The organism is Amycolatopsis sp. NPDC003865, assembly GCF_053605345.1.
This window is the reverse complement of record NZ_JBSGJA010000015.1, coordinates 56,070-255,326: the sequence shown is the minus strand read 5'-3', so window position 1 is coordinate 255,326 and position 199,257 is coordinate 56,070. Positions and strand designations below refer to the sequence as shown.

The 199,257-nt window shown below is 70.2% G+C and carries 227 protein-coding genes and 2 pseudogenes (1 of these 229 cut by a window edge); 136 read left to right on the top strand and 93 right to left on the bottom strand.

The genetic code is table 11. The features are described from left to right. The 5 genes from ACWEVP_RS32355 to ACWEVP_RS32335 all read right to left on the bottom strand — a co-directional run. Positions 1–562, bottom strand: a 562-nt coding sequence (locus tag ACWEVP_RS32355; protein WP_452066334.1) for an ABC transporter permease, incomplete at its 3' end; no start/stop codon positions are given. A 1-nt stretch (position 563) separates the two neighbouring features. Then, on the bottom strand, positions 564–1,544 hold the full coding sequence (locus ACWEVP_RS32350; protein ID WP_452066333.1) for an ABC transporter permease: 981 nt from the start codon (positions 1,542–1,544) through the stop codon (positions 564–566). Continuing rightward, the gene (locus ACWEVP_RS32345) at positions 1,541–2,557 is read right to left on the bottom strand and encodes an ABC transporter ATP-binding protein (RefSeq protein WP_452066332.1); all 1,017 of its coding nucleotides are present in this window, start codon (positions 2,555–2,557) and stop codon (positions 1,541–1,543) included. The genes ACWEVP_RS32350 and ACWEVP_RS32345 overlap by 4 nt, the downstream gene beginning before the upstream one ends. Positions 2,558–2,635: 78 nt before the next feature. After that, the gene (locus tag ACWEVP_RS32340) at positions 2,636–4,306 is read right to left on the bottom strand and encodes an ABC transporter substrate-binding protein (protein WP_452066331.1); all 1,671 of its coding nucleotides are present in this window, start codon (positions 4,304–4,306) and stop codon (positions 2,636–2,638) included. Between the two features lie 205 nt (positions 4,307–4,511). Further along, positions 4,512–5,699, bottom strand: a complete 1,188-nt coding sequence (locus ACWEVP_RS32335; protein WP_452066330.1) for an ROK family transcriptional regulator — start codon at positions 5,697–5,699, stop codon at positions 4,512–4,514. A 132-nt stretch (positions 5,700–5,831) separates the two neighbouring features. Between ACWEVP_RS32335 and ACWEVP_RS32330 the strand changes: the two genes are divergently transcribed. The 5 genes from ACWEVP_RS32330 (at position 5,832) to ACWEVP_RS32310 (ending at position 13,299) form a co-directional block, all read left to right on the top strand. Next, the gene (locus ACWEVP_RS32330; RefSeq protein WP_452066329.1) at positions 5,832–7,067 is read left to right on the top strand and encodes an ROK family transcriptional regulator; all 1,236 of its coding nucleotides are present in this window, start codon (positions 5,832–5,834) and stop codon (positions 7,065–7,067) included. 658 nt (positions 7,068–7,725) lie between these two features. Further along, positions 7,726–8,946: a family 16 glycosylhydrolase gene (locus ACWEVP_RS32325; protein WP_452066328.1), complete on the top strand. Its 1,221-nt coding sequence runs from the start codon at positions 7,726–7,728 to the stop codon at positions 8,944–8,946. 77 nt (positions 8,947–9,023) lie between these two features. Then, complete coding sequence (locus ACWEVP_RS32320) at positions 9,024–10,091, top strand: ricin-type beta-trefoil lectin domain protein (RefSeq protein WP_452066327.1); 1,068 nt, start codon at positions 9,024–9,026, stop codon at positions 10,089–10,091. Next, positions 10,088–11,941, top strand: coding sequence for a ricin-type beta-trefoil lectin domain protein (locus tag ACWEVP_RS32315; RefSeq protein ID WP_452066326.1), 1,854 nt, complete (start codon positions 10,088–10,090; stop codon positions 11,939–11,941). The genes ACWEVP_RS32320 and ACWEVP_RS32315 overlap by 4 nt, the downstream gene beginning before the upstream one ends. After that, a complete protein-coding gene (locus tag ACWEVP_RS32310) occupies positions 11,938–13,299 on the top strand; it encodes a ricin-type beta-trefoil lectin domain protein (protein ID WP_452066325.1) in 1,362 nt (453 codons plus the stop codon). The genes ACWEVP_RS32315 and ACWEVP_RS32310 overlap by 4 nt, the downstream gene beginning before the upstream one ends. Before the next feature lie 317 nt (positions 13,300–13,616). On the opposite strand, the gene ACWEVP_RS32305 is transcribed toward ACWEVP_RS32310, so the two are convergent. Then, positions 13,617–14,339 carry a GntR family transcriptional regulator gene (locus ACWEVP_RS32305; RefSeq protein ID WP_452066348.1) on the bottom strand — a complete coding sequence of 241 codons (723 nt, stop codon included), beginning with the start codon at positions 14,337–14,339 and terminating at the stop codon, positions 13,617–13,619. A 115-nt stretch (positions 14,340–14,454) separates the two neighbouring features. On the opposite strand from ACWEVP_RS32305, the gene ACWEVP_RS32300 reads away from it, so the two are divergent. Genes ACWEVP_RS32300 through ACWEVP_RS32280 form a run of 5 tightly spaced genes read left to right on the top strand, consistent with a single transcriptional unit; the run spans position 14,455 to position 18,691 of the window. Further along, positions 14,455–15,699, top strand: coding sequence for an MFS transporter (locus ACWEVP_RS32300; RefSeq protein ID WP_452066324.1), 1,245 nt, complete (start codon positions 14,455–14,457; stop codon positions 15,697–15,699). An 11-nt stretch (positions 15,700–15,710) separates the two neighbouring features. Next, entirely contained in the window at positions 15,711–16,505 is a 795-nt protein-coding gene (locus ACWEVP_RS32295) for a putative hydro-lyase (RefSeq protein ID WP_452066323.1), read from the top strand. 1 nt (position 16,506) lies between these two features. After that, positions 16,507–17,256: a LamB/YcsF family protein gene (locus ACWEVP_RS32290; RefSeq protein ID WP_452066322.1), complete on the top strand. Its 750-nt coding sequence runs from the start codon at positions 16,507–16,509 to the stop codon at positions 17,254–17,256. Next, positions 17,253–17,864, top strand: a complete 612-nt coding sequence (locus tag ACWEVP_RS32285; protein WP_452066321.1) for a 5-oxoprolinase subunit B family protein — start codon at positions 17,253–17,255, stop codon at positions 17,862–17,864. The genes ACWEVP_RS32290 and ACWEVP_RS32285 overlap by 4 nt, the downstream gene beginning before the upstream one ends. Continuing rightward, positions 17,861–18,691 (top strand): 5-oxoprolinase subunit C family protein, encoded by an 831-nt coding sequence (locus tag ACWEVP_RS32280; RefSeq protein WP_452066320.1) that lies wholly within the window; start codon positions 17,861–17,863, stop codon positions 18,689–18,691. Before ACWEVP_RS32285 ends, ACWEVP_RS32280 begins: the two co-directional genes overlap by 4 nt. On the opposite strand, the gene ACWEVP_RS32275 is transcribed toward ACWEVP_RS32280, so the two are convergent. Further along, positions 18,678–18,842 carry a hypothetical protein gene (locus ACWEVP_RS32275; RefSeq protein WP_452066319.1) on the bottom strand — a complete coding sequence of 55 codons (165 nt, stop codon included), beginning with the start codon at positions 18,840–18,842 and terminating at the stop codon, positions 18,678–18,680. The genes ACWEVP_RS32280 and ACWEVP_RS32275 overlap by 14 nt on opposite strands. Further along, positions 18,835–19,191, bottom strand: a complete 357-nt coding sequence (locus ACWEVP_RS32270) for a hypothetical protein (RefSeq protein ID WP_452066318.1) — start codon at positions 19,189–19,191, stop codon at positions 18,835–18,837. The genes ACWEVP_RS32275 and ACWEVP_RS32270 overlap by 8 nt, the downstream gene beginning before the upstream one ends. A gap of 78 nt (positions 19,192–19,269) precedes the next feature. On the opposite strand from ACWEVP_RS32270, the gene ACWEVP_RS32265 reads away from it, so the two are divergent. After that, a complete protein-coding gene (locus ACWEVP_RS32265; protein ID WP_452066317.1) occupies positions 19,270–19,851 on the top strand; it encodes an ArsR/SmtB family transcription factor in 582 nt (193 codons plus the stop codon). On the opposite strand, the gene ACWEVP_RS32260 is transcribed toward ACWEVP_RS32265, so the two are convergent. The 6 genes from ACWEVP_RS32260 to ACWEVP_RS32235 all read right to left on the bottom strand — a co-directional run bounded on the left by ACWEVP_RS32260 (position 19,848) and on the right by ACWEVP_RS32235 (position 24,295). Beyond that, complete coding sequence (locus tag ACWEVP_RS32260; protein WP_452066316.1) at positions 19,848–20,471, bottom strand: alpha-ketoglutarate-dependent dioxygenase AlkB family protein; 624 nt, start codon at positions 20,469–20,471, stop codon at positions 19,848–19,850. The two genes, ACWEVP_RS32265 and ACWEVP_RS32260, sit on opposite strands and share 4 nt — an antisense overlap. Positions 20,472–20,720: 249 nt before the next feature. After that, positions 20,721–21,779, bottom strand: coding sequence for a zinc-binding dehydrogenase (locus tag ACWEVP_RS32255; RefSeq protein ID WP_452066315.1), 1,059 nt, complete (start codon positions 21,777–21,779; stop codon positions 20,721–20,723). Between the two features lie 47 nt (positions 21,780–21,826). After that, on the bottom strand, positions 21,827–22,171 hold the full coding sequence (locus ACWEVP_RS32250) for a transcriptional regulator (protein WP_452066314.1): 345 nt from the start codon (positions 22,169–22,171) through the stop codon (positions 21,827–21,829). 72 nt (positions 22,172–22,243) lie between these two features. Next, a complete protein-coding gene (locus tag ACWEVP_RS32245) occupies positions 22,244–23,062 on the bottom strand; it encodes an LLM class flavin-dependent oxidoreductase (RefSeq protein WP_452066313.1) in 819 nt (272 codons plus the stop codon). A gap of 68 nt (positions 23,063–23,130) precedes the next feature. Beyond that, complete coding sequence (locus tag ACWEVP_RS32240; RefSeq protein WP_257920794.1) at positions 23,131–23,814, bottom strand: metal-dependent transcriptional regulator; 684 nt, start codon at positions 23,812–23,814, stop codon at positions 23,131–23,133. A 40-nt stretch (positions 23,815–23,854) separates the two neighbouring features. Then, positions 23,855–24,295, bottom strand: a complete 441-nt coding sequence (locus tag ACWEVP_RS32235) for an N-acetyltransferase family protein (RefSeq protein ID WP_449663231.1) — start codon at positions 24,293–24,295, stop codon at positions 23,855–23,857. Between the two features lie 64 nt (positions 24,296–24,359). Between ACWEVP_RS32235 and ACWEVP_RS32230 the strand changes: the two genes are divergently transcribed. Continuing rightward, positions 24,360–24,680 (top strand): hypothetical protein, encoded by a 321-nt coding sequence (locus tag ACWEVP_RS32230; RefSeq protein ID WP_452066312.1) that lies wholly within the window; start codon positions 24,360–24,362, stop codon positions 24,678–24,680. 4 nt (positions 24,681–24,684) lie between these two features. Here ACWEVP_RS32230 and ACWEVP_RS32225 read toward each other — a convergent pair whose 3' ends face one another. After that, positions 24,685–26,271 (bottom strand): amidohydrolase, encoded by a 1,587-nt coding sequence (locus tag ACWEVP_RS32225; RefSeq protein WP_452066311.1) that lies wholly within the window; start codon positions 26,269–26,271, stop codon positions 24,685–24,687. A 48-nt stretch (positions 26,272–26,319) separates the two neighbouring features. On the opposite strand from ACWEVP_RS32225, the gene ACWEVP_RS32220 reads away from it, so the two are divergent. The 4 genes from ACWEVP_RS32220 to ACWEVP_RS32205 are packed head-to-tail and all read left to right on the top strand — an operon-like array spanning position 26,320 to position 29,588. Further along, positions 26,320–27,057 (top strand): enoyl-CoA hydratase/isomerase family protein, encoded by a 738-nt coding sequence (locus ACWEVP_RS32220; RefSeq protein ID WP_452066310.1) that lies wholly within the window; start codon positions 26,320–26,322, stop codon positions 27,055–27,057. Next, positions 27,054–28,577, top strand: coding sequence for an ATP-dependent acyl-CoA ligase (locus tag ACWEVP_RS32215; protein ID WP_452066309.1), 1,524 nt, complete (start codon positions 27,054–27,056; stop codon positions 28,575–28,577). The genes ACWEVP_RS32220 and ACWEVP_RS32215 overlap by 4 nt, the downstream gene beginning before the upstream one ends. After that, positions 28,574–29,209, top strand: coding sequence for a TetR/AcrR family transcriptional regulator (locus tag ACWEVP_RS32210; protein WP_452066347.1), 636 nt, complete (start codon positions 28,574–28,576; stop codon positions 29,207–29,209). Before ACWEVP_RS32215 ends, ACWEVP_RS32210 begins: the two co-directional genes overlap by 4 nt. Before the next feature lie 58 nt (positions 29,210–29,267). Next, a complete protein-coding gene (locus tag ACWEVP_RS32205; RefSeq protein ID WP_086680390.1) occupies positions 29,268–29,588 on the top strand; it encodes a hypothetical protein in 321 nt (106 codons plus the stop codon). A 74-nt stretch (positions 29,589–29,662) separates the two neighbouring features. On the opposite strand, the gene ACWEVP_RS32200 is transcribed toward ACWEVP_RS32205, so the two are convergent. Continuing rightward, a complete protein-coding gene (locus ACWEVP_RS32200) occupies positions 29,663–30,832 on the bottom strand; it encodes an acyl-CoA dehydrogenase family protein (RefSeq protein ID WP_452066308.1) in 1,170 nt (389 codons plus the stop codon). Positions 30,833–31,185: 353 nt separating this feature from the next. On the opposite strand from ACWEVP_RS32200, the gene ACWEVP_RS32195 reads away from it, so the two are divergent. Beyond that, complete coding sequence (locus ACWEVP_RS32195) at positions 31,186–31,872, top strand: 4'-phosphopantetheinyl transferase family protein (protein WP_452066346.1); 687 nt, start codon at positions 31,186–31,188, stop codon at positions 31,870–31,872. On the opposite strand, the gene ACWEVP_RS32190 is transcribed toward ACWEVP_RS32195, so the two are convergent. Both ACWEVP_RS32190 and mihF read right to left on the bottom strand, forming a co-directional pair. Beyond that, the gene (locus ACWEVP_RS32190; RefSeq protein WP_452066307.1) at positions 31,869–33,017 is read right to left on the bottom strand and encodes an isochorismate synthase; all 1,149 of its coding nucleotides are present in this window, start codon (positions 33,015–33,017) and stop codon (positions 31,869–31,871) included. The genes ACWEVP_RS32195 and ACWEVP_RS32190 overlap by 4 nt on opposite strands. A gap of 84 nt (positions 33,018–33,101) precedes the next feature. After that, entirely contained in the window at positions 33,102–33,413 is a 312-nt protein-coding gene (mihF, locus tag ACWEVP_RS32185; RefSeq protein WP_051767699.1) for an integration host factor, actinobacterial type, read from the bottom strand. 434 nt (positions 33,414–33,847) lie between these two features. Between mihF and ACWEVP_RS32180 the strand changes: the two genes are divergently transcribed. The 8 genes from ACWEVP_RS32180 to ACWEVP_RS32145 all read left to right on the top strand — a co-directional run bounded on the left by ACWEVP_RS32180 (position 33,848) and on the right by ACWEVP_RS32145 (position 42,714). Continuing rightward, positions 33,848–35,476, top strand: coding sequence for a long-chain fatty acid--CoA ligase (locus ACWEVP_RS32180; protein ID WP_452066306.1), 1,629 nt, complete (start codon positions 33,848–33,850; stop codon positions 35,474–35,476). Between the two features lie 100 nt (positions 35,477–35,576). Then, positions 35,577–36,863: an ABC transporter substrate-binding protein gene (locus ACWEVP_RS32175; protein ID WP_452066305.1), complete on the top strand. Its 1,287-nt coding sequence runs from the start codon at positions 35,577–35,579 to the stop codon at positions 36,861–36,863. Further along, positions 36,860–37,756 (top strand): carbohydrate ABC transporter permease, encoded by an 897-nt coding sequence (locus tag ACWEVP_RS32170; RefSeq protein ID WP_452066304.1) that lies wholly within the window; start codon positions 36,860–36,862, stop codon positions 37,754–37,756. Before ACWEVP_RS32175 ends, ACWEVP_RS32170 begins: the two co-directional genes overlap by 4 nt. Continuing rightward, positions 37,753–38,568 carry a carbohydrate ABC transporter permease gene (locus ACWEVP_RS32165; RefSeq protein WP_452066303.1) on the top strand — a complete coding sequence of 272 codons (816 nt, stop codon included), beginning with the start codon at positions 37,753–37,755 and terminating at the stop codon, positions 38,566–38,568. Before ACWEVP_RS32170 ends, ACWEVP_RS32165 begins: the two co-directional genes overlap by 4 nt. Positions 38,569–38,626: 58 nt before the next feature. Further along, on the top strand, positions 38,627–39,046 hold the full coding sequence (locus ACWEVP_RS32160) for a DUF4190 domain-containing protein (RefSeq protein WP_452066302.1): 420 nt from the start codon (positions 38,627–38,629) through the stop codon (positions 39,044–39,046). Positions 39,047–39,197: 151 nt separating this feature from the next. Next, positions 39,198–40,922 carry a TIGR03767 family metallophosphoesterase gene (locus ACWEVP_RS32155; RefSeq protein ID WP_452066301.1) on the top strand — a complete coding sequence of 575 codons (1,725 nt, stop codon included), beginning with the start codon at positions 39,198–39,200 and terminating at the stop codon, positions 40,920–40,922. A gap of 56 nt (positions 40,923–40,978) precedes the next feature. Further along, entirely contained in the window at positions 40,979–41,380 is a 402-nt protein-coding gene (locus ACWEVP_RS32150) for a PaaI family thioesterase (RefSeq protein WP_452066300.1), read from the top strand. A gap of 71 nt (positions 41,381–41,451) precedes the next feature. Next, complete coding sequence (locus tag ACWEVP_RS32145) at positions 41,452–42,714, top strand: peptidase C39 family protein (RefSeq protein ID WP_452066299.1); 1,263 nt, start codon at positions 41,452–41,454, stop codon at positions 42,712–42,714. 43 nt (positions 42,715–42,757) lie between these two features. Here ACWEVP_RS32145 and ACWEVP_RS32140 read toward each other — a convergent pair whose 3' ends face one another. Further along, positions 42,758–43,207, bottom strand: a complete 450-nt coding sequence (locus ACWEVP_RS32140; protein ID WP_452066298.1) for a carboxymuconolactone decarboxylase family protein — start codon at positions 43,205–43,207, stop codon at positions 42,758–42,760. Positions 43,208–43,283: 76 nt separating this feature from the next. Between ACWEVP_RS32140 and ACWEVP_RS32135 the strand changes: the two genes are divergently transcribed. From ACWEVP_RS32135 to ACWEVP_RS32125, 3 genes are all read left to right on the top strand, one after another. Next, entirely contained in the window at positions 43,284–44,126 is an 843-nt protein-coding gene (locus ACWEVP_RS32135; protein ID WP_452066297.1) for a sigma-70 family RNA polymerase sigma factor, read from the top strand. Positions 44,127–44,251: 125 nt separating this feature from the next. Next, positions 44,252–45,349 carry an S-(hydroxymethyl)mycothiol dehydrogenase gene (locus ACWEVP_RS32130; RefSeq protein WP_452066296.1) on the top strand — a complete coding sequence of 366 codons (1,098 nt, stop codon included), beginning with the start codon at positions 44,252–44,254 and terminating at the stop codon, positions 45,347–45,349. Between the two features lie 65 nt (positions 45,350–45,414). Continuing rightward, positions 45,415–45,978, top strand: a complete 564-nt coding sequence (locus tag ACWEVP_RS32125; RefSeq protein WP_452066295.1) for a gamma-glutamylcyclotransferase family protein — start codon at positions 45,415–45,417, stop codon at positions 45,976–45,978. On the opposite strand, the gene ACWEVP_RS32120 is transcribed toward ACWEVP_RS32125, so the two are convergent. Further along, the gene (locus ACWEVP_RS32120) at positions 45,975–47,594 is read right to left on the bottom strand and encodes an FAD-binding oxidoreductase (RefSeq protein ID WP_452066294.1); all 1,620 of its coding nucleotides are present in this window, start codon (positions 47,592–47,594) and stop codon (positions 45,975–45,977) included. The two genes, ACWEVP_RS32125 and ACWEVP_RS32120, sit on opposite strands and share 4 nt — an antisense overlap. 97 nt (positions 47,595–47,691) lie before the next feature. Here ACWEVP_RS32120 and ACWEVP_RS32115 point away from each other — a divergent pair, with 97 nt between their 5' ends. The 6 genes from ACWEVP_RS32115 to ACWEVP_RS32090 all read left to right on the top strand — a co-directional run bounded on the left by ACWEVP_RS32115 (position 47,692) and on the right by ACWEVP_RS32090 (position 52,777). Next, complete coding sequence (locus tag ACWEVP_RS32115) at positions 47,692–48,255, top strand: TetR/AcrR family transcriptional regulator (RefSeq protein ID WP_452066345.1); 564 nt, start codon at positions 47,692–47,694, stop codon at positions 48,253–48,255. Further along, positions 48,252–49,790 carry a glycerol-3-phosphate dehydrogenase/oxidase gene (locus tag ACWEVP_RS32110; protein WP_452066293.1) on the top strand — a complete coding sequence of 513 codons (1,539 nt, stop codon included), beginning with the start codon at positions 48,252–48,254 and terminating at the stop codon, positions 49,788–49,790. Before ACWEVP_RS32115 ends, ACWEVP_RS32110 begins: the two co-directional genes overlap by 4 nt. A gap of 95 nt (positions 49,791–49,885) precedes the next feature. Next, positions 49,886–50,155 carry a helix-turn-helix transcriptional regulator gene (locus ACWEVP_RS32105; protein ID WP_020631744.1) on the top strand — a complete coding sequence of 90 codons (270 nt, stop codon included), beginning with the start codon at positions 49,886–49,888 and terminating at the stop codon, positions 50,153–50,155. After that, a complete protein-coding gene (locus ACWEVP_RS32100; RefSeq protein WP_452066292.1) occupies positions 50,152–50,685 on the top strand; it encodes a hypothetical protein in 534 nt (177 codons plus the stop codon). The genes ACWEVP_RS32105 and ACWEVP_RS32100 overlap by 4 nt, the downstream gene beginning before the upstream one ends. Continuing rightward, the gene (locus ACWEVP_RS32095; RefSeq protein WP_452066291.1) at positions 50,682–51,590 is read left to right on the top strand and encodes an ABC transporter ATP-binding protein; all 909 of its coding nucleotides are present in this window, start codon (positions 50,682–50,684) and stop codon (positions 51,588–51,590) included. The genes ACWEVP_RS32100 and ACWEVP_RS32095 overlap by 4 nt, the downstream gene beginning before the upstream one ends. Then, positions 51,587–52,777: an ABC transporter permease gene (locus ACWEVP_RS32090; protein ID WP_452066290.1), complete on the top strand. Its 1,191-nt coding sequence runs from the start codon at positions 51,587–51,589 to the stop codon at positions 52,775–52,777. The genes ACWEVP_RS32095 and ACWEVP_RS32090 overlap by 4 nt, the downstream gene beginning before the upstream one ends. Here ACWEVP_RS32090 and ACWEVP_RS32085 read toward each other — a convergent pair whose 3' ends face one another. The 4 genes from ACWEVP_RS32085 to ACWEVP_RS32070 form a co-directional block, all read right to left on the bottom strand. Continuing rightward, positions 52,778–54,124, bottom strand: coding sequence for a cryptochrome/photolyase family protein (locus ACWEVP_RS32085; RefSeq protein WP_452066289.1), 1,347 nt, complete (start codon positions 54,122–54,124; stop codon positions 52,778–52,780). Positions 54,125–54,187: 63 nt separating this feature from the next. Beyond that, positions 54,188–55,504, bottom strand: coding sequence for a citrate synthase (locus ACWEVP_RS32080; protein ID WP_452066288.1), 1,317 nt, complete (start codon positions 55,502–55,504; stop codon positions 54,188–54,190). 197 nt (positions 55,505–55,701) lie between these two features. Next, positions 55,702–56,643: a carbohydrate kinase family protein gene (locus ACWEVP_RS32075; RefSeq protein ID WP_452066287.1), complete on the bottom strand. Its 942-nt coding sequence runs from the start codon at positions 56,641–56,643 to the stop codon at positions 55,702–55,704. A 41-nt stretch (positions 56,644–56,684) separates the two neighbouring features. After that, on the bottom strand, positions 56,685–57,266 hold the full coding sequence (locus ACWEVP_RS32070; protein WP_452066286.1) for a TetR/AcrR family transcriptional regulator: 582 nt from the start codon (positions 57,264–57,266) through the stop codon (positions 56,685–56,687). 101 nt (positions 57,267–57,367) lie between these two features. Between ACWEVP_RS32070 and ACWEVP_RS32065 the strand changes: the two genes are divergently transcribed. From ACWEVP_RS32065 to ACWEVP_RS32055, 3 genes are all read left to right on the top strand, one after another. Continuing rightward, positions 57,368–58,504 (top strand): acyl-CoA dehydrogenase family protein, encoded by a 1,137-nt coding sequence (locus tag ACWEVP_RS32065; RefSeq protein WP_452066285.1) that lies wholly within the window; start codon positions 57,368–57,370, stop codon positions 58,502–58,504. A gap of 97 nt (positions 58,505–58,601) precedes the next feature. Further along, a complete protein-coding gene (locus tag ACWEVP_RS32060; protein ID WP_452066284.1) occupies positions 58,602–59,207 on the top strand; it encodes a Uma2 family endonuclease in 606 nt (201 codons plus the stop codon). 55 nt (positions 59,208–59,262) lie between these two features. After that, complete coding sequence (locus ACWEVP_RS32055; protein WP_452066283.1) at positions 59,263–59,811, top strand: Uma2 family endonuclease; 549 nt, start codon at positions 59,263–59,265, stop codon at positions 59,809–59,811. A gap of 19 nt (positions 59,812–59,830) precedes the next feature. On the opposite strand, the gene ACWEVP_RS32050 is transcribed toward ACWEVP_RS32055, so the two are convergent. From ACWEVP_RS32050 to ACWEVP_RS32040, 3 genes are read right to left on the bottom strand one after another with little or no spacing between them, the layout of a single operon-like run. Then, positions 59,831–61,048, bottom strand: coding sequence for an amidohydrolase (locus ACWEVP_RS32050; RefSeq protein WP_452066282.1), 1,218 nt, complete (start codon positions 61,046–61,048; stop codon positions 59,831–59,833). Positions 61,049–61,068: 20 nt separating this feature from the next. After that, a complete protein-coding gene (locus ACWEVP_RS32045; RefSeq protein ID WP_452066281.1) occupies positions 61,069–61,557 on the bottom strand; it encodes a GNAT family N-acetyltransferase in 489 nt (162 codons plus the stop codon). Next, on the bottom strand, positions 61,524–62,429 hold the full coding sequence (locus tag ACWEVP_RS32040; RefSeq protein ID WP_452066280.1) for an aldose 1-epimerase family protein: 906 nt from the start codon (positions 62,427–62,429) through the stop codon (positions 61,524–61,526). The genes ACWEVP_RS32045 and ACWEVP_RS32040 overlap by 34 nt, the downstream gene beginning before the upstream one ends. A 67-nt stretch (positions 62,430–62,496) precedes the next feature. Between ACWEVP_RS32040 and ACWEVP_RS32035 the strand changes: the two genes are divergently transcribed. From ACWEVP_RS32035 to ACWEVP_RS32025, 3 genes are read left to right on the top strand one after another with little or no spacing between them, the layout of a single operon-like run. After that, positions 62,497–63,075 (top strand): TetR/AcrR family transcriptional regulator, encoded by a 579-nt coding sequence (locus ACWEVP_RS32035; protein ID WP_452066279.1) that lies wholly within the window; start codon positions 62,497–62,499, stop codon positions 63,073–63,075. Then, positions 63,075–63,908, top strand: a complete 834-nt coding sequence (locus ACWEVP_RS32030) for an MBL fold metallo-hydrolase (protein ID WP_452066278.1) — start codon at positions 63,075–63,077, stop codon at positions 63,906–63,908. The genes ACWEVP_RS32035 and ACWEVP_RS32030 overlap by 1 nt, the downstream gene beginning before the upstream one ends. Next, positions 63,905–64,729: an MBL fold metallo-hydrolase gene (locus ACWEVP_RS32025; RefSeq protein WP_452066277.1), complete on the top strand. Its 825-nt coding sequence runs from the start codon at positions 63,905–63,907 to the stop codon at positions 64,727–64,729. The genes ACWEVP_RS32030 and ACWEVP_RS32025 overlap by 4 nt, the downstream gene beginning before the upstream one ends. An 88-nt stretch (positions 64,730–64,817) precedes the next feature. Here ACWEVP_RS32025 and ACWEVP_RS32020 read toward each other — a convergent pair whose 3' ends face one another. From ACWEVP_RS32020 to pdxH, 3 genes are all read right to left on the bottom strand, one after another. After that, positions 64,818–65,366: a DUF3558 family protein gene (locus tag ACWEVP_RS32020; protein ID WP_452066276.1), complete on the bottom strand. Its 549-nt coding sequence runs from the start codon at positions 65,364–65,366 to the stop codon at positions 64,818–64,820. Positions 65,367–65,390: 24 nt separating this feature from the next. Then, complete coding sequence (locus tag ACWEVP_RS32015) at positions 65,391–66,638, bottom strand: MFS transporter (protein WP_452066344.1); 1,248 nt, start codon at positions 66,636–66,638, stop codon at positions 65,391–65,393. Positions 66,639–67,399: 761 nt separating this feature from the next. Beyond that, complete coding sequence (gene pdxH, locus ACWEVP_RS32010; protein WP_452066275.1) at positions 67,400–68,077, bottom strand: pyridoxamine 5'-phosphate oxidase; 678 nt, start codon at positions 68,075–68,077, stop codon at positions 67,400–67,402. A gap of 218 nt (positions 68,078–68,295) precedes the next feature. Here pdxH and ACWEVP_RS32005 point away from each other — a divergent pair, with 218 nt between their 5' ends. Next, positions 68,296–69,969 carry a purine-cytosine permease family protein gene (locus ACWEVP_RS32005; protein WP_452066274.1) on the top strand — a complete coding sequence of 558 codons (1,674 nt, stop codon included), beginning with the start codon at positions 68,296–68,298 and terminating at the stop codon, positions 69,967–69,969. Between the two features lie 45 nt (positions 69,970–70,014). Here ACWEVP_RS32005 and ACWEVP_RS32000 read toward each other — a convergent pair whose 3' ends face one another. Then, the gene (locus ACWEVP_RS32000) at positions 70,015–70,725 is read right to left on the bottom strand and encodes a TetR/AcrR family transcriptional regulator (RefSeq protein WP_452066273.1); all 711 of its coding nucleotides are present in this window, start codon (positions 70,723–70,725) and stop codon (positions 70,015–70,017) included. A gap of 89 nt (positions 70,726–70,814) precedes the next feature. On the opposite strand from ACWEVP_RS32000, the gene ACWEVP_RS31995 reads away from it, so the two are divergent. Next, the gene (locus ACWEVP_RS31995; protein ID WP_452066272.1) at positions 70,815–71,915 is read left to right on the top strand and encodes a lipase family protein; all 1,101 of its coding nucleotides are present in this window, start codon (positions 70,815–70,817) and stop codon (positions 71,913–71,915) included. 105 nt (positions 71,916–72,020) lie between these two features. Here ACWEVP_RS31995 and ACWEVP_RS31990 read toward each other — a convergent pair whose 3' ends face one another. From ACWEVP_RS31990 to ACWEVP_RS31965, 6 genes are read right to left on the bottom strand one after another with little or no spacing between them, the layout of a single operon-like run. Next, entirely contained in the window at positions 72,021–72,737 is a 717-nt protein-coding gene (locus ACWEVP_RS31990) for an urease accessory protein UreD (RefSeq protein WP_452066271.1), read from the bottom strand. Then, positions 72,734–73,420 carry an urease accessory protein UreG gene (gene ureG / locus ACWEVP_RS31985; protein WP_452066270.1) on the bottom strand — a complete coding sequence of 229 codons (687 nt, stop codon included), beginning with the start codon at positions 73,418–73,420 and terminating at the stop codon, positions 72,734–72,736. Before ureG ends, ACWEVP_RS31990 begins: the two co-directional genes overlap by 4 nt. Continuing rightward, entirely contained in the window at positions 73,410–74,081 is a 672-nt protein-coding gene (locus ACWEVP_RS31980) for an urease accessory protein UreF (protein ID WP_452066269.1), read from the bottom strand. The genes ureG and ACWEVP_RS31980 overlap by 11 nt, the downstream gene beginning before the upstream one ends. After that, on the bottom strand, positions 74,081–75,796 hold the full coding sequence (locus ACWEVP_RS31975; protein WP_452066268.1) for an urease subunit alpha: 1,716 nt from the start codon (positions 75,794–75,796) through the stop codon (positions 74,081–74,083). The genes ACWEVP_RS31980 and ACWEVP_RS31975 overlap by 1 nt, the downstream gene beginning before the upstream one ends. A gap of 1 nt (position 75,797) precedes the next feature. Continuing rightward, positions 75,798–76,103, bottom strand: a complete 306-nt coding sequence (locus ACWEVP_RS31970; protein WP_452066267.1) for an urease subunit beta — start codon at positions 76,101–76,103, stop codon at positions 75,798–75,800. A gap of 10 nt (positions 76,104–76,113) precedes the next feature. After that, positions 76,114–76,416 carry an urease subunit gamma gene (locus ACWEVP_RS31965; RefSeq protein ID WP_020641633.1) on the bottom strand — a complete coding sequence of 101 codons (303 nt, stop codon included), beginning with the start codon at positions 76,414–76,416 and terminating at the stop codon, positions 76,114–76,116. Between the two features lie 289 nt (positions 76,417–76,705). Here ACWEVP_RS31965 and ACWEVP_RS31960 point away from each other — a divergent pair, with 289 nt between their 5' ends. Beyond that, the gene (locus ACWEVP_RS31960) at positions 76,706–77,854 is read left to right on the top strand and encodes a citrate synthase 2 (protein ID WP_452066266.1); all 1,149 of its coding nucleotides are present in this window, start codon (positions 76,706–76,708) and stop codon (positions 77,852–77,854) included. Between the two features lie 54 nt (positions 77,855–77,908). On the opposite strand, the gene ACWEVP_RS31955 is transcribed toward ACWEVP_RS31960, so the two are convergent. Both ACWEVP_RS31955 and ACWEVP_RS31950 read right to left on the bottom strand, forming a co-directional pair. Continuing rightward, positions 77,909–78,496 carry a TetR/AcrR family transcriptional regulator gene (locus ACWEVP_RS31955; RefSeq protein WP_452066343.1) on the bottom strand — a complete coding sequence of 196 codons (588 nt, stop codon included), beginning with the start codon at positions 78,494–78,496 and terminating at the stop codon, positions 77,909–77,911. A gap of 14 nt (positions 78,497–78,510) precedes the next feature. Beyond that, positions 78,511–80,205 (bottom strand): SDR family oxidoreductase, encoded by a 1,695-nt coding sequence (locus tag ACWEVP_RS31950; protein WP_452066342.1) that lies wholly within the window; start codon positions 80,203–80,205, stop codon positions 78,511–78,513. 229 nt (positions 80,206–80,434) lie between these two features. Here ACWEVP_RS31950 and ACWEVP_RS31945 point away from each other — a divergent pair. After that, positions 80,435–81,016, top strand: a pseudogene (locus tag ACWEVP_RS31945) (ABC transporter ATP-binding protein); the annotation flags it as partial. Positions 81,017–81,048: 32 nt separating this feature from the next. Here the strand turns inward: ACWEVP_RS31945 and ACWEVP_RS31940 are convergent. Next, entirely contained in the window at positions 81,049–82,230 is a 1,182-nt protein-coding gene (locus tag ACWEVP_RS31940; protein WP_452066265.1) for a tyrosine-type recombinase/integrase, read from the bottom strand. A 162-nt stretch (positions 82,231–82,392) separates the two neighbouring features. Beyond that, positions 82,393–82,914: a helix-turn-helix domain-containing protein gene (locus tag ACWEVP_RS31935; RefSeq protein WP_452066264.1), complete on the bottom strand. Its 522-nt coding sequence runs from the start codon at positions 82,912–82,914 to the stop codon at positions 82,393–82,395. A gap of 192 nt (positions 82,915–83,106) precedes the next feature. Here ACWEVP_RS31935 and ACWEVP_RS31930 point away from each other — a divergent pair, with 192 nt between their 5' ends. From ACWEVP_RS31930 to ACWEVP_RS31865, 14 genes are all read left to right on the top strand, one after another. Then, on the top strand, positions 83,107–83,394 hold the full coding sequence (locus ACWEVP_RS31930) for a helix-turn-helix domain-containing protein (protein ID WP_452066263.1): 288 nt from the start codon (positions 83,107–83,109) through the stop codon (positions 83,392–83,394). A gap of 266 nt (positions 83,395–83,660) precedes the next feature. Further along, a complete protein-coding gene (locus tag ACWEVP_RS31925; RefSeq protein ID WP_452066262.1) occupies positions 83,661–83,852 on the top strand; it encodes a hypothetical protein in 192 nt (63 codons plus the stop codon). After that, positions 83,845–84,642, top strand: coding sequence for a hypothetical protein (locus ACWEVP_RS31920; RefSeq protein ID WP_452066261.1), 798 nt, complete (start codon positions 83,845–83,847; stop codon positions 84,640–84,642). The genes ACWEVP_RS31925 and ACWEVP_RS31920 overlap by 8 nt, the downstream gene beginning before the upstream one ends. Next, positions 84,639–85,694: a hypothetical protein gene (locus ACWEVP_RS31915; RefSeq protein ID WP_452066260.1), complete on the top strand. Its 1,056-nt coding sequence runs from the start codon at positions 84,639–84,641 to the stop codon at positions 85,692–85,694. The genes ACWEVP_RS31920 and ACWEVP_RS31915 overlap by 4 nt, the downstream gene beginning before the upstream one ends. Further along, on the top strand, positions 85,691–86,077 hold the full coding sequence (locus ACWEVP_RS31910; protein WP_452066259.1) for a hypothetical protein: 387 nt from the start codon (positions 85,691–85,693) through the stop codon (positions 86,075–86,077). The genes ACWEVP_RS31915 and ACWEVP_RS31910 overlap by 4 nt, the downstream gene beginning before the upstream one ends. Beyond that, complete coding sequence (locus tag ACWEVP_RS31905; protein WP_452066258.1) at positions 86,074–86,472, top strand: hypothetical protein; 399 nt, start codon at positions 86,074–86,076, stop codon at positions 86,470–86,472. Before ACWEVP_RS31910 ends, ACWEVP_RS31905 begins: the two co-directional genes overlap by 4 nt. Beyond that, positions 86,469–87,173, top strand: a complete 705-nt coding sequence (locus ACWEVP_RS31900) for a hypothetical protein (protein ID WP_452066257.1) — start codon at positions 86,469–86,471, stop codon at positions 87,171–87,173. Before ACWEVP_RS31905 ends, ACWEVP_RS31900 begins: the two co-directional genes overlap by 4 nt. Positions 87,174–87,981: 808 nt before the next feature. After that, positions 87,982–88,215 carry a hypothetical protein gene (locus ACWEVP_RS31895; protein WP_452066256.1) on the top strand — a complete coding sequence of 78 codons (234 nt, stop codon included), beginning with the start codon at positions 87,982–87,984 and terminating at the stop codon, positions 88,213–88,215. Further along, positions 88,202–88,420 (top strand): zinc finger domain-containing protein, encoded by a 219-nt coding sequence (locus ACWEVP_RS31890; RefSeq protein WP_452066255.1) that lies wholly within the window; start codon positions 88,202–88,204, stop codon positions 88,418–88,420. Before ACWEVP_RS31895 ends, ACWEVP_RS31890 begins: the two co-directional genes overlap by 14 nt. Next, positions 88,417–88,596, top strand: a complete 180-nt coding sequence (locus ACWEVP_RS31885) for a hypothetical protein (protein WP_452066254.1) — start codon at positions 88,417–88,419, stop codon at positions 88,594–88,596. The genes ACWEVP_RS31890 and ACWEVP_RS31885 overlap by 4 nt, the downstream gene beginning before the upstream one ends. Then, positions 88,593–89,156, top strand: a complete 564-nt coding sequence (locus ACWEVP_RS31880; protein WP_452066253.1) for a hypothetical protein — start codon at positions 88,593–88,595, stop codon at positions 89,154–89,156. The genes ACWEVP_RS31885 and ACWEVP_RS31880 overlap by 4 nt, the downstream gene beginning before the upstream one ends. An 8-nt stretch (positions 89,157–89,164) precedes the next feature. Continuing rightward, a complete protein-coding gene (locus ACWEVP_RS31875) occupies positions 89,165–89,629 on the top strand; it encodes a hypothetical protein (protein ID WP_452066252.1) in 465 nt (154 codons plus the stop codon). Next, on the top strand, positions 89,626–90,102 hold the full coding sequence (locus ACWEVP_RS31870) for a hypothetical protein (RefSeq protein WP_452066251.1): 477 nt from the start codon (positions 89,626–89,628) through the stop codon (positions 90,100–90,102). The genes ACWEVP_RS31875 and ACWEVP_RS31870 overlap by 4 nt, the downstream gene beginning before the upstream one ends. Next, a complete protein-coding gene (locus tag ACWEVP_RS31865) occupies positions 90,099–90,935 on the top strand; it encodes a hypothetical protein (RefSeq protein WP_452066250.1) in 837 nt (278 codons plus the stop codon). Before ACWEVP_RS31870 ends, ACWEVP_RS31865 begins: the two co-directional genes overlap by 4 nt. Before the next feature lie 98 nt (positions 90,936–91,033). Here ACWEVP_RS31865 and ACWEVP_RS31860 read toward each other — a convergent pair whose 3' ends face one another. Beyond that, positions 91,034–91,222 carry a DUF397 domain-containing protein gene (locus tag ACWEVP_RS31860; protein WP_452066249.1) on the bottom strand — a complete coding sequence of 63 codons (189 nt, stop codon included), beginning with the start codon at positions 91,220–91,222 and terminating at the stop codon, positions 91,034–91,036. Next, positions 91,219–92,142: a helix-turn-helix domain-containing protein gene (locus ACWEVP_RS31855; RefSeq protein ID WP_452066248.1), complete on the bottom strand. Its 924-nt coding sequence runs from the start codon at positions 92,140–92,142 to the stop codon at positions 91,219–91,221. Before ACWEVP_RS31855 ends, ACWEVP_RS31860 begins: the two co-directional genes overlap by 4 nt. Positions 92,143–92,290: 148 nt before the next feature. On the opposite strand from ACWEVP_RS31855, the gene ACWEVP_RS31850 reads away from it, so the two are divergent. From ACWEVP_RS31850 to ACWEVP_RS31825, 6 genes are all read left to right on the top strand, one after another. Beyond that, a complete protein-coding gene (locus ACWEVP_RS31850) occupies positions 92,291–92,587 on the top strand; it encodes a hypothetical protein (protein WP_452066247.1) in 297 nt (98 codons plus the stop codon). Beyond that, positions 92,584–92,976, top strand: a complete 393-nt coding sequence (locus ACWEVP_RS31845; RefSeq protein WP_452066246.1) for a hypothetical protein — start codon at positions 92,584–92,586, stop codon at positions 92,974–92,976. Before ACWEVP_RS31850 ends, ACWEVP_RS31845 begins: the two co-directional genes overlap by 4 nt. 503 nt (positions 92,977–93,479) lie before the next feature. Then, positions 93,480–93,788, top strand: coding sequence for a hypothetical protein (locus tag ACWEVP_RS31840; RefSeq protein WP_452066245.1), 309 nt, complete (start codon positions 93,480–93,482; stop codon positions 93,786–93,788). Next, positions 93,785–94,042, top strand: a complete 258-nt coding sequence (locus ACWEVP_RS31835; protein WP_452066244.1) for a hypothetical protein — start codon at positions 93,785–93,787, stop codon at positions 94,040–94,042. Before ACWEVP_RS31840 ends, ACWEVP_RS31835 begins: the two co-directional genes overlap by 4 nt. A gap of 28 nt (positions 94,043–94,070) precedes the next feature. Beyond that, entirely contained in the window at positions 94,071–94,433 is a 363-nt protein-coding gene (locus tag ACWEVP_RS31830) for a helix-turn-helix domain-containing protein (protein ID WP_452066243.1), read from the top strand. Between the two features lie 19 nt (positions 94,434–94,452). Further along, positions 94,453–94,923, top strand: a complete 471-nt coding sequence (locus tag ACWEVP_RS31825) for a hypothetical protein (protein ID WP_452066242.1) — start codon at positions 94,453–94,455, stop codon at positions 94,921–94,923. Between the two features lie 138 nt (positions 94,924–95,061). Here ACWEVP_RS31825 and ACWEVP_RS31820 read toward each other — a convergent pair whose 3' ends face one another. From ACWEVP_RS31820 to ACWEVP_RS31800, 5 genes are all read right to left on the bottom strand, one after another. Then, the gene (locus ACWEVP_RS31820; protein ID WP_452066241.1) at positions 95,062–95,490 is read right to left on the bottom strand and encodes a hypothetical protein; all 429 of its coding nucleotides are present in this window, start codon (positions 95,488–95,490) and stop codon (positions 95,062–95,064) included. Between the two features lie 80 nt (positions 95,491–95,570). Next, the gene (locus ACWEVP_RS31815) at positions 95,571–95,729 is read right to left on the bottom strand and encodes a hypothetical protein (protein WP_452066240.1); all 159 of its coding nucleotides are present in this window, start codon (positions 95,727–95,729) and stop codon (positions 95,571–95,573) included. Further along, positions 95,729–96,124: a hypothetical protein gene (locus ACWEVP_RS31810; protein WP_452066239.1), complete on the bottom strand. Its 396-nt coding sequence runs from the start codon at positions 96,122–96,124 to the stop codon at positions 95,729–95,731. The genes ACWEVP_RS31815 and ACWEVP_RS31810 overlap by 1 nt, the downstream gene beginning before the upstream one ends. After that, entirely contained in the window at positions 96,121–96,414 is a 294-nt protein-coding gene (locus ACWEVP_RS31805) for a hypothetical protein (protein ID WP_452066238.1), read from the bottom strand. The genes ACWEVP_RS31810 and ACWEVP_RS31805 overlap by 4 nt, the downstream gene beginning before the upstream one ends. 2 nt (positions 96,415–96,416) lie before the next feature. Next, complete coding sequence (locus ACWEVP_RS31800; protein WP_452066237.1) at positions 96,417–97,346, bottom strand: hypothetical protein; 930 nt, start codon at positions 97,344–97,346, stop codon at positions 96,417–96,419. Positions 97,347–97,459: 113 nt separating this feature from the next. On the opposite strand from ACWEVP_RS31800, the gene ACWEVP_RS31795 reads away from it, so the two are divergent. The 6 genes from ACWEVP_RS31795 to ACWEVP_RS31770 all read left to right on the top strand — a co-directional run bounded on the left by ACWEVP_RS31795 (position 97,460) and on the right by ACWEVP_RS31770 (position 100,166). Then, the gene (locus ACWEVP_RS31795) at positions 97,460–97,786 is read left to right on the top strand and encodes an HNH endonuclease (protein WP_452066236.1); all 327 of its coding nucleotides are present in this window, start codon (positions 97,460–97,462) and stop codon (positions 97,784–97,786) included. Continuing rightward, positions 97,758–98,042, top strand: a complete 285-nt coding sequence (locus tag ACWEVP_RS31790; protein WP_452066235.1) for a DUF397 domain-containing protein — start codon at positions 97,758–97,760, stop codon at positions 98,040–98,042. The genes ACWEVP_RS31795 and ACWEVP_RS31790 overlap by 29 nt, the downstream gene beginning before the upstream one ends. Then, on the top strand, positions 98,039–98,353 hold the full coding sequence (locus ACWEVP_RS31785; protein ID WP_452066234.1) for a hypothetical protein: 315 nt from the start codon (positions 98,039–98,041) through the stop codon (positions 98,351–98,353). The genes ACWEVP_RS31790 and ACWEVP_RS31785 overlap by 4 nt, the downstream gene beginning before the upstream one ends. A 53-nt stretch (positions 98,354–98,406) precedes the next feature. Then, positions 98,407–98,649, top strand: coding sequence for a hypothetical protein (locus ACWEVP_RS31780; protein ID WP_452066233.1), 243 nt, complete (start codon positions 98,407–98,409; stop codon positions 98,647–98,649). Further along, on the top strand, positions 98,646–98,861 hold the full coding sequence (locus ACWEVP_RS31775; protein ID WP_452066232.1) for a hypothetical protein: 216 nt from the start codon (positions 98,646–98,648) through the stop codon (positions 98,859–98,861). The genes ACWEVP_RS31780 and ACWEVP_RS31775 overlap by 4 nt, the downstream gene beginning before the upstream one ends. 768 nt (positions 98,862–99,629) lie before the next feature. Beyond that, on the top strand, positions 99,630–100,166 hold the full coding sequence (locus tag ACWEVP_RS31770; protein ID WP_452066231.1) for a ParB/RepB/Spo0J family partition protein: 537 nt from the start codon (positions 99,630–99,632) through the stop codon (positions 100,164–100,166). A 410-nt stretch (positions 100,167–100,576) separates the two neighbouring features. Here ACWEVP_RS31770 and ACWEVP_RS31765 read toward each other — a convergent pair whose 3' ends face one another. Continuing rightward, entirely contained in the window at positions 100,577–100,942 is a 366-nt protein-coding gene (locus ACWEVP_RS31765; RefSeq protein WP_452066341.1) for an ASCH domain-containing protein, read from the bottom strand. A 48-nt stretch (positions 100,943–100,990) separates the two neighbouring features. Here ACWEVP_RS31765 and ACWEVP_RS31760 point away from each other — a divergent pair, with 48 nt between their 5' ends. From ACWEVP_RS31760 to ACWEVP_RS31635, 26 genes are all read left to right on the top strand, one after another. Continuing rightward, positions 100,991–101,452 carry a phage terminase small subunit P27 family gene (locus tag ACWEVP_RS31760; protein ID WP_452066230.1) on the top strand — a complete coding sequence of 154 codons (462 nt, stop codon included), beginning with the start codon at positions 100,991–100,993 and terminating at the stop codon, positions 101,450–101,452. Between the two features lie 34 nt (positions 101,453–101,486). Next, positions 101,487–103,238, top strand: coding sequence for a terminase large subunit (locus tag ACWEVP_RS31755; protein WP_452066229.1), 1,752 nt, complete (start codon positions 101,487–101,489; stop codon positions 103,236–103,238). Further along, positions 103,228–103,470, top strand: a complete 243-nt coding sequence (locus tag ACWEVP_RS31750; protein ID WP_452066228.1) for a hypothetical protein — start codon at positions 103,228–103,230, stop codon at positions 103,468–103,470. The genes ACWEVP_RS31755 and ACWEVP_RS31750 overlap by 11 nt, the downstream gene beginning before the upstream one ends. Then, on the top strand, positions 103,467–105,509 hold the full coding sequence (locus ACWEVP_RS31745) for a phage portal protein (RefSeq protein WP_452066227.1): 2,043 nt from the start codon (positions 103,467–103,469) through the stop codon (positions 105,507–105,509). Before ACWEVP_RS31750 ends, ACWEVP_RS31745 begins: the two co-directional genes overlap by 4 nt. Then, positions 105,502–106,371, top strand: a complete 870-nt coding sequence (locus tag ACWEVP_RS31740; protein ID WP_452066226.1) for a hypothetical protein — start codon at positions 105,502–105,504, stop codon at positions 106,369–106,371. Before ACWEVP_RS31745 ends, ACWEVP_RS31740 begins: the two co-directional genes overlap by 8 nt. Positions 106,372–106,373: 2 nt before the next feature. Next, on the top strand, positions 106,374–107,615 hold the full coding sequence (locus ACWEVP_RS31735) for a phage major capsid protein (protein ID WP_452066225.1): 1,242 nt from the start codon (positions 106,374–106,376) through the stop codon (positions 107,613–107,615). Positions 107,616–107,689: 74 nt separating this feature from the next. Next, entirely contained in the window at positions 107,690–108,010 is a 321-nt protein-coding gene (locus ACWEVP_RS31730) for a hypothetical protein (protein WP_452066224.1), read from the top strand. After that, on the top strand, positions 108,007–108,570 hold the full coding sequence (locus tag ACWEVP_RS31725; protein WP_452066223.1) for a hypothetical protein: 564 nt from the start codon (positions 108,007–108,009) through the stop codon (positions 108,568–108,570). The genes ACWEVP_RS31730 and ACWEVP_RS31725 overlap by 4 nt, the downstream gene beginning before the upstream one ends. Beyond that, on the top strand, positions 108,567–108,893 hold the full coding sequence (locus ACWEVP_RS31720) for a hypothetical protein (protein ID WP_452066222.1): 327 nt from the start codon (positions 108,567–108,569) through the stop codon (positions 108,891–108,893). Before ACWEVP_RS31725 ends, ACWEVP_RS31720 begins: the two co-directional genes overlap by 4 nt. 3 nt (positions 108,894–108,896) lie before the next feature. Continuing rightward, a complete protein-coding gene (locus ACWEVP_RS31715) occupies positions 108,897–109,211 on the top strand; it encodes a hypothetical protein (RefSeq protein ID WP_452066221.1) in 315 nt (104 codons plus the stop codon). Then, on the top strand, positions 109,211–109,597 hold the full coding sequence (locus tag ACWEVP_RS31710) for a phage tail termination protein (protein ID WP_452066220.1): 387 nt from the start codon (positions 109,211–109,213) through the stop codon (positions 109,595–109,597). The genes ACWEVP_RS31715 and ACWEVP_RS31710 overlap by 1 nt, the downstream gene beginning before the upstream one ends. A gap of 24 nt (positions 109,598–109,621) precedes the next feature. After that, positions 109,622–110,299 (top strand): phage tail tube protein, encoded by a 678-nt coding sequence (locus tag ACWEVP_RS31705; protein WP_452066219.1) that lies wholly within the window; start codon positions 109,622–109,624, stop codon positions 110,297–110,299. Between the two features lie 94 nt (positions 110,300–110,393). Then, complete coding sequence (locus tag ACWEVP_RS31700; protein WP_452066218.1) at positions 110,394–110,678, top strand: hypothetical protein; 285 nt, start codon at positions 110,394–110,396, stop codon at positions 110,676–110,678. A gap of 22 nt (positions 110,679–110,700) precedes the next feature. Continuing rightward, a complete protein-coding gene (locus tag ACWEVP_RS31695) occupies positions 110,701–111,006 on the top strand; it encodes a hypothetical protein (RefSeq protein WP_452066217.1) in 306 nt (101 codons plus the stop codon). Positions 111,007–111,224: 218 nt separating this feature from the next. Beyond that, positions 111,225–111,437, top strand: a complete 213-nt coding sequence (locus ACWEVP_RS31690) for a hypothetical protein (protein WP_452066216.1) — start codon at positions 111,225–111,227, stop codon at positions 111,435–111,437. 4 nt (positions 111,438–111,441) lie between these two features. Further along, entirely contained in the window at positions 111,442–115,125 is a 3,684-nt protein-coding gene (locus ACWEVP_RS31685; protein ID WP_452066215.1) for a tape measure protein, read from the top strand. A 93-nt stretch (positions 115,126–115,218) separates the two neighbouring features. Further along, positions 115,219–116,001, top strand: coding sequence for a hypothetical protein (locus ACWEVP_RS31680; RefSeq protein WP_452066214.1), 783 nt, complete (start codon positions 115,219–115,221; stop codon positions 115,999–116,001). Then, positions 115,998–117,419, top strand: coding sequence for a hypothetical protein (locus ACWEVP_RS31675; RefSeq protein WP_452066213.1), 1,422 nt, complete (start codon positions 115,998–116,000; stop codon positions 117,417–117,419). Before ACWEVP_RS31680 ends, ACWEVP_RS31675 begins: the two co-directional genes overlap by 4 nt. Before the next feature lie 30 nt (positions 117,420–117,449). After that, positions 117,450–118,529 (top strand): DUF5047 domain-containing protein, encoded by a 1,080-nt coding sequence (locus ACWEVP_RS31670; RefSeq protein ID WP_452066212.1) that lies wholly within the window; start codon positions 117,450–117,452, stop codon positions 118,527–118,529. Positions 118,530–118,531: 2 nt separating this feature from the next. Next, positions 118,532–118,753 carry a hypothetical protein gene (locus tag ACWEVP_RS31665; RefSeq protein WP_452066211.1) on the top strand — a complete coding sequence of 74 codons (222 nt, stop codon included), beginning with the start codon at positions 118,532–118,534 and terminating at the stop codon, positions 118,751–118,753. 13 nt (positions 118,754–118,766) lie between these two features. Then, complete coding sequence (locus ACWEVP_RS31660) at positions 118,767–119,087, top strand: hypothetical protein (RefSeq protein WP_452066210.1); 321 nt, start codon at positions 118,767–118,769, stop codon at positions 119,085–119,087. A 29-nt stretch (positions 119,088–119,116) separates the two neighbouring features. After that, on the top strand, positions 119,117–119,386 hold the full coding sequence (locus ACWEVP_RS31655; protein ID WP_452066209.1) for a hypothetical protein: 270 nt from the start codon (positions 119,117–119,119) through the stop codon (positions 119,384–119,386). Between the two features lie 10 nt (positions 119,387–119,396). Then, positions 119,397–119,642: a hypothetical protein gene (locus ACWEVP_RS31650; RefSeq protein WP_452066208.1), complete on the top strand. Its 246-nt coding sequence runs from the start codon at positions 119,397–119,399 to the stop codon at positions 119,640–119,642. Further along, entirely contained in the window at positions 119,639–120,166 is a 528-nt protein-coding gene (locus ACWEVP_RS31645; RefSeq protein WP_452066207.1) for a hypothetical protein, read from the top strand. Before ACWEVP_RS31650 ends, ACWEVP_RS31645 begins: the two co-directional genes overlap by 4 nt. Before the next feature lie 21 nt (positions 120,167–120,187). Further along, the gene (locus tag ACWEVP_RS31640; protein WP_452066206.1) at positions 120,188–121,156 is read left to right on the top strand and encodes a LysM peptidoglycan-binding domain-containing protein; all 969 of its coding nucleotides are present in this window, start codon (positions 120,188–120,190) and stop codon (positions 121,154–121,156) included. A 9-nt stretch (positions 121,157–121,165) separates the two neighbouring features. Further along, positions 121,166–121,456 carry a hypothetical protein gene (locus ACWEVP_RS31635; RefSeq protein WP_452066205.1) on the top strand — a complete coding sequence of 97 codons (291 nt, stop codon included), beginning with the start codon at positions 121,166–121,168 and terminating at the stop codon, positions 121,454–121,456. A gap of 108 nt (positions 121,457–121,564) precedes the next feature. On the opposite strand, the gene ACWEVP_RS31630 is transcribed toward ACWEVP_RS31635, so the two are convergent. The 4 genes from ACWEVP_RS31630 to ACWEVP_RS31615 all read right to left on the bottom strand — a co-directional run bounded on the left by ACWEVP_RS31630 (position 121,565) and on the right by ACWEVP_RS31615 (position 123,606). Next, positions 121,565–121,861 carry a hypothetical protein gene (locus ACWEVP_RS31630; protein ID WP_452066204.1) on the bottom strand — a complete coding sequence of 99 codons (297 nt, stop codon included), beginning with the start codon at positions 121,859–121,861 and terminating at the stop codon, positions 121,565–121,567. Next, positions 121,858–122,313 (bottom strand): histone-like nucleoid-structuring protein Lsr2, encoded by a 456-nt coding sequence (locus ACWEVP_RS31625; protein ID WP_452066203.1) that lies wholly within the window; start codon positions 122,311–122,313, stop codon positions 121,858–121,860. Before ACWEVP_RS31625 ends, ACWEVP_RS31630 begins: the two co-directional genes overlap by 4 nt. A 264-nt stretch (positions 122,314–122,577) precedes the next feature. Continuing rightward, entirely contained in the window at positions 122,578–122,913 is a 336-nt protein-coding gene (locus tag ACWEVP_RS31620) for a hypothetical protein (RefSeq protein ID WP_452066202.1), read from the bottom strand. 186 nt (positions 122,914–123,099) lie between these two features. Beyond that, positions 123,100–123,606: a hypothetical protein gene (locus ACWEVP_RS31615; RefSeq protein ID WP_452066201.1), complete on the bottom strand. Its 507-nt coding sequence runs from the start codon at positions 123,604–123,606 to the stop codon at positions 123,100–123,102. A 701-nt stretch (positions 123,607–124,307) separates the two neighbouring features. Here ACWEVP_RS31615 and ACWEVP_RS31610 point away from each other — a divergent pair. From ACWEVP_RS31610 to serC, 6 genes and pseudogenes are all read left to right on the top strand, one after another. Next, positions 124,308–124,589 (top strand): annotated as a pseudogene (locus ACWEVP_RS31610) (ABC transporter ATP-binding protein); the annotation flags it as partial. After that, positions 124,586–125,395, top strand: coding sequence for an ABC transporter permease (locus tag ACWEVP_RS31605; protein WP_452066200.1), 810 nt, complete (start codon positions 124,586–124,588; stop codon positions 125,393–125,395). The pseudogene ACWEVP_RS31610 and the gene ACWEVP_RS31605, both read left to right, overlap by 4 nt. Beyond that, complete coding sequence (locus ACWEVP_RS31600) at positions 125,392–126,552, top strand: sensor histidine kinase (RefSeq protein ID WP_452066340.1); 1,161 nt, start codon at positions 125,392–125,394, stop codon at positions 126,550–126,552. Before ACWEVP_RS31605 ends, ACWEVP_RS31600 begins: the two co-directional genes overlap by 4 nt. After that, complete coding sequence (locus ACWEVP_RS31595) at positions 126,549–127,169, top strand: response regulator transcription factor (protein ID WP_452066199.1); 621 nt, start codon at positions 126,549–126,551, stop codon at positions 127,167–127,169. The genes ACWEVP_RS31600 and ACWEVP_RS31595 overlap by 4 nt, the downstream gene beginning before the upstream one ends. A gap of 23 nt (positions 127,170–127,192) precedes the next feature. Continuing rightward, on the top strand, positions 127,193–128,533 hold the full coding sequence (locus ACWEVP_RS31590; RefSeq protein ID WP_452066198.1) for a serine hydrolase domain-containing protein: 1,341 nt from the start codon (positions 127,193–127,195) through the stop codon (positions 128,531–128,533). Positions 128,534–128,783: 250 nt separating this feature from the next. Continuing rightward, positions 128,784–129,908 carry a phosphoserine transaminase gene (gene serC / locus ACWEVP_RS31585; RefSeq protein WP_452066197.1) on the top strand — a complete coding sequence of 375 codons (1,125 nt, stop codon included), beginning with the start codon at positions 128,784–128,786 and terminating at the stop codon, positions 129,906–129,908. On the opposite strand, the gene ACWEVP_RS31580 is transcribed toward serC, so the two are convergent. From ACWEVP_RS31580 to ACWEVP_RS31555, 6 genes are all read right to left on the bottom strand, one after another. After that, positions 129,901–131,088: a glycosyltransferase 87 family protein gene (locus tag ACWEVP_RS31580; RefSeq protein WP_452066339.1), complete on the bottom strand. Its 1,188-nt coding sequence runs from the start codon at positions 131,086–131,088 to the stop codon at positions 129,901–129,903. The two genes, serC and ACWEVP_RS31580, sit on opposite strands and share 8 nt — an antisense overlap. Before the next feature lie 78 nt (positions 131,089–131,166). Next, entirely contained in the window at positions 131,167–132,684 is a 1,518-nt protein-coding gene (locus ACWEVP_RS31575) for an amidohydrolase family protein (protein WP_452066196.1), read from the bottom strand. Positions 132,685–132,941: 257 nt separating this feature from the next. Then, complete coding sequence (locus ACWEVP_RS31570) at positions 132,942–134,147, bottom strand: ABC transporter permease (RefSeq protein WP_452066195.1); 1,206 nt, start codon at positions 134,145–134,147, stop codon at positions 132,942–132,944. Beyond that, the gene (locus ACWEVP_RS31565; RefSeq protein WP_086680226.1) at positions 134,144–134,830 is read right to left on the bottom strand and encodes an ABC transporter ATP-binding protein; all 687 of its coding nucleotides are present in this window, start codon (positions 134,828–134,830) and stop codon (positions 134,144–134,146) included. Before ACWEVP_RS31565 ends, ACWEVP_RS31570 begins: the two co-directional genes overlap by 4 nt. Then, positions 134,827–135,921, bottom strand: a complete 1,095-nt coding sequence (locus ACWEVP_RS31560) for a peptidoglycan-binding protein (protein WP_452066194.1) — start codon at positions 135,919–135,921, stop codon at positions 134,827–134,829. The genes ACWEVP_RS31565 and ACWEVP_RS31560 overlap by 4 nt, the downstream gene beginning before the upstream one ends. Further along, complete coding sequence (locus ACWEVP_RS31555; RefSeq protein WP_452066193.1) at positions 135,918–136,457, bottom strand: hypothetical protein; 540 nt, start codon at positions 136,455–136,457, stop codon at positions 135,918–135,920. The genes ACWEVP_RS31560 and ACWEVP_RS31555 overlap by 4 nt, the downstream gene beginning before the upstream one ends. Positions 136,458–136,567: 110 nt before the next feature. Here ACWEVP_RS31555 and ACWEVP_RS31550 point away from each other — a divergent pair, with 110 nt between their 5' ends. From ACWEVP_RS31550 to sepH, 3 genes are all read left to right on the top strand, one after another. Continuing rightward, positions 136,568–137,230 (top strand): response regulator transcription factor, encoded by a 663-nt coding sequence (locus tag ACWEVP_RS31550; protein WP_452066192.1) that lies wholly within the window; start codon positions 136,568–136,570, stop codon positions 137,228–137,230. Then, the gene (locus ACWEVP_RS31545) at positions 137,227–138,375 is read left to right on the top strand and encodes a sensor histidine kinase (protein WP_452066191.1); all 1,149 of its coding nucleotides are present in this window, start codon (positions 137,227–137,229) and stop codon (positions 138,373–138,375) included. The genes ACWEVP_RS31550 and ACWEVP_RS31545 overlap by 4 nt, the downstream gene beginning before the upstream one ends. Positions 138,376–138,565: 190 nt before the next feature. Next, positions 138,566–139,405, top strand: coding sequence for a septation protein SepH (gene sepH / locus ACWEVP_RS31540; RefSeq protein ID WP_452066190.1), 840 nt, complete (start codon positions 138,566–138,568; stop codon positions 139,403–139,405). Here sepH and ACWEVP_RS31535 read toward each other — a convergent pair. Genes ACWEVP_RS31535 through ACWEVP_RS31525 form a run of 3 tightly spaced genes read right to left on the bottom strand, consistent with a single transcriptional unit; the run spans position 139,402 to position 141,200 of the window. Continuing rightward, a complete protein-coding gene (locus ACWEVP_RS31535) occupies positions 139,402–139,758 on the bottom strand; it encodes an MmcQ/YjbR family DNA-binding protein (protein ID WP_452066189.1) in 357 nt (118 codons plus the stop codon). The genes sepH and ACWEVP_RS31535 overlap by 4 nt on opposite strands. Before the next feature lie 12 nt (positions 139,759–139,770). Continuing rightward, complete coding sequence (locus ACWEVP_RS31530) at positions 139,771–140,382, bottom strand: DUF2537 domain-containing protein (RefSeq protein WP_452066188.1); 612 nt, start codon at positions 140,380–140,382, stop codon at positions 139,771–139,773. Positions 140,383–140,393: 11 nt separating this feature from the next. Next, positions 140,394–141,200, bottom strand: coding sequence for a TrmH family RNA methyltransferase (locus ACWEVP_RS31525; protein WP_452066187.1), 807 nt, complete (start codon positions 141,198–141,200; stop codon positions 140,394–140,396). Between the two features lie 213 nt (positions 141,201–141,413). Between ACWEVP_RS31525 and ACWEVP_RS31520 the strand changes: the two genes are divergently transcribed. The 5 genes from ACWEVP_RS31520 to ACWEVP_RS31500 all read left to right on the top strand — a co-directional run bounded on the left by ACWEVP_RS31520 (position 141,414) and on the right by ACWEVP_RS31500 (position 145,988). Then, positions 141,414–142,913: a glutamate--cysteine ligase gene (locus ACWEVP_RS31520; protein ID WP_452066186.1), complete on the top strand. Its 1,500-nt coding sequence runs from the start codon at positions 141,414–141,416 to the stop codon at positions 142,911–142,913. 16 nt (positions 142,914–142,929) lie between these two features. Beyond that, entirely contained in the window at positions 142,930–143,526 is a 597-nt protein-coding gene (locus ACWEVP_RS31515; RefSeq protein ID WP_452066185.1) for a TetR/AcrR family transcriptional regulator, read from the top strand. Positions 143,527–143,599: 73 nt separating this feature from the next. After that, positions 143,600–144,259 carry a biliverdin-producing heme oxygenase gene (locus ACWEVP_RS31510; RefSeq protein WP_452066184.1) on the top strand — a complete coding sequence of 220 codons (660 nt, stop codon included), beginning with the start codon at positions 143,600–143,602 and terminating at the stop codon, positions 144,257–144,259. 189 nt (positions 144,260–144,448) lie between these two features. Next, positions 144,449–145,072: a superoxide dismutase gene (locus ACWEVP_RS31505; RefSeq protein ID WP_003088226.1), complete on the top strand. Its 624-nt coding sequence runs from the start codon at positions 144,449–144,451 to the stop codon at positions 145,070–145,072. 103 nt (positions 145,073–145,175) lie between these two features. Then, positions 145,176–145,988, top strand: a complete 813-nt coding sequence (locus tag ACWEVP_RS31500) for an arylamine N-acetyltransferase family protein (protein ID WP_452066183.1) — start codon at positions 145,176–145,178, stop codon at positions 145,986–145,988. Between the two features lie 142 nt (positions 145,989–146,130). Here ACWEVP_RS31500 and ACWEVP_RS31495 read toward each other — a convergent pair whose 3' ends face one another. Beyond that, positions 146,131–147,294 (bottom strand): helix-turn-helix transcriptional regulator, encoded by a 1,164-nt coding sequence (locus ACWEVP_RS31495; protein WP_452066182.1) that lies wholly within the window; start codon positions 147,292–147,294, stop codon positions 146,131–146,133. Positions 147,295–147,403: 109 nt separating this feature from the next. Between ACWEVP_RS31495 and ACWEVP_RS31490 the strand changes: the two genes are divergently transcribed. Further along, complete coding sequence (locus ACWEVP_RS31490) at positions 147,404–148,048, top strand: NAD(P)-dependent oxidoreductase (protein ID WP_452066181.1); 645 nt, start codon at positions 147,404–147,406, stop codon at positions 148,046–148,048. Here the strand turns inward: ACWEVP_RS31490 and ACWEVP_RS31485 are convergent. Both ACWEVP_RS31485 and ACWEVP_RS31480 read right to left on the bottom strand, forming a co-directional pair. Beyond that, positions 148,045–149,301 (bottom strand): MFS transporter, encoded by a 1,257-nt coding sequence (locus ACWEVP_RS31485; RefSeq protein WP_452066180.1) that lies wholly within the window; start codon positions 149,299–149,301, stop codon positions 148,045–148,047. The two genes, ACWEVP_RS31490 and ACWEVP_RS31485, sit on opposite strands and share 4 nt — an antisense overlap. A gap of 113 nt (positions 149,302–149,414) precedes the next feature. Then, complete coding sequence (locus tag ACWEVP_RS31480) at positions 149,415–149,846, bottom strand: MarR family winged helix-turn-helix transcriptional regulator (RefSeq protein WP_160701219.1); 432 nt, start codon at positions 149,844–149,846, stop codon at positions 149,415–149,417. A 100-nt stretch (positions 149,847–149,946) separates the two neighbouring features. Between ACWEVP_RS31480 and ACWEVP_RS31475 the strand changes: the two genes are divergently transcribed. After that, the gene (locus ACWEVP_RS31475; RefSeq protein ID WP_452066179.1) at positions 149,947–150,531 is read left to right on the top strand and encodes a hypothetical protein; all 585 of its coding nucleotides are present in this window, start codon (positions 149,947–149,949) and stop codon (positions 150,529–150,531) included. Here ACWEVP_RS31475 and ACWEVP_RS31470 read toward each other — a convergent pair whose 3' ends face one another. After that, positions 150,532–152,001 carry an NCS2 family permease gene (locus ACWEVP_RS31470; protein WP_452066338.1) on the bottom strand — a complete coding sequence of 490 codons (1,470 nt, stop codon included), beginning with the start codon at positions 151,999–152,001 and terminating at the stop codon, positions 150,532–150,534. It lies immediately after the preceding gene. An 82-nt stretch (positions 152,002–152,083) separates the two neighbouring features. Between ACWEVP_RS31470 and ACWEVP_RS31465 the strand changes: the two genes are divergently transcribed. Beyond that, a complete protein-coding gene (locus tag ACWEVP_RS31465) occupies positions 152,084–152,311 on the top strand; it encodes a DUF2530 domain-containing protein (protein ID WP_436385406.1) in 228 nt (75 codons plus the stop codon). Here ACWEVP_RS31465 and ACWEVP_RS31460 read toward each other — a convergent pair whose 3' ends face one another. Beyond that, positions 152,312–155,131: a sacsin N-terminal ATP-binding-like domain-containing protein gene (locus ACWEVP_RS31460; protein WP_452066178.1), complete on the bottom strand. Its 2,820-nt coding sequence runs from the start codon at positions 155,129–155,131 to the stop codon at positions 152,312–152,314. Continuing rightward, positions 155,112–156,833, bottom strand: a complete 1,722-nt coding sequence (locus ACWEVP_RS31455) for a DUF3027 domain-containing protein (protein ID WP_452066177.1) — start codon at positions 156,831–156,833, stop codon at positions 155,112–155,114. Before ACWEVP_RS31455 ends, ACWEVP_RS31460 begins: the two co-directional genes overlap by 20 nt. 51 nt (positions 156,834–156,884) lie before the next feature. Here ACWEVP_RS31455 and ACWEVP_RS31450 point away from each other — a divergent pair, with 51 nt between their 5' ends. The 3 genes from ACWEVP_RS31450 to ACWEVP_RS31440 are packed head-to-tail and all read left to right on the top strand — an operon-like array spanning position 156,885 to position 160,079. Next, the gene (locus ACWEVP_RS31450; RefSeq protein ID WP_452066176.1) at positions 156,885–157,652 is read left to right on the top strand and encodes a glutaminyl-peptide cyclotransferase; all 768 of its coding nucleotides are present in this window, start codon (positions 156,885–156,887) and stop codon (positions 157,650–157,652) included. Between the two features lie 49 nt (positions 157,653–157,701). Then, the gene (locus ACWEVP_RS31445; RefSeq protein WP_452066175.1) at positions 157,702–159,591 is read left to right on the top strand and encodes an MFS transporter; all 1,890 of its coding nucleotides are present in this window, start codon (positions 157,702–157,704) and stop codon (positions 159,589–159,591) included. Positions 159,592–159,602: 11 nt separating this feature from the next. Next, positions 159,603–160,079 (top strand): DUF2771 family protein, encoded by a 477-nt coding sequence (locus ACWEVP_RS31440; RefSeq protein WP_400867944.1) that lies wholly within the window; start codon positions 159,603–159,605, stop codon positions 160,077–160,079. Positions 160,080–160,082: 3 nt separating this feature from the next. Here ACWEVP_RS31440 and ACWEVP_RS31435 read toward each other — a convergent pair whose 3' ends face one another. Beyond that, positions 160,083–160,469 (bottom strand): cold-shock protein, encoded by a 387-nt coding sequence (locus tag ACWEVP_RS31435; protein WP_007033367.1) that lies wholly within the window; start codon positions 160,467–160,469, stop codon positions 160,083–160,085. Between the two features lie 132 nt (positions 160,470–160,601). On the opposite strand from ACWEVP_RS31435, the gene ACWEVP_RS31430 reads away from it, so the two are divergent. Next, positions 160,602–160,838: a hypothetical protein gene (locus ACWEVP_RS31430; RefSeq protein WP_452066174.1), complete on the top strand. Its 237-nt coding sequence runs from the start codon at positions 160,602–160,604 to the stop codon at positions 160,836–160,838. Here the strand turns inward: ACWEVP_RS31430 and ACWEVP_RS31425 are convergent. Beyond that, positions 160,774–161,439 (bottom strand): HAD family hydrolase, encoded by a 666-nt coding sequence (locus ACWEVP_RS31425; RefSeq protein ID WP_452066173.1) that lies wholly within the window; start codon positions 161,437–161,439, stop codon positions 160,774–160,776. The genes ACWEVP_RS31430 and ACWEVP_RS31425 overlap by 65 nt on opposite strands. Positions 161,440–161,534: 95 nt before the next feature. Between ACWEVP_RS31425 and ACWEVP_RS31420 the strand changes: the two genes are divergently transcribed. Together ACWEVP_RS31420 and ACWEVP_RS31415 are read left to right on the top strand one after the other, a co-directional pair. Continuing rightward, positions 161,535–162,134 carry a TetR family transcriptional regulator gene (locus ACWEVP_RS31420; protein WP_452066172.1) on the top strand — a complete coding sequence of 200 codons (600 nt, stop codon included), beginning with the start codon at positions 161,535–161,537 and terminating at the stop codon, positions 162,132–162,134. Beyond that, positions 162,131–163,099 (top strand): R2-like ligand-binding oxidase, encoded by a 969-nt coding sequence (locus tag ACWEVP_RS31415; RefSeq protein WP_452066171.1) that lies wholly within the window; start codon positions 162,131–162,133, stop codon positions 163,097–163,099. The genes ACWEVP_RS31420 and ACWEVP_RS31415 overlap by 4 nt, the downstream gene beginning before the upstream one ends. A 56-nt stretch (positions 163,100–163,155) precedes the next feature. Here ACWEVP_RS31415 and ACWEVP_RS31410 read toward each other — a convergent pair whose 3' ends face one another. Together ACWEVP_RS31410 and ACWEVP_RS31405 are read right to left on the bottom strand one after the other, a co-directional pair. Continuing rightward, positions 163,156–163,623, bottom strand: coding sequence for a hypothetical protein (locus ACWEVP_RS31410; protein WP_452066170.1), 468 nt, complete (start codon positions 163,621–163,623; stop codon positions 163,156–163,158). A gap of 163 nt (positions 163,624–163,786) precedes the next feature. Continuing rightward, on the bottom strand, positions 163,787–165,445 hold the full coding sequence (locus tag ACWEVP_RS31405; RefSeq protein WP_452066169.1) for an AMP-binding protein: 1,659 nt from the start codon (positions 165,443–165,445) through the stop codon (positions 163,787–163,789). Positions 165,446–165,550: 105 nt separating this feature from the next. Between ACWEVP_RS31405 and ACWEVP_RS31400 the strand changes: the two genes are divergently transcribed. Continuing rightward, on the top strand, positions 165,551–166,450 hold the full coding sequence (locus ACWEVP_RS31400; RefSeq protein ID WP_452066168.1) for a hypothetical protein: 900 nt from the start codon (positions 165,551–165,553) through the stop codon (positions 166,448–166,450). 6 nt (positions 166,451–166,456) lie between these two features. Here the strand turns inward: ACWEVP_RS31400 and ACWEVP_RS31395 are convergent, their stop codons facing one another. From ACWEVP_RS31395 to ACWEVP_RS31385, 3 genes are read right to left on the bottom strand one after another with little or no spacing between them, the layout of a single operon-like run. After that, positions 166,457–167,104 (bottom strand): hypothetical protein, encoded by a 648-nt coding sequence (locus ACWEVP_RS31395; RefSeq protein ID WP_452066167.1) that lies wholly within the window; start codon positions 167,102–167,104, stop codon positions 166,457–166,459. Between the two features lie 31 nt (positions 167,105–167,135). Then, entirely contained in the window at positions 167,136–167,876 is a 741-nt protein-coding gene (locus tag ACWEVP_RS31390) for a hypothetical protein (RefSeq protein WP_452066166.1), read from the bottom strand. After that, positions 167,873–168,214, bottom strand: a complete 342-nt coding sequence (locus ACWEVP_RS31385; RefSeq protein ID WP_452066165.1) for a PadR family transcriptional regulator — start codon at positions 168,212–168,214, stop codon at positions 167,873–167,875. Before ACWEVP_RS31385 ends, ACWEVP_RS31390 begins: the two co-directional genes overlap by 4 nt. A 108-nt stretch (positions 168,215–168,322) precedes the next feature. On the opposite strand from ACWEVP_RS31385, the gene ACWEVP_RS31380 reads away from it, so the two are divergent. The 11 genes from ACWEVP_RS31380 to ACWEVP_RS31330 all read left to right on the top strand — a co-directional run bounded on the left by ACWEVP_RS31380 (position 168,323) and on the right by ACWEVP_RS31330 (position 176,810). Further along, a complete protein-coding gene (locus ACWEVP_RS31380; protein WP_452066164.1) occupies positions 168,323–169,939 on the top strand; it encodes an AAA family ATPase in 1,617 nt (538 codons plus the stop codon). Continuing rightward, entirely contained in the window at positions 169,936–170,151 is a 216-nt protein-coding gene (locus ACWEVP_RS31375; RefSeq protein ID WP_257920890.1) for a DUF2997 domain-containing protein, read from the top strand. The genes ACWEVP_RS31380 and ACWEVP_RS31375 overlap by 4 nt, the downstream gene beginning before the upstream one ends. Then, positions 170,139–170,714, top strand: a complete 576-nt coding sequence (locus ACWEVP_RS31370) for a 4Fe-4S single cluster domain-containing protein (protein WP_452066163.1) — start codon at positions 170,139–170,141, stop codon at positions 170,712–170,714. Before ACWEVP_RS31375 ends, ACWEVP_RS31370 begins: the two co-directional genes overlap by 13 nt. Next, positions 170,711–171,148, top strand: a complete 438-nt coding sequence (locus tag ACWEVP_RS31365; RefSeq protein WP_452066162.1) for a hypothetical protein — start codon at positions 170,711–170,713, stop codon at positions 171,146–171,148. Before ACWEVP_RS31370 ends, ACWEVP_RS31365 begins: the two co-directional genes overlap by 4 nt. After that, positions 171,145–172,347 (top strand): hypothetical protein, encoded by a 1,203-nt coding sequence (locus ACWEVP_RS31360; RefSeq protein WP_452066161.1) that lies wholly within the window; start codon positions 171,145–171,147, stop codon positions 172,345–172,347. Before ACWEVP_RS31365 ends, ACWEVP_RS31360 begins: the two co-directional genes overlap by 4 nt. 33 nt (positions 172,348–172,380) lie before the next feature. Then, positions 172,381–173,073, top strand: a complete 693-nt coding sequence (locus tag ACWEVP_RS31355) for an ESX secretion-associated protein EspG (RefSeq protein ID WP_452066160.1) — start codon at positions 172,381–172,383, stop codon at positions 173,071–173,073. Positions 173,074–173,117: 44 nt separating this feature from the next. After that, entirely contained in the window at positions 173,118–173,633 is a 516-nt protein-coding gene (locus ACWEVP_RS31350) for a hypothetical protein (RefSeq protein WP_452066159.1), read from the top strand. A gap of 6 nt (positions 173,634–173,639) precedes the next feature. After that, positions 173,640–174,206: a DUF3558 family protein gene (locus ACWEVP_RS31345; protein WP_452066158.1), complete on the top strand. Its 567-nt coding sequence runs from the start codon at positions 173,640–173,642 to the stop codon at positions 174,204–174,206. Between the two features lie 14 nt (positions 174,207–174,220). Continuing rightward, on the top strand, positions 174,221–175,621 hold the full coding sequence (locus ACWEVP_RS31340; RefSeq protein WP_452066157.1) for a hypothetical protein: 1,401 nt from the start codon (positions 174,221–174,223) through the stop codon (positions 175,619–175,621). Positions 175,622–175,686: 65 nt separating this feature from the next. Then, positions 175,687–176,436, top strand: a complete 750-nt coding sequence (locus tag ACWEVP_RS31335; protein ID WP_452066156.1) for a PhzF family phenazine biosynthesis protein — start codon at positions 175,687–175,689, stop codon at positions 176,434–176,436. Beyond that, positions 176,436–176,810, top strand: coding sequence for a YccF domain-containing protein (locus tag ACWEVP_RS31330; RefSeq protein ID WP_452066155.1), 375 nt, complete (start codon positions 176,436–176,438; stop codon positions 176,808–176,810). The genes ACWEVP_RS31335 and ACWEVP_RS31330 overlap by 1 nt, the downstream gene beginning before the upstream one ends. Here the strand turns inward: ACWEVP_RS31330 and ACWEVP_RS31325 are convergent. Next, positions 176,807–177,607 carry a metallophosphoesterase gene (locus ACWEVP_RS31325; protein WP_452066154.1) on the bottom strand — a complete coding sequence of 267 codons (801 nt, stop codon included), beginning with the start codon at positions 177,605–177,607 and terminating at the stop codon, positions 176,807–176,809. The genes ACWEVP_RS31330 and ACWEVP_RS31325 overlap by 4 nt on opposite strands. Positions 177,608–177,644: 37 nt before the next feature. Further along, positions 177,645–178,439, bottom strand: coding sequence for an HAD-IIA family hydrolase (locus ACWEVP_RS31320; RefSeq protein ID WP_452066153.1), 795 nt, complete (start codon positions 178,437–178,439; stop codon positions 177,645–177,647). Positions 178,440–178,632: 193 nt separating this feature from the next. Here ACWEVP_RS31320 and ACWEVP_RS31315 point away from each other — a divergent pair, with 193 nt between their 5' ends. Then, complete coding sequence (locus ACWEVP_RS31315; protein WP_452066152.1) at positions 178,633–180,402, top strand: multicopper oxidase domain-containing protein; 1,770 nt, start codon at positions 178,633–178,635, stop codon at positions 180,400–180,402. 2 nt (positions 180,403–180,404) lie between these two features. On the opposite strand, the gene ACWEVP_RS31310 is transcribed toward ACWEVP_RS31315, so the two are convergent. The 5 genes from ACWEVP_RS31310 to ACWEVP_RS31290 form a co-directional block, all read right to left on the bottom strand. Further along, positions 180,405–181,472 carry a sulfate/molybdate ABC transporter ATP-binding protein gene (locus ACWEVP_RS31310; RefSeq protein WP_452066151.1) on the bottom strand — a complete coding sequence of 356 codons (1,068 nt, stop codon included), beginning with the start codon at positions 181,470–181,472 and terminating at the stop codon, positions 180,405–180,407. After that, entirely contained in the window at positions 181,469–182,227 is a 759-nt protein-coding gene (locus ACWEVP_RS31305; RefSeq protein ID WP_452066337.1) for an ABC transporter permease, read from the bottom strand. Before ACWEVP_RS31305 ends, ACWEVP_RS31310 begins: the two co-directional genes overlap by 4 nt. Before the next feature lie 67 nt (positions 182,228–182,294). Further along, complete coding sequence (modA, locus tag ACWEVP_RS31300; RefSeq protein ID WP_452066150.1) at positions 182,295–183,104, bottom strand: molybdate ABC transporter substrate-binding protein; 810 nt, start codon at positions 183,102–183,104, stop codon at positions 182,295–182,297. After that, positions 183,101–183,505 (bottom strand): TOBE domain-containing protein, encoded by a 405-nt coding sequence (locus ACWEVP_RS31295; protein WP_452066149.1) that lies wholly within the window; start codon positions 183,503–183,505, stop codon positions 183,101–183,103. Before ACWEVP_RS31295 ends, modA begins: the two co-directional genes overlap by 4 nt. A gap of 33 nt (positions 183,506–183,538) precedes the next feature. After that, a complete protein-coding gene (locus ACWEVP_RS31290; RefSeq protein WP_452066148.1) occupies positions 183,539–184,018 on the bottom strand; it encodes a MarR family winged helix-turn-helix transcriptional regulator in 480 nt (159 codons plus the stop codon). Positions 184,019–184,169: 151 nt separating this feature from the next. Here ACWEVP_RS31290 and moaA point away from each other — a divergent pair, with 151 nt between their 5' ends. The 3 genes from moaA (at position 184,170) to ACWEVP_RS31275 (ending at position 186,845) form a co-directional block, all read left to right on the top strand. Then, positions 184,170–185,177 (top strand): GTP 3',8-cyclase MoaA, encoded by a 1,008-nt coding sequence (gene moaA, locus ACWEVP_RS31285; RefSeq protein WP_452066147.1) that lies wholly within the window; start codon positions 184,170–184,172, stop codon positions 185,175–185,177. A gap of 1 nt (position 185,178) precedes the next feature. Beyond that, positions 185,179–185,439 carry a MoaD/ThiS family protein gene (locus ACWEVP_RS31280; RefSeq protein WP_452066146.1) on the top strand — a complete coding sequence of 87 codons (261 nt, stop codon included), beginning with the start codon at positions 185,179–185,181 and terminating at the stop codon, positions 185,437–185,439. A gap of 776 nt (positions 185,440–186,215) precedes the next feature. Further along, complete coding sequence (locus ACWEVP_RS31275) at positions 186,216–186,845, top strand: transglycosylase family protein (protein ID WP_452066145.1); 630 nt, start codon at positions 186,216–186,218, stop codon at positions 186,843–186,845. 127 nt (positions 186,846–186,972) lie between these two features. Here the strand turns inward: ACWEVP_RS31275 and ACWEVP_RS31270 are convergent, their stop codons facing one another. The 5 genes from ACWEVP_RS31270 to ACWEVP_RS31250 all read right to left on the bottom strand — a co-directional run bounded on the left by ACWEVP_RS31270 (position 186,973) and on the right by ACWEVP_RS31250 (position 191,605). Further along, complete coding sequence (locus ACWEVP_RS31270; RefSeq protein ID WP_452066144.1) at positions 186,973–187,893, bottom strand: molybdenum cofactor biosynthesis protein MoaE; 921 nt, start codon at positions 187,891–187,893, stop codon at positions 186,973–186,975. Next, positions 187,890–188,360, bottom strand: a complete 471-nt coding sequence (gene moaC, locus ACWEVP_RS31265) for a cyclic pyranopterin monophosphate synthase MoaC (protein WP_452066143.1) — start codon at positions 188,358–188,360, stop codon at positions 187,890–187,892. Before moaC ends, ACWEVP_RS31270 begins: the two co-directional genes overlap by 4 nt. After that, on the bottom strand, positions 188,357–189,853 hold the full coding sequence (locus ACWEVP_RS31260; RefSeq protein ID WP_452066142.1) for an alpha/beta hydrolase: 1,497 nt from the start codon (positions 189,851–189,853) through the stop codon (positions 188,357–188,359). Before ACWEVP_RS31260 ends, moaC begins: the two co-directional genes overlap by 4 nt. Positions 189,854–189,928: 75 nt before the next feature. Next, complete coding sequence (locus tag ACWEVP_RS31255) at positions 189,929–191,320, bottom strand: malic enzyme-like NAD(P)-binding protein (protein ID WP_452066141.1); 1,392 nt, start codon at positions 191,318–191,320, stop codon at positions 189,929–189,931. A 105-nt stretch (positions 191,321–191,425) separates the two neighbouring features. Then, entirely contained in the window at positions 191,426–191,605 is a 180-nt protein-coding gene (locus tag ACWEVP_RS31250; RefSeq protein WP_372670264.1) for a hypothetical protein, read from the bottom strand. A gap of 89 nt (positions 191,606–191,694) precedes the next feature. Between ACWEVP_RS31250 and ACWEVP_RS31245 the strand changes: the two genes are divergently transcribed. Further along, positions 191,695–193,932 carry a helicase-associated domain-containing protein gene (locus ACWEVP_RS31245; RefSeq protein WP_452066140.1) on the top strand — a complete coding sequence of 746 codons (2,238 nt, stop codon included), beginning with the start codon at positions 191,695–191,697 and terminating at the stop codon, positions 193,930–193,932. On the opposite strand, the gene ACWEVP_RS31240 is transcribed toward ACWEVP_RS31245, so the two are convergent. From ACWEVP_RS31240 to ACWEVP_RS31215, 6 genes are all read right to left on the bottom strand, one after another. Next, positions 193,929–194,816: a DUF742 domain-containing protein gene (locus ACWEVP_RS31240; protein WP_452066139.1), complete on the bottom strand. Its 888-nt coding sequence runs from the start codon at positions 194,814–194,816 to the stop codon at positions 193,929–193,931. The genes ACWEVP_RS31245 and ACWEVP_RS31240 overlap by 4 nt on opposite strands. Positions 194,817–194,822: 6 nt before the next feature. Continuing rightward, a complete protein-coding gene (locus ACWEVP_RS31235) occupies positions 194,823–195,239 on the bottom strand; it encodes a roadblock/LC7 domain-containing protein (RefSeq protein WP_364452140.1) in 417 nt (138 codons plus the stop codon). 367 nt (positions 195,240–195,606) lie between these two features. Continuing rightward, positions 195,607–196,215 (bottom strand): GTP-binding protein, encoded by a 609-nt coding sequence (locus ACWEVP_RS31230; protein ID WP_003085371.1) that lies wholly within the window; start codon positions 196,213–196,215, stop codon positions 195,607–195,609. Further along, positions 196,196–196,975 (bottom strand): DUF742 domain-containing protein, encoded by a 780-nt coding sequence (locus tag ACWEVP_RS31225; protein WP_452066138.1) that lies wholly within the window; start codon positions 196,973–196,975, stop codon positions 196,196–196,198. Before ACWEVP_RS31225 ends, ACWEVP_RS31230 begins: the two co-directional genes overlap by 20 nt. A gap of 25 nt (positions 196,976–197,000) precedes the next feature. Continuing rightward, entirely contained in the window at positions 197,001–197,462 is a 462-nt protein-coding gene (locus ACWEVP_RS31220; RefSeq protein ID WP_086676266.1) for a roadblock/LC7 domain-containing protein, read from the bottom strand. 20 nt (positions 197,463–197,482) lie between these two features. Further along, positions 197,483–199,257, bottom strand: the 3' portion of a protein-coding gene (locus ACWEVP_RS31215; RefSeq protein ID WP_452066137.1) for a sensor histidine kinase. 1,369 nt of this gene lie beyond the right edge of the window; only the last 1,775 of its 3,144 coding nucleotides appear in the window; its start codon lies off the right edge, out of view — the gene reads right to left on this strand; the stop codon is at positions 197,483–197,485.

Here is a 199,257-nt window from a genome sequence, read left to right as displayed (position 1 = left end):
CGTATTCGCGGCCGCGCAACGAAAGCGTCTGCGCTCGAAGGACTCGCGCGCCCCACGCCCACGACGTGAAGCCGATGATGACGGCCACCAGGTAGTCGCCGCCGGTGGGCACCGCGCTGCCGATGATGATGATCAGCGGCAGCGCCGGGATCACCAGGAACACGTTGGACAGCGCGGACAGCCCTTCACCGGGCGTCCCGCCGAGGTAGCCGGACGTCACGCCGACGAGCACCGCGAGGATCGTCGCGACGATCCCGGCGGTCAGCCCGACCAGCATGACGCTGCGCGTGCCGACCACGACCTGGCTGAAGATGTCCTGGCCGAGGTGGGTCGTGCCGAACCAGTGCCGGCTCGACGGCGCTTCCATCAGGTCGTTGCTGCGCGCCGACGGGTCGAACGGCGCGATCCACTCGCCGATGATCGCGATCACCACGAAGAAGACGATGACGGCGAGCCCGGTGGCCGTCTTGCCGCCGGTGAGGAAGCGGAACCGCTTCCGGCGCACGACGGCGTCGACGGGAAGGGCTTGGGCGGCTTTGACGTCCGCCGCGGGTACGGCCATGTCAGCCCTCCTTCCGGGTGCGCGGGTCGAGCGCGAGGTAGGCGACGTCGGCGAACAGGTTGGCCACCAGCACCGACAGCGTGATGATCAGGAAGATGCCCTGCATCAGCGGGTAGTCCTGCGAGCCGACGGCCTGGAACAGCTGGTAGCCCACCCCCGGGTAGGAGAAGACGATCTCCACCAGCAGCGTGCCGCCGACGATGAACCCCAGCGCCAGCGCGAAGCCGGACACGCTGGGCAGCAGCGCGTTGCGCGCCGCGTACCCGACCATCACCCGGCGTTCGGGCAGGCCCTTGGCGTGCGCGACCGTGACGTAGTCCTCCGAGGCGACGGTGACCATCATGTTGCGCATGCCCAGGATCCAGCTGCCCATCGAGCTGATCAGGATGGTCAGCGCGGGCAGCAGGCTGTGCTGGATCGCGCTGCCGATGAACGTGCCGTCCCAGCCCGGGACCGTGCCGGGGTCGTAGCCGCCGGACGACGGGAAGAAGCTGCCCGGGCCGGCCAGCAGCGTCAGCGCGATCAGGCCGAGCCAGAAGTACGGGATCGACGAGAGGAACGTCGTCACCGGCAGCAGGCCGTCGACCCACGAGCCGCGCTTCCAGCCGGCGACCACGCCGAGCCCGGTACCGAGCGCGAAGCCGACGATCGTGGTGATGCCGACCAGGATGATCGTCCACGGCAGGCTGTCGCCGAGCAGCTCGGACACCGGGGAGGGGAAGAACGTGAACGACACCCCGAGGTCGCCCCGGAAGAGCTGGCCCCAGTAGTGGAAGTACTGGGAGATCAGGCTTTCGTTCTTGTCGAGTCCGAACAGGACGTAGAGCGACTGCACCGCGTCCTGGCTGATCATGCCCTGGTTCTTGGCGATCAGCGACTGCACCGGGTCGCCCGGGATCATCCGCGGGATGAAGAAGTTGATGGTGACGGCGGCCCAGGCCGTGAAGACGTAGAAGGCCAGCCGTTGCAGCAGGTACCTCATCGGGCGGCCCCGTCGTACAGCCAGCACGCGGCCCAGTGGCCGGGTGCGTCGTCCACCTCGAACCGCGGCGGCAGGTCGGTCCTGCAGCGTTCCATCGCGACCGGGCAGCGCGGGTGGAACCGGCAGCCGGACGGCGGGTCGATCAGGCTCGGCGGCTCGCCGGCGCCGCGCTCGGCGGGCACCTCGCCCGGGTCGAGCTCGGCGCTCCCGCCCACCAGCCGGTCCGGATCCGGCGCCGAGTCGATGAGCAGCCGCGTGTACGGGTGCGCTGGGCGCTGCGTGATGGTCTCGCTGTCGCCGCCCTCGACCATCCGGCCGGCGTACATCACCATCGTCTCGTCGGCGAAGTAGCGCGCCGACGCGATGTCGTGCGTGATGTACAGGATCGCCAGGTGGAGGCGTTCCTTGAGGTCCCGCAACAGGTTCAGCACGCCGAGCCGGATCGAGACGTCCAACATGGACACCGGCTCGTCGGCCAGCAGCGCCTCCGGGTCGGCACCGAGCGCCCGCGCGATCGCGACGCGCTGGCGCTGCCCGCCGGACAGCTCGTGCGGGAACTTGTCGATGTACCGCTCGGGCGGGGTCAGCTGGACGCGGGAAAGCAGTTCGTGCAACGACTTCTCGAGGTCGTCGCCCGCGCGGCCGTGGATCTTCAGCGCCCGCGTCAGGTGGTAGCGCACGGTGTGCACCGGGTTGAGCGACGCGAACGGGTCCTGGAAGATCATCTGGACCTGCCGGGCGTACGCGCGGAACGTCCGGCCGTGCTTGACGTTCACGGTCTCGCCGTGCAGCCGGATGTCGCCGCCGGTGCGCGGGTAGAGCCCCGCGAGCAGGCGGGCGACGGTCGACTTGCCCGAGCCGGACTCGCCGACCAGCGCGGTGACCCGGCCCCGCCGCAGCGTCAACGTGACGTCGTCGACGGCCTGGACCGCGCGGCGCGGGCCGGTGAGGGCCGCGCGCCCGCGTCGCCGCACGGGAAAGTGCTTGGTGAGGCCCGCGGCTTCGAGAACCACGGGGAGGTCCCCCTCCGACCCGACGGCGACGGGGTCGGAGGGGGACTGCTCGGTCGTTGCCACGGACTCCGCCATCGGTCAGGCCGCGGGCTTCAGGTGCAGGACGATGTCGAGCGCGTTGCGCAGGGTGGGCTGCGCCGGGCCGTACGGGTTGGCGTCGTCCGGCCAGCCCGTCCAGTTCTTCGTGCTGTACTCGCCACCGGAGTTGGCCGCCGAGGTCGGGACCATCGGCTGCTGCTCGATCATGATCTTCTGCAGCGTCGCCATGGCGGCGGTGCGGGCGGCGTCGTCCTCGGCGTTGGCGTAGGTCTCGAGCGCCTTGGTCGCCTCGTCGTTCTTGAAGCGGCCGTAGTTGCCGTTGATGCCACCCTGGCCGGTCGGCTTGTAGCGGTTGCCGTCCATGACGTCGCGGTACATGTCGTACGGCGTCGCACCGTCGTTGGTCCAGTGCATCAGGCCTTCGAAGTCACCGGTGTCGACCGACTTGATCCACGCGTCCTGGTTCATCTTCTCGACCGTGGCGGTGATGCCGATCTGCGCCAGGTTGTCCTTGATGATCTCCAGGTCGGTGATGTAGTCCGACCAGCCCGACGGGACGGTGAGCTTGATGGTGACCGGCTTGCCGCTCGGGTCGGCCAGCTTGTCGCCGGTGAACTTGTAGCCCGCGCCGGTGAGCAGCGACTTGGCGCCCGGAACGTCGACCTGGACCGTCTTGCCCTTGTACTCCGGCGCGATGAACGAGTCGCCCGCCGGGGTCGGGATGCCGGTGACCTGGTCGTTCTTCGGGTAGAAGTAGCCGGCCTCGCCCTGGTTGAAGATGTCGTCGCGGTTGATCACCTTGCTGACCGCCTGACGCAGCTTCGCGTCGTTCCACGGGGCCTTCTCGGTGTTGAACCACAGGCCGTGCACGGCGAGCTGCGCCGGGAACCACAGCTTGTAGTGCTGCGGGTCCTTGTTGGTGTAGACGGCCTTGTAGTTCGGGATGAAGACGAAGCTCCACTCCGACGCCCCGCTGACCAGCGCCGCGACCTGCGCGTTGTTGTCGGTGTAGGAGGTGTAGCGGATCTCCTTGACCTTCGGCGCTTCCTGCCAGTAGCCGCTGTCGCGCCGGGTGACGATCATCGTCTGCGGCGTGAACGACTTGAGCGTGTACGGCCCGGTGCCGATCGGGTTCTTCACGGTGTCGAGCGCCGGGTCCTTGACCGACTGCCAGACGTGCTTCGGCACGACGAGGGTCTGCAGGATCTTGAGCTGGTTGACGAACTGGGACGTCTCGAAGCCCAGCGTCACCTGGTTGCCGGCCGCGGCGATGTCCTTGTAGGGCACCGCGTCGACGTTCAGCGCCTTGTTGTCGCGCAGCAGCTGGAACGTGTAGGCGACGTCGTCGCCGGTCATCGGCTGGCCGTCGGAGAACTTGACGCCGTCACGGACGGTCAGCACCAGCTTCTTGTAGTTGTCCGACCAGTCCCACTTGGTCGCCAGCCACGGCTTGCCCGGCTCCTGCGGCTTGACGCGGTTGTGCATGACGAGGGGCTCGTAGATCATCCACCGGTACCCCATGTTCGACAGGGCGGACGTCTCGAGGAACGGGTTGTTGTTCTCGGACTGCGGGCCGTCGGGCTTGCCCACGTTGAGCACCTGGTCCGGGTTGCTCTGCGCGGCGTTCGAGCTGCCGCCCGAACACGCGGTCAGGCCACTCAGGGCCAGCGCGGCCACCAGCGCTGCGACGATGGAGCGCTTGACTCGCATCGGTCCTCCTAGTCATCGACGACGTGCTTTTTGTCGACTGGTAGCGAGCCCCGACCGCCGGCGACCGAACGACGCTCCGAAGTCAACCCGGGTGACTCGGGTCACGTCAATAACACGGCGGTAACGTTTTGTACCTAAGTTTAAGTACTAAAAGAACCGGCGGTCTGGACCTGTATCGGTGATTACTCCTTGCGACGCAAGGAAATCAGCCGGTTCGGCCCCCGTTCGCGAGCAGCTGCGCGATGGGCAGGGTGGCCGCGCCGAGCGCGACCGCGTCCGGCCCGAGGCTGCCGAGGACGACCTCGGTGCGCCCGGCCAGGTAGTCGAGCGCGTGCCTGCCCACCGCGTCGCGCACGGCGGGCAGGATCGCCTGCCCCATGATCGCCCCCGCCGAGCCGGACAGCACCACCCGGTCCGGGCTGAGCAGGTTGATCAGGTTCGCGATGCCGATCCCGAGGTACTCGCCGGTCTCGGCGAGGACGTCGGCGGCGGGGCCGTCGTCGCGGGCTTCCGCCACGATCCGCACCAGCTCGTTGTCGCTTTCATCCCCGATGACCGGTTGTTTGCCGACGCGGTCGGCGTAGTGCCGCACGATCGCCTCGGTGCCGACGTAGGCCTCCAGGCAGCCGTGGGAGCCGCACCGGCAGGCCGCCCCGCCAGCCTTGACGACGGTGTGGCCCCACTCGCTGGTGGTGATGCCGGGGTGCGACCGCCCGGCGGTCGCGACGGCGGCCCCGACGCCCACGCCGAGCAGGGCGACGATGGCGCGTTCGGCGCCCCGGCCGGCCCCGCGCCAGGCCTCGACCTGCCCCAGGGTGCGAGCGCGGTTGTCGAGGTGCAGCGGCGCTTCGATGTGCGGGTGGATGAGGTCGGCGAAGGCGACACCGCGCCAGCCGAGGGTGGGCGCGTGCACGATCCCGCCGTCGCGCACCGCGCCGGGCACCCCGATGCCGACTCCGAAGACCGCGTCCGGTTCGCCCCCTTCGAGCACTTCCGCGATGCCGGTTCGCACCAGGCCGGCCACTTCGTCCGGATCCAGGCGGGTGCCGACGAGCGGGTGCCGGACCGTGCCGAGCGTCCCGAGCGCGCAGTCGAACAGGCCGACTTCGACGTGCGTCTCGCCGACGTCGACGCCGACGACGTGCCCGAAGTCCGGGCGCACGGCCAGCAGCGTCCGCGGCCGCCCGCCGTCGGATTCGACCGAGCCGGCTTCCGCCACTACGCCGTCGGCGATGAGCTCGGAGACGACATTCGTAACGGTGGCGGCCGACAGTCCCGATTCAGCTACTAGTTCCAGCCTGCTGACGGGGCCGCGGAGGTAGAGGGAGGACAGCAGTGCCGCGCGGTTGTGCCGCCGGAGGTCTCGAGTTGTCTGGCGTACCACCTGGGTCACCTGGGGGATTCTGCCAGACGCTGCCCATGTCACTATGGGTTCGGGACTTAGTTCACCACTTAATACATAGCCACAACTTACGGTGATCAGGCATTCTGGTCGAAGCCGGTAAGAGTTTCAGATGGGTTGCCCATGGCGAGCAAGCGCACCACCGTCCGTGATCTGCGGCGGCACAACCGTTCCCTGCTGCTGTCGAAACTGTACTTCGACGGCCCGCTGTCGCGACACGAACTGAGCCAGCTCACCGGATTGAGTGCGGCAACGGTCAGCAACGTGACGGCCGAGCTGGGCGAGGAGCGGCTCATCACGGAGGCGGGCCAGGTCGAGTCGGACGGCGGCCGGCCCCGGGTGCTGCTGCGCGTCGACCCGGCGTACGGGCACGTGGCGGGCGTCGACATCGGCGAGACGGGCGTCAAGGTGGAGCTGTTCGACCTGGCGATGACGCGCCTGGCGACGGTCGACCACCCCCTCCCGAAGGCGCCGGACCCGGCGACGGCGGTGGAGCAGGTGACGTCCGGGCTGCGCGAGGTGTTCGCGAGCGCGGGCATCGACGAATCGGCGGTGCTGGGCGTGGGCATCGGCGTACCGGGCACGGTCGAGCAGGGGGCGCGGGTGCTGGTCCACGCGCCGACGGTGGGCTGGGACGCGGTGCCGCTGGTGTCGCTGCTCGAGGAGGCGGGGGTTTCACTCCCGCTGTTCGTGGACAACGGGGCGAAGACCCAGGGCCAGGCGGAGATGTGGTTCGGCGCGGGCCGCGGAGCCCGCCACGCGGTGATAGCGCTGATCGGGTCGGGCGTCGGAGCGGCGGTGGTGACGGACGGAACGACGTACCGAGGGTCAACGAGCAGCGCGGGCGAGTGGGGCCACACAACGATCGCGTACGGAGGGCAGCAGTGCCGCTGCGGAGCACTGGGCTGCCTGGAGGCGTACATCGGAGCGGGCGGGGTGCTGGCGAGGTACCGCAAGGTGCGAGGGAAGGACGTCCCGGGCGAGGACGAGCAGGCCCAGTTCGCGGCCCTGCTGGAGGCGGCCCCCCGCTCGAAGACGGCGGCCCGGGTCCTGGAGGAGACAGCGGGGTACCTGGGCGCGGGGATCGCGAACTTGATCAACTTGTTCAACCCGGAGCGCATAGTGATCGGCGGATGGGCAGGTCTGGCCCTGGGCGAGCAGCTGCTGCCGAGAATCCGCGAGGCGGCGAGCGAGCACGCGCTGAGGCACCCGTTCAGCCAGACATCGATCCAGCTGGGCTCATTGGGACTGGACGCGGTGGCGACGGGAGCGGCGACCCTGCCGGTGGCGGACCTGCTGGAGCAGGGAGCGACTTCAAAGCTGGCGAAGCCAGGAGCCCCGGACTCCGACGCGGCCTGAGAGAGCCGCGCAAGACGCAAGCCGCAAGCCGCAAGCCGCGTAACACGGCCGCGAAGGTGAGGGGACCCGAGAACAGGAGCGGACGAGGACCCAGACCTCCCCGCACCCCGATCCGAAGCCAGAACACGGCCGGCAGCGCCGGGTCAAGGCACGCTTTCCCGCCTTGACGCGGTGTTGCCGGCCGTAGTCACAATGACAGCTTCGGGGTGCCGGAAGGGACAGGAGCCGCCAAAGCAGAGCCCGCCCTCCCAGGGGGACCGTCCCCGCTCCAGCGTATCGCCGCCCCCCGACAAAACCCCGGCAAAGCCCCCCGCCTCCCCTCACTTGCCCACAACTCACCCGGGCTGTGGACAACCGCGTGCACCGGTCACCGGGAACCCGCCGACCTGCTCACCCGCCACCAACCCACCCTTAATTCGGGTTGAAAAAAAATGACCGCCCGACGGTTGCCCGGCTTGTCTGGACCATGCATACTTTGTTGCCAGGCACAACAAAGCGCCCGCCGACGCCCGCCAAGTCCGACCCCGCCCAGGACCGCGAGCACCGGCTGATCGGTCGCGCCTGCCGCCGCCCCGGCATGCGAGGCCACCTCCCCCTCCCCGCGTTCCGTGCTGCGCGCGGAACGCCGTTCCCCCCAACGGTGAGAGAGGCGACAACGATGTCCACCTCGTTCCGCAAAGCCAGAAGAAGAACAGCGGCACTGTTCGCCGCGGCCTCCCTGCTGCTCCTCGGCCAGCAGGTCCTGACCCCCGTCGCCGCCGAAGCCGCCGCCACCTTCACCGACGACTTCAACGGCCCCGCCGGGTCCGCCGTCGACGGGTCGAAGTGGCAGCTCGAAACCGGCGACAACGTCAACAACCACGAACGGCAGTACTACACGTCCGGCACCAACAACGCCCAGCTCGACGGCCAGGGCCACCTCGTCATCACGGCCAAGAAGGAAAACCCCGGCAACTACAACTGCTGGTACGGCCGCTGCGAGTACACCTCCGCGCGGATGAACACCGCCGGCAAGTTCAGCCAGGCCTACGGCCACTTCGAGACGCGCATGAAGCTCCCGCGCGGACAGGGCATGTGGCCCGCGTTCTGGATGCTCGGCGGCGGCAACTGGCCGACCGACGGCGAGATCGACATCATGGAGAACGTCGGGTTCGAGCCGAACACCGTGCACGGCACGATCCACGGCCCCGGCTACTCCGGTTCCGGTGGCATCGGCGCGGCCTACAACGGCCCGAACTTCTCCGACGACTTCCACACCTACGCCGTCGACTGGGCGCCCAACCAGATCAAGTGGTACGTCGACGGCAACCTCTACCAGACCCGCACGCCGTCCGACCTGAACGGCAACCGCTGGGTCTACGACCACAACTTCTTCATCATCCTCAACCTCGCCGTCGGCGGGTACTGGCCCGGCGACCCCAACAGCAGCACGCAGTTCCCTCAGCAGCTGGTCGTCGACTACGTGCACGTCACCAACACCTCGGGCGGCGGCAGCGGCCGGACCGGCACCATCACCGGCATCGGCGGGAAGTGCGTCGACGTCGCCGGCGCGAACACCGCCAACGGCACGCCGATCCAGATCACCGACTGCAACGGCAACGCGGCGCAGAACTGGACCATCGGCACCGACGGCACCATCCGGGCGCTGGGCAAGTGCATGGACGTCAACGCGGCGGGCACCGCCGACGGGACACCCGTGCAGCTCTACGACTGCAACGGAACCGGCGCCCAGCAATGGGTCGTCACCGGCGCCAAGGACATCGTTAACCCCAACGCGAACAAGTGCCTCGACGCCACCGGCAACAGCTCCGCCAACGGCACCCGGCTGCAGATCTGGACCTGCACCGGCGGCGCCAACCAGAAGTGGACCGCTCCCTGATCCACCCCCTCGGGTAGGCGGGCCCCGCCCGGCCCGCCTACCCGGCACTCTTTCCTTTCCCCACGAGGAGAATCCCAGTGCGACGCATTCTCGTCGCGCTAATGGGGTGTGCCCTGTTAGCGCTTTCTTTCCTCACCACCGGCTCCGCCCAAGCCGCTGTCGAGGCAGGTCCGTCCGCGAGCCAGCTGCTCGCGAAGACGCAGAGCTGCCAGCAGATCTCGAACGGCAAGTACTCCTTCGACGAAGGCGGCGCGGCGACCGTGCCCGTCTGCCAGTCGGGCGGCGCGGTGTTCTTCACCGCCGACATGGACATCGACTGCGACGGTGTCCGCACGACCCAGTGCAACGAGCAGACCGACTGCTGCTTCTACCCCGACACCGCCTTCCACACGTCGACCGACCAGCCGCTGAACGCGGCCCAGCTGCCCTACATCGTCCTGCCACAGCCGACGTCCACGTGGGACTACCGCAACTACGGCATCGACGGCGGCTCGGTCGTGGCGGTGATCTACAACAACCAGGTCACCTACGCCGTGGTCGGCGACACCGGCCCGACGAGCATCATCGGTGAGGCGTCCTACGCGACCGCGGTCAACCTCGGCATCAACCCGGACCCGTCCAACGGCGGCACCGAGGGTCCGGTGACCTACATCGTGTTCCCCAACACGCACGTCGACCCGATCGAGAACCACGCCAACGCCACGAGCCTCGGCGAGCAGGTCGCGACGCAGTTCGCCGGCGGCACCACCACTCCGCCCACGCAGCACGCCGGGCAGATCACCGGGATCGGTGGCAAGTGCGTCGACGTCGCCGGCGCGAACAACGCCAACGGCACCGCCGTCCAGCTCTACGACTGCAACGGCACCAGCGCTCAACAGTGGACGGTCGGCAGCGACGGAACCGTGAAGGCGCTCGGCAAGTGCCTCGACGTCACCAGTGCCGGCACGGCCAACGGCACGCCGATCCAGCTGTGGGACTGCAACGGCTCCACCGCCCAGAAGTGGTCGGCCAACGGATCGCAGAACCTCGTGAACGCCGGCTCGGGCAAGTGCCTCGACGCCACCGGCAACTCGAGCGCGAACGGTACCCGCCTCCAGATCTGGACCTGCGGGTCCGGCGCGAACCAGAAGTGGACGCTCCCATGAAGAAACTGCTCACCCTGCTCGGCGTGACCGCGCTCGCCGCGGCCACCTTCGCCGCGCCCGCGCAGGCCGCGGGCGAGACGGTCAACGTCTGGCTCACCACCACCAGCGACTCCGGCGGCCGCCAGGTCACCCGCGGTCTCCAGCAGCAGACCCCGATCACGTTCGCCTCGGGCACCGGCAGCGGCGGCGTGACCATCAACGTCAACGAAGGCACCACCTACCAGCAGTTCGAAGGCGGCGGAGCGTCCTTCACGGACACCGCGGCCTGGCTGATGAACTCGAGCGGGGCGCTGTCCCAGGCCACCCGCGACGACACGATGCGCAAGCTGTTCGACCCGAACAACGGCATCGGGCTGAGCTTCATCCGCAACCCGCTCGGCGCGTCCGACCTGGCCCGCTACAGCTACACCTTCGACGACATGCCGGCCGGCCAGACCGACCCGAACCTGACGCACTTCTCGATCGCCCACGACCAGGCCGACGTGCTGCCGCTGACCAAACAGGCCAAGCAGCTCAACCCGCAGGCCAAGATCATGGCGTCGCCGTGGAGCGCACCGCCGTGGATGAAGGACAACGACAGCTACCTGCTCGGCTGGGTCGAATCGCAGTACTACCCGGCCTACGCGCAGTACTTCGTCAAGTACCTCCAGGCCTACCGGGACGCGGGCGTGCCGATCGACTACGTCTCGATGCAGAACGAGCCGACGTGCTGCTCGAGCTACCCGTCGACCAACTGGAACGGCGCCGGGCTCGCGTACTTCGCGAAGAACAACCTGCTCCCGGCACTGCAGGGCGCCGGGCTGTCCACAAAGGTCCTCGCGCTCGACTGGAACTGGGACACCTACGCCTCCTACGGCGCACCCACTCTCGACGACTCGGCCATCCGCAACCACCCGAACTTCGGCGGCGTCGCCTGGCACGGGTACGGCGGCGACATCGCGCAGCAGACGACCACGCACAACCAGTACCCGAACGTCAACGCCTACTCGACCGAGCACTCCGGGGGCACCTGGATCTCGAACCAGCAGGCCGAGGACATGAACAACATCGTCGACTACACGCGCAACTGGTCGAAGAGCTTCGTCAAGTGGAGCCTCGGCGTCGACCAGAACATGGGCCCGCACAACGGCGGCTGCGGCACCTGCACCGGCCTGATCACCGTCCACAACGGAGACTCGCGCAGCGGGCAGGTCGACTACACGGTCGAGTACTACACGATGGGCCACCTGACGAAGTTCGTGAAGCCCGGCGCGTACCGGATCGACTCGAACGACAACTCGACCGTCCGCAACGTGGCGTGGAAGAACCCGGACGGCTCGAAGGCGCTGATCGCGTACAACTCCAGCACGGGCAACCAGAGCGTGCGCGTGAATTGGGGCAACTCGTCGTTCACCTACACCCTGCCCGGCCACACCTCGGCGACCTTCACCTGGAACGGCACGCAGGGCAACGGCGGCAGCACCGGCAAGACCGGCCCGATCACCGGCCTCGGCGGGAAGTGCATCGACGTCGCCGGTGCCGGCAGCGCCAACGGCACCGCGGTCCAGCTCTACGACTGCAACGGCTCGAGCGCCCAGCAGTGGACGGTCGGCACCGACGGCACGATCCGCGCGCTCGGCAAGTGCCTCGACGTGACCGGACAGTCCACGGCGGACGGTGCACAGCTGCAACTGTGGGACTGCGGCGGGACCGCGAACCAGCGGTGGGCGGCCACCGCGGCCAAGGACATCGTGGGGTCCGGGTCGAACAAGTGCGTCGACGCCACCGGCAACTCCAGCGCCAACGGCACGCGGCTGCAGATCTGGACCTGCACCGGCGCCGCCAACCAGAAGTGGAACGTGCCCGCATGAAGAAGACAGCAGTATTCGGCGCCCTGATCGCCGCGTCGGCCCTGGTGTTCGCGCCGGGCGTCGCGCAGGCGGCGACCGGCCCGATCACCGGTATCGGCGGCAAGTGCGTCGACGTCAACGCGGCGAGCACCGCCAACGGCACGGCGATCCAGCTCTACGACTGCAACGGCACGAACGCCCAGCAGTGGACGGTCGGGTCCGACGGTTCCCTGCAGGCGCTGGGCAAGTGCCTGGACGTCACGAGCGCGGGCACCGCGAACGGCACGACGATCCAGCTCTGGGACTGCAACGGCTCCAACGCCCAGAAGTGGACTGCCAACTCGGCGAAGAACCTGGTGAACACCGGTTCGGGCAAGTGCCTCGACGCGACCGGCAACTCCAGCGCGAACGGGACGCGGCTGCAGATCTGGACGTGCGCGAGCACGGCCAACCAGCAGTGGACGCTCCCGTCCGGCGGCACCACCCCGCCGCCGTCCGGGCCGGGCGTGATGGCCGTGGCGCCGTACCTCTACAACGGCTGGGGCAACCCGCCGAGCCCGCAGACGATCCAGAACGCCACCGGCGTCAAGTGGTTCACGCTGGCCTTCGTCCTGTCCAACGGCTACTGCAACCCGCAGTGGGACGGCGGCCGGGCACTCACCGGCGGCGTCGACCAGAACACGATCAACGCGGTCCGCGCGGGCGGCGGCGACGTCATCCCGTCGTTCGGCGGCTACTCCGGCAACAAGCTGGAGTCGTCGTGCGGCAGCGCGGGCGAACTGGCGGCGGCCTACCAGAAGGTGATCAGCGCCTACGGCCTCAAGGCGATCGACATCGACATCGAGGCGGACGCCTACAGCAACCCGACCGTGCAGCAGCGCACGGTCGACGCGCTGAAGACGGTGCGGGCGAACAACCCGGGCATCAAGCTGTACGTCACGTTCGGCACCGGACAGTCCGGTCCGGACAACAGCCTGGTGAACCGGGCGGCGCAGAGCGGGCTCACGGTCGACGGCTGGGTCATCATGCCGTTCGACTTCGGCGGCGCCGGCCAGAACATGGGCACGCTGACCCAGCGCGCGGCCGAAGGCCTCAAGAACGTCGTCAAGTCGGCTTACGGTTATGACGACGACACGGCCTACCGGCACATGGGCATCTCGTCGATGAACGGCATCACGGACAACAACGAGACGGTCACGCTGAACGACTTCACCACCATCCTGGCCTACGCGAACTCCCACCACCTGGCCCGGTTGACGTTCTGGTCGGCCAACCGCGACCGCCCGTGCCCGGGCGGCTACCCGAACGACGACACGTGTTCGGGCGTTTCCCAGCAGGCGTGGGACTTCACGAGGATCTTCGCCCGCTACGCCGGCTGACGGCGGACACCAGCAGGCCCGGCCGGGTTCCGGCCGGGCCTGCGTCGCGTCCGGAAGGGCTGCCGGGCCGTGGCACTGGGGAGGCCCCGGCCCGGCAGCGGGTGGGTTCCGCCTGCCGCTGGGGGTCTCCGGCGGCGAAACCGCTTTCGCAGGCTAGCGAGCCTTGGGGGAATTGGGGACCGTCAAAGTGCCGAGGTGCCCGAACGGGCAGCCGCAGCCGGGGCGCCGTGCCCGAACCGACAGTGGCCTCCGCGCGCCCGCTCGTGCGGACCTCGAGGCGTTCGCCGATTTCGACGGCGGTGCGCCGCCGGGGGTGGCTACTCCGCCGCGACCGCCGCCCGGGCCGCCTCGGCGCGGTCGGCGTACGCGCCGACCAGCTGCTCCTCGGCGTCCTCGAGGTACTTCATCAGCAGCTGCTCGGCGCCCGGCCCGTCGCCGGCCTCGAGGCGGTCGAGGATCTCGTGGTTGCGCGGCAGGTAGCGCTCGTGGAAGCGCCGCGGCTCGGCCATGATGTGGAAGACCAGCCGCAGCTCGGCGGTCAGCCTGCCGACCAGCTCGTTGACGCGCTCGCTGCCGGACAGCGCGGCCAGCTCCTGGTGGAACCACACGTTCGCGGTGCCGAGGTCCTTCCAGTTGCCGGTGCGGGCGGCCTCGTCACCGATGTCGACCTTTTCCTTGATCCGCGCGAACGACGCGGGCTTCGCCGTCACGCCCCGGACCGCCGCGCACTCGATGATCTTGCGGACGCGGTAGATGTCGACGACGTCGTCGACGCTCGGGATGCGGACGAAGACGCCGCGGTTGAGCTCGTGCGCCAGCAGCCGCTCGTGCGTGAGCAGCCGGAACGCCTCGCGCAGGGTGTTGCGCGAGACGCCGAGCGCGTTGCCGATGTCCTGCTCCGACAGCCGGCCGCCGGGGAGGAAGAAGCCCTCCGCGATGCGCTTGCGCAGGACGCCGGCGACCCGCTCGGCCGTGCTCTTGCGGCTGACCAGGCCCCGGTCGGCCTCGAGGCCCGGGAGCCCGCTGTCTTCGATGACCACGACGACGATGGTACCCGTCACACTGAGGACGATGTAATTGCCGTCTTGTGGAATTGTTCAACAATCCTTACTGTGTGAACCACGCCACGATGAGAGACTGGCCAGGAGGTGCCCCATGACTGCGACAACTGCTACCGAGGCTCGGCCGTTCGACTGGTTCCGCACGCTCGGCAAACGCGGGCGCCGCGCGTTCGTGGGCGCGTTCGGCGGCTATGGGCTGGACTCGTTCGACTACCAGACCCTGCCGCTCGGCCTGGCCGCGATCACCGCGTACTTCGGGATTTCCAGCGGCGAGGCCGGCCTGCTCGGCACGACGACGCTGGTCGTGTCGGCCGTCGGCGGCGTCGGCGCCGGCATGCTGGCCGACCGGATCGGCCGCGTCCGCACGCTGCAGATCACCATCGCGATGTACACGATCTTCACCGTGCTCTGCGGGTTCGCGCCCAACTTCGAGACGCTGCTGGTCTTCCGCGCGCTGCAGGGCCTGGGCTTCGGCGGTGAGTGGGCGGCGGGCGCCGCGCTGGTCGCGGAGTACTCGCAGGCCAAGTACCGCGGCCGGACGGTGGCGTTCGTGCAGAGCGCGTGGGCGGTCGGCTGGGGCCTGTCGGTGATCGTCTACACCGTCGTGTTCAGCGTCGCGAGCGACGACATCGCCTGGCGGATCATGTTCTGGACCGGCGTCATCCCCGCGCTGCTCGTGCTGTGGGTGCGCAAGAGCGTCAAGGACGCGCCGCGCGCCGAGGAACGGCTGAAGACCGAACGCCCGAAGGGCACGCTGGCCCAGATTTTCAAGACCGACCTGCTGCGCACCACGTTCTTCGCCGCGCTGCTCGCCACCGGCGTCCAGGGCGGCTACTACACGATTTCGACGTGGCTGCCGTCCTACCTGAAGAAGACGCGCGAGCTGACCGTGATCGGCACCGGCGGCTACCTCGCGTTCCTCATCACCGGCGCGTTCGTCGGGTACGTCTGCGGCGGCTACCTGACCGACCTGCTGGGACGCAAGAAGACCTTCCTGACCTTCGCGCTGCTCTCGGCCGCGCTGATCGTCGCCTACACGCAGATCCCCAAGGGCGCCAACGGGCTCGTGCTCGTCCTCGGCTTCCCGCTCGGTTTCTCGATGTCCGCGATCTTCAGCGGCTTCGGCGCGTTCCTGGCGGAGCTGTACCCGACGGCGCTGCGCGGCACCGGACAGGGCTTCACGTACAACTTCGGCCGCGCGGTCGGCGCGATCTTCCCGACCGTCGTGGGCTTCCTCGGCGCGGGCGGCGCGATCGTGTTCGGCGCGCTGGGCTACGGCATCGCCGTGCTGGCCCTGCTGGGGCTTCCGGAAACCAGGGGTATCGAGCTCGTCGACTGAGGGGGCTTCTCATGACGACCTTTGACGAACCCGCGACGTTCACTCCCGCGCAGGCGCGCGAGGCGTTCCGCCGCGGCACCGCCCGCCCCACCACGGGCTGGGCCAACGGCTTCACCCAGACCAACCTGATCGCCGTGCCCGAGGACTGGGCCTACGACGTCCTGCTGTTCTGCACCCGCAACCCGCAGCCGTGCCCGCTGCTCGACGTCACCGACCCCGGCGACCCGGCCACCCGGCTCGCCGAGGGCGCCGACCTGCGCACCGACCTGCCGCGCTACCGGATCTGGCAGAACGGGGTGCTGGCCGGCGAGGTGTCCGACGCGACCGGCCTGTGGCGCAGCGACATGGTCGCCTTCTCGATCGGCTGCAGCTTCACCTTCGAGACGGCGCTCGCCGCCGAGGGCGTCCCGCTGCGGCACGTCGACCAGGGCCGCAACGTGGCGATGTACGTGACGAACCGGCAGTGCGATCCCGCCGGGCGGCTGTTCGGCCCGATGGTCGTGTCGATGCGGCAGATCCCGGAGGACCGCGTCGACGACGCCGTCCGGGTCACCCGCGCGATGCCGGCCGTGCACGGTGCGCCCGTGCACATCGGCGACCCGGGGGCGCTGGGCATCGAAGACCTGTCCCGGCCGGACTTCGGCGATCCGGTGGACGCGGAGCCGGGGGACGTCCCGGTGTTCTGGGCCTGCGGGGTCACGCCGCAGGCGGCGCTGATGGCGTCGCGGCCACCCTTTGCGATCACGCACGCGCCGGGGTACATGTTCATCACGGACCGGCTCGACAGCGAATACCGGGTGGGCTGACATGGATCTGAACAGCGATCTCGGCGAGGGCTTCGGCGCCTGGAAGATGGGCGACGACGAAGCCATGCTCGACATCGTGACCAGTGCGAACATCGCGTGCGGCTTCCACGCCGGCGACCCGTCGGTGATGCGGCGGGTCTGCGACCTGGCGGCCGAGCGCGGCGTCGCGATCGGGGCGCACGTCGGATACCACGACCTGGCCGGGTTCGGCAGGCGCGCGCTCGACATCGCACCGGACGAACTGGCGAACGAGGTGCTCTACCAGATCGGCGCGCTGGACGCGTTCGCCCGCGCGGCGGGCAGCCGCGTGACGTACGTGAAGCCGCACGGCGCGCTGTACAACACCGCGGCGGCCGACGTCGAGCAGGCGGCGGCGATCGTCGACGGCCTGCGCCGGTACGACCCCGCGCTCGCGCTGCTCTGCCTGCCGAACTCGGAAATGCAGCGACAGGCGGAAAAAGCGGGTGTGGTGGCGTACGCGGAGGCGTTCGCCGACCGGGCGTACACCGCCGACGGCAAGCTCGTCTCGCGCAAGCAGCCGGGCGCGGTGCTGCACGACGCCGACGTCGTCGCCGAGCGCGCGGTCGGCATGGCGACGGGCGGGGTCGTCGCCGCGGACGGCACCAAGCTCGACGTGCGCCCGGACTCCCTGTGCGTGCACGGGGACACGCCGGGCGCGGTGGAGCTGGCCCGGCGGATCGAGGCGGCGCTGTCCGGGGCGGGCATCGAACTGGGGGCGTTCACCGGATGACGGTCCGGCTGCTGCCGTGCGGGCGGCGCGCACTGCTGGTGGAACTCGACGACGTCCTGGGCTTCGAAGCCGCGCTGGCGGAGCTGGCACCGGCCGGGGTCGAGGAGCTCGTCCCGGCGGCCCGGACGCTGCTGGTCCGCTTCGACCCCGCGGTGACGGACGCGGACCGGCTCGGCGCGGTGCTGCGCGAAGTATCCCCTGTGGACAGTGCGGTCTCCGCTTCGGCCGAAGTGGTCGTTCCGGTGGTGTACGACGGCGAGGACCTGGCCGATGTCGCGGCTTCGGCGGGCAGCTCCGTGGCTTCGGTGATCGCCCGGCACAGCGCGGGTTCCTACGTCTCGGCGTTCTGCGGGTTCGCGCCCGGGTTCGCGTACCTGTCCGGTTTGGACCCCGCGCTGCATGTCTCGCGCCGGACGACGCCCCGGACGCGGATCCCGGCGGGGTCGGTGGCGATCGCCGGCGAGTACAGCGCGGTCTACCCGAGCGCGTCCCCCGGCGGCTGGCGGTTGCTCGGCCGGACGGACGTGCCGGTGTGGGACGTCGAGCGCGACCCGCCGAACCTGCTGCCGCCGGGCACGCGCGTGCGGTTCGAGGCGGTGCGCTCGTGAAGCTCGAAGTGGTGCGGCCGGGGTTTTCGACGACGGTGCAGGACCTCGGCCGGCCGGGCCACGCGGCGCTCGGCGTCGCCCGCTCCGGCGCCGCCGACCGCGCGTCGTTCGAGCTGGCCAACCGGCTCGTCGGCAATCCTCCGGGAGCAGCGGCGCTGGAGGTGACGCTGGGCGGTCTGGTCCTGCGGGCGTCGGCCGTCACGACGGTGGCGGTGACCGGGGCTGTTTGCGCGGTCTCGCCGGGTGGCATGAACGGGCCGGTCACGCTGTGGCCGGGCGAGGAACTGGTGCTGGGCATGGCGTCGGAGGGCCTGCGCTGCTACGTCGCGGTGCGCGGCGGCATCGACGTCGCGCCGGTGCTCGGTTCGCGGTCGACGGACACGCTGGGCAAGCTCGGCCCGCCGCCGCTCACCGCCGGGATGCTGCTGCCGGTGGGCACCCCTCTCGCGTTCCCGGTGGTAGACCTGGCGCCGCGCGCGGCTTTGCCGTCGTCGCCGGTCCTGCGCGTGACACCGGGACCACGCCGGGACTGGTTCGCTTCCCCCGGCGACCTGCTGTCCACTGTGTACACGGTGTCCCCGGACTCGGACCGGGTCGGCATCCGCCTGACCGGGCCACCCCTCGCCCGCTCGCGGCACGACGAACTCCCGTCGGAGGCGTGCGTGCCGGGCTCGGTGCAGGTGCCGCCGTCGGGCCGGCCGATCCTGTTCCACGCGGACTCCCCGACGACGGGCGGCTACCCGGTGATCGCGGTCGTCGAGGAGGCCGACCTCGACGTCGCGGCCCAGCTGCGCCCCGGCCAGACCGTCCGGTTCACGTGGTCGTGACCACCAGCCAGGCCACGTTGGTGAGGACGATCGCGAGCCACAGCGGCCACGTGGGCCGGGGTCGCGGCCGGCGTTCCGCCAGGTAGGCGTCCAGGGCCTCGGCGACCTGGTCGTCGATCTCGTCGCGCAGCCGCGCGTCCAGCTCAGACATGCGCCGGCACCGCCGGCCGCGGGATCGCCACCGACAGGCACGCCAGCGCCAGCGGTACCTCCAAACCCGCCATGAGCAGCGAGGCCACGACGTCGTCGCCCGCCGTCACGACGTCGAACCACGCGTCGGCCAGCAACAGCGTCGCCGTGCCGATCGCCGCGAACGGCGTCCGCGGGTCGCCCCGCCCCAGCAGCCACGCCGTCGCCAGCAGGCCGAGCGCCTCCGCCGTGTCGAAGCCCGTCCAGGCCAGCCGCCAGTGCTGCGCCTGCGCGACGTCCGGCAGCGTCATCCCCAGTACCGCGATCCACGGCAGCAGGCACAACCCCGCCGCCCAGAAGAGTCTTTTCATCACGAACCCCCGTTCTCGCGATCCAAGGTAGCGATTGCAGAGATTCTTTGCAAACAGTCTCTGTAGTAGGCTCCGGCCATGGTCGACCGTCCCGAACGCCGCGTCCTCACCGGCGCGGACCTCAAGGCCTTCTCCAAGGCACTCGCCAACCCCGTGCGCCGCGACATCCTGTCCTACCTGGGCAAACACGGCGAAGCGAACTCGACGAGCGTCGCGAAGGCCCTCGGCGAGAGCACCGGGACGACCAGCTACCACCTGCGTCGGCTCGCCGACCTCGACCTGATCGCGGAGATCGAGGAGCGCTCCACCGGCCGCGAACGCTGGTGGCGGTCGCTGACGAAGGACATCTACACCCCACCCGGCCTGGAGCTGACGCCGGACGAGCGCGAAGCCGCCCAGAAGCTCGGCGCGCTCAAGATGAGCCACGACATCAGCCTGGTCACGCGGGCGTACGCGGGCTACGACGACGCGAAGGGCTGGAACCAGATCTACCGCGGCGGCCTGACCCTGACGAAGGAGCAGATCGCGTCGTTCGTCGAGGAGTACCAGAACCTGCTCTGGAAGTACGTCACCGAGCCGGGCCACCACCCGCCGGGCTCGCGCGCGGTCGCCGTCCGGCTGATCGTGGTGCCGGAAGACGAAGAGTCCACAGAGGACTAGAGACCCGACACGCGCAGGGTGATGTTGAGCCGTCCGGTCAGGCCGAGCGCCGGGTCCGCCGTGCCCGGCAGCGTCTTCGGGACGCCGTGGTAGGCGAGCCGGGATGGGCCGCCGAACACGAACACGTCACCCGACCGCAGCTCGACGTCGGTGTACGGCCGGCCGCGGGTTTCGGGGTTGCCGAACCGGAACACGCACGCGTCGCCGAGGCTGAACGAGACCACCGGTGCCAGGCTGCGCTCGTCCTTGTCCTGGTGCAGGCCCATCTTCGCGGTGGCGTCGTAGAAGTTGACCAGCGCGATGTCCGGCTCGTACGCCTCAGCCTCGCCGTAGGCGTCCGCCAGCGCGCGGCGGCCGAGGTCGCCGAGCCAGTCCGGGAACGGCAGCACCGGCGTCCCCTCGCCGGTCGTGCGCGAGTAGCCGTACGGGTACCAGTGCCAGCCGAGGCAGACGGACTTCACCGACATCACGCCGCCGTTGGGCAGCCGGGTGTGGCGGTAGCCGGCGAAGCCGCGGCAAGCGGCGACCAGCTCGCGCTGTTCGTCGAAGCCGAGCCAGTCGGGCACGTGGACGGCACCGGGCGCGAGTTCGGCGCGCGGGCGCGGCAGGAGGGCGTCCATCACCTCGATTGTGCCGGAGACTCCCGCCGGACACGTTCGGTGATCGTCGAGGGCACGACGCGGTGACCGCGGAACGTCACACCCGCGGCCGCGAACAGCCGCAGGAGCCGCCCGAACGGACCAACCGGGCGCTCCTGCGGCCGAATCCCCTCGCGTTGGGCCACCATGCACTAGACGTTCCCACACCTGAATGTCACAAGACCAGCGTGGATCAGCTACGAACCGGTCACTTGACCTGGGCGCCGCGGATCAGTCACGAAACGTCACAACGGTGACGCCCGCGTGCGCCGGCACGGGGTCGTTCATCGCGGCCAGCGCGGCCGGGACGTCGTCGAGGCCGATCCGCCGCCCGATGAGCGCGGTGAGGTCGATGCCGGCCGCCTCGACGACCCGCAGCAGCTCCGGGTACTCGTGGGCCTGCAGCCCGTGGATGCCGACGAGCTCGAGTTCGCCGCCGATGACCCGGTGCATCGGGATCGGCGCGATGCCCTGCGCGGGCGGCATCAGCCCGGCCTGGACGTGCCGGCCGCGCTTGCGGAGGCTGCCCACCGACGCCGCGCAGGTCGACGGCGCGCCGAGGCAGTCCAGCGAGACGTGCGCGCCGCCACCGGTCAGCTCGCGGACGTGCGCGGCGACGGCTTCCGGGCCGTCGAACGCCGAGGAGTCGACGGTGAGCGTCGCGCCCGACTTCGCGGCCAGCTGGAGCGCCGACGGCGAGACGTCGACAGCGACGACCTTCGCGCCCGCCGCGACGGCCAGGAGCACCGCCGACAGGCCGACGCCGCCGCAGCCGTACACCGAGACCCACTGCCCGGCGCTGACCCGGCCCTGCCGCAGCACCGCGCGGAACGCCGTCCCGAAGCGGCAGCCGAGCGCGGCGGCTTCCGCAGCGCCGAGGGAGTCCGGCAGCGCGACGAGGTTCGTCTCGGCGTGCCCGATGGCGACTCGCTCGGCGAAGGAACCCCAGTGCGTCGCGCCGGGCTGGAACTCGCGGTCGCAGATCTGCTGGTCGCCGCGGGCGCACTGGGGGCAGGTGCCGCACGCGCAGACGAACGGCACGGTGACGCGCGCGCCGAGCTCCCACCCGCGGACGCCTTCGCCGAGCGCGACGAGGCGGCCGGCGAGCTCGTGCCCGGCGACGTGCGGCAGCCGCACCGCCGGGTCGTGGCCCTGCCACGTGTGCCAGTCGCTGCGGCAGACGCCGGTGGCGTCCACCTCGATCACCGCGCCACCGGGCGGCGCCACCGGCTCCGGCACGTCCCGCACGACCGGCGGGACGCAGAACTCCTCCATGACCACAGCTCGCATGCGGCCGAGCCTACGTGCTCACGTGAGCGGATTTCCGTTGGTACCGCTCAATTGAGCGTCGGCGGCTGCGCGTGGAAGCGGGTCCTGCTGCGCGGCGGGCCGAGGAGCTTGCTGAGCGAGCCGTCCGGCACGTTCAGGATGTCTTCGAGATTCCGCAACGCCTCCAACGATTCCGGCCGCTCGGGCCGGCACCGCCCGGACTGCCAATGGCTGAGGGTGGCCAGGCTGACCGTGGTTCCCCTGCCGCGCAAGCGATAGCGGATCCGGTCGAGGCCGAGGCCGCGAGCCCTGATCGCCGCGCGCAACGCGACGTCGAACGGCCCGGCGGCCAGGAGGTGACCCAGTTCCGCCTGCTCCCCCCGGTCGATGGTGCGAGTTCGCTGACCGGTCATCACAACGCTCCGAAGCACTCCCGAGTACGAAAATTGGAGCGTAGGCCCAGCTTCGCAAGATCGGAAGGGCCCTCACCCACCTGCGAGCCGCACCCGCGCGGCGATCTCGGCGAACGGTTCGGCGTAGCCCGAGTTGATCGTCACGTAGGAAATCCCCCACCGCTCCCGCCAGCCGAGAAGCCTTTCCGCCGCTTGACCTGGATCGGCGGGCAGCACGGTGACGGCTCCGGCGGCGGCGAGCTCGGGGACGTCGACCCCGGCCCACCGCGCGATTCCGGGCGACGGCGCGTCCCCGACGGCCATCAGGTTCAGCCCGAGCTCGATGTCCGGCAGGCGTTCCTCAGCAAGCTTACGGAATCGATCCACAATGGACTCAGCCTCGGCTTCGGTGGTTTTCGGCGCCCAGGTGAAGGTGAGGGTGTCGGCTTCTTGCGCGGCGAGCGCCAGCATTTTCGGTCCCCCGCCGGCGAGCACCAGCCGCGGCCGGTCCGCGGTTTCCTTGAGGACGGCGATCGTCTCCGCCATCCGTGTGATGCGCTCACCCGGTCCGCCGAACTCCCGCCCGAGGTTTTCGGCGTGCGCCCCGGCACCGGGCCGCCCGACGCCGAGGCCGAGCTCGAAGCGACCGCCGGTCTGCTGGTGCAGGGTCTGGACCTGCCAGGCGAGGGCTTTCGCGTCCCGGAAGGGATCGGCGAGCACGAAGGTGCCGATGGTGAGATCCAGCGTGACCGCGGCGGCGGCCCCGAGGAGGACGAAGGGATCGGCGGAACCGACGGGATCGGTGGCGAGCAGGGTGTCGAAGCCCAGCTTCTCGATCCGTTCGGCCTGAGCGGTCCACGAGGTGAGATCGGACGAGAACCCGGCGACGACACCGAAGCGGAAGGGTTTCATGCGGCCATGGTCGCGGTCGCGGGCGCGTCACCACATCCGCTCCACGACGTCACTCGCGCGTACGCCCCTCAGCGCAGGGTGACCGACAGGGCCTGCGCGATCTCCTTGCCGATGGCGTGCGTGGCGGCATCCGGCGGGGAGCCCACCTTCACCACCATCGGTCCCCCGAACGGCTGCCGCTCCACGACCTCGATGCGTTCGCCCAGGTTGATCGCGTGTTCCGTCAAGTAGCGCAGCAGCTCCGGGTCCGTGTCCCACACCCGGACGATCTCGCCGACCGCGCCCGGCTCGAGGTCGTCGAGGATGCGGACCGCCAGTTCCTCCACGCTGCCGTCCGGGGCCGGGATCGGGTCGCCGTGGGGGTCGCGGACCGGGTTGCCCAGCTTCGCCGCGATGCGCTCGACCAGGCGATCCGACACCGCGTGCTCCAGCGCGTCCGCCTCCGCGTGGACCTCGTCCCACGTGTAGCCGAGCTCGGACACCAGGTACGTCTCGATCAGCCGGTGCCGCCGCAGCACCGACCGCGCCAGGAGCCTGCCGTCGGCGGTCAGCTCGATCCCGCGGTACGGCACGTGGGTGACCAGCCCCAGCTGGGACAGCTTCGTGACCATCCCCGACGCCGAGGACGGGCTGACCTCCAGCCGGCCGGCGAGCGACGTGTTGGTGACCGCCTCACCCCGCTCGACCAGGCCGTAGATCACCCGGACGTAGTCCTCGACCGACGAGGACCTCCGGACCGAACCATCTCCCATGCCGCATACTTTACGGGGCGGGGTACTTTCTCGTGAAAGTTCACGGCCGCCAGCGGTAGCGGATCCACCCCGGGACCGGCTCGGCGCCGAGCTGGGCGTAGAACGCTTCGCCTTTCTCGTTGCCCGCCTGCATGTCCCACTCGACGCGGCCGCTCGTGCGGTTGCGCAGCTCGTCGAGCAGCTCGCTGCCCAGCCCGAAGCGCCGGTGCGCCGGGCGGACGAACAGGTCGTCCAGCCAGATCCCCGGCCGGGCCTCCCACGTGGAGAAGTTCCAGCTGCAGAACGCGAAGCCGGCGACCGTGCCGGGCTCGCCGGGCGGGGTCGCGATCAGCACCCACGCCTTCGGGTCCGGCCCGAAGAGGTGCCCGCTCATCTCGGCGCGGTCGAGCTTCAGGTCGTGGTTGTCCTCGTAGACGGCGTGCTCCTCGATGAGCGCGCAGATCTCCTCGATGTCTTCGAAGACAGCGTCGCGGACGGGCATCTCGCCTCCCGGTTTTGTCGGTGGTGGTCGTTACTGTCGGGCGTGGAAGAGACGGAGGTGGTCGATGTCGCCGGAGGAGAAGTTCGAGGACCTGGTCGACGAGTTCACCGGACGCCCGGGCATCACGCCACCCGGCGCGACCGGCGGGTTCGGGCGCACGGCGCTGCGCGCGCACGGCCGGATCTTCGCGATGTTCGTCCGCGGGCAGCTGGTGCTGAAGCTGCCCCGGCCGAGGGTCGACGAGCTCGTGGAGGGCGGGCACGGGGTGCGTTTCGACGCCAACAAGGGCACCCCGATGAAGGAGTGGCTGGCGCTGGACACGGGCTCGGCACAGCCCTGGTCCGCGCTGGCGGAAGAGGCACTCGAGTTCGTGGAGGGGAAGTGAGCCATCACGCTTGATAACGCAGTTCGCCGCCGACGGCGGTGCCCTGCACGGTGAGGTCGTCCAAAGCGGACTCGTCCAGGGGCGAACCGGACAGCACGGCGAAGTCGGCGAGCTTCCCGGGTTCGAGCGTGCCCAGGTCACGTTCGGCGAAGGTCGCGTACGCCGAGCCGTACGTGTACGCGCGCAACGCCTGCTCCGGCGTCAACGCCTCTTCGGGCGTGAAGGGGGCGCCTGACGCCGTGCGCCGACGCACCATGTCGGCCAGCGCGAGCAGTGGCGCGCCGTTCACGACAGGCCGGTCCGAGGACGCGGGAAGCACGCAACCCGCGTCGAGGACGCTTCGCAGCCGGTAGCACCACGGGACGCGGGCCTCGCCGAGCGCGGCGCGCATGCCGTCGCCGAGCTCGTTGACGAACCGGCCCTGCGGTGACGGGATGAGACCGAGCGACGCGAGCCGGGTCAGCTCCGCCGGCTGGAGCACCGCGCAGTGCTCGATGCGGTGGCGGTGGTCCGTGCGCGGCGAAGCGGCCAACGCGGCTTCGTAGGCGTCGAGGACGACGGTGATCGCGCGGTCGCCGATGGCGTGCGTCGCGATCTGCCAGCCGGCCTCGTGGGCGCGGCGGATCGTGCGGGTCAGCTCGTCCTCGGGCACCTGGAAGTAGCCGCGGTTGCCCGGCTCGCCGTCGAACGGGTCGTGCATCGCGCAGGTGCGCCCGACCAGGGAGCCGTCGGCGAACAACTTCATCGGGCCGACACGCAGCCACTCGTCGCCGAGGCCGGTGCGCAGGCCGAGGTCGAGGCCGAAGCCGGCGTCGTCGGGCAGGTCGTGCAGCACGCTCGCGGCGACCATCACCGTGCTGCGCACGCGCAGGACGCCGCGGTCGCGCGCCTCCTGGTAGGCGGCCAGCTCGGCGGGGGTCTCGCCGACCAGGCCGCCGCCGATCCCGGCTTCCTGGACGCTGGTGATGCCCTCGCTCAGGTACCGCTCGGACGCGCGCTCAAGCCCGCGCACCACCCGGTCGACGGGGGTCGGGTAGGTGAGCGGCCGCAGCAGCAGCTGGGCCTGCTCGCGCAGCAGGCCGGTCGGCGAGCCGTCGGCGTCGAGCACGACGTCGCCGCCGACCGGCACGTTCGCCAGGTCGAGCTGGTCGAGCACGGCCGAGTTGACCACGGTCATGTGCCCGGACGTGTGCTTGAGCCGCACGAGCATCCCCGGCGCCGCCCGGTCGAGGCCGTGGCGGTCGGGGTGCCCGCCGTCGAGCTTGTTCTGGTCGTACCCGCTGCCGACCACCCAGCTCCCGGGCGGCAGCGTGGCGGCGCGCGCGGCGACGGCGTCGTAGACCTCCTCGACGCTGCGGCAGCCGCCCAGCGCGACGTCGTCGAGGCCCATCCCGAACCACGCCATGTGGTTGTGCGCGTCGTGGAAGCCGGGCACGACGAACCCGCCCGCGAGGTCGACCCGCGAGCGCGCGGAGAGTGCACGCGCATCGTCGCCCAGCGCGACCACCCGGCCGTGCAGGACGGCAAGAGCGCTGGTGACGCCCGCGCCCGTCCACACTGTCGCGTTCTCGTAGACCGCGTCGACCTTCATAAGTCCAGAGGCTATCGATCGATCGATCGAACGTCTAGCATCGCCCTCATGCCCACCGTGGACTTCGCCGTCGAAGACGGCATCGCGCACATCCGGCTGAACCGGCCCGAGCGGCTGAACGCGGTCGCCGCCGTGCTGGTCGACGACTTCCTCACCGCCTTGGACGCGGCGGCCCGCAGTGACGCCCGCGTGGTCGTGCTGTCCGGCAACGGGCGCGCCTTCTGCGCCGGCCACGACCTCAAGGAACCCACCCCCGCGGGTGACTCGCGGGCGCGGCTGGACCGGCTCCAGGACGTCACGCGGCGGCTGCGCGGGCTGCGCCAGCCGGTGATCGCGGCGGTGCACGGCTACGCGATCGGCGCCGGCGCGGAGTTCGCACTCGGCTGCGACCTGATCCTGGCCGCCGAGGACGCCGTCTTCGCGTTCCCGGAGGTCTCGCTGGGCCTGAGCGTCACCGGCGCGGCGTCGCGGCTGCTGCCGCTGCTCGTCGGCCCGCTCAAGGCGAAGGAGCTCCTGCTGCTCGGCGAGCGCTTCGACGGCCGGAAGGCCGCGGAGCTGGGCATGGTCAACGCCGCCGTCCCCGCCGACCAGCTCCAGGCCGAGGCGCTGAGCTGGGCCAAGCGGATCGCCGAGCACCCGCCCGCGGCCGCGGCGATGGCCAAGCGCGTCCTCGACGCTCCGATCGACGTCGAGCCGGCGCTCGAACTCGAGGTCAGCCACGCCCTGATCACCGAGACCTCGGCCGCGGTCGCCGCGTCGACGGAAGCCTTCCGGAGCCGGGGATGACCCCGCTCGCCGAGATCGGGACGCTGGCCCAGCTCGTCACGCGGGCCGCGCGGCTGTGGCCGGACCGCACGGCCTGGGTGTTCGACCACCTCGACCAGGTATTCACCTTCGCCGAGGTCGACCGCGAAAGCTCGCGGATCGCCGCGGCGCTGGCCGAGCGCGGCATCGGCGTCGGCGACCGGGTCGCGGTGATGCTGCGCAACCAGCCCGAGTTCCCGCTGACCTGGCTGGCGCTGGCGAAGATCGGCGCGCAGCTGGTGCCGGTCAACACGAACTACCAGGAGTTCGACGGCGCCCACGTCCTCCGCCACTCCGGCGCGAAACTGGTGGTCGCCGCCGCGGAGTTCACGGACCTGCTCGGCCGGATCGGCCTGACCGAGGTCGTCACCCCGGACCGGCTCCGCTCCGGCGCCGAGCCGCCGGAGTTCACCCCGGTGCCGGAGCTTCCGGTCAACATCCAGTACACCTCGGGCACGACCGGCGCGCCCAAGGGCTGCGTCCTGCCGAACCGCTACTGGACGACCCTCGCGGTGAGCCTGGCGACCGACTTCCCCGCCGTCGGCGAGGACGACGTCATGCTGACCGCCCAGCCGTTCCACTACATCGATCCACAGTGGAACGTCGCGTTGGGACTCGCCGCCGGCGCCACCCTCGTCGTGCTGGACCGCTTCCACCCCAGCACGTTCTGGGCGAAGGTCCGCGAGCACGGCGTCACGTGGTTCTACTGCCTCGGCCTGATGCCGACGCTGCTGCTGCGCCAGGAACCGTCCGGAGCCGACCGCGACCACCGCGTCCGGGCGATCTGCGCGTCCGCGATCCCGCACGACCTGCACGCCGAACTCGAACAGCGCTGGGGCGTGCCGTGGTACGAGGCGTTCGGGATGACCGAAACCGGCGGCGACATCCGGATGACCGCCGCCGACCACGACGAGACCGTCGGCACCGGCTGCATCGGACGGCCGAGCCGCGACCGCGAGGCGATGATCGCCGGCGCCGACGGAAAGCCGCTGCCGCGCGGGGAAACCGGCGAGCTGCTGATCCGCGGGATCGGCCTGATGCACGGCTACCACGACGATCCGGCCGCGACGGCGAAGGCGTTCGAGAACGGCTGGTTCCACACCGGCGACCTCGCGCGGATGGACGCCGCCGGCCGCGTCTACTACGTCGGCCGCACCAAGGACATGATCCGCCGCAGCGGCGAGAACGTGTCCGCGGACGAGGTCGAGCGCGCGCTGCTGCTGCACCCGTCGGTCAAGCTGGCCGCCGTCGTCGCGGTGCCCGACGAGCTGCGCGGCGAGGAGATCAAGGCGTACCTCGTGTGCGACGGCGAGCGCCCGGACCCCGCCGAGCTGGTGGAGTTCTGCTCGGAAAAGCTGGCGTACTTCAAGGTTCCGCGGTTCTGGGCGTTCGCCGGCGAGCTGCCGATGACGCCGTCGGAGCGCGTCGCCAAGGGCGAGCTGCGCAAGGTCGCCGACCCGCGCGCGGAGTCGTGGGACGCGAAGGCGGGAACATGGCTGTGACCAGCCGGGAGCGCGTCCGCGCGGCGGCGGTGAAGCTGTTCGCCACCAAGGGTTTCCACGGCACCGGCATCCGCGATCTGGCGCAGGAGGCCGAACTCTCGTCGGCGAGCCTGTACCACTACATGGGCACCAAGGAGGATCTGCTCGCGGAGATCATGCACACTGCGCTGAACCGCCTGCTGGACGCGGCCCGCGAGGCGACGGCCGGCAGCCCGGATCCGGTGCACCGGCTGCGCACGCTGGTCGCGCTGCACGTGCTCGCGCACGCGGTCGGCCCGGCGGAAACCCGGGTGGTGGACAACGAAGTCGACGTGTTGTCCCCGGCTGCGCGCGAGCCGGTGGTGGCGTTGCGCGACGCGTACGAACACCTGTGGGCCGCGGCGATCGAAGAAGGCATCGTGGCCGGGGTCTTCCACACCGAACACCCGGCGGTGACCCGGCTCGCACTGCTGGAGATGTGCAGCGGGGTCGCCCGGTGGTACTCCCCGCGCGGGCCGCTGGCGCTGGACCAGCTCGCCGAGCACTACGCGGAGCTGGTCTCGCGGGCGCTGGGCTGCACCGCACCGCCGGGTGTAGCCGACTTGCGACGGTGCCGGGAAATCGTCGCGAAAGAGTGGGGCATGTCCGTTTAGCGGCGCTTTTACCTGTGTACGCCTTGCCCAGACGGCGTGCGTGGGGGACGCTCGAAGGGTGACTGAGGAAACGATCCAACTGGAACTGGACGACTCGGGTCTCGCGCCGGGCCTCCCGGCGCCGGCACACCCCCGCGATCAGGTGCAGGATGTCCCCTATCGCCCCGTCGAGTTCCGTGATGACGATCTCCCCACCGCCTTGGAGCGGTGCTCCGCGTGGCTACGACAGGCGCAGGAATGGCTGGGCGAGCCGCTCGACGTCCTGGCCATCCACCTCGACTACGACGACCGCCAGGGTTCGCCGTACTACGACGTGAAGCTCCTGTGCAACGAAGAGGACCTCGCGGGCGTCCCGATCGCCATTCGCAACAAGCAGTAAGCAGCACGCAGCCGAACAGCCGTCAAGGCCGCCGGAAGAGGCGGCCTTGACGGCTTCACGCGTTTCGGAGGGGCTCAGCCCAGGACGCCGCCGACCTTCACGTGCCCCTTGAGCAGGTTGCGCGCGATCGTGCGGCGCTGGATCTCGTCGGTGCCTTCGTAGATGCGCAGCAGCCGCAGCTCGCGGTACCAGCGCTCGACCGGCAGCTCCCGCGTGTAGCCCATGCCGCCGTGGATCTGCAGGACGCGGTCGACGATCTCGTTGGCCTTCTGGCCGCCGTACAGCTTCGCCATCGACTGCGCGTGCCGCGAGTCGACGCCCTGGTCGACCTGCCAGGCGGCGTTGAGCACCAGCCACCGCAGCGCTTCGAGCTCGACGCCGGAGTCGGCGATCATCCACTGGATGGCCTGGCGTTCGGCGATCTTCTGCCCGAACGTCTCGCGCGTGTTGGCGTGTTCGATGGCCATGGTGATCAGCCGCTCGCACGAACCGATCGCGCGCGCCGGCAGGAGGTAGCGGCCCTGGCCGATCCACTGCATGGCGAGCTCGAAGCCGCGGCCCTCCTCACCGAGGATCTGCGTCTCCGGGACGCGGACGTCCTGGAAGATCAGCGACGCCGGGCCCCACTCGCCCATGGTGTCGATGTACTCGGACTTCCAGCCGGCCTCGCGGTCGACGAGGAAGCACGTGACGCCGCCGTTCGCGCCCTTCTCCGGGTCGGTGATCGCGAAGACCATCGTGAAGTCGGCTTCGTTGCCCCCGGTGATGAAGGTCTTCTCGCCGTTGATGATCCAGTCGGAGCCGTCCTTGCGGGCGGTGGTCCGGATGGCCTTGGCGTCCGACCCGGCGCCCGGCTCGGTGATCGCGAAGCACGACTTGCGCTCGCCCGAGATGGTCGGCAGCAGGTAGGTCTGCTTCTGCTCCTCGTTGGCGTGGAACAGGATGTTGTCGGCGGCACCGCCGAAGCGGAACGACACGAAGGTGCGGCCGAGCTCGGCCTCCAGCAGCGCGGCCATCACGGCGGACAGACCCATGCCGCCGTACTCCTCCGGGGTCAGCACGCCCCAGAAACCGGACTCCTTCGCCTTGAGCTGGAGGTCCTTCAGCTCCTCGCCGGTCAACCCCGGCTGGTGCGCGCGCTCGCGCCGCAGGACCTCCTGCTCGAGCGGGATCAGCTCCCGCTGGACGAACGTGCGGACCCAGTCGCGCACTTCCCGTTCTTCGGTGCTGAGAGAAAAGTCCATGGGTGAGCTGCTCCTCCGACACTGGCTAAGCGCTTGCTTAGCCCCAGGGTACCTCCTGTCGGCGGGATTACCCCAGACCTCTCCCCGAATTCGTGACAAGCGCTCCGGCGCCCGGGAGGCAGCACCCAGGGGCCGGCGCGGCCTGCACCCCGGACGCCGCAGCGCCACGCGGGCAGCCGCGCGCCGACCACGCAGCCGCAATCCGCACCCGCCCGCCGCGCCCGTGAGGCCTCGGCAGCCACGGACGACCACTCGCCCCCTGCCGAGCAGCGCCGCACCGTCCCGGCAATCACCCCAGACCTCTCCCCGAATTCGTGACAAGCGCTCCGGCGCCCGGGAGGATCGGGGACGTGATGGAGATCGTGGTCCGCTGGTCGTCCCCGCTGCCCGTCGAAGAGCGCTTCCTGCGTCTGCTGGACGACGTCGAGCAAGGCCGGTTCGAGGCCTACCGGCAGGACGCCGACAAGCGCCGCTTCCTCACCGGGCGCGTGCTGGCCAAGACGGTCGCGGCCGAGCGGCTCGCGATCCCGGTCGAAGCGGTCAAGTTCGACGCGACCTGCGAAGACTGCGGCAAGCAGCACGGCCGCCCGCACGTCCCGGGCGAGGACCTGACGCTGTCGATCTCGCACTCGGGCGACCTGATCGGCGTCGCGGCCACGCCGTCGGTCCCGGTCGGCCTGGACGTCGAGACCGCGACCCGGAAGGCCGACGACGGCCTGATCGAGTACGCGCTGAGCCCGGCGGAGACGGCCCACCTGACCGGCCTGACCGACGCGGAGAAGGCGAACGCGTTCTTCGTCTACTGGACGCGCAAGGAAGCGGTGATGAAGGCCACCGGCAAGGGCCTGCGCATCCCGCTGAAGAGCATCACGTTCTCCCGCTTCGACGAACCGGCGAGGCTGGTGGAGTCGGGCGAGGCGGCGCTGGACCCGGCCCGCACGCGGCTGGCGGACCTCAAGGCCGCGGACGGCTACCGGGCGGCCATCGCGGTCCTGACCACCGACGAGCTGTCGGTGACCGAGGAGCGCTGGGTTCCCTAGACGCTGTCCTCCAGGCCCATCGCCGCCAGCAGCGTCCGGAACTTGGCCGTCGTCTCGTCCAGCTCCGCCTGCGGGTCCGACGCCGCCACGATGCCGCCGCCCGCGTACAGCCGCATCGACGTCGACGCGATCTCGGCGCAGCGGATCGCCACCGCCCACTCGCCGTCGCCCGCCGCGTCGACCCAGCCGACCGCTCCGGCGTAGTAGTCGCGGTCGAACGGCTCCAGTTCCTGGACCAGCTCGCGCGCCCCCTCGGTCGGGGTGCCGCAGATCGCCGGCGTCGGGTGCAGCGCCGCCGCCAGGTCCAGCGCCGTGATGTCCGGGTCGGCCAGCTCGCCCGTGATCGGGGTGCGCAGGTGCCAGATCGCCGGGGTCGTCACCAGCTCGGGCTCGGCCGGGACTTCGAGGGTCCGGCAGAACGGCCGCAGCGCCTCGACCAGGTAGTCGATCACCACCGCGTGCTCCAGCTGGTCCTTGCGCGACGTCCGCAGCGCCTCGCCGTTGGCGCGGTCGGTCGCCGGGTCGGCCGAGCGCGGCATCGAGCCCGCGTGCGGCGACGAGAACACCGTGCGGCCGGTGCGGCGAAGCAGCAGCTCGGGCGTGGCGCCGACGAGCGTGCGGCCGCCGGGCAGCTCGGCCGCGTACGTGAAGTGCCGGGGGTTGCCTACCGCCAGGTTGCGCACGACGCGCTCGGCGGGCACCGGCGAAGGGAACTCGAGGTCCAGAGCGCGGGCCAGGACGGCTTTCCGCAGGTCACGCTCGCCCAGGGCGATGACCGCGGCCCGCACGTTGGCCATGTGCTGCGCGGGTGAGGGCACCGCACGCACCCGCACGGGCGCCGGCAGGACTTCACGGGTGAACGAAGGCGCACCCTCGGCGCGGTGGACGGTCCGGGGCACGACGAGGTGGCCAGGCACCTTGGTGTCGGGCCCGGTGTCGAACGGCAGGATGCCGACGGCCAGCGGGGCACCCGTCGCGGCCAGGACACCGGGGATCGCCGAGGCGAGCCGTCGCGGGTCCGTTTCGGTGACGGTGCGGATCGTGCCTTGCGCGAGCAGCGCGCGCCGGGCCGTGGTGAACAGGAAGTCGCCACGCTGGTAGCGGGCGGCGAGGTCAGCCGGGATCGCCGGGTCAGGAGAACTCACAAGACCTAGCGTCCCAGGCTTCGGGAGATCCGCGAGGGGAGTGTCACGAGCGACACTCCCCTCGCGTGAGCTCCTGACGACGAGCTACTTGAGCGCGTCGATGAGCGCCTCGCGCTGGCGCTCGCCCAGGCCGGCCGCACGCCGGTCGGGGTCGATTCCGGCCTGCTCGAGCAGGGCGGCGACCTTCACCGCGCCGAGGCCGGGGACGGCCTTCAGCAGCTGGGTGACCTTCGTCTTCCCGATGGTCTTGTTCTCCTTGGCCTGCTTGAGCACCTTTTCGATGCTCTCCTTGCCGGACTTGATCGACGCGAGCAGCTCCGAACGCGCCTTGCGAGCCTCGGCGGCCTTGGCCAGGGCCTCGGCGCGCTGCTCCGGAGTCAACGTAGGCAGAGCCAACGTAGTGTCCTTTCCTCTCAGGTCTCCGCTTTCGCGGCCGACAGCTTTTCTGAGTGCTTGCTCCTGCAAGCGCTGCTCAGCCGTCTCTTGCCACGGCCCCAGTAAACGCCACCGGCTTCGCGGCCGTGCAACCGACACGCACTTATTACCCCCGGAGGTGATACCGGGCAACCCGCTCCGGCCTGCGGAAACGCTCCCAAGAAGTGGCCGGAGTGGCCAGACTCACCCGGAAGTGGAGCCTCCGTTACGGCGCGCATTTCCTCGCCTATAAGGAAAAGCGCAAAAATTGATGATCTTGATCATCGTCCGGTCGTCGCCCGATCGCGCGACGACCGTGACCGAACGGAGCCGTAGTCGACCATGCCCGCTTCACCCGATCCGCACTAGAGTCGGCGCAACCCCAGTCCACCGGCGAACGACCCCCGGGAGCGACCATGTTGAGCACCATGCAGGACGGCCAGCTGTCGCTGGCGAACCTGCTCAAACACGGCACCTCGGTGCACTCGGCGAGCGAAGTCATCACCTGGACCGGTTCAGAAGCCCGGCGCGAGACCTACGGCGACCTCGGCCGCAACGCCGCCCGCCTCGCGAACGCGCTCCGGAGCCTCGGCGTCACCGGCGACCAGCGCGTCGGCACGTTCATGTGGAACAACGCCGAGCACATGGCCGCCTACCTGGCCGTCCCGGCGATGGGCGCCGTGCTGCACACGCTGAACATCCGCCTGTTCCCGGAGCAGCTGACCTTCGTCGCCAACCACGCCGAGGACCAGGTCGTCATCGTCGACGGCACGCTGGTCCCGCTGCTGGCGAAGCAGCTGCCGGAGTTCAAGACGGTCCGGCACGTCATCGTGGCCAACGGCGACGCGGCGGCCCTCCAGGCGCCGGACGGCGTCCAGGTGCACGCCTACGCCGACCTGCTGGCCGAGCAGCCGGACACCTTCGACTGGCCGGACGTGGACGAGCGCTCGGCCGCCGCGATGTGCTACACCTCGGGCACGACGGGTGACCCCAAGGGTGTGGCCTACTCGCACCGGTCGATCTGGCTGCACTCGATGCAGGTCTGCATGAGCGACAGCATGAACCTCGCGCAGAGCGACACGGCGCTGGCCATCGTGCCGATGTTCCACGCGATGGCGTGGGGCCTGCCGTACGCGGCGCTGATGGTCGGCGCGTCGCTGCTGATGCCGGACCGCTTCCTCCAGCCGGCGCCGATCTCCGCGATGCTGGCCGCCGAGAAGCCGACGTTCGCCGGCGCGGTCCCGACCGTCTGGCAGGGCCTGCTCGCCCACCTCGAAGCGAACCCGCAGGACATCTCCCACCTGCGCGAAGTCGTCGTCGGCGGGTCGGCCGTGCCGCCGTCGCTGATGCACGCGTTCCAGGAGAAGCACAAGGTGTCGATCCTGCACGCCTGGGGCATGACCGAGACGTCGCCGCTGGGCAGCGTCGCCCGCCCGCCGGCCGGCGCGACCGGCGAAGACGCCTGGCGCTACCGCTACACGCAGGGCCGGTTCCCGGCGTCCGTGCGGGCCCGGCTGATCGGCGACTCCGGCGAGGCGCTGCCCTGGGACAACGAGGCCGTCGGCGAGCTCGAGGTCCAGGGCCCCTGGATCGCCGGCAGCTACTACGGCGGGTCCGACATCGATCCCGACAAGTTCCACGACGGCTGGCTGCGCACCGGGGACGTCGGCAAGATCAGCGCCGACGGCTACCTGACGCTGACCGACCGCGCCAAGGACGTCATCAAGTCCGGCGGCGAGTGGATCTCTTCGGTCGACCTGGAGAACCAGGTCATGGGCCACCCGGCGGTGGCCGAGGCCGCGGTCGTCGGCATCCCCGACGAGAAGTGGGACGAGCGGCCGCTGGTCGCCGTGGTGCTCAAGGAGGGCCAGACGGCCACGCCCGAGGAGCTGCGCGATTTCCTGTCCGACAAGGTCGCGAAGTGGCAGTTGCCGGAGAACTGGACGTTCGTGGACGAAGTGCCCAAGACGAGCGTCGGCAAGTTCGACAAGAAGCGGATCCGCGCGTCCTACTCCGAGGGAAAGCTCGACATCGCCCAGCTCTAACGGGTAAATCTCCGGCGAGTCTGCACGCTTGGGACGGCCACCATGGGGGAACCTACCTCCCTCATGGTGGCCTTCAGAGCACGTCGGAGGGGTTCTGGGGATGCATAACAGGCGGAGTTTTCTCGCGCTCGCCGGCGTCGGCGCGTTGACCGCGGCCTGCGGGTCGAACACGGGACGGCAGGGCACCGCACCGCCGTCGACGGCGTACTCGGCGGGCCCGCCGCCGTCCGACGCCCCGAAGGTCACGCTCCAGCAGTGGTACCACGCGTACGGCGAGGACGGCGTCCAGGAAGCCGTCAAGCGGTACGCCGCGAGCTACCCGGGCGCGACCGTGAACGTCCAGTGGAACCCGGGCGACTACGACTCGAAGATCGTCACCGCGCTGCAGAACAGCGCCGTGCCGGACGTCTTCGAGGCGCAGGTCAAGATCGACTGGGTGCGGCAGAACCAGGTGGTGTCGCTCGACGACGTCATCGCGCCGGTCCGGAACGACTTCAGCCCCGCCGTGCTGGCCGCGCAGACCGTCGAAGGCAAGGTCTACGGCATCCCGCAAGCCGTCGACACGCAGGTGCTCTTCTACCGCAAGAGCCTGCTGCAGGCCGCCGGCGTCCAGCCGCCGCAGACGGTCGACGAGCTGATCGACGCGGCCGCGAAGCTGTCGAAAGACGGCGTCAAAGGCTTGTTCGCCGGCAACGACGGCGGCGTCGGCGTCCTCACCGGGCCGCTGTTGTGGTCGGCGGGCCTCGACTACCTGAAGAGCGGCAACCGCGAGGTCGGCTTCGACGACCCGCGCGCGGCGACCGCGCTGGCGAAGCTGCACACGTTGAACGCCAACGGTTCCCTGCTGCTCGGCGCGCCGGCGGACTGGTCGGACCCCGGCGCCTTCATCGACGGGCTCGCCGCGATGCAGTGGACCGGGCTGTGGAACGTGCCGAAGATCCGGCAGGCCTTCGACGACGACTTCGGCGTCCTGCCGTTCCCGAAGCTGGACGGCGGTGGAGCGCCTTCGGTACCGGTGGGCGCGTACGGCGCGATGGTCAACGCCAAGAGCGCGCACGTCGCCGAGGCCAAGGCGTTCGTGAAGTGGCTGTGGATCGACAAGACCGACGACCAGCTGGAGTTCGCGACGAAGTTCGGCTTCCACGTCCCCGCGCGGCAGAGCCTGGTCGGCCAGGCGAACAGCCTCGCGACGGGACCGGCCGCCGACGCCGCCCGGTTCGTCCGGGAGAACGGCCACCTCGTCGGCGGTCCGGTGTGGACACAGCAGGCGAACACGGCGTTGTCCGACGCGGTCGCGAAGATCGCGAAGGAGGGTGCGGACCCGGTCGCGCAGACCAAGACGGCGGTGGAGGTCGCGAAGTCCGAGCTGAAGCGCCTGTTCGGGTGAAGCGGCGCGACGCGCGCGCGTTCTGGCTGTTCGTCGGGCCTTTCCTGCTGGGGCTGGCGGTGTTCGCGTACCTGCCGATCGGCTGGAGCGCGTACCTGTCCTTCTTCGACGCGCGCAACACCGTGGCACCGACGGAGTTCGTCGGGCTCGACAACTACGGGCACATGCTGACCGACGAGCCGTTCCTGTCGAGCCTGGGCACGTTCAGCGTGTTCGCGGTGTTCATCGTGCCGCTGACCTTCGCGCTGTCGCTGGCTCTCGCGCTGGGCGTCAACCAGCTGCGGTTCGCGCGCGCGTTCTTCCGGTCGGTGTTCTTCCTGCCGTTCGCGTGCTCGTACGTCGTGGCGTCGCTGATCTGGAAGACTTCGCTGTTCTCCGGTGTCCGATACGGACTGGCGAACACGGTGCTCGGTCTCTTCGGCGCGGATCCGGTGGCCTGGACGGGGACAGTCGACCCGCCGCTGTACTGGATCGTCCTGGCGACGGCGCGGCTGTGGCTGCAGCTCGGGTTCTACATGATCCTGTTCATCGCGGCGCTGCAACGGATCCCGAAGCACCTGTACGAAGCGGCGTGGCTCGACGGCGCCAAGCCGGGCTGGCAGGTCTTCCGGTACATCACGCTCCCCCAGCTGCGCGCGACGGCGGTGGCGGTCCTCCTGCTGAACCTGATCAACGCCTACCAGGCGTTCGACGAGTTCTACAACATCATGGGCGACTCCCGCGGCTACCCGCCGTTCGCCCGGCCACCGCTGGTGTACCTGTACTACACGTCGCTGGGTTCGGGCGGCCAGGACCTGGGCCGCGGCAGCGCGGGCGCGGTGATCCTGGCGCTGATCATCGCACTCGTGACGTTGCTGCAGGGCCGCGTCTTCCGCTTCGGGCGGTTGTCATGAAAGCCTTGTTCCGGTGGGTCTCGCTCGTGCTCGCGGCGGTGCTGTTCCTGCTGCCGTTCTACCTGCTGGTGCGCAACGGCCTGGCGTCCCGGGCGGAGATCACCGCTCCGCGGTGGACCTTCTTCCCGTCCACAGTGCACTGGGAGAACTTCTCGAAGCTCTTCTCGCTGGACGACGTCCCCTTCGCGCGCAGCCTGCTGAACTCGGCGATCGTGGCGGTCGTGCAGACCCTCGGCCTGTTGGTGATCTGTTCGGCGGCGGGCTACGGCCTGGCCCGGATCCCGTACCGGCACTCGCGGTTCGTGTTCTACGCGGTGCTGGCGACGCTGATGATCCCGACGTCGGTGACGTTCGTGCCGAGCTTCGTGGTGGTCTCGTCGCTGGGCTGGCTGTCGGACTTCCGCGGGCTGGTGATCCCGGGGCTGTTCAGCGCGTTCAGCGTGTTCCTGTTCCGGCAGTACTTCCTGGACTTCCCGCGCGAGCTGGAGGAGGCGGGCCGGGTCGACGGGCTGAGCCGATGGGGCGTGTTCTGGCGGATCGTGGTCCCGAACTCGAAGGGGTTCTTCGCGGCGATCGCGGTGATCACGGTGATCGGCAGCTGGAACGCGTTCCTGTGGCCGTTGATCATCGCCCAGTCCCCGGACTCGTGGACCGTCCAGGTGGCGCTGTCCGGCTTGCTGACGGCGCAGAACCCGCAGCTGAACTTGCTGTTCCTCGCGGCGGCCGTGTCGATCCTGCCGATCGTGCTGCTGTTCGCGTTCCTGCAGCGCTACCTGGTCCGTGGGGTGACGGAGTCCGGTCTGACGGGCTGAGTAACGTGCAGCACCGTCCGGGCGACTTCCGCTGGGGACGGACAGAAGTGGGTGCGCTGTGACCAATTACGACCCTTACCAGCCGGATCAGCAGCCGGTGAACCCTGCGTACCCGCCTTCGGCGCCGTACCCGGTGCAGCCCTACGCGGCGCAGCCGTACGGCTCTTACGTCCAGCAGCCCTACCCGGGGTACCAGCCGCTGACCACCAGTGGGATGGCGGTGGCGGGCATGGTCGTCGGCATCGTCGCGCTGGTCCTGTTCTGGGCCCCGTTCCTCGACCTCGTGCTCGGCTTCCTGGCGATCGGCCTGTCGTGGGCCGGGATGCTGCAGGCGGACCGGCCGGGCTACACGGGCAAGGGCATGGGCATCGCGGGCCTGGTGTGCGGCATCCTCGCGGTGATCCCGGCGGTGATCGTGATGCTGTTCTTCTTCGGCCTGTTCGCCGCGGCCGGCACCGCGTGCGGCATCGCCTGCTGAGCGGTCCCCCTCGCCCGAAATCACCACGACGTTCGGCGGTACTCCCCGCCCTGACACCTGTGACAGGGTGGCTCGAAACGTCACGTTTACCGACCGGACACCGGCGTCCGGCACGGTGCTGGGCAACCGAGAATCTGGGGAGCGAACAACCATGGCCGAACTCACCCGGCGCACCTTCGCCACCGCGGGCGCCGCCGGTCTCGGACTCCTGCTGTGCACGCCCACCGCGAACGCCCTCGACCGCGCCCTGCGGCTCACGAGCACCCGCTCGGTCGCCACCGCCGGCACGACCCTCGAGCAGGTCGCCACGGGCGGCGGCACCTCGGCCTACAGCCGCCTGTCCGCCGGGCCCGGCTGGCCGCTCGTCGTCCGCGCCGACCTCGCCGCGCCGAAGGCCGGGCGCGACGACCGCCGCCGCGCGCTCAGCGCGTTCGTGCAGTTCACCGACCTGCACATCACCGACACCGAGAGCCCGGCGCGGTTCGAGTACCTGCACCCGTTCATCGGCTCCGCGCACCGGCCGCAGGAGGCGCTCGGCACGGTCGCGACCAGCGCGCTGGTCGAGCGCGTCAACAGCGTGCGGCAGGGCCCGTTCACCGGGCGGCCGTTCGACCTCATGGTCACCACCGGCGACAACACCGACAACCACGAGCTGATCGAGCTCGACTGGTTCCTCAAGGTCCTCAACGGCGGCAGCGTCACGCCGAACTCCGGCGACCCGAACGCCTACGAGGGCGTCCAGAACTCCGGGAACCACGAGTTCTGGAACCCCGGCAAGCCGGGGAGCGACGACTACTCCGCCAAGGGCTTCCCGCAGCTGCCCGGCCTGCTCGAAGCCGGCATCAAGACGTTCACCGCGCCCGGCCTCGACGTCCCGTGGTTCTGCACGTTCGGCAACCACGACGACAGCATCGTCGGCTCGCTGCCGGCGCAGATCCCCGGCATCGACGCCTGGTACACCGGGCGCTACAAGGTGATCGGCAAGGACGAGAGCACCGCGAAGAAGCTCGCCGCCGCCATCAAGAACCCCGGCTCCAGCGTGCCGGTCGCCGAGCTGTTCGGCGGCTCGGGCACCATCCGCGAAGTGACGCCGGACGCGCGGCGCCGCCCGTTCGACACCGGCGAGTTCGTCCGCGCGCACCTCGACCCCGCCAACACCGGCCCCGGCCCGGTCGGGCACGGCTTCACCAGCGCCAACGCCGACGGCAAGATCGTCTACTACACGTTCCGGATCGCCCCGGGCATCACCGGGATCAGCCTCGACACGACGACCGACGCCGGGTTCGCCGACGGCTCGATCGGCCTCGCGCAGTACAGCTGGGTCGAGGCGACGCTGAAGCGGGGCAGCTCGACGTACTACGACTTCTTCGGCCGCAAGGTCACCCACGACGTCACCGACGAGCTGTTCCTGCTGTTCAGCCACCACACGAGCGGCACGATGGGCAACGTGCTGCCGGACTCGCGCCACCTGCTCGACCCGCGCCTGGACGGCAACGCGTTCGTCGCGCTGCTCAAGCGGTTCCCGAACGTGCTGGCGTGGGTCAACGGCCACACGCACCTCAACAAGATCACCCCGCACGCCGGGAACACGCCGCAGCAGGGCTTCTGGGAGATCAACACGGCGTCGCACATCGACTTCCCGCAGCACGCGCGGATCGTCGAGGTCGCGGACAACGCGGACGGTACGTTGTCGCTGTTCACGACGTTGATCGAGGCCGAAGCACCGTACGCCGTGGACTACGGTTCCCGGACGCCGCAAGCGCTTGCGTCGCTGTACCGGGAGCTGTCGTACAACGACATCCACACCGATCTGGGCCGCGTCGGGGACCCCGCGGACCACAACACGGAACTGCTGCTGGTCAACCCGCTGAGCTGAGCGCGTTACCCGCGGGGTAATCGCCCCGCGGCCGGTCTTCGGGCAGGCTGCGGGGCATGACCGATCCCGAGGGCACGCAGCTCTTCCACCGTTCCATGCCGTTCTCCGAGCGCCTGGGCGTCGAGGTGCTGGAGCACGGGCGCGAGCTCGTCCGCAGCCGGCTGAAGTGGGACGAGAGCCTCTGCACGCTCGGTGGCGCGCTGCACGGGGGCGCGCTCATGGCGCTGGCCGACTCGACCGGCGCCGTGTGCGCGTTCCTCAACCTGCCCGAGGGCGGCCAGGGCACGACGACCGTCGAGTCGAAGACGAACTTCCTGCGCGCGGTGCGTTCGGGCTACGCCGTTGCGTCGTCCAGACCACTGCACGCCGGGCGCAAGTTCGTCGTGGTTGAGACGGAGATCCACGACGAGGACGGCAAGTTGGTCGCGAAAGTGACACAGACCCAGGCCGTCCTGTAGGTACCTGTTTACAGACCCGGCCGGACCGGCGAAAATCCCTGCCTACTGGGTGGGTCTATCAGGGAGCCGGGATGCGCGTACGCAAGTTGTTCACCTTATTGTCAGTGGTTGTGTTAACTGCTGTAACCGCGCAAGTCGCCGAGGCCGCGCCCGCCCGGCCCCACGACGACGAGGCGATCGACTACCACGAGTGGAACGGCGGGCGCTTCCACGAAGGCGGCTTCGCCGGGCTCGCGCTCACCCGCGACGGCCTGCGCATCACGCGCCCGGCGGGCACGGTCGAACACACCGAGCCGGAACTGGGCACGACGAGAACGTACGAATACGGCCAGTGGACGTCGCCGGAGTACCGCGAGGGCTTCGGCGCGACGCAGCTGGTCGCGTCCTGGAACGCGCAGACGCCGGCGAAGACGTGGCTGCAGGTCGAGGCGCGCGGCCGGACGTCGGCGGGCGACCAGACCGCGTGGTACGTGATGGGCCGCTGGGCCAGCGGCGACGGCGACATCCTGCGCACCAGCGTCGACGGCCAGGACGACGCGAACGCGGCGGTCGACGTCGACACGCTGGTGATGAAGGCGGGCGTGACGCTGAAGTCGTACCAGCTGCGGATCAACCTCTACCGCGAAGCCGGTTCGCACGCGACGCCGTCGGTGACGTCGCTGGGCGCGATGACCTCGGCGGTGCCGGACCGCTTCGACGTGCAGACGACGAAGCCGGGCCGGGCCACCGGGATCGAGCTGAAGGTGCCGGCGTACGCGCAGAACCTCCACAAGGGACAGTTCCCGCAGTACGGCGGGGGCGGCGAAGCGTGGTGCAGCCCGACGTCGACGGAGATGGTGGCCGAGTACTGGGGCAAGAAGCCGTCCGCCGAAGAGATGTCGTGGATCCCGGCGGACTACGTCGACCCGCAGGTGGCGTTCGCGGCGCGCTACACCTACGACCACGCGTACGACGGCACGGGCAACTGGCCGTTCAACACGGCGTACGCGGCATCGCGCGGGCTGCGCGGCCACATCACGCGGCTGCACTCGCTGAACGAGCTGGAGAACTACATCGCGCACGGGATCCCGGTGATCACGTCGCAGTCGTTCCTGTCGTCGGAGCTCGACGGCGCGGGCTACGGCACGGCCGGCCACATCATGGTCGTCGTCGGCTTCACGAAGGACGGCGACGTGATCGCGAACGACCCGGCGTCGAGCAGCAACGACCGGGTGCGCAACATCTACAAGCGCGACCAGTTCGAGAAGATCTGGCAGCGGACCAAGCGGTACCGCGCGGACGGGTCCGTGGCGAGCGGCCCGGGCGGGATCGCGTACATCATCACCCCGGCCTGAGCGGGATCGGCGGGGCGCCCCGGGCGGCGCCCCGCCGGGGGTTTCACCAGGTCTTGCCGGCCTGCTCCCGGATCGCGCGGTTGATCCGGTTGAAGAAGCCGGTCAGCGCGATGTGCAGGACGATCGCCGACAGCTGCTTCTCGTCGAAGTGCTTGACGGCGGCCGCCCAGATCTCGTCGGTCACGCCCGGCCGGCCGTCCTCGATCCGTGTCGCCGCTTCGGTCAGCTCCAGCGCGGCCCGCTCCGGCTCGGTGAAGAACGGCGTCTCGCGCCAGGTGACGACGGCGTGCAGCCGCTCGTCGGTTTCGCCTTGCCGCTTCGCCGACTGGACACCCGCGTAGGTGCACGGCGCGCAGCCGTTGATCTGGCTCGCCCGCAGGTGGACCAGCTCCAGCAGCAGCGGGTCGACGCCACCGGCGTGCACCACCTTGAACAACTGCTGGACCGCGCCGGTGACCTCGGGGCTGCTGGTGCTCTTGAGCCGTGCTTCCATCGTTCCTCCTGCTGTTACCTGTGGTGGTCCCGATCCGTCATCCCCACGACGGAGCGGAACCGAGGAAGGTAACGACATGCCCGACACGATGACCGAGGTCTTCGAGGCGCAGCGCGACCGGCTGCGCGCGGTGGCCCACCGCGTGCTGGGTTCGCACGCCGACGCCGAGGACGTGGTCCAGGAGGCGTGGCTGCGGCTGTCCCGCCAGGACGCGGCGACGATCCACAACCTCGACGGCTGGCTGACGACGGTGGTCGGCCGGCTCAGCCTGGACGTCCTGCGCTCGCGCCGGTCCCGTCCCGAGGCGCCCTACGACGAGATCGTGGTGGCGGTGGACGACGGCCCCGCCCCGGACTCCGACGCCGAGCTCGCGGACTCGGTCGGGCTCGCGTTGCTGGTGGTGCTCGAGTCGCTCGCGCCGGGCGAGCGGCTGGCGTTCGTGCTGCACGACCTGTTCGCGGTGCCGTTCGAGGAGATCGGCCGCATCCTCGGCAAGACCCCGGGCGCGACGAAGATGCTGGCCAGCCGCGCGCGTAAGAAGGTCCGGACACCGGCGGGAACGCCCGGCCCGGGAAGCTCCCGGCGCGAAGTGGTCGACGCGTTCCTGCGAGCGGCCCGCGACGGCGACTTCGAGGAACTGCTGCGGGTGCTGGACCCGGAAGTCCGCTTGACGGTCGACACCCCGGACGGCGTGGTGGTGGTCCTGGGAGCGACGAACGTGGCGGCGGGAGCCCGCATCGGAGCGGCGGCGGGCGGCCAGGAAGTCCTGGTCGGCGGGCTGCCGGGCGTGGTGGCGTGGCACGCGGACGGCACCCCGATGTCGGTGGTGGCGTTCACGGTGACAGGCGGCCGGATCACGGGCATCGCTGCGGTGGCCGACCCGGCCCGGCTGGCGTCCATGCGGCTGCCGAAGCCGTGAGTTGCGCAAAGCGCAACATGTTGCGCACCGACCACCAAGACTCACTCATGCGGATGTCGCCATCTCCGCATGATCCGTGATTAGCTGCGGACGCAACCAGCAGTGCAGCCGGAAGGTGGATTCGCATGCCGTACGAGGTCCAGGGGGTCGTTTCGCGGGCGAAGGGCGAGCCCGTCTCGCTGGAAACCGTGCTCGTGCCCGATCCCGGTCCCGGCGAAGCCGTCGTGAACGTCCAGGCCTGCGGGGTCTGCCACACCGACCTGCACTACCGCGAAGGCGGGATCAACGACGACTTCCCCTTCCTGCTCGGCCACGAGGCCGCCGGGGTCGTCGAGGCCGTCGGTGAGGGCGTCGGCGATCTCGAACCCGGCGACTACGTCATCCTCAACTGGCGCGCCGTCTGCGGCACCTGCCGGGCCTGCAAGCGCGGCAAGCCGTGGTACTGCTTCTCGACCTTCAACGCCGCCCAGCCGATGACCCTCGCCGATGGCACCAAGCTCTCGCCCGCCCTCGGCATCGGGGCCTTCCTCGAGAAGACCCTTGTCCACAGCGGACAGTGCACGAAGGTGAACCGCGAGGCCGAGCCCGCGGTCGCCGGGCTGCTCGGCTGCGGGGTCATGGCCGGGCTCGGTGCCGCCATCAACACCGGTGCCGTCACGCGCGGCGACTCGGTCGCCGTCATCGGCTGCGGTGGCGTCGGCGATGCCGCCATCGCCGGTGCCAAGCTCGCCGGCGCCACCACCATCGTCGCGATCGACACCGACGACCGGAAGCTCGACTGGGCCAAGGACTTCGGCGCGACGCACACCGTCAACAGCAAGGGCCTCTCCGAGGAGGCCGTCGTCGAGGCCATGCAGGACGCCACGAACTCCTTCGGCCCGGACGTGGTGATCGACGCCGTCGGGCGGCCGGAGACCTGGCGGCAGGCCTTTTACGGGCGCGACCTCGCCGGCACCGTCGTCCTCGTCGGCGTCCCGACTCCGGAGATGCGCCTGAACGACCTGCCGCTGATCGACTTCTTCTCGCGCGGCGGCTCGCTCAAGTCGTCGTGGTACGGCGACTGCCTGCCGAGCCGGGACTTCCCGCTGCTCGTCGACCTCTACCTGCAGGGCAGGCTGCCGCTCGACAAGTTCGTCACCGAGCGGATCGGTGTCGACGGAGTCGAGCAGACCTTCGAGCGCATGCACCACGGTGACGTCCTGCGCAGCGTGGTGACGTTCTGAGCCTCTTCGTCGACGCCGACTACCCGGCCGACCCCTACCCGGGGACCCGGCCGGGCTGCTCCTTCGTGCACCTGGACGGCGCCGGCCACTCGCTGAGCACCGCGCCGGCGGGCTGGCGCGAGCGCCAGGCCGTGCTCGCCTACGGTTCCAACGCGAACCCGTCGAAGATCAGCTGGATGCGCGCCGAACTCGGGCTCGAGGGCCCGGTCGTCGTCGCGCACGCCCGCTGCGACGGCCTCGCCGCGGTGTGGGCGTCCGGGCTGCGCTTCCGCGACGGCCAGCGCCCGGCGACGCTCACCGCGCTGCCCGGCGTCGAGGAGCACGCCGTCTGGTTCGTGACGCCGGAGCAGCTCGTGGTGCTCGACCGCTGCGAAGGCCGCGGCAACCGCTACCACCTGGTCCGGCTCACCGACCCGGACATCACGCTCGAAGACGGCAGCCGGGTCACCGACGTGTTGGCCTACATCGGCGCGGTGCCGATCCGCTACCCGCTGCTGGTCGACGGGAAACCGGTGCGCACCGCCGACGTCCCGCAGGCGCAGGCCGTCGAGCTGGACGGCGTGCCGGCCGACGGACCCGGCGTCGCCTGCGAGGTCGTCGAGCCGCCCGACGGGCGCACCTTCCCCTAGACCAGCTTGCCCGGGTTGAGGATCCCGGTCGGATCCACTGTGGACTTCGCCGCACGCAGCACTTCGACGCCCAGCGAGCCGATTTCCGCTTGCAGGTAAGGCGCGTGGTCGACGCCGACGGCGTGGTGGTGCGAAATGGTGCCCAGGCCGGTGATCGCCTCGCACGCCGCGGCTTTCGCGCGCTGCCACTGGCCGATCGGATCGGCTTCGTCGCGGGCCGTCAGCACTGTGAAGTAGAGCGACGCGCCGGTCTCGTAGGCGTGGGAGATGTGGCACATCACGATCGCGCGCCCGAGCGACGCCGTCAGCGCGGCCCGGACGTCGTCGCGCAGCTCGTCCACATTGGACCAGTAGGCCGCCGTCTCGAGCGTCTCGACGCAGACACCCTGGTCCAGCAACGCATCCCGCTGCCGGGGGCCGGCGAACCGGCCGTGGCGCCACGACTCGCCGAGCGCCTTGCCGACCCGCACGGCACCCGACGCCTTCAGCCGGCGCGCGGTCTCGCGGCGGCGCAGCGCCACGTCGTGCGCGGTGCCTTCCCAGCCGACGATGAGGAAGCACGGGTGCGGCACCCCGCGCGCGGCGAGGTAGCGGCGCAGGGCCGTCGTCTTGAGGCCGCCGTTCAGCGCCAGTGAGACCTCGGTTTCGTCCACATCGGACAGTCGGGTGACGTCGGCGAGCGCGTGGTGCTGCGCGAGATCGCGGACCGCCTCCCGGCCCGCTTCCCAGCCGGGCAGCGCGTACCCCTCGTAGCGGCGCACCGGCGGCGCGGGGCGGACCCGCAGCGACACCTCCGTGATCACGCCCAGCGTGCCCTCGCTGCCGATCGCGAGCTGGCGCAGGTCCGGCCCGGCCGCCGACGCCGGCGCGACGCCCAGCTTCCACTCGCCGCGCGGCGTCGCCAGCCGGACGCCGGTGACCATGTCCTCGAACCGGCCGTAGCCCGAGGACGCCTGCCCGGCCGAGCGCGTCGCCGCGAAGCCGCCGATCGTGGCGCGCTCGAACGATTGCGGGACGTGCCCGAGCGTCAGGCCGTGCTCGCCGAGGAGGCGCTCGGCCTCGGGCCCGCGGACACCGGCCTGCAGGACGGCGATGCGCGACTCGGCGTCGACCAACACCAGCGCGTCGAGCCGGACCAGGTCGAGCGCGATCACCGACGCCTTGTCGCCGCGCAGCGCCGCGACGCCGCCGACCACCGAGGTACCACCGCCGAACGGCACGACGCCGACGTCGTGCGTCACGCAGACGTCGAGCACCTCTTGGACCTCGTCGGGGCCGGCGGGCAGCACGACCGCGTCGGGCACCGGGAAGTCCGCGCCGGGCGAACGGCGGCGCAGCAGGTCGAGGTAGGACAGTCCGGTCGCGCGCGCCAGCCGGGCCGCGTCGTCTACCAGCACGTTCTCCGCACCGACCACTTTCGACAACGCGGCGGCAGCAGATTCGTCCAGTTTCGGTGACGGTATTTCCACCGGCAAATTTCCGGCTGGAGCAGCACCGGGAGCCGCCTGGCCTATACGCTGTTCAAGCCACTTGGCCGCCCGCGCGGGCAGCCGGGCGGCGTCGGCGGCTTCCGGGGTCCAGGACCGACGGAGGCGGTGGTCAATGAGCGCGTTCACCGATACAGTGTGACACATGGACGTGAAACGTCACACCACCTCGACCGCGGGATCGTCCGCGCTCGCGGACACCCGCAACCGCCAGACGGCGACGCGCGTGGCCGATGACGTGCTGCTCGACGCCGCGCGCTCGTGCGTGCTGGCCGTCGGTGTGCGCCGCACCACACTCGCCGAAATCGCCCGGACCGCACGCGTCAGCCGGATGACGGTCTACCGCCGGTTCCCCGACGTCCGCAGCGTGCTCGCGGCGCTGATGACCCGTGAGTTCAGCGGGCTCCTGCGCACGGCGAGCGAGCGCGGCGCCGACGCCGCGAACAGCCGCGAACGGCTCGTGCTCATCGCGTCGGCCGGTGTCCGCGCGCTGTCGGCCGACCCGCTGTTCCGCACGCTGCTCGACGTCGACCCCGAGCTGGTCCTCCCGTACATCGTGGAGCGGCTGGGCGCGACGCAGAAGTTCGCCGAGCAGGCGCTGCACGCGCTGCTGGAGGCGGGCCACCAGGACGGCTCGATCCGGCGGGCGCCTGTCGCGGTGCAGTCCCGGTCGATTCTGCTGGTGGTCCAGTCGTTCGCGTTCTCGCTGCGGCCGGCCACGGCCGACGTCGGCGAGGCGGCGCTGCTGGCGGAGTTCACCCACGTGCTCGACGCGGCGCTGAAGCCGTGACGTCCGGCTCGCTCAACGCGCGGCGCCGCGAACGTGAGCTCGCGGAGCTGGCGGCGGGCGAGCGCGTCGACGTCGTCGTGGTCGGCGGCGGCGTCACCGGCGCGGGCATCGCCCTGGACGCGGCTTCGCGCGGGCTGTCGGTGGCGCTCGTCGAGGCGCACGACCTGGCGTTCGGGACGTCCCGGTGGTCATCGAAGCTCGTTCACGGCGGCCTGCGCTACCTGGCGCACGGCGAGCTGGGCCTCGCCCACGAAAGCGCGGTCGAGCGCGGCATCCTGATGACGCGCACGGCCCCGCACCTCACGCGCGCGATGCCGCAGCTGTTCCCGTTGTACCCCAGCACGTCCCGCGCGCAGCAGGCGTTGGTGGCGGCGGGCCTGCGGGCCGGCGACGGCCTTCGCCGGGCGGCGCGGACCCCGTCGTCGGTGCTGCCGCGGCCGCGTTCGATCCCGGCCGCCGAGGCGCTGGCGCTGGCACCGGGGCTTTCCGCGCACGGCCTGCGCGGCGCGTTGCTGGCCTACGACGGCGCTCTGGTCGACGACGCACGGCTGGTGGTCTCGCTGGCCCGGACCGCGGCGTCGTTCGGCGCCCGGATCTTGACCCGGTTGTCGGCGACGTCGCTGACGGCGGACCGGGTCTCGGCGGTCGACGGCGTATCGGGTTCCACTGTGGACATCCACGCCCGCCAGGTCGTCAACGCGACGGGCGTGTGGGCGGGCACGCTGACGGGAGCGGTCCGGCTGCGGCCGTCACTGGGGTCGCACCTGGTGCTGGCACCGGGAACGGTCCCGATGGGCACGACGTCGGTGAACATCGGCGTGCCGGGCGAGACGAACCGGTTCGTGTTCCTGCTCCCCCAACCGGACGGGCGGGTCTACCTGGGACTGACGGACGAGCCGGTCTCGGGCCCGATCCCCGACGTGCCGGTCGTGCCGGAGTCCGATGTGGACTTCCTGTTGTCGCTGGCGTCCTCGGTGCTGGCCCGCCCACTGACGCGAGCCGACGTCGCCGGGTCGTACGCCGGGCTGCGGCCGCTGGTCGAGGGCGGCGGGCGGTCGGCGGACCTGTCGCGAAAGCACGCCGTCCTGGCGGGCTCGGACGGGTTGCTGACCGTGGTGGGCGGGAAGCTGACGACGTACCGCCGGATGGCCGAGGACGCGGTCGACGCCGCGGTCAAGCTGGCCGGCCTGACCGCCTCGCCGTGCCGGACCGCGCGATTGCCGCTGCTCGGCGCGGCACCGAGGTCGGGTCTGTCTCTTGTGGACGCCGCACCGCGGCTGGTGGGCCGGTACGGGACGGAGGCGCCGCGAGTGGCGGCACTGGGCGAGCTGGACGCGGAGTTCGCGGAGCCGGTGGCGCCGGGATCGGACATCACGGCGGCCGAGGTGGTGTGGGCGGTCCGCAACGAGGGCGCGCTCGACGTCGCGGACATACTGGAGCGCCGGACGCGGCTGGCCCTCATCCCGTCGGACGCGGAGGCCGCCCGAACCCGAGTGGCCGAACTTGTCGACAAGTCGCTGGCCGGCCTCGCCTGACCCGACGCCGCACTTTCACGTGAAAGTGCGGCCCTCCGGCCGACTTGATGTGCACTTAACTTGACGACCTGTTGGGTTTTTGCAACAGTACGTTCATGAGTCCGGTCAGACGCGGCAAGGAGCTGCCGATCTACAACCGGCTTCCCGTGCTCCGGGCCGAGCGCGGGCTGAGCAGGGCCGCGCTCGCCACCGCCGTCGAGGTCAACCCGCAGACCATCGGCGCGCTCGAGCGCGGCGACCACTACCCGAGCCTGGACCTGGCCTTCCGGATCTGCGCGGTGTTCGACCTGCCGGTCGAAGCCGTGTTCAGCCGCGAGCCGTTCACGCCGTTGTCCACCCAGGTCTACCGCGAGGGGGGCGCATGACCTCGAAACTCACCGCCTACTGGGAACGCCAGCTGGACAAGATGGACCAACGGGAGCTCCGCCACGCCAAGCGGCTGCCCGGCTGGCGCACCCGGAAGCACCGCCGGACCCTCGCCGTCGTCGTGGCGGCCGGCGATCTCGGCTTGATCGCCGGCGCGTCGATCTTCACGACCGGCGACGACTGGGTCTACGGCGCCGTCTGGATGAGCAGCATGCTCGTCGGCGCGAGCGCGTTCGTGCTGCTGCGGATCCTCACCGGCCGGATGAGCGGCGGCTTCTCGCGGCTGCTCGACGAACGCGAGCGCGAATGGCGCCACCGCGTCACCTACATCGGGTTCCAGATCCTCAGCTACCTGATGATCGCCGCGATGATCTACGGCATCGTCGTGGCGGACACCGCGGACGGCGGCTTCCGCGGCGCGATGATGCTGTCCGCGCTGCTGGTCACCGGCACCACCATCCCGACGATCATCCTGGGCTGGGCCCTGCCGGACGACGACCCCGAGGACTTCGAAGAGGGGATGGCATGAAGGGGACACTGGAGATCGACGGGATCTCCAAGCGCTACGGCGCCAAGGTCGCGCTGGACGGCGTCACCTTCGACGTCCGCGCCGGCGAGCTGTTCGGCTTCGTCGGCAGCAACGGCGCCGGCAAGACCACCACCATGCGGATCGCGCTCGGCGTGCTCGCGGCCGACGGCGGCGAGGTGCGCTTCGACGGCGAACCCATCACCCACGAAACCCGCACGCACATCGGCTACATGCCCGAGGAACGCGGGCTCTACCCGAAGATGAAGGTGCTGGAGCAGCTCGTCTACCTGGCCGAGCTGCACGGCCTCACCGCGAACGAGGCCCACCGCAACGCCGATAACTGGATCACCAGGCTCGGGCTGGCCGAGCGCCGCAAGGACGAGGTCCAGAAGCTCAGCCTGGGCAACCAGCAGCGGGTCCAGCTCGCCGCCGCGCTGGTGCACGACCCGGCCGTGCTGGTGCTCGACGAGCCGTTCTCCGGCCTCGACCCGCTCGCCGTCGACGTGATGAGCGGCGTGCTGCGCGAGAAGGCCGCCGCCGGCGTGCCGGTCGTGTTCTCCAGCCACCAGCTCGACCTCGTCGAGCGGCTGTGCGACCGGGTCGGGATCATCCGCGCCGGCCGGATGGTCGCGGTCGGCACCGTCGGCGAGCTGACGGCGGGCGCGAGCAGCAAGCTGGTCGTCACCGCGCCCGCCGCGCACGAAGGCTGGGCCGCGGGCCTGCCCGGCGTGCGCGTCCTGGAAAACCACGGCGCCACCTCGGTCCTCGACCTCGACCCGAGCGCCGACGACCAGGCCGTGCTCGCCGCCGCGCTGGCGACCGGGCCGGTCACCGAGTTCAGCCGGCGTCGCCGGTCGCTGACCGAGCTGTTCCGCGACGCGGTGTCCGACAAGGGGGAACGATGAGGAAGCTGAGCGGACGGCGAGCCGTCTGGCTCGTGATGAAGCGCGAGCTGAACACGCGCCTGCGGACGCGTTCGTTCGTCGTCGGCACCGTGGTGCTGCTCGTGCTGCTGCTGGGGTACGTCGGGTTCCAGACGTCGCTGGCGGGCTCGGCGGACCGGAGCACGGTCGGGCTCACCGGCCAGGCGACCGGGATCGCGCAGCAGCTGCAGGTCGCGGCGGCGCAGTCCGGGCGGCACGTCGACACGGTCACCGTCACCGACCCGGCCGAGGGCCGCAAGAAGGTCGAGGACGGCGACCTCGACGCGCTCGTCTCGGGCAGCGCGGCGAAGCTGACCGCCACCTACAAGTCCTCTTTGGACGACCAGCTCCGCAAGGTGCTCGACCAGGTGGCGCAGCGGCAGGTCCTCGACGGCGTCCTGTCGTCCGCGCAGCTCGAGCCGGCCGAGGTGATGGCGCAGGTCGGCGGCACGCACGTGCGGGACGACCCGATCTCGCCGGAACCCGCCGACCACACGCAACGGCTCGTCGTCGGCCTGATCGTCGCGTTCCTGCTCTACCTCAGCATCATCACCTACGGGATGATGGTCGCCCAGGGCGTCGTCGAGGAGAAGTCGAGCCGGGTCGTGGAGATCCTGCTCGCGAGCGTCCGGCCGTGGCAGCTGCTGCTGGGCAAGGTGATCGGGCTCGGCCTGGTCGGGCTGACGCAGCTGGTGATCCTCGGCGCGGCCGGGCTCGCCGCCGCGTCGGCGACCGGGGTGTTCTCGCTGTCCGGCTTCGCGACCGGCACGCTGCTGTGGGGCCTGCTCTGGTACCTGCTGGGTTTCCTGTTGTACGCCACGATCTACGGCGCGCTCGGGTCGCTCGTCTCGCGGCAGGAGGACACGCAGTCGGTGGTCTCGCCGCTCAACATCATCCTCATCGTCGGGTTCATCGCCGGGATCAACCTGCTGCTGCAGGACTCGGCGGGCACCGCGGTGAAGGTGCTGTCGCTCGTCCCGCTGCTCTCGCCGATCCTGATGCCGGCCCGGATCTCGACCGGCGCGGCGGCGGGCTGGGAGATCGCGCTGTCGCTCGGGCTGACCGTCGCGCTGGTCGCGTTGCTGACCTGGCTGGGCGGCAAGATCTACGGCAACAGCGTCCTGCGCATCGGCAGCCGCATCAAGCTGTCGGAGGCGCTGCGCGGCTGATCACGACGTGATCTTGCCGTAGCGGTCCAGGGAGACCTGGCGCTCGTGGGCGTGGTCGACCATGGGCTCCGGGTACTCCTTCGGACGCTCCTTCAGCTTGTGGACCGCCTTCCCGGACACCGAACGCAGCTCCGGCACGTACTTGCGGACGTAGTCGCCGTTCGGGTCGAACTTCTCGCCCTGCGTCGTCGGGTTGAAGATCCGGAAGTACGGCGCCGCGTCGGTGCCGCAGCCGGCGACCCACTGCCAGTTCAGCTGGTTCGAGGCGAGGTCGCCGTCGACGAGGTGCTTCATGAAGTGCCGCGCGCCCAGCCACCACGGCAGGTGCAGGTCCTTGACCAGGAAGCTCGCGACGACCATCCGGACGCGGTTGTGCATCCAGCCCTCGGCCAGCAGCTGCCGCATCCCGGCGTCGACGATCGGGTAGCCCGTCCTGCCCGCGCACCACCGCTCGAACGCCTCGGGGTCGTCGTCGTGCTTCATTCCGTCGAAGCGCTTGTCGTAGTTCTTCCGCGCGGTCTCCGGGCGGTTCCACAGGACGTCGGCGTGGAACTCGCGCCAGCAGATCTCGCTGCGCAGCGACTTCGCGCCGACGCGCTCGTCGCCCGCGAGGTCGGCCAGGATGGTCCGCGGGTGGATGTTCCCCCAGCGCAGGTACGGCGAAAGCCGGGTCGTCCCCTCCCGGTCGGGCCGGTCGCGGTCTTCGTCGTAGGTTTCGATGCCGTCTTCGAGGAACTCGTGCCAGACGTTCAGCGCGGCCTGCTCGCCCGGCTCGGGGAGGGTCGCGGAAACCTTGGGCGGCTTCGGGATCTTCAGCGAGCGAGGTGGTTCGACCCAGTCCACAAGGGACGCTCCGGTGTCGGCGGGCGAGTGCCAGCCCCGCCCGGTCCACGCCCGGTAGAACGGCGTGAAGACGCGGTAGGGGTCGCCGTCCGGCTTGGTGACCTGCCCCGGCGTGACCGCGTACGGCGAGCCCGTCTCGACCCAGTCGATGTTGTGCTCCGCCAACGCTTTCGCCACGGAAGCGTCCCGGCGGCGGCCGTAGGGGCCGGTGTCGGCGCTGACGTGCACCGCCGCGGCGCCGATCTTCTTCGCCGCGCGGACCACCTCGACGGCCGGCTCGCCGCGGACCAGCATCAGCCGCCCGCCCAGCTGCTCGTCCAGCTTCTCCAGGCAGCCGTACATGAAGGCTTCACGCGGGGCCCCGCCGGGCTTGAGCAGCGCCTCGTCGAGGACGTACAGCGCGAGGACGTGCTTGCTGTGCCGGGACGCCTCCAGCAGCGCGGCGTGGTCCCCCAGCCGCAGGTCACGACGGAACCACAGGACGACCGGCGCTTCTCGAGTCACGAGGGACAAAGATAAGCGCCCCGCCGTGCGGGTGCACGGCGGGGCGCTTGTCCGGGTGAGCGATCAGCGCTCGGACATCGGGACGTAGTCCCGCGACGCGTAGCCGGTGTAGATCTGCCGCGGGCGGCCGATCTTGGTGGCCGGGTCGTTGATCATCTCGCGCCAGTGCGCGATCCAGCCCGGGAGCCGGCCCAGCGCGAACAGCACCGTGAAGAACTTCGTCGGGAAGCCCAGCGCCCGGTAGATCAGGCCGGTGTAGAAGTCCACGTTCGGGTACAGCTTCCGCTCGACGAAGTAGTCGTCGGAAAGCGCCGTCTCCTCGAGCTTCTTGGCGATGTCGAGCAGCTGGTCGCCGCCCTTCAGCTTGCCGAGGATCTCGTCCGCGGTGTTCTTGATGATCTTCGCGCGCGGGTCGTAGTTCTTGTAGACCCGGTGCCCGAAGCCCATCAGCTTCACGCCCTTTTCCTTGTTCTTCACGCGCTCGACGAACTTGGCGACGTCGCCGCCGTCCTGCTGGATGCCCTCCAGCATGTCGAGGACCGCCGCGTTCGCGCCGCCGTGCAGCGGGCCGAAGAGGGCGTTGATGCCGGCCGAAATCGACGCGAACAGGTTCGCCTCGGACGAGCCGACCAGGCGCACGGTCGAGGTCGAGCAGTTCTGCTCGTGGTCGGCGTGCAGGATGAACAGCAGGTCGAGCGCCTTCACGACGTCCGGGTCGACGTCGTAGGGCTCGGCCGGGAAGCCGAAGGTCATCCGCAGGAAGTTCTCGACCAGGCCGAGCGAGTTGTCCGGGTACAGCAGCGGCTGGCCGACGGACTTCTTGTACGCGTAGGCGGCCAGAGTCGGCACCTTGGCGAGCAGGCGGATGGTCGACAGCTCCACGTTCGGCTCGTCGAACGGGTCGAGCGAGTCCTGGTAGAAGGTCGACAGGGCCGAGACCGCGCTGGACAGCACGGGCATCGGGTGGGCGTCGCGCGGGAAGCCGCTGAAGAACGCCTTGAGGTCCTCGTGCAGCAGCGTGTGACGCTGGATCTTCTCGGTGAAGTCGGCCAGCTGGGCCTCGGTCGGCAGCTCGCCGTAGATCAGGAGGTAGGAGACCTCGACGAAGGTCGACTTCTCGGCCAGCTGCTCGATCGGGTAACCCCGGTAGCGGAGGATCCCGGCGTCACCGTCGATGTAGGCGATGGCGGACGACGCGGCGCCGGTGTTGACGAACCCGGGGTCGTAGGTGATGTACCCCGTCTGCGCCAGCAGCTTCCCCAGTTCGATCCCGGGCGCGCCCTCGACCGGGTGGACGATCTTGAACTCGTGCTCGCCACTCGGCAGGGTCAGCTTCGCGGTTTCGCCGCCGGACTGCCCCGCAGTCGTCGCGTCGGACATGCAAGTCCCTCTCACGTTCGGCACGGAGCGGCGGCGCCTGTACGTTTCACAGGTAGCCACGTGTTCACGCGAGGAAACACTGGCGCCTCGCTGCACACCGCCCCGCTGGGGTATGAAGAATGCCCCTCAACGTTAGTCGAGAAACGTGCGTTCGCGCAGCGGTGACGTTGCTCCTGGGTGCCCCTTTGGGACCAGGTTCACACGGCGGCCGCCATATCGGCGGACGTGGGCGGCTCGGCCCCGCTCCGCGAAACCGTGATGGACGCCGCTTTCGCCGCGAACCCCAGCGCTTCGCGCCACGCGCCCGCGTCGAGGGAGGCCAGGTCGGCGACCTCGTGGGTGTGCAGCCAGGCCAGCAGGGCGCCCTGGACGGTGTCGCCGGCGCCGATGGTGTCGACCACGGTCACCTTGCGCGACGGGACGTGGGCCAGCTCACCTGCGGCGGTGATCACCGCGACGCCGTCGGCGCCCCGGGTGAGCACCACGGCGTCCACACCGGACTCGACCCAGGTCTTCGCGGCGGCGACCGGGTCGGCGCCGCCGGTGAGCCACGCGGCGTCGTCGTCGGAGATCTTCAGCAGGCGAACGTCCGGCAGCCAGGAGGTGAACCGCGCGCGGTAGGCGGCCGGATCGGTGATCAGCGCCTCGCGGATGTTCGGGTCGAGGACGGTCAGCACGCCGCGCGCGGCCTCGCGCCGCAGCATCGCCTCGTACGCCGACGCGCCGGGCTCGAGCACCATCCCGAGCGTGCCGAGGGAGAGCGCGGTCACGTTCTCCGGGAGCGGTCCCGGGTCCGCCACGAGCCGGTCCGCGGTGCCCTCGACGTAGAACGTGTAGCGCGCGGCGCCCTTCGCGTCGAGCGCGACGACGGCGAGCGTGGTCGGCTCGTCGCCGCGTTGCAGCAACGACGTGTCGACGTCGGAGGCGTGCAGCCGTTCGACCATCGCTTCGCCGAAGCGGTCGGTGGACACGCGCGAGAGGAACGCCGACGGCACGCCGAGGCGCCCGGCCGCCAGCGCGACGTTGTACGGCCCACCGCCGAGCCGCGGCAGCAGCGCGCGCAGCCCACCGTCCACAGTGGAATCCAGAGGGTCACCGGGCACCAGGTCGACCAGAGCTTCTCCGCCTACGACGATCACGCCGGGAGTTTAATGGAGTTCGGGCTGACAATTCCTGTCCGCTATTTGTTCAGCCCGCCGAGCAGCAGTTCACCCAGTGCGGTGAACGCTTCGGCGTCGGAGACGTCGATCCGCCGCCCGAGCACCCCGGTCTGGATGCCTTCGATGATCAGGTTCGCCATCTCGGCGACGAGCCGGGCGTGGACGTCGCGGAAGACGCCGTCGGCGACCCCCTTGTCGATGAACTGCCGGAGCCGCTGCGCCGCGAACCGGCTGTTGACCTGGTAGGCCTCGCGGGCCGGGCCGAACTCCGCGAGGTCGCGCATGAACGCCGCCGACGCCCGGTTCAGGTGCTCGGCGACGCCGGCCAGATACTCCCCGATGAGCTTGCGGGCGTCGTCGATCCCGCCGATCCGCTCCTCGATCCGCTCGCCGGCGCCCCGGAAGAAGTGCGTGACGACCTTGACGGCGAGCTGCTCCTTGCTGGGCGCGAGCGCGTAGAGCGTCGACTTCGAGCAGCGAAGACGGCCGGCGAGGTCGTCGAGGGTGAAATCGGCGAAGCCTTCGGCGAGGAAGAGCTCCTCGAGGTCACCGAGCAGGGCGCGCTGGCGCGCGGTCGGCCGTCGGCGGGGTTCGGGGGGCATCGGCTCACTATCTCCTACGTCTTCCGGCCACCCCAGGCCTGTCGTACTGTACTCTCAACTAGCCCACAGTACTGTTTTCAGTACCGCTTTGGAGGACGAAGATGCCCGCCGAACGCTTGCTGCCCGACTCGGACGCCGAGGACCTGGTCTCGCTGGCCCGCGAGATCGCTCGCGACGAGCTGGCACCGCGCGCGGCGGCGGCCGAGGAAGCCGAGCAGTTCCCGCGCGAGCAGTTCCGCCTCCTGGGCAAGTCGGGCCTGCTGGGGCTGCCGTACGCCGAGCGCTGGGGCGGCGGCGAGGTGCCGTACGAGGTGTACCTGCAGGTCCTGGAGGAGCTCGCGACGGCGTGGATGACGGTCGGCGTCGGGCTGTCGGTGCACACGATGTCCTGCTACGCGCTGGCGGAGTACGGCACGGACGAGCAGCGCTCCGAGTGGCTGCCGGAGATGCTGGAGGGTTCGCTGCTGGGGGCGTACGCGCTGTCGGAGACGCAGGCGGGTTCGGACGCGGCGGCGCTGGCCACGCGCGGGCGTCTCGACGGCTCGGACTACGTCGTGAACGGGACGAAGGCGTGGATCACGCACGCGGGGGTGGCGGACTTCTACACGACGATGGTGCGGACGGGGTCGGACGAGATCTCGTGCCTGCTGGTTCCTGGCGCGACGGACGGTCTTTCGGCGGCCCCGCGCGAACGCAAGATGGGCCTGACGGGTTCCCCGACCGCCCAGATGGTCTTCTCCGACGCCCGGGTGCCGGCTTCGCGGCTGCTGGGTTCGCCGGGTGACGGGCTCCGGATCGCGTTGTCGTCGTTGAGTTCGGGCCGGCTCGGGATCGCGGCGTGCGCGGTGGGCCTGGCGCAGGCGGCGTTGGACGAAGCGGTGACGTACGCGAAGGGACGGTCGCAGTTCGGCCGGTCGATCATCGACTTCCAGGGAGTGGAGTTCCTGCTGGCCGACATGGCGGCGGTGGTGGAGTCGTCCCGGGCTTGTTATCTGGACGCGGCCCGCCGGCGCGACCGCGGGCTGCCGTTCCAGCGCCAGGCGTCGATCGCGAAGCTGGTGGCGACGGACGGCGCGATGAAGGTGACGACGGACGCGGTGCAGGTGCTCGGCGGCGCCGGGTACACGCGGGACTTCCCGGTGGAGCGGTACATGCGGGAGGCGAAGGTGCCGCAGATCTTCGAGGGCACGAACCAGATCCAGCGGATGGTCATCGCCCGGGAGCTGAAGAAGGCTTAGCCGGTCAAGGGAACAGTGTCACACGCTCGGTACAGATAGCGTTACTCATGGTTGCACTTGAGCCGTGGGACAATGCCGGGCGACGTGAGGAGAGGCTGTGAATGCACTTCCCCAGCCGGGCCCCGCTCGCCGGTGGGAGATCCCCGATCACCTGCTGACGATCGAGGAGTACGTGGCACTCGGTGAAACCGACACAGGGTTCACCGAGCTTGTGGAAGGCCGCGTCGTGATGTCACCCAGCCCCATCGCCGACCACAACATCGTGGTGTTCGAACTCGCACGGCAGCTCGCCGGGCAGTTGCCGAGTCACCTCCGTGTGTTGCCGGAAACCGACGTGAACCTCGGGTTGGCACCTGCCGGCAGACCCGGCTTCTCTCGCCGCCCGGATCTGCTCGTCGTCGAAAGGCCGGCGATCGCTCGGGTTCGCCGGGACGGAGCCATGCTGCGGGCGGGAGAGGTAGCCATCGTTCTCGAGATTGTGTCGCCGGGCTCGAAACGAACCGACTACCACGTCAAGCACGACGAGTACGCCGATGCGGGAATCCCGCACTACTGGATCGTCGACATCGCCGAACCGATCTCGCTGGTCGCCTGCCACCAGGCCGGCGAGTTCGGCTACCTGGACGCGTCCGCGGTCACCGGGACCTTCACCACCGACGTCCCGTTCCCGGTCAAGATCGACCTGGACGCCCTCCTCGACTGACCCGACCCGGTCGAGCGACCTCTGTCCACCGCACGGGACGGATACCGTTTTCCGCATGCCCGATCAGCTGCTGTCCATCGAGGAGTACCGAGCACTCGGGGAAACCGACCGCGGGTTCACCGAACTGGTGGAAGGCCGCGTGGTGCCCTCGCCCGGCGCCGGCCGCACGCACAACCTCGCCGCGTGCCGGCTGGCCGGGCAACTGGAACGACAGCTGCCGCGCGGGCTCGCGTTCGTCCTCGGTGCCGACCTCGACCTCGGCCTGGCGCCGCCCGGTGGACCCGGCTTCGCCCGCCGGCCGGACCTGGTGATCTTCGATCGGACAGCCGATGACCCGATCCGCGCCGGTGAGGTGGCGGTGGTCGTCGAGATCGCGACCGAGGGTTCCCGGCGCACCGACTACCGCGTGAAGCACGACGAGTACGCCGACGCGGGGATTCCGCACTACTGGATCGTCGACCTCACCGACCCGGTCGCCCTGGTCGCTTGTCAGGGCTACCAAGACGCCCCGCCGGTCACCGGGACCTTCACCACCGAAGTGCCGTTCCCGGTCGAGATCGACCTCGGTGCACTGATCGGACGGCACGCCGGAACCGCCCGGTAACCGGCGTGCCGTCCGAAGCTCAACGGGCTTCGCGGTACCGCCGGTCCTTCGACACGCCTTCGCCCAGCGACTCGTCGAAGTGGTACACCTCGTCGCCCCGCACGAACACGCGCAGGGCGCGGTTCATCACGTCCAGCGGGTCGCCCGACCACAGCACGACATCCGCGTCCAGGCCCGGCTTCAGCGACCCGATCTGCTCGTCCAAGCCCAGCATCGACGCCGGGTTGACCGTCAGCGACCGGAGCGCCGTCACCGGGTCGAGGCCGTCCTTGACCGCCAGTGCCGCCTGGTAGACGAGGAAGTTGATCGGGATCACCGGGTGGTCCGTCGTGATCGCGATCTTCACGCCCGCCCGCGCCAGGATGCCCGCCGACCGCAACGTCCGGTTGCGCAGCTCCACCTTGGACTTCGTGGTGAACAGCGGCCCCAAGATGACCGGCACGTCGCGCGAAGCCAGCAGGTCGGCGATGAGGTGGCCCTCGGTGCCGTGGTTGATCACCAGCTTGTAGCCGAACTCGTCGGCCAGCCGCAGCGCCGTCACGATGTCGTCCGCGCGGTGGACGTGCTGGTCCCAGTACAGCTCGCCGTCGAGGACCTTCGACAGCGTCTCCATCGTGAGGTCGACCTCGTGCGGCTTGCCCTCGGACTCCGCGTGCGCGCGCTTCGCCTGGTAGTTGCGGGCCTTGGTGAACGCCTCGCGCAGGATCGCCGCAACGCCCAGCCGCGTCGAGGGCGTCTGCTTCTTGTCGCCGTACACGCGCTTCGGGTTCTCGCCGAGCGCGCTCTTCACGCTGACGTGCTCCGCGAAGATCATGTCGAGGATGCTGCGGCCCCAGGTCTTGACGCCGATCGTCTGGCCGCCGATCGGGTTGCCCGACCCGGGCTTGATGACGACGCTCGTGACGCCGCCGGCGAGCGCGTCGTCGAAGCCGGGCTCGTACGGGTCGATGCCGTCGATGGCGCGGAAGCGGGCGCCGTTCGGGTCGGTCATCTCGTTGGTGTCGTTGCCGGCCCAGCCTTCGCCGTCCTCGTGGACGCCGAGGTGGGCGTGGGCGTCGATGAAGCCGGGCAGCACCCAGGTGCCGGCCGCGTCGACCAGTTCGGCGTCTTCCGGGATGTCGACATCGGCCTCGGCCCCGATGGCGACGATCTTGCCGTCGTCGATCAGGACCGTGCCGCCGTCGATGGGATCACCGTCGATGGGGACGACGTAGCCCCCGACAATTGCCTTCGCCATAGTTCGCCACGCTAACGAACTCACCTGGGCGCGTGCACGCGGGCCTTCTCCAAGTGCACCAGTTCGTGGTTGTTCTCCGGCGTCCGGTGCGTCTCGCGGTACCCGTGCTTCGCGTACAGGTGCAGCGGCCCGACGCTCTTCGACCCGGTGAACAGCCGGAACACGGTCACTTCGGGCGGCGCCGCGGCCTCGACGGCGAGCAGCAGCGAACCACCCAGCCCGAACCCCTGCCGGTCCGGCGCCACGACCAGCCGGCCGATCACCCCCACCGGCCCGGTCACGGTCAAGCGCACCGAAGCGACCAGCCGCCCCGCCTCGCGGATGCCCCACGAAAGACCCGCCAGCGCCGCCCGCGTCTCGTCCAGCGTCTCCAGCAGCGGTGGCAGGTCCCAGTCGTCGTGGGCGCGGCCCTCCGTCAGGTACGCCGCGCGTTGCAGCGTCAGCACTTCGCCCGCGTCCGCGACCCCCAGCCGGTTCACCGGACGCGGATGCCCCAGCTGCCCGACCACGACGACGACGGCTCCAGCTCGATCAGGTCCGTGCCCGTGTTGAGCGCGTCCGCCGGGCAGGTCATCGGCTCGATCGCCACCGCGCGGCCGCGGCCGACCAGGTCGTCCGGGGTGAACACCTGCGCCCAGCGGAAGTCCGGGCCGGTCCACACGACCAGCCGCTGGTCCTCGTGGGACAGCACGAAGTGGTGCTGGCCGTCCTCGGCCGCCGACAGCGAGCCGAACGCCGTGTCCAGGTCGACGCCCGCCAGCACCCGCCCGGCGCGGAAGTCGTACTCCGTGCCCTCGACGTCCTGCTCCGGCGCGTACGGCATCTGCTCGTCACCGAGGTACGGCCGCACCCGGCTCGCCGGGAGGGTCAGGGTCAGCTCGTCGGTCGGGACGTCGCCGATCCGGAAGTACGGGTGCGTGCCGACGCCGACGCCGATCGGCTGCTCGCCCTCGTTGCGGATTTCGTGGGTGACGGTCAGTTCGCGCGGCGCGACCTCGTACGTCACGGTCGCTCGCAGCGGCACCGGCCAGCCGGGCTGCACCTCGACGTCGACGGCCAGGGTGATCGACGACTCGGCGTGCTCCAGCAGCTCCCACTCGAGGTGGCGGGTCAAGCCGTGGATGGCGTTGCCGCGCGCCTCCTCGGTGATCTCGAGCTGCTGCTCCTCACCCTGGAACGTCCACTTGCCCGCCTTGGTCCGGTTCGGCCAGGGCAGCAGGACCTGCCCGGCACCCTTCGGCGGCTTCGCGTCTTCGGGGAACTCCTCGACGTACGGCACTCCGCCGACCTCGAAAGCGCGCAGGCCCGCGCCGATTTCGGTGACGACGGCACGCGCGTTGCCGCGGGTGATCTCGAACTGCTGACCGGTCGGGTTGCCCATGGGGACGACCTTACCGATCCAGAATGTAACTAGACCGGTCGTCATAGTTTGAGCTACAGTCGGCGCCATGGTCCGTCGCACCGACACGCGGCAGCGGATGCTCGACACCGCCGCCGACCTGTTCCAGACCCAGGGCTACCACGCCACCGGCCTCACCCAGCTGACGACGGCCGGTGGCGCACCGAAGGGATCGCTGTACTTCCACTTCCCCGGCGGCAAGGAACAGCTCGCCGCCGAAGCCGTCCGGCTCTCGGGCGAACGCACCGGCGCGCTGCTCGAAGCAGTCCTCCGAGACGCACCGGACGCGCCGACCGCGATCGACCGGGCCGTCGAAGCGCTGGCGGCTTTCCTCACCGAGTCGGACTTCCAGCGCGGGTGTCCACTAGCGACAGTCGCGCTGGACGCCGCCGCGGAGAGCGAGCCGATCCGCGAAGCCTGCGTGGACGGCTACTCGTCGTGGCACGGCGTCCTGCGCGATTACCTTGCACGGCAGGAGCTTTCCGCCGAACGAGCCGACGAGCTGGCCACCGTCGTGCTCGCCGCGATCGAAGGCGGGCTGTTGCTGGCCCGCACCCGCCGCGACCTCGCGCCGCTGCGCGCGGTCGCCACCCATCTGCACGCCACCCTCGACCGGGAGTTCTCCTGATGCGCGTCCACCACCTGAACTGCGGCACCATGCGGCCACTCGGCGGCAAGCTCGTCGACGGACACCCGGGCCTGTTCCGGCGCGCCACCATGGTCTGCCACTGCCTGCTGCTCGAGACCGAAAGTGGGCTCGTGCTCGTCGAGACCGGCATGGGCACGCCGGCCGCCGTCGACCGGAACGCCTGGCTGGGCGCGGGTTTCGTCCGCCAGTCCAACCCGGTCGCCGACCCGGCGCAGACCGCGATCGCGCAGATCCGCGCGCTCGGGTTCGACCCGGCGGACGTCCGCGACATCGTGCTGACCCACCTCGACCTCGACCACGCCGGCGGGCTGATCGACTTCCCGTGGGCCCGCGTGCACGTCTACGCCGAAGAATTGCGGGCGTTCACCGAACCGCGCGACGCCGCCGAACGCGGCCGCTACCGCCGGATCCAGTTCGCCCACGGTCCACAGTGGACGTCCTATGCGGACACCGGCGAGCCGTGGTTCGGCTTCGACGCCGTCCGGCAGCTCGACGGCCTGCCACCGGAGATCCTGCTGGTCCCGCTGTCCGGCCACACGCGCGGGCACGCGGGGGTCGCCGTCGACACCGGGGCCGGCTGGCTGCTCAACGCCGGTGACTCCTACTTCTTCCACGGCCAGGTCGCCGCCACCCCGCACTGCCCGCCGGGGCTGAAGTGGTTCGAAGGCCACATGGAGACGGTCAAGCGCGCCAGGCTGGACAATCACCGCCGCCTGCGCCAGCTTGTTCAGGAGCACGGCGAGGAGGTGAGCGTCTTCGCCGCGCACGACGAGACCGAGTTCGTCCGGCTGAGCTCCAGGAGCAAGGTATGAAGGTGCACCACCTGAACTGCGGAACGATGCACCCGGCGGGCGGCAAGCTGCTCGACGGCGAGCCCGGCCTGCTGCGGCGGGCGGAGCTGGTCGCGCACTGCCTGCTGATCGAGACCGGCGACGGCCTGGTGCTGGTCGACACCGGGTTCGGCACCCAGAGCGTGGCCCGGCCGGGCGAGTGGCTCGGCCGGCCGTTCCTGGCGATGGTCGGCGCGAAGCCCGCGGCCGCCGAGACGGCCGTCGCGCAGATCAAGGCGCTCGAGCTGGACCCGGCCGACGTCCGGCACATCGTCATGACGCACCTCGACGTCGACCACGCGGGCGGGCTGGCGGACTTCCCGAACGCCGTCGTGCACGTCCGCTCGGAGGAGCACCGCGCGGCGACATCGCCGGCGAACGCGGCGGAGAAGAACCGCTACCGCGCCGCGCAGTTCGCGCACCGCCCGCTGTGGAGCACCTACGACGAGACGGGCGAGCCGTGGTTCGGCTTCGAGGCGGTCCGCTCGCTCAAGGGCCTGCCGGAGGAGATCCTGCTGGTCCCGCTGACGGGCCACACGCGCGGCCACACCGGCGTCGCGGTCGACACCGGCGAGGGCTGGCTGCTGCACGCGGGCGACGCGTACTTCTTCCACGGCCAGCTGGACCCGGTCGCGCCGCACTGCCCGCCGGGCCTGACGGCGTTCCAGAACATCGTCCAGACGCTGCGGCGGCCGCGGCTGGAGAACCTGGCGCGGCTGCACGAGCTGGCGCGCGACCACCAAGACGAGGTGAAGGTGTTCTCCGCGCACAGCCCGGTCGAGCTGGCCGCACTGCGGCGCTGACCACCGGAACCGAATGATCTTCCGCCGGTGGGCGGCGCCGTTCGACCTCTCCGGCGCCGTACTCCGGCAGCTCGTCGGCTGGGCGTGATCAGCTCGCGTCGAGGGCCGTCTTGACCAGCGGGGCCATCTGCTCCGGCGTCATCTTGGCCGGGCCGGTGTAGTTGACGAGCACGGGCGTGCCCGACACCAGCTCGGCGGAGGCGAGCGTCGCCGTCTTCTGCTCGTCGACGTAGTACACGGCGCCGTCCGGGAAGCCGGCGACGTCCTTCGCGCCGGCCTTCGCCTTCTTGATGGACGCGACCATGTCGGCCGGCTTCGCCTGGCGGCCCTCGTAGCGGGTCACCGCGAGCGCGCCCGCGGCCTTGCCGTTCAGCTGGTACTCGCAGCTGCGGGCCTTGCCGCCGTTGGCCGCGTTGTCCTGCACCGGGCCGGGGACGGCCTGGAGGTTGTCGAGGAACAGCGCCTTCGACACGGCGGCGGCGGGCAGCAGCTTGCACGGGTCCAATGAGGCGGCGTTCGCACTCGGCTTCGGCGCTTCGCTCGGCTTCGACGACGACGGCGCCTTCGACGGCTCGTCGCCCGAAGAGCAGGCGGTCAACGCGGCAAAAGCGACCAGGACGACGGCGAGAGTGCGCATATCGGGCACCGTACTCCGAACGGCCTACGCGGTGGGCGCCCGGTACCGCCAGAACGCCGGGAGCAGGAACATCGACGCGCACACCGACACGATCACCAGCACGCCGCCGACGGACGCGGCGGCCGCGGTGCCGAACGCGGCCGCGCCCCAGCCGTGCACGAGGTCGGCGATCCGCGGACCGCCGGCGACCACGACCGTGAACACGCCCTGCAGCCGGCCGCGCATCTCGTCGGTGGTCGCAACCTGCAGGATCGCCATCCGGTAGACCGCGCTGACCATGTCCGCCGCGCCGGCCGCGGCCATGAACACCACGGCGAGCCACAGTGAGTGCGCGAGCCCGAAGGCCGCCACCGCGGCGCCCCACGCGCAGATCGCCACGACGACCGCGACGCCCTGGCGCTGGATGCGCGTCAGCCAGCCGGAGAAGAGGCCGATCAGCATCGCGCCGGCGGGCAGGGCGGCGTAGAGCCAGCCGAGCGCGGGGCCGCCACCGGGCGGGTCGCCGAAGGTGCGTTCGGCCATCTCCGGGATCAGCGCGCGCGGCATGCCGAAGACCATCGCGATGATGTCGGCGACGAACGAGGCCAGCAGTACCTTCTTGGTGGCGAGGTACTTGAAGCCGTCGACGACGTCGCTGAGGCCGGCGCGGCGCGAGGGGCCGTTGAGCGGCGGGATGGCCGGCAGCCGCCAGACGGCGACGACGGTGACGGTGAGCGCGAGGACGTCGATCAGGTAGAGGGTCGAGAGGCCGAGGACGGGGATGAGCGCGCCGGCGAGCAGCGGGCCGAAGACCGCGCCGAAGGTGGACATCGTCGAGCTGAGCGCGTTGGCCGAGGGCAGCAGCTCGTCCGGCACGAGCCGCGCGACGACGGCGCCGCGCGTGGGCATGTTGATCGCGAAGAGCGCCTGGTTGACCGCGAGCAGCCCGAGGACGAGCCAGACGGAGCCGAAGTCCAGGAAGGCCTGCAGCCACAGCAGCGCGGAGGTGATCGCGACGAGGACGTTGGTGACGACGAGCAGCTTCCGCCGGTCGACGGCATCGGCGACGGCGCCGCCCCAGAGCCCGAAGACGAGCAGCGGAACGAGGGCGACGAGCCCGGTGAGGCCGACGTAGGCGGAGGACCCGGTGAGGTCGAAGACCTGCTTGGGCACGGCGACGGCGGTCAGCTGGGTCCCGACGGCGGTGACCACAGTGGACAGCCAGAGCCGCCGGAAGGCGGGGATCTTGAGCGGCCGGGTGTCGACGATGATGCGGCCGAGGAGGGTGCGCACGCGGCCCGACCGGGGCGGCAGGGTCTCGGGCTCAGAGGTCACAACCAATGAGCTTAGCTCGGCTAACTACCTGCGGTCGCGTGATTTCCGTCGCGCGGCGGGTGGTCCTTCGAGGTGGCGCCGGTTGGGGTGGTTTCGCCGGGGGATGGCGCGCGGGCCGCGGTTCTCGGTGAGCGGTTTCCGCGGGTCCGGTCCCCAACGGCGCGGTCCCGAGGGCGCGCTCTCCCACAGCGCGGTCCCCCACGGCGGGGTCCCCCACGGCGCGGTCCCCAACGGCGCGGTCCCGAGGCCGCGGTTCCGAGTGGGCGATTCGCGAAGGGTGATTGCCGCCGAAGGGCTCCCGGGACCGCAGCTCCGAGCAAGCGATTCCCGAGCGGCTACCTGACCCACGGGCTCGCGCGAACGATCCCGAGACAAGCGATCCCAGGCGAACGATTCCCGAGGTGAGGTCCCTGCCAACCGGCTCCCGGGCCCGCGAGTCCCGCCGAGCGACTCCCTCGGCCATGCCCGCCGAGAGGTCCAGTTCCCTGGCTCCCGCCGAGCAGCCCCGCCGAGCAGAGCCCTCCCTCCCTGGGGGAGCCCCCGCTTCCAGCGTATCGGCACCGCCCGACAGAAAGCCGGGAAAGCGCAGGTGAGCCGAGCAGTCATCCACATCACGGATCACCTGTGGACAACCGCGCGACCAGGCCCCGACCCACCGAAACCGAAAGCCGCGGCCGCGAGGCGGAGAACCACCTCACGGCCGCGGCTGTGCACAAATCTCAGGGCGCGACGCGCTCGATGTTCCAGCCGTCGTCGTTGCGGACGTACCGGAGCCGGTCGTGCATGCGGTCCTCGCGGCCCTGCCAGAACTCGACCAGGTCCGGCCGGATGCGCCAGCCGCCCCAGTGCGGTGGGGCCGGGATCTGCTCGACGTCCGCGAAGCGGCGCTCGATCCCGTTCAACGCGTTGTCCAGCGCCCGGCGGCCGTCGACCACCCGGGACTGCGGCGATGCCCACGCCCCCAGCTGGGACCCGCGGGGCCGCTGGGCCCAGTACTCCGCCGTCTCCTTGACGCCGACCTTCTCGACCTCGCCTCGGACGTGGACCTGGCGGTGCAGCGCGTACCAGGGGAACGTCACCGACGCGTAGCGCGTCGCCGTCAGGTCGTGGCTCTTCGACGACGTGTAGTTCGTGTAGAACACCACCCCGCGCTCGTCGAGGCCCTTGCACAGCACCGTCCTCGACGACGGCCTGCCTTCGGCGTCCGCCGTCGCCAGCACCATCGCGTTCGGTTCGGCGATTCCGGCGCCGACGGCCTGGTTCAGCCAGCCCTGCAGCTGATCGGTCCAGGTGGCCGCCAGCGCGGATTCGTCGAACGCGGCACCGTCATAGGCCACGCGCATTCCCGGCAGGCGAACTACGGCGTCTTCCACCTGGTCCTCGATCTCCGGCATCATCGCCAAACCTCCACGCCCGGTCGGGGCATCAGTCGACTTCGGCTCTAGGCACGTTAGGGCCTTCCGAGCTGCGGCGGAACCCACTGAACGGTGACACCCGCCACCCCCGGACCGTAACCGACCGACAACAAGCCGTAACCCCCGCGTTACCCGCTGGACCAGGATCGATACAGGGCGCACCTACCTTCGGCCCGTTCCCCACCACCCCGGAGGCAGGCATGACCGAGACCCTGTCGAACGCCGAAGAAACCGCTCCACCGGAACGCCGGTACGCCCCGCTCGCGGCCAACGAAAACCGCGAAGACTACTCACTGCGCTTCGCCGCGCATTCATTCCGGAAATGGTCACCGTTCGTGGTCGCGACGACGGCACTGGGCGGGATCGCCTACCTCGCCGACTTCGCGATCGGCGCCAGCATCGTCCTCTCCTACGGCTTCACCTCCGGCGTCCTGGCGATCCTCGCCGCGGCCGTCGTCATCTTCGTGACCGGCGTGCCCATCGCGGCCGCCTGCGCGAAGTCCGGAGTGGACATGGACCTGCTGACCCGCGGCGCCGGCTTCGGCTACTTCGGGTCGACGCTGACCTCGCTCGTCTACGCGAGCTTCACCGTCATCTTCTTCTCGCTCGAAGGCTCGATCATGGGCCAGGCCTTCGAGCTCGCCCTCGGCATCCCGCTCCCGATCGGCTACCTCCTCGCGACGCTCATCGTGCTGCCCTTCGCGCTCTACGGCATGGGCGCGGTCGCGAAGATGCAGACCTGGACGCAGCCGCTGTGGATCGCCGGGCTGGTGCTGCCGTTCGTCGTCGTGCTGGTCCGGGAGCCGGGCAAGTTCGCCGAGTTCACCCACTTCGGGGGTACCGAGGGCGCCGGTGCCGGGTTCTCCGCGATCGGGTTCGGCTTCGGGATGGGCGTCGCGCTGTCGCTGATCGGGCAGATCGGTGAGCAGGCCGACTACCTGCGGTTCATGCCCGGGAAGACGGCGGAGAACAAGCGGTCGTGGTGGGCCGCGGTGCTCGCCGCCGGTCCCGGCTGGGTGATCCTCGGTGCCGCGAAGCAGATCGGCGGCGCGCTGCTGGCGTTCCTCGCGCTCGGCGTCGTCGGGAAGACGCACGCGCTCGAGCCGATCGCGCCGTACCTCGAAGCGGTGAAACCGGCGCTGGGCCCGGTGGCGCTGACGTTCGCCGCGCTGTTCGTCGTCGTCTCGCAGATCAAGATCAACACGACCAACGCGTACTCGGGCTCGCTGTCGTTCGCGAACTTCTTCTCCCGCGTGCTGCACAAGCACCCGGGGCGGGTCTGGTACGTGCTGGTCAACTGCGGGATCGCGCTGGCGCTGATGGAGTTCGGCGCGTTCGGGTTCCTCAACAAGATCCTGGGTTTCTACTCGAACGTCGCCATCGCGTGGATCGGCGCGGTGTGCGCCGACCTGGTGATCGCGAAGCCGCTCGGGCTCTCGCCGCGTTACATCGAGTTCAAGCGGGCCTACCTGCACAAGATCAACCCGGTCGGGTTCGGCTCGATGGTCGTCGCGTCGGCGGTGTCGATCGTGGCGTACTTCGGCGTGTTCGGGCAGTTCCTGGCCGCGTTCAGCCCGCTGCTCGCGCTGGTCATCGCGATCGTGCTGGTACCGACGCTCGCCGCCGTGACCCGGGGCAAGTACTACCTGGCGCGGCCGAACACCGTCGCGGGCCCGGACCAGGACGTCGACCTGCGCGCGACGCACAGCTGCTCGGCCTGCGGCGACCCGTACGAACTACCGGACGTCGCGGACTGCGCGAAGCAGGACGGCCCGATCTGTTCGCTGTGCTGCACGCTCGACAACACGTGCCACGACGTGTGCCAGACGACGGGCCCGGTCGCGCTCGGCTTGCCGACGGTCCGGACCCCGTAACGTCCGTGAAGGCCCTTTCCCGGCGTCCGCCGCCGGGAAAGGGCCTCACGCGAGCCGGCCTCCCCCCGGATCCCCCTCCCGGCTCGACTCCTTCACGTCCGAGCCGGCGCCGGGGTTGCCCGGGAAGTCCAAGATCTTTTCCGGCCGCATGATGGCGGCCAGCATCAGCGCGCGCAGTTCCGCGCCGACGTCCTCCACCGGCAGCGGCGGATCGTGCGCCTGCCACTCGCGCAGCAGCCCGGTGGCCGCGCCGACCAGCGCGATCGCCGTCAGCCGGTAGTCGCGGTCGGGGGCGACGCCGTGTTCGGCCGCGCGCCGCGCCTCCGTCTCGATGAACGTCGCCCAGCGGTCGACCCACACCTGGTGCTGCTGCTCGAGCTCCGCGCTGACCCCGACGGCTTCGACGTAGTTGAGGCGCGGCAGCCGCGGGTCGACGGTGACCGTGTCGATGAAGACGTCCAGCAGCGTGGCGATGCGGGTCATCGCGTCGGCGTCGGCGACCTTGTCGAGCGCCGCGGTGACGTGGTCGAGGGCGAGGCTGTTGATCCGGTCGTGGAGGGTGCGCAGCACGTCCTCCTTGCCGGTGAACTCCTCGTAGAAGTTCCGCGTCGAGACGCCGGCGCGGCCGCACACCTCGGTGATCTTCGTGTGCCGGAAGCCGGCCGAGGTGAACAGCTCCAGGCCGGCCGTGAGCAGGCGCTCGCGGCGATCGGCGCGGCGTTGCTCGGGTGCGACGCCGCCGTACGTGCGAGCCACCGGTTGTCTCCTCCTTCTGAGGGATTGCCAGATCCTACCGGGCTGGCTAATTTGTGAAAATCTCAGTTACCAAACGGCCGGAGGCAATGATGCTTCGTCGGTTACTGGTCGCCGTCACGCTGCTTTTCGCGGTGCTCACCCCCGCGGCGCACGCGGATCCCGGTGTCCTGCTGTCCGCGCGGGCGACGACGGTGTTCGTCGGCCCGTTCCCCGCACCGGTCCGCGCGTGGCACCTGGTGTACCGCTCGACCTCGGCGACCGGCGCGCCGAACGCGGTCACCGGGACGCTGCTGGTGCCGCCGGCGCCGTGGCTGCGCGGCGGCCCGCGCCCGCTCGTCACGTACGCGGTGGGCACGCACGGGCTCGGCGACCAGTGCGCGCCGTCGAACCTGCTGGCGGACGGTGTCGAGAACGAAAGCGCGTTGCTGGCCCAGGCTTTGGCGCAGGGCTGGGCCGTGGTCGTGACGGACTACGAGGGACTCGGCACGCCGGGGACGCACACGTACGCGGTGGGCCAGTCGGAGGGGCGGGCGGTGCTGGACGCGGCGCGCGCGGCCGCCCTCGTGCCCGGCGCAGGCCTGTCCGCGTCGGGGCCGGTGGGCGTGTTCGGCTATTCGCAGGGCGGCCAGGCGGCGGCGTGGGCGGCGGAGCTGCAGGGGTCCTACGCGCCGTCGCTGAACGTCGTCGGGGTCGCGGCGGGCGGGGTCCCGGCCGACCTGAACGCGGTGTTCGCCGCCAACGACGGCGGCGCGGCGTTCGGCCTGGTGCTGGGCGCCGCAACGGGTTTCGCGGCGGCGTACCCGGACGTGCCGTTCACGTCGATCCTGAACGACCGCGGCCGCGAGGCGGTGGCGCGGGTGTCCCAGGCGTGCACGGTCGAGCTGGGCGCGGCGGCGCCGTTCGCGCACCTGACGGATTTCGTGACGGTGCCGGACCCCATCCACGACCCGCGCTGGCAGGCCCGCTTAGGCCAGAACTACCTGGGCACGACGGCTCCGAAGGCGCCGGTGTTCCTGTACCACGCCACTTCGGACGAGCTGATCCCGTTCGGGGTGGGAACGGCGCTGCGGGACCGGTGGCGGTCGGCGGGCGCCGCCGTCACCTGGCAGGAGTTCCCGTTGCTGGAGCACATCGGCGGGGTGTCGGTGGGTGGCCCGGTGGCGATGACCTGGCTGGGCACGAAGTTCTGAGAATTCCGCTCGCCGGGGACGGACGCAGGGGGTCCGTCCCCGGCGAGCGGCGCGATCCACCCGAAACTGTCGGCCCCTCCCGGTAGCGTGGAAAACGGGGGCTGCTCAGAACGCCGCGGCGCCGGCCTCGGTCAGCCCCTTCATCGCCGCCACGGCGTCCGGCGCCAGCGAAGTCACCAGTGAGCCACCGGCGGCGAGCGGGCTGCGCGACCACCAGTCGCCCGAGGCCGCCGGCAGCTCCGGCCCGCCCACCACCAGGTCCGTGGCCAGCACCCGGCGGCCCGCCAGCACCGCCAGGCTCCCGTCCAGCTCCGAGCCGATCGTCAGCGTCTGGCGCAGCACCGGCACGGAATCCCGCGTGACGTCCAAGGAAGTCGTCAGCGAACCCGGGCGCTCCCCCGCCCGCCCCAGGACCAGCACCTCCCGCGTGTGCAGGTACGAGCCCGCGGCCAGCGAAGCCCGGAACACCGCCGCGTGCCGGGCCCGCGACGTGATCACCGTCGGCTCCGGCAGGTACTCCAGCGAACCGCCCTCGGCCACCTCGATGTCCACTGTGGACGAGGAGGGCTCGCCGTGCAGACCGGGCAAGGCCAACGTCGCCGCGACGCCGGACAACCGGAGCGACGCACCCGGCCCCACCCGCACCGTCAGCAGCAGTTCGTCCCCACCCAGTGGTGACGTAGCCGAGTTGACCAGGTGGACCACCGCCGTCGGTCCACCGCCCCGGCGGGGGAACAACGTCAACGGCGCCATCGACCGCAGCTCCCGCAGCACCGTGCGCGTGCCGTCGAAGCACGCCGTCAGGCGGGCGTGGGCCTTCACAGCAGGGAACGCACCCAGGCCGCGACGTCGGGTGCGTCCGGGGTGTCCACAAGGGACTGCGTGACGACCGGCAGCGAACCCCGCATCCGGTGCGCGTCCGACGTCATCACCGCCATGTCCGCGTTCACCAGGTGCGCGATGTCGATCTTGTTGATCACCAGCAGGTCCGCCGTCGTGACGCCGGGTCCGCCCTTGCGCGGCACCTTGTCGCCGCCCGCGACGTCGACCACGAAGATCTGGCTGTCGGCCAGCCCGCGGCTGAACACCGCCGTCAGGTTGTCGCCGCCGCTCTCGATGATCACCAGGTCCAGGCCGGGGAACTTCTCCTCCAGGCGCTCGACCGCGTCCAGGTTCGCCGTGATGTCGTCGCGGATCGCCGTGTGCGGGCACGCTCCCGTCTGGACCGCCTCGATCCGCGCCGGGTCCAGCACGCCCGCGCGGCGCAGGAAGTCCGCGTCCTCGGTGGTGTAGATGTCGTTCGTCACCACCGCGAGGTTGATCTCGTCACCCAGCGCGCGGCACAGCGCCGCGGTGAGCGCCGTCTTGCCGGAACCCACCGGGCCGCCGATGCCGATCCGGTACGCGCGACCGGCCGTCGGCGCCGCGTCGTAGTGGTCGGGTTCGGCGGCCGTCGGGTCGAAGTTGACCTCGTGGAAGTGGCCGTGGCCGTGTTCAGCTGGCAAAGAGACGCACCTCTTCCTGGTGGTGCCGGGCGTGTGCCTCGGCGAACAGATCCAACGCCGGCGACCCCGGCGACGGCAGCGATGCCGGGTCGTCCCCCGCCACGGCGGCCGCCGCCGAACAAACCGAAGCGAGGTCCAGGCGTGCCACGACGGCGTTGACGGCGAACGGGTCCAGCCCCAGCAGCCGCACCACCGCGCTCGCCGGGCCGCTCACCGCCAGGTACGCGGCCGCCATCGCGGCGTCGTACGGCGAACCGCCCGCGACGCCGACCAGCGCACCCAGCACGATCGGATGGTGCGGCCGCGGGGTTTCGGTCAGCAACGCGTCCAGCACGGGAGACGGCCAGGCGATCCGCCCGGCCCGCGCGGTGCCGCGCCCCTGAGCCCGGGAGGCCTCGCGCTGCGCGAGCGACGGAGTGCGCGCGTCCAGCTCGCTGTCCAAAAGCGACCAATTGCCCCCGGCGACGGCCGCGTGCGCCGAAGCGGCCGCGAAAACGGCCGCCAGGAAACCCGCCGTCCGCAACCGTCCGGAAAGGAATCCCGGCAGGTCGCGCACCGAAGTCACCAGCCGCCGGGAGACGACCTCCTCCAGCCCGCCACTGTGGACGTGCCCGCCGCCGGGAAAGCGGGAGTCCGCGAGGATCAACGCCGAAAGGTCCATCAGAAGAGGAAGTACCGTTGGGCCATCGGCAGTTCGGTCACCGGCTGCGGCTCGATCAGCTCGCCGTCGACGTGCACGGCGAAGCTGTCCGGCTCGACGCGCACGTCCGGCGTGGCGTCGTTGAGCACCATGTCCGCCTTGGTCCGCGCGCGCATGTTCGACACCGCGACCAGCGGTCGCGTGATCCCGAACGTCTCGCGCAGCCCACTGTCCAAAGCGGACGGTGCGACGAAGTGCAGGCTCAGCGCCGCCCCGATGTTCGCGCCGAACATCGGCCGGGCCATGACCGGCTGCGGAGTCGGGATCGACGCGTTCGCGTCGCCCATCGCCGCCCACGCCGGGAACCCGCCCTTCAACACCACGTGCGGGCGGACGCCGAAGAACTTCGGCTCCCACAGCACGAGATCCGCGAGCTTCCCGACCTCGATCGAGCCGATCTCGGTCTCCATGCCGTGCGCGATGGCCGGGTTGATCGTGTACTTGGCGACATAGCGGCGGGCACGCAGGTTGTCGGCCGCGCCGTCGCCGGGCAGCGCGCCACGACGGCGTTTCATCACGTGCGCGGTCTGCCACGTCCGGATGATCACCTCGCCGATCCGGCCCATGGCCTGGGAGTCCGAGCTCATCATCGAAATCGCGCCCATGTCGTGCAGCACGTCCTCGGCGGCGATGGTCGACGGCCGGATCCGGCTCTCGGCGAACGCGAGGTCCTCCGGCACCGACGGGTTGAGGTGGTGGCAGACGACCAGCATGTCGAGGTGCTCGTCGAGGGTGTTGGCGGTGTGCGGCCGGGTCGGGTTGGTCGACGACGGCAGCACGTTCGGCAGCGAAACGACCTCGATGATGTCCGGCGCGTGCCCGCCACCGGCGCCTTCGGTGTGGTACGCGTTGATCGAGCGCCCGCCAATTGCGTCCACAGTGGACTCCAGGAAGCCGGCCTCGTTCAGCGTGTCCGTGTGGATCGCGACCTGGACGCCGGCCTCGTCGGCCACGGTGAGGCACGCGTCGATCGCCGCCGGCGTCGTGCCCCAGTCCTCGTGCAGCTTGAAGCCGCCCGCGCCGGCCGCGAGCTGCTCGCGCAGCGCCTCGTGCCGGACCGTGTTCCCCTTGCCCAGCAACAGGACGTTGACCGGGTAACCGTCCATGGCGGACAGCATCCGGCCGAGGTTCCACGCGCCGGGCGTGACGGTGGTGGCCTTCGTGCCCTCGTTGGGTCCGGTGCCGCCGCCGACCAAAGTGGTCAGTCCCGCCGCCAGCGCCGTGTCGACCAGCTGCGGGCAGATGAAGTGGACGTGGCAGTCGATGCCGCCGGCGGTGAGGATCTTGCCGTTGCCGGCCAGCACCTCCGTCGACGGGCCGATGACCAGGGCCGGGTCGACCCCGTCCATCGTGTCCGGGTTGCCCGCTTTGCCGATGCCGACGATCCGGCCGTCGCGCACGCCGACGTCGGCCTTGACGACGCCCCAGTGGTCGAGGATGACCGCGCCGGTGATGACCAGGTCGGGCGCGCCCTCCGCCCGGGTCGCCATGCCCTGGCCCATGGACTCGCGGATGACCTTGCCGCCGCCGAAGAGCACCTCGTCGCCGGAGCCGCCGGCCCCCATCGAGCGGTCCTCGGTGACCTCGATCAGCAGGTCGGTGTCGGCGAGCCGGATCCGGTCGCCGGTCGTCGGGCCGAACAGCTCGGCGTAGCGCTCGCGGTCGATCTGCGGCATTTCAGAAGTCTCCCGAGAATTCGGAGCGCAGGCCCGGCACGCGGCGGGCGCCGGCGAGCGGAACGAGGTCCACTTCCCGTTCGACGCCGGGTTCGAACCGCACCGACGTCCCCGCCGGGACGTCGAGCCGGTGCCCGCGGGCGGCGTCGCGGTCGAATTCGAGGCCGGGGTTCACCGCGGCGAAGTGGTAGTGCGAGCCGACCTGCACCGGCCGGTCGCCGAGGTTGCGGACCAGCAGCCGGACGCGCGGCCGGCCGGGGTTCAGCTCGACCGGCTCGTCGCCGGGGATGATCTCACCGGGGTGCATCGGCCCTCCTTCACACGATCGGGTCATGCACGGTGACGAGCTTCGTGCCGTCCGGGAACGTGGCCTCCACCTGCACCGAGTCCACCATTTCAGGCACGCCGTCGAGCACCTGCGCCCGCGAGAGCACGGTCCGGCCGCTCGCGACCAGCTCGCTGACCGTGCGCCCGTCGCGCGCCCCTTCGAGGACGTGGTCGGTGATCAGCGCGACCGCCTCGGGGTAGTTCAGCCGGACGCCGCGGTCCAGCCGCTTCCGCGCGACGTCCGCCGCCACGTGGATCAGCAGCTTGTCGCGCTCCTGCGGGCTGAGGTGCATCCGCTAGGTCTATCACCCGGACCACGGCCGCGCCTGGTTCGGAAACATACCTTTAACCTGGGCTTCGTCACAGTCCGTGGCGAAAATTCTCCGGCCGGACGGCTTCGGTGACTGAATCGTTCTCGTAATCGTGACCGAAACCACCGCTTCTTTCGATTGCCCCCTGGCCATCGAGGGAGCAAGGTCTATCCATCCGTGCGATGGCGCGCGCGTTCCGTGCGCATTTCCGTCCGCGCGTGCACCACCACCAAGACGGGGAAAAAAGCGCACCGAAAGGTTCCGCGAAACAGTGACTACCTCCACGATCAGCAAGCCACAGCCGTCCGGCCAACCCGACGACGGCTTCCGACCGGGTCTGGAGGGCGTCGTCGCCTTCCACACCGAGATCGCCGAACCCGACCGGGACGGCGGTGCGCTGCGCTACCGCGGCGTCGACATCGAGGACCTCGCCGGCAAGGTGACCTTCGGTGACGTATGGGGCCTTCTCGTGGACGGCCGGTTCGGCCACGGCCTCCCGCCCGCCGAGCCGTTCCCGCTGCCGGTGCACACCGGCGACGTCCGGGTGGACGTCCAGGCCGCGCTGGCCATGCTCGCGCCGATCTGGGGCTACCGCCCGCTGCTCGACATCACCGACGAAGAGGCCCGCGAGCAGCTGGCCCGCGCCTCCGTGATGGCCCTGTCCTACGTCGCCCAGTCGGCGCGCGGCATCGGCCAGCCCGCCGTGCCGCAGACCCGCGTCGACGAGGCCCACTCGATCACCGAGCGGTTCCTCGTCCGCTGGCGCGGCGAGCCCGACCCCGCGCACGTCAAGGCGCTGGACGCCTACTGGGTGTCGGCCGCCGAGCACGGCCTCAACGCGTCGACCTTCACCGCCCGCGTCATCGCCTCCACCGGCGCGGACGTGGCCGCGGCCATGTCCGGCGCCATCGGCGCGATGTCGGGCCCGCTGCACGGCGGAGCCCCGGCGCGCGTGCTGCCGATGATCGAAGAGGTCGAGCGCACCGGCGACCCGGCGGGCCTGGTCAAGGGCATCCTCGACCGCAAGGAGCGCCTGATGGGCTTCGGGCACCGCGTCTACCGGGCCGAGGACCCGCGGGCGCGCGTGCTGCGCCGCACCTGCCAGGAGCTGGGCGCGAGCCGTTACGAGGCGGCCGCCGCGCTGGAGCAGGCGGCGCTGAAGGAGCTGCGCGAGCGGCGTCCGGACCACCCGATCGAGACGAACGTCGAGTTCTGGGCCGCGGTCATCCTCGACTTCGCCGAGGTCCCGCCGCACATGATGCCCGCGATGTTCAGCTCGGCCCGCACCGCCGGCTGGGCCGCGCACATCCTGGAGCAGAAGCGCACCGGACGCCTGGTGCGGCCGTCGGCCAAGTACGTCGGCCCGGCGCCCCGCACCCCCGAGGACGTCGAGGGCTGGGAACTGGTCACCAAGCACTGACCCCTATGCGCACTTTCACGTGAAAGTGACCCGGAGGCACCCTCCACCTCACTTTCACGTGAAAGTGCCGCTTCGGTCGTGGGCGGCGGTCGCGCCGAGCATGGCCGTGAGCTGGTCGACCAGCCACGTGTCCAGGTGCTCGTGCGGGACCGTGCGCTCCTGGAGCCAGCTCAGCAGCGCGCCCTCCACGACCGCCGTCCAGCAGCGCAGGGTAAGCGAAAGCAGTGGCGAGGGGTCTTCGACGCCGAGCGCGTCCAGGATCAGGGCCACCGCGCGGTTGCGGACCTCGTCGATCGCCGCGTCCGTCTCGGACGTGGCGATCACCGAGCCGCTGCGGAGCAGGGCGATGTAGCCCGCGCGGTAGTGGTCGGCGACGTCGATCAGCCCTCGGACGGCCGCCTTCAACCGGGCTTCGGGCGGGCCCTCCTCGAGCCCGGCGAGGCCGTCGATGAGGCCGTCGGTGACCGTGCGCAGCGCCTCCACCTGCACCTCGCGCAGGCTGGAGAAGTACCGGTAGAACAGCGGCCGCGACACCTCGGCGCGGGCCACGATGTCGTCCACGGTGACCAGCTCCGGCGCGCGCGAGCCGAACAGGTCGAGCGCGGCGCGGATCAGGTCGTCGCGGCGGGCCTGCGGCGACATCCGCCGCGGTCTGCTCACGGCGTCAGGTCCAGCTTCGCCGCCGCCCGCAGCAGCCCCGGCGTCAGTCGCGAAAGGACCAGCGCGACCTTCGCCTCCGGGGTGGACGGTGCGATCGCGGTGTCCTTCTCCACCGCCCGCAGGATGTCCCGCGCGACGCCTTCCGGGCCGAAACCGCGCCGGGCGTAGAGCTTCGAGCTTTCCTTCTGCCGCCGCCGTTGTTCCTCTTCGGACACCCCGACGAAAGTCGTCGTTTCCGTGATGTTCGTCTTCACGATTCCCGGGCACACCGCCGTGACGCCGATGTGGTGCTCGGCCAGCTCGGCGCGCAGGCAGACGCTCAACGTCAGCACGGCGGACTTCGTCGTCGCATACGCGGTGAGGATCTTCGACGGCAGGTAGGCGGCCGCCGAGGCGAGGTTGACGATCTGACCACCCTCGGCGCGTTCGGCGAGCATCGGCGCGAAGGCGCGGCAGCCGTGGATCACGCCCCAGAGGTTGACGTCGATGACGCGCTCCCAATCCTCCACGGACGTGTCGAGGAACGGGCCGGACATCCCGATCCCGGCGTTGTTGACGACGATGTCCGGAACACCGTGGTGCTCCCGCACATCCTGCGCGAACCGGTGCACGGCCCCGCCGTCCGAAGAGTCCACTGTGTACTCGGCGGCACCGTGGTCTCCCAGCAGCTTCAGGGTTTCCTTCGCGGCCGCGGAGTCGATGTCGGTGATGACGACGTCGGCGCCCTCCACGGCGAAGGCGAGCGCGGTGGCCCGGCCGATGCCACTGCCGGCACCGGTGACGACGACCAGCTTGTGCGCGAACCGGCCCACGCCCACGCGGGCCTGGCGGAGCGCCCGGCTTTCGGCACCGGTTTCGGCGTACTCGATCAGCTCCGCAGCGGCCCTGGCGACGACCTCCGGCTTGGCGCGGGTGACCCAGTGCGTCCCGACGACCCGGCGGATCCGCAGGTCGGGGACCCAGCGCGCGACTTCGGTCTGCAGTGGCGTGGTGACGTAGGCGTCGCCGGTCGGGGCGAGCACCTGCACCGGGACGTCGGCGGGCCGCGGGGCGGGCCGCGAGAGCCGCGTGAACATGTTGGCCCGGTACAGCTCGAGGCCGTAGCGGCCGTCGGACTTGTCCGGCGGCGCCGCGTCGGGCTCCATGCGCTGGATCTGCTTGCCCAGCAGACCGGTGCGCCACAGCAGGTCCGGGATCAGCGGGAGCTGGAACGCGAGGATGTACCACGAGTGCAGGAACTGGCTCAGCGCGTTCTTGAGCCGCTTCGGCGTCGGCCGGGTGAGCTGGGCGCGGAACCACGCGCCGGCATGGTCGAGGCTCGGGCCGGAGATCGACGTGTAGGACGCGACCCGGCCGCGCAGCCCGTCGCCGGTGACGGCGTGCCAGGTCTGGATCGAGCCCCAGTCGTGGGCGACCAGGTGCACCTTGCCGGTGGGCTGCACCGCTTCGACGACCGCGCGCAGGTCGTCGGCCAGCTGGTCCAACCGGTAGGACGCGCGTCCCGCCGGCTTGTCCGACTGTCCGGCCCCGCGGACGTCGTAGGTGACGACCCGGTGTTTCGCCTTCAGCGACGCGGCCACCCCGCCCCACATCGAGCTGTTGTCGGGATAGCCGTGCACGAGCACGACCGTGGGCCCGTCTTCCCGGCCGTCGATGGTGACGGAGAGGCGGACACCGTCGCTGGCGGTCACCCACTTGTGAGACATTCTGTCATGTTAGACAAGTTGTCAATAGCGGCGTTCACCCTCACGGCGGTTATGCGGGGCGGAAATTTCCGGTTTTCCCTTGTATGACAGCGTTTTCGAGGTTTCCCGTGGAACCAGGCGGCCCGGCTGACGACTCTGTCCACCGAACGGTGGACACCGGGATTCAGCTGGCCGTTGCTCCCGATCGAGCCCGCGGGCGACCAGGCTGTGAGCCATGACCACAGCAGTGAGCGTGCGCGGCCTGCGCAAGCAGTACCCCGGTCACCTGGCGGTGGCCGGGCTCGACCTCGACATCGCCCCGGGGGAGGTCTTCTCCCTGCTCGGCCCGAACGGCGCCGGCAAGACCACGACCGTCGAGATCCTCGAAGGCCACCGGCAGCGGACCGCGGGCGAGGTCAGCGTGCTCGGCGCGGACCCCGGCAAGGCCGGTCGCGCGTGGCGGTCGAAGATCGGGATCGTCCTGCAGACCGCCAACGACGCCGCCGAGCTGAGCGTCGCGGAAACCGTGCGGCACTTCGCCAGGTACTACCCCGACCCGCGTGACCCCGACGAGGTCATCGAGAAGGTCGGGCTCACCGAGAAGGCCAAGGCGCGGGTCAAGTCGCTTTCGGGCGGGCAGCGGCGGCGCGTCGACGTCGCGCTCGGCATCATCGGCCGGCCCGAGCTGCTCTTCCTCGACGAGCCGACCACCGGCTTCGACCCCGAGGCCCGACGGCAGTTCTGGTCGCTGATCAGCGACCTCGCCGCCGAGGGCACCACCATCCTGCTGACCACCCACTACCTCGACGATGCGGAGCGGGGTGCAACATGACGTTCTAGCCCATCAGATCACCCGCTCTTCCTGCGGAAACGGTCGAGAGAGATGATCTCCGCGCCCCCGTCCTCGGACCCCGTAGGGAGCAGAATGGGAGCAGATTCCGCGACCGACAACCCGGCGAGCTCCCGGACGAGTTCCTGAGCGGCCGGAGTCCCCGGGTCCGGGGTGTCCCCGCCGGACGACGGTCGGCCCTCGATCACCTCGCGGGCGCGGTCCCAATGGACCCCCGCCAGGTGCGCGTACCGCTTCGTGACGAGCACGCTGGAATGGCCCAACAACTCACTCACCTCGTCCAGCGTCAGACCCCGCTGACCAATCGCCGGGTTCCCCTGGATCATCCATGACGCGTAGGTGTGGCGGAGGTCGTGGGCGGTCACCTCTTCCATTTGGGCAGCCCGGACCATCGGCCCCCAGCACTCGTACCTAAACTGGGTGCCGCGCACTTCGGTTCCTTCACGTGAGGACATGAGCAGCAACGATCCTCGGCAGGATTTCTGCTCAGCGCCCTCGTGGGACCGGTGGGCGACCGGGCATGGGCGAGCCGGAAACTCGTCCATGTACCGGGCCAATCTCTCGCAAAGCTCGCCCGAGATCGGGATACCGCGACGCTTGCGCGACTTCGGGTAGCCCTTGATATCGAACATCATCTGATCGTACGTCTCCTGAACAGTGATCATCCGCTGTTCAAGGTCGATCCGCTCACGGTGCAATCCCATGATCTCGCCGTACCGCATTCCGGTACCGACCCCGAGATAGCAAAACATTTCCGTTTCCGGATTCGGAGCTTGCGCAACCAATCGCGCAAACGCCGAACGCGAAAGGAAATGCTCCTCGGGCGGCTCAATCTTCGGAAGGTCGATCTTAATGCACGGAGTGTACGGCATTTTCGGCTTTCCGACGATCGCCTCTTTGAAGATCCCGGAGAACACGAGATAGATCCGCACGATAGTCGCGGGCTTGAGCCGTGCACCCCTGTTCGGGCCGTTCAGAGCCCTGGTGACGGTGAGCGCGTCGACCCACTCCTGAACGTCGTCACGAGTCACGTCCCTGAGCCGCTTGTCCTCCCAGTACGGCAGGACGTGCGTTTTCAGGTTCGACGTGTCCCGCTTCAATGTGCCCGGTTCAACCTTGCGTTTCTCCCAGTAGGAATCGACCCATTCGCCGATCGTGAGTTTGCGGTTGTCCGGGGACACGTCCGCGGAGTTACGGGCGCGAACCTCGTCCTCTTTCGCTCCCGCCTTACGTTCCGCCTCCGCTTTGGACGAAAAGGTCCCCGGTAGGTACCGCACGTGTCCGTGTCGGTCGCGGTAGCACCCGCGGTATCGGCCGTTCGGTCGTTTCTCTGCCCAAGCCATCTAGGGCGTTCCTTTCCTTATCTCACTGGTGATCTGCTGACTGATTCGTTCGGCTGTTGGTCGCTTCACCTCCCGCTCTGCCCGTAGGGCTTCCTCGATCACGTCGAGCCGTCCGGCCCGGCTGGCTAGTCGCGCCTCCAGCTCGTCGGCGCACGCGCGGAGCAGCGCGAGTAACCGCGCGTCGTCGAGGTCGGCCGGGTCAACCTCGGCCAGGGCCGCAGCCGCGCCCTCTGTGGACGGAGCCTCGACGACGGCGCGTAACGCGGTGACGAGCTCAGGGAGCGCGTCCGCTGAGTCGGCGGCGTTAGTGATCAGCTCGGCGTCTATCCCGAACGCCGTCGCTAGGTTCCGGTACGTGGTCGGCTTGACCGGCCGCCCTTTCTCGACTGTCGACCACGAGCGTTGGTCCCCGCCTCCGCGGGACGCCGCAAGCTTGATCGACCACCCGCGGGCCTCACGCGCGTCACGCACCGTCTCGCCGAGCTGCACCAGTGCGTCTGTCTCTGTCTGCATCACCGTCATGGGTGGTATTCAACCTCCGTCTCGCAACGTCACGCAACATGATGGTACGTGACGTAATTCGATCATGGGGCGCGGACCTGCGGAATCACACCGGTGTGACTCACTCGGCACCGTAAACGCGCTGGTCAGAGCACGTGAGAGTGTCGCGTGACGCGACGTTGCGCGATAGCGTCACGTAGCTAGCCTGAGTGCATGACGACACACCCCACCGACGTCCCCGACGTCGTCGGGACGGAGCACGAGCTCACGTCCCCGTGGCTCACCGCGCAGCAGGCGGCCGACCGCGCCGGACGTCACGTCGTCCGCGTTCGGGCCGCTCTGTACTCCGGTGAGCTCCACGGACACCAGCGAACCGACCGCGGCCACTGGCGGGTTCACGTCGACTCGGTCGACGCCTGGATTCGCGCGGATCACCAGGCCGCCCGTGCTTCGGCTCGGGCGTGCGGGTGCGCGCGGGTCGTTCCGATGCGCAGCGCCTGACCAGGCCCCACAAGACAAGGGCGGACGGCGCGTCAGCGACGGACCCGGCTGACGGACCGCCCGCCCGTTCACGATCACAACATCAGAGAGGACGGAACCGTGAACGGCCGTCATCGTATCCCGGATCTTCCGGACATCGCGTCGACCCTGATTCCCGCTGTGGCGCTCGTCGAGCGTCTGACCGGGGTTTCGGTCGCGGAGAGCAAGCCGACGCGCCACGACGGAAGCCAGCCGGGGGCAACCCCCGTTCCGAGCGGGACCGACGCGTGACCCCGGGCCTGATCGTCGTCGCCCTGGTGCTCGCCCTGGCCGTCCTCGTCGCGCTCACCGTGCGCGCCGCGGTCGAGCTCAGCACGGACCCGGTCGACCGGCCCGGCAGCGACGACCAGTGGGCCGACCTCGCCGACGCCATGCGCCGGTACCGCCGTCACAAGGGACGGGGGCACAGCGGTGCCTAGGTTCACCCCGCCCATCAGCCGACGTAACCACGGCAAGGGACACAGCTACCGCGACGCGGCCGGGGAGCGCGTCCCCGGAGTGACGACCATCCTCGGCAACGGCTGTCCCAAGCCTGCCCTCATCGAATGGTCCGCCCGGACCACGATCGACTACGCCCTTGATTACTGGGACGAGCTCAGCGACCTCCCGCCGAGCGAGCGGGTCAAGCGGCTGTCCCGTGCCCGGTTCGAGCACCGTGACGCCGCCGCGCGTCGCGGGTCCGAAGTGCACCGGCTCGGCGACGAGCTGGCCCGCGGACACGAAGTCGACGTGCCCGAGGAGATCGCCGGTCACGTCGAGTCGTACGTCTCGTTCCTGGACACTTGGGACGTTCAGCCGCTCGCCGTCGAGGCGGTCGTTGTCTCCCATGACTACGGCTACGCGGGCACGCTCGACCTGATCGCCGATCTCCGGCACCCCACCGAGCCCGGCCGGCGGGTCGTCTGGCTGCTCGACCTCAAGACGACCGAGTCCGGCGTTTTCCGTGAGGCCGTTTTGCAACTCGCGGCCTACCGCTACGCGACGCACTACCTGACGACCGAGGGCAACGAAGAGCCGATGCTCCCGGTCGAGCGATGCGGCGTCGTCCACATCCGCGCCGATGGCGCGCACCTCGTCCCGGTCGTCGCCGAACGGGCCGAACACCGGCAGTTCCTTTACGTGCAACAGGTCGCCGCGTTCGTCGACACCGACGCGCACGAGCTGATCGGGGACCCGTTGCCCGCCCCGCCTTTGGAGGTCCCCGCATGACCGGAGAACTTGAGAAGTACGACCGGCCCCGGGCCGCGGTCGACCGTCCCCAGTCGACCGCGGTCGACTCGTGGGTTGAGGTCATGCGCCCGATCGTCGAGCTTGCCGAGCACGTGTACGGCACGGACTTCGTCCCGCGCGCGCTCCGCGGCAACGCCCCGGCCGTCGCCGCCGCGATGCTCTACGGCCGTGAGCTCGGCATCGGTCCCATGCGGAGTCTCCGGACCGTCCACATGGTTGAGGGCTCGCCGACCCTGTCCGCGGAACAGATGCGCGCGATGGTCCTCGCGGCCGGACACGACTGGAAGTGGGGGGAGCGCACGAAGACGCGGTGTGTCGTCTTCGGACGCCGCCGGGGTGAGAAGGAATGGACCGAGGTTGAGTGGACTCTCCAGGACGCCCGCGACTGGGGCCTTGCCGGGAAACGGAACTGGCGGCAGGGACCGCGTCAGATGCTCGTCGCCCGCGCCAGCGCCGAGCTGTGCCGCTTGATCTTCGCTGACGTCATCGGCGGCGCGTACGCCACCGAAGAGATCGCCGACGGCGTCGAACACCTCGTGACGCCCGAGCCGCCCGAAGTGGACGAACAGCCGAAGCGGCGCACCGCCCAGCGCAAGACGCCCGTCAAGCGCAAGCCGCCCGAGGACGCCGAACCCGCGCCCGCCAGGGTCGAGCCCGCTCCGGCCCCGCCGCTGCCCGGCGAGGACGAGCCGCAGGACGCCGAGGTGGTCGACGAGGAACCTTCGCCGGACCCGTACCGGCCCGTCACCGAAGCCCAGCTCACCCGGTTGCACGCGTTCTTTACGAACCACGAGATCACCGACCGCGGACGCAAGCTCGACATCGCGCGCGCCATCGTCGGCCGTCCGGACCTGAGCTCGTCGACCGAGCTCACCGTTCGCGAAGCCGGGCAACTGATCGACACGTTGGGCCAGCTCGAAGCCCAGGCGGGCGACGACTTCCCGGCCGCCCTTGAGGCACTGCTCAGCGAAATGCAGACCTACGACGAAACCCCGGCCCCCCAGGACAACGACACGGAGGACGACCAGTGAGCGGAATCAAGCTCAGCGGAGCCATGCCCGAGGGCGAACGGAACGGACTCGCGGTCATCGCTCCCGCGCTGGCCGAGAACCCCAAGAGTGTGCACGTCGCCGTTGTCCTGCTCGACTGTTCCAAGCGGACTGAAAGCGTCGACTCCGGGGACATCATCCCCACCGTGCGCATCCGGGCGATTGAGGTCGTCGGCGACCACGAGACGGACGCGAAGGAACTTCGTCGTCTGCTCCGCCGGGCGCACGAGCGCCGGACCGGCCGTGTCGAGCTGCCCCTTGACCTTGAGAACGAGCTCGAATCCCTCGGCGCGCCCGAAGTGGACGGGGCCGCGGAAGTGCCGGCGGCGGACGACGAGGACACGGACGAGGGCGGCCAGTGGTGACCGCAACGAAGGCGTTCGGGCTGGAAGTCCTTGCCGACGAACCGACTCCCTCACCGATCTCCCGGCCCGGCGCACCGGTCACCTGGGACCAGACTCGGACGCTGCTGCTGGAAGACGGCTCGACCGCGTACGGCTGTGCCCATTGCGACTACGTGTCCCGGAACGTCCTGAGCATCCGGCCCCACCTGTCCAGGCACAAGCCGAAGGAACCGAAGGTCACCGTCAAGGCCAAGACGAACGGACACGGCTCGGCGGACTCCCTTGCATCCCTGCTGGAACAGCTCGGGCGGCTGAACGAGATCACCACCGAGCGGGACCGCTGGAAGGCGCGCGCCCTGTCCGCTGAGAGGACGCTCCGACGCGTCCGCGACATGATCACCGGAGGCAGCTCGTGACCCGCGCCAGTCCCACTCTCAGCCCGTACGCGCAGCGCAAGGCGGACCGGTTGCGTCTCCTCCGTGGCGAGTACCTGCACGTGGACGCGACCGAAACCCGCGACCACGTCCGCCGTCTCATCGCTGCCTACCTTCCGGCACAGTCGATCGCCCTCGCCGCGGGTGTCTCACCCGCGTTCGTCAGCGGCCTCGTCAACGGCCGGTACCAGCGGATCCACAATGGAGCCGCCCGCGCTCTCCTCGCCGTTGGGTTCACCCCGCTCCCGATTCAGACCACGGTCACCGGGTGCGGGGTGACCCGTCGCGTTCACGCCCTGGCCCGCGTTGGCTGGTCCCTGGCCTACCAGGCCGAAGCCCTCGGCCTTCCCAATCAGTCCAACCTCACCCGGCTCATCAGCGCGCCGACCGTTCGATACGAGCGCTGGCGCGCGGTGTTCGACCTCTACCGCGAACACTCGGAAGTGGGCGGACCGTGTCATCGGGCTGCCACCTGGGCCGCACGGCACGGATGGGCCGCACCCGCGGCCTGGGACCTTCGCACCCTGGACAACCCGTACGCGTGGCCGCGGAACCGTCCCCTGTGGACGCCCGATGACTTCGTCGACCTGCGCGCCGTGCGGGCCGCGCGCGCCGGTCTGCTCCCTGCCGTTCAGCTCAGCCCGGCCGAACGCGTCGCTTTGGCTGAGCAGATGGGAGGCTGACCGTTGGTCGCTGACGACCGGCCGTTTATCCGTGTCCACGAGGGAATGCCCGATCACCCGAAGATCGAGGGTCTGTCCGATCGGGCGTTCCGCTTTCTCGTCGAGACGTGGTGTTGGTGCGCCCGGCATCGGAATGACGGGCTGATCAAGACGTCCGCGTGGGCCAAGCGCGGAACCCCGCGGTTGCGACGTGAGCTGATCGAGGCGGGACTTGTCGAGCTTCACGACCAGGGCGTTGAGGTACACGACTTCCTGGACTGGCAGCGCAGCGCCGCGGAGATCGCTGAGGCGGTCGCACAGAAGCGGAACGCTGGCGGGCTGGGGAATCACGTCCGGTGGCACGTCGCTACCGGACGACCGGACCCGAAGTGTCCACATTGCTCGCACGAGCGATCGCAGCCGCGATCGCATCCGGCATGGCAGCCGGGATCGCGGGTGCGATCGCATCCGGGATCGCAAAACGATCGCGAACCGATCGCAGAGACAGAGACAGAGCCAGAAAAGCAGGGGGTTACCTCCCGTAGGGAGGTAACAACACGGGCGCGCGAAGGTACGCCCCCCAACGGAAATCTCGCAACCACAAGACCGGATGAACGTTGCTCCCGGCACCGGGACCACCTCGGCCCCGTCCCGCCCTGCGGAGCGTGCGCCGACGCCCGAAAGTCCGCCGCGACCTGGGACGAGCTCAAGCGCACGGTGATCCGCGCGTGCCCGCTGTGCGACGCCGAAGGCTGGCGGTACGAGCCCGGCCGACGCATCCCGATCACCCCGTACCAGCGATGCGACCACACCGACGAGGAGGCACAACGTGCCTGATCAGAACACGCAAGCCCTGTCCTGTTTGGGCAACTGCGGATGCGACGGCGTCGTCGCCGCCCTGCCGTTCTGCCGCGAGTGCTTCGACCGGCTCCCGATCTCCCATCGCGTCATGCTCCGCACCGCCCACGGGACCCGTGACCTCGGGTTGCTGACCTGGGCCGTGATCGAGGCGTCCGCATGGGCGGCCAGCAACCCGAGGGACGTCGACCATGCCGACCGCTGAGCACCGACCCCCGAATCTCGGGTACCCGCCGCTGGCGATCATGCGAGCCACCGGCAAGGCCCGGCCGTGCCCCTGGTGCCACGCAGAGACCGGCCAGCCGTGCCGCGGTGACCGCGGCAAGGGACCCGAGCTCGCCCACTTCGTCCACCCCGCCCGGCTCCGGCCGCTCACGCCCGAAGTGGACACCGCCGAGGAGAACCCGTGAAGCTCATCATCACCCCGCACGGCAAGACGTTCACCGCCGCAGAGCTGTGCGCCGACCTCACGCGCTGGCTGCCGCCCGGAGTGGACGCCGAGATCACTGCCGTGTGCACGTTCGGCGGCTCGATCAAGCGCGTCGAGCTCGACCTCACCGAGCCGGACGAGACCCGCGGCCCGTGAGCGTGCTGACCATCATCGGAATCGACCCGTCACTACGGCGGACCGGACTCGCGCGCATCCTCGTCGACCCGCACAAGCGGGCGTTCACTGTGGACACCGCCGTCCGGCCGTCGACCGGACACAAGGGAGCCACCGTGCCCGACCGGTACCGGCGGCTCGCCGAGATCTCCCGCGACGTCGGCGCGTGGTCCCTGCCCGCCAACCTCGTCGTGATCGAGGGACCGTCCTACGGGTCGACCGTGTCCGCGTCCGCATGGGACCGGGCCGGACTGTGGTGGTTCCTCGCCGCTCAGTTCCTCCGGCGCGACATCCCCGCCGCCGTCGTCCCACCCCGTAACCGCGCGAAGTGGATCACCGGCAACGGGAACGCCGACAAGGACGCTGTCCGCACCGCCGTCCTGAACCTCTGGGCTCCCGTGTGGGCACCGACCGGCTCATTCGACGACAACCAGGCGGACGCGCTTGTCCTCGCTTCAATGGGAGCCCAGTACCTCGGCGTGCTTCCCACCCGCCACCAGCCCGAAACCGCGCCGCTCACGCGGTGCGAATGGCCCACATAGGAGAGACCGTGAACGCCCCCCGTACCGTTCGCGTGGACGAGCTCGTCCGCACGCTCCGCCCGTCCCGACGTCCCGACGTCGCCGCGGGCGTCCTCGTCGCCGTCCTGCAGCTCGCCGAGCTCCCCGACATCGACGCCGACCACCGCCGGGTGATCTCCCTCGCCCTGCGCGACCTCGCGCACGCGTTCCACCCCGAGGCTGACACCGTGTTCGCCGAGCTCGTACACGCCCCTGACGGCGTGTGGGTCGACGAGGACGAGCTTGCCTGCCCCACGTGCGACGGCCAGCCCAACGACCAGATCACGGCCCTGACCGATCAGCTTGACGCCGCAGTCGGACGGAACAGCGGACTCGTGATCGAGGTCGCGCGCCTCAACCGACTCGTCAACACCCTGGCTCGAGCCCTCGCCAAACGCGTGCCCGCCAACGACGAGCCCGCCGCCGGCACTCTGCCCGAGGAGGACACCCCGTGAACGTCGACCTCGGCGAATGCCCCGTGTGCGAGTGCCCACTTGAGGCGGACTCCCCGTCGCTGTTCTGGTGCTCCGAAGAGTGCCAGGCCGTCTGGCAGGACGAACCCGGGACCACACAGCCCACCCAGCCCGCGCCGCCGTCCCTCATGAACCCTTGGCACCCGTTCGGCCTCGACCGCGCTTACGGCCCCAACCGGACGACGGTCGAAGTCGTCGGCTTGACCGGCGGCAGCCTCATCCTCTGGGCTCACAACTGGGAACGATGCGCCGGGCAACCGTGCTGTGTGCACAACCCGAGTGACCACCCGCTCAGGGACGCGCCCATGCGTTGGCGGACTGACCTCGACTTCATGGAACGGGTCTGCTCGCACGGGATCGCCCACCCCGACCCCGACGACCTGTCCGTTCAGCGCGGCATGGTCCAGGCTCACGGCTGGTGTGACGGCTGCTGCCGACGAGGGGAGCTCACGTGACCGACAACCCGTGTGCCGTCGACAAGTGCGACCGGCCCGCCGGAGACGCGTTCGTGTGCCACTCCTGCACCGTCGAAACCCTCGGCGAGCTCGTGTCCGTCGCATGGCTCGTCGATCAGCTCGGCGTCACCCTCGCCCGGCTCGGCCGCGTCGGTCCCGCCGGGGACGTCGTCGCCGCGCCCGGCACCGAAACGCCCCTCCCGCTCCACTACCCGGCGGTACAGGCCCTGTCGACGCTCACGCACACCCTCAAGCCCTGGTCCCTCAGCGTCGCTGAGCGCGTCGGCGTCGAGCCCCCGGTATCCGACAACCCGTGGACCCACGCGCGCGCTCTGGCGACGCTCCTGGACCGCGCCCGTTACCAGCCCGACGCGGGCCAGCTCGTCGCCGAAGTCAGGTACGCCGTCCGTGAGGCCCGCAAGGTGATCGACCGGCCGCCGCCGCTGTTCTACGCGGGTCCGTGCGAGTGCGGCCGAGATCTCTACTGCCGAGCCGACGACCGAGGACGGCCGGTCGCGGACATCATCCGGTGCCAGGCGTGCCGAGCTCAGTACGACACCACCCAGCGGCGCGCGTGGCTGCTCGACCTCGTCGAGGACCGGATTGCAACGGTAACGGAGATCGCCCGCGCCCTCCCGGCCGTCTACGGTCACCCCATCCGGCTCGGAACGCTCCGTGTCTGGATCAACCGAGGACGGCTCGTGCCGCGCGCCTGGCTCCACAATGGGCGGGTCTACCACCAGCGCCAGAGCAACCGGGACCGGCCGCTGTGCCGCATCGGGGACGTCCTCGACCTCGTCGGACAGCAGACGACCAGCCAGAACGGTAACTAGTCTTCCCAGCCTGTTACCGATTACGCTTAGACGCGAATGCGCCCCCCGCGCAGCTTGCGGGGGGCGCATTCGCCTACTTCGGGTTAGGCCAGCCGGTTCTAGACGATGCCAGCCTTAACCGCGGCCACGAGGGCAGCCGCGTCTCCGTCGACCTCTGTCTTGGCAGGGTCCTTGCTGTCCCGGATCTTGCCGAGCGTGTGGTGCACCTCGACACAGTCCGTCTCGTTGTTGCTGCGCGATGACTTCTTAAAACCGACCCAACTCGGCTTTGTCGTTGTGTTGCTCACTCCGTCCTCTCCAGACTGTTAACCCAATCGGCGATGAAAGCCCGCGAGTCCTCGGGATTCATCGCCGCACAGCGGATACGTTCCGCTGCGGCCTTGTAATCGTCGACGTCCTGACCGTCGTCATCATCAGAGAGGAACACCGACGAACGGAAATGTTCGAGATAGATGACCGGGGACCGGTCCTCGAATTCGTACAGCTCGAACGGGCCGCTCAGGCCCTCGTGCCAGCCGTTCCGCTCGTCCTCCGGAATGTTCTCGTCCTGCTCATACCCCCAGCCGACCGGCAGCACCAGGAACGTGACGTTCGGCAGCTCAGCGTCCATCTTGAGCATGTGGCGACCCTGCTCAGCCATCACGGCCAGGCCACCAACCCGCTGATCGAACGCCTGACCGCCCACGACCACGGTCAGCTCAGGCGCACCCTTCCGGCTAACCGTCTCGCGACTGCCAACGCGCAAGGTCACCTTGGCCTCGACCTCACCCCGCGGACTCCGCGAACGACCCATAATCAACGCGCGCGCGTACGGCCCACACTGAGTCAATCCGGGAAACAACGACGGCGCCCACTTGAACATCCGCTTAGCCGTAGCGTCCAATTCGAGGACGCCCGCCAAAGCCTGAGAAATACCCATCGCACCGCTCGTCACCCAGCTCGACTGACCGGCGTGCCGAGCGATATCAACAATGCGGTTGTACTTCTCGCCGGTAATCTTGTAAATCGTCAAAAGTCGAACGACATTCTCAACGCTCGGCGTTCGCTTTCCAGATTCCCACTGTGACAACGCCGCGTGCGTAACGCCGATCAGCGCGGCGACGCGTCGCATCGAACCGCGGCGATCCTTGCCCGGAAAGGCTTCTTCTCGGCACTGCCGCAGCAGGCGACCGAGGGCCATCCCTGGGGGCGTGTTGGTCACAACCATGAACCAAACGATAGGCGGTAACAGCGCGTGTCGGGAAGGTACCCGATCGGACCAACGGTAACGGTTGCGCTCAACCCTGTGACCACTCATATTGGTAACGCGTCACCGTTACCAAACACCCGACGCCCCAGGGAAGGGGGTCCGCCCAGTGCACGTCATCACGTGGCACGTCGCAGCGTACGGCGCAGCCGCCGGCACTCTGCTGGCGGGCTTCATCTTCCTGGGCGTCCGCAAGTACCGGCAGGCAGCTCGGCGTCGCCGCAAGGAACGGATGACCGGTCCGATGCGCGCCCTGAGCGCCGCCCGCAAGGCCGCCAGCCTCGGGGACACCCCCGCGGCCACCTCCCGCGCCGAGGACTGGCGGCCCATCATCGCGGTCCGGCTGAGCGTGAACCCCGACACCGCTCAGCCGGACCGTACCCAGCGCTGGACGGTCCGACTGTGACCGTCCGCATCACGCCGACCGGCACAGCCCACAACAGACGAACACGGGGGACACCCATGTCAGACCAACCCGCCGAGGACTTCGGAACCGCCTCGAACGCCATGCGCAAGCTAGGCGAGGGAATCCGGTCAGGTCACTACATCCCGTTCGACCACCTACCGGACGCATCCGTGGTGATCCACCCTCACGACGATGGTTCCGTTGACCTCCTCGCCATGAAGCACGAAGAGGACGTCATGGTCCAACGCACGGACCCGAACGGATTCGTTGTGTGGACACGAAAAGACGTCACCTTAGAGGAAGCGCTCAAAGCGCTCTCCGAACTACCGGACCCCGGCCAGCCCGGCGCCCCCACCGCCGCGAAGATCCTTCCCCCGCGGACGATGTGACCCCGGATGACTCTTCCTGGGGTACTGCTGTGCCTGCTCTGGCCCAGCCTGTGTGTACTCGCCGCCGTCCTCATTGGGCGGCGGTTCCTGCATCGGCTGGAAACGCTGAGAAACGAGGCCGGTTGGTCGGCACAAGACGCGTACGACCACGCCGAGTACGTACGGCGCGAGGTCGAACGGTTCAACGCCGACGAAGCGCCCACAGTGGTCCTAAAGCCACGACAACCAGCCGAGCAGCCACACCGACTAGAAATGACGGTCGCCGAACGCATCCGCGCACAGGGTGCGGGCAGCCCAAAACACGCTCTACGTCCTCGAAAGGAAACGTAGATTTGTCTCACCCGATAACCGAAAACACCTCCGAATTCCTTGGAGTGCAGCTCAAAAAGATTAGACAAGCTCGGGGGTGGACCCGGAAAGATCTCCAGAGCGCGCTTTACAATAAACTCGACGTCTACGCCTCAATACAGACTATCGCGGCATACGAAAGCGGAAGCCGGAAAATGACGTTTACGCGATTCTTCGAAATCTGCTACGTCCTCCGCGTCAAGCCGATCGACGTCGTTGCCGCGGTCGAGGAGAACGCCGTCACGCAACCCGACGAGGTCCGGGTGAACCTCCGGGCCGTTGCCAAGTCCACGCGGGCCGAGCTCCGCCCCGCGGCCAGATGGGCGCGCGTCGCTCTCTCGCGCCGCAAGGGATACCCCGCAGCCAAGGACGTCATCACGCTGACGCCCGCCGCGCTGAGCCTGCTCTCTGAGCTCTGCGGGATGTCCTGCTCTGCCACCGCCGAGGCTCTGCAGAACGCATGACGCCCGAGCAGATCAAAGCCGATTTGGCTCAAGCGGCAGCAAAGAATGACGAGTTTTACAAGATGCTGATACCGGTTCTCCAAAAGTGGACTGAAGTCGCCATGTTTATCGCCGCAGTGCTACCCGACGGAACGACAAAAGACGTCTCACAGATTCAGGGCAGAATCAGGGAAGGTGCGGACGCAATTCACGGGGTAGCGGATGCGTCAATCTTCCTCGGGCAAGCCCTTGGCATCCTGGCAAGCGAATACTAAGCACTTCACAAAAGGGAGGGTTTCAAGCGTGCCTCACCATGAGGACGTATACGACAACGAGACTGCGGCCGAGGCGATGCGTGAATTAGAAAAGGCGCAGCGAACCATCCGCAAACTCCGAATGGCCCGCGGCTGGTCTTACCGCGATGCGGCAACGAAACTAGGGCTAACGCCCGGCAGACTTCATACCTTGGAAACCTGCGGTCGGCAAGCTGCATTTGACAGTTTGCAACAATACGCCCTGCTGCTGGGCTACCGAATGAAGATTACGTTCTTCACTCTCGACGACGATAAGGAATGTGAAGAATCAGTAATAGGCCCACTCGATTCGCCTTTCGACGCCGAAGGAAATCTCAAGCCCATTTTTGCCCTGAAACCGATTGATCAGTGAGACACCAGGAGAGAGCAACATGACCGGAATTGTCAGCGACGACCGACACCACATCCAGCCCGGCTGTCCGGTAGAAGCCGAGCTCTACCCGATCGAGGGCGTTGCTGAGGTCGTCATCGGTGACGTCGCGGCCGACGGATGCGCCGTCCGCCTGGTGCTCCAGGACGTCGACACCGCACACCAACTCATGGAGGCCGTCCGGCACGCGAGGAACGTCCTCGCCTGCTACCTGTACGGCGACGACGCCGAGGAAGCCGCCGAGCCCATCGTGGCCAAGACACCGCCCGACCCCGACATCGTCCGATGGCTCGGCGGTGACGAGGCGCTCAAGCCCACTGTGGACGATAACCGCGACGAGCCGGGACCGACCCGGTTCCGTCACTACGACGGAGAGGCCGAGGAGCCCATTGTGGACGAACCTTGCCAGGATCGTTCACAGCCGGCCGACTCGCCCTCGCGGAAGGTTGTCCGGCACCTGACCAGCATGTAACCCTCAAACGGTCAGCGTGGGAGTCGTATCCCCACGTGACCCCCTCGGTTCTCTCGGCCCGCCCCCAGGCTGCCGGTGAACACACGAAAGCCCCTCAACCGGGGAAGGGTTGAGGGGCTTTCGCGTACCCAGAGGACGCTAGCCGGACGCAAGGTCGCGGAACGTCTCGTATACCTCCGTCCAATCAGCACTGTCGATCGTGGCGGTCTTGAGGTTCGACCTGTCCACCAGCCAGCGGCGCGCCTGAGTCCGGAACGACGCGACGTCCGCCAAGTCGAACGACAACCCGACGTCCGCGTACGTCGGATCGTGCTCTTCGGACTTCCGCAGGTTCCGGATCACGTCGTTGGTGGCTCGCTTGCTCGTCTTCGGCGCAGGCTCGGCCAGCGCCACGACTCGGCTCGCAAGCTCCCGCGCCGCGTCCAAGTCCGCCTGTGCGCGTTGCTCGAACCACTCGGCGGACTCCGTCAGCGCGTCGAGCTCGCCCGACGTCAGGCCGGAGACGTCACGCGAACCGTCCGCATTGGATGGAGCCGCGAGGATCTTCCCGTAAGCGCTCGACCGCACCAACGTGACCGAGTACGGGTCCGTCGTGGCAACCCATCGAACGAAGCGCTCAGGGACGCGCAACGACGACCGTCGAGCCATCAGACGTCCCAACGAGTTTCGTACACGCGAATGATGTCCTCGGTAGCGGACTCCAGCCACCGGGCACGCGCGTAACGCGTCTCGAACGACTCGGTGTCCTTGACTCCGTCCTCGCGCCAGTACTCGACGCAATACCACTTCCCGTCTTGCTCGCTCATCAGAGCTTGACCTTTCCGACCGACGCGACCTGAACGATCGCGTTGAACCCGTACACGTCGAGCTGGCAGACCTCGTCGGTCGCCTTTCCGTTGTCCGGCGCGGAAACGATCGCGCGCACCGTCTCAACAACCTCGTCGTCGAACAGGTCGACCGCGTCCCCGCTCTCCGCGATCGTGCGCAGGGCGGAAAGGATGCGCTCGTGGTCGATCCGGTAGACCGGCTCATCCGTCTCCGTCAGCACGAAATCGACGTACCACGACGCAACGTCACCGTTGGCAGCGTTGTCGATGTGCTCAGTCCGGACGTCCGCCCAAAAGCGACGCGCGTCGACCGAGTCGACCCACATGTTCCACGTGTCCTCTTCGGACAGGCGGATCGGGTTGTCAGTGCTCATTTCGTTCCCTCGATATCAACGCTGGCAAGCAACTCCGCCGCCAGCTCGTTCAAAACCATTGCGCGGCAGGACTTCGGGTCGAGTCCGCGTGCTTCCTTAAGCCACCGGGCGGCAAGCGCCTCCCGGGCGAGCAGCGCGTCAACCGCAAGTCGCACAGCAGCCGCACGCGACTTGCGGTGACGCGCTGCCCAACGATCCAGCAGCGCAAGACGGTCGCCGAAAGCGAGCGTCGCTCGATTCCCGATCTCCGGACGACCGAGCTTCACCCGGCGACCGCTCACGCTGCCCACGATCAGACCTCCTTGACCAACGACGCGTTACCCGACTGAGCAAGGAACATCAGCGCGTACGCGAGACTCGGCGCGTACTTCCCGCGGTCGAGCAACGCGAACGCGTCCAAATAGGGCTGACCCGGCTCCTGATTGACGTAGTGGAACTCGCCCGCTTCCTTCGTGACCGCCATCGGCCACGCGTCCACCATGACGGCCAAGACGTGTTCCGACGGAACGGAAATCAGGTCACCGGAGCGGATGTCGTCACAGCACTGACCGATGTCGTATGCGGTCCCGGTCGAACCGAACGTGTGCACCACGACGTCCGGCCAGGGCTTCGGGGTGACGTCCGCGCACGAGGAACCGTCATCGTGCTGGATGTCCTCCACGACCGAATCCCAGTGCGCAGGCTTACCGCACGTGCGGCACCCCATGTAGCCCCAGGTCTCGTCACGGTGTTCGTGTCGGTAGGCGGTGCAGGACGTTGCCTCACAGGTCGTTGACCGCGGCCGGAACGGCTCCGCCCGTCCCTCGCAGGCACCCGCGCACGCGAACACCTGAGCCCCACCCCGGACCGACGCTCGGCCGACCGGGCGGGAGCTGACCTCAGCAACCGCGAAGTCGACCCCGCACATCACGCACTCAAGGCCGTCGAGCATCCGGACCGTCAACCCAACCCAGACGTCCGGCGCGTCAACGCTCCTGTGCGGCACCTGGACCCGGCCCGTGCGACGGCGGGCCAGCTCGGCCCGCAGGAACGCGATCAAGTCCAGGTTCACCCGAGCCCAGACCGGCGCGGTCAGCGCCTCCCGGCCCTCCAGCACCGACGTCAGGACGTCGGTACCGGTCTGGCGGTACTTGATCACCGTCTCCGCGACGTGCGCACGCTCACGCGCCCTGTCCTCGATCACAGCGAGGTCGTACGCCTCGCTCGTGCTCTCAACTGTCATATCGATCTTGTCTCCTCGGCAGGATGACGTACTTGCATTAACGATGTCGTTTAGTACCGGAAGGGCGTTACGACCTGCCGAAACTTCCTCCTCGGGCGTGTCGCTGCGGCCGGTTGCTACCAGCCGGTAACCGCTGTCCGACGTGCTCGCCGAGCTGGGGCCGCGCGTCCCCGAGCTGGTCCGCGGGAAGCACCCGCCGGTGGCGACGTCTCCGCGCCGCTCAGCTCGCCTCTCAGCCGCTCTGTCAGCGGGCCGGGTGCAGACACCTCGCGACCGAGGTCGACCACGTACAGCCGCTCTCAGAGGGGGGCGAGCGGTACGACCCGAGCAACCTGCAATCGCTCTGCCGCGACTGCCACCAGGCCAAGACTCAGCAAGAGTCGACCCGAGCCCGCCGGATAGCCTCAGCGCATGACCGACCGCAAGGCACTACCGGCTGAGCTCGACCTCAACACCCTCACGTGGACCCTCGCCGAACCCGCCGCCGGCACTTCCCCCAACCCGTACGAAGTCGCCGAGTGGACCGACGTCCACCAGGGCGTGACGTACACCCTCGTGCGGAACGCCAGCGACGCCGCACGCAACCCGGACGCCCACGTCCTCGTGTTCACCCCGAGCGAGTGGGCCGCGTTCACCGCGGGGGCCAAGGACGGGGAATTTGACCAGCCCGGCAACGACACCACCCCGACCGCATGACCGGCCGCGAAACCCAGCCGTTCTACCGGTACGCCGTCGTAGACGGGCTCCAGGCACTCGGGTACGACCCGGACGCCTCGATCCAGCTCGACTACACCCCGGAGGACTCCACTGCCGGGCCGTGTCTCGCGCTCCCGCTCAAGGACGCAAACGAGCTCGCCTACTTCGCCGTAGTCGCGACCCGGCACCTCTGCACCAACCTCGTCCAGGAGCTGGCCGACGGCTGGGTCCAATGGCTGGCTCAAATGGTCATGCACGCACGCACGGACGGCCGGAAGTACTACTTCCCCGGCTGGACCCTCACCCCCTAACCCGCCCGGGACGCCTTCCGCGTGCCGGGCAACGACACGCGGAAGGAACCCCCGTGAGCTTTTCCATGTCGGCATCCGGACCCGTCCACCACGTCCGGCAGCAGCTCGAAGCCGCCGAAGTCCACGGCGACACCAGCCAGGCCGACCGCGCCCGGGAGCTCATCTACGCCGAGCTCGACGACTTCCCCGAGCGGGACGGCCTCGGCGTCCAGGTCAGCGCCTACGGCCACCACGACGGCAACAGCCGCAACCTCAGCATCACCATTCAGCCCCAGTACCTCACGGTGGACCGGTGATCGACACCGAGGGGCGACACCCCGCCACCGCTCAAATTGCCCGGTTCTTCGACGCTGACCACCTCTCCCGCGAGGACATGCGCACCGTCTCTCAGGCGTGTTGCGACCTCGCCGAGACGATGCTCGAACACCTCGACGACGGCCCCGAGCTGACCGCCGGGCTGCGGAAGCTGCTCGAAGCCAAGGACTGTTTCGTCCGGGCCGTCCTCTAGCCCACAGTGGGCAGTTCTCGAGCCCGAGGACACCAACGCCCACATCGGGCACCAACTTGCCGCGGGTACCCACGGGCGCATGAGAGCGGCAACGGCAACCGGGTTCAACTCCCGGCCGTGCGCCCCCCAAATTCAGGGAACGACACGCGGCCCCCGTCCACGTACTCACCCACCAGCCGCAGCCCACACCGGACACACGTCAGCACCGGACACAGCTGCACCCGCCACGGCTGAGGCCCAGCCTCCACGCCGTACGACAGACCAACCCCGCCACGCTCAGCGCACACGGGACACGGCAACCAATCCACGACGGACATGCCCACAGTAGACAGCTCCCCCTGCCCAAACTGCTCCGTGCCTCACGCCCTTTCCCTGACACACCAGCTCATCCCCAACCGCATCGGTGAGTACTCGCTGTCAGGCCAAGGCATGAAGATCACCGCGCGATACCGCCCCGTCCTCGACTGCACCGCCTGCGGACTGCACGCCATCGGCGAGTACGACCCCGATGGCCGACACGCCACCTTCCCACCGATCGGACCCCCGTGAGCAACCTCCGCATCATCGTCGCCCTCGCCGCCCTGCTCGTGCTCGTCGTCGCGGGAACCCTTTGGCTGCAACAGGTTGTGCACTGACCACCGCCCACTTAGGGCACCGCCCACAGTGGGCACCACCCCTAGGGGGGTGGCGATCATGCCACCCGGTCGGACGGACACTGCGCCCGTAGTGCTGCACATAGCGTGACGCATTAGCCGAATCGAGTTGCCCATGCTTCACCGTTTGGAGCGCGTCCCGGTTGACCGGTGCGTCGCCCTTCGCCGGAACCCGCAGTTCGTCAGTCCACATCAGATGGACGCGTTGAAGGCAAGCATTGCCAGGGACGGTTTTCTGGCCCCGGTTCTTCTCCGCCCACATGGGACGGACGATTACGAGGTCGTGTCCGGCAACCATCGGGTGATGGCGGCGCGTGAGCTGGGCATGACGCACATCGATGCCGTGGTTGCCGACATCGACGACCAGGCCGCGGGCCGGATCGCGGTGAACATGAACACCGTCCACGGTGACCCGACCGCTGAGCTCTTGGCTCCGTTCCTCGCCGAGCTCGACGACGAAACCCTTGTGACGGTTCACCTTTCGGAAGCGTTGCTGTCTGAGGTCGCGACGCTCGACGATGAGCTTGCTCAGCGTCTGTCCGAATTGGAGCCGCCGGAGCAGTGGAACCGCAAGGCGGACTCGGCTCCGTTGCCGGACTGCACGTGTCCGACCTGCGGGAAGCTGCATTCGTCGGCCCGGCGCGAGGATTGAGCGTGTGCGACTGCGCGACCGGCTTCGTCATCCGGGTGGGTCGCGGGGACGAGTACCGGCGGGCGAAGCGTCTCCTCGGCGTCGGCCGTCACCCCGTCTTCGTCGGCCGGGATGTGGTACGCCGCAACGCTCTTGACGGCGGCCTGCTGTTCGCCGTGGTCGACGGTGTCGACTCCGCGGTTGCCCTGGTGAACACGAAGAACTCGACCTTGCTCGTGCTCAACGTGCACCCTGCCCACAGAGGACACGGACTCGGCGCGGCGTTCCTTGCCTACTTGCGACCCAACTTCGCGCGCGTGATCGAGAACCGCGTTGAGTGGTTCACGCGGCTGGGATACATCGCGGTCGGCGATCTCAAGCAGGGCCGGACGTTCCGGACTCAGGTGATGGTCCGGGCCGAGCTGACGGAGCTAGCTGGCCGCGTTCGTGATCTCCTCGGCGACAGCTGCCGGTGCGCGGAACAGGCCGAGGGTCCCGAGCAGGGGCACGGGCCGGTCGAGTGCGACCACGTCGTTGAGGATCCAGTGCCAGCGGCCGGGGACGGCGAATGGGTCGGTCGAGTCGCGGACGACGTCGACGAGCTGCACCAGGGCGACGACGGCCCCGCGGACGACGGTCCGCCGGTCGAGTCCACTTGAGGCACCGTGCCGCCACCCGGCGGGGTCGTGCTTCACCGCGGCCTGGATCGCGAGGGGACCGCGGTAGTGCGTGCGCCATGACCGGTTTTCGACGCGTTTCTGTCCAGTCGCGATCAGGGTTGCCCAGGGCTGGCGCACGGTCAGAACGAACACGAGCAGGACGCTAACGCAAGGGAGGTGCGAAGTATGGGACGCCCAGGGCGCGCGCCGAAGCCGACGGCCCTCAAGCTGATTGAGGGCTCACGCAAGGATCGGATCAACCAGCGTGAGCCGATCCCGCGGGGGCTTCCTCCCGCTCCGCCGCCCGAGCTGGCCGCCGACGTCCTGGAAATCTGGACGTACACGGTCCGGGAGCTCGACGCGATGGGCGTCCTGTTCGCTGCGGACCGGGACTCGCTCGTCTGCTATTGCGAGGCCGTCGTTGCTCACCGGAAGGCGTCCGCTCTGCTGGCCCGGTCGAGCGTGCTCGTGAAGGGCCTACACGGGACGCTGGTCCGCAACCCTGCCCTACAGATTCAGCGGGACTCCGCGGCGACGGTGCGGGCGTTCGCGCAGGAATTCGGGCTCACCCCGTCCGCGCGCACGAGGATCGAGAATAAGGACGCCCCGGGTGGCGCGGAAGACAACCCGTTCAGCGGCACGGGGTAGGTCTGGCCGGCGGCCAGCTCGGCCCAAGGTGGACATGCCCAAGGTGGACACGTCCGCGCCCGATGTGGACGAGTCCCGCGAGGACGAGCGTGTCCGCCTCATGCTCTCCCGTGAGGTCGCCTACTACCTGACGTCGCGCGGTATCCCGTGGCCGGACTGTCCTCCGAAGATGAAGACGCCGGAGCCGGACGAGCTCCCGGGGGCTGTGTTCGACCCTGAGCGCGTCGACCGCGTCCTGACGGTGTTCAGCAAGCTCCGGCACACGCAAGGCCAGTGGGCCGGGCACCCGCTTAAGCCGGACCCCTGGCAGATCGCGTACATCATCGCGCCGGTCTTCGGGTGGGTGAAGCGCAACGACTTCGGCGCGTGGGTCCGCGTGATCCGCCGGGTGTATATCGACATCCCCCGCAAGAACGGGAAGACGACCACGGCGGGCGGCGTCGCTACCTACCTCATGGCTGCGGATTCCGAAGCCGGAGCGCAGGTCTACGCCGTCGCGAGTGGACGCGATCAGGCCCGGTACTGTTTCGACCCGGTTAAACAGATCGCGGAGCGGTCACCCGCGCTCAAGCCGTTCGTCAAGCCGATGGCGTCCCGGATCGTGCACCACCCGAGCGGTTCGTACTTCGCCGTGGTGAGCAAGGTCGCCGATCTGTTGCACGGCGCGAACATTCACGGTGCGATCGTGGACGAGCTCCACGTTCACAAGTCGGCTGAGCTCGTCGAAGCCGTCGAGACCGGCACCGGTTCGCGGACTCAGCCGCTCATCGTGATCATCACGACCGCCGACGACGGCCGCCGGACGACGATCTACGCGCGTAAGCGTGAGTACGTCGAGCAGCTTGCCCGGCGGTCCCTTGTGGACGCGACCATGTACGGGGTCGTGTGGGCCGCGGACGAGGACGATGACCCGTTCGCGGAAGCAACATGGCGCAAGGCAAACCCCGGGTTCGGGGTGAGCCCGTCGAGGGAATACCTCGCTCAGGCCGCCAACGAGGCGAAGTCCAGCCCGGCGGACCTGGCGAAGTTTCTTCGGCTGCACCTCGGCATCCGGACGAAGCAAGAGACCCGGTACTACGACATGGCCGCGTGGGACACCAACGCGTCCATCGTGGACGTCCGCAAGCTCAAGGGTCGACGAGCGTTCGGCGGACTCGACCTCGCGTCCACTTCGGACCTCATGGCGCTGTGCTGGATCTTCCCGGCCGAGGACGGCACCTACGACGCCGTGTGGCGGCTGTGGACGCCCGAGGACAACGTTCCGCGGCTCGACAAGCGCACGGCGGGTGCCGCTCGGGCGTGGGTACGGGCCGGGTTCCTGACGACCACGCCGGGCAACGTGGCCGACTACGGGTTTGTACGGGAGCAGATCTCGTCCGATTTGGACACGTTCGACGTTCAAGAGATCGCGTACGACCCGTGGAACGCGACTCAGCTCGTCAACGACCTCGTGTCCGATGGCGCGCCGATGGTCCAAATGCGACAGGGCTTCGCGTCGCTTTCCACGCCCACAAAGGAACTTCAGCGGCTCATCTTGGAAGGCACGCCGGAGCGTCCCGTGTTCCGGCACGGCGGTAACCCGGCGGTGCGCTGGTGCGTCGACAACGTCGCGATCGCGATGGACCCGAACGGAAACGTCAAGCCGGACAAGGCGAAGTCCGGCGACAAGATCGACGCCGTGGCCGCCGCGATCAACGCGTTGGCCCGAGTGATCGCGTCGCCGGGTCCGGCCCGCAGCAAGTACGAGGACGAAGACCTGATGATCCTTGCGGCAGATGCTCAGTAAAAACCGCGACCGGCTGATTCGGTTCGCGATGCGCGACCGGTTCGCGGTCACGCTCACGTCGGGGGAAACCGTCGAGGGCGTTCTCTACGACGCCGACGACTCGACGGTGATTCTCGCCGACGCCTGCGCGATCACCGACCGCGGCGACCGAACCCCGCTCGACGGCTGGGTGTACCTGCCGCGCGCGCACGTGCTCTACCTGCAACGTCCATATCAGACACCACGGGGGTGAAAGTGTTCCTGTCCAACGGAACGCCGCTCCCTGTCCGCACTCAGGCGATCGGCGACCGGACGCCGATCTTCGCTGACGCCAACTACTACGCTCAGGACGGCCTCTCACTCCTGAACACGTACGCCGCGTACGGCGAGATCTACCGTCGACAGCTTTGGGTCGGCGTCCTCGTCCGCAAGCTGGCTTTCGGTACGGCTCGCTTGCCGTACCGGGTGTACGCGGTCGGGGACGATGGATCGGAACAGCTCCCGGACACGGACCCGCTCGTCTCACTGCTGGCGCGTCCGAACGATCAGCTCGACAGTTTCCGCCTGTGGCTGTGGACGTCGGCGACGTACGACGTGTACGGAGAGGCGTACTGGCTCAAGCTCCGCGACGACCGGGGTCGGGTGCGTGAGCTCCAGCCGATGCACCCGGCGAACGTCATCGTCCGGCGGGACGAGCTCGGCGAGCTCGTCTACTACTACTCGGCCGGAGTCCGGGACGTCTCCCTCCTCCCGCCGATTCCGGCCGCGGACGTCGTCCCGTTCACGTCGTACAACCCGGACAACCTCGTCCGCGGACTGTCCACGTTGGAGGGTCTTCGGGACACTCTGTACTCCGAGGACGCTGCCCGGCGCGCAAACTCGTCGTTCTGGCGGCGGGGAGCTCGTCCGTCCGTCGCGCTGACGCACCCGGGCACGCTGTCCGATGGGGCACAGCAGCGGTTGCGCGCGATGTGGGAGAAGAACCACGTAGGGGCCGACCTCATGGGCGGGACCGCGATCCTTGAGGAAGGTCTCACCCCGACCGTCCTGCAGCTCAACGCCGAAGAGATGCAGTACATCGAATCGCGCAAGCTCAACCGCGAGGAAGTGTGTGCCGCTTACGACGTTCCGCCGCCGGTCGTGCACATCCTCGATCGGGCCACGTATTCCAACGTGACCGAACAGATGCGATCGATGTACCGGGACACGATGGCCCCGCGGCTGGGGATGTTCGAGTCGGCGGTTGCGCATCACCTCGTCCCGGATTTCGACCGGAGTGGACGGACACTCGCCAAGTTCGACCTCGACGAGGTTCTGAGGGGCGACTTTGAGACGCGCTCGACCGCGGTCCGGGAGCTGATCAGCTCGGGCGTCATGAAGCCCGCCGAGGCCCGGCCCCTGTTCAACCTCAACCCGGCGGGGCCGGAGGCGAATCAGCTCTACGGCAACGCTGCCCTCGTCCCGCTCGGGACGACACCGACGAGCAGCAGCAACCCGAACGACGAGCCCCGGCCGCTCCCGACCAACCCGGACGCGGGACGGCCGGCACTTCCCGCGGGGTCCGGGAACGACCCGGCCGCACGGGGTTTCGACCTCCGGCCACTGGCGGGCCGACTCGGACGGCTCAAGGGTCACCGCGACACGCTCAGGACGCGCCTGGTGGACGAACACCGGACGGCCCTACGCGAGTACTTCGGACGTCAGTCCAGCGCGGTACAGAGCGTCCTAGCCGCGAAGGACGGGACCGGCCTCGCCGGGGACTACTGGGAGGGCGAGCTCTCCCGGCTGCTCACGCTCCTCGGGGAAGCCACCGCGCGCGCCCTGGGGACCGCCGTCGTCGCCCAGCTCGGCGGCGAGGACTACGACCCGGCTTCCCTGGCCGCGTGGATCGCGGCCGGTGCGACCGTAGCGGCCCGCGGGATCACCGATACCACCGAGCGGGATCTTGCGCGCGCCCTGGCCGACGCCCCGGACGCGGCCGCCGCTGCCCGGGACTACTACGCGAAGGCCGTCGAGTCGCGGGCCGAGCAGATCGCCGGAACCCGCGTGACCGTCGTCGGCGGCATGGCCGAGCACGAAGCCGCGGCCCGCTCCGGGGCACGCACGAAAACGTGGGTCACCGGTCGGCACCCGCGCGTGACTCACGAAGCGATGGACGGCGAAACCGTCCCGATGGCCGCGCGGTTCAGCAACGGCATGTCCCACCCCGGGGACCCGGCAGGCGGGGCGGACGAGTGCGCCGGATGCAACTGCCATCTCAGTTTTTCCAGTGAAGGGGCAGGCGATGCCTGATCTGATCCTCAAGGACGCCGTCGCGTCGATCGAGCCGGGCGACGACGACACCGACAGCCCGAACGGGACGTTCGACGTCATCCTCTCCGCGCCGGTCAAGGACCGTGACGGCGAGACGGTGAAGCCGGACGAGTGGGAACCGCTCCCGGATCACATCACGTTCGACATCGATCACGGGATGTCGGTCGCGTCCACTGTGGGCAGCGGCAAGCCGACGCTCGACAAGGACGGGAACCTTCGCGTCTCCGGCACCTACGCGTCGACTCAGCTCGCCCAGGACACGCGCGCCCTGGTGAAGGAGGGCCACATTCGGACGACGAGCGTCGCGTTCCTCCGCAAGTCCGATAAGGACAGCAAGGGGAACACCGTCGTCCGGCGGGAGCTCCTGAACGGGGCGTTCGTCGCCATCCCCGCAAACCCGGCCGCGCTCGTCCTGTCCAGCAAGGCCGCCACCCTCAAGATCGGCGCTCGCAACAACGCCAAGGACAAGGGCGCGATTCAGGCCATTCACGACCACGCCGAATCGCTCGGGGCGTCCTGTTCGGGCAGCGGCAAGAGCGATGACGGCAAGTCGTTGCGCCGCAAGGCTGCCGTCGAGCTGTCCGACGAGCTCCGCGCCGAGCTGGCCAAGCTCGACCCCGACACGCTTCCCGAGCCGGTGCGCCAGGCGCTCACCGAGCTCGGGCTTTTGGACCCGGACGAGGAATCGTCCGCCGCGGAAGACGACGCCGACGAGTCCGCCGCCGAACAGGCCGCCGACGACTCCGCCACCGAATCCGCCGCTGACCTCGCCGCCGCCGCACTGGCGGTCCGTGCGAGCCGTCTCCGGGTGATTTCCGCTCTCACCACCACGGAGGACTAGACATGCCTACTTTGGCGGAATCGCGCGAGAAGGTGCGCGACATCTCGGCGAAGATGCTCGTCATCGTCGAGGACACGAAGCTCAGCGACGCCGAAAAGCTCAAGAAGCTTGAGGCGTTCGAGCCCGATCTCAAGGCCGCTCAGGAAGAGGTCGCCTCCAAGGAAGCGATCGACCGGCGCAAGGCCGAGATTTTCAAGGCCGCCGGTAAGAAGGGCGACAACGACGCGGGCGGCGACGACGCGGACAAGCGCGGCGGGTACCACTCGCTCGGCGAACAGTTCGTCAAGTCGCTCGGGTACCGGAACCTGTGCGAGCAGGGCCTCAAGGGCGGTCGCTGGACCACCGGTGACATTGAGCTCAAGGCGACCCTCACCGAGGGCACCGCGGGCGCGCCCGGCGGCGGCTACGACCTCGTCACGACCCCGCCCAATGTGCTCCCGGGCATCGTGGACATCCGTTTCCGGCCGCTGTTCCTTGAGGACCTGCTTCCCAAGGGCACGACCTCGTCCCCGCTGATTCGCTACCTCGTTGAGGAAGCCCTCACCAACGCTGCGGCGGCCGTCGCCGAGGGCGACCTCAAGCCGGAGAGCGCGCTCAGCTTCACGACCGTGGACGAGACCCTGCACAAGGTCGCCACGTTCCTCCCGGTCACGGATGAGATGTTGGAGGACTGGAACCAGATTCAGTCCTACCTGGACGCCCGCCTTCAGCTCTTCGTCCGCCAGGCCGCGGAGGCTCAGCTCCTCTCCGGCGACGGGACCGGCGCGAACATGGTCGGGCTCCTCAACCGCCCCGGTCTGGCCGCCACCGTCACGAAGGGCACCGCGCCGTCCGCCGCGGATGACAACTCGATGGACGCCGTGTACCGGCAGATCACCGCCATCCGGCAGAGCTCGTTCCTTGAGCCGGACGCGATCGTGATCAGCCCGACCGCCTGGCAGGACATCGTGCTCAGCAAGAACGCTCAGGGCGCGTACTACGCCAACGGACCGTTCGTCGGCCAGCAGCCGGAAACCCTGTGGGGCAAGCGGGTCGTGCAGACTGCCGCGCTCGCCTCGGGTAAGGCGCTCGTCGGCGCGTTCGGTCAGGGCGCGCAGATGTTCGCCAAGGGCGGGATCGTCGTCGAGGCCAGCAACAGCCACGCCGACTTCTTCCAGCGGAACAAGACCGCCATCCGCGCGGAGCGCCGCCTTGGCCTGGCCGTCTACCGGCCCGGCGCGTTCGGCCTCGTCGCGGGCCTCTGATCTGTCCACCTCGGGCACCCCGTCCGCTCCTCCCGTGCGGACGGGGTGCCCCTGTGCACCGGAAGGGACGACCGATGGTCCGCAACCCGAAGCACGTCGAAAGCACGGGCGCGGTTGAGACGCCCTCGAGCCCCGTCGAGACGACGGCCACCCCGGGGCGGCCGGAGTCGACCGGCGCGGTCGAGCTGCCCGAGCTCGGCGAGACGCGCGCGACCCACCTCGGCGAGGAGATCACCGTCCGGCAGGAAACCCCGAGCGAGCCGTTCACGGCGTCGGTGACCTGGCTGTCTGAGGCTGAGACGAAGGTCGTTAAGCCCCAGCAGGACGCCCCCGCGCCGAAGCCGAGCCCGCAGGTGCCGGCGGCGAAGTCGACCCCGGCGGAGGACGAGGGGTGACGTCCCTCCCGCCGCTGGCGTCGCTCGACGACCTGACGGCCTACCTGGGCGTTCCCCCGCTGAACGAAGCTCAGTCGACGTTCATGCTGCGGTCGGCGAGCGCCCTGGTCCGGCTCCACTGTCGGTGGCCGATCACCAAGGTTGAGGACTCGACGACCTGGGTCGTCGACAGCAACGGCACCGAGCTGCTGACGGTGCCGACGCTGGCCCTGCGGTCGGTGACGGCCGTGTCGGTCCGTGGCAAGCCCGTAGACCTGTCTGAGGTGTCCTACAGCGCGTCGGGCGTGCTCTGCCTACGTCGGTACCTCTGGCCGGTAGGCCCGGACGCTGTGACCGTCACAGGGGTGTCCGGCCATGACGAGCCGCCGGACGAGCTCGTGGCCGTCGTCTGCTCCCTGGCCTCCCGCTCTACCGCCATGGCGGGCCGCGGGCCGGTCACCGCGTACCGCGTCGGCGGTATCCAGGTCACCTACGGCAGGAACGGGGACGGTGAGGTGATCGGGCTCAGCCCGATCGAGTCGGCCGTACTCGACCGCTACCGATTGCCGCTCCTCACGTGAGCGCTCCGTTCCCGGTCGGCGGGCAGACCATCACCGTCGTTCACATCACCACCGACGACTACGGCGACCGGACGGAGACCGGCCGCGCGACCTACCCCGGGTGCTCAGTCCAGCCGCTGACCACCGTCGAAACGCTGGACACCGGGGACCAGGTCGTGACCCGTTGGATGCTCTACGGCCCGCCCGCTGTGGAGGCCAGCCCCGTCGACCGGATCGAGGTCGACGGCGCTCTGTTCGAGCTAGACGGAGATCTCCAGCTCTGGCGGGGGCTCGACGGCCGCCCGCACCACGTCGAGGGATACCTCAAGCGCTCCACGGGGTGAGTCATGACCGAATTCGAATACCGCGCCGACCCCGAGGGAATCAACCAGCTCGCCAACGGACCGGAGATGCACGCGCTTCTCTTCGCCCGCGCCCGCCGCGGAGCCGACTGGGTCCGCGGAAACGCTCCTGTCCGCACCGGGCACTACCGGGCCGGAATCCAGGTCGTCGACAAGGGACGAGGCGGTCCCCGACGCGACCGGGCCGAGGTCCAGATTCAGGCCACGTCCGATGACGCAATCTGGGTCGAGGTCGGCGCACGCGGCCGTCCCGGGCATCACTTGCTGTCCCGCTGCATCCCGATCGTGGAAAACGGCTGATGGCGGACAAGCTCGGGCCGTGGCCCGACGCCGAAACCGTCGTGATGGCCATGCTTTCCCCGATCGCGCGCACGGTCACGTCGACCCCGAACCCGTTGCCCACCCCGATCATCCGCGTTCAGCGGGTCGGCGGGAGCGACGACAGGATCACCGACTTTCCGCGGATCGAAATCGCGTGCTACGGCGAGAACCGCGCTCAGGCATGGGATCTCTCCGAGCAGTGCAGGCAAACGATCCTCGCCAGCCGGGCGACGCTCGTCGCCGGTGTCCTCGTCGACAACGCCGACACAGACACCCCCGCACAGCAGATCCCCTATGACGACCCCGACGTTCGCCGGGTCGTCGCGTACTACCGACTCGCGTGGCGTCGCCCGCGCAACTCCTGATCCATCGTCCACAAGGGAGGGCTCGTGACCACGCCCACGACCACCACGTACGACGCTCTCAAGAACTTGCAGAGCGACCTGATTCGCAAGGCTCTTGAGGGAAGCATCTTCATCGCGCCCTACACCGCCGACCTTCCGACCGCGCTCACCGCGGGCAGCGGGGCCGGACTGCTCCCGCTCCCGCCCGGCTACTCCGACGTTGGTTGGTGCGACAAGGGCGACGGCGCGTCCTGGTCCCGCTCGGTCGACACCTCGGACGTGACGTCGTGGGGAAGTGCGGAGCCGACCCGCCGGGACATCACGAAGCAGTCGGACGGACTCAAGTTCACCGCCCAGGAAACGAAGCGGCAGACGATCGAGCTTTACGAAGGCGTCGACCTGTCCACCGTGACGCCCACCGCGACGACCGGAGAAATCACGTTCGACCGGCCCGCCCGTCCCGCTACGCGCTACTTCCGCGTGTTCGGGCTCTTTCAGGACGGCGTCGGTGCTGACGCGATCTACGTCGCGAAGCTCCTGCCCCGCGCGAACGTCACCGACTCCGGCGATCAGAAGTGGAGCGACGGCGACGACCCCGTTGGTTACGAGGTCACCCTCACCGCGAACTACGACGAGACCGCCAAGACGTCGATGCGGTTCTTCTTCGGTGGCCCCGGCTGGCGGGCTCGCTTGGCGGACATGGGTTTCCCCGCGCTGAGCTGACCTAGACCGCGGCGCGGCGTCCGTGTCGATCCACGGGGGGCCGTCCTGGCGTCGCGCCGCACCCCAACCCCAACCGTCCCGAAAGGACACCACCATGCAGACCCTCGAAGCCCCGAACGGCGACCAGTACACCACCAGCAGCGACGCCGAGGCCAACAGCCTCATTCTCGGCCACGGCTACCGACTCGTGCGCAACGACACCGACGAGCCCGAGCAGGTCACCACGCCCAATGAGGACCCGGCGACCGAACAGCCGGCCGATTCCCCGACCCCGGACACCGAGCCCGCTACCCCGTCCGGCCCGACCCCGGAAGCCGCGCCCGCCAACCCGGACCAGCCGAGCGACGCGCCCCAGACCAACGAGAACCCGACCGCCTGACAGCCCGCTGAGGACGGCCCCCATGAGCAAGACGTACAAGTTCGACCGCTACGTGACCGAGGCCCGTTCCGAGCCGTTCGTTCTGGAACTGGCGGACGGCGACACGATCAGCATCCCCGCCCCGGACGGTGAGACCGTCCTCCGGATCGAGGAGTCCCGGAGCTCCCGCGCGACGCTCAGGCTCCTGTGTGGGGACCAGTACGAGCGTGTGAGCGACCTTGTCGGGATCGCGCCCGCGGGCGTGCTCACGAACCTCGTTCAGGACATGGTCGAGCACTTCGGGCTGAGCGTGGTTCCGCCGGGGGGTTCGCTCGCCTCGTCGCGCTGATCGACCAGCACGGCGAGGCTATCGAGTACGACCTACAGACCGAGCTAGGCATTGACCTACTCGACTTCTTTCGCGCTCGACGTCCCTGGCCGCAACTCGTCCGGCTGATCGAGCGCCTGCCCGACCACTCTCATTACAAGGTCGCTGTTCGCGATGACATCGACCTTGCTCGGGAGATCTCTCGACGGCACAACGGAAAGCCGCCGCGAAGTCGACGCGTGGCCGGTCAGGTGTGGACGCCTGAGCGGGCAATCCTGACCGACGTTGCGGACATCCTGCTCCGCGTCCTCGCGTCCCTCGAAGCCGCACGGACCGGCAAGACGCAACGGCCCTCGGCCATGCCGCGGCCCGTGGACGCGTTCGGCCGACTCGCGCAGGCCGAAGCCAAGCAACGACACGACGACCGCGTTCGAGCACTGATCGGGAGGTGAACCCTTGGCGTACCAGGCGGGCTCTGCCTACGTTCAGGTGTTGCCGTCCCTTAAGGGCTTCAACACCTCCGTTCAGACTCAGCTACGCGACGAGCTCGGCGGCGTCGGTGAGCAGATCGGTTCGCGTCTCGGCGGAGACCTGAGCAAGGCGTTCACCCCCGCCCTGAGTGGACTCCGGAACGATCTGGAACAGACGGCGACCAAGGGCGTCACATCGATGTCGACACTGGCGCGGGGAACCGCGCCAGTGCTGGACAAGCTCGCCCAGGTGTCGCCCGTGCTCGGCCGGGTCCGCGATGGGTTCACGAGCAGCGTCGCCGCCTCGTCCGCGTTCAGCGGCGCGGCGGGGACCCTGGGGGGCCGTCTCCGGTCCGTCGTGGACACCACGGCCGAGATCGGGACCGGCTTCGGGAAGATGGGAGCCCAGGCCGAAGGCGTCCTCAAGCGCGTCGGGTCGACCATCGGGAGCAGCCTGACGAGCCCACTCCGCAGCGCCAAGGACTTGCTCGGGCAGTACGGGCTCACCGCCGGATCGGCGCTGGCCGTCGCCGGTGTCGGCGCGGTGACGATGGGAATCAAGTTCGACGCCGCGCAGGAATCCGCCGTCATGGCGTTCACGACCATGCTCCACAGTGGACAGCAGGCGCGCGACTTCATGGCGCAGCTTACCCAGTTCGCATCACAGACCCCGTTCGACCTGCCGGGCGTCACGTCCGCGGCGCAAAAGCTTATGGCGTTTGGGTTTCAGGCGCGCGACGTCCTGCCCACCCTGACCGCCATCGGCGACGCCGTGTCCGGCATGGGCGGATCGGCCGAGGAAATCGACCGGGTCACGCTCGCGATCGGGCAGATGTCCGCTAAGGGCAAGGTCCAGTCCGACGAGATTTTGCAGCTCACCGAGGCAGGCATTCCCGCGCTCCGAATCCTCGCGAATCAGTACGGCGTCACCACGGCGAAAATGCAAGACATGGTGACGAAGGGCCTCGTCCCGTCGGGCGAGGCCATCCCGAAGCTTCTCCAGGGAATCGAGCAGGGCACAAAGGGTGCGGCCGGAGACACAACCGCATTCGCGGGAATGATGTCTCAGCAGGCGACCACCCTCACGGGCGTTTGGTCGAATTTCACCGACAATTTCAACAAAGCGATGGGCAATCTGATTGCCCCCGCGATGCCCGCAATCAAGTCGGGACTCTCGTGGCTGACGACTCAGCTCGGGTCGCTGCCCGGATGGTTCGAGCGCGTCCGCGCCCTGGCGGCCCCCATCTTCGCCCAGCTCGCTCCCGTGATCCGGAACGTCGGCGACTTCGTCATGACGTCCGCCGTCCCGGCCCTGCGGAACCTCTGGACAGCCGTCCAGCCCGTAGTCGTGCTGGTCGGAGGCGCTTTCCTGGCCGCCCTTCGAACCGCCGGCAGTCTGCTGTCCACAGTGGTCGGTCCCGCGCTCGTGGCGGTGTCGAGCTGGCTCCGGCCGCTGATGCCCGTCATCGTCGGAATCGCCGCCGCGTTCGCCGGATGGTTCGCAATTGGGCTCGCCGTTTCTGCGGTTGTTCGCGGATTTGCGTTGCTCAAGACAGTTCTCGGTGGCGTCACCTTGGCGTGGCGCATTCTGAGCCTCGCATTCTCCATTTCGCCAATCGGATTGATCATCACTTTGGTTGCCGCGCTGGTCGCCGGGGTGATTTACGCGTGGACTCACTTCGCCGGTTTCCGCGAGGTCGTGCTTAACGTCTGGCACGCGATCCAGGCCGCCGCGTCGTTTGCGTGGAATTCGATTCTCAAGCCAGCCTTTGATGGAATCGTTTCCGCGGTTCAGGCGGTCGGACGGTTCTTCGTGTGGCTGTGGGGGGTCGTGTCGCCGGTCCTGTCCGCGATCGGGAACGTGGCGAAGATCGTCGCCGCGATCATCATCACGGTCGTGGTGACGCCGATCGTGCTTGCGATTCGCTTGTGGGCGTTCGTGCTCACGTGGCTGTGGACGAACGTCGTCAGTCCGGTGCTCGGCTTCATCGGAGCACTCTTCACGTGGTTGTGGACGAACGCGATCAAGCCGGTCATCGACTTCGTCGTTGGCTACTTCCGGATGTGGGCCAGCATCGCGGTTTGGTTGTGGCAGAACGTGATCCAGCCCGCAGCGTCCGGCATCGCCGCGGCGTTCACGTGGCTGTGGAACAACGGGATCAAGCCCGCGATTGACTTTGTCGTTGGCTATTTCCGATTCCTTGCCAGCATTGGGCTTTGGCTCTGGAACAACGTGTTTATCCCTGTGGCCCAGGGCATCGGCAACGTGTTCACTTGGCTCTACACGAACGTGATCTCTCCGGTCGGCTCGGCGATCGGCGTCGCCCTGAACGCGGTCGGTTCGGCGTTCCGCTGGGTCTACGACAACGTGATTCGTCCTGTGTGGACGGCGGTCGGCACCGTCGCGCGCACCGTGTACGACAACGTCATTCACCCCGCGTTCGAGGCGGTCAAGAGCGCGGTTCACGCTGTGGGACAGGCGTTTTCGGACGCGGTCGACTGGATCGGCCGTGTCTGGGGCGGGATCAAGGCCATTGCGGCGAAGCCGGTCAATTTCATCATCGATACCGTGTACAACCACGGCATCGCCGCCGTGTGGAACTGGGTCGCCGATCTCCTCGGCATCGGCAAGCTCAAGCCCGCCTCAACGATCACGTTCGCTGGCGGCGGTGTCCTCGGCGGCTACGCGCCCGGTCAGGACCGGATTCACGCGATGCTCTCCCCGGGTGAGGCGGTCCTTGTGCCGGAGCTCGTCGCCGCGATCGGACCACAGAACATCATCGCTGCCAACGCTGCGGCGTCGGGAGGACGACCCGCGACCATTGTGGGCAGTGGATTTTCCGGCGGGGGTATCGCCCGGTTCGCTGGTGGCGGTGTCGTGTCGGACTTGCTCGACTTCGTGAGCGGTGTCGGCGGGGACGTCGTGGCGATGTTCAAGGACCCGGTCGGCTGGATCTCCTCCCACATCGGGGCTGGTGCCTCCCAGTGGGTTTCGATGCTTGCGAAGATGCCCGCAACGCTGATCGACAAGGCCGTGACGTGGCTGTGGGACAAGGTCAAGGACTGGCTCAATCCGTTCAGCTCGGGCGGAGGCGGTAGCGCCGACCTCGCCGGTTGGATCGCCGCGGCCATCGGCTTCACGGGCGTGGGTCCCGATTGGGCTGGTCCACTTCGGACGCTCATCATGCGTGAGTCCGGCGGGAATCCGCGGGCTCAGAACAACTGGGACATCAATGCTCAGCGCGGTGACCCGTCCCGCGGGCTGATGCAGACCATCGGGGCGACGTTCGCGGCTTACCACGATCCCCGGCTGCCTAACGACATTTTCAACCCGGTGGCGAACATTGTCGCTGGTATCAACTACATCCGGTCGCGCTACGGAACGATCTTCAACGTTCAGCAGGCGGTCGGCTCGACGCCGAAGGGCTACGACTCGGGCGGCTGGCTGCCCCCGGGGTACTCGACCGTCTACAACGGAACCGGTCGGCCCGAGGCGGTGTTCACCGCCCAGCAGTTCGACGCGATCACGGCCGCCGCGGGAAGTGACGGCGGGACGTTCGTCGGAACGTTGACGCTGGACTCGGGCGAATTCCTCGGCGTCGTCAACGGCGAAATCACCCGCGCTCAGAGCGCGATGGGCACAGCTATTGCGCAGCGGACGCGCGTGTAAGCAGCGGGAGGAACCTTGTACGAGCTCCGTGTTCCGGTCAACTACGCCTTTGGTGGCCTGACGAACGCCGCCGCGGTGTCGGACACCGCGCTGGTGTCCAACGACTTCACGGCTCTGCCGTCCGGACTCAGCACGACCATGTACCTGCCGATCACTCTGCAGGACCCGGCGAACAAACTGTACGAAATCGTGTGGGTCACCGCGCACGCTGCGGGATCGAACACGATCACCGTGGTCCGCGGCAAGGAAGGCACTGCCGCCCGCGCGTGGCCCGCGTCGACCCTCTGGACGTGTGCGCCGACGCTCCGGGACGGCGTTCTCAGCGTGGCCAACGCTGCCGCCCTGCCGACGGATGCCCACATCGGACTCCGCGTGTGCCAGCAGGACACACAGCAGATGCTCGAATGGACCACCGGCGGGTGGGCTTTGGAGCTGGGCAAGGGGATTCTCGGCGTCACGAAGCGCAACATCACCGACGCCATCCCGAGCGGCACCAACGTCATGATGGAAACGCTGAACATCCCTGGCATGAAGGCGTCCCGCTGGTACAAGGCCGTGTGGACGTTCGGGTCCAGCGGTTCCGCGGCCGGACCCCCCAACGCCTCGGCGAACATCCACCTCAGCGCGGTCGGTGCCGCCGTGTCGATCAACGACCCGATCATCCGCACCGGCAACGTCATCAACCAGACCGCCACCAACCCGATCACGGTCGTCGAAACCGTGTTCACCGTGCCCACCGATGGCACGTACAACCTCGGGTGCTCCGCGAACTCTGGTGGCGCGATCACCACGACCATCCTCGCGTCCGGCGCGGCAGGCGACACCAACGCCGCGAATAAGCGCGCGTTCTGGGTTGAGGACATGGGGCTTAAGTGAGCTACGCCCGCGACGCGTGGGGACGAGCTCCGTACGCGAGTCCCGAAGTCCCGGCCCCGCCGGTCGTCCAGCTCCCGCCGCCGGTCCCGGGTGGAACGACTCAGTACGTCGTCACCACCTCGGGCGGCGACTACCCCTGGGCGCTGGGAGGGTGGGCCGGTCCGGCGCTGCCGATCCCGTCCCTGCCGGGCGGGCTCGTCGTGGTGCCGGACTCCACTTCGGGCACCGTGCGCGTCCTCGCGTGGTGGCCGGACGCCGCCGCGGTCGAGCTAGTCCGGCTTCACCCGGACGGGACCCGGGTCCCCGTCCGCGGGGCCTACCCCGCGACGATCGCGGCTGGGGCGACCCGACGCAACTACGCGACCAACCCGAGCCTCACGGCCGGACTCAACGGCTACGTGCCCGCTGACGGCAACCCGGCCCTCTCCCAGATTGCCGACGCGTCGTCCGGGACCGCGGCTCTCCGAGCGACCGTGACCTCAGCCGGGTCGGACGGCGTCTCGATCCCGCACGCGCTGCCGGTGTCGACGTTCGCGACGGTCGGATTCGCACTCAGGCTGTCCGCACGCGCGTCGGCAGTGACCCTGTCGGTCGGTTACACCGACGCGGGGGGAAACGCGCTCACAACGCAAACGGCGACCCTCACGGCCGACCAGATCAACGCGTCCGTCTCGACCTGGGCGCGGCAGGTCGTCCGCCTCCAGGCCCCACCGTTCGCGGCGACGGTCGGAACCGTCAAGGTCGTGGCGTCGGGGATGCCCGCCGCCGGCACTTTGGACCTCGACTCGGTCACGGTCGAGCAGGGACAGACGGACGGCACGTACGCGGACGGGGACACCCTTGGCGGGCTGTGGACCGGCACCGCCGGTCTGTCCACCTCGGTCATCTCGGCCGTTCAGACCATCGTCGACGGCGAGGCCCCGCAGGACGTGCCCGTGTCGTACATGGTCGTAGTCCCGAGCCTCACCGGCGGTCAGGCTGTCTCTCCGCTGGTCACCCTCGTGTCCAACGACCGGTCATGGCTCACCCACCCCGCCAACCCCGCGGCCCCGCTGCGGTGCGCCCCGGCCGCCGCGCCGACGCTGGCCCGCGCGGCTGTCCAGTCCGCGGTGTCGGTGATCGGCCGGGCGTACCCGGTCGTGGTGTCCGCGGCCCGCTCGTCGATCACGGGCACGCTCACGGTCAACACGCGCACGTTCGCCGAGCGAGACGCGTTGTACGCGTTGCTGGCCGACGGCTCACCGATCTACTTCCGCCCGCCCGGTGACTACGGACTCGGGTACGGGCTGTGGCTCGCCATCGGGGACGTGACCGAGGACCCCGGCGGACGCCCACAGTGGAGCCCGTACCGAGTCCTGACGTTGCCGTTCACTCAGGTTGACGTCCCGCTCGGCCCCAACACCTTCGCGGCGGCCTGACCGATGTGGGCGCTGTCCTCGACCGCTCAAATGGTCCTCACGAGCTCGCACGCGGTCGACGTGCGCGCAACCGCGTTCACCTCGTCCTACGGAGCGGTCACGCTGCCCGTCTCGTCCGGCTCGATCACGTGCGACGCGACCAGCCAAGTCCGCCGAACCGGGACAGTCGGAATTGCGGACCCCGTGTACTGGCCCGCGAACCCGCTATCGATCCTGTCCCCGCTGGGGTCTGAGTTGCTTGTGGAGTATGGGATTGTCGTCCCGAACCTCGGCACCGAATGGGTCCCGCTGATCCGCGGAGTCATCACCGAGGTTGCCCGGCAACGACCGTACGGCAACGGGAGCGACGCCGTAACCGTCACGCTCGCCGACCGGTCGAGCCGAGTCGCCGAAGCCCGGTACGAACAGCCCACGCAAACCGTCAGCGGCGCAACGAACGTCACCGAGATCACCCGGCTCATCACCGAGGTCATGCCCGGCGTCACGGTGACCGACCAGACCGGTTCCTCTCAGGTCGCCGCTCAGCTCGACATCGAACGCGAACGCTGGTCCGATGGCGTGGAAAAGCTGGCCGACGCCATCGGGGCCGAGGTGTTCGCCGACCCGCTCGGCAACTTCGTCATCCGTACGACGCCGACGTTGTCGAACCCGGTCGCGTGGGTCATCTCCTCGGGCCGCGGCGGTGTCCTCGTGTCCAAGTCGGACACACAGACACGCGCGATGACGTACAACGAAGTCGTCGCCAGCGGCCAGCGCACGGACGGCACACCGCCGGTGTACGCGATCGTTCAGGACACCGACCCGACGAGCCCCACCTACATCGGGGGCGCGTTCGGTCGCAAGCCGCGGTTCTACTCCTCGCCGCTGCTGACCACCGTCGCCCAGTGCCAGACCGCCGCGGCCGGTCTGCTGGCCCGGACGACCGGGATGCAAGGCGGGGTCACACTCACGGCAGTGATGAACCCCGCGCTCGACGCTGGCGACGTGCTTCTTGTGCAGCAGGGGAAAGTTCAGGCACTGCACATCATCGACAGCATCACGTACCCGCTCAAGGTCGGCGAGGTCCAGTCGATCACGACGCGCTCACTGACCCTGCCGCAGGAAAGCTGACCATGCGACCCGAACGCGCAGTAGAGCAACGCCTCAATGACGCGTCCGAACGCTTCCGCGTCGGACAGGTGTCGTCCGTCGTGAACAACCAACTCATCGTCACAACGTCCGGCGGCGCAAGCAAAACCGTGCCCCGGCTGGCCTCGTGGACGCCCGCGGTCGGCGACATCGTCGTCATCGCGCTCACGCCCGCGGGGTGGATCGCACTAGGAAAAATCGCTTAGCGAAAGGGAAATCATGGCTGCTGAGCTCATGGACATTCACGACCTCGCCCAGAACCCGGCGTTCATCCGCCGCGTCACCTCGTCCGCGGTGTTCGCCGCCGTCCAGGTGGGCGGGGAAGAGTACGACGGCACTCAGTACCGCATCATGCGTCGCGCCCTGGCCCGCAACGTGATCACCGACGCCGAGACCTGGGGTGCCGTCTTCGCGTGGGGCGTCGCTGCCAACCCCGTGATCACTGTCGACAGTGTCGACGGCGATATTCAGTTCACTGTCAACTCTCTGTGGGACGCGGTCGCCGGGGCGTACCACAATACGGCTTCGCCCTCGGCCTGACCATGCATCCGTTCGGGACACCCTGGCTCATGTTCGCCGACACGCTCAGGGTGTTCTGTGTCGTCGGTGGCTGTCTCCTCGCGGTAGGCGCAGGCTGGCGACTCGTCGCGCACGGAGACAGCTCACGCAGCCTCCGATGTGGATACTTCGCACTCGCGTTGCTGGCAGCCTCGGCCATCGGCACCGAGTACCGCCACCTCGGCGACGTCGTCACCTACCGCCTGTGGTGCAACACGGGAGGCGTCCTCTTCGGGCTGATCGCGATCGTAATCGCGTTCGCCGCTCGACGGCGAGCCTAGGAGACAACCCATGCTGCCCCGGCCCCTCATGATCGCGCTTGCCGTCCTGATCAGTCTCGTATGGGCGGTCAACGTCATCGTCGGATTCATCGATCCAGCACGACACGACCCCACCCTTAACGCGATCTTCGCCCTCGTCGTCGGCGCGGTGTTCGCGCTGGGGCGCAAAGAGAGCCGCGCCGTCAAGGACGCCCGGCGACGCATCGCCCACGCCATCGCGGGCGAGGACGACGACGAGCCGGAGGACCAGCAGTGAACGCCGCCCTTGCCTACGCGCTCCAGTCCATCGGATGGGGCGGAGCCGGATTCCTGGCCGGACTCCTCGTCGGCCGGGCCGCCCGCGACGTCCATCGGATCGCTACCGCGGTCACCGGCAAGAACCCCGAGGACGGAGATAAGCCGATGCCCGCTCGTCGCCCACGATGGACGGAGCGCGCCCCGAGTACGTCCCTGATCGCGATCGTTGTCGTCTGCCTCGGCGTCGTCACCGTCGTACAGGGGATCGTTCAGAGCGACGCTACGGCTCGGGTCACCCGCTGCCAGGTCAACTACAGCAACGACTTTTCCGACGCCCTCGACGCCCGCACCAGGGCCAGCACCGACGCACAGAACGCGTTGGACGAGCTCCTGACCACTGTGGGCGAGACCCTCAACGGAAACACCACGTCGCGCACGAGGATTCAGCAGGCCATCAACGACTACCTCGCCAAGCGCGCCGCGGTGAAGCACGAGCAGGCACAGCACCCGTACCCGCCACCGCCGCGGGAGTCCTGCCCGTAAGCCCAGAAAGGACACATCCCCGTGGACTACGGCATTGATGTCAGCCATTACAACGCCATCAGCGACGCGAACGCGGTACGCGGCAACAACATCACGTTCGCGTGGGTCAAGGCGACCGAGTCGACCGACTACGTCGATCCGACGTTCGCGCCCAAGGTCCGCCAGCTCAAGGCGGCCGGGATCGTCGTCGGCGCGTACCACTTCCTCCGGGCGGGCAGCGTGTCCGCGCAGGCGGCCCACTTTAGGCAGGTCGCCGGAGACGCCGGCTGTTTGGCCGTGGGCGCGCTCATGCCCATGTTGGACATGGAGTCGGCCGACGTCCGCGGCTCTGCCAACGATGCGGTGAACGGGTTCTACGATGCGTTGAACGTCAGCCCGCTCGACGTGTACGGAAACCTCGACTGGTGGAACAACGTCCTCGTCCCCGGCCGCTGGTCCAACCGCGGCATCCTCGGGCACATCGCCCGGTACAACGGTGCACCCGGTAGCCCGGGGTGGACGTACGGGCGGATGGCGTGCCACCAGCACACCAGCAGTGGCACCGTCCCCGGCATCCCCGGCAACGTCGACCGCAACGCCACGATGGGTGCTTACGCGCTCCAGTCGATCACCATCGGACAGGTTGCCCCGACACCGACCCCGATCCCGGCACCCGTTCCGGCTCCGTCCTCTTCGGGCGACACGTGGACGGTGCGCAGCGGCGACACCCTGTCTCGCATCGCGTCCTACTGGAACACGACCGTGTCCGCCGTCGCCGTCGCGAACGGCATCGCGGACGTCAACCTGATCCGCGTCGGACAGGTGATCCACCGCCCGGGTACCTCCTGGGCCGCGGCCCCGCCCGTCTCGCGCCGGACGTACGTCGTCCGGCCCGGCGACAACCTGACCGCCATCGCGGGCCGCTACGGGACCACCGTCCCGGCCCTGGTGGCGCTCAACCACCTCAGCAACCCGAACCGGATCTACGCCGGTCAGACCCTCAACGTGTGAGGTCCCCGCATGTCCACACTCGACACCACACCTCAGCCGCGCCCGCTCCGCGTGATCGCCGCGGTCGGCGCGCTCGTCTCACTCATCGTCGGCGGACTGCCCACTGTGGGCGTTCCGCTCGACCCGGCCGCTACCGGCTGGCTCGTCGGCATCGTCGGCGCGGCCTGCTCCGTCGCGGTCGCCCTCGTCGGTGAGGGGCAGGTGACACCCGTGTCGTCCCCGCGCGCGGCGGACGGGACCCCGCTCGTGCGGGCGACCCCGGGTGTGCCCCCGCCGGACGGGACCCCTCCCGTGGCCTAGACTGCGGTCAACCTTCCTGGTGGCTGCTCTCTCCCGGGACGGGGTTCTGAAACGACAGCGGCCCGCCAACCGAATCGGTTGGCGGGCCGCTGTTTTCGTGTGTCCGGACTAGTCGCCGCTCTGACTCTCGTGGACGCGCGCGACGTCCTCATTGAACTGGTCGATCGACACCCGGAGGTACTGACACGTCCGCTCGACCATGTCACGCCACCAGTGTGACGTGTTGATCAGACCGCCCATGTCGGCCGTCTTCGCGACCAGGACCCCGTACGGGTGCACGTTCGCGGCAAGGCACCGCTCGCCGTACGCGACCGTCGTCGACAACCCCGGGACCTTCGCCGCGCGTACCGCGCGTTCGTTGTCGCAGACGTCGCACATCCAGGGGGACTGAGCGAGGGCGGTCATGCTCGCTTCCTCCGGCCGCCCCGCCGCGGCTTCTCGTCCTCAGTGGGCTCGTCCGGCTCCCGGTTGTCGAACGCCTCGACGACCTCACGCGGGATACGGCCCTTCGGGCTGAGCTCGTAACCCGCCTCCGCGGCCCATGCGCGAATCTCACGCGCCCGGCTCCGCGTCGCCGGGGTCTGCTCCGACGAGCTGAACACCGCCGCCGGCACTCCGTTACCCGGCTTCACGGTGCCGCCGTTCGAGCGCGCGGCCGGACCGGTCCCGCGCTCCCGACGTCCCCCCGTCCGACGCGCAGCGTCGGTGAACCGCTGCATGGCCCCCCGCAGGTCGGCGGCGTTGCCCTCGGACAGGTCGATCTCATACGACACCCCGTCCAGCCCAAACCGGACGGTCGACGCTCCCTCTGAGCCGTCGAGGTCGTCCGTCATGTGAATCAGAACCCGTTGAGCCATTAGCTGACTTTCTCCATTTCGTGCGTTTCATCTTCCGTACGTACCTCCGTGCCCCCCGGAGGCCGGGTCACCCTCGGGTGACCCATCAGCGCGGTCACAGCGACCGCGATCCCCACGACCCCCATCACCAGGGCGACCGCGACGGCCGCCCCCGTGACGCTGCGCATCGTCACCACCCACATGACCGCCACGCCCAGGGACATCCCCCCGACCACGGCAGACGACCAGTCGAGCAACGGCAGTGACGGCTCAGAGCTCCTATGCCTACTCACGGGGGTTCTCCTCCCCGCTCGGCCCGTCGTCGCGCCCACGACGCTGCTGGCCCCGTCTACGGACCGGTTGACGCGCGTCCTGGAACAACCGGCACAGGTACCCGACCGCGATCACCAGGCCGTCCGTGCCGTGGACGTCGCGGACCGCACCCATCGCCAGCGCCGCGGCAGCGTCGTCCCCGTCCAGCTCGGCCAGCACCGCCGCGAACGCTCCGGCCCGAGGATCGACCGGGCTGGGAGCGTCGACCGCGGCAGCGACCGACTCAGGGAAGGTGCCCCCCGCCTCCGTGATCCGGTCCGCCGTCAGCCGGGCACCGACGAGGACCATCGACCACAGTTGATCATCAACGTGTCGGTCGTCCGAAGCCATGTACATTTCCAGCGACCGAGCCCGAGCAGGCCCGCCCGCATCCCCCGGCGGACACGTCGCAACCGCGCGGAAAGCGGCGGTAGCGCGCATGACGACGTCCGGGTTATCGAGGTCCATCCTGTTCACGTTCTGCTCTCTCCTCACTCAGACGTCCCGGGTCACGTCGAGCCCGGCACGCCTCAGTTGCGTCACGGTGTTCCGAAGTGCGCGCCAGTCATGAACCGTCTTCGGGACTGTCATCCACTTCCCGGACGGCAGGCGTACTGAGTAGTGCTTGCTGGTTTGCTCGATCTCCGCACCGGTCGCGCGAATCCGGCGGACGAGCTCGTCCACCGTCGTCGGGAACCGGTTCCCCCGGCCGCCTCGAAAGCGTCTTAGGCGGGCACGTTGCGGATCGAGGACAGGCGAAGCCCCGTCCAGCTTGGGCGGGTCGTACTCGCCAACCGAGATGATCGTTCCGCGGTCGACGACGAGATGAATCCGGCCGCGAATCCGCACCTCACGGCCGGGACATAGCTTCGGATCGCCCGCATGGGTGATCTCTGGGTTGTAGTAGGCGGTCAGGACCTTGCGTGCGTGGTCCGCGTCGGTGATCGAGTCCGCCGCGGACGGCGCGAATTTGGGTAGCGCCATCCCGTCAAGCTCGTGCACGGTCAAAATGCTTCCTTTGCTTGCACACCAATGTCTTTGGCGCGCGCACGCCGAGGACGTGCGGCATTGCGCCGATTAGTTGAGTGCCGGAAGCAACCTTGACCGAGGTGCTTCCCGGAGCCCGGTCAGACGGCTAAGCGCCCTGCCGGTGGAAGTGATTGGGCCGTTGGTGGTGACTGTGGATCGCGGAGCGCCCTGAGAGCGACACGCGTGCGCGCGTACTGACGGACAGACCGTCGTACGCGCACTAACGCCGAATCGCTCACTTTGGGCACTCTCCGATCCAAGCCGGACGCCCCCCGTCCGACTCCCCCGCTGGTCACGGCCTTACTGATCCTGGCGTACCGATCTGTTTTGGTAACACCCGGGTACCTAACGGAACATTCCGCACGCCCGAGGTGCAACACGGACATTAGATCTTCACTCGTTCGTGGCGCGGATATGCCGTTGGTAACCCTGTTGGCCTAATCACTTCTCCCGACTCGGTAGCACTACCTGATCGGGTTAACTCGCTCCGGTTGGTTGATCAACTACAGGTGGTTAGTTGATCGCCCACTTTGGGCTCGGCGGGGAGCAGGATGGGAGCAAACTCCGCTGCGGCGGGTTGCCCCGGGTTGCGTCCTGGCTCCCCGCGGAGCCGCTAAGCCCCTGGTCAGGTTGCGTCCGGTTTCGTAACGCTCTGTCGTGCTGCACCCCGCCCCACGCACTACCTCGACGAGGCCGAGGCGCTGGCCGACCGCGTCGCGGTGATCGCCCGCGGGGAGATCGTCGCGCAGGACACCCCGCAGAACCTGGGCGGCCGGGCCGCCGCCGAGGCGACCGTGCGGTGGACCGACGAACGCGGCGCGCACGTCGAGCGCACCGCGTACCCGACCAAGCTCGTCACCGAGCTCTCTGCTGGGGGTAGGGAGCTCGCCGGGCTGACCGTGACCAGGCCGAGCCTGGAGGACATCTACCTGGACCTGATCGGAGACAAAGCATGACGACACTAGCCTTACCGGGCCCGTTGTCGCTGGGCCTGGCGCGCGGCGGCACCGAACTGCGGCAGTTCTTCCGGCACAAGGAACAGGTGGTCTTCACCTTCTCCCTGCCCGCGGTCCTGATGATCCTGCTCGGGTCCATCCTGGACGGTCCGACCGCGCTCGAGGGCGTCACCTCGGGGCAGCTGCTGGCGGCCGGGATGATCGGCTCCGGCATCGTCTCGACGTCGTTCAACAGCATCGCGACCGGCGTCTCGGCCGACCGGGAAACCGGGGCGCTCAAACGCCTTCGCGGCACGCCGATGCCGCCCGCGTCCTACTTCGTCGGCAAGATGGTGCTGGTCGCGGTGTCCAGCCTGGCCCAGACCGTCCTGATGGCCGCGGTCGCCGTGCTCCTCTTCGGACTCCAGCTGCCCTCCGACCCGGCGAAGTGGCTGACGCTGCTGTGGGTGTTCGCGCTCGGCATCGTCTCGTGCACGCTGCTCGGCATCGCGATCAGCTCGCTGGCCAAGTCGACGAACGGCGCCGTCGCGATCGTCCAGATGCTGTACCTGGTGCTGCAGTTCATCTCCGGCGTGTTCGTCTCGCCGATCACCAACCTGCCCAAGGTTATGGTGGACATCGCGTCGTTCTTCCCGTTGAAGTGGATCTGCCAGGGTTTCCGGTCGGTGTTCCTGCCGGACGCCGCGGTCAGGATGGAGATGGCTGGGTCATGGGAGCTCTCGCGGGTGGCGCTGGTGCTGGGGATCTGGTGCGTGGCGGGCGCGGTGCTGGCACGGCTGACGTTCCGGTGGACCGACGCGAGGTGAAGGACGCCTGGGACCGGTTCAACTGGCTCTGGGAGATCCTCTTCGCGGTCGCCTACCTGGCCACGACGACGCTGGTGATCCTCGACGGTGCCGAGCCGGCCCGCACCGCCGTCGCCGCCGGGGCGCTCACCGCGCTCGCGCTGAGCTACCTGCTGTGGGGCCGCCGGCTCGTCCGGGACGACGACTCGTCCCTCGGGCAGCGCTGGGTGTTCGCCCTCGCGGTGCTGGTGTTCGTCGGGATCGCCATGCTCGCCGAGGGCACGTCCGGCTTCATCCTCTTCATGGCGTGCCCGCTGCTGTTCTCCACGCTCGAGTTCCGCCCGGCGGCGGTCCTCACCACGGTGGCGATCCTGCTCAACCCCGCGGCCGCCGTCGTCAACGACGGGTTCAGCGGCCCGACGTTGCACATCATGCTGCCCATGACGGCGATCCTGGTCGTCTTCGGCGTGCTGTGCGGCAAGTTCATCGGGCACGTCATCGAGGAGAGCCGGGCGCGGGCGGACCTGATCGCGAAGCTCGAGGAGAGCCAGGCGGAGGTCGCCCGGCTCTCCCGGGAGGCGGGCACGGCGGCCGAGCGCGAACGGCTGGCGCGCGAAATCCACGACACCCTCGCGCAGGGGTTCACCAGCATCGTCACCCTCGCGCAGGCCATCGAGTCCGAAGTGGACACCGACCCGGCGGCGGCGCGGCGGCACGCCGAGCTCGCCGCCCGCACAGCGCGGGACAACCTCACCGAGGCCCGCGCGATGGTCGCCGCGCTGGCGCCGGCGGACCTGGCCTCGGGGTCCCTTGTGGACGCCGTCCGCCGCCAGGCCGACCGGCTCGCGGACGAGACGGGCGTGTCCGTCCGGTACGAAGTGGACGGTGCCATCCCGGCCATCGGCATGGCGGGCGAGGTGGTCCTGCTGCGGGGCGCGCAGGAAGCGCTGAACAACGTCCGGCGGCACGCGCGCGCGTCTTCGGTTTTGGTGCGGCTGTCCGTTGTGGACGAGGCGGTCCGGCTGTCGGTCCGGGACGACGGCGCCGGCTTCGACACCGGCGGCGTGACCGGGTTCGGCCTGCGCGGCATGCGATCCCGCGCCGAGCAGGTGGGTGGCACACTGAGCGTCCGGAGTGGCCCGAGCGGCACCGAACTCACCCTGGAGGTGCCGGCTTGATCCGCGTCATGCTCGTCGACGACCACCCCGTCGTCCGCGAAGGCCTGCGGGGCATGCTCGAAGCCGAACCCGACCTGACGGTGGTCGGCGAGGCGGGCTCGGGCGACGAAGCCGTCGCGCTCGACCGCGTCGCGCGGCCGGACGTCGTGCTGATGGACCTGCGGATGCCCGGCCTCGACGGCGTCGGCGCCACGAAACGCATCCTGCGCGACGAGCCGGGCCGCCGGATCGTCGTCCTGACGACGTACGAAACCGACGCCGACATCCTCCGCGCGGTCGAGGCGGGGGCGTCGGGCTACCTGCTGAAGGACGCGTCGCGCACGGAGCTGGCGAACGCGATCAGGGCGGCTTCGCGCGGCGAGACGGTGCTGGCGCCGTCGGTGGCCGGAAAACTGGTGAACCGCGTGCGCAACCCGGAGCCGCAGCCGCTGTCCGCGCGCGAGGTGGAAGTGCTGCGGCTGGTCGCGACGGGCGGCACGAACGCGGACATCGGCCGGGCCCTGCACATCAGCGAGGCGACGGTGAAGACGCACCTGCTGCGGGTGTTCGGCAAGCTCGGCGTCTCGGACCGGACGGCCGCGGTGACGACGGCGATGGCCCGGAACCTGCTGGGCTGAGCGCCGCGCGGCAGAATGCCCTCATGCTTGAGTCGACCGAACACGCCCTGCTCCGCCGGATCGCCCACGAGCAGGCCGCCTGCCGGGCACCCTCGCTCGTCGCCGCCGTCGTGCGGGACGGGGAGATCGTCTGGTCCGGGGCCCGCGGGCGCGTCGGCGACCAGCCGCCCGGCACCGACACGCAGTACCGGCTGGGCTCGATCACCAAGACCCTCGTCGCGACCGCCGTCATGCGGTTGCGCGACGAAGGCCTGGTCGACCTCAACGACCCCCTCGAAAAGCACGTGCCCGGCACGCCGTTCGGCACCGCCACCGTCGCGCAGCTGCTGTCGCACACGTCCGGCCTGACGTCCGAATCGCCCGGTCTGTGGTGGGAGCGCACCCCCGGCGGCGACTGGGAGGCGCTCGTCGGAAGCCTGGCCGAGGGGGCGACCAAGCACCGGCCGGGCGCGCGGTTCCACTACTCGAACGTCGGCTACGGCGTGCTGGGCGAGCTCGTCTCGCGCCACCGCGGCAAGGGCTGGCTCTCCGTGCTCGACGAGGAGGTCCTCGGCCCGCTCGGGATGACCCGCACGACGCCGCACCCGGTGGGCGCGCACGCCGACGGCTTCGCCGTGCACCCCTTCGCCGACGTCCTCCTGCCGGAGCCCAGCCCGGACGCCGGCGCGATGGCGCCCGCCGGCCAGCTGTGGTCGACGGCGAAGGACCTCGGCCGCTGGACGGCGTTCCTCGGCGGCCACGGCGGTGGCGTGCTGGCCCAGGAGACGATCGAGCAGATGCGCACGATGGTCACCGTCGACGACACCGACGTCTGGACGACCGGCTTCGGCCTCGGCCTGATGCTGGTGCGCTACCAGGGCCGCCGGCTGGCCGGGCACACCGGTTCGATGCCGGGCTTCCTGGCCGTCACGCTGGTGGACCCGGTCGCGCAGACCGGCGCGCTGGTGCTGACGAACTCGACGTCCGGTGTCGGGATCACCCAGCTCTGCCTGGACCTGATCACGATGACCGACGAGCGGGAGCCGCGCCTGCCCGCCGAGTGGCAGCCGTCGGCGGTCGACCCCGCGCTGCTGGCGCTCACCGGGCTCTGGCACTGGGGGCCGACGCCGTACCACCTGCGGATCCAGGGTGACGGGCTGCTGTCGCTGGCCCCGGCCGAGGGCGCCGGGCGCAGCTCGCGCTTCCGCGCCACCGGCCGCGACACCTACGTCGGCCTCGACGGGTACTACGCCGGCGAGACGCTCGAAGTGGGCCGGAACGCCGACGGCGTCGCGACGCACCTCGACCTGGCGACGTTCATCTTCACCCGCACGCCGTACGACCCGGCGGCGCCGGTGCCGGGCGGTGTCGACGGCTGGCGCTGACCCGCCGGGCCCCGCTCACACCCCCAGGGTGGTGAGCGGGGCCCGCAAGCCAGTGCCGAAATCTAGTGGCCTCCGTGACTCGCGGGAACCGTGTTTTTACCCCCACGGCTTACAGCGGGAAGCCGCCGGTTGGTGGAGCGGCCTAGAGTCGGGGACGGGCGCCCCCGCGCCCCGAACACCCCGGTTCCCACATACCGGACAGCTGAATACCACCTTCACCAGCCGCATCCCGACCTGAGAGACTGGCCACATGACCGACGCTGAGTTGACCATCCCCGCAGACCTCAAGCCGGCCGACGGCCGCTTCGGCTGCGGACCGTCGAAGGTCCGCGCCGAGCAGCTGAGCGCACTGGCGGAGTCCGGCTCCACCTACCTCGGCACGTCGCACCGGCAGAAGCCGGTCAAGTCCCTCGTCGGGCGCGTGCGGGCGGGCCTGTCCGAGCTGTTCTCCCTGCCCGAGGGCTACGAGGTGATCCTGGGCAACGGCGGTACCACGGCGTTCTGGGACGCGGCCGCCTTCGGCCTGGTCCGCGAGCGCGCCCAGCACTTCACCTACGGCGAGTTCTCCTCGAAGTTCGCCACCGTGACCAAGGGCGCGCCGTTCCTGGCCGACCCGATCGTCGTCAAGGCCGAGCCGGGCTCCGCCCCCGACATCGCCTACGAAGCCGGCGCCGACCTGGTCGGCTGGGCGCACAACGAGACCTCCACCGGCGTGGCCGTGCCGGTCCGCCGCCCCGAAGGCTCCGGCGACGCGCTCGTCGCGATCGACGCCACCTCCGGTGCCGGCGGGCTCCCGGTCAAGGCCGAGGACTTCGACGTCTACTACTTCGCGCCGCAGAAGTCGTTCGCCGCCGACGGTGGCCTCTGGATCGCGCTGGCCTCGCCGGCCGCCGTCGAGCGGATCGGCGAGATCGGCGGGAGCGACCGCTGGATCCCCGAGTTCCTGTCGCTGACCACCGCGCTGGACAACTCCCGCAAGGACCAGACGTACAACACCCCGGCCGTGGCCACGCTGTTCCTGCTCGCCGAGCAGATCGAGTGGATGAACGGCCAGGGCGGCCTCGAGTGGACGACCTCGCGCACGAAGGACTCGTCGTCGCGGCTGTACGAGTGGGCCGAGAAGACGAGCTACACGACGCCGTTCGTGAAGGACCCGGACCTGCGCTCGCAGGTCGTCGGCACCGTGGACTTCACCGACGAGGTCGACGCCGCCGCGGTGGCGAAGGTGCTGCGCGCCAACGGGATCGTCGACACCGAGCCGTATCGCAAGCTGGGCCGCAACCAGCTGCGCGTCGGTCTGTTCCCGGCCATCGACCCCGACGACGTCACGAAGCTGACGCAGGCCATCGAGTACGTGGTCGAGCGCCTCAGCTGACCTGGGGAGCCTCGGAGGGGGCCGTTTCCGCCACGGCGGGAAGGGCCCCCTTCTTCGTGCGCAACCGGGGTGCGGCGAACGCGGCCAGAACCAGCAGCGCGAGGCCGAAGAGCTCGTACGACTCCGTCGCCAGCCACCAGCCGAACGAGGGCGCCGGGCGCGGGGCGAACCACATCGGGCCGACGATGAACAACGTCAGCCCGGCCACGACGACCGCGGCCGCCACCCACCGGATCGCGCGGCCGAAGCGCCACGCGTACCACCCGGCGAGGACGAGGATCGGCACGCACCACGTCCAGTGGTGCGTCCACGAGATCGGCGACACGAGCAGGCCGCCGAGCGCACAGGCGGTCAGCCCGAGCACCGGCTCGGCGCGCGCGACGGTCACCGCGACCAGGGCCATCACCACCAGCGCGGCCAGCACCCAGGCGAACTCCGGCAGGCCGGCGCGCACGGTCAGGCCGTGCAGCGACTGGTTGCCGACGTAGTCGACGCCGCCGATGCGGCCCGCGTCGAACACCAGCTTCGTCCAGTAGGTGACCGACGCCGTCGGCCGGATCAGCCACAGCAGCGCCCCGGCCGCGACGAACCCGGCGACCACGCGCGCGGCCGACCGGTAGTCGCGGCGGAACAGGAAGTAGACGACGAACACCGCCGGCGTCAGCTTGATCGCCGCCGCCACGCCGATGAGCAGGCCCTTCGTCCGCTTGCGGTCGCCGGGGAGCAGGACGTCGAGCACGACCAGGACCATGAGCAGCGCGTTGATCTGGCCGAAGCCGAGCGTCGAGCGCACCGGCTCCAGCAGGGCCCCGGCGAGCTGCGCGCCGATCGCGACCAGTGCGGCGACGACCCGGCCGTTGACCTTGGTGGCATCGGTGAGCGAGCCGTTGAGCGTCGCGACGTAGAGGTAGGCGACGACGCCGGTCGCGACGATCGAGGCGATGCTGACCAGCTTCATCGTGACCGCGAAGGGCAGCAGCGTGCCGGGCCAGAACGCGGCCGCGGCGAACGGCGTGTAGGTGAACGGCAGCAGGATCTGGTGGGTCGTCGGCACCCAGGCGTCGTACGGCGAGCCCTGCTCGGCCAGCGCCTTCGCCCCGCCGAGGTAGACCTCCAGGTCCAGGCCGTCGAACCGCTTGAGGACGAGCACGAGGACCACGGCCGCGACTTCGAGCAACACGAGCGCCCACGCCAGCTTCCGCCCAGTCAACGCGCCCCCTCGAACCCAGGTCTTCGACCGGCCGAGATTACCGGGCGCTCAGCAGCAGCTGTGCACCGGCAAGCCCACTGACCTGGCGTTCGCGCTCGCGCCCGTGGCGGCTTCGGCGCCGGCGAGCAGGTGGTCCAGCGCCGCGCGGTCGAACACCCGGCCGGCCGCCACCACCGTGTCGATCCGCCGGATCGCGCGGATGTCGGTCAGGGGGTTCGCGTCGAGGAGCACCAGGTCGGCCACCTTGCCCGGGGCGATCGTGCCCGCGGTCGCGGACCGGCCGAGGAACGCCGCCGCGTCGCGGGTCGCCACCTGCAGCGCGCGCAGCGGGGACAGACCCGCTTCGACCAAGTGCTCCAGCTCGTCGTGCAGGCTGAAGCCGGGGAAGACGTACGGGTTCAGGCAGTCCGTGCCGGCGAGCAGGGGGACGCCCGCCCGGTGCGCCGCGCCGACCAGTTCCACCTGCGCGCGGAAGTAGGCGTCCTGCCGGGCGATCTCCTCGGGGGTGACCGGCGTGCGGATCCGCACCTGCTCGGCCCAGTTGTCCCGCACGTTCCGCGGGATGTACTTCAGCCGGGGGTCGTGCGCGAACGTACTGGCCGGCGAACACATCACCTTGTTGACGACCAGCGTCGGGGTCAGCCGGGTTTCGTTGCCCACGAGGCGGGCGAAGAACTCCTGGGCTCGCCACGGGCTGTACGCCTCGGTCGCGCGCCGGTCCAGCTCCCGGGCGAGGACGAAGAACGCGCGCGGGTCCGCCGGGTCGAACGGCGTCGCGGCCAGCGTCCGGAGAAACTCGTCCCGGTGCGCCGACGTGTAGAGGGGGACGCCGAAGAGGTGCTCGAAGCTGCGCTGGCCGGCGTCGCTCGCGACCGGTTGCGGGACCCGGTACGGCCAGTGCCCGCCGAACGGCAGCCCGGCCCGGCGGCACTCGTCGGCGATCGCCGCGAAGGCCTCCGCGCCCAGGTAGGAGTACACCTTGACGAAGTCGGCGCCCTCGGCGATCGCGGTCGCGACGGCGGCGCGGGCCTCGGCGTCCGTCGCCACCTTGGTCACCGGCGGCTGGAGCATGGAGACGGGACCATCGACGATCGAGCTGCCCATGACGACCCGGGGACCGGCCAGCTCCCCGCGGACGATCTTGTCGCGCGCCGCGCGGTTCTCCGGGTAGCCCCACATCTCGCGGATCCCGGTGACGCCGTTGGCCAGGTACAGCGGCGGGAAGATCGCCTCGAGGTCGAGGCCGTGGGTGTGCAGGTCCCAGAGGCCGGGCACGAGGTACCGGCCCCGGCCGTCGACGGTCCGGACGCCGCTCGACGCCGGCAGGTGCGCGGCCGGGCCGATCCAGGCGATCCGGTCGCCGACCAGCACGACGGCCGAGTCCGGCCGGGGCGGGCCGTCCGTGCCGTCGACGACGGTGGCCCCGAGAACGACGACGACTTCCGATCCGGCCGCGGCGGCCTCCTGGGCGAAAACGGCGGGGGCGATCCCCGCGGTGGCGAGCCCCGCGCCGGCGGCGGCCAGCCGGCGGAGGAAGTCACGCCGGTTCGTCTCGACCCGTACCACGGCCGCCCCCTTCGCTCGGGTTCGCGGCCCATTCAACCCGCCGGGCGGGGGGTGTGAATCTCCCAGCGTGCGGTGTTCCGGCTGCGCATGCTCGGAGGTAGCGCGGGTGGGGCCGCCACCCGCGAAAGTGCACGCGCGCGGCGGCGGGGGCGCTCGCCGCGAACGCCCCCGCCGGACAACACCCTCGCCGAAGCCTCCCCTCGCCCGGCCGAACCCGCGCGTGGGCGGCACTTTCCCCGCAAAGTGCCGCCCCGCGGTCAGGCCAGGGCTTGCGTGGGTGCCAGCCGGGCCGCGCGGACCGCCGGGTACGCCCCCGCGATCGCCCCCACCAGCGCGGCCACGCCCACGCCGCCGGCCAGCGTGGCCCACGGCAGGACCGCCGGCCAGCCCTGGCTCAGCGCGTACCCCGCGGTCACCAGCACCCCGGCCAGCACCCCCGCCAGCCCGCCCAGCCCGGACAGCAGCACCGACTCGGCCAGGAACTGCCCGCGGATCTGCCTCTTCGTCGCGCCGAGCGCGCGGCGCAGGCCGATCTCGCGCCGTCGCTCCAGCACCGAGATCACCATCGTGTTCGCCACCCCGACCCCGCCGACCAGCAACGCCACGCCGCCCAGCCCCAGGAACAGCGCGCTGTACGTCGTGTCCGTGAGCTTCTGCGCGGCGAGCGCGTCCGACGGGCGGCGGACCTCGACCTCGTTGGGCGCCTGCGGGTTCAGGGTCGCGCCCAGCACCGACCGCACACCGTCCACTTGGGACTCCTCCGCGCGGACGTACACGGTGGACGGATGACCGTCGAACCCGAGCAGGCGCTTCGCGACGTCCCAGCCGACCAGTGCCGACCGCTCGATCTCCGGCGCCAGCGGCATCGGCGAGAGGATCCCGACCACGGTGAACCACTGCGTCCCGATCAGCACCTGCGGCGGCCGGGCCGGGTCGATGTGGTCGATGCCCAGGCGGGCCGCCGCCTGCGAACCGAGCACCGTCACCGGGTAGTCCTGGTTGCCCGCCGCGAGGAACGCGCCGGCGCGCACCTTCCCGCCGAGCACGGCCAGCAGGTCCGGCTTCGCCGCGAACACCGCGAGCCCGGACGTGTCGTCCGGCGCGATCTTGTCGCTGCGCCGCACGCTCGCCGACGTGGTGCCGGTCCCGCTCGCCGCCTGGACCGGCCCGATCCGCTTGGCCATCGGGACGGCGTCGTCGGGCAATGTCGCGTCGTCGCCGAACAACGTCTGCCCCGGCCCGGCGGTGAGCAGGTTCGTGCCGAGCGCGGCCAGCCGGTCGTGCAGGGCCTGCCCGCCGGATGCCGGGATCGCCAGCACCGCGACCATCGCCGCGACCCCGATCGCGATGCCCAGCGCGGAAAGCACCGCGCGCACCGGCCGCGTCCGCATGCCGTGGGCGCCGAGCGCGACGACGTCCGGCGGCTTGAGCCGGGCCGGTTCCGGCAGCAGCACCGCGGTCACCGCGCACCCACCAGGCCGGTGTCGAGGCGCAGGTGGCCGTCGAGCAGCTCGATCCGGCGCGGCATGCCCGCCGCGATCTCGCGGTCGTGGGTGATCACGACGATCGTGGTGCCGTCCGCGGACAACTCACCCAGCAGCGAGAGCACGGACGCGCCGGTGCCGGTGTCGAGGTTGCCGGTCGGCTCGTCGGCCAGCAGGATCGACGGCTCGTTGACCACGGCCCGCGCGATCGCGACGCGCTGGCGCTCCCCACCGGACAGCTCCCCCGGCCGGTGCCACGCCCGGTGCCCCAGCTTGACGCGGTCGAGCGCGGCCAGCGCCCGGTCGCGCCGCCGTCGCCGCGGCACCCCGGCGTAGAGCAGGCCGGTGCACACGTTGTCCACCGCACTCATCCCTTCGTCGAGGAAGAACTGCTGGAACACGAACCCGATCCAGCGCGAGCGCAGCGCCGAGACCTTCCGGTCCGGCAGCGCGGCGACGTCGTGGCCGTGCAGCTCGACGCGCCCCGACGACGGCCGGTCGAGCGTGCCCATCAGGTGCAGCAGCGTCGACTTGCCGGACCCCGACGGCCCGACGATCGCCACCATCTCGCCGTTTTCCAGCGACAGCGAGACGCCGTCGAGCGCGGCCACCCCGCCGGGGTAAGTGCGCGTGACCTCGTGGACGCGCAGCACGGGCGTCACGACGTCGTCACCACCCGCATGCCCGCGGCGAGGCCGTTCCCGGTGACCTCGACCTTGCCGCCGCTGAACAGTCCGGTTCGGACACCGATCAGCCGCCGCTGCCCGTTCTCGTCGACCTCGACGGCGTACCCGCCCTCGGCGAGCGCGAGCAGAGCGCCGACCGGAACCGCGAGCACACCGGCGTGGACGTCCTTGGTGAACCGGACGCTCGCCGGCGCCGAGTCGAGCGTGCCCCCGGCCGCCGGGTCGTCCAGCCGGACGGTCACGGTGATCTTGGGCTTGCCGTCGTCCTGGCCGGCGGCGTCCTTGCCCTCGACGGCGGTCCGCCCGACGTCGGTGATCGTGCCCTGGGTCGTCTTGCCGTTGATCGTCACGGACGCCTTCGCGCCCTGCTGCGCGAGATCCTGCTTCGCCGCGTCCAGCTTCACCTGCACCGAACGGACGGTCCCGGTCGTCTTGAGCACCTCGCCCTGCGCGGGCGAGCCCGGCTTCGCCGACAGCGCCGACACGCGGACCTCGCCCGCCGCGAGCACGACGTCGCCCTGGCCGAACGCACCGGTCTGCTCCAGCCCCAGCGACTTCTGCCACTTCTTCAGCGCGGCCGCCGTCGCGGAGGTGAACTTCTTGTCCGGCGTGCCGAACCCGCCGAAGCCGCAGGCCTTGAGGTTCTCCTCCAGCTGCTTGACGTCGGCGCCGTCGTCCGCGCCGGTGGCGAGGTCCCGGTAGAAGGGCAGCGTTCCGTAGAACAGCGGCACCGGCTTCGCGTCCACTCCGTACACCGGCTTGCACCGGGTGATCGTGGCGCCGGCGTCGGGCAGCGACGTGATCGTGCCCGGTTTGCGGCCCTGGACGCTCGATTCGTCGCCGTAGCCGAGCGTGCCGTCGGCTTCCTCTTCCTCGCTGAGGTCGGTCTTGACGACCTCGGCCGTCTCGACCGGCGGCGGCGCGGCCTCCTTGACCGGCGTCGCGCTCGACACCCGGGTCAGGACCACGACGGAGCTGGTGCCCAGCACCACCACGAGCACCGCGCCGGCGACGAACCAGCGCGTCCGGCCGCGGCGGCGGGGCTTGAGGTGGGTCACTTCGCTCACTTTCCGGCCTCGCTGCTGACGCTCATGCCGAGCCCGCACGCCTTCGCGGCGTCTTCGAACTTCTTCGGGTCGTCGCCCGGCCCGCCGATCCGCGTCATGCCCTTGCCGCTGGGATCGGGGTCGGGCATGTCGATGCCGTGGTCGCGCATGCACTTCGCGTCCTTGCGCATCTTGTCGAGCTCCTCGGCGCTCGGCGGCTTCATCTCGCCGCCGTTGGGCATGAGGTGCTTGCACGCGTTCTGCGCGGCGTCGAGCTTCCCGCTGTCCTTCGCGTCGCCGCCCAGGGTGATCGACATGCCCTTGCCGTCCCCGGCCGGTTTCGGGTCGGGCATGTCGACGCCGTGCTCGCGCATGCACTTGGCGAAGTCGCGCATCTTGTCCTCGTCGCTCTTGCCGCTGTTGTCGGCGGCGGTGGGCCCGCCCGACTTCGGCGGCGTCGAGATCGACGCCACCTTCGACCCGTCGTCGGCCTTCGCGCCGCAGCCCCCGAGCAGCAGCGCCGCCCCGAGCGCCGCGACGAAGATCCGTGTCCGCATGGCTCGCTCCTTTCGTCCGGTGGGTGCCAGGTCTACGGATCGGGGGATTCGGGCGCGCTAAGCGTCGTCGCTTATGCGGTCCTTATGGCCCTCCTGCGCAGACTGGGCGGGTGCGCGTGCTGGTGGTGGAGGACGAGCGGCTGCTGGCCGACTCGGTCGCGGAGGGGCTGCGGCGGTTCTCGATGGCCGTCGACGTCTGCTACGACGGCGAGCAGGCCCTGGAACGCGTCGGCGTGCACGGCTACGACGTCGTGGTCCTCGACCGCGACCTGCCGAAGGTGCACGGCGACGCCGTCTGCGCCGCCGTGGTCGAGGCGGGCGGCGAGGCGCGCGTGCTGATGCTGACCGCGGCCGCCGACGTCACCGACCGCGTCGCCGGCCTGGGCCTCGGCGCCGACGACTACCTGACGAAGCCGTTCGCGTTCGCCGAGCTGGTCGCGCGGGTGCAGGCGCTGTCGCGGCGCGCGCGGCCCGCGTTGCCGCCGGTGCTGCAACGCGACGGCGTCGTGCTCGACCTGCCGCGCCACCAGGCCGCGCGCGACGGCCGGTTCCTGCTGCTCTCGCCGAAGGAGTTCGCCGTGCTCGAGGTGCTCATGCGAGCCGAGGGCGCGGTGGTCAGCGCCGAGGAGCTGCTGGAGAAGGCGTGGGACGAACACGCCGACCCGTTCACGAACGCGGTGCGCGTCGCGGTCATGACGTTGCGGCGCAAGCTCGGCGACCCGCCGGTGATCGAGACCGTGCCCGGCGCCGGCTACCGGTTCGGCAAGCCGTGACCGCGCTGTCGGTCCGGACGAAGCTCACCGCCTGGTACGGCGGGCTGTTCCTGCTGGCCGGGCTGGTGCTCGTCGTCATCAACTACCTGCTGGTCCAGAGCACGCTGCCGGACCCGGCCCGGGTCGCCTCGACGACGATCGGCTCGGCCGACGCCACCTACGGCATCGCGGCCGGCACGCCCCTGCCGTCCGAAGGCGTGGCGGTGCGGCTGCTCAGCGGCTCGCTGGACGAGTACCGCTCCTCGACGCTGTCCACCCTGGTCGTCGGCTCGGCGATCGCGCTGGTGGCGACGGCGGCGCTGGCCGTGCTGTTCGGCTGGCTGATGGCGGGCCGCGCGCTGCGACCACTGCACGACATCACGTCGGCGGCGCGGCGGCTGGAAGCGGGCAAGCTCGACCGGCGGATCAACCTGGAGGGCCCGCCCGACGAGCTGAAGGAGCTGGCGGACACCTTCGACGGCATGCTCGACCGGCTCGCGGAGTCGTTCGACAGCCAGAAGCGGTTCGTCGCGAACGCGTCCCACGAGCTGCGGACGCCCCTGGCCGTCCAGCGGACGCTGGTCGAGGTGGCGATGGCCGATCCCGAGGCGGCGCCGGAGCTGCGCAAGCTCGGCACGCACCTGCTGCACACCAACGAGCGCAGCGAACGGATGATCGAAGGCCTGCTGGTGCTGGCCCGCAGCGACCGCGGCCTCCAGTCCCGGGCGCCGGTCCGGCTCGACGAAGTGGTGGCGGCCGTCGTCCGTGCGACCGCGGCTTCGGCGGAGGCGGCCGGGGTGACGGTGGAGACCCGCCTGCGGCCGCGCGTGGTGGCGGGCGACCCGGTGCTGCTCGAGCGGCTGGTGACGAACCTGGTGGTCAACGCGATCACGTACAACGCCTCGGGCGGCTGGGTTTACGTCGAGGTCCGCGGCGACCCGGCGCTGGAGGTGCGGAATTCGGGACCGGTGGTGCCACCGGAGGCCGTGCCGACGCTGTTCGAGCCGTTCCGCCGGGTGGGCTCGGAGCGGACCGGCGACACGCGCAACGCGGGGCTGGGCCTGTCGATCGTGCGCTCGGTGGCATCGGCGCACGGGGGCTACGCCGAGGCCCAGCCCGGGCGGCGCGGCGGGCTCACCGTGACCGTCCGCCTGCCGCCGTCGTGATCCACTCGATCGTGACTGACCGTGTCCGGCGTGTCACCCGGCGGGCGCCGACCTGCGTCGTCGATGATGCGGGGGTCACCAAGTGAACAGTGGGCAGTTCGACGCGGACTCGGCGCGCCTCGCACGTCAAGCCGACGCGCCGTTCTAACGTGGGCACCCACAACGGTGAAGAAGATCGGGGAGGCGAGAAATGCGGGCGCTGCGAGTGGTCGGGCTGCACGAGGACGGCAAGTCCATCGTGCTCGAAGACCCGGCGAGCCGTACTCGTTTCCTGCTCCCGGCCGATGAGCGACTGCGCGCGGCGGCGCGAGGTGACATCACCCGCCTCGGCCAGATCGAAATCGAGTTGGAGAGCCAGATGCGCCCACGCGAGATCCAGCAGCGCATCCGCGCCGGCGAGTCCGTCGAGCAGGTCGCCGCGAGTGCGGGCGTTTCGACGCAGCGCGTCGAGCGCTACGCCTACCCCGTCCTGCTCGAGCGATCCCGGACCGCCGAGCTCGCGCAGAGCGCCCACCCGGTCCGCGAAGACGGCCCCGACGTGCAGACGCTCGGCGAGGTCGTCGCGTACGGCTTCGGCGTCCGCGGGCACGACTACTCGCAGGCCACCTGGGACTCGTGGAAGGGCGACGACGGCCGCTGGGTCGTCGTGCTGCGGTGGAAGGCCGGGCGGTCGGACAACCGCGCGCACTGGGCGTTCTCGCCGGGAGCGCACGGCGGCACGGTCGTGGCGCTCGACGAGAACGCCGAGGTCCTGCTCGACCCGAACGCCTACCGCGCCCCCCGCACGGTCCGCGCCCTCGAGCCGGCCCGCGAAGCGGAGTTCCAGCCGACGCTGGACTCGGTGGAGCCGGAGCGCGCGGAGCTGCCGGCCGCCGAGCCGGACCCGGACGACGACACCCGCGAGATCCCGCGGGTCCCGGCTGATCCCGAAGAGGACCACGCCGAGCCGCGGCCGAAGGCCAAGAAGAACCACCCGATCGTGCCGTCCTGGGAGGACGTGCTGCTCGGGGTCCGTTCGCAGCGCGGCTAGTCGAGCCGCGCGGCGAGCGTCTTCGGCGCCACCTGCCGGTAGGCCTCCCGCACGATCCGGTCGACCTCGCCCCAGTCGACGTCGACGTCCAGCCGCACGCCCAGCCACCCGCGGTGCCCGACGTACGCCGGCCGGAAGAACCGCTCGGGCTCGGTCCGCACGAGCTCTTCCTGCACCCCGGGCGGCGCCGGGCACCAGAAGGCCAGGCGGCCGTCGCCGTGGTGGTCGTCGTGGAACATGACGAAGGTCTTCTTGCCGCGCACGAACCAGGCGGGCGAGCCGTGGCTGAGCCGCTCGGTCGCTTCGGGCAGGGCAAGGCACAACTTCCGCAACGCGTCCAGCTGCACACCCATCGGACACCCGCCTCAGAACGCGATCACGAGCACGCCGATCCACGCGATCACGACGCCGCCCGCCGCGCCGTACGCGGCCCAGCGCAGGATCGGCGTGCGGCGGATCAGCCACAACGACGGCGTGATCCCGGCCGTCACGACGACCGACGCCACCAGCGCCAGCCAGCCGCTGGTCTCCCGCGCAAGTGTCGATGCCAGCGCCAGCATCGCCACCACGACCACGGCCGCGATGAACGCCGACACCGTCAGCCCGGTCAGCCACGGCGTCGGTTCCCCGGGTGGGCCGGGCGGCCCGAGCACGGTCCGGACGAACTTCCGGCCGGGTGCGCTGTCGCGCGGGGGTGGCTCGACGACCGTGTCGGCGCCCGTCACCGGGTCCACGAACCGCACCGTCGTGCCCATCACCGAGGCGAGCCGGCCGGCCAGCTGACGGCCGCGCTGCGAAACGACGGAACCCGCTTCGGCCCCGGAACCCGCCGAGACCGCGGACGCCACGCGCGCCCACTCGTGCAGGGCCTGGGCCAGGTCGGCGCCGATCGCGAGGTTGTGCGGGTCGACCTCGCGCGCGTGTTCCCCGCCCGGTCCGGCCAGCACGGCGCGCTCACCGCGGATCCGCAGCTCCATGAACCGGAACCTTAGTCGGCCCGCGCCAGTTCGTAGAAGGCCACGGCGGCGGCCGTCGCGATGTTGAGTGAGTCGACTCCGGCCGGCATGGGTATCCGGACGGCGTGATCAGCCGCCGCCAGCGCCGTTTCCGTCAGTCCGGGACCTTCGGCGCCGAACAGCAGCGCCACCCGGCCGGGCGCGTGCGCCCGGAGCTCGGGCAGCGGGATCGAACCGGCCCGCGGCGTGAACGCGGCGACGGCGAACCCGCGCGCCCGAAGGTCGTCGAGCCCGCCGGGCCAGTCCGTGAGGTGCCCGAACGGCACGCGCAGGACGTGCCCCATCGACACGCGCACACTGCGCCGGTACAGCGGGTCGGAGCAGCCGGGGCCGAGCAGGACACCGCCGACGCCGAGCGCGGCAGCGTTGCGGAAGAGCGCACCCAGGTTTTCGTGGTCGCCGACGCCTTCGAGCACGGCGATCGTGCCGGCACCGTCGACGACTTCGGAAACCGTCAGCGGCGCCGGCCGGTCCGCGACGGCGAGGACCCCGCGGTTGAGGTGGAACCCGACGATTTCCGCCATCGTCTCCGCCGAAGCCGCGTACTGGGGCACGTCGAGCCCCGCGAGATCGCCGGCCAGCTCGGCGAACCGCCGTTCGACGCCCAGCAACGCCCGTACCGGGTACCGGGACGCCAGCAGCCGGGACACCACGACGGTGCCTTCGGCGATGACGAGTCCCTTGCCGCCCGGCCGGTCCGGACGGCGGTCCGCTGTGGACAGGTCGCGGAAATCGTCGACGCGCGGGTCGTCGATTTCGTCGATGTGGATCACGCCCATCAGCCCAGTCTGTCACCCGCTTGCCGGGCTCCTCACTGGTCCGAACGTCGAGCCACCAGTGGTACGAACGGGGGGATTTTGCTGTCAGTTAACTCCTCGTGACGGAGAGCACCAGTTTGGCCGCTAGCCCGGCTGCATCGCCTGTGAAACGGTTGTCCGCCGGGGCCGGAAACACGTCCTAGTTCCACGCCGACGCACGAAGCAGGGATGGTCATGGGGATGGACCTCGCGGCTCAATCGTTCAACACGCTGGACCGCGGACGGTACCGCCGCAAGGTGCAGCGTTGCCTGGACACGTTGGCCCGCATGCTCACCGACGGCAGCTTTTCTTTCCCCCGCAAGAACATCGGCCTCGAGGTGGAGCTCAACCTCGTCGACCGCGAGCTGCGCCCGTCGATGACGAACACCGCCGTGCTGGAAGCCCTCGACGACCCGTCGTTCACCACCGAGCTGGGCCAGCACAACCTCGAGCTGAACGTGCCGCCGCGGCCGCTGGCCGGGGATTCCGCCCTCCAGCTCGAAGACGATCTCCGCGCGTACCTCGCGACGGCGGCCTCGAAGGCCCGCGACACCGGGTCGCAGCTGGCCATGATCGGCATCCTGCCGACGTTGAAGCACGAGCACTTCGACCAGAAGTGGCTCACCAACAAGGCCCGGTACTCCACGCTGAACGACCAGATCTTCGCCGCGCGCGGCGAGCGCACGGTGCTGGCGATGGAGGGCGCGGCCCTGCCGGGCCAGCAGCCCGAACGCCTGCGCAGCTACGCGGAGTCGATCCTGCCGGAGGCCGCGTGCACCAGCGTGCAGCTGCACCTGCAGGTCGCGCCCGAGGAGTTCGCGGCGCACTGGAACGCGGCGCAGTGCCTGGCCGGGCCGCAGATCGCGCTCGCGACGAACTCGCCGTTCCTGCTGGGGAAGGCGCTCTGGCACGAGACGCGGATCCCGCTGTTCCTGCAGGCGACCGACACCCGGCCCGAGGAGCTGAAGAACCAGGGCGTCCGGCCGCGGGTGTGGTTCGGCGAGCGGTGGATCACGTCGATCTTCGATCTGTTCGAGGAGAACGTCCGCTACTTCCCCGGCCTGCTCCCGGAAACCGACACCGAGGACCCGATCGAGGCGCTCGACGCCGGGCAGGCGCCCAAGCTGACCGAGCTGCGCATGCACAACGGGACGATCTGGCGCTGGAACCGCCCGGTGTACGACGTCGTCGACGGCCTGCCGCACCTGCGCGTGGAGAACCGCGTGCTGCCGGCCGGGCCGACGGTCGTCGACACGGTCGCGAACGCGGCGTTCTTCTACGGCGCCCAGCGCGCGCTCGCCGAGGCGGAACGCCCGGTGTGGAGCCAGATGTCGTTCCAGGCGGCGGAGGAGAACCTCTACGCCGGCGCCCGCCGCGGATTCGAGGCGCAGCTGTACTGGCCGGGCATCGGCTGGATCCCGCCGGACGAGCTGGCGCTGCGCGTGCTGCTCCCGCTCGCCCACGAAGGCCTGCGCCGCTCCGACGTCTCCGACGAAGCCCGCGAGCGCTACCTCGGGATCGTCGAGCGGCGTTGCCTCGCGCGGCGGACGGGGGCGACCTGGCAGCGCGACTACGTCCTGCGCGCGCAGGAGCGCGGGCTCGACCGCGAGGAGGCGCTGACCCGCATGCTGGGCCGGTATCTGGAGCTGTCCGAGTCCGGCGAGCCCGTCCACACCTGGCAGCTGGGCGACTGACCGCTAGCCTGGGCCGATGCCGAAGATTCTCGGTGAGTCGCTGGAGGCGCACCGGCGCGAAGTCCGCACGCGGGTCTTCGAAGTCCTGCGCGCCCAGCTGTACGAACGCGGCTTCGACGCGATCACGCTCGCCGGCGTCGCCTCGGCGGCCGGGGTGGGCCGGACCGCGCTGTACAACCACTTCCCCGACAAGGAAAGCCTGCTCGTCGCCTTCGTCGAGGACGAGGCGGCCCGGTACGTCACGCGGCTGACCGAAGCGGTCGAAGCGCAGGCCGACCCGGTCGACCAGCTCGCGACGTTCGTGCGGTTGCAGCTGCGCGTGCTGGCCGAGTTCCACATGCCGCCGGGCACGGCGCTGGCTTCGGCGCTCGCGCCCGCGGCCTACCGCCGGATCAGCGCGCACGCCGACCCGATCACCGACCGGCTGCGCGCGATCCTGGCCGGCGGCGTCGACCTCGGGCGCTGGCCCGCCGAGGACCCGGACGTCCTGATCCCGATGATCACCGCCGCGCTGGGCAACCGGACGCTGGTCGACGGCCCCGCCGACCAGCTGGAAGACGTCGTGGAAGCCGCCGTCCGGTTCGTGCTGCGCGCGGTCGGGGCGTCGATTTAGGGTAGCCTAACCCGGAAATATGCCCTACGATCTTTCTGACAGCGTGTCAGATCGATCGCCGGGAGGCCTGCCCATGTCGGTGACCACGGACGCTCGCCCGTTCTCGGCGACCCTGCGCGCGTCGACGCTCGAGGTGCACGAGAAGGCGAACTACTCGACGTACATGCGCGCCCTGCTCGGCGGTGAGCTGACGCAGGAGGGCTACACCCAGCTCGCCATCCAGTACTACTTCGTCTACGGCGCCATCGAAGCGGCGAGCGACCGGATGGCGGGCGACCCGGTCGGGGACGGGTTCGTGTTCGACGAGCTGCGCCGGCTGCCGAGCCTGGAGCGCGACCTGGCCCACCTGGTCGGCCCGGACTGGCGCTCGACGATCACGCCGCTCGCGTCCACCCGGGCTTACGTCGCGCGGATCGAGGAAGCGTCGTCGTGGGCCGGCGGGTACGTGGCCCACCACTACACGCGCTACCTGGGCGACATCGCGGGTGGCCAGGCGATCCGGCGGCTGCTGGAGAAGAAGTACGACGTCGCCGAGGCGGGCACGCTCTTCTACCACTTCGAGGGGATCGGCAGCGCCCCGCGGTTCCGGGACGCCTACCGCGCGAAGCTCGACAACGCGCCGTGGGACGAGGCCGACCGCGCGCGGGTGATCGACGAGACGCTGGTGGCCTTCGAGTGCAACGTCGCCGTCTTCGAGGAGCTGGCTTCGCGGCTCGACGACTTCCGTGCGTGATCTCACAGCTCGTTGACCTCCAGTTAAGTCCAGGTAGCAGGCTCGGTTTCGGGCGGCGGACCCTCGGGTACGCCACCCACGAGCCGGTCATCCCAGGCGGTGATCACGACACGCCCCCGCTCGCCGCGGAGGGGCGTGTGCTACTAGGTTCGGTACCGGAAACTTGTGTCGAAGACAGAAGGAGGGCCAATGGCCCGCTACGAGCTGCCCGATCTCGACTACGACTACGGCGCCCTCGCGCCGCACATCTCCGGCGAGATCAACGAGCTGCACCACAGCAAGCACCACGCGACCTACGTCAAGGGCGCGAACGACACGCTCGACAAGCTCGAAGCCGCCCGCGAAGCGAACGACTTCGGCTCGATCGTCGGCCTGGAGACCACGCTGGCCTTCAACCTGGCCGGCCACGCCAACCACGTCGTGTGGTGGAAGATCCTGTCGCCGGAAGGCGGCGACAAGCCGACCGGCGAGCTGGCCGCGGCGATCGACGAGGCGTTCGGCTCCTTCGACAAGTTCAAGGCGCAGTTCACCGCTGTCTCGACCACGATCCAGGGCAACGGCTGGGGCGCGCTCTCGTGGGACCCGATCGGCAAGACGCTGATCACCCAGCAGCTGCGCGACCACCACAACAACCTGATCCTGCCGACCGTGCCGATCCTGCTGGTCGACGTCTGGGAGCACGCGTTCTACCTGGACTACAAGAACGTGAAGCCGGACTACGTCAAGGCCCTCTGGAACATCTTCAACTGGGCCGAGATCTCCAAGCGGTTCGACAACGCCGTCGCGGGCGGCAACGGCCTGCTGCTCGGCTGAGCTCATCGCCTGAAACGGGGTCCTCCTCCGGGAGGGCCCCGTTTTTCGTCGTGGGCTGAATGCGCTTGACCTCGAGTGCGGTCGAGGTGTTTGAGTGGTCCCCATGGACGTCGACGCGTATCTGGACCGCCTCGGCGTCGCGTGGCCGGCGGCGCCCGACCTCGCGACGCTGCGCCACCTGCAGGAACGGCACCTGGCCGCGGTGCCGTTCGAGAACCTGAGCATCCACTTGGGCGAGCCGGTCGAGCTGGCCGAAGACGCGTTGTTCGGCAAGATCGTGCGCCGCCGCCGGGGCGGGTTCTGCTACGAGCTCAACGGCCTTTTCGCGGCGCTGCTGAACTCGCTGGGATACGCCGCGGCGCTGCACGCGGCGCAGGTGTTCCGCCCGGACGGCACCCTCGGGCCGCCGTTGGACCACGCGGCGGTCGTCGTGTCGCTGGACGGGGAAGACTGGCTGGCCGACGTCGGCTTCGGCCGCTTTTCCCGGCACCCGCTGCGCCTGTCCGGGGTGGACGCGCAGGCTGATCCGAACGGCGAGTTCCTCGTACTGGACGCGCCCCACGGCGACGTCGACATCGTGCAGGACGGCAAGCCGCGGTACCGGCTGGAGCGCCGTCCGCGGCCGCTGTCGGACTTCGTCCCGATGGCGTGGTGGCAGGCGACGTCCCCGTCGTCCCACTTCACGAAGTCGCTGACGTGCTCGCGCCCGACGTCCCAGGGCCGCGTGACGCTCTCGGGCGACCGGCTGATCGAGACGGTCGACGGCGTCCGGCACGAGGTCGTCCTGGCGACCGAAGCGGCGATCCGGACGGCGTACCGGGTCTACTTCGGCCTGACGCTGACCCGGCTGCCGACGCCACCGGGTGAGAGTCCCTTGACGAGCGGCGAACTTCAGCCCGACACTGCCGTGCAGTGAACGGAGCCCCGGCCTGGGGTTCCCAGGGCCGGGGCTCCGTCCGTTCCCGAACTGACTGCCGCTCCCACCACGAAGCGGACACGTATGAGGTTAGCCTAACCTCATCTCTGCGGGCAAGAGGTCGACCGGGGAGACCCGGATCTCACTCGTCCGGGTGACGGTGGTCGGCGGTGTCCCGCACCGCCGGCCCGCCGCGTGGCGGCTCCCCGCGCAGCACGCGCCGTTCGTTGTCGCGCACCCGCGGCTCGTAGTGGGTGAAGAAGATCTTGCCGACGAGATCGCGCCGGCTGTGCACGCCGGTCTTCTCGAAGACGTTCTTCAGGTGGTTCTGGACCGTGAGGGGCGAGACCACGAGCGCGGTGGCGATCTCGGCGGTGGACGCGCCGGTGAGCACGAGCTCGACGACGTCGCGTTCGCGCGCCGTCAGCCCGTAGGCGGACATCAGCAACGGGTAGATGCGGGCGGGGTGAGCCGGTTCGATGATGACCGCGACGCGCTTGCGGTTCTCGCCGTCGAGGGGCGCGCCGTGCAGCAGGATCCACGTGCCGTCGGTGGCCAGGACCCGCGCGAACGCCACCGTCGCCGGGCTCGTCCGCCCGCCGTCCCGCAGGGCCTGGCCCGCCACCGCGAAGACCGACGAGGGTAGCCGCCCCGCGTCGAGGTCTCCGTCGGGCAACCGGGCCAGCCACCGCCCGGCGCCCGGGGTCGCCGACGTGATCTGCCAGGACTCGTCGATCACGACGAGCCCGGGGGCGTCCGGGACCTCGGGGTCCGTCGCCTCGCCCAGCGTGATCGCTCTCCGGGCGCCCGCCGCCAGGTGCGGCCCGATCGCCCGGACGAACTCCTTGTCGTCGTCGCCGAACATCGGCGCGCCCGGCTCCCGGTAGAGCCCGAGCGCGCCCCACGCCTCGCCCTGGCGCGTGCGCAGGCGCGCGATCAGCTCCTGGTCCCCGCCCATCGTCATGTTGAACCGCCAGCGCGGGCTGTTCCTCGGATCGCCGCCACTCGCCTCGTGGATGGTCGACAGACCGGCTTCCGAACGCACGACGTCACCGAGCTTGTGGACGTCCTCGCCGTAGTACTCCTGCGCGAAGACCTCGGCGGGCAGCTCGGCGAGGCCCTCGTGGAAGTGGCTGGTGATCAGCAGGGACGCCGGGTCGACGGTGAAGTAGCACGGCGACCAGTAGTGCGGCACGACCGTGGCGATGACGTCCGTGCACGACCGCCAGAACGTCACCAGATCGGTCGGCGTCCCGGCCAGGGCGGCGATCTTGCCGATCGCCCGAACCCTCGCTTCGGCGCGCATCCGGTCAGTGTAAGTCGGCCGCCGCGGGCCGGACATGACCGATTTGTGGCATGGGCAGCCCCCGCCCGGCGGCCTAGCGTCCCGTGGACGACCAAGGTGGGAGGCACCGATGAAACTCGCAGTTTTCGGAGGCGCGGGGCTGGCCGGCGCGCCGACCGTCCGGCTGGCGCTGGAACACGGCCACGACGTCCGCGCCCTGGTCCGAGGCCGGACCACGCCCGGCGTCCTCGACGGGGCGGAGGTGCTCCACGGAGACGCGTTCGACCCGGACGCGGTGGCGGCGACGGTGGCGGGAGCGGACGCGGTCGTTTCGACACTGGGCGGCTACGGGGGCCCGGACAGCATCGACGCGGGCACGCAGAACATCGCGACGGCCATGCGTGAATCCGGAGTGGACCGGCTCGTGGTGCTCCAGGGCTTCCACATCGACTTCCCCGGCGACCCGCACAACCCGGGCCTGCGCCTGGTGGAAGCGTTCCTGGCGCTGCGGTGCCGCCCGTTGCTGGCCCACGGTCAAGCGCTCGGCGAGCTGCTCCGGCGGACCGGCGACCTGTCCTGGACCCTGGTGCGGGTCCCGATGATCGCCGCCGGGCCGGTCTCGGGCCGGGCGCGGCTCGGTACGTTCGCCCTCGGACCGTGGAGTTCCGTGCGGGTGGGTGACATCGCCGCGACCCTCGTCCGGCTGGCCGAGGACGGCAGCCGGATCAGGGAGGCACCGATGCTCTACACACCCCGCGGGCGGCCGCGCGGCTAAACCTTGGCCCGCTTCAACACCCGCAGCCCGAACCCGCGCTGAACCGGCCACGAAACCCCGCCCCGCCGGATCAGCACCACCGCGCACACGACCGCGGCCACCGCCGAAACCGCCCCGCCGATGTAGAACGGAGACCGCCCGCCGAACTCCTGGGCCATCCACCCGACCATCGGGCCGCCGATCGGGTTGCCGCCGATGAGCACCAGCACGTACAGCCCCATCACGCGGCCGCGCATCTCGGGGCTGACCGACGTCTGCACCAGCGCGTTCGCCGTGTTGAGGAACGTCATCGTGGCGAAGCCGAGCGGGATCAGGCCGAGGCCGAACGTCAGGTACGTCGGCATGAACGCCGTGATCAGCTCGAACACGCCCAGGAAGAACGCGGACACCAGCATGAGCCGTACCCGCGGCCTGCCCTTCGTGCCGCGGCGGGCGGACATGATCGCGCCGGTGAACGTGCCCACCGCGACCAGCGTCGAGAGCAACCCGTAGCCGTCGGCCGCGGTGTGGAAGACGTTCGCCGCGACGATCGGGAGGGAGGAGAAGTACGTGATGCCGAACGTGCTGACGAACAGCACCAGCACCATCACCGTCATCAGGTCCGAGCGCCGCCGGACGTAGCGCAGGCCCTCGGCGAGCTGGCCCTTCTCGCGCGGCACCGCCGCGACGCGGAACAGCTTGTCCGGGTTCATCAGGACCAGCCCGGTGATCACCGCGACCGTGCTGAGCGCGTTCGCGATGAACAGCCAGCCGGTGCCGATCCACGTGATCGCGAACCCGGCGATCGCCGGCCCGACGATCCGCGCCATGTTGAAGATCGACGAGTTGAGCGCGACGGCGTTCGCGACCTGGTCACGGCCCACCATCTCGGCGACGAACGACTGCCGCGTCGGCACTTCGAGCGCCGCCGTCACGCCGAGGGTGAAGCACAGGACGTAGACGTGCCACAGCGCGGCGATCCCGGTCAGGTCGAGCACGCCGAGGACGACGGCCTGCGAACACGCCGCGACCTGGATCCAGGTGAGCAGCCGCCGCTTGTCGACGCGGTCGGCGAGGACGCCGGCCCACAGCGAGAGGAACAGCGTTGGGGCGAACTGCAGCGCGACGGCGATGCCGAGGGCGATCGGGTTGTTGCCGCTGAGGGTGAACACCAGCCAGTCCTGGGCGATGCGCTGCATCCAGGTGCCGATGTTCGAGATGACCTGGCCGGTGAAGAACAGCCGGTAGTTGCGGACGCGCAGCGAGGCGAACATGCTGCTTCGCTTGGCAGGAGAGGGTGGCGAAGCGGACGGCGGTGAAGCCGTTTCCCGGGTAGCAGTGGTCTGGATCGAACGCTTCGTTTCGCTACCCGTGGCCGTCACCGTGGTTAGTTCCCCGCCATCCTGTCGATTATTTCGGCGGCTTTGGAGAGCACTTCACGCTCTTCGTCGCCGAGTTCCGCCAATTGCCGGTCCAGCCACGCCTCCCGCACGGAGATGGCCTTCTGCACGTAGGCCAGCCCGCTCTCGGACAACTCGACGATGGCTTGCCTGCCATCGGTCGGGTGCGGGCGCCGCTCGACGAAACGCATCTCCTCGAGCGCGGCGATCACCCTCGTCATCGAGGGCGGCTGGACGCCTTCCTTCGCGGCGAGCTGCCCCGGGGTCAGCGCACCGCACTTGTGCAAGGTGGACAGCGCGGCGACCTGCGTCAGCGTGAGGTCGTCCCCGACGCGCTGTGCCCGCAGCCGGCGGTTGAGCCGGACCACCGCGAGACGCAGACGGCTCGCCAAGGAGCGTTCGTGCGTGTCGCCGGACATATAGTTAGCATACCTTACGAAACTTCGCGCGAACGGGTGATCTCCACCGCAACCCCGGCGAGCCCCACGCGTCCTTTCCTCGGAGCGAACTGGGGGTTCGATGAACAAGAAGCTGGTCGGCACGGCCGTGGTGGGCGCGGCGGTGCTGGCGATCGTGGCGGCGCAGTTCCTGAGCAGCGGTGACGACGCACCGGCGGCCGCGCCGCCACCGTCGCCGACGACCACCGCGCCGGCCATCCAGGTCGCGCACCAGGAGGTCTACCGCTTCCCCGACGCGGCCGGCGGACGCGGCTGGAACTTCGCGATCCCGGTGCCGCCCTGGCCGTCGGACCACGTCGGCGACCACGCCACCTACCTCGACTCGGCCAGCGGCGTCGCCCTCGAGACCGACCGCGTGCCCCTCGAGCAGGAAGACCCGGTGAGCGGGCTGCGGGCCCTCGCGAAGACGAACTACGACCCCGGCTACCGGCTGACCTCGATCGCCGACCACGAGCCGGTCGCGTCGAACGACGCCGGGCAGTGGGACTTCACCTACCAGAAGCAGGGCGCCACCCGGCAGGTCCGGGAGATCGGCGTCGGGACCGGCGACGTCCTGATCACCATCCGCTACGACGCCCCGCAGCCCGTCTTCGAAGCGAACCTGCCCGTCCTCACCCAGGCCCTCCAGGTCGCCGCCGCGGGCTGACTACTTGAACGCCGCCTGGAGCGGCCCGACCGCGAAGTAGGCGACGAAGGCCAGCGCGATCACCCACATGAGCGGGTGGACCTGACGGGCTTTGCCGGTAGCGGCGCGGATCACGACGTAGCTGACGAAGCCGGCGCCGATGCCGTTCGCGATCGAGTACGTGAACGGCATGACGACGATGGTCAGGAACGCCGGCAGCGCGATCGAGTAGTCGGTGAAGTCGATGTCGCGGACCTGCGACATCAGCATCGCGCCGACCACGACCAGCGCCGGCGCGGCCGCCTCGACCGGCACCACCTGGTAGAGCGGGGTCAGGAACATCGCCGCGATGAACAGCACGCCGGTGACGACGTTCGCCAGGCCGGTCCGCGCGCCCTCGGCGATGCCCGACGCCGACTCGACGAACACCGTGTTCGAGCTGGCCGAGCCGAACCCGCCCGCCGCGCCCGCGAGGCCCTCGACGAACAGCGCCTTGCCGACGTTGGGGAGCTGGCCGTCCTTCGGCAGCAGGTCGGCCTCCTTCGCGAGGCCGGTCATGGTGCCCATCGCGTCGAAGAAGTCGGCGAGCACCAGCGTGAACACCAGCAGGCAGACGGTGATGATCGGCAGCCGCGTCCAGGCGCCGAACGAGACGTCGCCGACCAGCGACAGGTTCGGCAGGCCGACGACCTGGTCCGGCAGCGCCGGGTAGCCGAGGTTCCAGCCCTTGGGGTTCGTGCCCTGCGACGGCCCGGCCTTGACGATCGCCTCGACGACGATGGCCAGCACGGTCGACGCCAGCACGCCGATCAGGATCGCGCCCTTGACCTTGCGCACGACCAGGATGCCGGTGACCAGCAGGCCGACGACGAACACCGCGGTCGGCCAGGAGGCGATGGAGCCGTTGATGCCCAGGCCCACCGGGACGGTCGTGTGCGCGGCGTCCGGCAGCCGGCGCACGAACCCGGCGTCGACCAGGCCGATCAGGCAGATGAACACGCCGATGCCGACGGCGATCGCCGACTTCAGCGCGGCCGGCACGGCCCGGAACACCGCGGTCCGGAAGCCGGTGAGCACCAGCAGGACGATGATCACGCCCTCGATGACGACCAGGCCCATCGCCTCGGGCCAGGTCATCTGCGGGGCGATGGTGACCGCGACCAGGCTGTTGATGCCGAGTCCGGTCGCGATGGCGAACGGGTAGTTCGCGACCAGGCCCATGAGGATGGTCATCACGCCGGCGACGAGCGCCGTCACGGCGGCGACCTGCGGCACGGGCAGGATGCCGCCGAGCAGGTCCTTGTGCGCGCCCGCGTCGTCGGCGGAGAAGCTGCCGATGATCAGCGGGTTCAGCACCACGATGTAGGCCATCGTGACGAAGGTGACCAGGCCGCCGCGCAGTTCACGCGGGACGGTCGAACCCCGTTCGGTGATCTTGAAGAACCGGTCCAGTGTGGACGTCCCGGTGCGGGTCGTCTCCTGCTCCGCCATTCGCCTGCCCATTCTGTCGCTGCTGCGGAGTACCCTTCACCACGTGAGTGAACCGATCAATCCACCGGAGGTTACGGGCTCGTTGCGGCACACGCCGGAGCTGCCGAAGAAGCTGACCGACCTGACGCCGGTGGTGATCGTAGGCACCTCGATCTGGGCTGTCGCGCTGGTGGTGCTCTTCTTCACGACTTCGGGGCTGTGGGTGCAGACCGCGCTGTCCGGTTTCGTGCTCGGCTTCATCGGCCTGGCGATCATCGGCTGGCAGCGCGCCGCCGCCCGCCGGGGCTCGAAGTCGGCCCAGCGGCTCTAGTCACGCGAGCAACGTCCGCGGCGACGGGTCGTCGAGCAGCGCCGTGATGAGGTGCCGGTCGGGCCAGCGGTCGGCCGCCCAGGCGAAGGCGCGGGCCAGGCCTTCCGAGGTGTCGGCCGCGTGCAGCCGCCCGTCGGACCACCACTGGACGTCGTGTGCGGCGCCCTGGATCCGCACGGTGAGCGGGTCGTGCACCAGGACGCCACCCTCGGGCAGCCGGACACCGAGCTGATCGGCGACGAGCTTGAGCGCGGGCAGCTCGGCCCAGGGCGCGTACTCGCCTTCGCTGACGACTTCGGCCGGGGTAGTGCTCGCGAGCGGTTCGTCGAGCAAGGAGGAAAGCCGGTCGGGATCGGCGGGCGCGACCACGTACTCGCCGGGTTCCAGCGCACCGGCCACCCACGGGACGTCGAGGATCAGCGCGCGCCCGACGACCGAGCCGTCCGCCGCCCGCAGCCCACCCGGTTCGTGGACCTCGAAACCGGATTCGACGACGGCGTCGTACGCGCGCGCCGCGAGCCCCGGGGTGATCCGCCGCTCCGGGTCGGCGAGGCGGCGCAGCACGTCCTGCGCCTCGTCCACAGTGGACAGGGCCAGTCCGGTCCGCACCCCGGCCGTTTCGAGCAGGTCGTCGCTCAGCCCGAGGTCGGGGACCTCGTCGTAGAGCCCGTCCAGGTCGGCGTCCGGCAACCGCCATTCGTTCGGCGCGAGCCCGCCGAGCACGGCGTACTGCGCGATCCACCAGCGCGCGTGGCCGTGGGGCGTGCGCAGGGCGTGCCAGGTCTCGGGCCGGGCGGCGAGCAGCCGGAGCGCGGCGGGCCAGGCGTCGTCCCCGACGAGATCGAGATCCCGGACGGCGACGAGCGTCGACGGCGGCTCGGGCAGCGAGTCCCACCAGGCTTCCTCGTCCGGCAGGTCGTGATCGGGTTCGTGCGGCTCGTCGTCGACGACGACCGCGAACGAGTCGAGCACGCCGGCGGCCTTGAGCGTTTCGGCGGGCCAGTCCTCGGCGAAGTCCTCGTCGAGGACGTCGAGCGCACCGTCCTCTTCGAAGACTTCTTCGTCGAAGACGTCCAGCAGCGGCGAATCCGGGAGCACCAGCTCGTCGGCGCGTCGCCAGGTGTCGGTGGCGGGCAGGGCGAGGGCACCGACCCACCGAGGGGCGTCGTCCCCGCAGTCGGCGATCAGCCGGAGAACCGCGCCGGCCAGCGTCGTACCGTCCAATCCGGACCGGACGTCTTCGACACTGCGCTCGACGGCGTCACGCAGCTGATCGGCGTTGAGCAGCTCACGGGCATCGGCGTGCTTGGCGCCCAACCGTTCCAGCAGCGGGTGCGACGCGGCGGGGTGCACGAGCCGCAGCCCCGGAATATCCACATCGGACAGAAGTTCGAGCAGCTCGGCCGACCCCTCGACGAGCAGACACCCCCGCGCACCCGGCAACGTCCGGCCGTCGGACAACGGGACCGGCAGGCCGTCCAGCCGTTCGGCCGCGAGCGCGTGGGACTCGACAGCCCTGGCGAGCGCCGCGTAGACGGCACGCCACCAGCCCGGTTCCCGAGCGGTGCCGGTAAGCGTTTCGAGCACTTCTTCGACGCTGATCACCTGCACGGCGACGGCTTTCAGCACACTGGCGGGCGCGGCGCCTTTGATCAGTCCGGGAACGACGTCGGCGATCAGCTCGGGCAGGCCGTCGACGTCGACGTCGAGGACTTTCGCCTGGCGCCCGGCGACGTCCCGACCGTCCTGAGTGGACAGCCAGGCCTCGGTGCTGAGATCGGCGATCACCTCGTCGCGCAGCTGTGCGTCCACAGTGGACTTCGGGAACCCGGGCGCGGGAACGAGCGCGAACCGCTGTTCGGCCGGCAGCAACCGCACCAAGTGCACGTACTCGGCCGCGGCGTGCTTGAGCGCCGCAGTCAGCTCTGCCCCGGGGAGCGCTCGGCGACGCGAGGGTTCGACGGGCACTTGAGCGAGAAGCCTCGCGGGGAGCGAAAGCCCGTCGTCGGTGGGAGTGGGCGCGTGGAGAACGTCGTCTCCGAGAGGCCGCGGGAGACCGTGTTCGTCGACCGGAACGGCCCACACGACATCCCCACGATGAGTCAGCCACCGGACTTCCGTTGCCGGCCCCCGGATTTCGACGACCTCGTCCTGGGCGCATCGAGTCCAAACGCGACCGTCCACATCGGCCTCGGCCAGCCACGGCAAGGCGAGCAGGAGGTCACCGATGTCCTCGGCGAGCTGGTCGAGCAGAGCCTGCCCGTCGACGTCATCCCTGAGCGGAAGGCGAACCTCGGTGTCGAAGCCTTCGGGAACGTCACCCGCGACCGGCCAGGGCAGCCGAAGGACGGGAACTTCGCCGTCGATCCCAGCGGCTGCACGGGTTTTCTCGGCGGAGAAAAGGACACCACCACTGGTCGAGACGACACTGGGAGCGTCGGAAACGGTGCGAACGGCGGCAAAACCAACCCCGAAGCGGCCGACGGTGTCCCCGGTCTTCCCGGAGGCCCGCAGCGAGGCAAGGGAGGCAACACCCCGCGCGTCGAGGGGCGCACCGGTGTTGGCGAACCGCAGCTCCCGGTCCACAAGGGACACGCGGACTTTCCCGGGCGTCCCGTGCGCCATGGCGGCATCGGCGGCGTTCTGGGCAAGCTCGACGAAGAGCCGATCCCGGTAGGCCCCAACGCGAAGATCCCGTTCGACGTTGGTGTCCTCGATCAGCCGGGTGGGCGAATCCTGCCAGGCGCGCAGGGTGGACTCACGGAGCCGCGCGGTGCCGAAGGGATCGGCCCCGGAGGCGTCAGAGATCCCGCTGCTCATCGATCCGAGCCTGAGCTTCGTCGGCAGTGGACGGCTCAGCTTGGGTGGTCGGCCCAGTGGGCTCTCCCGCCGCGACATCGCCCGGCAGCGATCCATCCACCGCGGGCTCGGCGGGCGCCTCGGCCTCGATCGGGCCGGCGACAGCAGGCTCGCCCTGAGCAGCCGATTCACCAGCCTCGGCCGCAGTCGCCTCGACCGGTTCGGCCGCAGCAACGTCGCCCTGCGCCGGCTCGGCCACCGCAGCCCCACCGGACTCCGGCCGGGTTGCTTCAGCCTCGATCGGCTCAGCCGAAGCGGGCACGCCGACCTGAGCCGTGGCCGATTCACCCGCCGGAGAGTCACCGGCCTCCGGCTCGGCAACCTCAGCCTGCACGGGCTCCGCCCCGGCCACCTGGCCAGGCTCGGCAACCGCATCAGCCACCTCGACCGGCGTGGGCTCAGCCTCGGCGATCTGGCCAGGCTCGGCAACCGCATCAGTCACCTCGACCTGCGCGGGCTCAGCCTCAGCCACCTGGCCAGGCTCGGCAACCGCATCGGTCACCTCAGCCTGCGTGGGCTCCGCCTCAGACGGCTCGGGAACATCAGTCTCAACAGGAGCGTCGGCCACGTCCGGCTGCGCAACAGCATCAGCCTGAGCCGGCTCAACCTCCTCCGGCGCGGCAACCTCGGCCGCCCGCGACTCGGCAACAGCATCGGCCGCGGGCGTGGCCTCCGTGACCACTGCCTCCGGCTCGGCAACAGCATCGGCCGCCGCCTCGGTGACCACTGCCTCCGGCTCGGCGATCACATCGGCCGGCGCAGCGGGCTCGGAACTTGCCACCTCGGCCTGCTCCGACTCCGCACCGCCCGTGGCAGGAACCGCGGCGGTCTGCTGCGCCGCGATCGGCTCGGCAGTCTCGGGCTCAGCGGTTGCCGCCTCGGCCTGCTCCGACTCCCCCGATGGCGGCGCCGGGGTGAAGTCCAGCAACGAATCGTCGTAGACCAGCTCCGCCACCGGGACCGATGACGTCACCTCCACCTCGACCTCCGAGTGCGCTCCGCACCCGTACTCCACGTCCACCACGTGGCCGTCCGCCGGGGCGATGTCGTTGCTGCACACCCCGAACACCCCGCGCAGCGATCCCGCCAGCGGTACGAAGAACCCGCACGTCCCGCACACGTCCGGCGCGCTGCGGGCCATGTCCGACCGGGGGCCGAACTCGCCGCCGTGCCAGCGGGCCGCCGCCTCCGTCCGGCCGAAGCGGGACAACACGTGGACGCGGCCCAGGCCCGCCTCCCGCGAGACCTCCTCCACCGCCGGGTCGTCCGACTGCAGGTACGCCGGGGCCAGGCGGGGGTCGTTCTCGTCCGTCGGGAAGATGTCGCCGACTCCGAGGTCGCCCGCGCGCACCCGGCGCTCCCACGGCACCCACGCCGGGGCGATCAGCGCCGACGGGCCCGGCACCAGGACGACCTCGCTGACCGTCACCGGCTCGTCGTCGCCCGCCAGGGCCACCGTCACCGACCAGCGCCAGCCCCGATACCCCGGGACCTGGGCCTCGAACAGGTGACTCGCCGTGACCGCGTCCTCACGCGTGACACCCACGTGGGTGCCGATCTGCTCCTCGGGCGTTTCTTCGAGCACCGCCGCGCGCGCGAACTCCACCGCATCGGCGAGCTTGCGCTGCACGGAACCGTCGTCGAGGGTCAGCAGCAGCGTCATGCGGCCAATTGTGCCGCACGCCTCCCCGGCGCCCGTGCCAGGCTGTTCATCGTGCGCACGCCGATCGTCACCACCCTGCTGGCAGCCGCCGCGCTCGGCGGCTGCGCCGGCGCCCCCGCCCAGGAGACCGCCCCGGAACAGCTCACCGTCGAGGTCGTCTCGACCCTGCCGCACGACCCCGCCGCCTTCACCGAAGGCCTCGAGTTCGCCGGCGACACCCTCTACGAGAGCACCGGCCTCGCCGGGCGGTCGACGCTCACCGCGGGCCCGGCCGGCGGCCCGCCCGCCACGACGGCGACCCTCCCCGCGCCCCTCTTCGGTGAGGGCGTCACCGTCCTCGGGCCGAAGCTCTGGCAGCTCACCTGGCAGGACGGCTTCGCCATCGAACGCGACTCCAAAACCCTCGCCGAGCTGCGCCGCGTCCAGTACGACGGCGAAGGCTGGGGCCTCTGCCACCAAGCCGGCGGGCGGCTCGTCATGAGCAACGGCTCGTCCCGGCTGACCTTCCGCGACCCGGCGACCTTCGCCGTCACCGGGAGCGTCGACGTCGGCCGCGACCAGCTCAACGAGCTCGAATGCGTCGGCGGCGACGTCTACGCAAACGTTTGGCACACCGACACCGTCCTGCGGATCGACGCCGCCACCGGGCACGTCACCGGCACCATCGACGCGGGTCCGCTGCGCGCCCGGGTGAACGCGACCGGCGCCGAAGACGTCCTCAACGGGATAGCGGCCGTCCCGGGCACCGGCGAATACCTGCTCACCGGGAAGCAGTGGCCGGTCACGTTCCGCGTGAGGTTCGTCCCGAAGAACGACTGAAGCACGGATGAGCAGGCGGAACCGACCCCCGGTAAGGCAGGATTGAGACGTGGCACTCTTCGGCTCCCGCTCCGACGGCTCCGGCTCGCAGCCGCGCGGCCGCAAGTCGAAGCGACGCTGGACGCCGGAGCCGGGCGCCGGGCAGGCCAAGCCGTGGCGGGAAGCGGTCGCCCCGCAGCCTACGCGCGTCGAGCACCGCAGCGCGCCGCCGCCCACCCGCGTGGAGCGGCCGGCCCGGCACAACGACGCCCCGCCGCGCGCCCCGTACTACGACGCGAACGAGGCCCCGACCGCCGCCGCGCCGGCCGGGCACCGGCCCCCGCCACCGCCGCCGCGTGGGGCGCGGCCGTACCCGCCGCACGACCCGAACCGCACCGAGCCGGTCCGCCGCGAGCCGCCCGGCTTCTACCAGGGCGACCGCCGTCCCGGCAGCGGTGAGTACGAGCACTACGACACCGGCGGCTACGCGGGCGAGCCCCGTCCACCGGAGCAGGCGCCCCCGCCGCCGCGGGAAGAACCGCGAACGCCGGGCGGCACGCCGAAGCTGCCGAAGAAGATCACCGTCACGCGGGTCGCGGCGATGCGCAGCCGGCAGCTGACCGGCCAGGCCGTCGGCGCCTTCCAGCGCGCGACGAAGGCCGACGGCGCCGAAAAGTCCGGCCTGACGTCCCTGACCTACGCCGTGATGCTGAACTACGCCAGCGACGCGGCGATGGCGATCGCGCTGGCCAACACCCTCTTCTTCGCCGCGACCAGTGGGGAGAGCAAGGGCAAGGTCGCGCTCTACCTGCTCATCACGATCGCGCCGTTCGCGCTGGTCGCGCCGGTGATCGGGCCCGCGCTCGACCGGGTGCAGCGCGGGCGGCGGCTCGCGATGTGCGCGTCTTCGGTCGGCCAGGGGCTGATGGCCGTCGTGATGGCGCTGCACTTCGACGACTGGCTGCTCTACCCCGCCGCGCTCGGGATGATGGTGCTGTCGAAGTCGTTCACCGTGCTCAAGGCCGCCGTGACGCCCCGGGTGCTGCCCTCGGAGATCACGCTTTCCAAGACCAACGCCCGGCTGACGACGTTCGGCCTGGTCGCCGCGGGCGCGTTCGGCGCGCTGGCCAGCGGCGTCAACGCGATCGCCGGCTCGGCGGGCGCGCTGTGGTTCACGGCGCTCATCTGCGTCGCCGCCGCCGTCCAGTCGATGCGGATCCCGGCCTGGGTCGAGGCGACCGAGGGCGAGGTCCCGACATCGCTTTCGGCGCACCCGACGGAGAAGAAGCGCCGCCAGCCGCTGGGGCGCCACATCGTCGTCGCGCTGTGGGGCAACGGCTCGGTGCGCGTCCTCACCGGCTTCCTCATGATGTTCGCCGCGTTCGCGGTCAAGGCCCAGACCGAAGGCAGCGGGCAGACGCCGTTCATGCAGCTGCTGCTGCTCGGCGTGATCGGCGCCGCGGCGGGCGCCGGCGGTTTCCTCGGCAACGCGCTGGGCTCGCGCCTGCACTTCGGCAGCCCCGACCAGGTGATCGTCGGGTGCGTGGCTGGCTGCGTGCTCGCCGCGCTGGTCGCGACGATCCTGCCCGGCCTGGCCACGGCCGCGATCGTCGGCCTGGTCGGCGCGACGGCCAGCGCGCTGGCCAAGATCAGCCTCGACGCCGTCATCCAGGAGGACCTGCCCGAGGAGTCGCGCGCGTCGGCGTTCGGCCGCTCGGAGACCGTGCTGCAGCTGGCCTGGTGCCTCGGCGGCGGCGCGGGCCTGCTGCTGCCGCCGACGTACTGGATCGGCTTCCTGGTGATCACAATCGTGCTGGCCGTCGGCCTCACGCAGACGTACCTGGTGCGCCGTGGCGGTTCGCTCGTGCCGGGCCTCGGCGGCGACCGGCCGCTGCGCCCCGAGCCGACCGGCAGCTTCCCGGCCCAGGGCCTGCCCAGGGACCCGGCGCCCCGCCGGTAGGCTCCGCAACCATGCGACGTTCCCGGGTGGTGGCCCTGCTTGCGGCCGGTGGGTTCGCGGTGGCCGGCTGCTCGGCACCCGGCCCGGCCGAGGTCACGTTCTACGCCGACGGCCACACGATCAACACCACGCCGGTGCTCACGTGCGACTACTCCCAGCAGCTCGCGCAGCCGTGCAGCGCCAAGGGCGACACGCGCACGCTGAAGGTCCGCCCGGGCAAGCCCGTGCAGATCTCCGTGCCCGGCGAGGTCGCCGAGGCGCCGTGGCAGATCGTCTACGAGTACGTCACCCCGCAGGGCGAGTACAAGCAGAGCGACCCCATCCCGTTCACGTCGCTGGACCGCTACGCCTACACCGTGACGCCGCCGACGCCCGCCGACCGCATTTCCGCGGTGGACGTGCAGAAGTACACCGCCGTGCTGAACTCGAGCACCGGCGAGTCCGGGCTGCTGCCCAGCGACGTGTGGGGTCTGCGGCTCGAAGCCTGAGGTTTAGGGATCGAGGTCCCGGGCCACCGCGCGCATGATCTCGGCGATCTGCTTGGTGTGCTTGCGGTCCGGGTAGCGGTTGCGCCGCAGGTCCGGCTGCACCTTCAGCTCGAGGAGCTTGATCATGTCCTCGATCAGGCCGTGCAGCTCCTCCGCGGGGCGGCGGCGCGCCTCGGCGACGGACGGCGGCGGGTCGAGCAGCCGGACGGAGAGCGCCTGCGGCCCACGACGGCCGTCGGCGACGCCGAACTCGAGCCGCTGCCCGGCTTTGAGCCCCTCGACGCCCTGCGGCAGCGCGGCCTTGCGAATGTAGACGTCGGCGCCACCGTCCTGCGTGACGAACCCGAACCCCTTCTCCGCGTCGTACCACTTGACCTTGCCGGTCGGCACTTCCCTCACCAATCCTTCTGCTGTCCCGCTCACGACGAACGCGCCCGGGGGCGTACCCAGGGCGCGCTGGGTAAAGGGTATCTCGCCACATGCCCTGGGGAGAAGTCGATACCGCCGGATACCCTCTGCTCCATGAGTAAGGCGACGAAGGAGGCCGCCGTGGCCGCCACCGGCAAACCGTTCCTCATGCGCGTCGGCATCGGCTTGTTCGGCCTCGGCATGCTCGCCGTGCTGACGGTGTTCATCATGTTCGCCGCCGGCCTGGAGAACCTGCCGATCTGGCTGTCCGTCGCCGCCGGTGTCATCACCCCGCTCGGGCTGCTGCTGGGCCTGATCGCCCTGGTCCGCGAGGCTCGCGCAAAGAACTGAGGGCCTTCTCGAACCACTCCGGGAACTCCGCCAGCGAGCCGAACACCACCTCCGCTCCTTCGCTCAGCAGGAGCGTGCGGTCACACGGCCCGGTGGTGACGCCGACCGCGATCGCGTTGGCCGCCAGCGCGCCCCGGATGTCGCCCGCGTGATCTCCGACATACACGCGCGCGTCGTGCGCCAGGAGCGCCTCGGCCTTGGCCGTCGACCACAGCTCGCCGACGACCTCGTCGACCTCCAGCCCGAGCGCGTCGACGTGCAGCTGCGCGTTGGGCCCGTACTTCCCGGTGACGACCAGCGTGCGCCCGCCGGCCTTCCGGACCGCCCGCAGCGACTCGACCGCGCCCGGCAGCGCGACGGTGCTCGGCACGACCACTTCGGGGTACATCGCGCGGAACCGGTCGACGAGCCCCGGGATGCGCTCCTCGGGCGCTTCGAAGCCGCGCAGGATGTCGTCGAGCGGCGGGCCGAGGTTGGCCGCGAATGCCTCGCCGTCCAGCGGCAGGCCGGATTCGGCGCCGAGCGCGTTCATCGCCGCGGCCATGCCCGGCCGCGCGTCGATCAGTGTCATGTCGAGGTCGAACCCCACCGTGATGCCCACGCTCCACACGGTACTGCCGATCACCGACAGTTTTACACGTAAGCCGATCATGTACAGCGTCTTGACAGCAGAGCAATCCATGTCAAGGTGAAGGTGTGACCAGCTTCACTGACCGGACGAAGGCGTCCCTGCGGGAAGCGCTCCTCGACGCCGCGGCCGACCTGCTGCCGGACCGCGGGCACGCGGGCCTGCGGATGGCCGACGTCGCGGCGAAAGCCGGGGTGAGCAGGCAGACCGTCTACAACGAGTTCGGCAACAAGGCGGCGCTGACCCAGGCGGTGGCGCTGCGCACCGCGGCGGAGTTCCTCGACGGGATCCGGCAGCGGTTCGAAACGGCGGACGGGCTGCTCGCGGGCATCCACCACGCCGTCGTCTACACGATCGAGCACGCCCGGGAGAACCGCCTGGTCGCGGCGGCGCTCGGCACCGAAGCGGGCGAGGACCTCCTGCCGCTGCTCACGAGCCGCGGCGAGCCGATCCTGACCGCGGCCGCGGACCTCGCCGCCGAGCAGTACCAGGAATTCGAACCGGGACTCTCGGCCGAAGCCGCCGCCCTGCTCGCGGAGACCGTCGTGCGGCTTTCCCTGTCGCACCTGGTGCTCCCGACGCACTCGGCGACGGAGGCGGCCGACGCCGTCACCGCCGTGCTGGCCCCCGCCATCCGCCAATTCGTCCACAATGGAGTGAAACGATGACCGACACGCTGTCCGAGCTGCGGACCGGCTTTTCCTCGCTGCGCAAGGGCGGGCTGAACTGGGACTCGTTCCCGCTGCGCCTGTTCGTCAAGGGCAACAAGAAGTTCTGGAACCCGGCCGACATCGACTTCAGCCGCGAGCGCGAGGGCTGGGACACGCTGAACGACGAGCAGAAGCGTTCGACGACCTACCTCGTCGCGCAGTTCATCGCCGGCGAAGAGGCCGTCACCGAGGACATCCAGCCGTTCATGCGGGCGATGTCGGCGACCGGCCGCTTCGGCGACGAGATGTACCTGACGCAGTTCTGCTTCGAGGAAGCCAAGCACACGGAAGTGTTCCGGCGCTGGATGGACGCGGTCGGGCTGACCGCGGACCTCCACCCGTACGTCGCCGAGAACCCGCACTACCGCAAGCTGTTCTACGAAGAACTACCGCAGTCGCTGCGGGCGCTGGAGGACGATCCCAGCCCGCTGAACCAGATCCGCGCGAGCGTGACGTACAACCACGTGATCGAGGGCAGCCTCGCGCTGACGGGGTACTACTCGTGGCAGTTGATCTGCACCCAGCACGACATCCTGCCGGGCATGCAGGAACTGGTCCGCCGCATCGGCGACGACGAGCGCCGCCACATGGCGTGGGGCACGTTCACGTGCCGCCGCCACGTCGCGGCGGACGACTCGCTGTGGGACGCGGTCCAGCAGCGGATGGGCGAGCTGCTGCCGCACGCGCTCAACATGATCCAGTGGGTGCAGGACCAGTTCGAGGAACTGCCGTTCGACAACGACCCGCAGGAGATCATCCAGTACGCGGCCGACCGGGCGCAGCGCCGCCTGGGCGCGATCGAGTCGGCGCGCGGGATGCCGGTGGAGCAGATCGACCTGGACTACTCGCCGGAGCACCTGGAGGAGACGTTCGGCGAGGAGGACGCGAAGGCGATCGCGGAAGCGGCCGCGGCGGCTTCCTGAGGCGCGTGCCACGAGGGGCACCTTCACGGATTCGAAGGTGCCCCCCGTGGGATCGATCAGAGACCGATCGCGCCGAGGGTGCCGCTCAGGACACCCCGGTCGTGACCACCGTCGGTGTTCGAGTGGGTGTCACTCGAACCGGCGCCGTCTTGGCCCGCCCAGCCGGTGTGCTGCCGGTACTGCGAGCCGCCGTCACGGTCGGTGTTCGCCGACGTGTCCTGCGAGGCGACGCCGTCCCTGGACGCGGTGCCCGCGTGCTGGCGGTACTGGCTGTCGCCGTCCCGCCCGGCCTTCGCGGCGGTGTCGCTGGTCGCGGCGCCGTCCGGGCCCGCGGCCGTGGAGTTCTCGTGGAACGTGCTCGTGCCGTGGTGGGTGCCGGCCTGCACGGAGTGCGTCGCGGCGCCGTCCGGGCCGGCCTGGACCTCAGTGCTGCCGAAGCTGTCCGCCGAAGCGATTCCGGCGGCGCCGAGCGTGAGCGGCAGAGCCAAGGCTCCAGCGGCCATGGTGCGGCGGATCGTACGCATGAAACATCCCCTTTTCGTTGACGGATACGGGGTTTCGGTCCGGGACGCTCTCACCGTCCCGGACCCCGGTTGCCCGCCGGGGAACTGATCATGCGTACCGATCGCGGTGTTCCAGGCCACCGCTCCGGTGACCAAACCGGAGCGGGCAGGCCACCGAACGCGCTCACGCGTGCTTCGTCGACGCCGCCTTTTCCAGGCCCAGCAGGCTGATCGACTTCTCGCGCATCTCGACCTTGCGGACCTTGCCCGTCACCGTCATCGGGAACTCCTCGACGACGTGCACGTACCGCGGGACCTTGTAGCGCGCCAGCTTGCCTTCGCAGAACTCGCGCACCTTCTCCGCCGTCAACGGCTCCGCGCCTTCGCGCATCCGGACCCAGGCCATCAGCTCTTCGCCGTACTTCTCGTCCGGGACGCCGATGACCTGCGCGTCGAGGATGTCCGGGTGCGTGTAGAGGAACTCCTCGATCTCGCGCGGGTAGAGGTTCTCACCGCCGCGGATGACCATGTCCTTGATGCGGCCGGTGATGTTGAGGTAGCCGTCGCCGTCCATGACCGCCAGGTCGCCCGTGTGCATCCAGCGCGCCTTGTCGATCGCTTCCGCCGTCTTGTCCGGCTGCTCCCAGTACCCGAGCATCACGGAGTAGCCGCGCGTGCACAGCTCGCCCGGCTCGCCGCGCGGGACCGTCAGCCCGGTCTCCGGGTCGACGACCTTGACCTCCAGGTGCGGCCCGACCCGCCCGACCGTTGACACGCGGCGCTCGATCGAGTCGTCCGCGCGGGTCTGCGTCGACACCGGCGACGTCTCGGTCATGCCGTAGCAGATCGACACCTCGCCCATGCCCATCCGGTCGATGACCTGCTTCATCACCTCGACCGGGCACGGCGAGCCCGCCATGATCCCGGTCCGCAGCGACGACAGGTCGAAGCTCGCGAAGTCCGGGTGGTTCAGCTCGGCGATGAACATCGTCGGCACGCCGTAGAGCGACGTGCACTGCTCGGCCGACACCGCTTCCAGCGTCGCTTTCGGGTCGAACGCCGGCGCCGGGATCACCATGCACGAGCCGTGGCTGGTGCACGCCAGGTTGCCCATCACCATGCCGAAGCAGTGGTAGAAGGGCACCGGGATGCACACCTTGTCGAACTCCGTGTAGCCGCAGAGCTCGCCGACGAAGTAGCCGTTGTTCAGGATGTTGTGGTGGGACAGCGTGGCGCCCTTGGGGAAGCCGGTGGTCCCGGAGGTGTACTGGATGTTGATCGGGTCGTCGGCCGAGAGGGCGGCCTGCTTTTCGACGAGCGTCGCCGGATCGCCCTGCCAGCCCGCGTCCATCAGCGCCTGCCAGCTCTCTTCGCCCAGGATGACGACGTGTTCGAGCGCGGCGCACTTCTCGCGCACCTCCTCGACCATCGCCGGGTAGTCGGAGGTCTTGAACTTGTCCGACGCGACCACCAGCCGGATGCCGGCCTGGTTGAGCACGTACTCCAGCTCGTGCGACCGGTAGGCCGGGTTGATGTTGACCAGGATCGCGCCGATCTTGGCCGTCGCGTACTGCAGGAACGTCCACTCGGCGCGGTTCGGCGACCAGATCCCGACCCGGTCGCCCTTGCCGATGCCCTGCGCGACCAGGCCCAGGGCGAGGGCGTTCACCTCGGCGGCCAGCTCGCGGTAGGTCCACCGGCGGCCGGCGGTCCGGTCGACGAGGGCGTCCCGGTCCCCGAACGCGGCCACCGTCCGGTCGAAGTTGTCCCCGATGGTGTCCCCGAGCAGCGGGACCTCGGAGGTTCCCGAGGCGTAGCTCGGCAGGGCGGGCGCGTCAGGCATGGTGCCTCCCAGTGACGTCTTCGTCGGGCGACCCGAGTCTAGGAACCCGGTACCGGATCAGCCAGCTCGGTGACAGGATCCACCTGGGAAAAGGGAGGGAAACCGATGCGAAGAATCCTGGCTCTGGCCGCGGCGATCCTGCTGATCACTCCCGCCGCACCGGCGTCGGCGGCGACGAAGGTGATCGTGCTGCCCGGCGCCACGTCCGCCGAAGGGATCACCGCGGCCGGTGGCGGTGACTACTACACCGGCGACCTCGTCGCCGGCACGATCTTCCGCGAAAACCTCGGACGCGGCACGGCCAAGCGCTTCATCGAGGCGCCGCCCGGCACCACGGCGGCCGGGGTGGATCTCGACCGGCGACACGACCTGCTGTTCGTCGCCGGCGGGAACGGCGGCAAGGCCTACGTCTACAACGTCCGCACCAAGGCGAAGGTCGCGGACTTCACCTTCGGCGACCCGCGGACGTCCTACGTCAACGACGTGGCGGTGACGCCGCAGGGCGCGTGGTTCACCGACTCCTATCACCCACAGCTGTTCTTCGTGCCGGTGATCGACGGCGTGCCCGGGTCGCCGCGCACCCTGCCGCTGAGCGGGCCGGGCGCGGGCGGCGCACCGGGCGACTTCTTCATGAACGACATCATCGCCACGCCGTCCGGCGACACCCTGCTCGTCGCCGCCACCACACCCGGCAAGGTCTACACGATCAACCCGGGCTCCGGGGTCAGCAAGGAGATCGCCGGCGTGACCGCACCCAGCGTGGTCAGCCTCGTGCTCGAAGGACACCGGCTCTGGGCGGTGCAGCTCGACGACAAGATCACCCGGTGGTGCCTCGACGGCGGCCTCGGCCACGGCCGGCCCGACGGGACGATCACCGATCCCCTTTTCGACCAGCCGGTGTCGGCGGCGAAGGTCGGCAACCGGCTGGCGGTGGTCAACTCCCACATCTACAGCGGCTACCCGCCCACCAGCCCGACCTACGAAGTCCTGCTCGTCGGGGCGTGAGGGACGTCAAGCGGCTCCGTCGACGTTGCCCGCCGGGACCGCCAGGTCGCCGATGCCGCCGTCGGCGGGGTACGGGTGATCGGGGCAGCAGAGCCAGCCGGTCGTGAACGTCTCCTTCACCTCGACGAGCACGGGCCGGAACGTCGCCGGGTCGACGGCGCAGCTGTGCCGCACCACCTCGTCGAAGAACCATTCGGAGGTGACCACCACGAGCACCCCGGGCGACGCGCGCAGGGCCTGCTTGACCGGGCGCGCCTCGAGCAGCCGGAACGCCTTGTTGATCGCCGGTGCGGTGACGCCTCGATCGTCGAAGGCGACTTCGCCGGCGTGCAGGGCCATCCTCAGCCGGATGCGCTCCTCCGCCGGGTGGCTCTTGTTGTGCTGCCGCAGGGCGTCGGCCAAGGCGTACGGCAGCGCCTCGACCAGCGGGCCCTTCGGAACCTGGGCGGGCACGAGGATGAACGCGCCGTCCCCGCAGTCCTCCACCCGGCAGTCCGCCAGCGCGACGCCCGTGTCGTCGAACGCCCGGCGCAAAGCCCGGTTCAAGCCCTCCCGCAGGGCGAGCCGGTGGGGCGTCGTGCGCCACGCCTGTCCGTACTCCTCGACGTCCACGACGACCACCGTCCGGTGGACAGCCGGGCGCGTGCGCCTCATCCGTTCCCCTGCCGTAGGCCGGGCGAGGTCGTCAGACACGGGACCACGAGGTGATCAGCCCGGTCAGGCGGGACACGGCGGTGCTCTTCGCGTGCGGCGCCTGGGGTTCGGTGGCGCGCAACGCAAACCTCAGCGCCGGAGTCCGCACGAGCAGCCGCAGCGCGTGCCAGAGCTGGGCACGCCGGGACAGGTTCTCGGTCTGCGCCAGGTCGTCGAGCTCGCTGACGTATTCGTCGAGGTAGCGCTGGCGTTCCTCCCACGGCAGGAGGAGGACCGCGAAATTCGCCACCCGCCGCGACACCCACAGCGGCGAGCGGCGCGCCGGTGCCTCGCGCTCGGACGAGCGCGCGCAGACCTCGGCCAGAGCCGCGACGGCTGCCGCGGAGTCGTCGAGGGCGTGCGCCACGGTCACGAGAACAGCCGACGCGGGCCCCTGGTCGAGGTCGAGCAGACCGCCCAGTTCCAGCGTCCTCCCGAAGGCGACGGCGGACTCCTGGGCGCGGCCGAGACTCCGTTCGGCGCCTGCCGCGAGTTCGGCGGCTCGCGGGCCGTCGACGGCGGCGTGGACGTCGACTCCGTCCAGCAGCGCTCGCTCACGATCGATGTTGCGCACCAGCTGGTGCACCCGCTCCTGCAGCCGGCGGCGCGCGGTTCCCCGGAAGTCGATGTTGAGCGCCTGGGCTCGGCTCAGGATGACGTCCAGTTCTCCGGCCAGATCGCGGTCCTGCGCCAACGCGCGGGCGACGACGCGGAGGTGGTCGGCGCTGCTCATGAGGCACCGTCGGCCAGGTGCGGCCGCAGGCGGCCGAGTCCCTGCGCGGATGCCTCGGCTCGCAGCAGGGCCGCGTGCACGAGCCCCATCGCGGCCGGGTCGATGCGGTAGTACCGGCGCCGGGGCCGGCCCTCTTCGCGCGTGTCGACCGTTTCCCACCGGCTGGACAACCAGCCGATGCGCTCCAGCCGGGCCAGGATCGGATGGATCGTGCCGCTGGGCAGCCCCGACTCGCCACAGATCTGCAATCCGTACAGCTCCCTCGCCGGATCGGCCATCAGCACCCGCAGGACCAGCTGCGTCGGCAGCGTCATCCTGGGCTCCCGGGAACGACTCATGGTTGAACTCTACCTAGCCCCTAAGTAGAGATCAACCCTGGTGGTGCGCACGGCCCGCCGGCCGCCGGACCGCTGGTAAGGTCCGGACGGACTTCGAGGGGGCGATCGATGGCCGGCCAGGGGTTTCGCGACGAGCTGACCCAGTTGCTGCAGGCGCGCTACCCGCTGCTGGTCGTCGAGACGCACGAAGAGCAGCGGGTGCTGCGGGAGATCCGCGCGGTCGCGGAGGACCAGCAGCGCCTTCGCACGCCGCGGCGCGTGTACGTCTGGTCGTCGACCACCGGGCTGGCGCCCGCGGGCGGTCCGCCGATCAGCGAGACCCGCACCGCGGCCGCCGCGCTCGAACGGATCTACGGCTGGGGTGAGCCCGCCGTGTTCGTCTTCGCCGACCTGCACCCGTCGCTGGTCTCCGAAGGCGGGCACCGGCCCGATCCCGACGTCGTCCGCCGGCTGCGCGAGCTCGCCGCCGCGTTCAAGACCCGGCCCGTGCCGCTGAGCCTCATCCTCGTGTCGCCGTCGCTGCCCGTGCCGCCGGAGCTGGAGCACGACGCCACCGTCGTCGACTTCCCGCTGCCCGACCAGCGCCAGATCGGCGAGCTGCTGGACGGCATGGTCGCCGCGCACCGGCAGAACGTCCGGATCAGCATCGACCGCGACGACCGGGACATGATCGTCGCCGCCGCGCGCGGCCTCACGCTGCCCGAGGCCGAGAACGCGTTCGCCAGGGCGCTCGTCGAAGGCGGCGGGCTCGACCCCAGCGACCTCGAGCTGATCCTCGCCGAGAAGCGCCAGGCCGTCCGGCGGTCCGGGATGCTCGACATCGTGCCAGCGGAGACGAGCTTCGACGCCGTCGGCGGCCTCGACCGGCTCAAGCGGTGGCTCACCAAGCGCACCGGCACCTGGACACCCGCCGCGTCGGCGTACAACCTCGCCGCGCCGAAAGGCCTGCTGCTCACCGGCGTTCCCGGCTGCGGCAAGAGCCTGTCCGCGGTGTGCGTCGCGAACATGTGGCGGCTGCCGCTGCTGCGGCTGGACCTGGGCCGCGTCTTCGCCGGCCTGGTCGGGTCCAGCGAGAAGAACATCCGCACGGTCATCCGCACCGCGGAAGGCATCGCGCCCTGCGTGCTGTGGGTCGACGAGATCGAGAAGGGCCTGGCCGGCGCGGGCGGCGGTGGTGACGGCGGCACCGCGCGGCGCGTGTTCGGCACGTTCCTGTCGTGGATGCAGGAGAAGTCCGCGCCGGTGTTCGTGATGGCCACGGCGAACCAGGTCGATTCGCTGCCGCCGGAGTTCCTCCGCAAGGGCCGCTTCGACGAGATCTTCTTCGTCGACCTGCCGTCGGGGCCCGAGCGCGCCGCGATCTGGCGGATCCACCTGCGCAAGCGCGTCACCGACGCGTTCGTGGCGAGCGAGCTGCGCCTCGACGACGCGCTGTTCGCCGAGCTCTCCGACGTCAGCGCGGGCTACAGCGGCGCCGAGATCGAGCAGGCCGTGCTGGCCGGCCTGGTCGACGCGTTCGCCGAGAAGCGGCCGCTGCGCCGCGACGACCTCGTGCGCGCGGTGAAGTCGACCGTGCCGCTGTCGGTGACCCAGGCCGACGAAATCCTGGCCATCCGGAACTGGGCGGAGACCCGGGCCGTCGCAGCGACGGACACGTCCGGCGAAGTGGTCTCCGAGCCGGTACCCCAGCCGGAGTCCCCGAGGGGAAGGACGATCGACGTATGACGCACCGCGTGACCGTCACCATCGGCAAGGACGGCTCGATCAGCGCCGAAACGCACGGCGTGACCGGGTCCAAGTGCCTCGACTACATCCCGCTGCTCGAGGACCTGCTCGGCGCGGAGACCGAGACTTCGGAGTTCACCGAGGACTACCGGCGCACGTCGGCTTCGGCGGAAAACACCGCATCGCAGCAGCAGTCGCAATGGAACTCCTGAACCTCCACCGGATCGTCGACGTCACCGCGGCCGAAGGCCCCGGCGTGCGGTGCGCGGTGTGGACGCAGGGGTGTTCGGTGCGCTGCCCCGGCTGCTTCAACCCGCAGACGTGGACGACCCGCGGCGGTTTCCGCTTGGCGTGGCAGGACCTGGTGTCCCGGGTGCTGGCGATCGACGGCATCGAAGGCGTCACGCTGCTGGGCGGCGAGCCGTTCGACCAGCCGGCGCCGCTGGGCGAGTTCGCCGCCGCGGTGCGCTCGGCGGGGCTTTCGGTGATGACGTTCACCGGGCACGTCCTGGAGGACCTGCCGCCGTCGAAGCTGCTGGAGTCGACGGACCTGCTGGTGGACGGGCCGTTCCTGGCCGACCGGCCGGAGCCCTCGCGGCCGTGGGCCGGCTCGGCGAACCAGCGGTTCCACTTCCTGACCGGCCGTTACGACGAATCGATCTTCACCACCCCGAACCGCCTGGAACTGACGATCTCGCCCGAAGGCGCGATCGAGCTGAACGGGTTCGCCACCACCGAAGTGCTGGAAGCGCTGCTCGAAAGGGATCCTCGATGAGTGTCACGCTCAAGCTGCGCAGCGAGGCGCTGGCCCAGCTCAACGCCGCGACGATCGCCGCGCACACGCAGGCCGGAGTGGTCACCGTGCGGACCCGGATGCGCCACCGCGACCTCCTTTCCCGCGCGCTCACCGGACTGCGGGCCCAGGTGACCGACGACGGCAATTCCGTCGTCGCCGCGTGGGAAGGCCGCCGGATCACCTTCGTCTACGGCGCCGAGGGCGTTCAGCTGGCGCACGTCGACGGCCCCGGCCTGGCCGAAGCCGAAGCCCAGCGGCTGGTGCTGTCGGTCGACGAGGCGTACGCGGCGGAGGTGCAGCGCTCGGTGCTCGCGCGGCTGAAGGAGCGCGCGGCGCGGTCCGGCATGGTCATCGAGTCCGAGCGCGTCAACGCCGACCAGTCGATCAGCGTCACCCTGGCCGCCACGTCGTGACCGAGGTCAGGGTCGGGCTGGTCGAGTTCGGCAAGGCGCTCCACGATTCGGTCACCGTTCCCGGCCTCGGGGAGCTGCCCGGCGGGCAGGTCAGCGTCGGACGCGCGGTCCGCGGCGCCCGCGCGCGGCTGCTGCGGCGCGACCGCGTCCTGGCCGACAACCTGCGCCTCGGGATCATGGTGCGGAAGAAGTTCTTCTCCAGCGAGGTCGAACCGGTGACCGACGCCGGGTTCGTCAAGGACGTCTACGTCGCGGCCGGGTGGGCCGGCCTCGGGAAGGGCGACTCGCTGGAGCTGTACACCGACGACCAGGTCGGTCCCGACCTGAGCCGGCAGGACTCGGTTTCCCAGGTCGTCGCGCCGGGCTACGACCAGCTGACCGGGTTCCACCTCCGGGTGGCCGTCCGGGACGGTGTCCTGCGGTTCGGTGCGTTGACCACGCTGTCACGCGGCGGCCAGCCGATGCGGGTGCTGGGCCTGTTCGGTCCCGGACCGGTTCCGGAGCTGCCGGCCGGGCAGCAGGGCACGGTGCTGCTGGGCTTCCAGTGCGACGCGCCGCCCATGGCGGGCGACACGCTGACCGCGTTCCACGAGCCTTCGCACGACCACCTGGAGCGACGCGAGGGCGTCGCCGTCGTGCACGGGGTGAGCGACCTGGCCGGCGGTTCGGTGGTCGCGGCGGTCGAGGTGCCGGAGGAGCGGCCTCCGCTGTTCACCGTCGGCACGCGAGCGCGGGTGCTGCGGCCGGTCGGGACGACGTTCAACGAGCGGAGCACGGTCGTGGCCACGGACCTGCGGATCCTGTCGCTGGCGACCGGCGGGGTCGCGGCGCCGACGAACGGCGGCGCGCGGACGTTCACGGTCGGGCTGGCCTACCGCGATCTGCGGCAGAACGACACGATCGAGGCGTACGTGCCCGCGGACGCCGTCGCGCTGGCTCCCCCGCCTCCGCCGGCTCCGCCCGCGGTGTCGTTGGTGGACGTCAACTCGGCTTCCGGGCCGGAACTGGCGCGGGTGCTTTCGCCGGAGCAGGTGACCAAGGCGCTGGAACTGCGGCAACGGCAGGGCGGGTTCCCGGACGTGGAGGCGTTCGGCGTCGCGATCGGGTTGCAGCCACACGAAATCGTCCGCTTGCGCAAACAGGCGACGGCCGGCCGGGTGACATTCCGCGAGACGGGTGTGCGGCAGCTCGACATCTGAGCGCGGGGTGGCCGTTCCGCTACGCTCGGGGACGTGCCGGAGGAATTCTCACTGGGCCTGGCTGAGGTCGACACGGCGGTCCGGCGTACCGGTCTCCCGGCGAACTGGCACCCGTTCGAGATCCGCAGCCCCGGCCGCACGCTGGTGGAGAACGAGCGCATCGCGGGGGCGTCGTGGGAGTCGATGCGGGCGCGCGGCCTGGCGGGTCCGGACAAGCTGGACATCGAGGTCGAGCAGACGCTGCGGGCGTGGACCCAGCCGGACGTGCTGATCATCGTCCGCGCGGCGGAGGAGGGCCGCCAGGTGTTCTACCGCGCGGCGATCGGCCACGGGCTCGGGGTGTTTTCGGAGCTGGCGGGCGAAGAGATCCTGTTCGCGCAGACCCGCCCGGACCGGCTGGTCGACCTGGTGGTGGGCATGCTCCCGGCGTACCGCCCGGTCCCCCTGGCCGAGCTGACGTTCATCGAGCCGGGCACCCGCCGCGACACCGACGCGGCGACGGAGTTCTCGTCGTGGCCCCTGCACCGCTACGGGACGTTCGAGCTGTCGGTCCGCGCCTCGGGGGCGCTGAAGCCGGCGGGAACGGTGACGTTCGTGGACAACGAGGGCGGCAGGTTCCTGATGTTCAGCGAGTCGCTACCGGGCAACGAGACCCGGGTGACATTCACCCCATCGGATGGTTCCCACCTGCGGACGTGGCTACTGGAGCGTGGCCGGAACCACTGACGTCGGCGGTTCGTCACTAGTACAGTGCGAGAGGGCCACGCAGGGTGGCGGACGACGGCTGGGAGGGCGTCATGGGCGGTTCGCAGTTCGGCGCACCGGGGTCGTTCACACCCCCGCCTGCCGCCGGCGATGCCGGGTCGAACTTCATCTCCGGGTTGCTCACCGAGCCGGTGGGTTCGGAGTCCGCGCAGCAGGCCAGTGAAGCCGGCAGCCGCCTGAAGACCCTCGCCGAAGGTGGTCAGTTCGCTGTGAACGAAGAAGGCTTCCAGGCGTACCTGAAGGCCTGCGACTTCTTCCTGGACGGCTGCGACCGGATGATCGTCGATCTTCGGATCCTGGCGGAGAAAGCCCGGATGGGCGGTAGCGACTACGCCAAAGCTGTCGCTGTCTTCAACGTGAAGGTCGCCGAGGGTGAAGGCGACTCACTGCTTCCCAACCTCATCAAGATGCGTGACGGCGTCCGGCAAGCACGCGAAGCCATGGTGATCGCGCGCAAGAACTATCGTGAAACCGAGGACGCACACAGCATGACTTTCTCCCAGTTGAACAAGGGGCTGTAGGGCGCAGTGACCACACGACGCGTTTCGATCGCGTTGGCGATCCTGGCCTTCGCCCTCAGCCTCACCGCCTGTACCGACCAGGTCGGTGGTCAGGCGACCCCCAGCTCGTCTCCGGCAGGAACGTCGGCGCCGACCAGTACCGGGAGTGTCGATCCCGACAATCCTTTCGCGGGCTTGAACCCGTGCACCATCCTCGATCAAGCGCTCGAAGGGTTGAATTTCCCCAAGGCTGTTCCTACGGTCGCGGACGCCAAGGAAAGCTGCCGCGCCTCCAAGCCCTCGACTGTGAGCGGCCAAGGCGCCGACGTCGCGGTTTCGCTTCAGCCGGGGCTGGGGTACCGCGACAACGTCGGCAACCCGAGTCAGGCGAGCGAGGGCAACGTCAACGGCCGGCCCGCGGTCGAAGAACGTGAACCGCTGAACGTGGCGGGCCAGTGCGGGGTGTGGCTGGAGGTCAAACCGAGTTCTCGCGCTCAGGTACTCGTTGCTTCCGGTGGGGACACCCAGGCCTCTTGCAAGCTGGTCGAAGAAGTCGCTCCGAAGGTAGAGACACAGCTGCCCAAGACCAACTGAGACGGAGTTCTGCCATGAGTCAGCCGCACCGGGCGCAGCATCGCCAGTCCGAGGGCGACTACTACGCGGCCACCGCACAGAAGCTCGACGGCAACAGCAACGCCCAGCAACTGAGTCAAAAGGCAGCGTCGGACTACTCCGTCGCTCAAGGGAAAGTCCTTCAAGAGGGGCAGACCCTGCGCGGGGACTCCCCGACCCCCGGAGACAACTACGCGAACAGGCCGCACGAAGCGCTGTACGACATGGTCCACAAAGACCTCGACATCGAGGGGATCAACGAGCGCAGCCACGTGACGAACGTTTACGGCAACTGGCTGGCCGATGCTTCGAACCAGTTCCGCGACGCCGCCACCGCTGCCGGAGGCTCCTGGCAGGGCCCCGCCGCCGAGCAGGCGAACGGCTTCTTCCAAACGACTGCTGGGCACACCGAGCAGACCGGCAATGCCATGCAGCTCATGTCGAACCACTACTCCCAGCAGTCCGCGGCTGCCCACTACGCCAAGACCAACATGCCCGAGCCCACCGGCTTCGACCAGCAAGCCGAGCTCGACAAGGCCAAACAGCAGTACAACTCCGGCAACCTCATCGGCATGAGCAGCACCATGGCCGGCATCCAGGTCAAACAGCAGCAAGCCGACGCCGCGCACCAGCAAGCCGTTCAGGTCCTGCAGAACCTCGACGGCACCTACCACGAAACCGCCAGCTCCCAGCCCACCTACGCCCCGCCCCCGCAGCTCGGGAACGGCGACTCCACCTCCGTCTCCGGCTTCCACGGCACCAGCAGCACCAGCTTCACCGGAACACCGGCGATCGGCGGCACGACCACCGGACCCGGCGGGACCGGCGGCACCTTCGTCCCCGGCGGCACCACCCCGCCCGGCGTCACACCCCCGGGCACCACCCCGCCGCCGAACTTCGTGCAGCCGGGTGTCACCAGTGGCGCCGGGAACACCTTCACCGGTGGCAACACGAACTTCCGCACCGGTCCCGCCGCCGGCGGCTTCCCGCGCATGACTCCCGACGGCCTCGCCATGCCCGGCACCACCGCGGGCAGCACCAACGCCGGCGGGGACACCGTCCGCGGCAAGTCCGGTGCCGGCCGCGCCGGGAGCGGGTTCGCCGGCTCCCGAGTCTCCGGGGGCGGCCTCACCGGTGGCCCGAAAGAACCAGCCGAAGGCGGGAAGACCGGCGGGAAAGCGCCCGGCGAACGGCTTGAACGCGGAGCCACCGCCGCCGCGGCCGCCAAGGGCAAAGGCTCGAGCGCGGGTGCGGCCGGTGCCGGTGCCGGCAAGAAGAAGGAAGACGACAAGGAACACAAGAACAAGTACGCCGTCGACGAGGACGTCTTCGACCTCAAGCCCGAACGCGGTCCCGATGGCGAAAAGATCGTCAAGCCCACCATCGGGGAGTCGTAGGGGACAACCCCGGATTCTCCCGGATAAATGATCACCACGCCGAGGTCGCGGGCTACATTGGGAGCATGCGCTTCTTCGTCGTCGACGCCTTCACCGACCGGGCCTTCGCCGGGAACTCCGCCGGGGTCGTCCTCCTCGACGAGCCCGCCGACCCCGCCTGGATGCAGGCCGTCGCCACCGAAATGAAGCACGCCGAGACCGCCTTCGTCGTCACCACGGACGAAGGCCCCAAGTCGCTCCGGTGGTTCACCCCGGCCGTCGAGGTCGCGCTGTGCGGGCACGCCACCGTCGCCGTCACCCACGTCCTCGGCGGCGAACAGACCTACACCACCAAGAGCGGCGAACTGCGCGCCAAGGCGAAAGACGGCTGGGTCGAGCTGGACTTCCCCTCCGACCCGCCGGCCCCGACCGACGACGACCTGTCGGAAATCCTCCCCGGGGTCGAAATCGAGTACGTCGGACGCGGTGTCGAGAACCTCTTCGCCGTCGTCAAAGACGCTGAAACGGTCAAAAACCTCGAACCCGACCTCGGCAAGCTCAAGAACACCTGGACCGGACGGCTGCTGGTCACCGCGCGGGGCGATGACTACGTCAGCCGCTTCTTCGCCCCCGGCGTCGGCATCGACGAAGACCCCGTCACCGGCTCGGCGCACTGCATCCTGTCGCCGTACTGGTCCGAGAAACTCCGGAACAAGGAACTGACCGGCCACCAGATCTCCGCCCGCGGCGGGGTCGTCCGGACGCGCCAGGACGGCGACCGCGTTCACCTCGCCGGCCAAGCCGTCACCATCGCGAGTGGGGAGCTGCACGTCTGATGCGCACACTGCTGAACATCATCTGGCTCGTCCTGTGCGGCTTCTGGATGGCGCTGGGCTACCTGGTCGCCGGCGTGATCTGCTGCATCCTGATCGTCACCATCCCGTTCGGGCTGGCGTCGTTCCGGATCGCGAACTACGCGCTGTGGCCGTTCGGCCGCACGGTCGTCGACCGCCGCGACGCCGGCACCGCGTCCTTCCTCGGCAACGTCATCTGGTTCATCTTCGCCGGGCTCTGGCTGGCGATCGGGCACATCTTCACGGGCATCGCCCTGTGCATCACGATCATCGGCATCCCGCTGGGCGTGGCGAACTTCAAGATGATCCCGGTGTCCCTGATGCCGCTCGGCAAGGAGATCGTCGAGATCCCCTAGGACTCCGGCTCGTACGGCAGCCGCACCACCAGGCACGGCCCGCCGACGAACAATCCGCCGTCGACGCCGAGCGCCTTGCCGCCCGCGTACAGGAACGGTCCCTCGATCTGCGTCGGGTGGATGCCCAGCTGGTCGGCGATCACGCTGTGCCCGTGCACGATCCGGGTCCCGCCGAGCGCGTCCATCAGCTTCTGGGCGTTCTCCTCGCCGTCCGGGCCGCGGAACGCGTACCGCGTGGTCATCCGGCGCCAGACGTCCCACCACGCCTCGATGTCCGAGCCGGCCAGGATGTCGGCCGCCGTCTCGTTGATCTCCGCGACCGTGGACCCCCAGTCCAGGTACTCCAGCGTGTCCGAGTGCAGGAGCAGGTGGTCGGCGGCCAGCGCCGCCAGCGGACGCCGCGAAAGCCACTCGATGTGCTCGGGCGTCAGCCGGTCCTGGTCCGACAGGAGACCGCCGTTGATCTCCCAGCTGCGGGCGAAGCTGCGCGGGCCGAAGTCGGACGGCACCGGCTCGTCGCCGAAGTGGTACATCCCCAGCGCCAGGATCTCGTGGTTGCCCAGCAGCGTCTGGACCTGGCCGCCGGCTTCGGCCGCCTGCTCCTCGAGCCGCATGACCAGGTCGATCGCGCCGACGCCGTCCGGGCCGCGGTCGACGAAGTCGCCGAGGAACCACAACTCGTCGTCTTCCCCCGACCAGTTGTCCTCGTCGTCGACCAGGCCCTCGGCTCTCAGCGCTTCGACCAGCTCGTCCCGGTGACCGTGGACGTCGCCGACCACGTACGTCGACTTGCTCATCCGGTGACGATAAGCCCTTCGCCCGCCATGCCGGTGGTCAGCCTTCGCCGAACGGGTCCAGGGTCCGCCCGATCAGGTCAGCGACCGAGTCGATCACCAGTGTGGGCCGATACGGATAGCGTTCGGCCGACTCCCGGGTGGATATGCCGGTCAGCACCAGGATCGTCTGCAGACCGGCCTCGATGCCGGAGTGCACGTCCGTGTCCATCCGGTCGCCGATCATCAGCGTCGACTCCGAATGGGCACCCAATCGGCGCAACGCCGAACGCATCATCAGCGGGTTCGGCTTGCCGACGTAGTACGGCGAGCGGCCGGTGGCCTTCTCGATCAGCGCCGCGACGGACCCGGTCGCCGGCATCGAGCCCTCGACGCTCGGGCCGGTCGCGTCCGGGTTGGTCGCGATGAACTTCGCGCCGCCCTCGATGAGCCGGATCGCGCGGGTGATCGCGCTGAAGCTGTACGTGCGGGTCTCGCCGAGCACGACGTAGTCCGGGTCGCGCTCGGTCAGGACGTAACCGACCTCGTGCAGCGCCGTCGTGAGGCCCGCTTCGCCGATGACGTACGCCGAGCCGTTCGGCCGCTGCGAGGAGAGGAACTTCGCGGTCGCCAGCGCCGAGGTCCAGATCGACTCCTCCGGGATGTCGAGCCCGGTGCGCTCCAGCCGGGCCCGCAGGTCGCGCGGGGTGTAGATCGAGTTGTTCGTCAGCACCAGGAAGTCGATGCCGTTCGACTTCAGCTCGGCGAGGAACTCGTCGGCCCCGGGGACGAGGTGCTCCTCCTTGACCAGGACGCCGTCCATGTCGGAGAGATACGTCCACCGGCGTTCGTTCATGCGCGGAACCTATCACGCGCGCGAGACACCTGCGGGCAGGCGCGAAAACGGCTACAGTGGGAATTGCCGGTACCGCGAGGGGAGTCGCGTTTCCGGCCACCGAGGGGGTTCGGGGGAATACTTTTCGACGTCGTCGGCGCGATGCGCCGTCGCGCAATTCTTCCTGCCCCCGAACGCGAAGGGGGAGAAACACATGACCGAAATCATCGAACGCCCGGCGGCGGCCGCGCCGATCGCCGAGCCGAACTGGGGACTCACCAAGTTCCTCGATCCACTGCCGATTCCGCCCGTGTTCCGCGCCCGCAGCCGGGAAATGATCACCATTCCGATGGTGACCAAGCGCCAGCGGCTGCACTCGCAATTGCCCGAAAGTACGTTGTGGACGTACGCGGGCCATTTTCCGGGTCCGACGATCGAAGTGCGCAGCGGCAAGCAGCTGCGAATTTCGTGGTCGAACGAAATCGACGGCCCGTTTCCGCTGGTCGCCGTTCAGGGGCCGGTGACGGACGCGCCGACGAGCCGCCCCGGCAGCGAGCTGACCAAGCCGGGCTACTCGATCGTCGAGGGCGTCGCCGACCTGCCGGCGTGGACGGTCGTCCACCTGCACGGCGCGCGCACCAACGCGGGCAACGACGGCTGGGCGCACAACGCGGGGCTCAAGGGCACTTCGCAGCTGGCCGAGTACCAGAACCGGCAGCCGGCGATGCCGCTCTGGTACCACGACCACGCCATGGCGATCACGCGCTTCAACGTCCACACCGGCCTGGCCGGGATGTACCTGATCCGCGACGACGAGGAGGACGCCCTCGGCCTGCCGCACGGCGACCGCGAGATCCCGCTGATCATCACCGACCGCAACCTCGAGACCGACGAGACCGGCGCGCTCACCGGGCAGCTGCTGTTCAAGTTCCCGTACGTCCCGAACGGCCCGATGATCCCGTTCTCCGGGCCGTTCAACCTGGTGAACGGCGTGATCTGGCCGCACCTGGACGTCGACGCGAAGTGGTACCGCTTCCGGCTGCTCAACGCGGCCAACTCGCGGTTCTACACGCTGAACCTGGTCGACGAGAACGACAACCCGGTGAACGACGCCGTCCGCCTGATCGGCACCGATGGCGGCCTGCTGCCGGTGCCGGCGGAGCTGCCGCGCGCCGGCCTGACCGTCGCCCCGGCCGAGCGCTTCGACGTGCTGATCGACTTCAGCCGCTTCAAGGGGCAGAAGCTCAAGCTGCGCAACGCCGACCCGCGGCTCGGCAAGATCGAGCCGGACCTCATGGAGTTCCGGGTGGACGGCCGCGCGAAGCACGACTCCTTCGAGCTGCCGGAGCAGGTGTCGACGTCCTATGTCCGGCTGCAGCACGGCACGACGCTGCCGGAGGACCACGACCACGTGTGGGTCGCGCTGCTGCTGAACAAGGACGGCCACCCGGAGATGTGGGACCTCGAGCAGGTCGACGCCGACCCGGGCGGCGAAGGCGTCATCCAGCTCCAGGACCCGGCCGGCGGGCTGAAGACGTTCCGGATGACCGGGCGGCTCTTCGACGACACCACGGGCATCTTCATCGACCACGACCGGTGGGCGGTGTGGAACATCGTGCACGTCGCGAACGGCGGGCCCGCGCACCCGGTCCACATCCACCTGACGGAGTTCCAGGCGCTGTTCCGGCGGGCCTTCACGACGACGTTCGACCAGGCGGCGGAGCGGACGACGGCGCCGATCAGCGGGTTCACCGACGTGCCGCTGGAGAAGTACGAGGAGGGCTGGAAGGACACGATCATCGTGAACCCGGGCCAGTGGGTGAGCGTCGCCGGCCGGTTCGGCGGCGGAACCGGCGAGTTCATGTTCCACTGCCACATCCTCGACCACGAGGACGAGGGCATGATGCGGCCGTTCGTCGTGCACCCGCCGGAGGTGGCGAAGTTCCACGTCCACCCGGGCGGCGGCCACCACCACGAGGGCTGACGTCAGGAGGCCGCGGCCGGGTGGATCGCCACGGTCGCGGCCTTCACCGACAGCGTCACCGCCGAGCCGGGCTCCAGGGCGAGCTCGGCCACCGCGGCCGGGGTCAGGTCGGCGGTCAGGCCGTGCGCCCAGCCCTCGCCCTCGGCGCGGAGGCGGATCACCGGCCCGTGCGGTTCCAGGGCCGCGACGACGGCGTCGGTCGTGTTGCGGGGGCTGCCGCGGTGCTCGCCGTCGTGCGGGTAGACCGCGACGGCGTTCGGCGGGAACACCGCCACCGCGGGCTCCCCCAGCACCACGTCGGCGGCCGGGATCCCGCTCACCACCTCCGCCGACGGCGTCCGCAGGCCGTCGGGAACCGCCGTGCCGGCGACGAGGTTGAGGCCGGCGATCCGCGCCGTGAACGCCGTCCGTGGCGCGGAAAGCACGTCACGGGTGGGACCGCGTTCGACGATCCGGCCGCCGTTCAGCACCGCGACGTGGTCGGCGAGGGCCAGCGCGTCCAGCGGGTCGTGCGTGACGAGCACGGTCGTCGGCCCCGTCTTCAGCACCCGCCGCAGCAGGCCGCGGATCGCCGGCGCGGCGTCGACGTCCAGCGCCGCGAACGGCTCGTCGAGCAGCAGCAAGTCCGGTTCGGCGGCCAGAGCCCTGGCGATCGCCACGCGCTGGGCCTGCCCGCCGGACAGCTGCCCGGGCCGCCGGTCCGCGAGCGCGACGGCGTCCACTTCGGCCAGCCAGTAGAAGGCCCGCTCGCGCGCGGCGCGACGCCCGGCTCCGGTCGAGCGCGGCGAGAACGCGACGTTCTCGGCCGCGGACAGGTGCGGGAAGAGCAGCGCGTCTTGGGACAGCAGGCCGATCCCACGCCGGTGCGGCGCGACGCCGGCCAGCGCGCGCCCGGCCACGGTGATCTCCGCCGACTCCGGCGTGATGAGCCCGGCGAGGCAGCCCAGCACCGTCGACTTGCCGGAGCCGTTCGGGCCGAGCAGCGCCAGCACCGTCCCGGCGGGCACGTCGAGGTCGACGTCGAGGGAGAAGGAGCCGCGAGCAGCGGAGATCCGGGCGGTCAGGCTCATCGCAGGCCGCCTTCGAACGAGCGCGGCCGCGCCACGGCGATGACCAGGATCGCCACGACGATGAGCAGCAGCGAGAGTGCGACGGCGCTGTCGATGTCCACTTCGGCCTGGGTGTAGACCTCGAGCGGCAGCGTGCGCGTGACATCTTCGAGGCTGCCGGCGAAGGTGATGGTCGCGCCGAACTCGCCGAGCGCGCGGGCGAAGCTCAGCACCACGCCGGAGCCGAGCGCGGGCAGCAGCAGCGGGAGCGTGACGCGCCGGAAGACGGTCCACGGGCGCGCGCCGAGGGTCGCGGCGACCTGCTCGTAGCGATCCCCGGCGCCGCGGAGCGCGCCTTCGAGGCTGACCACGAGGAACGGCATCGCGACGAACGTCTGCGCGATGACCACCGCGGTCGTGGTGAACGGCACCGCCTCCCCGGTCAGCGTCGTGATCAGCATGCCGAGGAAACCCTTGCGGCCGAGCAGGTAGAGCAACGCGAGGCCGCCGACGACCGGCGGCAGCACCAGCGGCAGCAGCACGATCGACCGCAGCAGCCGCACCCCCCGGAACCCGGCCCGCGCGAGAACGACGGCCAGCGGCACGCCCAGCAGCACACAGGCCGAAGTGGACAAAGCGGCCGTGATGAGCGAAAGCCGCAGGGCGTGCCACGACGACGGCGTCGCGATCAGCGACGGCAGCCGCGTCAGGTCCGAGCGCACCAGCAGCCCGACGACCGGCAGGACGACGAGCGCCAGCGCGAGGGTGGCGGGGATCGCGAGGACCCACGGGACGCGCGAACGGCCGGCCGGGACGGATCCCGGCCGGCCGCTGGAGAGCCGCTTACTGCGCAGGGCCGAACCCGGCCTTCGTCAGCTCGTCCTTGCCCTCGGTGCCGAGGACGAAGTCGTCGAACTGCTTGGCCAGCGCGCTCTGGCCGCCCTTGACCACGGCGATCGGGTAGCTGTTGACCGCGCCGGACGCCTCGGGGAAGTCGACCTTCTCGACCTTGCCCGCGGCCGAGGTGGCGTCGGTGACGTAGACCAGGCCCGCGTCGGCGTCGCCGGAGGCGACCTTGTTCAGCACCTGCTTGACGTCCTGCTCCTCGCTCTTCGGCTTGAGCGTGACGCCGGTGCTCTGCTCGACCTTCTTGGCCGCCGAGCCGCACGGCACCTGCGGCGCGCACGTCACGACGGTCAGGCCGGCCTTGTTCAGGTCGGCGAAGGACTTGATCCCCTTCGGATTGCCCGGCGCGACCGCGATGGCGAGCTTGTTGGTCGCGAAGACCGTCGGCTGGCCGTCGATCACGCCACCCTGGACCGCTTTGTCCATGTTGGCCTGGTCGGCCGAGGCGAAGACGTCCGCCTTGGCGCCGTTGGTCAGCTGCTGGACCAGGCCGGACGAGCCCGCGAAGCTGAACTTCACGGTGACGCCGGGGTGCTGGGCCTCGAACTCCTTGCCGAGCGCGGTGAACGACTCGGTGAGCGACGCGGCGGCGAACACGGTGAGCGTGCCGGATCCGGCGTCGCCGCCGCCCTTGGGCGCGGGCGCGGTGACCGACGCGCCGCCGGTCTGCGTGCTGGGCTCGTCCGAGCTGCTGCACGCGCCCGCGAACAGGGCAACAGCCGCTACAGCAAGAGCAAGCTTCTTCATCGACTTCCTTCCGGTGTCTCCACCACAACAGTGGTCGCTTTGACCACCGCGACCGCGAGCACCCCAGGGCGCAGGCCCAGCTCGCGGACGGCTTCCGTACTCATCAGGGACACCACGCGGTGTGCCCCGCACTGCAGTTCCACCTGGGCCATCACCTTGTCGGCGATGACGTCGGTGACCAGCCCGACGAACCGGTTGCGGGCCGAGCGGCCGACGGCGGAGGGGTCCTCGGGGCCCGAGGCCTGTGCCCGGGCGAAGCCCGCGAGCTGGGCGCCGTCGACGACCTTGCGGCCGGCGGCGTCGTCGGTCGCGGTCAGCTGCCCCGCGCGCACCCACCTCCGGACGGTGTCGTCACTGACGCCGAGCAGGCGCGCGGCCTCGGACAACCGAAATTGCGGCATGCCGCTGACATTATCTCCGCAGTTGAGGAAAAGCTACGCGGGGCGCGAATTGTGCATGACCTCGGCGCGCAGCTGTTCGAGGATGACATTCTGATAACGCTCGATCGCTTTTCGCTCGGCCGGGGAGAACTGCGCCAGCGTCTCGCGGAGCGTGTCGAAGGCCGACTCGAAGAGCGGCGCGAAGCGCTCGGCAGCCCCCGGCACGACCTCGACGAGGACCTTGCGCCGGTCCTCGGGATCGCGCACGCGGCGGACCAGGCCGACCTTCTCCAGCCGGTCGATGACGCCGGTCACGGCGCCGGTGGACAAGCCCGTCAGCTCGGCGATCCGGCCCGCGGTCAACGGTCCGCCCGATTGGATGACCAGGTCGAACGTCTTGTGGTCGGTGCCGGACAGACCCATCCGCTCGGCGATCCGCGCGTGCCGCAGGACGGTGAACGTGCTGCCCGCGCGACCCAATTCCGCGAAGCGGAAGAGCTCCTCTTCGGTGACCGGGTAAGTCTTTTCCGTCACAGGCCCTCGTTAGTTCGGCAACTGAACCACTCACTCGGCAAAGGATCCTACTTGGCACGACGGGATCGTGCGTTCCGGAGCTACTCTGTGCGTAATGACAGCAGTGGATCTCGGGTTTCCTCGCGTCCCCGGTACACGAGGGTCATCTCGCGTGCCCAGGCCCGAGAACCCGCACCTCATCGACACCTTCGGCCGGGTGGCCACCGATCTGCGGGTTTCCCTGACGGACCGGTGCAACCTGCGCTGCACCTACTGCATGCCCGCGGAGGGCCTCGACTGGATGCCGGGCGAGCAGGTGCTGACCGACGACGAGCTGGTCCGGCTGATGCGGATCGCCGTCGAGCAGCTCGGCGTCACCGACATCCGGCTCACCGGCGGCGAACCGCTGCTGCGGCCGGGCCTCGAGGACATCATCGCGCGGGTCACGGCCCTGGAGCCGCGGCCGCGGCTGTCCATGACCACCAACGGGATCGGGCTCGCCAAGCGCGCGGCCGGGCTCGCGGCGGCCGGGCTGAACCGGATCAACGTCTCGCTCGACACCGTCGACCCCGAGACGTTCAAGACGATCACCCGGCGCGACCGGCTTTCGCACGTGGTCGCGGGCCTCGCGGCGGCGCGGGACGCCGGGATGACGCCGGTGAAGGTCAACGCCGTGCTGATCCGCGGGGTCAACGAGACCGAAGCCGTGCCACTGCTGAAGTTCTGCCTCGACGAGGGCTACCACCTGCGGTTCATCGAGCAGATGCCGCTGGACGCCCAGCACGGCTGGAACCGCGGCGAGATGATCACCGCGGCGGAGATCCTTCAGATGCTCGGCGAGTCGTTCACGCTGACGCCGTTCCCGGCCGCCCGCGGCGGCGCGCCGGCCGAGCGCTGGCTGGTGGACGGCGGACCCGGCGACGTCGGCGTGATCGCGTCGGTGACCCGGCCGTTCTGCTCGGCGTGCGAGCGGACGCGCCTGACGGCCGACGGCGCGGTGCGCTCGTGCCTCTTCAGCAACGACGAGACGGACTTGCGCTCTCTCGCGCGCGCGGGCGCGCGCGATGAAGAGATCGCGGACGCGTGGCGGGCGACCATGTGGGGCAAGCTCGCCGGACACGAGATCAACGACGCCGGGTTCGCGCAGCCGATCCGGCCGATGAGCGCGATCGGCGGCTGAGATGTCGACTCTGACCATCGTGGTGCGGTACTTCGCCTCGGCGCGAGCCGCGGCGGGCGAAGAAGAGGAGAAGGTCCAGCTCCCGGCGGGCGCTTCGGTGGCCGACGCGGTGGCCGAGCTGCGGCGGCTGCACCCGGCGGGGCTGCCGCGGGTCCTCGACGCCGCCAGCTACCTGCTCGACGGGGTAGCGGTGCGGGACCCGGCCCGGTCGTTGCGCGATGGCTCCGAACTGGACGTCCTCCCGCCCTTCGCGGGCGGCTGAGCCCGGCTTCGCCCTTCCTGTAGACAGGCGACCGCTCACGCGTCGCCGCCGACCGCTCGGCGAACCGCGTTTCCGCCCCGGCGTGGCGCGTCATCAATTCCGGCTGTTCGCGAGAAGCTGATCCCGCTCCGCGACCACGCCTTCCGGTGACGCGTTTCGCCTGCTCCGTCGCGGTGCGTGGCCTCAACCGGGCGTCCGCACGGATCCGCACGGTTCCGGCGGTGTCGCCAAACCCCACGAACAGGTGGGACTGTTGTGACTCAAGGGGCACATGAGGCACTCTTGTCAAGTCTGGCGCCGTCCGGCGAGCAGTCATAAGATGCGCGCTTCAATCGGCGACCGGGCGTCGCCAATGGCCCATTCGCTGCGCAAAACACGTGATCCAAGCCTCACGATCCGTGTTTTATCTCGGCAAGGAAACGGGCAGATAACGGCCCGCTGACCTGCGCAAACACCCACATCGACGGGGGTTGCGTGTCGTTACTGTGACGTAGGTCACGCCCCGAATAATTTCCGATCACGGCTCTCGTTACGTACCGTCGCTTTTCGGTTGGCCCCGACCAACCAGCACGACCGGGAATCCGTAGCGCCTAGCCCTGTCCAACGGATCCCCGGACCCATACCCCGAGCGAAAGCATTTCCGGACAGGGACGAGGGGACGACGAAGACGCGCCGTGCGTCGGACTCGCCCGCCGGCCTGAGACGGCCGGCGCCAGGACCCCGATCCTGACCCTCAGCACCAGCTCGTAGGCGCAGGAAAACCGAGAAGCATCCAAATGTCTTACCGAGGCAAGCACCGCAAGATGTCCGCTGCCACCCGCACCGTCGCTCGCGTCGCCATCGCGGGCATCGCGGTCGGCGCTCCCCTCGCGATCGCCGCGACCCCCGCGTCGGCGACCAACTGGGACGCCATCGCGCAGTGTGAGAGCGGCGGCAACTGGAGCACCAGCACCGGCAACGGCTACTACGGCGGCCTGCAGTTCACGCAGAGCACCTGGAAGGCCTACGGCGGCACCGGCAGCCCGCAGAACGCGTCCCGCGAGCAGCAGATCGCCGTGGCCGAGCGCGTCCTGCAGGGTCAGGGCATCGGCGCGTGGCCGGTGTGTGGCAAGAAGGGCGGCGGCTCGTCGGCCCCCAAGGCCACCCACAAGTCGACCACCACCACCAAGAAGTCGACCGCCCCGAAGAAGACCACCGCCCCGAAGGTGGCGGCGGCTCCGGCGGCGACCGGCGTGGCGTCCTCGAACCCGGCTGGTGACTACACCGTCGTGGCGGGCGACACCCTGTCCAAGATCGCCAAGCAGTTCAACGTCCAGGGCGGCTACCAGAAGCTGCAGGAGCTGAACGCGAAGTACATCCCGAACGCGGACCTGATCCTCGTCGGCCAGAAGATCGCCACCAAGTGACGATCTCGCGCAGCGATGCGTAAGTCCGGCCTCGAGCCGTGACTGCCAAGCCCTCCACCGCCGATCCCCCGGGCGGTGGAGGGCTTTGGCGTTCGCCGGCGGGCGCGGCCGCCGGCGTCTTCGGCGGTTACGGCGAGTTGACCCACTCGTCCGTGCCGTCGGTGAAGTGCTGGTGCTTCCAGACCGGCAGCCGCGCCTTCACCTCGTCCACCAGGTCCGAGCACGCCGAGAACGCCTGGCCGCGGTGCTCGGCCGCCACCGCGCACGCCAGCGCCACGTCGCCGATCGCCAGGTGACCGACGCGGTGGCTCACGGCCACCGCGCGGACGCCGGCCCACCGCGTCGACAAATCGGCCACGACCTCGGCGATCACGTCACCCGCGCTCGGGTGGCCTTCGTACGTCAGGTCACGCACGCCCTTGCCGCCGTCGTGGTCGCGGACCACGCCGGCGAACGTCACCACCGCGCCCGCCGCGTCGTCCTCGACCAGCCGCGCGTGCTCCTCGACCGACAGCGTCTCCTCGGTCACCAGGGCCCGCGCCACGCGCACCGGAACCGCCGTGGCGGCCGGCCGCGGGTGGTCGCCGCCGGCGAGCTGGTCGACCGCGTGGTCCAGGATGCCGTCCAGCACGCCCAGGCCGTCCTTCACGCCGCCGCTGGACCCCGGGAGGTTCACGACCAGGGTCCGGCCCGCCACGCCCGCGACGCCGCGCGAGAGCACCGCCGTCGGCACCTTGGGCAGCCCGGCCGCGCGGATCGCGTCCGCGACCCCCGGCAGCTCGTGGTCGAGGACCGCGCGCGTGACGTCCGGGGTGCGGTCGGTCGGCGAGATGCCGGTGCCGCCGGTGGTGAGCACGACGGCGACGTCGTCGGCCAGCGCGGCCCGCAGCGCGACCCCGACCGGGTCGCCGTCCTCGACGACGACCGGGGCCGGCACGTCGTAGCCGCGCCCGGCCAGCCAGGCGACGATCACCGGGCCGGTCTTGTCCTCGTAGACACCCTTCGCGGCGCGGTTGGACGCCACGATCACGCGTGCGGTGCGCTTCACGGCCGCTCCCAGGTCCCGGTCTTGCCGCCGTCCTTGCGGAGCAGGCGGACGTCGTCCAGCGTCGCGGCCGGGTCGACGGCCTTGATCATGTCGTGCAGCGTCAGCCCGGCCACGGCGACCGCGGTCAGCGCCTCCATCTCGACGCCGGTGACGTCGGTGGTCTTCGCGGTCGCGCGGATGCCGACCTCGGCCTCGCCGAGGGCGAACTCGACCTTGACCCCGGACAGCGCGATCTGGTGGCACAGGGGGATCAGGTCGGGGACGCGCTTGGCGCCCATGATCCCGGCGATGCGCGCGGTGGCGAGGGCATCGCCCTTGGGGAGGCCGTCGGTGGCGAGCAGCCGGAGCACCTCGGCGGTGGTCCGCACGGTGCCGGCGGCGAGCGCGGTGCGCGCGGTGGCGGTCTTGCCGGAGACGTCGACCATCCGGGCGGCGCCGGTCTCGTCGACGTGGCTGAGTTCACTCACATGCCGAGGCTACTTCCGAGCACGCGCAGCCCGGCGGTGGGCACCGCCCGGGCCGGTTCCGCCGCGCAGGCGAGATCCCGCGCCGGGCGGACGCCGGTGGCCAGGAACGCCGTCGCCGCGTCGTTCGCACACGTGTTGGCGTTGAAGTAGACGCCGTGGCCGCCCTGGTCGGCGGTGACCATCCGGGCCCGGGATCCGAAGGCCTGGCGCAGCCGGAGCGCGCCCGCCAGCGGCGTCGCCGGGTCGCGGAGGTTCTGCAGCAGCAGCACGTCCGACGGGCCGCGGTCGCCGATCCGCACCGGCGGCTCCACCGGGTCCGACGGCCAGAACGCGCACGGCCAGACGTTGGCCGCCGCCGCGCCGAACATCGGGTGGCGGACCCGGTCGACCGCGACGTTCTTCTGGTACGTCCCCACCGATTCCGGCCAGTCGGAGTCGCCGCAGACCACGTACAGCTGGCTCGACAGCAGGTTCTCGATGCCGGGGATCGCGCCGCCGGGCAGGGGCGGGACCGGCTGCCCGGTGTCGAGCGCGTGCCACGCCGTGGCCAGGTACGGCAGGGTCGCGTCGTTGTAGAACATGCCGAACGTGATCTGCCGGAACAGCTTGCCGTCGACGCCTTGCGGGTTCGGCGCGGCGTCCAGCCGCGCCGCCAGGTCGAAGTACTTCGCCCGCACCTGGGCCGGGGTCGTGCCGAGCGCGTACTCCGGGTGCGCCACGGCGAACTCCGCGAAGTCCGGGAACCGGTCTTCGAAGCCCTGGGCGAACATCCGCGAGCCGGTGACGTCGAGGCCGCCCGGGCCGACGTTGCTGTCGAGCAGGATCCGGTCGCCGCGCCGCGGGAACATCGTCGTGTACACCGCGCCGAGGTAGGTGCCGTACGAGATCCCGTAGTACGACAGCTTCGGCTCGCCCAGCGCGGCGCGGATGCGGTCCATGTCACGGGCGGTGTTCGCCGTGGTGACGTACGGCAGCAGCCACGCCGTCCGCGAAGCGCCGCACTGCCGCGCGATCCCCTTCGCGTACTCCGCGCGCGCCGCGACGTCGGCCGGGTTCAGCGCGTACGGCGGCACGTTGCTCACCTGCTGCGCGGGCGCCAGATCGCAGGTCACCGGCGTGCTGTGGCCCACGCCGCGCGGGTCGAACCCGATGATGTCGTAGGCGTCCAGGACGCTCTGCGGCAGCCCGGCGAGCTTGAGGAGCCCCGGCAGGTTCAGGCCGGGACCGCCGGGGCCGCCCGGGTTGGTCAGCAGCACGCCGCGACGCAGGCCCGGGTGCGCGCTCTTCAGCCGCGAGAGCGCGACCTGGATCCGCGGGCCGCCCGGTTTCCGGTAGTCCAGCGGGACGTCGAGCGCCGAGCACTCCAGGCCCGGCGCGGTGACGTCCGCCGGGCACGCGCCCCACGCGAGCCCGCCGGGCGCCGCCTCGGCGGCACCCGGTACCACCGAGGCCACCACGACGGCCACGGCCGCGACGAGCGAAATCCTCCGCATTCCGGCTTCCCCCCAACCGTGTCGGGAGTCAGCCTAGGACGACGGAGGAGTCCGGTCGTCCGCCGAAAGCGCGACTCAGCCCTGCTCGGCGCGCACGGCCTTCCGCACGGCCTCGGCGACCGCCGGCGCCACCGCGCTGTCGAACACGCTCGGCACGATGAACGAGGCGTTGAGCTTGCCGTTGTCGACGACGTCGGCGATCGCGTCGGCCGCCGCGAGGAGCATCGAGTCGTCGATGTTGTGCGCGTGCGCGTCCAGCAGGCCGCGGAAGACGCCCGGGAACGCCAGGACGTTGTTGATCTGGTTCGGGAAGTCGCTGCGGCCGGTCGCGACGACGGCGGCGTGCTTCTGCGCTTCCAGCGGGTCGATCTCCGGGTCCGGGTTGGCCAGCGCGAAGACGACGGCGTCCTTGTTCATGGTGGCGACTTGCTCGGCGCCGAACAGGTTCGGCGCGGAGACGCCGATGAACACGTCCGCGCCGTTCAGCGCCTCGTGCAGGGTGCCGCTGACCTGCTGCTTGTTCGTGTGCGACGCGATCCAGGCCAGGTTGTCGTCGAGGTTGCCGCGCGCGGAGTGGACGACGCCGTCGATGTCCGCGGCGACGATGTCGGCCGGGTTCTTGTGCAGCAGCAGGCGGATGATCGCGGACCCGGCCGCGCCGACGCCGCTGACCACGATCTTGCAGTCCTCGATGCTCTTCCCGACCACCCGCAGGGCATTGCGCAGCGCGGCGACGACGACGATCGCGGTGCCGTGCTGGTCGTCGTGGAACACCGGGATGTCGAGCTGCTCGCGCAGGCGCTTTTCGATCTCGAAGCAGCGCGGCGCGGCGATGTCTTCGAGGTTGATGCCCGCGTACACCGGCGCCAGCGCTTTGGCGATCATGATGATCTCTTCGGTGTCCTGGGTGTCCAGGCAGACCGGCCACGCGTCGACGTCGGCGAACTTCTTGAACAACGCCGCCTTGCCCTCCATCACCGGCAGCGCGGCGGCCGGGCCGATGTTGCCGAGGCCGAGGACCGCGGAGCCGTCGGTGAGCACCGCGACGGTGTTGCGCTTGATGGTCAGCCGGCGCGCGTCCTCGGGGTTGTTCGCGATCGCCTGGCAGACGCGCGCGACACCCGGGGTGTAGGCGCGGGAGAGGTCGTCACGGTTGCGGAGCGCGACCTTGGGCGTGACCTCGATCTTGCCGCCGAGGTGGATCAGGAACGTCCGGTCGGAGACCTTGCGGACCTTGACGCCGGGCAGCGAGTCCAGCGTCTGCGTGATGTCGTTCGCGTGGTTCTCCGACAGCGCGTTGGCGCTGATGTCGACCACGATCGAGTCGGAGTGGGACTCGACGACGTCGAACGCGGTCAGGACGCCGCCGACGCGCCCTACGGCGGTGGTGAGGTCGCCGGCCGCGCTGGACGAGGCCGGGGCCTCGACCCGGACGGTGATCGAGTATCCGGGACCGGGAACCGGCATGGCACTTACCCCCGCATGGGAAAGGTCGGGCAGGACGGGAGCGAACCTACTCCCGTGACCGCCCTCACGAGGGGCCGATACCGGTACTGACCAGTAACTATGCTGCTAGCGGTTGATCTCGGTCTCCGGGTGCACGTAGGGCACCGAGTCGAGCGGGAACGTGATGTCACCGAACGGCGACAGCGAGCCCTGGCGGTCCGACGCGAGCTCCGTCACGGGGTGCTCGCCGGCCTCGCCCGGCCACGTCGGGTCGATGCCGTTGTTCTTCTTCTCACCCTTGGCCACAACGTCCTCCACAGCCGATCCACGTTCTCGCCACACAGTCTGCCCGAGCCCGGGCGGACTGGCGCAACCGCCCGGTATCCTGGCCTTCTATGCCCGCGACCTCCTTGGCGGACTGGCTGCGCGCGGAGTCCGACGCCGCACTCGAAGAGCTGCTCCGCACGCGGCGCGACCTGTCCACGCCGCCGCCCTCCGACAGCACGGTGCTGGCCACCCGCGCCGGCACACCGGGCTCGGTCGCGCGCGCCTGCGAAGACCTCGACACGGTCACCCTGTCCGTGCTCGAAGCGTGCCTGCTGGCCGGCGCCGACCGCGACCCGGTGCCCGTCGCCGAAGTCACCGGGCTCGTCGGCGCCGACGTCACCGCGCCGCTGGCCCGGCTGCGCGCGCGGGCGCTGGCCTGGGGCCCGGACGACGCCCTGCGCGTGCCGCCCGCGGTCCGGGAGGCGCTCGGGCCGTTCCCGGCCGGGCTGGGCGCCTCGTCGCCGTCGCTCGCCGGCGAGGACCTCGCGGCGCGGCTCGCCGAGCTGCCCGAAGACGAACGCGGCGTGCTGAACGCCCTCGCCGCCGGCCCGCCCATCGGCCGCACCCGCGACGCCGGGCTCGACCTGACGCTCGAGAAGGCCACGACCCCGGTGCAGAAGCTGCTGGCGCGCGGGCTGCTGCTGCGCCGCGACGACCAGACCGTCGAGCTGCCGCGCGAGCTCGGCATCGCGGTGCGCGGCGGCGTCTTCGCCCCGGGCGCGCTCACCGAACCCGCGCTGCCGGTCCACCCGCACCAGACGTCCACTTTGGACAAGGCGGCGGCCGGTGAGGCGATGGAGTTCCTGCGCCACACCGAATCCCTGCTGCGCTCGTGGTCGGCGTCTCCGCCGCCGGTGCTCAAGTCGGGCGGGCTCGGCGTGCGCGAGCTGAAGAAGCTGGCCAAGGACCTCGAGATCGACGAGACCCAGGCGGTGCTGCTGGCCGAGCTGGCCGTCGGCGCCGGGCTCGTCGCGGACAGCGAGACGACCGCGCCCGAGTGGGTGCCGACGACGCTGACCGACTCGTGGCTCGCGTCGCCGACCGCCCAGCGCTGGATGACGCTCGCCCAGGCGTGGCTGGAGCTGCCGCGGCTGCCCGGGATGGCCGGCGGGCGCGACGCGAAGGACAAGCCGATCGCACCGCTGTCGGAGGACCTGCGCCGCCCGCTGGCGCCGGTCACCCGACGGCGGGTGCTCTCGGCGCTGGCCGACCTGCCCGAGGGCGCCGGCGTGAAGAGCGTCGACGAGCTCGTCGCGGTGCTGGCCTGGCGGGCCCCGCGGCGCGGCGGGCGGCTGCGGGACGAGACCGTCCGGTGGACGATGGCCGAGGCGTCCGCGCTGGGGCTCGTCGGGCTCGGCGGTGTCACGACCGCGACGCGTGCGCTGCTGGCCGACGACCGCCCGGGCGCCGTCGAAGCCATCCTGGACGCACTGCCGGCGCCGGTGGACCACGTGCTGCTGCAGGCCGACCTCACGGTCGTCGCGCCGGGACCGCTGGAGCCGGAGCTGGCGACGGAGATGGCCGCGGTGGCGGACGTCGAATCGGCCGGGCACGCGACGGTCTACCGGATCACCGAGGCGTCCGTGCGGCGGGCGCTGGACACCGGCCGGACCGCGGACGAGCTGCACGCGCTGTTCAAGAAGAAGTCCGCGACGCCGGTCCCGCAGGCGCTGAGCTACCTGGTCGACGACGTCGCCCGCCGGCACGGCCGGTTGCGCGGCGGCGCGGCGGCGTCGTTCCTGCGGTGCGACGACGAGGCGCTGCTGGCGGAAGTGCTGGCCAACCCGGTCGCGGCGGAGCACGACCTGCGCCTGATCGCCCCGACGGTCGTGGTCAGCCCGGACCCGCTGCACGAGGTACTGGCCGGGCTGCGCGCGGCGGGGTTCGCCCCGGCGGCGGAGGGCCCGGACGGCCGGGTCGTCGACATCCGCCCGGGCGGTCGCCGGCTCCCGGCCAAGGCGCGCGGGCCCAAGCGCAGCCCGGGTGAGCAGGCGGTGCTGACGCCGGACCAGGCGGCCCGGATCGTCTCGAACCTGCGCGCCGGGGACGCGGCGTCCGCACGACGCCGGGGCTCGGCGGTGCGGGCACCGGTGGGCGGCGGCGCGGACACCTCGGCGACGCTGGAACTGCTGTCGCGGGCGACGCTGGAGCGGCGTGAGGTGTGGATCGGCTTCGTCGACTCGCGCGGGACGGCCAGCCAGCGAGTGGTCCGCCCGATCCGCGTCGGCGGCGGCATCCTCGAAGGCGACAACAACGAGCGGTACTCCCTGCACCGCATCACGTCCGCGGCGCTGGTCGAAGACTAGAGCGCCCGCAGGCCGGCCAGGACGCGCTCCATGAACTCGCGGGACGAGCGGTCCCCGAGGATCAGCTCCGTCTGGTGGATCAGAACCAGCCCGATGTCGGACATGTCACCCACCAGCACCTTCACCACGCCCAGCGGCAGCCGCAGGTGCGCCGCGATCTCGGCCACCGAACGCGTGTCCAGGCACAGGTCGCAGATGCGGCGGTGCTCGACCGACCGCACGCCGCGGTAGCGGCGGCCGTCGTCGGACGTCGAGACCAGGGCCTCCAGGGCCAGGTTGTGGTCGGACCTCGTGCGGCCGCCCGTGCGCGTGTACGGGCGGACCCGCGACCCCGACGGGGCGACGGGCGCCGCGACGCGGGCCGGTTCCTCCCACGGCTCGGGCTGCGGGATCCAGCGGGTCTCCGGGTCCGGCGGGGGCGTCCAGCCGGTGCGCGGGTCGATCGGCGGGGCCCACGACGGCGGGGGCGCCGCCGGCGTTCTGGACACCGGGGGTCTCGGTGCCGGCGGCCGGGGCGCCGGCGGGCCCGGCGGCGCGGGCGGACGCGGCGGGGCCTGCGGGCGGGCGCCGCGCGGAGGCGTCCAGGCCGGCTCGAGCGGCGGGGGCTCCGGCTCGTAGCGCTCCTCGTCCTGCCACTCCGGCTCGGCGGGGTCGTAACCGTCGTCGTCGTAGTCGTCGTCGGACGACGAACCCCACTCGCGGGTGTCTTCGTCGGTGTAGCCCTGCGGGTCCGGCTGGGGGCGCGCCGGCTTGCGCTTGGGCATGATCATCGACAGCGTCGACATGTCGAACTTGCTGGGCGAATCGAAACCCTCGCGCTCGGTGCCGCGGTGCAGCGCGTCCCAGCCGCTGGAGTCCGGATCGTCGAATCCCGAAATCCTCATCTTGTCCTACCCACGCACGCCGCCCTGCAGCTGCGCGCGCAGCTCGGGGGTGATCTGCTGGCCCACGCGCTCGACGAGCAGCGTCATTTCGTACGCGACCGTGCCGATGTCGCACGTCGGCGCGGCGAGCACCGCCAGCGACGAACCGTCCGAGACCGACATCAGGAACAGGTAGCCGCGTTCCATCTCCACCACGGTCTGGTTGACGCCGCCCGCCTCGAAGCAGCGCGCGGCACCTTGCGTCAGGCTGATCAGCCCGGACGCGACCGCCGAGAGCTGCTCGGCGCGTTCCTGGGGCAGCCCTTCCGACGGCGCCAGGAGCAGCCCGTCCGCGGACACCAGAACGGCGTGCGCGGCGCCGGGTACCCGGCGCACGAAGTCCGTGATGAGCCAGCCGAACGAACCCTGGCCGGAAGCCGTCACTACTGCCCCTCCTTGCTCCTGCGACGCCGCGCGCCGCACTCCGGAGTGGCCGGCACGGCCCACGCTCAAGCGTATTCGCCCCGCCGGAAGTGTCGAGTCGACCACCGGCCGGCCGCTGCGCACCCTACGTGTGCGCCCGGCCGCGCTCCGCGCCGGCCCGGTCCGGGCGACGCGGGCGGAGCTCACCCCCCGACCCACTTCGGCGGCCTGTCCGCGCAGGTCAGACCGGCGGACGGCGGGCCGCGCCGTCACGGGTACCGGACAGCGGCCGCCGTTCCGTCCTCCGGACGGCGGCAACGCTCCCCGAAGTGGGTGAAGCCCGTGGAGTTCACTCCAACGGCCGCATCCGCTCCGGGGCGTCATACCCTCAGCCCGCGCGCAGCGCCGTATCGTGCGCGATCGCGTGCTGGACGACGGAGATCAGCACCTGCTTGGCGGATTCGCGCTCACGCGCGTCGCACGCCATGATCGGGACCGACGGCGCGATGGTGAGCGCGTGCCGGACGTCCTCGATCTGGTGGTGCAGGAGCCGGTCGAAGCAGTTGATCGCCACGACGTAGGGCAGCTTCCGGTTCTCGAAGAAGTCGATCGACGGGAACGCGTCGGCGAGCCGCCGCGTGTCCACCAGCACGACCGCCCCGATGGCGCCGACCGCGAGGTCGTCCCACATGAACCAGAACCGGTGCTGACCCGGCGTGCCGAAGACGTACAGCACCAGGTCCGAGTCCAGCGAGATGCGCCCGAAGTCCATGGCCACGGTCGTGGTGGTCTTGTTGGGCGTGGCCGAGGTGTCGTCGTGTCCGACGCTCGCCTCGGTCATCATGGCCTCGGTGGTCAGCGGGTCGATCTCGGAGATCGCCCCGACCAGCGTTGTCTTCCCCGAACCGAACCCGCCGGCGACCACGATCTTGGCCGACGAGGTCGGACCCGTCACCTGCGGCGCGTTCGCGTCGGAGTCAAATTCTCCGAAGCCCACTGAGCACCCTTTCCATGAACTCGATACTCGGGCGGTCGCCCACGGTCGGGCTGCTGGAGTGCACCAGCACCAGCCCGAGGCCCGCCACGTCACCAATCAACACCCGCACCACGCCGAGCGGCAGGCGCAGCAGCGCCGCCACTTCGGCCACCGACCGGGTGTCGAGGCACAGGTCGCAGATCGACCGGTGCTCGGGCACCCGGACCCGGTCGAGCATCCGGCCCTGTTCGCTGGTCGAGATCAGCGCCTCGATCGCCAGGTCGAGCGTCGCCTTCGTCCGCCCCCGGGTCCGGAAGTACGGCCGGACCAGGCCGGACGTCTCCATCTCCGTCGGCGGCGGCGCGTCGACGTACTCCTGGTGGGCCTGCTGCGGCAGCGCCGCGGCCAGCTCACCGGAGTCCGGCCCCGCCCCGAAGTCGCGCTCGGTGCTGTACGCGGCGAAGTCGCGCGCGTCGTACAGCGGCCCGCTCGACCCGCCGAACAGCTCCGCACCCGGTCCGCCGAGCAGCCGGTCGCGGTACTCACCGGTCCCCGCGATCGGCCGGATCGGCTCCTGACCGGCATTGCTGTCGGTCAGCCAGTTCGGCGGTTCCCGCACGGGGTCGCTGTCGGACGCCTGCACCCGGCGCGACCGCCACTCGCGGTCGACCCGGTCCCGGAACGACTGCCAGTCCTCCCGGCCGTCGTCCGAGTGCTCGGACCACCCACCGGAGAAGTCGTCACCGAGCCGGCCATCGCCCCTCAAGCGCCCGTCGTCCACGGCTCTCTCCTCGGTTCCCGGGTCCTCAGCGGCGGATCGCCGCACCCTGCAGTTGCGCCCGCATCTCCGGAGTCAGCTGCTGGCCGACCCGCTCCACCAGCAGGGTCATCTCGTAGACGACCAAGCCGATGTCACTCTCCGGCGAACCGAGGACCGCCAGGCAAGAACCGTCGGAAACCGACATGAGGAAGAGGAAGCCGTTGGCCATCTCGACGACGGTCTGCGCGACCGTGCCACCTTCGAACACCTTGGCCGCGCCGCGCGCGAGGCTGGTGAGCCCCGACGCCACCGCGGCCAGCTGGTCCGCCCGGTCCTTCGGCAAGCCACGCGAAGCCGCCAGGAGCAGGCCGTCGGCCGACACCACGACCGCGTGGGCCGCGCCGGGCACCCGGTGCACGAAATCCGTGATCAGCCAAGCGAAGCTGCCGGCATTGTTCGCCTTGGCATGCGCCTGGCCGTTCGGCTGCGCGGAGCCACCCGGCTGCATTGCACCCGCCCGTGTCACTTTCACTCCTCACTGCTGTCTGTGGTGTTGCCACGCCCCGGCACCCTGCTGCTTTCCAGCTGGTCTTCGGCCGGGAGTTCCTTCAAGGCGTGCCGTCCCGAGGTGTAGCCCCGCTGGAAGCTTGCCATCCGGCTCCGCGCCGCGGACGCCGAGCGGGTGATCGCACCCGTTCCGGGCATCCCCGCGGTGTTGTCCGCGAAGCTGTTCTGCGCCGGCGCTTCGACCGAAGGACTGCTGATCGACCCCGGGACCAGGTACTGGTTCGGGACGCGCTTGGGCAGCCCGGCCGGGGTGATCTCCTCGTTCTTGGACTCCAGCAGCGACTGCGCCGCCTGCCAGCCGTCGTCGGAGGCGCTGTGCCAGCCGTCGTCGGCGGGGAGGAGCGGGTGCCGGGTCGCGGCGGTCGGCTGCAGCTCGTCGACGTGCTCCTGGCGCCGCGCGGCCGGTTCGGCCGCCGGCTCGTCGGAGCCGGTGAGGGGCGGCAGGTTCGGGTCTTCACCCTCGCTCTGCGGCTGCACCGGGTCGGCAGCCGAGTCGTCGCCCTCACTGAACCAGCGTGACAGCACCGACTGGTAAATGGGCAGCCGCCGGGTGGGTACATCGTCCTCGAGAGCCGACGACCCGACCTCCGCCGCGGGCGGCGGTGGCGGCGGTGGCGGCTCCTCCGGCGGCACGTACTTCGGCTCGCGCTTCGGCAGGACCAGCGGGGCGAACTGCGTGTCACCCGCCCGCGAGCTGGCGCCGTCGCCGTTCGCCTGCGGTGCCAGCGGCGCGAGGTCCTCGGCGGTCGGCCAGGCCGGCGCCTCGGGCTTCGGCAGCTCGGGCGACAGGAACGGGCCCGCCGCGCGGCCGCCGCTGACCAGGTCGTCCAGGCTGATCGGCTGGTCGAGCGGGACCAGCCCGCCCTGGTTCGCCACCGGCTCGGGGGCCGGCGGTGGCGGTGGTGGCGGCGGCGGCGCCATGGGCGGCACCGGCGTGTGCGTCTGGGTCTGGTCGAAGTCCGAGCGCGCGGCCGGGATCGGGATGCTCGGCAGCGACATCGACGTCTCGGACCGGTTCGCCGGCGGCGGGGTCTGCCGCGCCATGCCCGGGCGCAGCGGCGTGAGCAGCTCGGCCGGCACGACGACGCGGGCGATCACGCCACCCTCGATGTCCTCGTTCTCGCGCAGCCGGACCTCGATGCCGTGGCGCTTGGCCAGGCGCGAGACCACGTACAGACCCATTCGCCGGGTCACCGACACGTCCAGGTCCGGCGGCTCGGCCAGGCGCGAGTTGACCTGGGTCAGCTGCTCGTCGCTCATGCCGACACCGTGGTCGGTGACCTGGATGGCGAGCGCCTTCCGGCGGGTCACCACGGCCCGGACGATGACCTTCGTCTCCGGCTCGGAGAAGTAGGTCGCGTTGTCGAGCAGCTCGGCGAGGACGTGCACGAGGTCGTGGATCGCGAGGCCCTGGACCGCGACGTCGGGCACGATGCCGACCTCGATCCGGGCGTACTGCTCGATCTCCGACACCGCGGCGCCGATGACGTCGGCGGCGGGCACCGGCTTGGGCACCGACTTGGCCAGGCCGGCGCCGGAGAGCACCAGCAGGGACTCACCGTTGCGCCGCAGCCGCGTGGCCAGGTGGTCGAGCTCGAACAGGCTGGCCAAGTGGTCCGGGTCCTGCTCGTCGGCCTCGAGGCGGTCGATGACGCCGAGCTGGCGTTCCACCAGCCGCTGCGACCGCCGGGAGAGGTTCACGAAGATGCCGTTGACGTTCTCGCGCAGGAGGGCCT

Excerpts from the sequence above, each read along its gene's own strand:
- ACWEVP_RS31670 (WP_452066212.1), top strand. The coding sequence starts at position 117,450 with ATGGTCCTCACGAGCTCGCACGCGGTCGACGTGCGCGCAACCGCGTTC.
- ACWEVP_RS32295 (WP_452066323.1), top strand. The coding sequence starts at position 15,711 with ATGACGACCTTTGACGAACCCGCGACGTTCACTCCCGCGCAGGCGCGC.
- ACWEVP_RS32215 (WP_452066309.1), top strand. The coding sequence starts at position 27,054 with ATGACCCCGCTCGCCGAGATCGGGACGCTGGCCCAGCTCGTCACGCGG.
- ACWEVP_RS31375 (WP_257920890.1), top strand. The coding sequence starts at position 169,936 with ATGACGCACCGCGTGACCGTCACCATCGGCAAGGACGGCTCGATCAGC.
- ACWEVP_RS31840 (WP_452066245.1), top strand. The coding sequence starts at position 93,480 with ATGACGTTTACGCGATTCTTCGAAATCTGCTACGTCCTCCGCGTCAAG.
- ACWEVP_RS31415 (WP_452066171.1), top strand. The coding sequence starts at position 162,131 with ATGACCGACACGCTGTCCGAGCTGCGGACCGGCTTTTCCTCGCTGCGC.
- ACWEVP_RS31825 (WP_452066242.1), top strand. The coding sequence starts at position 94,453 with ATGACCGGAATTGTCAGCGACGACCGACACCACATCCAGCCCGGCTGT.
- ACWEVP_RS32240 (WP_257920794.1), bottom strand. The coding sequence starts at position 23,814 with ATGGGAGATGGTTCGGTCCGGAGGTCCTCGTCGGTCGAGGACTACGTC.
- ACWEVP_RS31275 (WP_452066145.1), top strand. The coding sequence starts at position 186,216 with ATGTCTTACCGAGGCAAGCACCGCAAGATGTCCGCTGCCACCCGCACC.
- ACWEVP_RS31320 (WP_452066153.1), bottom strand. The coding sequence starts at position 178,439 with ATGAACGAACGCCGGTGGACGTATCTCTCCGACATGGACGGCGTCCTG.
- ACWEVP_RS31455 (WP_452066177.1), bottom strand. The coding sequence starts at position 156,833 with ATGACGCTGCTGCTGACCCTCGACGACGGTTCCGTGCAGCGCAAGCTC.
- ACWEVP_RS32030 (WP_452066278.1), top strand. The coding sequence starts at position 63,075 with ATGCGCGTCCACCACCTGAACTGCGGCACCATGCGGCCACTCGGCGGC.
- ACWEVP_RS31505 (WP_003088226.1), top strand. The coding sequence starts at position 144,449 with ATGGCCCGCTACGAGCTGCCCGATCTCGACTACGACTACGGCGCCCTC.
- ACWEVP_RS31770 (WP_452066231.1), top strand. The coding sequence starts at position 99,630 with ATGCTTCACCGTTTGGAGCGCGTCCCGGTTGACCGGTGCGTCGCCCTT.
- ACWEVP_RS31335 (WP_452066156.1), top strand. The coding sequence starts at position 175,687 with ATGCGCTTCTTCGTCGTCGACGCCTTCACCGACCGGGCCTTCGCCGGG.
- ACWEVP_RS31260 (WP_452066142.1), bottom strand. The coding sequence starts at position 189,853 with ATGCGGAGGATTTCGCTCGTCGCGGCCGTGGCCGTCGTGGTGGCCTCG.
- ACWEVP_RS31975 (WP_452066268.1), bottom strand. The coding sequence starts at position 75,796 with ATGCCGCAGATCGACCGCGAGCGCTACGCCGAGCTGTTCGGCCCGACG.
- ACWEVP_RS31535 (WP_452066189.1), bottom strand. The coding sequence starts at position 139,758 with ATGGGTGTGCAGCTGGACGCGTTGCGGAAGTTGTGCCTTGCCCTGCCC.
- ACWEVP_RS31430 (WP_452066174.1), top strand. The coding sequence starts at position 160,602 with ATGAGTAAGGCGACGAAGGAGGCCGCCGTGGCCGCCACCGGCAAACCG.
- sepH (WP_452066190.1), top strand. The coding sequence starts at position 138,566 with ATGCGGGCGCTGCGAGTGGTCGGGCTGCACGAGGACGGCAAGTCCATC.
- ACWEVP_RS32145 (WP_452066299.1), top strand. The coding sequence starts at position 41,452 with ATGCGCGTACGCAAGTTGTTCACCTTATTGTCAGTGGTTGTGTTAACT.
- ACWEVP_RS31620 (WP_452066202.1), bottom strand. The coding sequence starts at position 122,913 with ATGGTCCTCGTCGGTGCCCGGCTGACGGCGGACCGGATCACGGAGGCG.
- ACWEVP_RS31480 (WP_160701219.1), bottom strand. The coding sequence starts at position 149,846 with ATGTCCGGCGACACGCACGAACGCTCCTTGGCGAGCCGTCTGCGTCTC.
- ACWEVP_RS31930 (WP_452066263.1), top strand. The coding sequence starts at position 83,107 with ATGACGACACACCCCACCGACGTCCCCGACGTCGTCGGGACGGAGCAC.
- ACWEVP_RS31955 (WP_452066343.1), bottom strand. The coding sequence starts at position 78,496 with ATGTCGCCGCAGGCCCGCCGCGACGACCTGATCCGCGCCGCGCTCGAC.
- ACWEVP_RS32070 (WP_452066286.1), bottom strand. The coding sequence starts at position 57,266 with ATGCCCCCCGAACCCCGCCGACGGCCGACCGCGCGCCAGCGCGCCCTG.
- ACWEVP_RS32340 (WP_452066331.1), bottom strand. The coding sequence starts at position 4,306 with ATGCGAGTCAAGCGCTCCATCGTCGCAGCGCTGGTGGCCGCGCTGGCC.
- modA (WP_452066150.1), bottom strand. The coding sequence starts at position 183,104 with ATGAAGAAGCTTGCTCTTGCTGTAGCGGCTGTTGCCCTGTTCGCGGGC.
- ACWEVP_RS31245 (WP_452066140.1), top strand. The coding sequence starts at position 191,695 with ATGCCCGCGACCTCCTTGGCGGACTGGCTGCGCGCGGAGTCCGACGCC.
- ACWEVP_RS32325 (WP_452066328.1), top strand. The coding sequence starts at position 7,726 with ATGTCCACCTCGTTCCGCAAAGCCAGAAGAAGAACAGCGGCACTGTTC.
- ACWEVP_RS31475 (WP_452066179.1), top strand. The coding sequence starts at position 149,947 with ATGAACAAGAAGCTGGTCGGCACGGCCGTGGTGGGCGCGGCGGTGCTG.
- ACWEVP_RS31735 (WP_452066225.1), top strand. The coding sequence starts at position 106,374 with ATGCCTACTTTGGCGGAATCGCGCGAGAAGGTGCGCGACATCTCGGCG.
- ACWEVP_RS31630 (WP_452066204.1), bottom strand. The coding sequence starts at position 121,861 with ATGACCGCCCTCGCTCAGTCCCCCTGGATGTGCGACGTCTGCGACAAC.
- ACWEVP_RS31590 (WP_452066198.1), top strand. The coding sequence starts at position 127,193 with ATGCTTGAGTCGACCGAACACGCCCTGCTCCGCCGGATCGCCCACGAG.
- ACWEVP_RS31715 (WP_452066221.1), top strand. The coding sequence starts at position 108,897 with ATGACCGAATTCGAATACCGCGCCGACCCCGAGGGAATCAACCAGCTC.
- ACWEVP_RS31330 (WP_452066155.1), top strand. The coding sequence starts at position 176,436 with ATGCGCACACTGCTGAACATCATCTGGCTCGTCCTGTGCGGCTTCTGG.
- ACWEVP_RS31515 (WP_452066185.1), top strand. The coding sequence starts at position 142,930 with ATGCCGAAGATTCTCGGTGAGTCGCTGGAGGCGCACCGGCGCGAAGTC.
- ACWEVP_RS32255 (WP_452066315.1), bottom strand. The coding sequence starts at position 21,779 with ATGCGAGCTGTGGTCATGGAGGAGTTCTGCGTCCCGCCGGTCGTGCGG.
- ACWEVP_RS31965 (WP_020641633.1), bottom strand. The coding sequence starts at position 76,416 with ATGCACCTCAGCCCGCAGGAGCGCGACAAGCTGCTGATCCACGTGGCG.
- ACWEVP_RS32275 (WP_452066319.1), bottom strand. The coding sequence starts at position 18,842 with ATGTCTGAGCTGGACGCGCGGCTGCGCGACGAGATCGACGACCAGGTC.
- ACWEVP_RS31410 (WP_452066170.1), bottom strand. The coding sequence starts at position 163,623 with ATGCGTACGATCCGCCGCACCATGGCCGCTGGAGCCTTGGCTCTGCCG.
- serC (WP_452066197.1), top strand. The coding sequence starts at position 128,784 with ATGACCGACGCTGAGTTGACCATCCCCGCAGACCTCAAGCCGGCCGAC.
- ACWEVP_RS32150 (WP_452066300.1), top strand. The coding sequence starts at position 40,979 with ATGACCGATCCCGAGGGCACGCAGCTCTTCCACCGTTCCATGCCGTTC.
- ACWEVP_RS31785 (WP_452066234.1), top strand. The coding sequence starts at position 98,039 with ATGACCGGCCGCGAAACCCAGCCGTTCTACCGGTACGCCGTCGTAGAC.
- ACWEVP_RS31295 (WP_452066149.1), bottom strand. The coding sequence starts at position 183,505 with ATGCCGCAATTTCGGTTGTCCGAGGCCGCGCGCCTGCTCGGCGTCAGT.
- ACWEVP_RS32260 (WP_452066316.1), bottom strand. The coding sequence starts at position 20,471 with ATGGACGCCCTCCTGCCGCGCCCGCGCGCCGAACTCGCGCCCGGTGCC.
- ACWEVP_RS31980 (WP_452066269.1), bottom strand. The coding sequence starts at position 74,081 with ATGGACCTTTCGGCGTTGATCCTCGCGGACTCCCGCTTTCCCGGCGGC.
- ACWEVP_RS31280 (WP_452066146.1), top strand. The coding sequence starts at position 185,179 with ATGTCGACTCTGACCATCGTGGTGCGGTACTTCGCCTCGGCGCGAGCC.
- ACWEVP_RS31935 (WP_452066264.1), bottom strand. The coding sequence starts at position 82,914 with ATGACGGTGATGCAGACAGAGACAGACGCACTGGTGCAGCTCGGCGAG.
- ACWEVP_RS32270 (WP_452066318.1), bottom strand. The coding sequence starts at position 19,191 with ATGAAAAGACTCTTCTGGGCGGCGGGGTTGTGCCTGCTGCCGTGGATC.
- ACWEVP_RS32300 (WP_452066324.1), top strand. The coding sequence starts at position 14,455 with ATGACTGCGACAACTGCTACCGAGGCTCGGCCGTTCGACTGGTTCCGC.
- ACWEVP_RS31440 (WP_400867944.1), top strand. The coding sequence starts at position 159,603 with ATGCGACGTTCCCGGGTGGTGGCCCTGCTTGCGGCCGGTGGGTTCGCG.
- ACWEVP_RS32080 (WP_452066288.1), bottom strand. The coding sequence starts at position 55,504 with ATGTCCGACGCGACGACTGCGGGGCAGTCCGGCGGCGAAACCGCGAAG.
- ACWEVP_RS31835 (WP_452066244.1), top strand. The coding sequence starts at position 93,785 with ATGACGCCCGAGCAGATCAAAGCCGATTTGGCTCAAGCGGCAGCAAAG.
- ACWEVP_RS31530 (WP_452066188.1), bottom strand. The coding sequence starts at position 140,382 with ATGGAGCTGCGGATCCGCGGTGAGCGCGCCGTGCTGGCCGGACCGGGC.
- ACWEVP_RS31240 (WP_452066139.1), bottom strand. The coding sequence starts at position 194,816 with ATGAGGATTTCGGGATTCGACGATCCGGACTCCAGCGGCTGGGACGCG.
- ACWEVP_RS32330 (WP_452066329.1), top strand. The coding sequence starts at position 5,832 with ATGGCGAGCAAGCGCACCACCGTCCGTGATCTGCGGCGGCACAACCGT.
- ACWEVP_RS31380 (WP_452066164.1), top strand. The coding sequence starts at position 168,323 with ATGGCCGGCCAGGGGTTTCGCGACGAGCTGACCCAGTTGCTGCAGGCG.
- ACWEVP_RS31755 (WP_452066229.1), top strand. The coding sequence starts at position 101,487 with ATGCCCAAGGTGGACACGTCCGCGCCCGATGTGGACGAGTCCCGCGAG.
- ACWEVP_RS32035 (WP_452066279.1), top strand. The coding sequence starts at position 62,497 with ATGGTCCGTCGCACCGACACGCGGCAGCGGATGCTCGACACCGCCGCC.
- ACWEVP_RS32220 (WP_452066310.1), top strand. The coding sequence starts at position 26,320 with ATGCCCACCGTGGACTTCGCCGTCGAAGACGGCATCGCGCACATCCGG.
- ACWEVP_RS31365 (WP_452066162.1), top strand. The coding sequence starts at position 170,711 with ATGAGTGTCACGCTCAAGCTGCGCAGCGAGGCGCTGGCCCAGCTCAAC.
- ACWEVP_RS32245 (WP_452066313.1), bottom strand. The coding sequence starts at position 23,062 with ATGAAACCCTTCCGCTTCGGTGTCGTCGCCGGGTTCTCGTCCGATCTC.
- ACWEVP_RS31750 (WP_452066228.1), top strand. The coding sequence starts at position 103,228 with ATGCTCAGTAAAAACCGCGACCGGCTGATTCGGTTCGCGATGCGCGAC.
- ACWEVP_RS32200 (WP_452066308.1), bottom strand. The coding sequence starts at position 30,832 with ATGGACTTTTCTCTCAGCACCGAAGAACGGGAAGTGCGCGACTGGGTC.
- ACWEVP_RS32265 (WP_452066317.1), top strand. The coding sequence starts at position 19,270 with ATGGTCGACCGTCCCGAACGCCGCGTCCTCACCGGCGCGGACCTCAAG.
- ACWEVP_RS32250 (WP_452066314.1), bottom strand. The coding sequence starts at position 22,171 with ATGACCGGTCAGCGAACTCGCACCATCGACCGGGGGGAGCAGGCGGAA.
- ACWEVP_RS31695 (WP_452066217.1), top strand. The coding sequence starts at position 110,701 with ATGAGCAAGACGTACAAGTTCGACCGCTACGTGACCGAGGCCCGTTCC.
- ACWEVP_RS32285 (WP_452066321.1), top strand. The coding sequence starts at position 17,253 with ATGACGGTCCGGCTGCTGCCGTGCGGGCGGCGCGCACTGCTGGTGGAA.
- ACWEVP_RS31470 (WP_452066338.1), bottom strand. The coding sequence starts at position 152,001 with ATGGCGGAGCAGGAGACGACCCGCACCGGGACGTCCACACTGGACCGG.
- ACWEVP_RS31525 (WP_452066187.1), bottom strand. The coding sequence starts at position 141,200 with ATGGGCGTGATCCACATCGACGAAATCGACGACCCGCGCGTCGACGAT.
- ACWEVP_RS31635 (WP_452066205.1), top strand. The coding sequence starts at position 121,166 with ATGTCCACACTCGACACCACACCTCAGCCGCGCCCGCTCCGCGTGATC.
- ACWEVP_RS31485 (WP_452066180.1), bottom strand. The coding sequence starts at position 149,301 with ATGTTCGCCTCGCTGCGCGTCCGCAACTACCGGCTGTTCTTCACCGGC.
- ACWEVP_RS32040 (WP_452066280.1), bottom strand. The coding sequence starts at position 62,429 with ATGGGCAACCCGACCGGTCAGCAGTTCGAGATCACCCGCGGCAACGCG.
- ACWEVP_RS31970 (WP_452066267.1), bottom strand. The coding sequence starts at position 76,103 with ATGCACCCCGGTGAGATCATCCCCGGCGACGAGCCGGTCGAGCTGAAC.
- ACWEVP_RS31625 (WP_452066203.1), bottom strand. The coding sequence starts at position 122,313 with ATGGCTCAACGGGTTCTGATTCACATGACGGACGACCTCGACGGCTCA.
- ACWEVP_RS31555 (WP_452066193.1), bottom strand. The coding sequence starts at position 136,457 with ATGCGGACACGGATCTTCGTCGCGGCGCTCGGGGCGGCGCTGCTGCTC.
- ACWEVP_RS32020 (WP_452066276.1), bottom strand. The coding sequence starts at position 65,366 with ATGCGCACTCTCGCCGTCGTCCTGGTCGCTTTTGCCGCGTTGACCGCC.
- ACWEVP_RS32230 (WP_452066312.1), top strand. The coding sequence starts at position 24,360 with ATGTCGCCGGAGGAGAAGTTCGAGGACCTGGTCGACGAGTTCACCGGA.
- ACWEVP_RS32025 (WP_452066277.1), top strand. The coding sequence starts at position 63,905 with ATGAAGGTGCACCACCTGAACTGCGGAACGATGCACCCGGCGGGCGGC.
- ACWEVP_RS31325 (WP_452066154.1), bottom strand. The coding sequence starts at position 177,607 with ATGAGCAAGTCGACGTACGTGGTCGGCGACGTCCACGGTCACCGGGAC.
- ACWEVP_RS31810 (WP_452066239.1), bottom strand. The coding sequence starts at position 96,124 with ATGAGCACTGACAACCCGATCCGCCTGTCCGAAGAGGACACGTGGAAC.
- ACWEVP_RS31510 (WP_452066184.1), top strand. The coding sequence starts at position 143,600 with ATGTCGGTGACCACGGACGCTCGCCCGTTCTCGGCGACCCTGCGCGCG.
- ACWEVP_RS31995 (WP_452066272.1), top strand. The coding sequence starts at position 70,815 with ATGCTTCGTCGGTTACTGGTCGCCGTCACGCTGCTTTTCGCGGTGCTC.
- ACWEVP_RS31495 (WP_452066182.1), bottom strand. The coding sequence starts at position 147,294 with ATGCGCGCCGAAGCGAGGGTTCGGGCGATCGGCAAGATCGCCGCCCTG.
- ACWEVP_RS31405 (WP_452066169.1), bottom strand. The coding sequence starts at position 165,445 with ATGCCTGACGCGCCCGCCCTGCCGAGCTACGCCTCGGGAACCTCCGAG.
- ACWEVP_RS31650 (WP_452066208.1), top strand. The coding sequence starts at position 119,397 with ATGCTGCCCCGGCCCCTCATGATCGCGCTTGCCGTCCTGATCAGTCTC.
- ACWEVP_RS31460 (WP_452066178.1), bottom strand. The coding sequence starts at position 155,131 with ATGAGCAGCGGGATCTCTGACGCCTCCGGGGCCGATCCCTTCGGCACC.
- ACWEVP_RS31655 (WP_452066209.1), top strand. The coding sequence starts at position 119,117 with ATGTTCGCCGACACGCTCAGGGTGTTCTGTGTCGTCGGTGGCTGTCTC.
- ACWEVP_RS32310 (WP_452066325.1), top strand. The coding sequence starts at position 11,938 with ATGAAGAAGACAGCAGTATTCGGCGCCCTGATCGCCGCGTCGGCCCTG.
- ACWEVP_RS32065 (WP_452066285.1), top strand. The coding sequence starts at position 57,368 with ATGCCCGCCGAACGCTTGCTGCCCGACTCGGACGCCGAGGACCTGGTC.
- ACWEVP_RS31315 (WP_452066152.1), top strand. The coding sequence starts at position 178,633 with ATGACCGAAATCATCGAACGCCCGGCGGCGGCCGCGCCGATCGCCGAG.
- ACWEVP_RS32225 (WP_452066311.1), bottom strand. The coding sequence starts at position 26,271 with ATGAAGGTCGACGCGGTCTACGAGAACGCGACAGTGTGGACGGGCGCG.
- ACWEVP_RS31800 (WP_452066237.1), bottom strand. The coding sequence starts at position 97,346 with ATGACAGTTGAGAGCACGAGCGAGGCGTACGACCTCGCTGTGATCGAG.
- ACWEVP_RS32140 (WP_452066298.1), bottom strand. The coding sequence starts at position 43,207 with ATGGAAGCACGGCTCAAGAGCACCAGCAGCCCCGAGGTCACCGGCGCG.
- ACWEVP_RS32175 (WP_452066305.1), top strand. The coding sequence starts at position 35,577 with ATGCATAACAGGCGGAGTTTTCTCGCGCTCGCCGGCGTCGGCGCGTTG.
- ACWEVP_RS32135 (WP_452066297.1), top strand. The coding sequence starts at position 43,284 with ATGCCCGACACGATGACCGAGGTCTTCGAGGCGCAGCGCGACCGGCTG.
- ACWEVP_RS32090 (WP_452066290.1), top strand. The coding sequence starts at position 51,587 with ATGAGGAAGCTGAGCGGACGGCGAGCCGTCTGGCTCGTGATGAAGCGC.
- ACWEVP_RS32350 (WP_452066333.1), bottom strand. The coding sequence starts at position 1,544 with ATGAGGTACCTGCTGCAACGGCTGGCCTTCTACGTCTTCACGGCCTGG.
- ACWEVP_RS31740 (WP_452066226.1), top strand. The coding sequence starts at position 105,502 with ATGCCTGATCTGATCCTCAAGGACGCCGTCGCGTCGATCGAGCCGGGC.
- ACWEVP_RS32165 (WP_452066303.1), top strand. The coding sequence starts at position 37,753 with ATGAAAGCCTTGTTCCGGTGGGTCTCGCTCGTGCTCGCGGCGGTGCTG.
- ACWEVP_RS32315 (WP_452066326.1), top strand. The coding sequence starts at position 10,088 with ATGAAGAAACTGCTCACCCTGCTCGGCGTGACCGCGCTCGCCGCGGCC.
- ACWEVP_RS32005 (WP_452066274.1), top strand. The coding sequence starts at position 68,296 with ATGACCGAGACCCTGTCGAACGCCGAAGAAACCGCTCCACCGGAACGC.
- ACWEVP_RS31220 (WP_086676266.1), bottom strand. The coding sequence starts at position 197,462 with ATGCAGCCGGGTGGCTCCGCGCAGCCGAACGGCCAGGCGCATGCCAAG.
- ACWEVP_RS31490 (WP_452066181.1), top strand. The coding sequence starts at position 147,404 with ATGAAACTCGCAGTTTTCGGAGGCGCGGGGCTGGCCGGCGCGCCGACC.
- ACWEVP_RS31340 (WP_452066157.1), top strand. The coding sequence starts at position 174,221 with ATGAGTCAGCCGCACCGGGCGCAGCATCGCCAGTCCGAGGGCGACTAC.
- ACWEVP_RS31390 (WP_452066166.1), bottom strand. The coding sequence starts at position 167,876 with ATGAGCAGCGCCGACCACCTCCGCGTCGTCGCCCGCGCGTTGGCGCAG.
- ACWEVP_RS32095 (WP_452066291.1), top strand. The coding sequence starts at position 50,682 with ATGAAGGGGACACTGGAGATCGACGGGATCTCCAAGCGCTACGGCGCC.
- ACWEVP_RS31700 (WP_452066218.1), top strand. The coding sequence starts at position 110,394 with ATGCAGACCCTCGAAGCCCCGAACGGCGACCAGTACACCACCAGCAGC.
- ACWEVP_RS31915 (WP_452066260.1), top strand. The coding sequence starts at position 84,639 with ATGACCGGAGAACTTGAGAAGTACGACCGGCCCCGGGCCGCGGTCGAC.
- ACWEVP_RS32055 (WP_452066283.1), top strand. The coding sequence starts at position 59,263 with ATGCCCGATCAGCTGCTGTCCATCGAGGAGTACCGAGCACTCGGGGAA.
- ACWEVP_RS31730 (WP_452066224.1), top strand. The coding sequence starts at position 107,690 with ATGGTCCGCAACCCGAAGCACGTCGAAAGCACGGGCGCGGTTGAGACG.
- ACWEVP_RS31400 (WP_452066168.1), top strand. The coding sequence starts at position 165,551 with ATGCGAAGAATCCTGGCTCTGGCCGCGGCGATCCTGCTGATCACTCCC.
- ACWEVP_RS31855 (WP_452066248.1), bottom strand. The coding sequence starts at position 92,142 with ATGGTTGTGACCAACACGCCCCCAGGGATGGCCCTCGGTCGCCTGCTG.
- ACWEVP_RS32155 (WP_452066301.1), top strand. The coding sequence starts at position 39,198 with ATGGCCGAACTCACCCGGCGCACCTTCGCCACCGCGGGCGCCGCCGGT.
- ACWEVP_RS31385 (WP_452066165.1), bottom strand. The coding sequence starts at position 168,214 with ATGAGTCGTTCCCGGGAGCCCAGGATGACGCTGCCGACGCAGCTGGTC.
- ACWEVP_RS32180 (WP_452066306.1), top strand. The coding sequence starts at position 33,848 with ATGTTGAGCACCATGCAGGACGGCCAGCTGTCGCTGGCGAACCTGCTC.
- ACWEVP_RS31520 (WP_452066186.1), top strand. The coding sequence starts at position 141,414 with ATGGGGATGGACCTCGCGGCTCAATCGTTCAACACGCTGGACCGCGGA.
- ACWEVP_RS31310 (WP_452066151.1), bottom strand. The coding sequence starts at position 181,472 with ATGAGCCTGACCGCCCGGATCTCCGCTGCTCGCGGCTCCTTCTCCCTC.
- ACWEVP_RS32235 (WP_449663231.1), bottom strand. The coding sequence starts at position 24,295 with ATGCCCGTCCGCGACGCTGTCTTCGAAGACATCGAGGAGATCTGCGCG.
- ACWEVP_RS31890 (WP_452066255.1), top strand. The coding sequence starts at position 88,202 with ATGCCGACCGCTGAGCACCGACCCCCGAATCTCGGGTACCCGCCGCTG.
- ACWEVP_RS31605 (WP_452066200.1), top strand. The coding sequence starts at position 124,586 with ATGACGACACTAGCCTTACCGGGCCCGTTGTCGCTGGGCCTGGCGCGC.
- ACWEVP_RS32130 (WP_452066296.1), top strand. The coding sequence starts at position 44,252 with ATGCCGTACGAGGTCCAGGGGGTCGTTTCGCGGGCGAAGGGCGAGCCC.
- ACWEVP_RS31665 (WP_452066211.1), top strand. The coding sequence starts at position 118,532 with ATGCGACCCGAACGCGCAGTAGAGCAACGCCTCAATGACGCGTCCGAA.
- ACWEVP_RS31500 (WP_452066183.1), top strand. The coding sequence starts at position 145,176 with ATGGACGTCGACGCGTATCTGGACCGCCTCGGCGTCGCGTGGCCGGCG.
- ACWEVP_RS31660 (WP_452066210.1), top strand. The coding sequence starts at position 118,767 with ATGGCTGCTGAGCTCATGGACATTCACGACCTCGCCCAGAACCCGGCG.
- ACWEVP_RS32105 (WP_020631744.1), top strand. The coding sequence starts at position 49,886 with ATGAGTCCGGTCAGACGCGGCAAGGAGCTGCCGATCTACAACCGGCTT.
- ACWEVP_RS31370 (WP_452066163.1), top strand. The coding sequence starts at position 170,139 with ATGGAACTCCTGAACCTCCACCGGATCGTCGACGTCACCGCGGCCGAA.
- ACWEVP_RS32050 (WP_452066282.1), bottom strand. The coding sequence starts at position 61,048 with ATGGCGAAGGCAATTGTCGGGGGCTACGTCGTCCCCATCGACGGTGAT.
- ACWEVP_RS32195 (WP_452066346.1), top strand. The coding sequence starts at position 31,186 with ATGGAGATCGTGGTCCGCTGGTCGTCCCCGCTGCCCGTCGAAGAGCGC.
- ACWEVP_RS32100 (WP_452066292.1), top strand. The coding sequence starts at position 50,152 with ATGACCTCGAAACTCACCGCCTACTGGGAACGCCAGCTGGACAAGATG.
- ACWEVP_RS31395 (WP_452066167.1), bottom strand. The coding sequence starts at position 167,104 with ATGAGGCGCACGCGCCCGGCTGTCCACCGGACGGTGGTCGTCGTGGAC.
- pdxH (WP_452066275.1), bottom strand. The coding sequence starts at position 68,077 with ATGATGCCGGAGATCGAGGACCAGGTGGAAGACGCCGTAGTTCGCCTG.
- ACWEVP_RS32290 (WP_452066322.1), top strand. The coding sequence starts at position 16,507 with ATGGATCTGAACAGCGATCTCGGCGAGGGCTTCGGCGCCTGGAAGATG.
- ACWEVP_RS31790 (WP_452066235.1), top strand. The coding sequence starts at position 97,758 with ATGACCGACCGCAAGGCACTACCGGCTGAGCTCGACCTCAACACCCTC.
- ACWEVP_RS31710 (WP_452066220.1), top strand. The coding sequence starts at position 109,211 with ATGGCGGACAAGCTCGGGCCGTGGCCCGACGCCGAAACCGTCGTGATG.
- ACWEVP_RS31760 (WP_452066230.1), top strand. The coding sequence starts at position 100,991 with ATGGGACGCCCAGGGCGCGCGCCGAAGCCGACGGCCCTCAAGCTGATT.
- ACWEVP_RS31255 (WP_452066141.1), bottom strand. The coding sequence starts at position 191,320 with ATGCCGGTTCCCGGTCCCGGATACTCGATCACCGTCCGGGTCGAGGCC.
- ACWEVP_RS31815 (WP_452066240.1), bottom strand. The coding sequence starts at position 95,729 with ATGAGCGAGCAAGACGGGAAGTGGTATTGCGTCGAGTACTGGCGCGAG.